The sequence below is a fragment of the Bacillus sp. JK106 genome, from assembly GCF_053663355.1.
Genome location: NZ_JBSJQC010000004.1, coordinates 115,225 through 345,910, shown reverse-complemented (window position 1 = coordinate 345,910; position 230,686 = coordinate 115,225). Strand labels below are relative to the sequence as shown.

General features: G+C 46.7%; 212 protein-coding genes, 7 tRNA genes, 13 pseudogenes and 1 riboswitch (2 of these 233 running past the window's edge). Of the genes and pseudogenes, 65 read left to right on the top strand and 167 right to left on the bottom strand.

Annotated features, from left to right (window positions below):
• A protein-coding gene (locus ACWJJS_RS17070; protein ID WP_167859911.1) for a cation diffusion facilitator family transporter crosses the window boundary here: on the bottom strand, positions 1-412 show its 5' portion. 530 nt of this gene lie to the left of the window's left edge; 412 of the gene's 942 nt are visible here — the first part of the coding sequence; the start codon lies at positions 410-412; its stop codon lies beyond the left edge, outside the window.
• Positions 413-606: 194 nt separating this feature from the next.
• On the opposite strand from ACWJJS_RS17070, the pseudogene ACWJJS_RS17065 reads away from it, so the two are divergent.
• Positions 607-905 (top strand): annotated as a pseudogene (locus ACWJJS_RS17065) (VOC family protein).
• Between the two features lie 77 nt (positions 906-982).
• Here ACWJJS_RS17065 and ACWJJS_RS17060 read toward each other — a convergent pair.
• The 7 genes from ACWJJS_RS17060 to ACWJJS_RS17030 form a co-directional block, all read right to left on the bottom strand.
• On the bottom strand, positions 983-2,329 hold the full coding sequence (locus tag ACWJJS_RS17060; protein ID WP_077721848.1) for an FAD-binding oxidoreductase: 1,347 nt from the start codon (positions 2,327-2,329) through the stop codon (positions 983-985).
• A gap of 399 nt (positions 2,330-2,728) precedes the next feature.
• On the bottom strand, positions 2,729-3,049 hold the full coding sequence (locus ACWJJS_RS17055; RefSeq protein WP_070081414.1) for a hypothetical protein: 321 nt from the start codon (positions 3,047-3,049) through the stop codon (positions 2,729-2,731).
• Between the two features lie 300 nt (positions 3,050-3,349).
• Positions 3,350-3,535: a hypothetical protein gene (locus ACWJJS_RS17050; protein WP_015388652.1), complete on the bottom strand. Its 186-nt coding sequence runs from the start codon at positions 3,533-3,535 to the stop codon at positions 3,350-3,352.
• A 311-nt stretch (positions 3,536-3,846) separates the two neighbouring features.
• Positions 3,847-4,149, bottom strand: coding sequence for an NUDIX hydrolase (locus ACWJJS_RS17045; RefSeq protein ID WP_454023729.1), 303 nt, complete (start codon positions 4,147-4,149; stop codon positions 3,847-3,849).
• Positions 4,150-4,329: 180 nt separating this feature from the next.
• The gene (locus tag ACWJJS_RS17040) at positions 4,330-5,628 is read right to left on the bottom strand and encodes an MFS transporter (protein WP_102422369.1); all 1,299 of its coding nucleotides are present in this window, start codon (positions 5,626-5,628) and stop codon (positions 4,330-4,332) included.
• Between the two features lie 92 nt (positions 5,629-5,720).
• Positions 5,721-7,109 (bottom strand): aminotransferase-like domain-containing protein, encoded by a 1,389-nt coding sequence (locus ACWJJS_RS17035; RefSeq protein WP_454023728.1) that lies wholly within the window; start codon positions 7,107-7,109, stop codon positions 5,721-5,723.
• 233 nt (positions 7,110-7,342) lie between these two features.
• Positions 7,343-8,590, bottom strand: coding sequence for an allantoate amidohydrolase (locus tag ACWJJS_RS17030; RefSeq protein ID WP_454023727.1), 1,248 nt, complete (start codon positions 8,588-8,590; stop codon positions 7,343-7,345).
• A gap of 126 nt (positions 8,591-8,716) precedes the next feature.
• Here ACWJJS_RS17030 and ACWJJS_RS17025 point away from each other — a divergent pair, with 126 nt between their 5' ends.
• A complete protein-coding gene (locus ACWJJS_RS17025; RefSeq protein WP_003156118.1) occupies positions 8,717-9,613 on the top strand; it encodes an AraC family transcriptional regulator in 897 nt (298 codons plus the stop codon).
• Between the two features lie 39 nt (positions 9,614-9,652).
• Here ACWJJS_RS17025 and ACWJJS_RS17020 read toward each other — a convergent pair whose 3' ends face one another.
• From ACWJJS_RS17020 to ACWJJS_RS17005, 4 genes are all read right to left on the bottom strand, one after another.
• Entirely contained in the window at positions 9,653-10,813 is a 1,161-nt protein-coding gene (locus tag ACWJJS_RS17020; protein ID WP_454023726.1) for a M20 aminoacylase family protein, read from the bottom strand.
• Between the two features lie 49 nt (positions 10,814-10,862).
• The gene (locus ACWJJS_RS17015) at positions 10,863-12,173 is read right to left on the bottom strand and encodes a septum formation initiator (RefSeq protein ID WP_454023751.1); all 1,311 of its coding nucleotides are present in this window, start codon (positions 12,171-12,173) and stop codon (positions 10,863-10,865) included.
• A gap of 77 nt (positions 12,174-12,250) precedes the next feature.
• Positions 12,251-12,628: a RidA family protein gene (locus ACWJJS_RS17010; protein ID WP_003156121.1), complete on the bottom strand. Its 378-nt coding sequence runs from the start codon at positions 12,626-12,628 to the stop codon at positions 12,251-12,253.
• 138 nt (positions 12,629-12,766) lie between these two features.
• Positions 12,767-13,432 carry a GntR family transcriptional regulator gene (locus ACWJJS_RS17005; RefSeq protein ID WP_003156122.1) on the bottom strand — a complete coding sequence of 222 codons (666 nt, stop codon included), beginning with the start codon at positions 13,430-13,432 and terminating at the stop codon, positions 12,767-12,769.
• Between the two features lie 141 nt (positions 13,433-13,573).
• Between ACWJJS_RS17005 and ACWJJS_RS17000 the strand changes: the two genes are divergently transcribed.
• Positions 13,574-14,770, top strand: coding sequence for a diaminopropionate ammonia-lyase (locus tag ACWJJS_RS17000; protein ID WP_102422367.1), 1,197 nt, complete (start codon positions 13,574-13,576; stop codon positions 14,768-14,770).
• A 105-nt stretch (positions 14,771-14,875) separates the two neighbouring features.
• On the opposite strand, the gene ACWJJS_RS16995 is transcribed toward ACWJJS_RS17000, so the two are convergent.
• Positions 14,876-15,352, bottom strand: a complete 477-nt coding sequence (locus ACWJJS_RS16995; RefSeq protein WP_070082684.1) for a DinB family protein — start codon at positions 15,350-15,352, stop codon at positions 14,876-14,878.
• A gap of 203 nt (positions 15,353-15,555) precedes the next feature.
• On the opposite strand from ACWJJS_RS16995, the gene cotR reads away from it, so the two are divergent.
• Positions 15,556-16,524: a sporulation hydrolase CotR gene (gene cotR / locus ACWJJS_RS16990; RefSeq protein ID WP_278071598.1), complete on the top strand. Its 969-nt coding sequence runs from the start codon at positions 15,556-15,558 to the stop codon at positions 16,522-16,524.
• A gap of 91 nt (positions 16,525-16,615) precedes the next feature.
• Here the strand turns inward: cotR and ACWJJS_RS16985 are convergent, their stop codons facing one another.
• On the bottom strand, positions 16,616-17,905 hold the full coding sequence (locus ACWJJS_RS16985; RefSeq protein WP_454023725.1) for an MFS transporter: 1,290 nt from the start codon (positions 17,903-17,905) through the stop codon (positions 16,616-16,618).
• Positions 17,906-17,921: 16 nt separating this feature from the next.
• Positions 17,922-18,827 carry a bifunctional helix-turn-helix transcriptional regulator/GNAT family N-acetyltransferase gene (locus ACWJJS_RS16980; protein WP_454023724.1) on the bottom strand — a complete coding sequence of 302 codons (906 nt, stop codon included), beginning with the start codon at positions 18,825-18,827 and terminating at the stop codon, positions 17,922-17,924.
• A 353-nt stretch (positions 18,828-19,180) separates the two neighbouring features.
• Between ACWJJS_RS16980 and ACWJJS_RS16975 the strand changes: the two genes are divergently transcribed.
• Positions 19,181-19,498, top strand: a complete 318-nt coding sequence (locus ACWJJS_RS16975) for a PadR family transcriptional regulator (RefSeq protein ID WP_014304415.1) — start codon at positions 19,181-19,183, stop codon at positions 19,496-19,498.
• The gene (locus tag ACWJJS_RS16970) at positions 19,485-20,054 is read left to right on the top strand and encodes a DUF2812 domain-containing protein (protein WP_369614651.1); all 570 of its coding nucleotides are present in this window, start codon (positions 19,485-19,487) and stop codon (positions 20,052-20,054) included. The genes ACWJJS_RS16975 and ACWJJS_RS16970 overlap by 14 nt, the downstream gene beginning before the upstream one ends.
• A 106-nt stretch (positions 20,055-20,160) precedes the next feature.
• Here the strand turns inward: ACWJJS_RS16970 and ACWJJS_RS16965 are convergent, their stop codons facing one another.
• Positions 20,161-20,841: an aspartate/glutamate racemase family protein gene (locus ACWJJS_RS16965; protein WP_146283802.1), complete on the bottom strand. Its 681-nt coding sequence runs from the start codon at positions 20,839-20,841 to the stop codon at positions 20,161-20,163.
• 539 nt (positions 20,842-21,380) lie between these two features.
• On the opposite strand from ACWJJS_RS16965, the gene ACWJJS_RS16960 reads away from it, so the two are divergent.
• Positions 21,381-21,842, top strand: coding sequence for a CarD family transcriptional regulator (locus ACWJJS_RS16960; protein ID WP_060563139.1), 462 nt, complete (start codon positions 21,381-21,383; stop codon positions 21,840-21,842).
• Between the two features lie 604 nt (positions 21,843-22,446).
• On the opposite strand, the gene cspC is transcribed toward ACWJJS_RS16960, so the two are convergent.
• A complete protein-coding gene (gene cspC / locus ACWJJS_RS16955) occupies positions 22,447-22,650 on the bottom strand; it encodes a cold shock protein CspC (RefSeq protein WP_003156143.1) in 204 nt (67 codons plus the stop codon).
• 561 nt (positions 22,651-23,211) lie between these two features.
• Complete coding sequence (locus ACWJJS_RS16950; RefSeq protein WP_057080632.1) at positions 23,212-23,850, bottom strand: NAD(P)-dependent oxidoreductase; 639 nt, start codon at positions 23,848-23,850, stop codon at positions 23,212-23,214.
• 198 nt (positions 23,851-24,048) lie between these two features.
• On the opposite strand from ACWJJS_RS16950, the gene ACWJJS_RS16945 reads away from it, so the two are divergent.
• Positions 24,049-24,492: an Rrf2 family transcriptional regulator gene (locus ACWJJS_RS16945; protein WP_071181553.1), complete on the top strand. Its 444-nt coding sequence runs from the start codon at positions 24,049-24,051 to the stop codon at positions 24,490-24,492.
• Positions 24,493-24,978: 486 nt separating this feature from the next.
• Here the strand turns inward: ACWJJS_RS16945 and ACWJJS_RS16940 are convergent, their stop codons facing one another.
• Entirely contained in the window at positions 24,979-25,416 is a 438-nt protein-coding gene (locus ACWJJS_RS16940; protein WP_369614650.1) for a MarR family winged helix-turn-helix transcriptional regulator, read from the bottom strand.
• A 341-nt stretch (positions 25,417-25,757) separates the two neighbouring features.
• Between ACWJJS_RS16940 and ACWJJS_RS16935 the strand changes: the two genes are divergently transcribed.
• Both ACWJJS_RS16935 and ACWJJS_RS16930 read left to right on the top strand, forming a co-directional pair.
• Positions 25,758-26,177 carry an organic hydroperoxide resistance protein gene (locus ACWJJS_RS16935; RefSeq protein WP_070081408.1) on the top strand — a complete coding sequence of 140 codons (420 nt, stop codon included), beginning with the start codon at positions 25,758-25,760 and terminating at the stop codon, positions 26,175-26,177.
• A gap of 90 nt (positions 26,178-26,267) precedes the next feature.
• On the top strand, positions 26,268-27,215 hold the full coding sequence (locus ACWJJS_RS16930; protein ID WP_369614649.1) for an alpha/beta hydrolase: 948 nt from the start codon (positions 26,268-26,270) through the stop codon (positions 27,213-27,215).
• 560 nt (positions 27,216-27,775) lie between these two features.
• On the opposite strand, the gene ACWJJS_RS16925 is transcribed toward ACWJJS_RS16930, so the two are convergent.
• From ACWJJS_RS16925 to ACWJJS_RS16900, 6 genes and pseudogenes are all read right to left on the bottom strand, one after another.
• Positions 27,776-29,179, bottom strand: coding sequence for an MFS transporter (locus ACWJJS_RS16925; protein ID WP_060563133.1), 1,404 nt, complete (start codon positions 29,177-29,179; stop codon positions 27,776-27,778).
• A 38-nt stretch (positions 29,180-29,217) separates the two neighbouring features.
• Positions 29,218-29,583, bottom strand: a pseudogene (locus ACWJJS_RS16920) (BCCT family transporter); the annotation flags it as partial.
• 634 nt (positions 29,584-30,217) lie between these two features.
• Positions 30,218-31,012, bottom strand: coding sequence for an alpha/beta fold hydrolase (locus ACWJJS_RS16915; protein WP_369614648.1), 795 nt, complete (start codon positions 31,010-31,012; stop codon positions 30,218-30,220).
• A 114-nt stretch (positions 31,013-31,126) separates the two neighbouring features.
• A pseudogene (locus ACWJJS_RS16910) lies at positions 31,127-31,266 on the bottom strand (IS1595 family transposase); the annotation flags it as partial.
• A pseudogene (locus ACWJJS_RS16905) lies at positions 31,223-31,350 on the bottom strand (hypothetical protein). The pseudogenes ACWJJS_RS16910 and ACWJJS_RS16905, both read right to left, overlap by 44 nt.
• A pseudogene (locus ACWJJS_RS16900) lies at positions 31,307-31,461 on the bottom strand (tetratricopeptide repeat protein); the annotation flags it as partial. The pseudogenes ACWJJS_RS16905 and ACWJJS_RS16900, both read right to left, overlap by 44 nt.
• A 706-nt stretch (positions 31,462-32,167) precedes the next feature.
• On the opposite strand from ACWJJS_RS16900, the gene ACWJJS_RS16895 reads away from it, so the two are divergent.
• A complete protein-coding gene (locus ACWJJS_RS16895; protein WP_077721839.1) occupies positions 32,168-32,617 on the top strand; it encodes a hypothetical protein in 450 nt (149 codons plus the stop codon).
• A 504-nt stretch (positions 32,618-33,121) separates the two neighbouring features.
• On the opposite strand, the gene ACWJJS_RS16890 is transcribed toward ACWJJS_RS16895, so the two are convergent.
• The 8 genes from ACWJJS_RS16890 to ACWJJS_RS16855 all read right to left on the bottom strand — a co-directional run bounded on the left by ACWJJS_RS16890 (position 33,122) and on the right by ACWJJS_RS16855 (position 34,407).
• Positions 33,122-33,205: transfer RNA gene (locus tag ACWJJS_RS16890), tRNA-Leu, on the bottom strand.
• Between the two features lie 68 nt (positions 33,206-33,273).
• A tRNA-Leu gene (locus tag ACWJJS_RS16885) sits at positions 33,274-33,355 on the bottom strand.
• Positions 33,356-33,363: 8 nt separating this feature from the next.
• Positions 33,364-33,439: transfer RNA gene (locus ACWJJS_RS16880), tRNA-Lys, on the bottom strand.
• Between the two features lie 33 nt (positions 33,440-33,472).
• A tRNA-Gln gene (locus tag ACWJJS_RS16875) sits at positions 33,473-33,547 on the bottom strand.
• Between the two features lie 11 nt (positions 33,548-33,558).
• A tRNA-Glu gene (locus ACWJJS_RS16870) sits at positions 33,559-33,633 on the bottom strand.
• Between the two features lie 19 nt (positions 33,634-33,652).
• Positions 33,653-33,743 (bottom strand) — tRNA-Ser (locus ACWJJS_RS16865).
• A 4-nt stretch (positions 33,744-33,747) separates the two neighbouring features.
• A tRNA-Asn gene (locus tag ACWJJS_RS16860) sits at positions 33,748-33,822 on the bottom strand.
• Positions 33,823-33,957: 135 nt separating this feature from the next.
• Positions 33,958-34,407 (bottom strand): SprT family protein, encoded by a 450-nt coding sequence (locus tag ACWJJS_RS16855; protein ID WP_172614471.1) that lies wholly within the window; start codon positions 34,405-34,407, stop codon positions 33,958-33,960.
• Between the two features lie 99 nt (positions 34,408-34,506).
• Here ACWJJS_RS16855 and cmpA point away from each other — a divergent pair, with 99 nt between their 5' ends.
• Positions 34,507-34,620: a cortex morphogenetic protein CmpA gene (gene cmpA / locus ACWJJS_RS16850; RefSeq protein WP_003156164.1), complete on the top strand. Its 114-nt coding sequence runs from the start codon at positions 34,507-34,509 to the stop codon at positions 34,618-34,620.
• Positions 34,621-34,629: 9 nt separating this feature from the next.
• Here cmpA and ACWJJS_RS16845 read toward each other — a convergent pair whose 3' ends face one another.
• From ACWJJS_RS16845 to acpS, 14 genes are all read right to left on the bottom strand, one after another.
• Positions 34,630-36,789, bottom strand: a complete 2,160-nt coding sequence (locus ACWJJS_RS16845; RefSeq protein ID WP_454023723.1) for a Tex family protein — start codon at positions 36,787-36,789, stop codon at positions 34,630-34,632.
• A 72-nt stretch (positions 36,790-36,861) separates the two neighbouring features.
• The gene (locus ACWJJS_RS16840; protein WP_003156170.1) at positions 36,862-37,464 is read right to left on the bottom strand and encodes a PP2C family serine/threonine-protein phosphatase; all 603 of its coding nucleotides are present in this window, start codon (positions 37,462-37,464) and stop codon (positions 36,862-36,864) included.
• A complete protein-coding gene (gene sigB, locus ACWJJS_RS16835; RefSeq protein WP_003156171.1) occupies positions 37,464-38,252 on the bottom strand; it encodes an RNA polymerase sigma factor SigB in 789 nt (262 codons plus the stop codon). Before sigB ends, ACWJJS_RS16840 begins: the two co-directional genes overlap by 1 nt.
• A complete protein-coding gene (rsbW, locus tag ACWJJS_RS16830) occupies positions 38,218-38,700 on the bottom strand; it encodes an anti-sigma B factor RsbW (protein ID WP_003156173.1) in 483 nt (160 codons plus the stop codon). Before rsbW ends, sigB begins: the two co-directional genes overlap by 35 nt.
• Positions 38,697-39,026 carry an anti-sigma factor antagonist RsbV gene (rsbV, locus tag ACWJJS_RS16825; protein WP_003156176.1) on the bottom strand — a complete coding sequence of 110 codons (330 nt, stop codon included), beginning with the start codon at positions 39,024-39,026 and terminating at the stop codon, positions 38,697-38,699. Before rsbV ends, rsbW begins: the two co-directional genes overlap by 4 nt.
• Before the next feature lie 63 nt (positions 39,027-39,089).
• A complete protein-coding gene (locus tag ACWJJS_RS16820) occupies positions 39,090-40,097 on the bottom strand; it encodes a PP2C family protein-serine/threonine phosphatase (RefSeq protein ID WP_003156177.1) in 1,008 nt (335 codons plus the stop codon).
• An 11-nt stretch (positions 40,098-40,108) separates the two neighbouring features.
• Positions 40,109-40,510 (bottom strand): anti-sigma regulatory factor, encoded by a 402-nt coding sequence (locus ACWJJS_RS16815; protein WP_003156178.1) that lies wholly within the window; start codon positions 40,508-40,510, stop codon positions 40,109-40,111.
• A gap of 2 nt (positions 40,511-40,512) precedes the next feature.
• Positions 40,513-40,878 carry an RsbT antagonist protein RsbS gene (gene rsbS, locus ACWJJS_RS16810; RefSeq protein WP_003156180.1) on the bottom strand — a complete coding sequence of 122 codons (366 nt, stop codon included), beginning with the start codon at positions 40,876-40,878 and terminating at the stop codon, positions 40,513-40,515.
• A 4-nt stretch (positions 40,879-40,882) separates the two neighbouring features.
• Positions 40,883-41,704: an STAS domain-containing protein gene (locus tag ACWJJS_RS16805; protein ID WP_003156182.1), complete on the bottom strand. Its 822-nt coding sequence runs from the start codon at positions 41,702-41,704 to the stop codon at positions 40,883-40,885.
• Positions 41,705-41,821: 117 nt separating this feature from the next.
• Positions 41,822-42,172: a type II toxin-antitoxin system endoribonuclease NdoA gene (gene ndoA / locus ACWJJS_RS16800; RefSeq protein ID WP_003156187.1), complete on the bottom strand. Its 351-nt coding sequence runs from the start codon at positions 42,170-42,172 to the stop codon at positions 41,822-41,824.
• Positions 42,173-42,177: 5 nt separating this feature from the next.
• Entirely contained in the window at positions 42,178-42,459 is a 282-nt protein-coding gene (endB, locus tag ACWJJS_RS16795; RefSeq protein ID WP_003156188.1) for a type II toxin-antitoxin system antitoxin EndoAI, read from the bottom strand.
• Positions 42,460-42,578: 119 nt separating this feature from the next.
• A complete protein-coding gene (gene alr, locus ACWJJS_RS16790; protein ID WP_077721837.1) occupies positions 42,579-43,748 on the bottom strand; it encodes an alanine racemase in 1,170 nt (389 codons plus the stop codon).
• Between the two features lie 116 nt (positions 43,749-43,864).
• On the bottom strand, positions 43,865-44,872 hold the full coding sequence (locus ACWJJS_RS16785; RefSeq protein WP_003156191.1) for a LolA family protein: 1,008 nt from the start codon (positions 44,870-44,872) through the stop codon (positions 43,865-43,867).
• A gap of 164 nt (positions 44,873-45,036) precedes the next feature.
• Positions 45,037-45,402: a holo-ACP synthase gene (gene acpS, locus ACWJJS_RS16780; RefSeq protein WP_071392104.1), complete on the bottom strand. Its 366-nt coding sequence runs from the start codon at positions 45,400-45,402 to the stop codon at positions 45,037-45,039.
• 92 nt (positions 45,403-45,494) lie between these two features.
• On the opposite strand from acpS, the gene ACWJJS_RS16775 reads away from it, so the two are divergent.
• Positions 45,495-46,094: a rhomboid family intramembrane serine protease gene (locus tag ACWJJS_RS16775; RefSeq protein WP_003156193.1), complete on the top strand. Its 600-nt coding sequence runs from the start codon at positions 45,495-45,497 to the stop codon at positions 46,092-46,094.
• On the opposite strand, the gene ACWJJS_RS16770 is transcribed toward ACWJJS_RS16775, so the two are convergent.
• The 5 genes from ACWJJS_RS16770 to ACWJJS_RS16750 form a co-directional block, all read right to left on the bottom strand.
• On the bottom strand, positions 46,091-47,557 hold the full coding sequence (locus ACWJJS_RS16770) for a PH domain-containing protein (RefSeq protein WP_094247219.1): 1,467 nt from the start codon (positions 47,555-47,557) through the stop codon (positions 46,091-46,093). The two genes, ACWJJS_RS16775 and ACWJJS_RS16770, sit on opposite strands and share 4 nt — an antisense overlap.
• Positions 47,547-48,026 (bottom strand): PH domain-containing protein, encoded by a 480-nt coding sequence (locus tag ACWJJS_RS16765; RefSeq protein WP_003156195.1) that lies wholly within the window; start codon positions 48,024-48,026, stop codon positions 47,547-47,549. The genes ACWJJS_RS16770 and ACWJJS_RS16765 overlap by 11 nt, the downstream gene beginning before the upstream one ends.
• Positions 48,027-48,141: 115 nt before the next feature.
• The gene (gene cshA / locus ACWJJS_RS16760; protein WP_025853729.1) at positions 48,142-49,626 is read right to left on the bottom strand and encodes a degradosome RNA helicase CshA; all 1,485 of its coding nucleotides are present in this window, start codon (positions 49,624-49,626) and stop codon (positions 48,142-48,144) included.
• Between the two features lie 330 nt (positions 49,627-49,956).
• Positions 49,957-51,327 (bottom strand): UDP-N-acetylmuramoyl-tripeptide--D-alanyl-D-alanine ligase, encoded by a 1,371-nt coding sequence (locus ACWJJS_RS16755; RefSeq protein ID WP_367069535.1) that lies wholly within the window; start codon positions 51,325-51,327, stop codon positions 49,957-49,959.
• 76 nt (positions 51,328-51,403) lie between these two features.
• Positions 51,404-52,489, bottom strand: a complete 1,086-nt coding sequence (locus ACWJJS_RS16750; protein ID WP_003156199.1) for a D-alanine--D-alanine ligase — start codon at positions 52,487-52,489, stop codon at positions 51,404-51,406.
• 153 nt (positions 52,490-52,642) lie between these two features.
• On the opposite strand from ACWJJS_RS16750, the gene ACWJJS_RS16745 reads away from it, so the two are divergent.
• Positions 52,643-52,960: a thioredoxin family protein gene (locus ACWJJS_RS16745; RefSeq protein ID WP_003156200.1), complete on the top strand. Its 318-nt coding sequence runs from the start codon at positions 52,643-52,645 to the stop codon at positions 52,958-52,960.
• Here the strand turns inward: ACWJJS_RS16745 and ACWJJS_RS16740 are convergent.
• Positions 52,957-53,850, bottom strand: a complete 894-nt coding sequence (locus tag ACWJJS_RS16740) for a cation diffusion facilitator family transporter (RefSeq protein ID WP_278071589.1) — start codon at positions 53,848-53,850, stop codon at positions 52,957-52,959. The genes ACWJJS_RS16745 and ACWJJS_RS16740 overlap by 4 nt on opposite strands.
• A 212-nt stretch (positions 53,851-54,062) precedes the next feature.
• Here ACWJJS_RS16740 and ACWJJS_RS16735 point away from each other — a divergent pair, with 212 nt between their 5' ends.
• Both ACWJJS_RS16735 and fbpB read left to right on the top strand, forming a co-directional pair.
• Complete coding sequence (locus ACWJJS_RS16735) at positions 54,063-54,242, top strand: Fur-regulated basic protein FbpA (protein WP_003156203.1); 180 nt, start codon at positions 54,063-54,065, stop codon at positions 54,240-54,242.
• The gene (gene fbpB / locus ACWJJS_RS16730) at positions 54,229-54,375 is read left to right on the top strand and encodes a Fur-regulated basic protein FbpB (protein ID WP_071392108.1); all 147 of its coding nucleotides are present in this window, start codon (positions 54,229-54,231) and stop codon (positions 54,373-54,375) included. Before ACWJJS_RS16735 ends, fbpB begins: the two co-directional genes overlap by 14 nt.
• 28 nt (positions 54,376-54,403) lie before the next feature.
• On the opposite strand, the gene ACWJJS_RS16725 is transcribed toward fbpB, so the two are convergent.
• From ACWJJS_RS16725 to ACWJJS_RS16690, 8 genes are all read right to left on the bottom strand, one after another.
• On the bottom strand, positions 54,404-55,546 hold the full coding sequence (locus ACWJJS_RS16725; RefSeq protein WP_278071588.1) for an acyl-CoA dehydrogenase family protein: 1,143 nt from the start codon (positions 55,544-55,546) through the stop codon (positions 54,404-54,406).
• Between the two features lie 115 nt (positions 55,547-55,661).
• Positions 55,662-55,997 carry a hypothetical protein gene (locus ACWJJS_RS16720; protein ID WP_003156210.1) on the bottom strand — a complete coding sequence of 112 codons (336 nt, stop codon included), beginning with the start codon at positions 55,995-55,997 and terminating at the stop codon, positions 55,662-55,664.
• A 94-nt stretch (positions 55,998-56,091) separates the two neighbouring features.
• Complete coding sequence (locus ACWJJS_RS16715) at positions 56,092-56,859, bottom strand: ABC transporter permease (protein WP_058906579.1); 768 nt, start codon at positions 56,857-56,859, stop codon at positions 56,092-56,094.
• Entirely contained in the window at positions 56,852-57,778 is a 927-nt protein-coding gene (locus ACWJJS_RS16710) for an ABC transporter ATP-binding protein (RefSeq protein ID WP_069013422.1), read from the bottom strand. The genes ACWJJS_RS16715 and ACWJJS_RS16710 overlap by 8 nt, the downstream gene beginning before the upstream one ends.
• 101 nt (positions 57,779-57,879) lie before the next feature.
• Positions 57,880-58,929 carry an AI-2E family transporter gene (locus tag ACWJJS_RS16705; RefSeq protein WP_058906577.1) on the bottom strand — a complete coding sequence of 350 codons (1,050 nt, stop codon included), beginning with the start codon at positions 58,927-58,929 and terminating at the stop codon, positions 57,880-57,882.
• Between the two features lie 185 nt (positions 58,930-59,114).
• Complete coding sequence (gene dctP / locus ACWJJS_RS16700) at positions 59,115-60,371, bottom strand: C4-dicarboxylate transporter DctP (RefSeq protein ID WP_058906576.1); 1,257 nt, start codon at positions 60,369-60,371, stop codon at positions 59,115-59,117.
• A gap of 108 nt (positions 60,372-60,479) precedes the next feature.
• Complete coding sequence (locus ACWJJS_RS16695; protein WP_106067987.1) at positions 60,480-61,151, bottom strand: response regulator; 672 nt, start codon at positions 61,149-61,151, stop codon at positions 60,480-60,482.
• Positions 61,126-62,748, bottom strand: a complete 1,623-nt coding sequence (locus ACWJJS_RS16690; protein WP_454023722.1) for an ATP-binding protein — start codon at positions 62,746-62,748, stop codon at positions 61,126-61,128. Before ACWJJS_RS16690 ends, ACWJJS_RS16695 begins: the two co-directional genes overlap by 26 nt.
• 80 nt (positions 62,749-62,828) lie before the next feature.
• Between ACWJJS_RS16690 and ACWJJS_RS16685 the strand changes: the two genes are divergently transcribed.
• The gene (locus ACWJJS_RS16685; RefSeq protein ID WP_102422354.1) at positions 62,829-63,881 is read left to right on the top strand and encodes a TRAP transporter substrate-binding protein; all 1,053 of its coding nucleotides are present in this window, start codon (positions 62,829-62,831) and stop codon (positions 63,879-63,881) included.
• 84 nt (positions 63,882-63,965) lie between these two features.
• The gene (locus ACWJJS_RS16680) at positions 63,966-64,787 is read left to right on the top strand and encodes a manganese catalase family protein (RefSeq protein WP_003156225.1); all 822 of its coding nucleotides are present in this window, start codon (positions 63,966-63,968) and stop codon (positions 64,785-64,787) included.
• A gap of 23 nt (positions 64,788-64,810) precedes the next feature.
• On the opposite strand, the gene ACWJJS_RS16675 is transcribed toward ACWJJS_RS16680, so the two are convergent.
• From ACWJJS_RS16675 to ACWJJS_RS16660, 4 genes and pseudogenes are all read right to left on the bottom strand, one after another.
• Positions 64,811-65,170 (bottom strand): YdbC family protein, encoded by a 360-nt coding sequence (locus ACWJJS_RS16675; RefSeq protein ID WP_077721829.1) that lies wholly within the window; start codon positions 65,168-65,170, stop codon positions 64,811-64,813.
• On the bottom strand, positions 65,164-65,505 hold the full coding sequence (locus tag ACWJJS_RS16670) for a cupin domain-containing protein (protein ID WP_094247223.1): 342 nt from the start codon (positions 65,503-65,505) through the stop codon (positions 65,164-65,166). The genes ACWJJS_RS16675 and ACWJJS_RS16670 overlap by 7 nt, the downstream gene beginning before the upstream one ends.
• Before the next feature lie 140 nt (positions 65,506-65,645).
• Positions 65,646-65,951 (bottom strand): annotated as a pseudogene (gene gsiB, locus ACWJJS_RS16665) (glucose starvation-inducible protein GsiB); the annotation flags it as partial.
• Positions 65,952-66,051: 100 nt separating this feature from the next.
• A complete protein-coding gene (locus tag ACWJJS_RS16660) occupies positions 66,052-66,858 on the bottom strand; it encodes an EcsC family protein (RefSeq protein WP_077721827.1) in 807 nt (268 codons plus the stop codon).
• Between the two features lie 166 nt (positions 66,859-67,024).
• Between ACWJJS_RS16660 and ACWJJS_RS16655 the strand changes: the two genes are divergently transcribed.
• The 3 genes and pseudogenes from ACWJJS_RS16655 to ACWJJS_RS16645 all read left to right on the top strand — a co-directional run.
• Positions 67,025-67,390 carry a DMT family transporter gene (locus tag ACWJJS_RS16655; RefSeq protein WP_454023721.1) on the top strand — a complete coding sequence of 122 codons (366 nt, stop codon included), beginning with the start codon at positions 67,025-67,027 and terminating at the stop codon, positions 67,388-67,390.
• Positions 67,387-67,794, top strand: coding sequence for a DUF5360 family protein (locus tag ACWJJS_RS16650; protein WP_070081391.1), 408 nt, complete (start codon positions 67,387-67,389; stop codon positions 67,792-67,794). Before ACWJJS_RS16655 ends, ACWJJS_RS16650 begins: the two co-directional genes overlap by 4 nt.
• A 57-nt stretch (positions 67,795-67,851) precedes the next feature.
• A pseudogene (locus ACWJJS_RS16645) lies at positions 67,852-68,067 on the top strand (DUF2188 domain-containing protein); the annotation flags it as partial.
• Between the two features lie 58 nt (positions 68,068-68,125).
• Here ACWJJS_RS16645 and ACWJJS_RS16640 read toward each other — a convergent pair.
• Positions 68,126-68,479: a hypothetical protein gene (locus ACWJJS_RS16640; protein ID WP_007410203.1), complete on the bottom strand. Its 354-nt coding sequence runs from the start codon at positions 68,477-68,479 to the stop codon at positions 68,126-68,128.
• A 657-nt stretch (positions 68,480-69,136) separates the two neighbouring features.
• On the opposite strand from ACWJJS_RS16640, the gene ACWJJS_RS16635 reads away from it, so the two are divergent.
• From ACWJJS_RS16635 to ACWJJS_RS16615, 5 genes are all read left to right on the top strand, one after another.
• Positions 69,137-70,414 carry an Nramp family divalent metal transporter gene (locus tag ACWJJS_RS16635; protein WP_088005335.1) on the top strand — a complete coding sequence of 426 codons (1,278 nt, stop codon included), beginning with the start codon at positions 69,137-69,139 and terminating at the stop codon, positions 70,412-70,414.
• A gap of 105 nt (positions 70,415-70,519) precedes the next feature.
• Positions 70,520-70,786: a hypothetical protein gene (locus ACWJJS_RS16630; RefSeq protein WP_063174391.1), complete on the top strand. Its 267-nt coding sequence runs from the start codon at positions 70,520-70,522 to the stop codon at positions 70,784-70,786.
• A gap of 88 nt (positions 70,787-70,874) precedes the next feature.
• A complete protein-coding gene (locus tag ACWJJS_RS16625) occupies positions 70,875-71,582 on the top strand; it encodes a hypothetical protein (protein WP_254068272.1) in 708 nt (235 codons plus the stop codon).
• 95 nt (positions 71,583-71,677) lie between these two features.
• Positions 71,678-72,235, top strand: a complete 558-nt coding sequence (locus tag ACWJJS_RS16620) for a hypothetical protein (protein WP_454023750.1) — start codon at positions 71,678-71,680, stop codon at positions 72,233-72,235.
• Between the two features lie 382 nt (positions 72,236-72,617).
• Positions 72,618-72,848, top strand: coding sequence for a hypothetical protein (locus ACWJJS_RS16615; protein ID WP_063174388.1), 231 nt, complete (start codon positions 72,618-72,620; stop codon positions 72,846-72,848).
• A gap of 364 nt (positions 72,849-73,212) precedes the next feature.
• On the opposite strand, the gene ACWJJS_RS16610 is transcribed toward ACWJJS_RS16615, so the two are convergent.
• From ACWJJS_RS16610 to ACWJJS_RS16580, 7 genes and pseudogenes are all read right to left on the bottom strand, one after another.
• Positions 73,213-73,347 (bottom strand): hypothetical protein, encoded by a 135-nt coding sequence (locus ACWJJS_RS16610; protein WP_264080680.1) that lies wholly within the window; start codon positions 73,345-73,347, stop codon positions 73,213-73,215.
• A gap of 151 nt (positions 73,348-73,498) precedes the next feature.
• Positions 73,499-73,690, bottom strand: a complete 192-nt coding sequence (locus ACWJJS_RS16605) for a hypothetical protein (protein ID WP_225979776.1) — start codon at positions 73,688-73,690, stop codon at positions 73,499-73,501.
• Positions 73,670-73,862: pseudogene (locus ACWJJS_RS16600) on the bottom strand (DUF2651 family protein); the annotation flags it as partial. The gene ACWJJS_RS16605 and the pseudogene ACWJJS_RS16600, both read right to left, overlap by 21 nt.
• A 21-nt stretch (positions 73,863-73,883) precedes the next feature.
• Entirely contained in the window at positions 73,884-75,017 is a 1,134-nt protein-coding gene (locus ACWJJS_RS16595) for a hypothetical protein (protein WP_454023749.1), read from the bottom strand.
• Between the two features lie 62 nt (positions 75,018-75,079).
• A complete protein-coding gene (locus tag ACWJJS_RS16590; RefSeq protein ID WP_079898242.1) occupies positions 75,080-75,847 on the bottom strand; it encodes a YiiX/YebB-like N1pC/P60 family cysteine hydrolase in 768 nt (255 codons plus the stop codon).
• Between the two features lie 424 nt (positions 75,848-76,271).
• Positions 76,272-76,686 (bottom strand): annotated as a pseudogene (locus ACWJJS_RS16585) (peptidoglycan-binding protein); the annotation flags it as partial.
• Positions 76,687-76,963: 277 nt separating this feature from the next.
• Positions 76,964-77,079: pseudogene (locus tag ACWJJS_RS16580) on the bottom strand (hypothetical protein); the annotation flags it as partial.
• 133 nt (positions 77,080-77,212) lie between these two features.
• Between ACWJJS_RS16580 and ACWJJS_RS16575 the strand changes: the two are divergent.
• Positions 77,213-77,650, top strand: a complete 438-nt coding sequence (locus ACWJJS_RS16575) for an N-acetyltransferase family protein (RefSeq protein ID WP_454023720.1) — start codon at positions 77,213-77,215, stop codon at positions 77,648-77,650.
• 125 nt (positions 77,651-77,775) lie between these two features.
• Here ACWJJS_RS16575 and ACWJJS_RS16570 read toward each other — a convergent pair whose 3' ends face one another.
• The 10 genes from ACWJJS_RS16570 to ACWJJS_RS16525 form a co-directional block, all read right to left on the bottom strand.
• Positions 77,776-79,497 carry a pyruvate oxidase gene (locus ACWJJS_RS16570; protein WP_014416943.1) on the bottom strand — a complete coding sequence of 574 codons (1,722 nt, stop codon included), beginning with the start codon at positions 79,495-79,497 and terminating at the stop codon, positions 77,776-77,778.
• A 57-nt stretch (positions 79,498-79,554) separates the two neighbouring features.
• Entirely contained in the window at positions 79,555-80,001 is a 447-nt protein-coding gene (locus tag ACWJJS_RS16565) for an NUDIX hydrolase (RefSeq protein WP_077721821.1), read from the bottom strand.
• A gap of 53 nt (positions 80,002-80,054) precedes the next feature.
• Positions 80,055-81,875 carry an APC family permease gene (locus tag ACWJJS_RS16560; RefSeq protein ID WP_353575477.1) on the bottom strand — a complete coding sequence of 607 codons (1,821 nt, stop codon included), beginning with the start codon at positions 81,873-81,875 and terminating at the stop codon, positions 80,055-80,057.
• A gap of 156 nt (positions 81,876-82,031) precedes the next feature.
• Positions 82,032-82,178, bottom strand: a riboswitch (cyclic di-AMP (ydaO/yuaA leader).
• A 112-nt stretch (positions 82,179-82,290) separates the two neighbouring features.
• Positions 82,291-84,417, bottom strand: coding sequence for a cellulose biosynthesis cyclic di-GMP-binding regulatory protein BcsB (locus ACWJJS_RS16555; RefSeq protein ID WP_454023719.1), 2,127 nt, complete (start codon positions 84,415-84,417; stop codon positions 82,291-82,293).
• Between the two features lie 5 nt (positions 84,418-84,422).
• Positions 84,423-85,685 (bottom strand): glycosyltransferase family 2 protein, encoded by a 1,263-nt coding sequence (locus tag ACWJJS_RS16550; protein WP_003156256.1) that lies wholly within the window; start codon positions 85,683-85,685, stop codon positions 84,423-84,425.
• The gene (locus ACWJJS_RS16545) at positions 85,678-87,405 is read right to left on the bottom strand and encodes a DUF2334 domain-containing protein (RefSeq protein ID WP_454023718.1); all 1,728 of its coding nucleotides are present in this window, start codon (positions 87,403-87,405) and stop codon (positions 85,678-85,680) included. The genes ACWJJS_RS16550 and ACWJJS_RS16545 overlap by 8 nt, the downstream gene beginning before the upstream one ends.
• Positions 87,395-88,243, bottom strand: a complete 849-nt coding sequence (locus tag ACWJJS_RS16540) for a diguanylate cyclase domain-containing protein (RefSeq protein ID WP_003156258.1) — start codon at positions 88,241-88,243, stop codon at positions 87,395-87,397. Before ACWJJS_RS16540 ends, ACWJJS_RS16545 begins: the two co-directional genes overlap by 11 nt.
• On the bottom strand, positions 88,224-89,309 hold the full coding sequence (locus ACWJJS_RS16535; RefSeq protein WP_454023717.1) for a lipoprotein YdaJ: 1,086 nt from the start codon (positions 89,307-89,309) through the stop codon (positions 88,224-88,226). Before ACWJJS_RS16535 ends, ACWJJS_RS16540 begins: the two co-directional genes overlap by 20 nt.
• A 232-nt stretch (positions 89,310-89,541) precedes the next feature.
• A complete protein-coding gene (locus ACWJJS_RS16530; RefSeq protein WP_071392598.1) occupies positions 89,542-91,728 on the bottom strand; it encodes a DNA topoisomerase III in 2,187 nt (728 codons plus the stop codon).
• A gap of 63 nt (positions 91,729-91,791) precedes the next feature.
• Complete coding sequence (locus ACWJJS_RS16525; protein WP_003156263.1) at positions 91,792-92,226, bottom strand: Lrp/AsnC family transcriptional regulator; 435 nt, start codon at positions 92,224-92,226, stop codon at positions 91,792-91,794.
• Positions 92,227-92,402: 176 nt separating this feature from the next.
• On the opposite strand from ACWJJS_RS16525, the gene ACWJJS_RS16520 reads away from it, so the two are divergent.
• Positions 92,403-92,693: a DUF3817 domain-containing protein gene (locus ACWJJS_RS16520; protein WP_016937217.1), complete on the top strand. Its 291-nt coding sequence runs from the start codon at positions 92,403-92,405 to the stop codon at positions 92,691-92,693.
• Between the two features lie 37 nt (positions 92,694-92,730).
• Here ACWJJS_RS16520 and ACWJJS_RS16515 read toward each other — a convergent pair whose 3' ends face one another.
• The 9 genes from ACWJJS_RS16515 to ACWJJS_RS16475 all read right to left on the bottom strand — a co-directional run bounded on the left by ACWJJS_RS16515 (position 92,731) and on the right by ACWJJS_RS16475 (position 103,852).
• On the bottom strand, positions 92,731-93,540 hold the full coding sequence (locus tag ACWJJS_RS16515) for a lipid II flippase Amj family protein (RefSeq protein WP_063174376.1): 810 nt from the start codon (positions 93,538-93,540) through the stop codon (positions 92,731-92,733).
• A gap of 498 nt (positions 93,541-94,038) precedes the next feature.
• A complete protein-coding gene (locus tag ACWJJS_RS16510; protein ID WP_003156270.1) occupies positions 94,039-94,461 on the bottom strand; it encodes a pyridoxamine 5'-phosphate oxidase family protein in 423 nt (140 codons plus the stop codon).
• Between the two features lie 6 nt (positions 94,462-94,467).
• Positions 94,468-95,091, bottom strand: a complete 624-nt coding sequence (locus ACWJJS_RS16505) for a GNAT family N-acetyltransferase (RefSeq protein WP_070081378.1) — start codon at positions 95,089-95,091, stop codon at positions 94,468-94,470.
• An 86-nt stretch (positions 95,092-95,177) separates the two neighbouring features.
• A complete protein-coding gene (locus tag ACWJJS_RS16500) occupies positions 95,178-95,681 on the bottom strand; it encodes a D-lyxose/D-mannose family sugar isomerase (protein WP_285980210.1) in 504 nt (167 codons plus the stop codon).
• Between the two features lie 12 nt (positions 95,682-95,693).
• Positions 95,694-96,554, bottom strand: a complete 861-nt coding sequence (locus ACWJJS_RS16495) for an SDR family oxidoreductase (protein ID WP_454023716.1) — start codon at positions 96,552-96,554, stop codon at positions 95,694-95,696.
• A 158-nt stretch (positions 96,555-96,712) separates the two neighbouring features.
• Positions 96,713-98,227 (bottom strand): class I adenylate-forming enzyme family protein, encoded by a 1,515-nt coding sequence (locus ACWJJS_RS16490; RefSeq protein WP_156735918.1) that lies wholly within the window; start codon positions 98,225-98,227, stop codon positions 96,713-96,715.
• A 221-nt stretch (positions 98,228-98,448) separates the two neighbouring features.
• The gene (locus ACWJJS_RS16485) at positions 98,449-100,533 is read right to left on the bottom strand and encodes a BglG family transcription antiterminator (protein ID WP_454023715.1); all 2,085 of its coding nucleotides are present in this window, start codon (positions 100,531-100,533) and stop codon (positions 98,449-98,451) included.
• A gap of 299 nt (positions 100,534-100,832) precedes the next feature.
• Positions 100,833-101,735 carry an aldo/keto reductase gene (locus tag ACWJJS_RS16480; RefSeq protein WP_043866837.1) on the bottom strand — a complete coding sequence of 301 codons (903 nt, stop codon included), beginning with the start codon at positions 101,733-101,735 and terminating at the stop codon, positions 100,833-100,835.
• A 113-nt stretch (positions 101,736-101,848) separates the two neighbouring features.
• Complete coding sequence (locus ACWJJS_RS16475) at positions 101,849-103,852, bottom strand: penicillin-binding transpeptidase domain-containing protein (RefSeq protein WP_014304355.1); 2,004 nt, start codon at positions 103,850-103,852, stop codon at positions 101,849-101,851.
• A gap of 156 nt (positions 103,853-104,008) precedes the next feature.
• Between ACWJJS_RS16475 and ACWJJS_RS16470 the strand changes: the two genes are divergently transcribed.
• On the top strand, positions 104,009-104,329 hold the full coding sequence (locus ACWJJS_RS16470; protein WP_003156282.1) for an antibiotic biosynthesis monooxygenase family protein: 321 nt from the start codon (positions 104,009-104,011) through the stop codon (positions 104,327-104,329).
• Here ACWJJS_RS16470 and ACWJJS_RS16465 read toward each other — a convergent pair.
• The 9 genes from ACWJJS_RS16465 to ACWJJS_RS16425 form a co-directional block, all read right to left on the bottom strand.
• Positions 104,300-104,515 (bottom strand): YczI family protein, encoded by a 216-nt coding sequence (locus ACWJJS_RS16465; protein ID WP_369719110.1) that lies wholly within the window; start codon positions 104,513-104,515, stop codon positions 104,300-104,302. The two genes, ACWJJS_RS16470 and ACWJJS_RS16465, sit on opposite strands and share 30 nt — an antisense overlap.
• A 196-nt stretch (positions 104,516-104,711) precedes the next feature.
• Positions 104,712-105,353: a GDSL-type esterase/lipase family protein gene (locus ACWJJS_RS16460; RefSeq protein ID WP_063174372.1), complete on the bottom strand. Its 642-nt coding sequence runs from the start codon at positions 105,351-105,353 to the stop codon at positions 104,712-104,714.
• A 64-nt stretch (positions 105,354-105,417) separates the two neighbouring features.
• The gene (locus ACWJJS_RS16455; RefSeq protein WP_060563092.1) at positions 105,418-106,167 is read right to left on the bottom strand and encodes an IclR family transcriptional regulator; all 750 of its coding nucleotides are present in this window, start codon (positions 106,165-106,167) and stop codon (positions 105,418-105,420) included.
• A 17-nt stretch (positions 106,168-106,184) separates the two neighbouring features.
• Positions 106,185-107,192, bottom strand: coding sequence for a 5-oxoprolinase subunit C family protein (locus tag ACWJJS_RS16450; protein WP_454023748.1), 1,008 nt, complete (start codon positions 107,190-107,192; stop codon positions 106,185-106,187).
• A gap of 2 nt (positions 107,193-107,194) precedes the next feature.
• Positions 107,195-107,926: a 5-oxoprolinase subunit PxpB gene (gene pxpB, locus ACWJJS_RS16445; RefSeq protein WP_094247233.1), complete on the bottom strand. Its 732-nt coding sequence runs from the start codon at positions 107,924-107,926 to the stop codon at positions 107,195-107,197.
• 29 nt (positions 107,927-107,955) lie between these two features.
• Positions 107,956-108,750, bottom strand: a complete 795-nt coding sequence (locus tag ACWJJS_RS16440) for a putative hydro-lyase (RefSeq protein WP_454023714.1) — start codon at positions 108,748-108,750, stop codon at positions 107,956-107,958.
• A gap of 4 nt (positions 108,751-108,754) precedes the next feature.
• Positions 108,755-109,969, bottom strand: a complete 1,215-nt coding sequence (locus ACWJJS_RS16435; RefSeq protein WP_454023713.1) for an NRAMP family divalent metal transporter — start codon at positions 109,967-109,969, stop codon at positions 108,755-108,757.
• Between the two features lie 22 nt (positions 109,970-109,991).
• Entirely contained in the window at positions 109,992-110,756 is a 765-nt protein-coding gene (locus ACWJJS_RS16430; protein WP_003156290.1) for a 5-oxoprolinase subunit PxpA, read from the bottom strand.
• 199 nt (positions 110,757-110,955) lie between these two features.
• Positions 110,956-111,705 (bottom strand): Cof-type HAD-IIB family hydrolase, encoded by a 750-nt coding sequence (locus ACWJJS_RS16425; protein WP_003156292.1) that lies wholly within the window; start codon positions 111,703-111,705, stop codon positions 110,956-110,958.
• 127 nt (positions 111,706-111,832) lie between these two features.
• On the opposite strand from ACWJJS_RS16425, the gene ACWJJS_RS16420 reads away from it, so the two are divergent.
• A complete protein-coding gene (locus ACWJJS_RS16420) occupies positions 111,833-111,997 on the top strand; it encodes a hypothetical protein (RefSeq protein WP_003156294.1) in 165 nt (54 codons plus the stop codon).
• Positions 111,998-112,035: 38 nt separating this feature from the next.
• Here ACWJJS_RS16420 and ACWJJS_RS16415 read toward each other — a convergent pair whose 3' ends face one another.
• From ACWJJS_RS16415 to ACWJJS_RS16395, 5 genes are all read right to left on the bottom strand, one after another.
• Entirely contained in the window at positions 112,036-112,431 is a 396-nt protein-coding gene (locus tag ACWJJS_RS16415) for a 3-hydroxyacyl-ACP dehydratase FabZ family protein (RefSeq protein ID WP_176283120.1), read from the bottom strand.
• A gap of 69 nt (positions 112,432-112,500) precedes the next feature.
• Positions 112,501-113,622: a mannitol-1-phosphate 5-dehydrogenase gene (locus tag ACWJJS_RS16410; RefSeq protein WP_176283119.1), complete on the bottom strand. Its 1,122-nt coding sequence runs from the start codon at positions 113,620-113,622 to the stop codon at positions 112,501-112,503.
• A 1-nt stretch (position 113,623) separates the two neighbouring features.
• Positions 113,624-114,055 carry a PTS sugar transporter subunit IIA gene (locus tag ACWJJS_RS16405; protein ID WP_012116817.1) on the bottom strand — a complete coding sequence of 144 codons (432 nt, stop codon included), beginning with the start codon at positions 114,053-114,055 and terminating at the stop codon, positions 113,624-113,626.
• A 25-nt stretch (positions 114,056-114,080) separates the two neighbouring features.
• Positions 114,081-115,520, bottom strand: coding sequence for a PTS mannitol transporter subunit IICB (locus ACWJJS_RS16400; RefSeq protein WP_014720723.1), 1,440 nt, complete (start codon positions 115,518-115,520; stop codon positions 114,081-114,083).
• Positions 115,521-115,695: 175 nt separating this feature from the next.
• Positions 115,696-116,037, bottom strand: coding sequence for a hypothetical protein (locus ACWJJS_RS16395; RefSeq protein WP_003156306.1), 342 nt, complete (start codon positions 116,035-116,037; stop codon positions 115,696-115,698).
• Between the two features lie 176 nt (positions 116,038-116,213).
• On the opposite strand from ACWJJS_RS16395, the gene ACWJJS_RS16390 reads away from it, so the two are divergent.
• The 3 genes from ACWJJS_RS16390 to ACWJJS_RS16380 are packed head-to-tail and all read left to right on the top strand — an operon-like array spanning position 116,214 to position 119,071.
• Positions 116,214-116,786 carry a DeoR family transcriptional regulator gene (locus ACWJJS_RS16390; protein WP_070081369.1) on the top strand — a complete coding sequence of 191 codons (573 nt, stop codon included), beginning with the start codon at positions 116,214-116,216 and terminating at the stop codon, positions 116,784-116,786.
• Between the two features lie 32 nt (positions 116,787-116,818).
• Positions 116,819-118,447 carry a copper resistance CopC/CopD family protein gene (locus tag ACWJJS_RS16385; protein WP_167859886.1) on the top strand — a complete coding sequence of 543 codons (1,629 nt, stop codon included), beginning with the start codon at positions 116,819-116,821 and terminating at the stop codon, positions 118,445-118,447.
• 12 nt (positions 118,448-118,459) lie between these two features.
• Positions 118,460-119,071, top strand: coding sequence for a YcnI family copper-binding membrane protein (locus tag ACWJJS_RS16380; protein ID WP_043866834.1), 612 nt, complete (start codon positions 118,460-118,462; stop codon positions 119,069-119,071).
• A gap of 44 nt (positions 119,072-119,115) precedes the next feature.
• Here ACWJJS_RS16380 and gdh read toward each other — a convergent pair whose 3' ends face one another.
• From gdh to gabT, 4 genes are all read right to left on the bottom strand, one after another.
• Complete coding sequence (gene gdh / locus ACWJJS_RS16375) at positions 119,116-119,901, bottom strand: glucose 1-dehydrogenase (protein WP_070081367.1); 786 nt, start codon at positions 119,899-119,901, stop codon at positions 119,116-119,118.
• A 20-nt stretch (positions 119,902-119,921) separates the two neighbouring features.
• Positions 119,922-120,785, bottom strand: coding sequence for a RhaT/GlcU family sugar-proton symporter (locus tag ACWJJS_RS16370; protein WP_063174364.1), 864 nt, complete (start codon positions 120,783-120,785; stop codon positions 119,922-119,924).
• A gap of 154 nt (positions 120,786-120,939) precedes the next feature.
• On the bottom strand, positions 120,940-122,328 hold the full coding sequence (gabD, locus tag ACWJJS_RS16365; RefSeq protein ID WP_454023712.1) for a succinate-semialdehyde dehydrogenase: 1,389 nt from the start codon (positions 122,326-122,328) through the stop codon (positions 120,940-120,942).
• 105 nt (positions 122,329-122,433) lie between these two features.
• Positions 122,434-123,741 (bottom strand): 4-aminobutyrate--2-oxoglutarate transaminase, encoded by a 1,308-nt coding sequence (gene gabT / locus ACWJJS_RS16360; RefSeq protein ID WP_102422336.1) that lies wholly within the window; start codon positions 123,739-123,741, stop codon positions 122,434-122,436.
• Between the two features lie 107 nt (positions 123,742-123,848).
• Between gabT and gabR the strand changes: the two genes are divergently transcribed.
• Positions 123,849-125,258 (top strand): MocR-like transcriptional regulator GabR, encoded by a 1,410-nt coding sequence (gene gabR / locus ACWJJS_RS16355; RefSeq protein ID WP_416406061.1) that lies wholly within the window; start codon positions 123,849-123,851, stop codon positions 125,256-125,258.
• A gap of 27 nt (positions 125,259-125,285) precedes the next feature.
• On the opposite strand, the gene ACWJJS_RS16350 is transcribed toward gabR, so the two are convergent.
• Entirely contained in the window at positions 125,286-125,600 is a 315-nt protein-coding gene (locus tag ACWJJS_RS16350) for an ArsR/SmtB family transcription factor (protein ID WP_003156322.1), read from the bottom strand.
• A gap of 141 nt (positions 125,601-125,741) precedes the next feature.
• Between ACWJJS_RS16350 and ACWJJS_RS16345 the strand changes: the two genes are divergently transcribed.
• The 4 genes from ACWJJS_RS16345 (at position 125,742) to ACWJJS_RS16330 (ending at position 129,270) form a co-directional block, all read left to right on the top strand.
• Positions 125,742-126,029: a putative quinol monooxygenase gene (locus ACWJJS_RS16345; protein WP_003156323.1), complete on the top strand. Its 288-nt coding sequence runs from the start codon at positions 125,742-125,744 to the stop codon at positions 126,027-126,029.
• Between the two features lie 16 nt (positions 126,030-126,045).
• On the top strand, positions 126,046-126,792 hold the full coding sequence (nfsA, locus tag ACWJJS_RS16340; RefSeq protein ID WP_016937252.1) for an oxygen-insensitive NADPH nitroreductase: 747 nt from the start codon (positions 126,046-126,048) through the stop codon (positions 126,790-126,792).
• 160 nt (positions 126,793-126,952) lie between these two features.
• Positions 126,953-127,828, top strand: a complete 876-nt coding sequence (locus ACWJJS_RS16335; protein ID WP_003156326.1) for a TetR/AcrR family transcriptional regulator — start codon at positions 126,953-126,955, stop codon at positions 127,826-127,828.
• A 17-nt stretch (positions 127,829-127,845) separates the two neighbouring features.
• Positions 127,846-129,270: an MDR family MFS transporter gene (locus ACWJJS_RS16330; RefSeq protein ID WP_454023711.1), complete on the top strand. Its 1,425-nt coding sequence runs from the start codon at positions 127,846-127,848 to the stop codon at positions 129,268-129,270.
• Positions 129,271-129,311: 41 nt separating this feature from the next.
• Here the strand turns inward: ACWJJS_RS16330 and ACWJJS_RS16325 are convergent, their stop codons facing one another.
• Genes ACWJJS_RS16325 through ACWJJS_RS16310 form a run of 4 tightly spaced genes read right to left on the bottom strand, consistent with a single transcriptional unit; the run spans position 129,312 to position 132,920 of the window.
• Positions 129,312-130,256: a siderophore ABC transporter substrate-binding protein gene (locus ACWJJS_RS16325; protein ID WP_003156329.1), complete on the bottom strand. Its 945-nt coding sequence runs from the start codon at positions 130,254-130,256 to the stop codon at positions 129,312-129,314.
• A 21-nt stretch (positions 130,257-130,277) separates the two neighbouring features.
• Positions 130,278-131,036: an iron ABC transporter ATP-binding protein gene (locus ACWJJS_RS16320; RefSeq protein ID WP_003156330.1), complete on the bottom strand. Its 759-nt coding sequence runs from the start codon at positions 131,034-131,036 to the stop codon at positions 130,278-130,280.
• Positions 131,030-131,977 (bottom strand): iron chelate uptake ABC transporter family permease subunit, encoded by a 948-nt coding sequence (locus ACWJJS_RS16315; RefSeq protein ID WP_014416905.1) that lies wholly within the window; start codon positions 131,975-131,977, stop codon positions 131,030-131,032. The genes ACWJJS_RS16320 and ACWJJS_RS16315 overlap by 7 nt, the downstream gene beginning before the upstream one ends.
• Positions 131,967-132,920, bottom strand: coding sequence for an ABC transporter permease (locus ACWJJS_RS16310; protein ID WP_003156332.1), 954 nt, complete (start codon positions 132,918-132,920; stop codon positions 131,967-131,969). The genes ACWJJS_RS16315 and ACWJJS_RS16310 overlap by 11 nt, the downstream gene beginning before the upstream one ends.
• 414 nt (positions 132,921-133,334) lie before the next feature.
• Here ACWJJS_RS16310 and ACWJJS_RS16305 point away from each other — a divergent pair, with 414 nt between their 5' ends.
• Complete coding sequence (locus ACWJJS_RS16305) at positions 133,335-134,699, top strand: aspartate kinase (RefSeq protein WP_077721796.1); 1,365 nt, start codon at positions 133,335-133,337, stop codon at positions 134,697-134,699.
• A 79-nt stretch (positions 134,700-134,778) separates the two neighbouring features.
• Positions 134,779-134,889, top strand: a complete 111-nt coding sequence (locus ACWJJS_RS16300) for a YjcZ family sporulation protein (protein WP_369719092.1) — start codon at positions 134,779-134,781, stop codon at positions 134,887-134,889.
• Between the two features lie 149 nt (positions 134,890-135,038).
• Here ACWJJS_RS16300 and ACWJJS_RS16295 read toward each other — a convergent pair whose 3' ends face one another.
• The 4 genes from ACWJJS_RS16295 to ACWJJS_RS16280 all read right to left on the bottom strand — a co-directional run bounded on the left by ACWJJS_RS16295 (position 135,039) and on the right by ACWJJS_RS16280 (position 138,546).
• Complete coding sequence (locus ACWJJS_RS16295; protein ID WP_003156334.1) at positions 135,039-135,158, bottom strand: PhrC/PhrF family phosphatase-inhibitory pheromone; 120 nt, start codon at positions 135,156-135,158, stop codon at positions 135,039-135,041.
• Entirely contained in the window at positions 135,142-136,290 is a 1,149-nt protein-coding gene (locus ACWJJS_RS16290) for a Rap family tetratricopeptide repeat protein (protein ID WP_003156336.1), read from the bottom strand. Before ACWJJS_RS16290 ends, ACWJJS_RS16295 begins: the two co-directional genes overlap by 17 nt.
• A 152-nt stretch (positions 136,291-136,442) precedes the next feature.
• Positions 136,443-137,876, bottom strand: a complete 1,434-nt coding sequence (locus ACWJJS_RS16285) for a sensor histidine kinase (RefSeq protein WP_161941456.1) — start codon at positions 137,874-137,876, stop codon at positions 136,443-136,445.
• Complete coding sequence (locus ACWJJS_RS16280) at positions 137,863-138,546, bottom strand: response regulator transcription factor (RefSeq protein ID WP_094247243.1); 684 nt, start codon at positions 138,544-138,546, stop codon at positions 137,863-137,865. Before ACWJJS_RS16280 ends, ACWJJS_RS16285 begins: the two co-directional genes overlap by 14 nt.
• A gap of 212 nt (positions 138,547-138,758) precedes the next feature.
• Between ACWJJS_RS16280 and ACWJJS_RS16275 the strand changes: the two genes are divergently transcribed.
• Together ACWJJS_RS16275 and ACWJJS_RS16270 are read left to right on the top strand one after the other, a co-directional pair.
• Positions 138,759-140,195 (top strand): ABC transporter permease, encoded by a 1,437-nt coding sequence (locus ACWJJS_RS16275; protein ID WP_094247244.1) that lies wholly within the window; start codon positions 138,759-138,761, stop codon positions 140,193-140,195.
• 14 nt (positions 140,196-140,209) lie between these two features.
• Positions 140,210-140,893, top strand: coding sequence for an ABC transporter ATP-binding protein (locus ACWJJS_RS16270; RefSeq protein ID WP_025853762.1), 684 nt, complete (start codon positions 140,210-140,212; stop codon positions 140,891-140,893).
• Between the two features lie 103 nt (positions 140,894-140,996).
• On the opposite strand, the gene ACWJJS_RS16265 is transcribed toward ACWJJS_RS16270, so the two are convergent.
• The 10 genes from ACWJJS_RS16265 to gerKA form a co-directional block, all read right to left on the bottom strand.
• On the bottom strand, positions 140,997-142,343 hold the full coding sequence (locus tag ACWJJS_RS16265; protein ID WP_160249106.1) for an MmgE/PrpD family protein: 1,347 nt from the start codon (positions 142,341-142,343) through the stop codon (positions 140,997-140,999).
• Positions 142,340-143,491, bottom strand: a complete 1,152-nt coding sequence (locus ACWJJS_RS16260) for a M20 peptidase aminoacylase family protein (protein WP_071392134.1) — start codon at positions 143,489-143,491, stop codon at positions 142,340-142,342. Before ACWJJS_RS16260 ends, ACWJJS_RS16265 begins: the two co-directional genes overlap by 4 nt.
• Positions 143,492-143,508: 17 nt before the next feature.
• On the bottom strand, positions 143,509-144,258 hold the full coding sequence (locus ACWJJS_RS16255) for an amino acid ABC transporter ATP-binding protein (RefSeq protein WP_003156349.1): 750 nt from the start codon (positions 144,256-144,258) through the stop codon (positions 143,509-143,511).
• Between the two features lie 13 nt (positions 144,259-144,271).
• Positions 144,272-144,946 carry an amino acid ABC transporter permease gene (locus tag ACWJJS_RS16250; protein ID WP_003156350.1) on the bottom strand — a complete coding sequence of 225 codons (675 nt, stop codon included), beginning with the start codon at positions 144,944-144,946 and terminating at the stop codon, positions 144,272-144,274.
• 22 nt (positions 144,947-144,968) lie between these two features.
• The gene (locus tag ACWJJS_RS16245) at positions 144,969-145,760 is read right to left on the bottom strand and encodes an amino acid ABC transporter substrate-binding protein (protein WP_353575491.1); all 792 of its coding nucleotides are present in this window, start codon (positions 145,758-145,760) and stop codon (positions 144,969-144,971) included.
• Between the two features lie 28 nt (positions 145,761-145,788).
• Positions 145,789-146,280, bottom strand: a complete 492-nt coding sequence (locus ACWJJS_RS16240) for a GNAT family N-acetyltransferase (protein ID WP_115996110.1) — start codon at positions 146,278-146,280, stop codon at positions 145,789-145,791.
• A 13-nt stretch (positions 146,281-146,293) separates the two neighbouring features.
• On the bottom strand, positions 146,294-147,619 hold the full coding sequence (locus ACWJJS_RS16235; protein ID WP_029326230.1) for an LLM class flavin-dependent oxidoreductase: 1,326 nt from the start codon (positions 147,617-147,619) through the stop codon (positions 146,294-146,296).
• Positions 147,620-147,787: 168 nt separating this feature from the next.
• Positions 147,788-148,906, bottom strand: a complete 1,119-nt coding sequence (locus ACWJJS_RS16230; RefSeq protein WP_025853768.1) for a GerAB/ArcD/ProY family transporter — start codon at positions 148,904-148,906, stop codon at positions 147,788-147,790.
• A gap of 24 nt (positions 148,907-148,930) precedes the next feature.
• The gene (locus ACWJJS_RS16225; RefSeq protein ID WP_327968808.1) at positions 148,931-150,157 is read right to left on the bottom strand and encodes a Ger(x)C family spore germination protein; all 1,227 of its coding nucleotides are present in this window, start codon (positions 150,155-150,157) and stop codon (positions 148,931-148,933) included.
• Complete coding sequence (gerKA, locus tag ACWJJS_RS16220) at positions 150,144-151,784, bottom strand: spore germination protein GerKA (RefSeq protein WP_109955161.1); 1,641 nt, start codon at positions 151,782-151,784, stop codon at positions 150,144-150,146. Before gerKA ends, ACWJJS_RS16225 begins: the two co-directional genes overlap by 14 nt.
• Positions 151,785-151,905: 121 nt before the next feature.
• On the opposite strand from gerKA, the gene ACWJJS_RS16215 reads away from it, so the two are divergent.
• Positions 151,906-152,127, top strand: coding sequence for a hypothetical protein (locus tag ACWJJS_RS16215; protein ID WP_025853771.1), 222 nt, complete (start codon positions 151,906-151,908; stop codon positions 152,125-152,127).
• A gap of 92 nt (positions 152,128-152,219) precedes the next feature.
• On the opposite strand, the gene ACWJJS_RS16210 is transcribed toward ACWJJS_RS16215, so the two are convergent.
• Complete coding sequence (locus ACWJJS_RS16210) at positions 152,220-153,965, bottom strand: right-handed parallel beta-helix repeat-containing protein (RefSeq protein WP_173613179.1); 1,746 nt, start codon at positions 153,963-153,965, stop codon at positions 152,220-152,222.
• 278 nt (positions 153,966-154,243) lie between these two features.
• On the opposite strand from ACWJJS_RS16210, the gene ACWJJS_RS16205 reads away from it, so the two are divergent.
• Positions 154,244-155,722 (top strand): peptide MFS transporter, encoded by a 1,479-nt coding sequence (locus tag ACWJJS_RS16205; RefSeq protein WP_003156366.1) that lies wholly within the window; start codon positions 154,244-154,246, stop codon positions 155,720-155,722.
• Positions 155,723-155,764: 42 nt separating this feature from the next.
• Here ACWJJS_RS16205 and ACWJJS_RS16200 read toward each other — a convergent pair whose 3' ends face one another.
• The 4 genes from ACWJJS_RS16200 to ACWJJS_RS16185 are packed head-to-tail and all read right to left on the bottom strand — an operon-like array spanning position 155,765 to position 158,515.
• A complete protein-coding gene (locus ACWJJS_RS16200) occupies positions 155,765-156,226 on the bottom strand; it encodes a hypothetical protein (RefSeq protein WP_103527158.1) in 462 nt (153 codons plus the stop codon).
• Positions 156,226-156,453: a non-oxidative hydroxyarylic acid decarboxylases subunit D gene (locus tag ACWJJS_RS16195; RefSeq protein ID WP_172614441.1), complete on the bottom strand. Its 228-nt coding sequence runs from the start codon at positions 156,451-156,453 to the stop codon at positions 156,226-156,228. Before ACWJJS_RS16195 ends, ACWJJS_RS16200 begins: the two co-directional genes overlap by 1 nt.
• Positions 156,454-156,470: 17 nt before the next feature.
• The gene (gene bsdC / locus ACWJJS_RS16190; protein WP_003156369.1) at positions 156,471-157,892 is read right to left on the bottom strand and encodes a phenolic acid decarboxylase BsdC; all 1,422 of its coding nucleotides are present in this window, start codon (positions 157,890-157,892) and stop codon (positions 156,471-156,473) included.
• A gap of 2 nt (positions 157,893-157,894) precedes the next feature.
• Positions 157,895-158,515, bottom strand: a complete 621-nt coding sequence (locus ACWJJS_RS16185) for a non-oxidative hydroxyarylic acid decarboxylases subunit B (RefSeq protein ID WP_155724304.1) — start codon at positions 158,513-158,515, stop codon at positions 157,895-157,897.
• Between the two features lie 85 nt (positions 158,516-158,600).
• On the opposite strand from ACWJJS_RS16185, the gene ACWJJS_RS16180 reads away from it, so the two are divergent.
• From ACWJJS_RS16180 to ACWJJS_RS16155, 6 genes are all read left to right on the top strand, one after another.
• Entirely contained in the window at positions 158,601-159,473 is an 873-nt protein-coding gene (locus ACWJJS_RS16180; protein ID WP_063174349.1) for a LysR family transcriptional regulator, read from the top strand.
• A gap of 128 nt (positions 159,474-159,601) precedes the next feature.
• Positions 159,602-160,399: a cystine ABC transporter substrate-binding lipoprotein TcyA gene (tcyA, locus tag ACWJJS_RS16175; protein WP_003156373.1), complete on the top strand. Its 798-nt coding sequence runs from the start codon at positions 159,602-159,604 to the stop codon at positions 160,397-160,399.
• On the top strand, positions 160,386-161,090 hold the full coding sequence (locus ACWJJS_RS16170) for an amino acid ABC transporter permease (protein ID WP_003156375.1): 705 nt from the start codon (positions 160,386-160,388) through the stop codon (positions 161,088-161,090). Before tcyA ends, ACWJJS_RS16170 begins: the two co-directional genes overlap by 14 nt.
• Positions 161,091-161,102: 12 nt before the next feature.
• Positions 161,103-161,846, top strand: a complete 744-nt coding sequence (gene tcyC / locus ACWJJS_RS16165) for a cystine ABC transporter ATP-binding protein TcyC (RefSeq protein WP_003156376.1) — start codon at positions 161,103-161,105, stop codon at positions 161,844-161,846.
• Positions 161,847-161,963: 117 nt separating this feature from the next.
• Positions 161,964-162,575: a YczE/YyaS/YitT family protein gene (locus ACWJJS_RS16160; protein WP_439931280.1), complete on the top strand. Its 612-nt coding sequence runs from the start codon at positions 161,964-161,966 to the stop codon at positions 162,573-162,575.
• Between the two features lie 98 nt (positions 162,576-162,673).
• Positions 162,674-163,348: a 4'-phosphopantetheinyl transferase family protein gene (locus tag ACWJJS_RS16155; protein ID WP_015388713.1), complete on the top strand. Its 675-nt coding sequence runs from the start codon at positions 162,674-162,676 to the stop codon at positions 163,346-163,348.
• 35 nt (positions 163,349-163,383) lie between these two features.
• On the opposite strand, the gene ACWJJS_RS16150 is transcribed toward ACWJJS_RS16155, so the two are convergent.
• The 6 genes from ACWJJS_RS16150 to ACWJJS_RS16125 form a co-directional block, all read right to left on the bottom strand.
• The gene (locus ACWJJS_RS16150; RefSeq protein ID WP_454023710.1) at positions 163,384-164,694 is read right to left on the bottom strand and encodes an aminotransferase class I/II-fold pyridoxal phosphate-dependent enzyme; all 1,311 of its coding nucleotides are present in this window, start codon (positions 164,692-164,694) and stop codon (positions 163,384-163,386) included.
• A 121-nt stretch (positions 164,695-164,815) separates the two neighbouring features.
• Positions 164,816-165,547, bottom strand: coding sequence for a surfactin biosynthesis thioesterase SrfAD (gene srfAD, locus ACWJJS_RS16145; RefSeq protein ID WP_003156383.1), 732 nt, complete (start codon positions 165,545-165,547; stop codon positions 164,816-164,818).
• A gap of 19 nt (positions 165,548-165,566) precedes the next feature.
• Positions 165,567-169,403, bottom strand: coding sequence for a surfactin non-ribosomal peptide synthetase SrfAC (gene srfAC, locus ACWJJS_RS16140; protein WP_454023709.1), 3,837 nt, complete (start codon positions 169,401-169,403; stop codon positions 165,567-165,569).
• Positions 169,404-169,437: 34 nt separating this feature from the next.
• Positions 169,438-180,201 carry a surfactin non-ribosomal peptide synthetase SrfAB gene (srfAB, locus tag ACWJJS_RS16135; RefSeq protein WP_454023708.1) on the bottom strand — a complete coding sequence of 3,588 codons (10,764 nt, stop codon included), beginning with the start codon at positions 180,199-180,201 and terminating at the stop codon, positions 169,438-169,440.
• A gap of 21 nt (positions 180,202-180,222) precedes the next feature.
• Positions 180,223-190,977 (bottom strand): surfactin non-ribosomal peptide synthetase SrfAA, encoded by a 10,755-nt coding sequence (gene srfAA, locus ACWJJS_RS16130; RefSeq protein ID WP_454023707.1) that lies wholly within the window; start codon positions 190,975-190,977, stop codon positions 180,223-180,225.
• 588 nt (positions 190,978-191,565) lie between these two features.
• Positions 191,566-191,928 carry a winged helix-turn-helix transcriptional regulator gene (locus ACWJJS_RS16125; protein WP_016936795.1) on the bottom strand — a complete coding sequence of 121 codons (363 nt, stop codon included), beginning with the start codon at positions 191,926-191,928 and terminating at the stop codon, positions 191,566-191,568.
• A gap of 231 nt (positions 191,929-192,159) precedes the next feature.
• On the opposite strand from ACWJJS_RS16125, the gene hxlA reads away from it, so the two are divergent.
• The 4 genes from hxlA (at position 192,160) to comJ (ending at position 194,567) form a co-directional block, all read left to right on the top strand.
• Positions 192,160-192,795 (top strand): 3-hexulose-6-phosphate synthase, encoded by a 636-nt coding sequence (gene hxlA, locus ACWJJS_RS16120; RefSeq protein WP_014304319.1) that lies wholly within the window; start codon positions 192,160-192,162, stop codon positions 192,793-192,795.
• Positions 192,792-193,349 (top strand): 6-phospho-3-hexuloisomerase, encoded by a 558-nt coding sequence (gene hxlB, locus ACWJJS_RS16115; RefSeq protein WP_077721772.1) that lies wholly within the window; start codon positions 192,792-192,794, stop codon positions 193,347-193,349. The genes hxlA and hxlB overlap by 4 nt, the downstream gene beginning before the upstream one ends.
• Before the next feature lie 360 nt (positions 193,350-193,709).
• Positions 193,710-194,147, top strand: a complete 438-nt coding sequence (locus ACWJJS_RS16110; RefSeq protein ID WP_003156588.1) for a NucA/NucB deoxyribonuclease domain-containing protein — start codon at positions 193,710-193,712, stop codon at positions 194,145-194,147.
• Between the two features lie 21 nt (positions 194,148-194,168).
• Positions 194,169-194,567, top strand: coding sequence for a competence protein ComJ (comJ, locus tag ACWJJS_RS16105; protein WP_077721770.1), 399 nt, complete (start codon positions 194,169-194,171; stop codon positions 194,565-194,567).
• 18 nt (positions 194,568-194,585) lie between these two features.
• Here comJ and ACWJJS_RS16100 read toward each other — a convergent pair.
• The 7 genes and pseudogenes from ACWJJS_RS16100 to ACWJJS_RS16070 all read right to left on the bottom strand — a co-directional run.
• A pseudogene (locus tag ACWJJS_RS16100) lies at positions 194,586-194,817 on the bottom strand (family 1 glycosylhydrolase); the annotation flags it as partial.
• On the bottom strand, positions 194,742-194,903 hold the full coding sequence (locus tag ACWJJS_RS16095) for a family 1 glycosylhydrolase (RefSeq protein ID WP_454023747.1): 162 nt from the start codon (positions 194,901-194,903) through the stop codon (positions 194,742-194,744). The pseudogene ACWJJS_RS16100 and the gene ACWJJS_RS16095, both read right to left, overlap by 76 nt.
• 128 nt (positions 194,904-195,031) lie before the next feature.
• Positions 195,032-195,307, bottom strand: coding sequence for a YckD family protein (locus ACWJJS_RS16090; protein ID WP_369719109.1), 276 nt, complete (start codon positions 195,305-195,307; stop codon positions 195,032-195,034).
• Between the two features lie 117 nt (positions 195,308-195,424).
• Complete coding sequence (locus ACWJJS_RS16085) at positions 195,425-195,859, bottom strand: RDD family protein (RefSeq protein WP_021494203.1); 435 nt, start codon at positions 195,857-195,859, stop codon at positions 195,425-195,427.
• Between the two features lie 14 nt (positions 195,860-195,873).
• Positions 195,874-197,010: a zinc-dependent alcohol dehydrogenase gene (locus ACWJJS_RS16080; protein WP_454023706.1), complete on the bottom strand. Its 1,137-nt coding sequence runs from the start codon at positions 197,008-197,010 to the stop codon at positions 195,874-195,876.
• A 64-nt stretch (positions 197,011-197,074) separates the two neighbouring features.
• On the bottom strand, positions 197,075-197,212 hold the full coding sequence (locus tag ACWJJS_RS16075) for a hypothetical protein (RefSeq protein WP_454023746.1): 138 nt from the start codon (positions 197,210-197,212) through the stop codon (positions 197,075-197,077).
• 45 nt (positions 197,213-197,257) lie between these two features.
• A pseudogene (locus ACWJJS_RS16070) lies at positions 197,258-197,485 on the bottom strand (GTP-binding protein); the annotation flags it as partial.
• Positions 197,486-197,629: 144 nt separating this feature from the next.
• Here ACWJJS_RS16070 and ACWJJS_RS16065 point away from each other — a divergent pair.
• The 4 genes and pseudogenes from ACWJJS_RS16065 to cobA form a co-directional block, all read left to right on the top strand.
• A pseudogene (locus tag ACWJJS_RS16065) lies at positions 197,630-197,758 on the top strand (hypothetical protein); the annotation flags it as partial.
• Between the two features lie 118 nt (positions 197,759-197,876).
• The gene (nasD, locus tag ACWJJS_RS16060; protein ID WP_454023705.1) at positions 197,877-200,294 is read left to right on the top strand and encodes an NADPH-nitrite reductase; all 2,418 of its coding nucleotides are present in this window, start codon (positions 197,877-197,879) and stop codon (positions 200,292-200,294) included.
• A 20-nt stretch (positions 200,295-200,314) separates the two neighbouring features.
• Positions 200,315-200,635: a nitrite reductase small subunit NirD gene (nirD, locus tag ACWJJS_RS16055; RefSeq protein ID WP_003156597.1), complete on the top strand. Its 321-nt coding sequence runs from the start codon at positions 200,315-200,317 to the stop codon at positions 200,633-200,635.
• A 66-nt stretch (positions 200,636-200,701) separates the two neighbouring features.
• The gene (gene cobA, locus ACWJJS_RS16050) at positions 200,702-202,141 is read left to right on the top strand and encodes a uroporphyrinogen-III C-methyltransferase (protein ID WP_076851416.1); all 1,440 of its coding nucleotides are present in this window, start codon (positions 200,702-200,704) and stop codon (positions 202,139-202,141) included.
• A 53-nt stretch (positions 202,142-202,194) separates the two neighbouring features.
• Here cobA and ACWJJS_RS16045 read toward each other — a convergent pair whose 3' ends face one another.
• The 9 genes from ACWJJS_RS16045 to ACWJJS_RS16005 form a co-directional block, all read right to left on the bottom strand.
• The gene (locus ACWJJS_RS16045) at positions 202,195-203,205 is read right to left on the bottom strand and encodes an NAD(P)/FAD-dependent oxidoreductase (RefSeq protein WP_071392150.1); all 1,011 of its coding nucleotides are present in this window, start codon (positions 203,203-203,205) and stop codon (positions 202,195-202,197) included.
• Positions 203,206-203,402: 197 nt separating this feature from the next.
• Positions 203,403-204,638, bottom strand: coding sequence for a PucR family transcriptional regulator (locus ACWJJS_RS16040; RefSeq protein WP_003156600.1), 1,236 nt, complete (start codon positions 204,636-204,638; stop codon positions 203,403-203,405).
• Positions 204,639-204,795: 157 nt separating this feature from the next.
• Entirely contained in the window at positions 204,796-206,250 is a 1,455-nt protein-coding gene (gene putP / locus ACWJJS_RS16035; protein ID WP_017419372.1) for a sodium/proline symporter PutP, read from the bottom strand.
• Positions 206,251-206,341: 91 nt separating this feature from the next.
• Positions 206,342-207,889, bottom strand: coding sequence for an L-glutamate gamma-semialdehyde dehydrogenase (gene pruA, locus ACWJJS_RS16030; protein WP_071181519.1), 1,548 nt, complete (start codon positions 207,887-207,889; stop codon positions 206,342-206,344).
• A 17-nt stretch (positions 207,890-207,906) separates the two neighbouring features.
• On the bottom strand, positions 207,907-208,818 hold the full coding sequence (locus ACWJJS_RS16025) for a proline dehydrogenase family protein (protein ID WP_454023745.1): 912 nt from the start codon (positions 208,816-208,818) through the stop codon (positions 207,907-207,909).
• 187 nt (positions 208,819-209,005) lie between these two features.
• On the bottom strand, positions 209,006-209,791 hold the full coding sequence (locus ACWJJS_RS16020; protein WP_454023704.1) for a nucleotidyltransferase domain-containing protein: 786 nt from the start codon (positions 209,789-209,791) through the stop codon (positions 209,006-209,008).
• A 63-nt stretch (positions 209,792-209,854) separates the two neighbouring features.
• Entirely contained in the window at positions 209,855-210,811 is a 957-nt protein-coding gene (gene cah, locus ACWJJS_RS16015) for a cephalosporin C deacetylase (RefSeq protein WP_326363157.1), read from the bottom strand.
• A gap of 144 nt (positions 210,812-210,955) precedes the next feature.
• Positions 210,956-211,516 carry a shikimate kinase gene (locus ACWJJS_RS16010; RefSeq protein ID WP_003156609.1) on the bottom strand — a complete coding sequence of 187 codons (561 nt, stop codon included), beginning with the start codon at positions 211,514-211,516 and terminating at the stop codon, positions 210,956-210,958.
• Between the two features lie 125 nt (positions 211,517-211,641).
• The gene (locus ACWJJS_RS16005) at positions 211,642-212,952 is read right to left on the bottom strand and encodes an MFS transporter (protein WP_353575501.1); all 1,311 of its coding nucleotides are present in this window, start codon (positions 212,950-212,952) and stop codon (positions 211,642-211,644) included.
• Positions 212,953-213,150: 198 nt separating this feature from the next.
• Between ACWJJS_RS16005 and ACWJJS_RS16000 the strand changes: the two genes are divergently transcribed.
• The 3 genes from ACWJJS_RS16000 to ACWJJS_RS15990 all read left to right on the top strand — a co-directional run bounded on the left by ACWJJS_RS16000 (position 213,151) and on the right by ACWJJS_RS15990 (position 215,053).
• The gene (locus ACWJJS_RS16000) at positions 213,151-213,939 is read left to right on the top strand and encodes a sugar phosphate isomerase/epimerase family protein (RefSeq protein WP_326359137.1); all 789 of its coding nucleotides are present in this window, start codon (positions 213,151-213,153) and stop codon (positions 213,937-213,939) included.
• Positions 213,940-213,993: 54 nt separating this feature from the next.
• The gene (tmrB, locus tag ACWJJS_RS15995) at positions 213,994-214,587 is read left to right on the top strand and encodes a tunicamycin resistance ATP-binding TmrB (RefSeq protein ID WP_077721765.1); all 594 of its coding nucleotides are present in this window, start codon (positions 213,994-213,996) and stop codon (positions 214,585-214,587) included.
• A gap of 181 nt (positions 214,588-214,768) precedes the next feature.
• Positions 214,769-215,053, top strand: a complete 285-nt coding sequence (locus ACWJJS_RS15990; RefSeq protein ID WP_077721764.1) for an antimicrobial peptide LCI — start codon at positions 214,769-214,771, stop codon at positions 215,051-215,053.
• 45 nt (positions 215,054-215,098) lie between these two features.
• Here the strand turns inward: ACWJJS_RS15990 and nadE are convergent, their stop codons facing one another.
• Positions 215,099-215,917 (bottom strand): ammonia-dependent NAD(+) synthetase, encoded by an 819-nt coding sequence (gene nadE / locus ACWJJS_RS15985; RefSeq protein ID WP_007409061.1) that lies wholly within the window; start codon positions 215,915-215,917, stop codon positions 215,099-215,101.
• Between the two features lie 134 nt (positions 215,918-216,051).
• On the bottom strand, positions 216,052-216,648 hold the full coding sequence (locus ACWJJS_RS15980) for a DUF1989 domain-containing protein (RefSeq protein ID WP_011996295.1): 597 nt from the start codon (positions 216,646-216,648) through the stop codon (positions 216,052-216,054).
• 124 nt (positions 216,649-216,772) lie between these two features.
• Between ACWJJS_RS15980 and ACWJJS_RS15975 the strand changes: the two genes are divergently transcribed.
• The gene (locus tag ACWJJS_RS15975) at positions 216,773-218,101 is read left to right on the top strand and encodes an amino acid permease (RefSeq protein WP_007409059.1); all 1,329 of its coding nucleotides are present in this window, start codon (positions 216,773-216,775) and stop codon (positions 218,099-218,101) included.
• Between the two features lies 1 nt (position 218,102).
• Here the strand turns inward: ACWJJS_RS15975 and ACWJJS_RS15970 are convergent, their stop codons facing one another.
• Positions 218,103-218,864: a YqcI/YcgG family protein gene (locus tag ACWJJS_RS15970; RefSeq protein ID WP_128574906.1), complete on the bottom strand. Its 762-nt coding sequence runs from the start codon at positions 218,862-218,864 to the stop codon at positions 218,103-218,105.
• Between the two features lie 64 nt (positions 218,865-218,928).
• Positions 218,929-219,558 (bottom strand): LysE family translocator, encoded by a 630-nt coding sequence (locus ACWJJS_RS15965; protein WP_007409057.1) that lies wholly within the window; start codon positions 219,556-219,558, stop codon positions 218,929-218,931.
• 216 nt (positions 219,559-219,774) lie between these two features.
• Here ACWJJS_RS15965 and ACWJJS_RS15960 point away from each other — a divergent pair, with 216 nt between their 5' ends.
• A complete protein-coding gene (locus ACWJJS_RS15960) occupies positions 219,775-220,557 on the top strand; it encodes a MerR family transcriptional regulator (RefSeq protein ID WP_454023703.1) in 783 nt (260 codons plus the stop codon).
• 58 nt (positions 220,558-220,615) lie between these two features.
• Here ACWJJS_RS15960 and ACWJJS_RS15955 read toward each other — a convergent pair whose 3' ends face one another.
• The gene (locus ACWJJS_RS15955) at positions 220,616-221,077 is read right to left on the bottom strand and encodes a MarR family transcriptional regulator (protein WP_017419364.1); all 462 of its coding nucleotides are present in this window, start codon (positions 221,075-221,077) and stop codon (positions 220,616-220,618) included.
• A gap of 114 nt (positions 221,078-221,191) precedes the next feature.
• On the opposite strand from ACWJJS_RS15955, the gene ACWJJS_RS15950 reads away from it, so the two are divergent.
• Positions 221,192-222,724 (top strand): MDR family MFS transporter, encoded by a 1,533-nt coding sequence (locus tag ACWJJS_RS15950; protein ID WP_101562682.1) that lies wholly within the window; start codon positions 221,192-221,194, stop codon positions 222,722-222,724.
• A gap of 41 nt (positions 222,725-222,765) precedes the next feature.
• On the opposite strand, the gene ACWJJS_RS15945 is transcribed toward ACWJJS_RS15950, so the two are convergent.
• From ACWJJS_RS15945 to ACWJJS_RS15930, 4 genes are all read right to left on the bottom strand, one after another.
• The gene (locus tag ACWJJS_RS15945) at positions 222,766-223,719 is read right to left on the bottom strand and encodes an L-lactate dehydrogenase (protein WP_454023702.1); all 954 of its coding nucleotides are present in this window, start codon (positions 223,717-223,719) and stop codon (positions 222,766-222,768) included.
• 270 nt (positions 223,720-223,989) lie between these two features.
• Positions 223,990-225,969 (bottom strand): alpha-amylase, encoded by a 1,980-nt coding sequence (gene amyE / locus ACWJJS_RS15940; RefSeq protein ID WP_454023701.1) that lies wholly within the window; start codon positions 225,967-225,969, stop codon positions 223,990-223,992.
• A gap of 229 nt (positions 225,970-226,198) precedes the next feature.
• Positions 226,199-226,687, bottom strand: coding sequence for a DUF6773 family protein (locus tag ACWJJS_RS15935; protein WP_064107321.1), 489 nt, complete (start codon positions 226,685-226,687; stop codon positions 226,199-226,201).
• A gap of 91 nt (positions 226,688-226,778) precedes the next feature.
• The gene (locus ACWJJS_RS15930) at positions 226,779-228,212 is read right to left on the bottom strand and encodes a YfcC family protein (protein WP_003156632.1); all 1,434 of its coding nucleotides are present in this window, start codon (positions 228,210-228,212) and stop codon (positions 226,779-226,781) included.
• A gap of 134 nt (positions 228,213-228,346) precedes the next feature.
• On the opposite strand from ACWJJS_RS15930, the gene ACWJJS_RS15925 reads away from it, so the two are divergent.
• Complete coding sequence (locus ACWJJS_RS15925) at positions 228,347-229,468, top strand: M20 peptidase aminoacylase family protein (protein WP_454023700.1); 1,122 nt, start codon at positions 228,347-228,349, stop codon at positions 229,466-229,468.
• A 35-nt stretch (positions 229,469-229,503) separates the two neighbouring features.
• On the opposite strand, the gene ACWJJS_RS15920 is transcribed toward ACWJJS_RS15925, so the two are convergent.
• Both ACWJJS_RS15920 and opuAB read right to left on the bottom strand, forming a co-directional pair.
• Positions 229,504-230,385 (bottom strand): glycine betaine ABC transporter substrate-binding protein, encoded by an 882-nt coding sequence (locus ACWJJS_RS15920; protein WP_077721760.1) that lies wholly within the window; start codon positions 230,383-230,385, stop codon positions 229,504-229,506.
• Positions 230,385-230,686: the 3' portion of a glycine/proline betaine ABC transporter permease subunit OpuAB gene (gene opuAB, locus ACWJJS_RS15915; RefSeq protein WP_003156639.1), read on the bottom strand. 547 nt of this gene lie beyond the right edge of the window; the window shows 302 of its 849 coding nt (coding positions 548-849); its start codon lies off the right edge, out of view; the stop codon is at positions 230,385-230,387. Before opuAB ends, ACWJJS_RS15920 begins: the two co-directional genes overlap by 1 nt.

The following is a 230,686-nucleotide window of genomic DNA, read 5'->3' as shown; positions in this document are numbered from 1 at the left end:
GCATAATCCAAGCGACCAATATATTCACAGCTAACCCGATGATACTAATCGTCAGCATGCCGGTTGTTGCTACCTCCGGCGGATGAGAGAAACGTTTGATTGCTTCATAAATGATATAAAGGGAAATCAATATTAATGCAACACCGTTGATCACAGCTGCAAGAATCTCAAATCGTTTGTAGCCGAATGTCTTATGATGACTTGCCTTTTTTTCGGCCAATTTAAAAGCAATCAGAGCCACCATTAATGAGATTGAATCACTCAGCATATGGCCTGCATCTGACAAAAGCGCTAAACTATTGGTTAAAAATCCGCCTATCGCTTCTATTATCATATAACCTGTAATCATGATAAAAGAGATCAATAAAACCTTCTTATTGGATCCGGCAGCGTGATTGTGATTGTGACCCATAAAAATCTCCTCCTTATCTAATACACTGTATTTATTATTTCTTTTCTGCTATGAAGCATTCTAACACGGACACAAAAATAACCTTATATGATTATGTGCTCATATAAGAATATATAAGTTCTTTACTGAAATGTCAAAATATTTTCAATGAAAATGTTTCTTATCATTAGCTTAGCTTGGGAGGTTGCATTGCTATGAAGCCGCGGATTACAGTAATTACTTTAGGCGCAGACAATTTAGAAAAATCGCTGCACTTCTATCGGGATGGCTTGGCTCTGCCTACAGAAGGAACAGCCGGTACAGATTTGAACGACTTGCAAACGGGACTGAAACTTGCCCTTTGGGACCGCAAAAACATCGCACATGAATCAAACGTTACGATAACTGATCCCGCTCATGAACTTTTTGTGGCGGATACGCCGTTCACTTCCAAGACCCCGACGGGCACTTGTGGGAAATCGTTTGGAATTCGCACTGGGATGCAAGTGAATAACCAAATTTTACAGCAACAATAAAAACACACCTGAATGTTCTGGTGTGTTTTTTATTTTGTTTCCCACAACGATCAACCTATTTATACGATGGCGGGATGCTTTGCGGAAAACGGAATACATTTTCGGGATCGTATTTCGCCTTTATTCTTTGAAGCCTGGCAAAGTTTGAGCCATAATATGCTTTTCCGAAATTTTCAATATTTTGATCCGGAACATTCACATATGAACCTGTTACATATGGTTTCATCAGCTGACGCACTCTTTCAACTGATGCAAGATTCGAAGCTTCTTGTGATTTATTTTCCCAACTGGCCGTCCATTCCGTATAAAATAATGGACGGCGCCAATAGAAGGCTGTTTCACTGCTTGGAACTCTGCTTATCGCGCCGCCCCAATTGATAAAAAAGAAGTTGGTTTCTGTCCCAGTCGCTTTTTCTAAAAATTGTCTCATTACTGCAATAGGTTCTTCCGGCCAAAGATTGAGCGCCCACGCCGAGGAGAATTTAACACTCTGATCAGATCTGCCGGGAATCGGTTCGTCAGGATCTAAGAAATCTATACAATCCGGGTAGTATAGTGTTTTGATTACTGTTTGTGCCGGCGTTCCGGCATTTAATAAAGGTTTTAATAATTGAACCAGCTCCGGTTTTGAACCGAGGAACAATCCTTCCGCATGGCACAAACCATTTACTTTGCTGTAAATCTCAAGGTAGCATCCTAATCGTTCGTCTGTAAACGGCGCCCATTTTTGCCACGCTTTAAATACCGTTTCTAACTGTTCCCACGGCCAAATGATATTAAAGACGGTTGCGGTTTTAGGGGCACGGTGAACTTTGAATGTATATTGGGTGTTATATCCGAAATTGCCTCCCCCGCCGCCTCTGGAAGCCCACAGTAAATCTTCATTGCGGGAATGATTTGCTTGAATGATCCTGCCTTTGGCATCTACCATTTTCAGTGCGAGAAGGTTATCACTTATCAGGCCGATCGATCGTGAAAGCACTCCAAATCCGCCTCCCATCGTGATTCCTCCGATTCCGACGGTTGGACTGTCTCCGAACGGGGCCATAAAACCTTCCCGAGCTAAACCTTTTACAAGCGGGCCGACGTGAATGCCGGTTTGAACGGTTGCTACCGCGTTTTTTTCATCTAAGAAAACGTTATTCATGTCACTCACATCAATAACAATCCCATCACTTACCGTGGAAAGATTTTTATCCAGAGCATGGCGGCCGCTTCTGACACGTAAAGGCACATTCTTCTCACGAGCCCATTTAATAGCATTACTTACATCGTATGAATTTTGTGCAAAAACAAAGACAAGCGGACAGACATCAACATAAGGGTTCCAATTCTTAACCGCCTGTGTATAGCCGGGGTCCCCTTTGAAGATGACACGTCCCGTTAACTGTGCTGATCCCATCTATTTCACTCCCAATAAGCATTTGATTCCGATACCAGTATATGCAGGAATTGGACAAATTCTTAGACAGATGTTCTGCAAACTTAAAAATAGATACATATACGCGAAGATGATATAAAAACAAAAAAAAGACAAGAGCGGCAACCTACCGAAACTCTTGTCTCTCCTGCCTTTTTATCATGATAGGCACTTACATTTATCGGCGTGATATCCCGACCTGACTATGGAAGTCCATAGAACATTATGTTTGCCCTGCCATGGGTGGTTCTGCTGAGACACCGGCTGAGCAATCTTTCTGTTTGATCCCCCGACAAGAATCTTTTTCTTTATCGTTTTTGCACCCCTGTACGGATAAAATCAATACACATTGAATCTTATCTTTTACATGATGAAAAGCTCTTATTTTTTCTTCTTGTGCTTACGTTTGCAATCATGTTTTTTCTCTTTCTTATGACGTTTTTTACATTTCGCTTTGGCTGCTAATTTTGCCGCTTCTACCTTTGCTTCTGCTGCTGCTTTTGCTGCTTCTGCCGCTCTGGCTCTTGCTTCTTCCGCCCTTGCTATGGCTTCTTCCGCTCTGGCTCTCGCTTCTGCTTCTCTTGCCGCTTCCGCTCTTGCTGCGTCGTCCGCCATATCAAAATCATGACCCAGGTCACAGGCTTCATTGTATGGCTTTTTCTTCGGAACGTACTGTTGATCTTCACCTTCGTTATAATACATTACGCCACTCCTTCTCTCATTTTTTAATCTCTACATACTATGTAAAGAAAGAACTGCAGCTTGGACTGGTATTTTGATGAACCGGCACATTTTTAGGGCAATTTTCATTTATCATTGCAACAGATTCTGGATGCTTGATGAAACTTGAATGATTTTGACGATTATCATAAACAGCTTAAAAAGGGAGACTACGAAAAAACCAAGGGGTTAAACCCTTGGTTTTTTTGTGAAAATGATAAAAAGGATGCTGCACGCTGCAGCACCCTTTTTATTGAACGAGTGGAAAGTATTTTTTGGCTTTTAGTTTGCTTGCTGTGTTTGTTTTACTGGTTCTTTGCTAAAAAGTCCGACAATGTTCCACAAGATAATTGCAGCAGCTATGATTACACGAGCCGTACTGACTTCTTGGTTAGTAAACAATTTATAGCCATATATTGATCCCAATGCTGCTATGCAAAAAATATTGAACCATTTACTCCAACGCAATTAGAAAACTCCTTATAAAATGATTACATTTCCAAACAATGTATTATAATATCAACAAAATTTTTCAATATTTAACCTTAAATCATTCTTAAGTGTCGTTCAAGTAAAAATCATTATTACTATTTTGTTTTTTCCTTGAAGAACGAGTACCTTACCCCTTCACCCTCCACAACCATTAATCAAAGTACGGGATTATCAGTATATTGTTCCCTGATTGTTATACAGCGCATTTCCTTTCATAAGCTTTTTAATCCCTTCGGTGTAATAAGGCAATCGTTGACTTGCCTGTTCAATATCAACCCATTCTATTTTCAATATTTCTTGAGCATTTTGAATCCCTTCTTTCCCTCCTGTAACTTTTGCTTCAAATGTAAAAAATATATGGCGTGATGATTTCTCTTTATAAATTTCACTTCATTAACAGCTAGTATATTCCCAATTTCAACTTCCAGCCCTGTTTCTTCATATACCTCACGTACAGCTGCTTCTATTAGATTTTCATTAAGCTCAACTTTTCCGCCTGGAAGTGACCAATGCCCCTCATGATTATCTGCCATTACTATCTGATTGAACTCATTTCTAATCAATGCGTATACAACTTTAACTTCTTCCACATGACTCTCCTTTACTAAAAATATTTCTTAACCGCTTATTTATTTTCCATATATTTACTATAAAGAATATAAAGGGATATAACAGCTAACCCTTGGTATCATTGAGATGCAGCCGGGAGGACTTACGCTTCATGGGTTTTTCAACCACGGGAGCCTCGCACTGCTTTTAAACATAAGATACTATCCCTTACTTCCAAGCGACCATATCACCACCGGAATTAATAATAACGATAATATCCCTCCGCCAAGTGATAATGTCAGGTAACCGGCACCTGCTACGACCATTCCGGACAATGCTCCGCCGGCGGCTCCGGACAACGCAATCAAAACATCCACAGTACCTTGGGTTTTAGCCCGTGTTGACGTTTCAGTTGAATCAACAATCAGTGCCGTTCCGCTTATCAAACCAAAATTCCATCCTAACCCGAGCAAAGAAAGAGCAATGACCATAAGAATCATAGAATCTCCCGGTGCAAATGCTGATATGAGCCCTGCCAAAAGCAGCGTCATTCCGGAAGATACAGCCATTACAGTACGGCCTAATTTATCCGCAAGCACACCTGTCACCAAAGAAGGGAGATACATGGCGCCTATATGAAAACCGATAACAAGACCTACCGCTCCTAAGCCATGGCCGTGATGTCTCATATGGACCGGTGTCATTGTCATAATAGCAGTCATTACAATTTGAGTAAGAATCATAACCGCCGCACCCGCAATAATACCTTTTTTGTTCTCTGTGTGTTCGTCAGCGGTCACTTGTCCTCTATCATCAGGTGTTTGGCCGGCAATTTCTATTGTTCTTGCTATGACTAAAGGGTCAGGACGTAGCATGATGAAAAGAGTAACACCTGCCAACATATATGCTGCCGCCGCTAAAATGAATGGACCCGCCAGTGACGGAACACCAATGGAGCGAGCGAAGTTCCCCATTACATTCACTAAATTCGGGCCTGCAACGGCACCGAATGTGGTAAAAACCATAGTCATACTGACAGCAGTCGCCCGCTGTTTATGATTTGCCAAGTCCGTACCCGCATAACGGGCCTGCAGATTTGTCGCTGTTCCCGCACCATAAATAATCAAAGAAGCAAACAGCAGAAACACACTATTTAAAATAGCCGCAATGATGACTCCTATCGCTCCCAGTCCGCCAATCATAAATCCGGCTGAAAGACCTGTCCGGCGGCCGTAACGCTGAGAAAGCCTCCCCACAAATAACGCGGCGCCTGCTGATCCTAAGGTAAATAAAGCAGAGGGCACACCGGCAAACGCATCTGTACCAAGCATTTGCTGTGCAATAAGCGCACCGACAGTCACTCCGGCCGCCAACCCTGCGCCGCCGAAAATTTGTGAAAGACTGACGACAAACAAAGTACGCTTATATAATCTTTTTTGTTTATCAGGAGAACCTATGAATTGCTCCAATAATGCCGATTGAGTATCTGACCCTTTTGCACTGTCTTTGTGAAGCATAATCCGACCTGCCTTTCTATAACCTCCAACAGATTTGGATTATCATAACACGCACAAAAAAACCATACAATATAGTAATTGTATGGCGGACAATATTAGATATGCTCATCCAGCAGGCGTTTAAGAATCAGCAGTCCCTGCTCAAGCTCCCCAAGCGTTTTCGGTGCACAGACAGACACCCTTACAGCCCTTTCCGGACAACTGTTCCCGACGACAAAACGTTCAGCCGCGTATACTTGCACTCCATGCTGTGCGGCTGATTTTTCAAATGCAGCACCTGTCATATTTCCGGGTAACAGTAACCATCGAAAGATTCCCGTCTCAGCACCTGCACACGTATAGCCGTTTAAATATTGATCGACCATTTTGTTTCTGCGAATAGTCTGTTCACGATGACTGTCAATTAAGATTTCAAATTGATTCGATACGATCGTGCGTGCAGTGAGTTCTGCTAACAGCGGGGAAACGGTTATATTTAAATTGTAAAGCGCCTTTGAAATCGGCTCCTTATATTGACTCGGGACGGCGACATACGCCATCCTTAACCCTGGTGCCAGTGATTTTGATAAACCGGCAATGTGAATGACCTGTTCCGGTGCAAATGATGCGATGGCCGGAAGCGGATTCTTGCCAAGAAGATGGTACGAGGCATCTTCAATAATGAATTGGTTATATTTTTTTGCAATTTTCGCGATCATTTTTCGATTCTCAACAGACATAAAGGACGCTGTCGGATTATGATAATCCGGGATGAGGTAGATGCCTTTAATATTTTCATTTTTACACGCGTACTCAAATGAGACAGGGCTCATTTCATTGTTCTCTGATTTGATCGGCACAATTTGCACACTCAGCATTGAAGCGGCCGTTTTCAAGCCTGGGTATGTATGGTGATCAACTCCAATGCGGTCTCCCGGTTTACAAAGACTCGCCAATGCCGCGGCAATCGCATTTTGCCCGCCGTTTGCAAATAAAATGTGATCAACGGACGTTTCAAATCCGCCTCTTCGAATCAGCTTAACAGCCGCATCTTTCTGCCAAAGACTTTCACCCGTCCGGCCATAGCCAAACCACTTTTCATAACCTTCCTCTTGCAGCATACTTTTCAGCTGGAGCAGCAGCGGCTCATAAGAAGCCTGATCCAGAAGCGTCGCCCCCATTTCAATCAGATGCTTCGGCTTTGTATCCTCCAGCAGATACGCATTCGATAACGCATCATAAGCAACAAATGTCCCGCTCCCGACAGAGGCACTCAGCAGACCCTTTAACTCGCAGACTTTAAAAGCCTTTGAAATGGTGCTTACATTTAAATCCAAAAAATCAGCCAGTTCTCTCTGAGGAGGCAGTTTGGTTCCGGGTAATAAAACTTCTTGTAATATATCCTGTTCTAATTTCTCTGCAATCGCTTTATAAATGGGTTTTTCCGTTTTATCAATCGCCGGCTTCCAGCTCATCGGATAGTTTTCAAAAGAATTGATCGGCATGATATGCATCCTTTTTCATTCAATTATATGATCACACCGTTTATAAAACAATTTTAACAGACGCAAAAGTTGACATAAAAAAAGCCAAAGGCGGTTAAACCTTTGGCATGATTGATACGCCGGGAAAAATTGAACTTTCATCAGAGATATCAATGATGAGAAGAGCTTTTCTGTACGACACTCTCTATCTTCACTCTTTATCTCGATTTGTATTCCTTGATGTTCCCGTTTCCTTAGTTAGAAGAAAGATCACTAACGACATCTAATAATACATTGACACCTGCAGCCAAGTCATGATCTTTCGTGTATTCTTCAGGATTATGGCTGATCCCCTCTATACTTGGAACGAAAATCATAGCCGTCGGACAGATGCGGGCCATCATTTGTGCATCGTGCCCGGCACCGGATGTCATCCGTTTTGACTCCAGTCCCCGTTTATTTGCAGCCCGCTCAATTAATGCAACAATGTTTTTATCAAATACAACGGGATTGAAACGGACTAATTGTTCAGATGTGATAGATACGTTTTCAGCCTCTTCCAAATCTTTCAGGTAATCGGCCAGTGCTGATTCTTCTTCTTGAAGTCTCTTTTCGTCCGGATCTCGCAAATCAACTGTAAGTGCTGCCAATGATGGAATGACATTGATAGCATTTGGCTCAAAACTGATTGTTCCGACCGTGGCGACAGTTTGGCCGTTAGACATATTGGCACGTTTGCGCAAATACGTTATGATTTGTGCGGCTGCATGCCCGGCATCCTGACGCATATCAGTCGGAGTTGTCCCGGCATGATTTGAAACGCCTTGAACCGTTATACACTGCCAGGAAATCCCTTGCAAATTCTCAACGGCACCGACCGGAATGCCTGTTTTGTCTAAAATCGGCCCCTGCTCAACATGAAGCTCAATAAAGGCGTGCGGTGATAAAAAGCCGGGCTTTTCTGTTCCCTCATATCCTATACGTTTAAGTTCTTCACCCAGTTTCGTCCCATCCGTACCGCGGGTCTGAAGCGCCTTTTCTAAAGAAAGTCCTCCGGCGAATACGAGTGATCCCATCATATCTGGAGTATATCGCACACCTTCCTCATTGGTAAAAGCCGCCATGACAATCGGACGCTCCGGTTTGAAGCCGGACTCCTTTAAAGCGTTTATGACTTCAAGTCCCGAAATAACCCCGTAACATCCATCGTAAATACCCGCGTTGATGACCGTGTCGATATGAGAGCCGATCATAATGGGCGCATCATTATTCTGATCAGAACCGTACCATACCCCGAAAATATTTCCGATTTTATCAATCATAACCTCTAAGCCTGCTTCTTCCATCCATGTTACCAATAAGTCCCGTCCCGCCTTATCTTCATCGGAAGCAGCTAACCTTGTGAGTCTGTCATTGCGGTCACGTCCGATTTCACCAAGCTCCTTAAGACGGCTGAGTAAACGTTCAGAATTAATGTAAAGGTTCACATGTTCAGATGCCATTTTGCATTCCTCCCTGTACTGAGTCAATCGCTTCATTGATATAACAATAATGTTATGATATATAAGAATTCATCATCTTAATACCAATATTGGATTTAAAAATATAAGTATATTGAGGTGTTTAACATGCAAACGCAAAACTTTCTGATGGATGACAGTCTGCAAGATTTGACGAAACACCATACAATTGTTATGCCGGTTGCTTGCTATGAAAAAACCATTAAGAACCATTTGCACGGATATATTCCCCTTCATTGGCATGATGAAATTCAATTCGTGCTTATAATAAAAGGAGAAGCGCTGTTCCAAGTAAATGAGGAATGGGTGGTTGTCCGTCAAGGCGACGGGCTGTTTATTAACAGCGGCTGCCTGCATATGACAAAGGAGCATGGCAGTTCAGATTGTCTTTATATCTGTTTAAATGTCTCCCCGCATTTCGTTTTATCACAGGAACTCTACACGACCTATGTAAAACCTTTGATTCACGCAACGAATGTCCCTTACTTATATATCCACGCAGACGACCCTTTAGAAAAAAATATTCTGAATGCTGTATTAGAGATCCACAAATGCATCGAGCAAAAATCACCCTTTTATGAAATAGATATCACGATGAAACTTACGTCTGTTTGGAAACACTTAATCGCCAATTGCTTCCACCTTGAATGTATCGAAACAGAATGGTTGAAGAACCAAAGGATGAAGAATATGCTGAGCTGGATCCATCAGCATTATGCTGAAAAAATCACATTGGAGGATATTGCGAAAGCCGGGCAGCTAAGCCGTTCTGAGTGCTGCCGCTATTTCAAGCGCTTTTTAAAATGTTCTCCGTTACACTACGTTATAGATTACAGAATTCAAAAAAGCTTATATTTATTGCAGCAAAGAGATGCGAGTGTGACAGACATTTCTTATCAAGTTGGTTTTAACAGCACAAGTTATTTCATCAGCAGGTTCAGACATGCCATGAAGATGACGCCGCTGGCTTATAAAAAACAAAAAAACAAAGAAAGACAGCACTGACTGATTCAGTAATTGCTGTTTTTCTTTGTTTCATGTGTTTTAGGATAAGCGAATTTTAACTAATTCCGCAAAATACGCTGCACCGGTTAAAAGAATGTCATCATTAAAATCATATGACGGGCTGTGTAATGGAATATGGCCCTTTTGATCATGCTCATCCCCATTGCCAAGAAAAACAAATACACCGGGAACCTTCTCTAAAAAAGCCGAGAAATCTTCTGAAATCATCATCTGATTTATGTTAGAAGTGACATTCTCTTTTCCGGCTGTTTTGGCAGCAGCTTCAACAGTAAACCCGACATATTCTTCCCAATTCGTCGTTGGAGCAAATTCATGTGTATACTCAAACTGACACTCCGCACCATGCATCTCACAAATCCCAGTACTGATAGTCCTCATTTTTTCTTCGAGAAAACGTCGGATGTAAGGAGAATAACTCCGCGTATCACCTTTGATTTCCACATAAGTCGGAATCGCATTCCTCACCCCGTCTGTTACGATTTCCGTACAGGATATAACGGCAGGAACGCTTGGATCTAAATTTCTGGACACAATAGTCTGTAAGGCGAGAATAATTTGCGACGCTATGACCAATGGATCAATACTCATATGAGGGCGGGCTGCATGAGCGCCTTTTCCTTTAATCCGGATGACAAAGTTATCTTCACCGGCCATAATTCCCCCGGGGCGGGTTGCAAAAGTACCCGCCGGCAATCCAGGCATATTATGCAATCCGTAAATTTCATCGAGCGGAAATTGTTCAAAAAGTCCATCCTCAATCATAGCCCTCGCACCCTTGCCCGGTTCTTCCGCCGGTTGAAAAATAAAACACACGGTGCCGTTAAAATGTTGTCTTTCACTCAATATTTTAGCTGTCCCAAGAAGGATTGCCATATGTCCGTCATGACCGCAGGCATGCATTTTCCCTTTATTTTTAGACACATACGAATGATCTGCTGCTTCAGTGAAGTGTAATGCGTCCAGTTCCGCTCTGATTCCTATAACCTTTGATCCTTCTCCCGCTTTTAAGGTGGCGACTATACCTGTTCCGCCCAGACCCGAACAAACGCTTACTCCCATTTTTTTTAATTCTTCAGCAATATACGCTGAGGTCATGTGTTCTTCAAAAGCTGTTTCAGGTATCATATGGAGGTCATGTCTCCATTTTATTAATTGATCTTTCATTGTGATATCATTCATAAAGACCACTCCAATATAATCATTAAATAGAAAGCGTTTACAAAAATAATTAAAATAAAGTAAAAATAATTGCCGAAACAGTGATGACACCAATAATCGTAACAAAAACATTACTGATTTTATTTCGATACATTTTTAATACTGGAAGCTTACGAATGGCATACATAGGGAGCAGCAATAGAATAACAGCCCCTATCGGTCCGCTGATGCTTTCAATGATGCCTAGAATACTTGGGTTGATATAAGCTATTAGCCAGCAAGTGACAAACATAAAAAACAGAATGATAAAATCTGTTTTTTTCTTATTATTTCTTGATGGAAAAACCTCAACATTGATATCCCGCATGGCCTCATAGGCTCCTATATAATGTCCTAAAAAGGATTTCGTAATTGCGACAAATGCGATAATCGGGGAAAGACAAGCAATAAACACTGAATGAAAATGGTTGGCGAGATAAGTGAGAATTGAGATGTTTTGTTTCTTTGCCATAGCAAGATCTGCCGGCGACAAACTGAATACACAGCTGTATACAAAAAATAAAACAGTAAGTATCATCAATATATAACTGTATTTTTGTATTTGAGCACATTTATCATCAGCAAATTTGTCTCCATAACACTGCCTTTGAGCTACAACGAATGGTGAAATCATTGAATAATGATTAAATGAAAGCACCAGGACAGGGAATGTCATCCATACCGTCATGAACATCCCTTGTCCTGATCCGGATAATGATAAGTGTGTGACATCCAAAATGGCTGTATTCCATTTAGGTATCAGATAGATCCCCATCAAACATAACGAACCTATAAATGGATAAACTAACAAACTCATAGTCTTCATGACCGCATCCTGACCAAAACGCACGATAAACAGTAATCCTGCTATCAGAAATCCGGCAGTTAAACCCCTTGGCGGCTCTGACATGTTCATTTGATTCACAATAAAGCTTTGAGCTGTATTTGTAATGGCAACTGAATACATTAACAGGATGCTGTAAATCGCAAGAAAATAAATGACAGTGAATACTCTTCTTGCTTTCGCTCCAAAGTATTCTCCTGTCACCGCTAAAATCCCGTCTGTTGCAGAACCTGCTGATAAAACAAATCTGGCCAAAGCTCTGTGAGAAAAGTACGTAATCGGAAAAGCCAGAACAGTGATGATCATCAGAGGCAGAATGCCCCCTATTCCCGCATTAATTGGCAAAAAAAGCACGCCCGCGCCTATTGCTGTGCCAAACAGGCCTAAGACCCAAATTGTATTTTGCCTGCACCATTTAGCGGGATCTTCATAAGAGGCATTATTCGATGAAGAACTCCGGCACCGCACATCCACATCCTGTTCTATAGACATATTTATCCTCCCGAAAAAAGAATGTGATGCTCTGGAATATCACGAATTACCATGAAGTCGGGCAGCTTTTCACTCGTATATATTTATCCGGAATACGCGATGACTTCAATTTCAATCTGTACATCTTTAGGCAACCGGCTTACTTCAATTGTGGATCTCGCAGGACGATGGTCTCCAAGATATTTACCATATTCCTCGTTAACAGCTTGAAAATCACCTAAATTTTTAAGAAAAATAGTCGTTTTCACTATATTTTCAATTTTTAAATCCTCTGATTTCAGAATGGATTCAATATTTTTTAAAACTTGAATCGTTTGTTCCCTAATATCAGCCGGAACTTCATCCGTGTTTGGATTAACAGGAAGCTGTCCTGATAAAAATAAAAAATCTTGTACTTTAATGCCTTGAGAATAAGGTCCGATCGCTTTTGGTGCTTTTTCTGTGAAAACTGCTTTTAACATAATAATCACCTTCTCCTTATTGATATAAGATTCAAAATATTCTTCACAAAAAACTGAATTGCTTTCAGTTAAGAGTAATATATCACATATCTCATATTAGTCAAATGAAAAATTCATACAAAAAAGCCTGACGAGTTGTCAGGCTTTTAATTGGCTGTTTAAAATGATTCGAGTCAGACTGTTTTCCCAATTACTCCTTATGGCATTCAGTCCTTGTTTAAGATCTTTATTCCTCATTGCGTCTAATATTTGATAGTGTTCACTGCAGGATGCATTCATTGCGTGATTTTGACTGAAATACCGAATTTCAATTCTCTGTATTTTCGTTTTTTGTCCTTGCAGTAATTTCTGCAGTTCAGTATTATTTGAGACTTCAATGATCTTTTGATGAAAGGCATTATCCAATTCCAGCGCTTTTACCTTATCATCCATCTCCATTATTGCATTCATTTGCTTATTTAATTTTTCCATCTCGTCTATATGATCTTGCGTAAATCTTGAAAGTGCCTGTTCAAAAGCGAGACACTCGAGAGACCAAACGACCGAGTAAACCTCTTTCGCATTTTCCAGGTCAATAGGTGCTACCACTGTCCACCGATTGGCTTTCGTTATGACAAGACCTTCATTTTCAAGCTGAAGCAGCGCCTCCCGGACCGGCGTGCGGCTGATTCCGAGTGTCTCAGATAGATCTTGATTTCTCAGTCTTTCTCCCGGCTCAAGCTTACCTGTTATAATCCACTCTCTCAGAAACTGATAAGCTTCAACTTTCATAAATGTTCGTTTTAATTGGTGCTGTTGGTTCATTGTCACGTTTCCACCTCTTTAAAACATCATTTTACATGTAATATACCACATTTCAGTATATCGTTTGCGAAAAAGAAGAGTTGCTTTACATTCCGATCCATGTATAATGTGATATATCACATATTGGAAGGGTGAAGAAATTTGTTTGCGAATATTGATTGGGTTTCGAATCATTTCAGATCTGATACGTTACCTCAGGAATCTTCCTATTTCTCTGCAGAGGAAACAAAAAAAGCGCTTCATTTTCATTCCGGCATTCCCGGGTATCAAGCAACACCGCTTCACTCGTTAAGAGGTCTCGCACAATATCTCGGCATAAACAGTCTTTATGTCAAAGATGAATCTAAACGGTTTAGCCTTAATGCTTTTAAAAGCTTGGGTGCTTCATATGCGATTGCTTCTTACTATTGTGAAAAACTTAAAATCGACCTTAATTCCATTCATTTTAACGAATTGGTTGAACTTGTAAAAAGCGCTCCTTCTGCTACATTTGCTACAGCTACCGACGGTAATCACGGAAAGGGACTGGCATGGGCGGCTTCTCTTTTTGGACAGAAAGCAAAGGTATATATGCCGAAAGGTTCTTCTCCCGCGAGATTGGAAGCCATTAAACATTTAGGTGCTGATGCGTACATTACAGATTTAAATTATGATGACACTGTTCAAATGGCGGCAGATTTATCTGAGAAACATCATTGGATTTTAGTTCAGGATACGGCTTGGGAAGGATACCAGCAAATTCCTCTCTCTATCATGCAAGGATATACAACAATTATTGCAGAAATATACAAACAAAATGAAGATTTCTTCAATACAATCAGTCATGTTATCCTTCAGGCTGGAGTGGGATCTTTCGCTGCTTCAATGGCAGCTTCCCTATTAAATGTAAAAAGCGGGAATAAGCCCAAAATCTCCATAGTTGAACCCGAAAGCGCAAATTGTCTGTACCGGTCAGCCCAAAGCGCCTCTGGATCACCTGTCCGAGTATACGGTGATCTTTCTACAATGATGGCTGGGCTTGCCTGCGGCGAACCCAACCCATTCGGTTGGAACATTTTGAGAACAAGCAGTGATTATTTCTTTTCCTGTAATGACAAGATAAGCGCATTGGGGATGAGAATATTGGGTAATCCTATTGATTCGGATCCAAAGATTATTTCTGGTGAGTCAGGTTCCGTACCATTAGGTTTGCTGCATGAGTTAAGTAGAAATACTTCAATGGAACAGATAAAGAAGAAATTAGAATTAGATCAGTCATCTAATGTGTTAATCATTAATACAGAAGGTGATACTGATCCGGAAAATTATCGGAAAGCGGTTTGGGGAACAGATCATTAAAACAACGGCAACATGTTTGTTTTAACAATTTATAAAAAGCCTTAACTTTGGGTGAAGTTAAGGCTTCCGTTATTTCCCCTTCCCGTGTAAAACTCAATCATTTAACTAGTCCCAAATTAAAGGCCTGTCAACCTCAGCAGTTCTGAGGTAGTCTAAAAGCTGACCGGTATGTACAGACTCATGGTAAGCGATTCTTAATAACATGTCTCCCAGTTCGCGAATATATCCAACATCAGACCTGTCAATCTTTATATTTGTTAAATCTGTTTCGTTTAACGATTTGATGAATGACAAAAACTCGGCCCGATACGGTTTTGCGAATTCTAATTCTTCGGTTACTGTGGTAAACGTTTTTGATTCATACGGGTTTTCGGATTCCTCTGAAGACTCATTCATTTGTTTTAGTAAAATGTGATGATAAAGAAATTCCGCTTCTAATACATGTCTTATCATTTCCTTGCACGACATTGCTTCGGAATCCGGGCGCCAGTCCATTTTTTCCTCAGGTACAGCTGTCCATAACTTGATGCTTCGCCGTCTTACCTCTTCAAAATGTAAAACAATAAGGTCAATTGTATTCAAGTATTTTCCCCCTTTTATTTTTAAATAATAATTCTCCTTCTTCACGGAAAAAACCTCTTCAAATAAAAAACATATCCTTTCCCGACTCGCTGGATTGATAATCAAACCATTTTTAAGATAAGAAGATATTCATTCATCCATACAATAGACTCTGGCTGAACATATACTGAATGATAGTTTGCATCAGAAAGGAGAAATCAGCTTTGGCAAAATATCGGATCATGACCTTTGACGGGGGCGGTACATTAGGTGCTTTAAGTTTACAACTATTGAACAGACTGGCTGAAGAAAATCCGGCATTAATAAGCCGAACCCATGTATTTGCGGGAAATTCAATCGGTTCATTTACTGCCCTGGCATTAGCAAGCGGAAGATCTCCGAAGGAAACACTTCAGTATTTTGAGGATGAAATCCTGCCCGCATTCAGCACTTCCCGGCCGGGCGGACCTGTTTTCAATCAGCAATTACCATATTCCGGTTTTATTAAAGCGGTACGAAACTTTTTCCCGCCAGGCCTTCGTCTTAAAGATGTAAGAAAACGAATTGTTGTCCCTTCATTCAAATTATACTCCCCGGCACTGGATCGTTGGACGCCCGTATTATTTCACAACTTTCCCGGCTCTCCCTATTTAAATGAGAAAGTGAGTGATGTCATACTGCGGAGCAGCGGTGCTCCCGCGACACAGCGCGCCTATCAAAACTACGTGGACGGATATGTAGTGGCAACGAACCCCAGTACAGCCAGTATCGCGTTTGCGGTTGGTAAAGCCAACGTGCCATTGGATCAAATTGCGGCGCTATCCATCGGTACAGGTGAAGCCCCTACTCGGTTAAGAAGAGATACGAGGGGATGGGGAATGGTAAGTGCGGATAACATACGTCCCGAAAATCTGAAGAACCTTCCTCCAAATTGGGGAGTCCTTTTGGACAGGTCGCCTAATGAACCTTTACTGCCATTTCTTCAGATGATCTCCGGCGGAAATGGCTACTATGAATCCATGGTCAGCGCGAATCTGCTGGGAGATCGCTTTTTCCGGTTAGATCCGCGGATTCCTAACTTCTCCAAAACAGACCCTTCCGTGGTTCCCGCTGTCATTGAAATTGCAAACAAAACCAACTTACAGCCTGTGAATACATTTATAGAGAAAAACTGGAACGACAGCGCTAAATAAGCAAGAAGTTTACATCATCATACAATGAACAAAAAATACCAAGGGACTCAAACCCTTGGTATTTTTAATGCGGCTGAGAGGATTTGGACCTTCACGGGGTATTCACACGCTGGGATACTGTTTCATTTGAAGCTGAATCGGTCGGTTTTTGCTCTTTTTTTATTTTCACCGTTTCAGGCAGTAAGAAAGTAAATATTGCCGCTCCCAACAAAATAATAATTGAAAAATAAAAAGAAAGATCATAGTTACCCATTTCACTATAGAGAAAACCCGGTACATAAGCTCCCAGCGCTGATCCTATCTGATGGCTCAGGAATAACCAGCCTAAAATAAAACCAACTGAATATTGTTTAAAATATTGCGTGGCTAACATTTGAGTAGGGGCTACAGTTGCAAAATCAACTAGTCCAAACAGGGTGGCAAAAATAAGTAATATGACCGGATGATGACTATATAACAGGATACAAATTGATAATGCGCGTATGGCATATAAAAGAATAAGCATCTTTTTACTGCTCCAACGGTCTGCCGCAATTCCTGAAATGATTATCCCCAATATATTAAATCCCGCCAATACACTAACTGCGGCACTGGTTACACTTGTTGAAAATCCATGGTCATGAGAAAAAGGGATAAGGTGAGTATCCATCAGCCCTGTAGTTGTAAAACCGCATATAGCAAAAGGTAATATTAAAAACCAGAATTGTTTCTTGCAAAACACAGCCCAAACAGAAAAGCGGGCCGTATGCTGTTCACTTTCAACTCCTGCTTTCATAAAACCGCCCATAGGAGATAACCCCATCTCGCCAGGATGATTCCGTAAAAATAACAGTATGACAGGAAACACAATAACCATTAAAAGCAGACCCAAAATCACTACAGTTAACTTCCAGTTAAACCATTGAATCAAAATGAGAGAGCCGGGAACAAGAAGCATCTGACCCGCGCCAAACCCTGCCTCCATAATTCCAAAAGCAAGTCCGCGTTTTTCATTAAACCAATTTGTAACAACAACTGTTGCGGCTACATTGGATGCCCCTCCGACACCGACTGAGATAACAATTCCGTAAAGGATAAATAATTGCCATGGATGATTTACAAAAGAAGTCAATATAAAGCTGATCCCGACTACGAAAGTGCTGACTGACAAAATCATTCGGGGACCTAATTTATCAACCAGCCTCCCTATTATGGGCTGAGATATGCCATATATGATAAAACTCAGAGTGGAAATAAGTGAGATTGTTCCTCTATTCATAGAAAAATCTTTTTCCCATGGTTCAACAAAAGCTCCAAATGAAAGACGCGCGCCTTGAACTGCTAAAAAGGTAAAAAAAGTGACAAACACAATGATCCATGCATAGTGATATTTTATTCGCATCCTATCCCCCCTCACTTTATAATTCCAAATCCCAGCGCTCTTCTATTAAATTTGATCCCCATAAAGGTTTTTCTTCATGAATTTCTGTAATTTCGAATCCATTCTTTTTATACAATGGCCGGGCTGTTGACATGTCTCTTACCGTCCAAAGAAATATACGCTCGTATCCATTTTCTTTACAATATTGAACAAGTGCCTTAATCAGACGGCTGCCGACACCTTTTCTTTGAAATGACGGATCGACTAAGAACCACCTTAACTGACCTGTTTTTTCATCGTCATTCACTAAGCCGATACAACCCGCAAATTGATTCCCGCTTTCTGCCACCCATATTTTTTCAATATCCGCTTTAAACGTATCGTGAAGATAGGATAAAAATGTTTCATCCCAGCCATGGGATTCGGCATAAAATAATCGCTGTTTCTCAATTATGTTTTTGACATCCTCTGAAGTATAATAGTCTCTTATTGAAATCGGAGATTCTTTATCATAAAAAGAATGCTGCAAAATGTTTTGAATGATTTCCATTGAATGTACAAGTTTTTCTTGTTCCTCTTTGTCTATGCGTTCAAGGATATATTCAACTTGATGATTAGCTTTTTTCTCCAGGCTTTTATAAATACTTTTCCCTGACTCGGTGACATAAAGGAAATGGTTGCGTCCGTCTTCTCTGCATTTTTGCTTGTATATGAAGCCTTCTTCTTCAAATTTTCTGATGATTCTGCTTACATATCCTCTGTCCAGGTCTAACCTTTCTTGAATGATTTTTGCTGTACAATCGGGCGTATTATAAATTTCGTATAAAATCCTGGTTTCCGTTAAAGAGAATGGACTGTCATAAATATGTTCATTTAGAAAACCCAAAACATCTGTATAAAATCTATTAAATTGTCTGAATGCCAAAACACGTTTTGTTTCCAAATTGGATGAACCTCCTCCAAAAGATTGACTTAAGCAACTTTTTCCATCGTAATCGAAACAGTTGCTTGAGTCAACTATTAATTTTCATCCCCTTTCAATTTGATGATTTTCTTACCGTAAAAAATCACATTGAAAATAAACGACACTGTTACATCGGAAAACAGTTACGTACCGGGATACATTCTTTTGACGTTAATATGGACATACAAAAAGTCGCTTCCCATTACGTAAAAAAAGCGACTTTTTAGGTTTGATTTTCAAGTTCCTTTTACAAATTTTGAAAAGACCATTGACTATTCAGTTGTACTGTATTAAGTTTAACTATATAGTCGAACTGAATAGAGGATGAGGATATGAAACATAAATTATTACCGCTGTCTGAAACCATGCATTATATTTTATTAGCTCTGCGTGAGCCGCTTCATGGCTATGCCGCCATGCAGAAGATCGAAAAGATGAGTAACGGAACTGTTATTTTAGCGGCCGGCACATTATACGGCGCGATTGAAAACTTGAATAAGCATGGCTGGATTGAGCCTGTTGGAGAATCAGGCCGGAGAAAAGTCTATAAGATAACTGCGGAAGGAAGCGCCATTTTGAAGATGGAACAAAACAGGTTACTGCATATTTTATCCCTGCACGAAGGAAGTGAATCGAATGAAGAAATTTAAGATGTTTTTTGATATTGAAAAAGAGGAGCAATGGCTGAACGAGCAATTACAAAAAGGCTATCGCTGTACAAATATCAGCGGATTAGGAATATACACTTTCGAAAAAACCGACAAAAAATATGTGATGAGACTGGATTATCAAGATTATTTATCAAAGAAAAAATTTAAAGATTACAAAGAGATCTATGAAGACTTCGGCTGGAGTTATATAAATGGCCCTTGGGGGCTTGGAACTCGATATTGGCAAAAAGAAGATGATGATCAAAATGAAATCTTCTCGGATCGCCAGTCAAAGAGTAATTATTATAAAAGACTAATGAGTTTTTCATCTTGTTTTGGGTTACTGTGCTTGTTTTATTGTAATATGATTTACACGAATTCAGGTTTGTATTTAGCTGAAGGTCTGTGGAGTATGGAAGGCGCAATGTTTTGGAAGGCATTTTTATTTGAAACTCCATTTGCCCTTTTGAGGTCGCTTCCCGCCCTTATGGCTGTTCTATTTGGCTGCAGTTTCTATAAAGCGTATCGAAAGTATTCAATGTTAAAAGAACAATAACGCGGGGAAGTTACATTCAAAGAAGTAATTGAGGATCATGTATCTGCCGAATCCGGGCGCTTTAAAGGAAAAAAAGCGCCCTGAATTTGCTGATAAATCAGATGACTTATTTTGTTAATGATACATACTTATTTACAATGGCTTGAGCGAGACAGGCTGATGAATCAACAAAGGTAAGCCCGCTTCTTTTTTGATCCGTAACCATATTTAAATCCGTACATGCAATGATAACCGTATCAACCTTTTCTGCTAATTCACGGTGTAATTCATCATATAGTGTACTAGCCTCATCGATTTGACCTTGTTTAATCTTTTCTATTATTTGATTGACATAGATTTGCCAACTATCTTGATGTAAAAAATCATAACCTTCTCTGTTTAACGCTTCTTGAAATATTCCGGATTGAACCGTAGGAACGGTGGCTAAAAGAGCTGCTTTTTTTGAGCCTTTAGGTATTTTTTTTATGGTTTCATCAATCATGTTTAGTAAAGGGACTGAAATCGATTTTTTTATTTGATTAAAATAGAGATGTGCGGTATTACATGGAATGGCAATAAAATCAACACCCGTTTTTTCAAGCTTTACAGCACCCTTAATAATTGCATTTTCCATGTCCGTATGATTGAGAGGTTTATTCATGTAGAAAGGTGTCGGACAGGAATAAATCATCATATGAGGAAAATCCATGTCATGTATTGCTCCATATATTTTTTGGCACTCGTCTACGACTTTATCTACAAATGGCCCAGTAGATTTTGGCCCCATGCCTGCCAGTATTCCAATCATAATTGTCCTCCTCTGTAAAAATGTGTACGAATACGATCATGATGAGTTATTCTTGTGTTTCTCATCTGAATCTGCACTCATTTCTTTTCTGGCTTTCTTCTCCTATTTTATCATTTCATTAATCGAATTATCATATCTAATTCCGCCGCACGCAGAAGAATGGCAGATACACTAAGGTTATGAAAGCTTGTTTTCATTACTATGTTTTCATGAATGATGGTTAAAAATCGGTGATTAAATTGTGCCCATATAGATTAGTAAACGTGTCATTGATGTCAAGGCATGAACTCCTAAAGGATATTTAATAACTCATTTTCAACGAAAAACTGATCTCTGTTAATTAGTCGAGATTCCAAGATATATCCCGACCAATTGACCTTCCTTTTTTAGGAATCCCAAAGGTTCCCTCTTGTTTTGATGTTGTTTTTTCAAAAAAAGTTATTGACACAAATAAACGATCATGTTATTATTGAAAATTTGATATCTCACTTCATATATGGTAACCTTAAGTTAAGTTCCCATATATGGAGGTGGATTATATGTTTCAAATTGGCGATAACATTGTTTATCCAATGCACGGAGCAGGTACGATTGAAGCCATAGAAGAAAAACAATTCTTAGAGGAAAAACAACAGTATTATGTCATAAGAATGTCAATCAGTAATATGACAGTTATGATTCCAACGCGTAAAATATCGAGTTCAAATATACGGCCAGTTACTGATATACGTGCATTAAAACACATTATACACATTTTTCAGCATGGAGAATCAGATAGGTTACTGCCGTGGAAACAAAGGTATATAGTAAACACGAACAAAATAAAAACGGGTGAAATACAAGAAGGTGCTGAAGTTGTACGTGATTTAATGCGAATGAAGAAAGAAAAAGCACTTAATTCAAGCGAAAAAAAAATGTTGGATAATGCATATGAATTTTTGATTAGTGAACTGGAAGTCATTAAAGGAATCACTGAAAAACAAATAAAAAGTTTCTGTTAAGGTTAACGATAGATATTTTTTCAGAATATTACGATTAGACGTTCAACTTCTTCAACTTACTTTTTAAACATTAACCGCTTTTATTACTCCTCAATCTAATCTGTTTTATTTTTTCTTCAACGAACACTTGAATTCTCGATGAAATAGTCACTTGATTTTTGTAATCCTGATTCACACTGGCACGGACAAGGAGCCGTAAGGATGGAAGAGAGGCAGGGCTTTCATTGTTTTAGGTCTAAGTGATTATTTCCGGAAGAAAAAACAACCACTCCCCTCTTTATCTTTAAGAATTCCTTACATCTCTTGCGACAGTGAATAGCAGTTGTTTATCTTCTTTTCATAAAAGAGATATACGAATTGTAACAAAGAATAGAATAACATACAGTTATCTTGAGAACATAAAAACAAATCATTTATATATTCCACATATCGTCAATCCGGTATGTTATACTGTAAACAATCCTTTGAGGTTTTAAACCTTTTTCTTACCTTGTAGCATCTGTCCCTACTCGAACGTTGAGTAGGGTTTTTTATTCAGTATGATACAGAGAACATAAAAAAACAGGCCCTATATAAAGAGCCTGTTTGTATAAACGATTGAAGATTAAGCAGTTTTTTGAACGTTAGCAGCTTGAGCTCCACGAGCACCTTGCTCAACGTCAAACGTTACTTTTTGACCTTCGTCTAAAGATTTGAATCCGTCACTTTGGATTGCAGAAAAGTGTACGAATACATCGTCTCCATTTTCACGTTCGATAAATCCAAAACCTTTTTCTGCATTAAACCATTTAACTGTACCTTGTTCCATTTTTGTTGCCTCCTAGTGTATTACACATTGTATTACTATCCTTGCCCAAAGTATCATCAAGACGAAAAGTCGATATTCATACTATCCTTTACACGAACAAAAATAATTCTCCTTTATCATAGCACGAAACGGAAATAACTGCAAATTAATAATATGTTCATTCATGTTTTATTTGTTAAACGTGCGGCAGGTTTTTTAGTGAGAACCTTCATTTGTAATTTAGAAGTTTTGACGGACCCCTTACCGTACTTAATAATAAATATCATGTTGAGAGGTGTATTTTTAAAAAGCCCACTCATGAAAACGAGTGGGTTTACAAAAGCTCTAACTAACCCGCAAAGGTTTTAGTCAGAGCTATTTATACGTATTTTTTTGATCCAACTCACTAAGCACCTGCTCTGTCATCAGTTCGATAATATTCATTGGAACATGATAAATCCCCTTTTTCATAAAAATAATCAGCTACTCTGATTGCAAAGTTTTCAATGTCTCCGTACATTCTTAAAAGGAAAATGCCATTAGCAATGACGCTAATGGCACCTTTGTTTCTTACTCAATAACTTATTCAGCTTCTCCCACAACTGTAAAGCGTTCATTTATATGTTTTGGATTTTCTATTTCATCCAATACTGCAATTGCATAGTCTGCATAGCTGATATAACTTTCGCCTTTCGAATTCACAAGAAGATGATCTTTTCCTGACTGATAAAACCCAGTTCTTTTCCCGTCTGGGTCAAATACCGCTGAAGGACTGATAAATGTCCAGTTCATATCAGAAGTCTCCTTTAGCTCTTGCAAGTTACGACCTTGCCCTTTAGCTGTTGGAATAAAAATCTCCGGGAAATCTGGTGTATCCATTACACTGACAGTTTTATTTTCGTCTACATAAAGACTCCCTGCTCCGCCTACAATTACGGCTCTTGTCCCCATTCCTTTTAATGCCCTAATTAATGCCCGGCCAGCATCTACATGTGCCTGTTCTTCTCCTAATGGAGCTCCGAAGGCATTAACTACTACATCTAACTTTTTTAGATCATCCGATGTCAGATCAATTATATTTTTTTCAATGATTGAGATCTTTTCCTCTTTAAGTTTTGCAGCATCTCTTACAATTGCAGTTACTTCATGTCCCCTGCTTACCGCTTCTTTCAAGATAAGACTTCCAGCTTTTCCGGTTGCACCAATGATTCCAATTTTCAATTTAAAGTCCTCCTAATCATTCAAAATTTTAAATGTAACCATATTGATTACATGTAATAATTTTAGTTACACCTTATTTATTTGTCAATACTTTTATCATCTTGTTAATTGAGCATATTAGAGTGAAATAAACTTGTAATACATTCAGTTACAAGTGTACTATAAAGAGTGTAAAGTAATTAGGATGGTGAAGAAATCATGTCTATTAGCAGCCGTTTTGCTGTAGGAATTCATATATTGGCTCTTATTGAAATAAATGAAGACGGAATTAGCACTTCTGAATTTTTAGCTGGAAGTGTAAATACAAATCCCGCCTTAATAAGAAAAATTATGGGGATGCTGAAAAAAGCAGGTTTAGTAAATGTACGGCCAGGTATTGCAGGAGCTGAATTAGCGAAGGATTTAACTGAAATCACCTTACTTGATGTTTATAGAGCAGTAAATGTTGTTCAAGATAAAGAATTGTTTAGTATACATGAAAATCCCAATCCTCAATGTCCTGTAGGCCGGAACATTCAAAGTACAATTGGTCCAATATTTGAACTCGCCCAATCTGCCTTGGAAAAAGCTCTTGGACATATAACAATTGAGGATGTGGTAAAGGATATTATCGAAAAAGAAAAATCGGCCAATAATTGTTAAATGATTCACAGAAAATCTTTTATCAGACTGGGGATAAGAAAAATCAATAAAACAAAAAGGGACTGGATCATATTGAATCCAGCCCCGAATTGATATTGATTTTTTGATTAAAAAAAATGGATTTTTAAGCAGTAAGCTTGCGAGAACTTTCTTCCGGCTGATAAAACGCAAGCTGAATATACTGCCCGTCATCATTACACGAATTATGGCGTTATCTCTCTTGTACTCATCAGAATCTGCTCGCATTTCTTTTCTGACTTTCTTCTCCTGCTTAATCACTTCATTAATTGCATTATCCTATTTACTACCGCTGCCCGCAGTCAGCAGAAGGATGAAGGTGACTGACAAATCATACGACCTACTATAGTAAGTCTATAAACAAAAAATACCAAAGGTGTCAAAACCCTTGGTGTCATTGGGATCGGCCGAGAGGACTTGAACCTCCGCAGGTTATCACCCGCTGGGCCACCATCTATATTCATAAAACTATTGCTCAGTTGTCAGCATGTGAAGTAAATTACGAATTTCCTTGTTATAACTTTTAATTTCTTCTTCATTACAACCGGTTTTATCAAATACTGCATTAGGTATCATTGTGACTTTTTCTTTAAACTCATTCCCTTCAGTTGTTAACGTAATAATTACACTTCGTTCATCCTCTTTTGAACGTTCTCTTATAATAAGACCTCGCTCCTCAAGTCGTTTTAAAACTGGAGTTAATGTTCCGGAGTCCAGATATAATTCTTCGCCTAAACCTTTAACAGATATTTTTTCCCTCTCCCATAAAACAAGAAGAACCAAATACTGTGGATACGTAATTCCTAATTCTTTTAAGAGAGGATGGTATAACTTTATCATTTCACGGGAAGCTGCATAAATCGCAAAACATAGATGATTACTTAACAGTAATTTATCATTCTTCATGTTAAATCCCTCACAATATTTATATTCATTACTACACATAATAGCATAAGAATTACATTAAGTAAAATTGAATGACTAACAATTTAATTAATCATAACTTATGCAAAATCAGAAAGAATCTATCACCAATAATATGATCTCCTATTTTCTCAATGTGGTTATTATGTACACTAACTTTAAACTGCCGAAAACTGTTCTTTATTTTAGTCTAATCAATCATTTAGAGGATTTTAATTGCGAATTTAAATTGAGAACAATTTAATTTTCAAAAATTTAATTGACAACGCTTGTTATATTGATTAAAATTCAATTGTGTTAAATTTAATTTATAGGAGTGTTTGATGATGACAGTATATTTTACAGCAGAAGCTACAACAAAAGGCGGAAGAGAAGGTCATGTAACATCTAATGATCTTATTATTGATTTGGATTTAGCTATGCCAAAACGAAATCAAGTATCCACTGCTACAAATCCAGAACAATTATTTGCAGCAGGCTATTCAGCTTGTTATGACAGTGCTCTTCATTTAGCAGCCCAGAGACAACGATTAAAAATCGAATCAGCTGTTACCGGTAAAGTAAGTTTATTAAAAGATGAAAGTGATAATGGTTATAAAATCGGAGTTGTTCTGGAGGTGGAAATTCAAGGGGTATCTCAAGAGCAAGCGGAAGAATTAACACATGCAGCTCATCAAGTATGTCCATATTCTAAAGCTACTCGCGGAAATATTGATGTACAAATCATTACAACAGCAATATAAGACGAAAGATGCCAAGATCAATAGGTAATAGAATAAAAAAATTTGATTAAAACATATAGGTGACCAGCCTTCAAATAAGGAGTGAGATTGATGTTAAAGAAAGTACAATTAGAAAAAGCAGCTCAAGAATTTGCAGAAGCAACCGCGAACCCACCCTATCTATTCGACCTTGGACCTGAGAAAGGACGAGAAGCTGTAGATGAGGTTCAATCTGACCCAATTGATAAACTGCCAGTTGATATTGAAGATATTATGATTTCAGGAGGACCGAGCGGACAGGTATCAGTAAGAATAATGCGCCCGCAGAATGCACCTGCGCACCTTCCTGTCATCGTGTACATTCATGGGGCCGGCTGGGTATTTGGTAATGAGCATACACATGATCGGCTCATCCGTGAGCTAGCAGTCGGAGCACAAGCTGCTATTGTCTTTCCAAATTACACCTTATCTCCAGAAGCAAAATATCCGACAGCCATTGAAGAAATCTATGCAGTAGTGAAGTGGGCAGCTGAAAATGGCCGTGAGAACGGCATGATTCCCGAGAGTCTAACAATTGCAGGTGATAGTGTTGGAGGCAATATGACTGCTGCTGTCACGCTAATGGCCAAAGCACGAGGTGACTTGAATATCCGGCAACAATTACTTTTCTATCCGGTAACAGACGCTTCTTTCGATACGGAATCCTATCAGCAGTTTGCTACGGGATACTTTTTGCGCAAGGATGCGATGATGTGGTTTTGGGATCAGTACACAAACAATTCGAACGAGCGTGCTGAAATTACAGCATCACCTCTGCGTGCAACTGCTGAGCAGCTTCAAGGGCTTCCACCTGCATTGATTATCACAGCTGAAGCTGATGTACTTCGTGACGAGGGAGAAGCATATGCCAATAAACTTCGTGAAGCTGGTGTTCCGGTCACTGCCGTACGTTTCCAAGGTATCATTCACGATTTCGTGATGCTCAACGCCTTAGCTAAAACTGAAGCTGCGCGCGGAGCAATTGATCTTGCCGCAACCTGGCTGCGTAAAGGGTTTTAATCCATCTATTGTTTCGTCACATAGAGACTGCTGCAAATAAATAAAAAACAAACAGATCCACTCAAATAATTGAGTGGATCGTATATTGGAATAATGGAACTTTTGATGAGCTTTTTAATCGGGCTGGTTATTATTTTGTTGTTGAGATGTCCCCCTAATTGAAAAGCTAACTCCACAACAAACTCCATTTTTTCACCACTTCACCCTCTTCATATCCAAAAAACCTTTGTTGATTAGTTAGCGTACAAGTTCTCGTTTTCTGCTTTGGACCCCATATAGAAAATAAAAAGCCAGCTCTCCTTCGGGAGAAGAACTGGCATAACAAAGCTTCTTATTTTGCTGTATTGCCCGGACCTTTTAATTTCTCTTCGTTCTTGCGTCAATGTTTTATTATTAGGACACAACCAATAAAATAATGACGATCGAGAATAGCAACGCTGCTTTTGCAAAGCAGTGAGCCCTCCAGAATATAAAAGAGCTGCAGTCATTGCTGCTCGGATAATCCCAGCTTATTCTGAGTCTGTATTTCGAGTAGTCGTTCAATTAAATGGATGTTTTTTTCATTCCTTTTCTGTTTGTTCCATTTTCCACCACAGTGAATCTTTTGGATTTTCAACAGCTTCTTGAAACTCAGCTTTAGAAGCAACTGTTGGGTATGAACCTTTTAAAGATTTACCTGAAGTATCTTTAAATAAGGTTAACACAACTATTAAGCCAATTAAACTGACTGCCAATAAATAGAAACCCGGCGCCAAATTGTTTCTTGTCACATGGGTTAACCAAGAAGCAACTAAAGGTGTTGTTCCGCCAAAAATAGAAACTGATAAGTTGAATGTCCAGGATAATGTACGATATCTAATGTCAGTATGGAACAACGTAGGTAAAGATCCTGGCATAGTACCTTCGTATACAGATAATACAATACCTAACATTAAAAGTCCTATAAATAAGAAAGTTATATTCCCCATATTAAGAAATTGGAAAGAGATAATCGAAAATACAATTCCTAATACTAATCCAATTGCTATAACTTTTTTATTTCCTAATTTATCTCCCAGTTTACCAAAAGTTAAAGCGAACGGTACCATAATAATCAATACAATTGCTGTAACCGGTGTACTTATATTATCACTTATACCAAGGTTCTCATCTAAATAAGAAGGCATATACCCTAACAATAGGTAATTGGTTATATTGAAAAATGCCACAAATACGATACATAAAAAGATATCTTTTTTATATGTTTTAATGACTTCAAATAAACCTGGTTGTTGTTCTTGGTTTTCAGAGATGTCATTTTCAAAGATTGGTGATTCATCTAAATGACTTCTCAAATATAAACCAAATAATCCTATTGGAATACTTAAGAAGAAAGGAATTCTCCATCCCCAACTATTCATTTGAACATCAGATAAAGTCCAGAAAAGTACTGTAACTAAAACAGAAGCTACTATATAACCAGATAATGTGCCGATTTCTAAACCGCTGCCTAACCTTATACGTTTATTATCTGGAGAAGATTCTGCGATATATACCATTGCCCCAGCGTACTCTCCACCCACAGAAAAGCCTTGCAGAATACGGGCAAAGAGTAATAATATAGGGGCCCATACACCAATCTGATCATAGGTAGGAAGCACACCAATTATTAAAGTAGATAAAGCCATCATTAAAATAGTAATTGTTAATACCATTTTCCGACCAAATTTATCACCCATTTTACCAAAAATAATTCCGCCTACCGGTCTAAGTAAGAAGGCAATTGCAAATGTAGCAAAAGTAAATATTAACTTTAATTCATCGTTTTGAACCGGACTGAAAAAGTTTTTACTAATAATAACTGCCAAATAAGAATATAAAGCAAAATCAAACCATTCCATCGCGTTTCCTATCCCTGTAGCAAACACGCTTTTCTTCGCTTTTTGAATGTCTACAACGTTAATTTTTTTCTTGTTAAACTTCATTTAATAATATCGACTCCTTAATTATCAAATCCACATTATACAAGCGCATAAACGGTCCGAGCATGCAGTCCCAGAATGTATAGCGTAATGCTTCTCTAAAAGTCTGGGGGTTTCTGTTTCACCTGATGGAGAGCTAACGGCATAGTGGCTGATTGGTTCAACTGTACCTTAAAAGACTAGACTAATATCCATATCAGCGCCAAATAACATTGTAAACCAGGAAAAAGGATGAAATTCAGTGTTTTCGCTGGTTTCCTTAACTTATTTTTGCCGATTGGGCTAAAAATAATACAAGAAGCAACAAAAAGAGAAACAGCCAACAGATAATACCAGCCAAAACGGTTAGTGACATATCCTCGGGCTGCGGTTGGTATTTTCTGCAGACTATTTGGAGAAATGATTCCCCTTCATACAGCTCTATTGTGAATATGATCACAATCGATAAAAAACTTTATTTCTTAAAAGTATCCTAAACCTTTATTTTAGTTCTTCCATTACGTCTTCCAATATGTTTATTATAAGATTGAGGTCGTTCCTAAGAATTATTTACTGATTCTATCTTTATTACCCCACAATCAGGTGAAACAAAACACTATAAACGTAGCATACCTTTTTAAAATCTGACAAGCCCAACAGGGTGGTAGAAACCCGGCTAAAGCCAAGCTAGTCAATGGATAGAAGAAATTTTTTTGTTTTTCCCAAGGAATAACCGTCTGCGTTTAATCTAGCCCAATTAGAAAGAAAAAGAGCAGGAGTAATCCTGCTCTTTCATTCAAAACTTTAATTTGTATGACGAATTTCGTATACCTTTTCGACTTTTCTTACCTATTAATCAGTATGCAGACTACAACAGAAATAAGTAGCACCGGGTATGAAATAATGGTTTTATTTTTAATCAATGATTAAATTACCCTCAATGACAGTAAATACTAATAATCACTAAACATTATAGGAAACCCCAATATTCCTTATCTTAATTATTGTTTAATTAATTGGGATTGTAACAGTAAAACTCACACTTATAGAAAGTTATACCAATCAAAAATTTTCCGACTCAAGTCTGTTTAACCAGTTGTGAACCAATGAATTAAATACATCGGTTTGTTCGATTTGCAGGTTGTGACCAGCCATATCAAGCACTGCAAAAGTTGCCCTTGGGTAATCTTCTATTAATCGCCATGCATCGTGGTATCCGACTACATTGTCCTGACGCCCTGTGATAATTAGCGTGGGATACTCAAGTTTAGATGAAATATCGAAGGTAAACCCATATCCATTTTGACGAATGTTGTTTACGAATTCATAATTTGTTTGTTTAGAGGGAAGTAAAATTTCATCCCGAAACCTCTCCCATTCAGTTTTACCTTGCACAATCCCCATAGAGCAAAATTCATCCGCCTCCTCCGAAGACAAATGTGATATCAAGTCGCTGTCTCTTTTTAGAACAGTCTTCTGCGGTACTACCCTTTCATCGAATTCGGGTATAGTTAATGGTGCCATCAGCAGTAATCCACGAACTGTTTCCTGACGTGAACGAACGATGCCTCTGGCAATGTACCCTCCATATGAATTACCACAAACAATAAACTGTTGATCAGGAATAATCTCGTCCAAAAGACGCAATATCGCTTCTAAAACATCATCAGAGTTCTGAATAGACGGTTGTGGCTTAGAATGTCCCATACCTGGTAAGTCTATGTATATTCTCTTCCAACCGCTTCGTTTCTCGAATAACGGTTCCATTGCATTTAACATCACTTGATGGTCAAGTGTCCAACCATGCAACATAACGATCGGATATCCATCTCCAATTACTTTATGGTAAATCGACATGTATTTGTTCCCCTTCCCTGTAATCCTAATGTTTCGATATGAACATTTAATCCTTTCATGCATTTATCACAATTTTAACAAACTTTTAACTGAACTTGGTAAGTTGAACAAGGGTTATACATTGAATTTCGACAATCGCAAACTGTCATATGTGTCCGTCATATTAAAAGAATCTGTTTAATGTGTTGTTTAGTGCTTTCGTTACGGCGACTATCCACAAATAAGAACCAAGCAAAGTATTGTCCAGATACTTTGAGTATTTTGATCACTTTGAAATAAGTGATTGAAAATACACTACCTAAAATCACTGCAGCCAATAGAACCCGGCTGATTTTCATCAATCATCTCCCCTTTTTTAATTTTCGTAGAGAGCATTAAATTTCCTCGTTTATGAGATAATCAGTGACTTCAATCGAAAAATCTTCAACATCAGCAAACATTCTCCTAGAAGTCTTGGTTTTCTTCCATGCTTAGCAGCACTTTCTCTACTTTTGTAAATTGGAGTTTGAGGCATTAGTAGCTAACTATAAATGATGAAAATATTTGTGCGATGTCTACTGCAGATGACTTACTTTAGGTAAGTGGGCAGTAGATCATTTAAAAATAAGCACAAAAAAATACCAAGGGTCTCTCTATTACCCTTGGTATCATTGGGATGCGGCCGAGAGGACTTGAACCTTCACGGATTATTCAGCCGCTGGGCCCTCAACCTAATGAAAACGTATCAAGTATTACATAAACCTTATAAATAAAGCATTCTTTATCTTCATTTCCACCTGTTTTCTTCTTTTTCATGAATTTTGGGCACAATCACTGAAAATATTAGCTTTAAATTTGTAATTTCAGCTAAGACCTAAGAAACCACTAACAAGAGAAGTAATGCAGTCTCGCCCACTAGGTGCGATAGTTTTTTCGTTGTGCGGGTATCGGAAAATCTTTGCTAGTAGCAGTACCTCAATAAGAAGATCGCAATTTCCACTTACCTAGCTATATCAAGGTTTACTTGTCTGATTTGGGATGTTTGGGGTACAAAAGTTGAGTTACAAACATTATTATCCAAAAGAACGTTTACTGTAATTATTTTACATGGTATTATTTGTATTGTGCATGCGAATATGTATGTGTAATAAATGAAATTAAAAGGAGTGCTTGATCGTGAATCTTAAATCCATTTTCAAAGGAGTAACATCGACTCTGATAGCTGGTGTAATTGTTGGAACTTGTACTATACCTGCTTTTGCGGAGTCGACTACAAGTGTATCGCCGAAAAATTATGCAGTTACAAGTGGGGTATTCAAAGCTCTAGACAAGGAGGTTTCAGAGGGCTCTGTTGATCAATCAAGCTGGAGTCGGGAGTTCGAATTAGATGAGAATGACGGAGCACAAGTAAACTTCTGGATTTCAAATAACGGAAGTAATGACATAAAAATATCAATTGATGGAAAAGTCTCAAGAACCATCGCACCAGGCAAGCAAGGCAACATTTCTGCCGAGGTTAAAAATGGTTGGTTTGGTTGGACATACAATTACACATTTACAGCTTCACCAACGGCTCAAGGTGGCAGTGTTAAGATGAAATATAAAATTGCCCAAAGAAATAATTAACGAATTACGGAAAGGTAATCACTTATTACCTTTCCGTAATTTCATCATTTTTTAGTTTTACAAATAGATCCTTATTTTCTGTAATTTGGAGATGAATTCACTCCAGGTTTTTCATCTTCTCTTTTTCTGGAAATAAAAGGTTTTTGTATTAAATCCTATATGATGCAAATCAAACCGATTAGTAATAACTTTTCTCCAATTTTCTGCTCCTGCTTTTCTTGCTCTTTTCCCCTCAGCCTTATGAAATATTATCATGTCCTATATTTAAGGGTTATACAGCGCTCATTATCATTATTTACACCTTTTTTGATGTTTTTTCATATTTTCCGGACAGTAAATGGGAGTAAAGAAACCTTGACCACTCACCAAGATAAGTAAAATAAAAAACAAAGGGCATCAAACTAGACGACTTACTATAAGTAACTGGGCAGTAAGTGGACAGTAACAGACAAATTTTCTGCAAACAAAAAATACCAAGAGCGTCTAAACCCTTGGTATCATTGATGCGGCCGAGAGGACTTGAACCTCCACGGGTTATTCACCCACTAGGCCCTCAACCTAGCGCGTCTGCCATTCCGCCACGACCGCGTGCTATGAAGCTGTCTTTCCACTAAGCATATAAGCTAGTGATGATCATCATCACTTTGAAAAGAAAGTGCGGGTGAAGGGACTCGAACCCCCACGTCGTAAGACACTAGATCCTAAGTCTAGCGCGTCTGCCAATTCCGCCACACCCGCGTGACAAGTGGTGAGCCATGAAGGACTCGAACCTTCGACCCTCTGATTAAAAGTCAGATGCTCTACCAACTGAGCTAATGGCTCGCTCTAAAAGTGATTCAAAATTTTTAAATAAAATGGCTGGGCTAGCTGGATTCGAACCAACGCATGACGGAGTCAAAGTCCGTTGCCTTACCGCTTGGCTATAGCCCAACGAAGGTAAATGGTGACCCGTACGGGATTCGAACCCGTGTTACCGCCGTGAAAGGGCGGTGTCTTAACCGCTTGACCAACGGGCCGTCTGGTTGAGAACTTATCTGGCGGAGAAGGAGGGATTTGAACCCTCGCGCCGCTTACGCGACCTACACCCTTAGCAGGGGCGCCTCTTCAGCCACTTGAGTACTTCTCCATAATGGCTCCACAGGCAGGATTCGAACCTGCGACCGATCGGTTAACAGCCGATAGCTCTACCACTGAGCTACTGTGGAATGATCAGACTTTCTTCATTATAAATGATGCGACATATTGTGTCAATAAGCAACATTTATTTTTTTGAGAAAGTATCGTTGTCTCTCAACGACTTTTATAATTTAACACAGATCATTGAGATGAGTCAAGCCTTTTTAAAAAATTCTTTTGATTTTTCCTCTGCATTTTCCGCAGGCATATCTTTCCGGGTTCATTGCCCGCTTCTTTATATACTGTTGGCCGCAGGCCGTGCAACTATACATATATGTTTTCTTTTGTGTCTTTTTGGTTTGCAGCGGCGTGCAGAATCTTGGCGCTCCGACTTTCTGAAGCAGGTCTCTGAAGTCTTTGTCTCTGTGCTTGTACCCTTTTCCCTCAAGATGAAGATGGTAATGGCACAGCTCGTGCTTGATGATGCCTATCAGCTCGCTCCGCCCGTGTTCGAGAAGATATTTGCGGTTTAATTCGATGTTATGGGAAGACAGCATGTAGCGGCCGCCTGTCGTTTTCAGCCGGTCATTGAAAAAGGCCCGGTGACGGAACGGCTTTCCGAAATCCTGTGCAGAGATGTCTTCCGTCAGCTTTTGAAGTTGTTCGTTATCCATATGTGCACCCCGCTTTAAAAACATTGAACGGGACAATTCACCGTTCGCATACAATGTGTTAAAACCGACCTCTAACTAAAAGCTGAGGAGGAATGAGCCATGCCGAATTGGCTGATGAAACAAATGCAAAAAGCGTTTTTAGAAAAGGACAATTACCAAATCAAACTGCTGAACCAGTGCTGGTATTTCTACAGAAAAAAACACTGCTCGTAAGCAGTGCTTTTATTTTACCATAGACAGCGACACTCTGCCTTTTTGCACGTCCACCCCTTCGACCCATACGGTGACGATGTCTCCGACCGATACGACGTCGAGAGGATGTTTGACGAATTGATTGCTCAGTTTTGAGATGTGCACAAGCCCGTCCTGCTTGACGCCGATATCGACGAAAGCGCCGAAGTCCACAACGTTGCGGACGGTGCCCTGCAATTCCATTCCTTCCTTTAAATCCTCAAGCTGCAGAACGTCTTTTTTCAGCAAAGGCTTCGGCACTTCGTCACGAGGGTCTCGCTCCGGCCTTGTCAGCTGCCCGCAAATATCCGCAAGCGTAATCTCCCCTATACCGAGCTCTTCAGCCGTTTCAGAAAGCGGCAATGCGCTTATTTTCTCTTTTGCGTCCGCGCTTCCGATCTGATCCGCAGTGAGCTGCAGTTTTTTGAGCAGCGCCTTTGTCTCTTTATAGCTTTCCGGGTGTATTCCGGTGCGGTCGAGCGGCTCCCGTCCTCCGGGCACTCTCAAAAAGCCGATGCACTGTTCATATGTTTTTGCGCCGAGACGCGGGATTTCTTTCAGCTCTTTGCGGTTTGTAAATTTTCCGAGCTCTTCCCTTTTTTTAACGATATTGCCGGCAACGGTTTTGGATAACCCGGCTACATATTGAAGCAGCGCGGCTGATGCTGTATTGACATTCACCCCGACTTGGTTGACGACGGTCTCTACGACAAAACGGAGAGATTCGTTTAAATGCTTTTGGCTGACATCATGCTGGTATTGCCCGACACCGACGGATTTAGGATCAATTTTCACAAGCTCGGCCAGCGGGTCCTGCAATCTCCGCGCGATGGAGACGGCGCTGCGCTCTTCGACCTGAAAATCCGGAAATTCCTCACGGGCGATTTCTGATGCGGAATACACGCTTGCTCCGGCCTCATTGACGATGACATAATAAATGTCCCGCTCTGTTTCTTTCAGCACATCAACGACGAATTGCTCTGTCTCCCGTGATGCCGTGCCGTTTCCGATCGCCACAACCTCGACTTCGTACCGGTCCAGCAATTCTTTGATTTTTTTTCGGGCTTCCGCTGTCTTTTTGACGGGAGCGTGCGGGTAAATGACGTCGATTTTCAGCACTTTTCCCGTCTCATCAACGACTGCCAGTTTGCACCCCGTACGGAAGGCCGGATCGACGCCGAGCACGACTTTTCCCTTCATCGGCGGCTGCAGCAGGAGTTTACGCAGGTTTTCAGCGAAAATATGGATCGCCTGCGCGTCTGCTTTTTCTGACAGCTCTTTGCGGATATCGCGTTCAATAGCCGGCTGGATCAGGCGCTTGTAACTGTCCTCAATGGCTTCTTTCAGCGTTTCTTTCACAGGTGTTTCACGGTGTTTGATGATTTGCTTTTCTAAATAAGCTTTTATCTGATCGGCGGGCGGTTCGATCGCAATCTTTAAAATGCCTTCTTTTTCACCGCGGTTCATCGCAAGCACTCTGTGAGGAACGACCTTTTGGATCGGCTCTTCGTACTCGTAGTACATTTCATAGACGTTTTTCTCGTCATCTGCGGCTGACTTGCCTGCCGCGGAAGTGAGAATTCCTTTTTTATACGTTTCCTGGCGGATCCACTTTCTGAAATGAGGATCATCCGAGATTTGTTCGGCTATGATGTACTTCGCGCCTTCAATAGCTTCCTCTCTTGAAGCGACTTCTTTTTCTGCACTGATATATTGATCAGCGACGTCGTGAAGGCGGTTTTCTTTCGGGAGAGAAAGAATATAGTCCGCAAGCGGTTCAAGGCCTTTGCTTTTGGCGACGGTGGCTTTTGTTTTCCGTTTTTGTTTGAAGGGACGGTATAAATCCTCGACTTCCTGAAGCTTCACCGCTTGTTCGATTTTTTGCTTCAGCCCGTCCGTCAGCTTGTCCTGCTCGGAGATCAATCTGATGACTTCTTCTTTCCGCTGCGTCAGGTTTTGTATGTATTGCCACCGCTCGGAGATTGCCTGAATCTGCACCTCGTCCATTGAGCCGGTCTGCTCTTTTCGGTACCGCGCAATAAACGGGACGGTATTGCCGTCTTCCAGCAGGCGGATGACACTTTCGACATGTTTTTGGGATAACGCTGTTTCTTCAGCAATTTGTTTTTTCAAAAGGGCTAACGTTTCCATATCACAAAAGCCTCCATCTCTTCTTTCTTTCTCTAGTGTATCAAAAAACGGCGGAACATAAAAAAAGCAGCCTTACGATAAAAGCTGCCCGAGAATATAGGTCAAATCATCACGTCTGGATGTTGTGTACGGATGAAGTGATTTTGATATTTCTTCTATTGAGTGTCCCTGCTTTAAGCAGGTGCGGATATGCGGAACCTCAAGCCCATCCGTGTAGATGATGAATGTCGCCCCTTTTTCGTATGATGACGTATACGTTTTGTATCTTTGCGGTTTGCCTGAGAGGTAACCCGAAATCGGCAGCGGATGAAAGACTTCGCCTGATGGGGAGTGCAGGAAGAAACGGACGTTGCCGATCGAGCAGTATGTCAATTCCCTTTTGATGAAATTGATTTTTAAGATGGAGGCAGTCGCCCCTCTTTTGTTTTTCATCGCTTGATTGCAGCGCTCAATGATGCTTTCCACATCCTCATCCGCATACGTTTCCACGATGTCTTTAATGGCTGACGAGGATTCGTTGGCAAGAGATCCGCTGCCGAGACCGTCCGCTACCGCGCAAACTAATTCTTCTTCATTCGCCTTCATAAAAAAGCTGTCGCCGCATATGGACTTGCCTTCTTTATTTAATTGGTATACAAGAGTTTGAACATGTTCATTTTCTTCAACCTGAATCATTACATTAGCTCCATGGAGGGATCTCCAATCAAGGCCTCTCTCAGTTTTTTCACCGCTTTCCGCTGCAGGCGCGAGACGTGCATTTGAGATATTCCGAGAATGTCCCCTGTTTCTTTTTGGCTTTTATTTTGCACAAATGTTAGATCGATAATCTGTTTTTCGCGGTCGGACAGCACATGAAGCACGCTTTTGATCATCATCTGCTGGTTGACGCGTTCGTATCCTTCCTCCTGCGACCCGACGATATCTAAAATCGTGACGGTGCTTCCGTCCGCATCCGCTTCGATGCTGTGATCGACAGAAAGCGCCTGATAGCTTTTTCCCATCTCCATCGTTTCAAGCACTTCCTCTTCTGACACATCGAGAAAGGCTGCGATTTCTTCGACTTTCGGCGACCGCTGCGTCTCTGTCGTCAGCTGATCCACCGCCATTTTAATGCGCGGACCGAGTTCTTTAATCCGTCTCGGGACGTGTACGCTCCATGTTTTATCCCTGAGGAAGCGTTTGATCTCGCCGATGATGGTCGGAATCGCAAATGCTTCAAAGGATTTGCCGACCTCGGGATCATACCGTTTAATGGCTCCGAGAAGTCCGATCATCCCGACCTGGCGGAGGTCTTCGTGAAAGCTTTTTCCTTTTGAATATTTCTTTGCCAGCATTTCGACGAGATTGGTATACACCTCGACGAGTGTTTCCTGGGCTTCTTTATTATCATGTGTTTGAAAGTCGCGTATGAGCCGATCAACTTCATCTTTAGTTAGTTTCGTAGTTTTTGATGGTTGTGCCATGATCAACTCGCTCCCCATTTAAATACTTTGTCATCGCCACGGTTACGCCAGAGTTGCTTTGAACTTTGACTTCATCCATGAGCGTTTCCATTAAATACAGACCGAGCCCTCCTTCTGACAATTGATCGACTGTGTGCGAAGGTGTGTACGGCCCGAGATCCTGCTGCTTCTGATCAAAATCAAAGCTGTCTCCCTGATCGGCGACAATGACCTCCAGCCGATCCTCAAACACACCGAACCGCACGGATACTTCTCCCTTATTTTCATCTTTGTATGCATGCTGGACAGCGTTTGTACAAGCTTCGCTGACAGCGATTTTCAAATCTTCAATGTCATCATAGGTATAGCCCATTCTGCTTGCGACCCCTGATAACGTAAGCCTGACGATTCCTACATATTCCGGTTCGGCCGGAATTTTCATCTCTATATAATCAACTGATGTACTCATTGCACGCCACCTTCTGACTTTGCCGAAATGTCGATGATGTCCTTAAGCCCCGTAATTTCAAACAGACGGACGAGCCGGTCGGAAAGATTCTCAAGCTTCAGAGAGCCGCCTTCCTTGCTCACCGTTTTAAACACGCCTACAAAAACGCCTAAACCCGTACTGTCCATATAATTTACATCTTTTAAGCAGATTCTCATGTCCTTCCCCTCGTTTGCCAGGGGCATCAGCTTTTCACGAACCACCGGAGCTGAGTATACATCGATTTCTCCAGCGATATTGATTTGTATATCTGAAAGATTCTCCTTCATATCTACCGTTAAATTCATCGTATCACCTCTGAAAGTTATCCTTACTCGTGCTAATGGCTTTTTACCCGTGCTGCTGTTTTTTTAAACCTTTCTTTTCAAAACAATTAACGTAAAATCGTCATGAAGCTGAAAGTCCTGAAGTCTCAGCAGGCTGTCGTAAATATTTTTGACCATATCCTGCGCGGAGCAGTCCATATGTTCTTCCAGCATGCGCTGAATGTCGCTGCGTTCTAAGAAACCGTTTTCGGTGCGGCATTCGGTGACGCCGTCAGAAAAAAGAACGATCATGTCTCCTTCGTCCATGTGCTGTTCATATTGGCTGTAATCAAAATCCTGGGATATTCCCAGCACCAATCCTTTTGCCTCCAGATCATAAAACTTTTTTTCTTTTTCAGAGTAGTAGAAGCCCGGTTCATGCCCCGCAGAAGCATATGTAAATTGGTGATTTTTCGTATTGTAGTTTGCGTAAAACATGGTGATAAACATGCTTGAGTCCACGTTCTGTTCTACAACGCGGTTAAGATTTTTCAGCACTTGGGAGGGGTGAATGCCGATCTCCGGAAGAGAGTCCATGGCATACTTGATCATCGACATGCACAATGCGGCGGGTATTCCTTTTCCGATGACATCGGCTATCGCGATGTTAATCGATTCCTTGTCTTTGACAAAGTGATAATAGTCCCCGCTCATTTGCTTGGCGGGGACGCTTATCGCCCCGATATCCAGTTCTTCTTCTTCAGGAATTTTTGTGCCCAGCAGCGTCTGCTGAACATTTGCGGCAATTTCAATTTCTGAACGAAGCTCCTGCTGGATATCTCGCAGACTTTGGTGTTCCTGATAAGCCATCCCGTAGCCAATCATGACTTCTATTAAAAAATCCAGCGAATGAAAAACATCTTCCGGCAGATCCGGATACAGTTCCTTTACCACTTTTCGGTGGATGCTGATGATCTCCTCCGGAGGAACCTGATGTTCAATCGTTTTTCGGCTGAATTTTTGGGCTTGATATAAAGATGTTTCTGTTAATTCGGCTATATATCGGCTAAGCAGCTGATGATACCGCTGCTCTATAACCTCCCTGAAATCCACGTTCTAACCTCCTACCGAAGCCATTTTACGGCTTGAATCTCTGTTCCTTCCTCTGCAACAGATTGCAGGCTGAATTCGTCCATCAGCCTTTTGACGCCCGGAAGTCCCGCTCCCAGTCCGCCTGACGTTGAAAAGCCGTCTTCCATCACTTTACGGATGTCGGGGATTCCGGGTCCTTTGTCTTCTGCTATAATTTTAAGGCCTTTTTTCCCTCTGTCGTTTACTTGTTCTATGCTGACCTGGCCCTTGCCTGCATATAAGTAAATGTTTCTGGCCAATTCTGAGATAGCCGTCGTGATTCTGGCCTGGTCCACCGTGCCGAAGCCTAATTCCTTCGCAACGTTGCGGCCAAGCTGTCTGGCGGCTACGATATCCCATTCTGTCATGATTTTCACACAGGATTGGTCGTTCATCGCTATTCCCCCAATTCCCGCTTCAATGTCTCAAGCCCTTGCTCTAAATCGAGCGCCGTTTCGATTTCCTCAAGTGAGATTCCGAGTTCAATCAATGTGACCGCCACAGCCGGCTGAATTCCCGTCAATACGACCTTTGCACCCATCAATTTAGACATGGTGATGACATCGCCGAGCACTTTCGCGATAAATGAATCGATCATGTCAACGGATGTCAGGTCAATGACGACCCCGTTTGCGCCGGTTTCATAGATTTTGTTCAGCAGATCTTCTTGAAAATGCAAAGCTGTCTGGTCGTCAAGCTCCCATTGGATGGATACCAATAAGCAGTTATACAGTTTCAGGATCGGGATTTTTGGATGTCTCACAATGTTATTCCCCCAATGAAACGATTTTTCGATTTGTCATTTCAAGCGCTGTTTGAATTCCTTTTTGAAGGGTATTCTTCGTAATAACCTGCGACAAATCAATTCCCAGATTAACGATCGTCTGCGCGATTTCCGGACGGATTCCGACGAGCAGACATTTCGCGCCGACAAGCCGCACCGCTTCTGATGCCTGAATAATATGGTGCGCCACCATCGTATCAACGACCGGCACGCCCGTAATATCAATTAATACAACCTGTGAACGGTGCTTTACGACGCCGTTTAACAGATTTTCCATAATATGCTTTGCACGCTCCGTATCAATCGTCCCGACAAGCGGCATGACCGTTACATGCTCAAATACCGGGATCAGCGGAGCCGACAATTCCTGAAGCGCGATTTTTTGCAAAGTAACCGTTTTTTCCCAGGAGATAGAATACTGATTTAAAATTTCCGTGTTGATCGGATTGAAAAAGCTGTCTATTTCCAAAATCAAATCTGCTCTGTCCTGATCGGCCATATTAAGGTCGACCATCGTTTCGTAAAGCAGTTTCCAAAACTCTGACAGGGTGGCTGAAAGAAGTTTCAGCGACAGGCCGAGCTGAACGGCGCGCAGTGCGAGTTCACTGATCTGCTCTTCCGTAGCCTCGTCATTTTTTGTCGATAATAAAAGAATGTCTATATAGTCTTTACAAATGTTTTCACATATGTGATTCGTAAGCTGATAGTCTTCCTGATTGCCTACTTCTTTTAGTTTGGCTGTCCAAGTATCAAGCAGTTCATCATGCTGATCAATAATGAACTGATACACTTTCTGATTCGACATGGGTTTCACTGACCTCCCGACACAAAACAACAAATTTTGTTTGATTATCTCTTTATTATAGCGCTTATGTTTTTCGAAAACAAAAAAAGTTGCTCTATATGAGCAACCAAAATATGACTAAAAATCAATGAGTGCCAAACTGATTTGCAGGGCTTCATCAACCTTATCCATCATTTCATCATCCAGATGAGTTATTTTATCCGTTAATCTTTGCTTGTCAATCGTCCGAATTTGCTCCAGCAAAATAACGGAATCTCTTTCAAAACCGTAGCGTTTTGCATCAATTTCGACGTGGGTTGGTAATTTCGCTTTCTGTATTTGGGCTGTTATGGCTGCAACAATAGCAGTCGGGCTAAAGCGATTTCCGATATCATTCTGGATCACTAAAACCGGGCGTACGCCGCCTTGCTCTGAGCCAACAACAGGAGATAAATCAGCAAAATAAACATCGCCGCGCTTTACAATCAAAATGATTATCCTCCGCTGACTAAGCGCTCAACGGTCGTTTCTGCTTCGCACTCAGCATAGTGAGCCTCAGAAGAGATATTCAAGTTGATTTTCGCCATTTCCATATACCCGCGTCTCATCAAATCACGGTTATGGCGAGTCGTCCGTTCGCTGACATACGCTCTCACTGCTTGTGATATCAGTTCGTTTCTGCTTCGTTTCTCCCGCATCGCTACACCATCCAATTCAGCTACTAAGTTTTCGGGCAAGCTGATTTTCATTTCGGTTCTTGCGCTGGATTCAGACAAAAAACATACACCTCCACCAAACTTACGGATACGACCAATTCATCCATCCAGACATAATGATACCATTATTCAAACGTCAAGCAAAGCTGTTTTATAAATTCTCTTTTTCCGGATGACGGCTACTTGTTTGTATTATCTTGCAGTAAAGGATTTCTTACTTCCATTATACTCTCATTTTCCAAAAACATACGGGGAACGCGGGAACTAATGGTACAAGGGACCTCGTAATTAATCGTCTCAAGCCGCCCTGCGATTTCATCCATCGTGATCGTTTCTTCCTTCTGGCTGCCGATCAGGGTGACTTTGGTGCCCGGCGGATAAGAGTGATCTAATTCGACCATCAATTGATCCATGCAGATTCTTCCCGCGATGTTCATCCGTTTGCCGCCGATCAGCACAGACGTGCCGCTCAGCTTGCGGAGCCACCCGTCTGCATAGCCGATGGGAACCGTTCCGATCCATTGATCCTTCTCTGCCGTATATGTTGCGCCGTAGCTGACGCTTTCCCCTTTGCGGATCTTTTTCACATGGGATAACACAGAGTGCAGCGCAAAAGCCGGCTTTAATTGAAACGGAATTTCGCTTTGGATGTCAGCAGAAGGACGAAGCCCGTACATACTGATGCCGAAACGAACCGCGTTAAAGAAGCCTTTTTTAAGGCGAAGTCCGGCGGCGCTGTTCGCGCAGTGCACCATCAATTCTTTTAAAGGGAGCGGAGCGATCAATGTTTTAAAGCGGTCAAACTGGAAGAGGAAATAATCTCTGTTTTTCTCATCCGCGGTAGCAAAATGGGTGAATACGCCTTTACAGACTAAACCGGGATTTTGGCTGAGGATTTTTAACACGCTTTGGATTTCTTCCTCCGTTTTGACTCCGAGTCTGTTCATGCCGGTGTCGACTTTCAGATGAAACGGCAATGTGGCACCTCCGAGGTGGCGCGCAGCTTCCTGAAGCCATTCAACAGAATACCCCGTGAGTGTTACGTCATACTCGGCAGCTGCTTGTACATATTCGGGCGGCACGGCGCCAAGCACGAGAATCGGCGCTGTAATGCCCCGTTTTCTCAATGAAATCGCTTCATCCAGTATGGCTACGGCAAGACAAGAGGCACCCGCTTCAAGCGCGGCTTTCCCAACTTCCAAATCTCCGTGGCCGTAAGCGTTCGCCTTTACAACCGCCATGAGATGGACGTTTTGCCCGATGTGTTTTTTCATATGCGTGACATTTTCTTTAATCGCGGACAGGTTGATTTCCGCCCACGTTTCTCTGTAAAAGGATGCTGTGTTCATTCGATACACTTCCTAGCATTATTTTCAATTCATATTGTTATTATCATACTAAAATTATTCTGCAAAGTGAAATGGAATCAAAAAAGAGACCGACAGCGGCGGCCTCTTTTTTGACATTATTTTGACGACTGTCCCTGCATGCTTTTGGCGGCGGCCACCATTTCATCTTTTGTCAGATCCTGTGATGACAGAAGATAATCGACTCCGTCATATGTCCACGTTAAAGACGTATCAGATAATGCGGCCACCGTGAAGCCGAGATTAACCGGTTCGCCTTTCAGCGTGACGGCAGAGGCGGCTTTTGCGATATGGGCTTTTTCTTGAATAAGGGTGAAGGATTTTTCTCCGCCGTAAGTCATGACGATTCGTTTGCCATCCGCCGTTGAAATATCTTTCTCTTCAAGCTTTTTGACGCCGGCCGGCACTTGAAGCGGTGTTTTGACCGCAAATGAATCAGACGGCTTGGCGCTTGTGGCGACGTCCATCTGGGAAAGCGTCATATTTTTCTTCTCGTCAAAAGAGTCTTTATCAAACGGCTTGTTGAATTCAAAGCTTTTGAATTCGACTTTTACCATCACTTTCCGGTCTGTATCCATCACTTTGACGAGCGACGGGCTCATGTCCTTTTTGTTGAAAGTGATTTCCTGAGTCGGCAGCATTTTGTTGTGCTGATAGTTTGTTTTTGTTTCAAACGTGTACTTTTTATCTTTGGCGGAATAGACGGCGTCTTTGTCATGCTGCACGTCCTTTACAAGTGACTCAAACAAATATACTTGGCTGCTGTTATTCGGCCAATCGCTTTGGAACCTGAAGCTCTTATTTAAAGACGGCGTAAGGACAAAGACTCCGTTGGCGTTCCGTAAAATGACTTGGTTTTGGTCTTTTTTCGGATTTTCCAGATAGACCCGGTACAGGGAAGGTTTTTTATGCCAGATTTCCACATTGTATACTTGCGGATCACTCCCCGTCTGAATGGTCATTTTGGCTTTCGCTTTGTACGAGGTGTATTCTTTCGCCTTCTTATCTAAACCGTTCACGATATCTTCCTGTGATTTTTGGCCGCAGGCCGAAAGAATAAGGACGGCAAGCAGTCCCGTTAAAAGCAAAACAAAGCTTTTTCTCACCTTTTTTCAACCCCTTCTTCTCAATTGATGTAAAGGGAAGAAATCGCTTGTTTGACTTTAACGGTACGCCCTGAACGGACGGACGCGTACCATAAAAGCCTCAAACAACTTGTCTCCCTTAATGCACTATCAAATATATGAAGGGGTTTCGGCTAATATGCAGACTAGCGTGACAACCTTTCAATCACGACCTGTGCCGCAGCGTATTCTTTTGTATGGGTAATGGAGACGTGAACCGCCGCGCCGTCCAGCTTGGCGCAGGTCAGCACCGGCTTGCCCGCCGTGTCGTTTCCGGTTTCAATATCCTGAAAGCTGAGCTCTTTGCCGATACCTGTGCCGTATGCTTTCGAAAAGGCTTCTTTTGCCGCAAATCTTCCCGCGAGAAATTCAATTTTCCTTTTATCCGACAGCAATGTAAAACGGGCGTATTCAGCCTCCGTCAATATTCTTTGCGGAAACCTCGCCTGCCGGCTCATCATGTTTTCAATTCTGTGCAGTTCAACGATGTCGATTCCGATTCCGAAAATCATGTGAATTCCTCCTAAAAGTCCGTACTAAAAAACGGTTTATGTCATAAACGTGTTACTATATATGTAACAAATCAGATGCAAAGGGGCTTGCGATGTTTATACGTACGGAAAATTTCCAGACTTTTATCAGACGTTATCCGGCCGTCAGCTGTATCTTGGCGCTGCAGGCGTTCTTGTGGCTGTTTTTCAGTATGCCGCTTCATTCCGTCATGATGTGGTCAGATGCAGTGACCGGCTATAATTACGGCGTTTCCTCGGGAGAATGGTGGCGGCTGGTGACACCGATGTTTTTACATGCGAATTTCACTCACCTTTTGTTTAACTCCATGTCTCTCTTTTTATTCGCGCCCCCGCTGGAGCAGATGCTCGGAAAAGTCCGTTTTTTGATTGTGTACATCGCATCGGGCATTATCGGCAATATCGGCACGTATCTTGCCGAACCGCTTGATTATGTGCATGTCGGCGCATCCGGCGCGATCTTCGGACTTTTCGGCGTGTATGTGTTTCTGACTGTTTTCCGCAAGGAGCTGATCGGCCGGGATCAGTCGAAAATGATTATGACCCTGCTTATCATCGCGGTACTGTCGACGTTTATCAATTCTAATATTAACATTATGGCGCATTTGTTCGGATTGGCAGGCGGATTTTTGCTTTCCTTTTTATGCGTGCAGCAAAAAAAGCGGCGGTATTAACCGTCCGCTTTTTCATATGAATACCAGCGCCCGATGCGTTCGGCATCTTCCTCGCTGACATCCTTCAGCATGACATGCTCCATGTGGTGAGCTGATTTCACTGCGGTAGCCACAGATGCGAGCCGCCTTCTTTTTTGCAGAAAGGAGCGGCTGACTTCAAACATCTGCATTCTTCTTCTCAGCATAATCGTGGTCGTCTTCCCGAGCAGCCGTGTGGTGAGCTGCAGCCGGCCGCCGTTTAAGCACCATGACGCGCTCTTAAATGAGGCGTAGCCCAGCACCAGTTCGACGGGAAGCACAAGGAGCGATGCATATCCCCACGGTTTAAACAGAATACAAAGCGGAATGATCACGAAAACCGAGAAGATAACGGAGCGGAATAAATACCGGCGCAACGCCCTTTTCGGCAAATGATTCCGATTTTCTTCCAGTACGTAATCCGGTGTGAAACCGTTCAGCATCACACCGAGCTTTGATTTGCGGATGATCGGAAACAGAATCGTCTGAGCTCCTTCTTTCTCATTCCCCGCACTCCCGGCGCTGACAATCGCAACCGTCGCGTATCCGAATAACTGCCTGATCACATTTTCTTTAATTTTAATGGCTTGGATTTTACGGAGCGGGATGGTCACTTGATGTTTTTCAATAATTCCTCTCGTAATGACCAATTCGTGTTCCTTTTTTTCTATCTTAAAGTTGGCATGCTTGATCATCATACCGGCGATGCTTAACAGCCAGGCGATGAACAATCCTATGAAAATGATCACGGCGTATATGCCGATGCTCGCATGCTTGAGAAAAGAAAACCTGTCGTAGAGCCAGTCCATCGGAAGTACTTCATCAAGCTGAGAAAAGAGGGCGAATACCGCTGAGATGATGACACCGATCCCCCCGGATGTTGAGGCGGCCATAAGCAGCTCACCTACAGACAGGCGGTAAACGGATTGCACATCTTCCCCGCGCATCGGCTCCTGCTCCGCTGCGGTCTCCCCTCGTTCTTCTTGCTCCGCTTTTTGCTGAAAAACAGCCGCTCTGATCCGTTCCGCCTCTTCCACAGTAATGGCGGATAAGACAGCCTCGGCGTTTTTCCCGTCGCCGGCCGTTTCGATTTGAAGCTTAACAAGCTTAAAAAGCTGCTGAACGATGCCGGCACTCGTATTCATTGATTGAATCCGGTCAATGGAGATGTATCTCTTTTTCGTAAAAAACAAGCCTTCTTCAATTCTGAATTCTCCGTCCTCAATCCGGTATGTAAATTTTCTCCACTCGATCACACTTGCCGTAATCAGCCAGATAAGCAGGACAGCGAGCGCAATGCCTCCGTAAAAGCGGATGAAGTGGTTGGAATTAACAATATAGACGAGAAAAAATGGCAGAATAATGTTTTTAATGGTTTCGATAATAATATGGAATAAGTTCAAAATCACGGCCGCCGGGTGCAGACGTTTCGGCTCAGACATCATCTTCCGTCACCCTTGCCAGACGGGAAATGGAATCCCTCAGCCGGTCAGCTTCCTCCATATCAAGCGCCGGAATGGAATGAACGGTTGCCGCCGTGGAGATTTTGACTGAGGCCAGGCGGTACCTTCTGAGGAGCGGGCCTTGTGAAGTATCTACGTGTTGCACCCTCACCATCGGCACAATGACCCGTTTGACTATAAAAATGCCGGATTGAATATCAATTTCATTTTCATGGACCTCATAGCGCCAGATCCTGTGCCTGATTTTCGGTATGGCATAGACGGATATCACTGAACCGATGACCCAAATGATGCCGAGGACTCCGGTGATCCAATACGGCCAATGGAAGAAATGGCTTAAAACAGCTGCTGCTATAACGGCCAGAAGACAGAAGGCGGACAGGATGATTTCCTGAAGACGCCAGACTTTTAAGCCGCTTGGACTGATTCGATTTTTTGGCTGTGCTCTCAACATACCTACCTCCCATTTTTTATCATACATACAAATACGGCTGATTTGCAAAAAAGATTCACTTTCCGGCATATCAAAAAAAGCGGACCCCGTAAAAGGGTCCGCTTCCTGTGTTTTAGTATGATTTTTTCTGGCGTCTGTCACCTGAAGAACGGCGGTCGCTTGAGCGTTTTTTATCGTAGGAAGAACGGTTGTTGTTTTTCCCTTTGCCGCCGCGGTAGCCGCCGCCTTGGCCGTCTCTGCGCTTAGAAGTACGCTGGTTTTTATAGCGTTTGCTGACCATCGGCGCTTCATCAGTGAGGCGTACAGGCGTGCTGTCCGGCTCTTTTGTCGCCATTTTAATGGCTGCAGCCACAACTGTCACTGCATCATGATCTTCTAACAATTCCGCAGCTGCCGTCATGTAGAAGTTCAGGTTGTTGTCGCTGATCGCCGTACGCAGACGGTCAACCGTCACCTGCTGCTGACCTTCTAATGCTTCGTCAAGCGTCGGCTCTTTCATGCGGTCCATTTTGCGTTTTGTCGTTTGTTCGATCGCGCGAAGCATGTTTTTCTCACGCGGTGTGATAAACGTCATCGCCATACCCGTTTTTCCTGCGCGTCCCGTTCTTCCGATACGGTGAACGTAACTTTCAGGATCTTGAGGCACGTCAAAGTTGTAAACGTGGGTAACACCTGAGATATCAAGTCCGCGGGCAGCAACGTCAGTCGCTACAAGCACTTCGATCGCACCTTCTTTAAACTTGCGGAGCGCTACCATACGCTTCGCCTGCGTTAAGTCGCCGTGAATTCCTTCAGCCGCATATCCGCGAAGGTTCAGCGCTTCCGTCAATTCGTCAACACGGCGTTTTGTACGGCCGAATACGATCGCAAGTTCCGGAGACTGAATGTCAAGAAGACGAGTCAGCGTATCGAATTTTTTGCGCTCCTGCACTTCCAAGTAGAACTGCTGAATGTTGGACACAGTCATTTCTTTCGCTTTTACTTTTACGTGTTCCGGCTCAGTCATGAAACGCTCTGCGATCCGTTTGATCGGCGCAGGCATTGTTGCTGAGAATAAGAGCGTTTGGTGGTCGCTCGGCACGTTTGAGAGAATGGATTCAATATCATCAATGAATCCCATGTTCAGCATTTCATCAGCCTCGTCCATGACAACCGTGTTCACGTTGTTTAAACGGATCGTGCGGCGGTTGATATGGTCAAGAAGACGCCCCGGCGTACCTACGATGATATGCGGGTTTTTCTTCAATGCGCGGATCTGACGTCCGATATCCTGACCGCCGTAAATAGGCAGCACTTTCGCACGCTTATCTTGTCCGATTTTATATAACTCTTCAGATACTTGAATGGCTAATTCACGGGTTGGCGCGATTACGATTGCTTGAATATTAGGAGACTCGGGGTTCATTTTTTCAACAAGGGGTATACCGAACGCAGCTGTTTTACCTGTACCTGTTTGCGCTTGTCCGATGACATCTTTATTTAAAAGTCCGAGCGGAATCGTTTGTGCCTGAATCGGTGTTGCTTCTTCAAATCCCATACGATTGATTGATTTCATGAGATCAGAACTTAATTGGAAATCTTGAAACGTTATAGTCAAATTATTCAAACTCCTTCTGATTGCTGTTTCAGTAATGTCGTGATTTACCACTAAAAACTGCCCTTTCATCCAAAGGACAGGATCATACGTATACAAAGCCCGAATTACTTTACGTTTAATCTTACCATTACACTATGTGTTTTTCAATAAGGCGAGATGGTCAGGCGGCCGGAAGCGGCCTGACCGGATTCTTCCCGCGAACGAGGCCGGACCCCGCGCCGGACGGGATTTCCCAGCCGGCGGCCTTTCTTTTTCATACGGACAGAATTATTTCACCCTGAATTAGTTTCTTCATTTTTGTATATTTTTATGATGCTGATCGGTATTTTTTCAGTTCTTCTCTAATAAATCTTTAACGATTTCTTCGAGCTTCATACCTCTTGATGCTTTAAACAGAAGGAGATCGCCGGAAGCGGTCTTTTCCTGTATGGCGCAAAGCAGTTCTTTTTTGTCAAGATAATGGCTGACGCGCCCTTCTTCAAAATGCCGGCGCGCTCCGTCAGCGATGAATGCGCCGAGTGTGCCGTAAGTAAATACATGGTCGATTTCCGCCGGATTGATCGCAGCTCCGCATTCTTCGTGGAATGCTTTTTCTTCATCACCGAGTTCAAGCATATCACCGAGCACGAGCATTTTCTTCCGATAGCCTTTCATCGTTTCGATTAATTCGACCGCCGCTTTCATTGACGTCGGGCTCGCATTATACGCGTCGTTTACGATCGAGATGCCTTTGTCCGTTTTAACCAGTTCCAATCTCATCCCCGTCACCTTCAGGCGGCTCAGTCCCAGAGCGGCATTTTCCGGCGTAATGCCGAAATAGATGCCGGCGGCGTATGCGGCCATGGCATTCATCACATTATGTCTGCCGAGAACCGGAATAAAGAAAGAACGTTCGATCCCGTCGATATTGAAGTACGTGCCTTCTTCCGCCTGTTTTATTTCTTTCAGACGGAGATCATTGTCAGCGCCTGCGCCGTATGTCGTTGTCCGGCAAGTGTACGCCTTTTCGCGGAGCAGCGGCTCATCCCCGAAATAAAACAGAACGCCGTCTTCCCGAAGTCCGTTTATAATTTCAAGTTTCGCCTCCGCAATTCCTTCTCTTGAGCCTAAATCCTGCATGTGGGATTCGCCGATATTGGTAATGACGGCAGCTTCCGGTTCAGCAAGACGGCTCAGAAAATCAATTTCGCCTCTCGCGCTCATTCCCATTTCTAAAACGGCGATTTCTGTATCTTCAGGCATGGCAAGCACGGTCAGCGGCAGGCCGATATGGTTGTTGAAATTGCCGGCGGTTTTGTGAACGCGGTACTGGGTGCTGAGAACGGCGTGAAGCATGTCTTTCGTTGTCGTTTTTCCGTTGCTCCCGGTCACCCCGATGACCCGTGTGCCGAGTTCTTTCAAATAAGCTTTCGCCAATGTCTGCAGCGCCTCCAGCGTGTCATCGACAAGGATGACAGCACGCTCTTCCGGCGGATTCGGCTCAGAGCGGTCCCACAACACCGCGGAAACGCCTTTTTCGAATGCTTGAGGCACAAAAGTGTGGCCGTTAAAATGCTCGCCTTTTAAAGGAATGAACAGCTGATTTTTTTCCAAAGTCCGCGTATCGGTTGCGGCGCCCTCAATCATTGTTTGTTCAAATACAGGATTTGTCAGTGTGCCTTTGACCATGTCGGCGATTCGTTTTACAGTTCGCTTTATCAAAGGTGGCACCTCGCTTTCTGAAAATGTTGTCTGTTACGGGAAAAGACACTGCCCCTTCAGGCAGTGTCCGTCTTCATTAAAATGTATGTTTAATCAGCTGTTTTTCGGCATGGCGTTCTTTTGCCAGCTCAACCAGCTGTTCGATCAGATCACTGTAATCTACGCCTGCTTCTTTCCAAAGCAGCGGGAACATGCTGAATGGCGTAAAGCCCGGCATTGTGTTCACTTCGTTAATGAGCACTTGACCGTCATTGGTCAGGAAGAAATCGGCGCGGACAAGGCCTGATCCGTCAATCGCTTTGAAGGCTTTAATCGCCATCTCGCTGATTTCCGCATATTGTTCATCCGTCACTTGCGCGGGAATCATTAAATCCGTGTCGCCGTCTTCATATTTCGCTTTGTAATCGTAAAAGTCGGTTTTCGGCGCGATTTCACCGACGGCGGAGCATTTCGGTTCGTCATTTCCGAGCACGCCGATTTCGATTTCTCTGCCGGCGATTCCTTCTTCGACCACAATTTTCCGGTCATACTCAAAAGCCAGTTCGAAGGCTTTTTCAAGCTCTTCACGGTTTCGGCATTTGCTGATTCCGACGCTTGACCCGAGGTTCGCCGGTTTGACGAAGCACGGATATCCCAGCTCCTCTTCAACCTGCTGTAAGCAGCTGTCCGGCGTCTGTTTCCAGTCCTTTTTTAAAAAAGCGGCGTACTTCGCCTGCGGAAGCCCCGCTTGAGCAAACAAATGCTTCATGATGACTTTATCCATGCCGGCTGATGATGCAAGCACGCCGTTGCCGACATAAGGAACGTTCAGCAATTCCAGCAGACCCTGAATCGTGCCGTCTTCACCGTTCGGTCCGTGGAGAAGCGGAAATACAACATCGATCGGCGCCTTTTCGTCAGGCGACGCTTCAGGAAACATTTCCCGGTTCAATGCTGATAGAGCGAAACTTTCACCGTTTTGTTCCAGCTGAAGCATTTTCACGTTGGAAACCGGCTCAGTCAGCAGCGGGCCTCTTTGCCATTCTCCTTTTTCAGTGATGTAAATCGGATGTATATCAAACTTCTCAGTATTAAGCGCTTTTGTTACAGCTAATGCTGTCTGCAGCGATACATTGTGTTCGGCTGACTTTCCGCCGTACACCAATCCTAGACTTGTTTTCAATGGATATTCCCCCCACAACAATTCATCTTTACTATCTTATCACTTTCCTCAGAAAATGATCTAATTATTTTTGGGCATTCTGAATATGAAAGCATTTGTATGTAATTCCTTTTTATTTTATATTAAAATGGCATGGAAAAGGAGATGTGTCATATGAAAAAAATCAGTACAACAGAACAATTTAATGAACTTATTCAATCCGACAAGGAAATCATCGTGAAATTTTTCGCTGACTGGTGCCCTGACTGCACGCGCATGAATATGTTCATCGGCGATATTTTGGAAGAATATAATCAAAATGATTGGTATGAGCTGAACAGAGACGAGCTCCCTGAGCTTGCCGACAAATATCAGGTAATGGGCATACCGAGCCTTCTGATCTTTAAAAACGGCGAAAAGAAAGCGCATCTTCACAGCGCAAACGCGAAAACGCCCGAAGAAGTCACAGAGTTTTTATCACAGCATATTTAATTCGTTTCACGATCTTTGTTTATGACTTCAGGCTCTACATGAACATGGACATGAGTCACATCATGTTCATGTTTTATTGCATATTCGACTTCATCGGCTACTTCATGGCCTTCTTTCACAGACAGTCCCGGATCTACCGTAATGACCATTTCCACATGAACCGTGCTCCCCAAATACCTTGCTTTCACATCCTTCAGCCTGCTGACCTCTTTTATTTCTTTCACTGTGTGTTTATACGGCTCCAAATCTTTCAGATCAAACCCGTCCGTTAATGAGTGGGAAGCATCTTTGAAGATGTCCCATGCCGTCTTACAGATGATAATTCCGATCAGAAAGGCAATGACCGGATCAATCCACGGCAGATGAAGCCGGGCCGTTAAGACGCCTATAAACGCCCCAATACTGACATAGGCGTCAGAACGGCTGTCTTTCGCCGCCGCATGAAGCGCAGAACTTTTAATCCGATCCGCAAGACGGCTGTTATATACATACATGCCGTACATGACAATCGCGCTTCCGAGCGCCGTCCATGCCGCAATGAAGCTCGGCTCGGCCTCCGTTCCGCTGACAATCGCCTTTGCTCCTCCGATCAGCACTTCAATACCGACCGCCATCATAATAAAAGACGCAATTAATGAAGAAATTGTTTCAGCCCGAAAATGTCCGTAGGCATGATCACTGTCCGCGGGGCGCTGGGAAATCCGGAGCCCGATCAGCACAGCCAGTGATGCGACAATATCCGTGACATTATTTAACCCGTCCGCTCTGAGCGCTTCGGAATGATAAATAAGACCGATCACCAGTTTGACGGCGGCAAGGATGAGGTACGCGGCGATATTCAGAATCGCGCCTTTTTCGCCCCGTTTTAAGTTTGCCGTTTGATCATTCATGTAAGGACTCCTCCATTCTCATTCATAGTATGGATGGAAAAGCGGAAAAATAGCAGCTTTGATCTGACCAAATGCAATATTCGACAGCATTATTCCCCGGGAAACTTTTGTCGAAAAATTGGCGGTATTTTTCCTTTACATATGAATATGTCCATTGTATACTTTCATTAACTGATAATGATTATCAATATCATTTGGTTAGGAGGGTAATCATGAGGTCTTCTCCTCAGCTCAGATCATCCGTTGAAGGACGAAAAAAACATCTGATCCATTTGCTGATCAATAACGGAATATACAAAAAGTCGGAACGGCATTTATATGAATTATCGCTTGGAGAATTAGAAAGCGAATACAAATATGTAAGGAAGGTGCGGGCTCATGGCGAAACGTAAAATAAAAACATACGAACAGCTGATAAAAGAAAACAAGGCGGCCATTATGAAAAATCAAAAGCTGATGAATGTAATCTATGACAGAATTGACCGCAAGCATCAAAAACTGCTCCGGCACAACAGCCATACATAAAAAGAGCCTTTTTCAGGCTCTTTTTTTATTACTCAAAGGCTTCCGCCGCTAATTTGCCGATGACCGCATCGTCCATCGGCGGATTGTGAAGGCCGGCCCGGGCATCCCGATAATACCGCTGAAGCGGATTATTTCGCTCCAGGCTTTTTGCGCCGGTGATTCTCATTGCTTTGTCAACAACAGAAAGGACGGCATTTGTCACAATATGTTTTGCCGCACCGAGCTCGCTTTTGATGAAAGGGCGGCGTTTCGGGTCATCATACATTTGCGCCGCCGTAAAGAGAAACTGTCTCGCTTTTAACAATTCAAGCTCCATTTCCCCGACACGCTGCTGAACGGCCGGCACGTCTTTAATCGGTCCGTTCAGGCTGTTCGGCGAATATTCGGATGCAAACCGGACGGCATAGTCCCTTGCCGCTTGAGCGATGCCCAGATAAGCAGCGGGAATGTGAAGCAGCCAGCCATTCACTTTCGCCGCTCTCGGCCCGCTGATAAGCTCCACAAGCCGCTCGTCACTGACCGTGACATGATCTAAAAGGAGATCATGGCTTCCGGTCGCCTTCATGGCAATCATATCCCATGTTTCTTCGACTGAAACGCCTGCCTGATCTTTATGAATGAGAAAAACACCGGTCGTTTGTTTTTCTTCAATCCATGCCGTCACAAGCATATAATCCAAAGTCAGCGAAAGGGTTGTAAAGGTTTTTCGGCCGTTCAGCACCCATTTTCCGTCTTTTTTGACAGCGGAGGTGCCGGGTCTTCCTCCCCTCGTCGGACTGCCGGTCTGCCGTTCCGTCGCTGCCCTGTTCAGGACGGCTCCCTTTTTCACCTCTTCTGTGATAAATGAAAAGACATCTTCATCCCAGCTGTTTCCTTCTCCGAGCTCACCCATGACGGATAAATGCCAGCCGATTCCGAGAGCAACGGCCGCGTCTCCCCGTGCCAGCCGTTCCTGAAACAGCACCATATCATAAACGGAAATGCCTGCACCGCCGAATGCCTCAGGTACCGTTAACGCCGTATATCCCGCGTCGCGCAGTCTTTGAATTTTCTCCGCGGGAAAACGGCCCGCCTCGTCATCAAGCGCGGCTGTTTTTTGAAATTCGTCTGCAAGCAGGCCGATTTTTTCCATCCATTCCCGCTGCCGTTCATTCTGTATCCATAAAGACACTGGAATCCCCCCATTATAATTCCGATAAAGTTAATAAGTATTATAGAGATTCAAGTCTCGTTTCGCAACTGTGAGGCTGTATAAAAAAAACACGCTATTCCATGGAATAGCGCGTTCAGACTGCTTCCGGGCCGCGGTCCTGCTTGAGCCCGAGATAAATCAGCATATATGTGAGATAACCCATCGTCATCACAAGCCCGCCAAAGAAAAAGCTTGAAAAAATCGGCTCTTCAAACGCGGTAACCGCCGCAAGCACGATCCAGCTTGCATACAGGTAGATGATGAAATAACGGAATCCCGTCTTCATTTTATATAAGAGAAACAGCCCCACTGTAGAAAACAAACCCAGCGCAAGCCTGAAATAAACAAGATGTTCGAATTGAAACATGAATGACACAAAGGAAAAACCAAGCAATAACACAATCGGTAATGCGGTAATAAAATTTCTCAAGTGAGCACCTCCGTCATTACCTTTATTATAAATCAAAATAGCATAAATTATTGATTTATCGTGATCTTTTTCACAAAAATGTCATTCCTTTACTTTATACCCGAACATCTCGTTTGCAAAAGCTCCACCAAGCGACGGCTAAAAAGAATACGATATGGATAATGATAATGCCTGCGGAAAATAACGGCGTCATTCCCGCAAACAGCGGCTTCGCCCCGCTCATATATTGCGTCAGGTCAGTATTTGCGAACAGCAGAAAACTTCCCCATTTGTTTTGGAAGAGCGACATAATCGTCACGAGTGATTTTGCGCCGTACAGCACGATAAATGACAAAATGACGGCCGTTGCGCTGTTTCGGAATACAGAAGAACACAACAAGCCAAAGCATGCCATCGCAAACGCCTCGACCCAGTTCGTGCCGATTACTTTCAGGGTGTTCATCAGAAGCGTCCCTGATTCAGATGTCACCGACACTCCGAAGAAAGCCATGCCGAACAGCAGAGACAGAATATAGTACGCCGCATACAGGTACAAGCTGACCAAAAATACGGTAATGAGTTTAGATACAAAAATCCGCTCCCGCTTTACCGGACGGATCAACAAAAATTTGATCGTTTTCTTATCAAATTCAGCGGAAATGATCGTTGCCGCGATCACGATTGTTAATGCCTCAAGCAGAATATTCAGCCCGGGGGCGTACGCCATATAGCCGATGAAATTCTCCTCCGTTCCGGAACTGATGACAAGCCGTTTAATGACAAGCGCCATAATAAATTGGAGAACAGCCATCAGAATCAGCGCCACTAATGAGACTTTTCGGTTAAAGAGTTTCATATGCTCATTCGCTGTCAATTTAAACATTCGTCTCCCCCTCCTCTTGAAGCGCCGTCGTCACTTTCATGAATTCATCCTCCAGCGATTCCGCATACGGCATGATGGAATACACGAGAAAGTCTTGTCCGACGAGCGCACGGTTTAATGCCGGGATGTCCTTCTTCGCTACGGTGACGGTAATGCTCCCGCCGTTTTTCTCCGGAACGAATTGCTGCTGGGACAGCCATTCGAATGCTTCGTCAGCCGGCTGAATGTCGAGGATGGCTTTTTCTTCTTTTTCCGCAGCGCCGCGCAGAACAACCTCTGTTTTGATCTCACCTTTTTGAATGATGATGACACGGTCGCAAAGGTCCTCCACTTCACGCAATAAATGCGTCGCAAAAAGGATGCTCGTCCCTTCAAGCTCCGCGAGTTCCTTTAAGTGATCGCGGAAATCCTTCATTCCGCCGGGATCAAGCCCGTTTGTCGGTTCATCTAAAATGAGCAGATTCGGACGGTGAAGAATGGCCTGTGCAATCCCGAGACGCTGACGCATGCCAAGGGAATACGTTTTAACTTTGTCATGAACGGCATTTGTGAGCCCGACCCGCTCGATGACTTCCTGAAGCCTGTCCTCTTTGATGTTTTTGTGCATGTTGGCAAAGTGCTTCAGATTTTCCCACCCCGTCAGGTACGGGTAGAATTCAGGATTTTCCACGATCGCTCCGACGGATTCAAGCGCTTTTTCGAAATCAGCATCGTGCTGAAAGCCGTTAATTGTAATCGTGCCGCTGTTTTTCTTTAAAAGGCCGACGATGATTCGGATAAGTGTGGTTTTTCCCGACCCGTTCGGACCGAGCAAACCGATGATCTCGCCCTGCCTGACATCCATGCTGATGTTTTTTAAAATGTGCTTTTTGCCTATTGTTTTGTCAAGGCCTTCAATATGTAAAATCGGCTCAGTCATACAGCCTTCCTCCTTTTTCACAAAAAATAAACAGTGCCCGTACATAGGCACTGTCTGCATTATAACATTAGTCATATATTCGTGAAGAGCCGGAGCCGACGTTATGTCTTATCAGGAGCCGGTCCGTTTTTTTCCTTGTCCTCATTATTGACGACATCCAGAATATCAAGCAGGAACACAAAAATCGGAATTCCGATAATCAAGCCCCAAATGCCGAAGAAATGTTCTGAGAAAATCAGAACCGTAAAGGTAAAAAAGATTGGCAGTTCCGTTTTCGCTGACATCAGTTTCGGATTAAGGAAGTACGTCTCAATTGCATGGATGACGAAAATGACCAGCACGATGTAGATGACATACGCAGCGCCGCCCGTCGTATACGCGATGATGCTGAGCGGAATGAGCGAAATCACCACACCCGCAACGGGAATGAGCCCGAGGAAAAAGACCATGATGGACAGGCCGAACAGCTGCGGAAAATGCAGAATCGCCAATGCGATCAAGGTGAGGATACAGTTCACCAGCGCGATAATAAATTGGGCTTCAAGCACTTTGCCGAATGTTCTCGCAAATTTGCTGCCGAAATAAGCAAGTTCGTAGTAAAAAACAGACAGCTTGCTGTGCTGAAATTTTTTCATAAACTCCGTGAGCCGCTTTTTCTCGAACAGGAAAAACATGCTGAGAATCAGTGACATCACGACCTGCAAACCGAAAGTGCTGATATCGGCCAAGTATGTATACAGTACATTAAAACCTTCTTTTACATAGGAACCGATATTGATATCGCCGAACACGCTCGATATCTCATCATAAAACGGAATGACATCGGGATGATACGCGATGTGCTTGATCTGCTTAATCAGCTGTTCAATCTGCTTGGCAACAATCGGGTAAAAGACAAAGCCTCCGACAGTCGCCCCGACAGCCAGCGCAATATATAAAATGGTGATGACCACCCTCTGGCTGATCCGGAAAAAATGGTTCAACACATGCCGGATGACAGTCTCCAGCCGATCCATCAGAAAAGTAAAAATAAACGTAAGCAAAATCAAATTAATCATACTTCGGAATACAACTAACACCCCAGTCAAAACAAGAAAAACGGAAAAACGTCTGACACCCGGATGCTGAAAAAATTTAAAAATAGCCGCCATTTATACACTCCTGCTAGGACAAAAAGCCCTTAGATTTCATCTTTCACTCTCTAATTGTAAATTATATAACAAAATGACGCTAAGGTCTTTGTCCACCTCCTAATAAATTTAAACAAATTTATCTTTTTTACTCATGGCGGCCGAAAAAAAGAACGGCATGCCCTATGCATGCCGTTCCTTTCCTTTTATACCGCCGTTTTCATTTCTTTTACGGCCTGTGTGCTTTTCGCTTCGTCAAACTCATTTTCGCTCTTGGCTACGATGATGGTGGCGATTCCGTTTCCGATCAGGTTGACGATCGCCCTTCCTTCACTCATAAAGCGGTCAACGCCGAGGAGCAGCGCCAGTCCCTCCAGCGGAATAACCTGAAGTGCCGATAAAGTGGAGGCGAGCACGATAAATCCGCTTCCGGTTACGCCCGCCGCGCCTTTTGATGTCAGCATCAGCACGAGAATGATCGTAACCTGCTGGCCGATGGTAAGGTCAACGCCGAACACCTGCGCCAGAAAAACCGTCGCCATGGACAGATAGATCGAGGTGCCGTCCAGGTTAAAAGAATATCCTGTCGGGATGACAAGGCCGACAACCGATTTGGAACAGCCGTAACGCTCCATTTTATCCATCATCCGCGGAAGGACGGACTCAGAAGAGCTTGTGCCGAGAACGATGAGCAGTTCATCTTTAATAAAACGGAGATAGTTCCACAAGCTGAAACCGAATAGTTTGCAAATGATATTCAAAGCGACAAATACAAACAGGAACATCGTAACGTATACAGACAGCATCAGACTCGCCAGCGGCTTGATGGAATCAAGGCCGAAGTGACCGATCGTATAGGCCATGGCCCCGAATGCGCCGATCGGCGCCGCGCGCATGATGTAGCCGATGATTTTGAAAAAAACGTGCGACAGTTTATCGAAGAAATCAATAATGCTTTTGCCTCTTTCACCGAGCGCCGCCAGGCCGACACCGAATAAAACAGAAAAGAATAAGACCTGAAGAATGTCGCCTTTTGCGAAAGCGTCAACCATATTTGACGGAACGATGTGAGTGATAAATTCAATCCAGTCAATCCCCTGTCCCCCGTTTTGGGTGTACTGAGAGACATCCCCTTTTTCAAGCTTGCTGTAATCAAGGCCCTCACCGGGTTTCATGATATTGACGACCAGAAGTCCGATAATAAGGGCAATGGTGGTCACGACTTCAAAATAAATAAACGCTTTTCCCCCGACTTTGCCGACTTTTTTCATGTCTCCCATCTTGGCGATGCCAAGCACGATCGTCAGGAATATGATCGGTGCGATAATCATTTTTACCGCATTGATAAATGTATCGCCGAGCGGCTTCATCTGCTTCCCGGCATCAGGCCATACGAGTCCGACAATGACGCCGATGATCACCGCCGTGATGACCTGCACCGTAAGATTTTTGAAAATTTTCATCCCTACTCCCCCTTGCCTCTCGCTGCGTCTATACAAAAATGATAGCGTTTTCATACAAAGAGGGGAAGCTTATGATCATAACGGACATTTTGGTCTTTTTGGTCTCGGCTAGCGGACGAATTTGTAGCGGTTAACCGGCCGTCCCACTCCCCCGTATTGAATGTCGAGCTTAATCTGGCCGTCCTTCTCAAGAAAATCAAGATAACGCCGCGCCGTCACCCTTGCAATTCCGAGCGCTTTGGCGGCTTCTTCAGCTGAAAGCGGCTCCGTCTGCTGTTTTATATAGGTCAAAATTTCATTCATCGTAAAATGATTTAACCCCTTCGGCAGATCCCGGGACGGATTTTGCGGAATTTTAAGCAGCATGTCAAGCTGCTCTTGCGACATGGTGTCATGCTCTTCAATTTTCCGTTTATATTGTTTATAGTTTTCGAGCGCCTGCCTCATCCGCTCCAGCTTAAACGGCTTCAAAATATAGTCGGCCGCACCGTTTTGCAGCATAAGCTGGATTGTTTCTTTGTCTTTTGCGGCCGAGACGATGATGACGTCCACTTCGAGCTTTTGTTTTCTGATTTCCTGGAGTGTTTTAATTCCGTCTTTTTTCGGCATGTATACGTCTAATACCACGAGCCCGGGCCGCAGATCTTTTATAAGCCTGATTCCCTCGTCTCCGTCAGCGGCTGTGGCGATGACGCTGAACCCCGAAACACCGGTGATAAATTCTTTATTCACCTCCTGCACCATCGGATCATCTTCAATAAGCAGCACCTTGATGTCCATCGAATGATTCCTCCCCCTTCATCGGAAATAATATAGAAAATGCCGTTCCCTGTCCCTGCCGTGTGTCGACTTCAATCACGCCCATCCCTTTGTCGACGATTTGTTTGACGAGGTACAAGCCGTATCCCGTTCCTCCCGTTTTATTGACGGTAAACCCTTTGTCATAAAGGCGCGGGATGTGCTGATCGGAAATCCCGCTTCCGTTGTCTTCTATTAATATAGCAAGCACTTCATCATTTTGCTCGATACTGATGTCAATATGTTTGTCCTCCGTGTCCGCTGTTTCGAATGCGCCGAACGCATTTTCAATTAAATTGCCGAGCAGGACGACGATGTCATGCTGGTCGACATGCTCCGGAAATGCCGAGAAACTGCTGTTTTCATCAATTTTCACAGAAATGCCAAGCTCTTTTCCTCTTTTGATTTTGCTTAACAGCAGCCCCGCCGCGGCGTCATTCTGAATGGCCTGATGAAGAAAATCAGTGACGCTTTCTTGTTCTGATGATTCCTTAAAAGCAAGCCGGAGCGCTTTTTCTGATTTTCCGAGCTGAATCAGCCCCGCGATGGTGTGAAGCTTGTTCATATGTTCATGATTTTGGACTCTGAGCGCATCGACAAAATTTTTCACACCTGTCAGTTCTTCCGCCATTTTCGCCGCTTCCGTCCTGTCCTGAAAAATGGCGACGGCTCCGATGACCTTCTTTTTCATGACAATCGGAATTCTGCTGCTCATGATCACCTTTCCGCTGACTTGGATTTCTTCATTATATACGGCTCGGTTCCGCTCGACGATTTCAGGGAGCCGCGAATCTTTTAACACGTCCCAGATCAGCCTGCCGTCGGTCTCTTGTCGTACATTGAATATCTGCTTCGCTTTTTCATTAAAAATGGTGATGTGATGCTGATTATCGATCGCAATGACGCCCTCATTCATCGAATGAAACGTAGCTGTCCGTTCCTCATACATTCTCACGATCTCATGGGGCTCGAGCCAAAACATTTGTTTTTTGATGTGGCGGGCCAGCAAAAAGGAGCCGGCCAGTCCGAACCCGAGCGCCAGCAGAACGATAAACAGTATTTCATGTTTCAGCTGAAGAAGAATTTCACCGAATCCGGGCAGCGTTTTACCGGCCAGAACGACACCGATCTGATTCAAATCCCGGTCTTTGATGGGATAAAAAGCGCGGACGGCGGTGCCGATCTCTCCCTTTGCTTCGGAAAAATAAATGTGCTCGGCGAACGCCGCGGCTTCGTCCTCACCCCTTGAACGCTTTCCGATCATTGTGCTGACGGGATGTGAATAGCGGATATGATCCATATCCATGACGACGATGTAGTCCGCTTCATTGATGATCCTTATTTCTTCGACCGCATGGCGCACGTCTTCCCTTTGTTTTTTCTGCTCCAGGGCGCGTTTGACATCGGTCATCTCAGATACCGTCCGCGCGGTATTCATCAGCCGTTTTTTCAGCTCGCGCTCCTCTGTATGCTGGATATTGCCGATCAGCACGATGCCGACGATCAAAAAGGTAAAAAGCACGACGATATACGAAAGTATGGTGATTTTCCAGCGGATGGTGAGCTTTTTTTTCGTCATTGGCCTCTTCCTTTCCGTCTCTTTACGAAAACGGCCCGCCCGATTATGCTTGTTATAGAAAATGGCGGAGGGGGTTTTCGATGAAAAGCTTGCTGACTTGTCTCAGCCTGATGGTACTCGGTATCGGAACCGCTTTATTCATCGGCTTTCATGATCGTTTCTCAACGGAAGAACCGTATTATGATGACGAACAGGAAGGCCTGAAAGATCAAATGGTTTTCAAATTCAGCCATGTCGTTGCTGAAAACACGCCTAAAGGGCGGGCGGCGAATAAATTTGCCGACCTGGTCTATCAAAAGTCCGGCGGCACCATTAAAGTAGAGGTATTTCCAAACGGGAGCCTCTATTCAGATAATGAAGAAATAAACGCCCTCCAAAACGGGGACGTGCAATTCATCGCCCCCTCCACCTCAAAGCTCGGATCACTGTCTCCCGAATGGGGTGTTTTGGATCTGCCGTACGCGTTTACAAACTATAAAGCCGTGCAAGAAGGCCTCAACGGCAAAATCGGCACACGCCTGTTCACTTCATTAGAAAAGCATCATTTGAAAGGACTGGCGTACTGGACGAACGGGTTTAAGCAGCTCACGTCAAATAAAGGGCCGATCTTCACTCCGGACGACTTGAAAGGACAGGCGCTCAGGATCATGCCGAGCAGCGTGATCGAAGACCAGTACCGCCTGCTCGGCGCGCACCCGCGGCAGGATTCCTTTAATTCCACGTTTCAGCTCTTGGAAAGCAATCTCGTAGACGGAGAAGAAAATACGATTTCAAATATCTATTCTAAAAAATTTTATAATGTTCAAGATTATTTGACAATCAGCAATCACGGATACCTCGGTTATGCCGTGATGACCGACGAGCATTTCTGGAATTCGCAGACAGAAAAAACGAGAACCATCTTAACGGAGGCGATGAGAGAAACGACGGAATGGAACGAAGCCTCCGCTGAGAAAATGAATAAAGACCAGCTTGAAGAGATAAAGAAGAATTCATCCATTCATATTCATGTGCTGAGCAAAGCGGAAAAGAACACATGGATGAAACGCCTCGACCCGATTTACGGACAATATGAACAGGTGATCGGCCGCGGGCTTGTGCAGGATTTGTTATCCTTGCGCCGCGAGCCTTAGCAGGACCAATACGCCCATCCCCGTTTCATCCCTTTTCCCGCCGGGGAAGTAAATAGGGACAGAGCAAAAAAAGGAGATGGAGACATGTTTACACATACGAAAAAACTGCAGCATCCGGCAAAACCGGATCGTCCTGACCCGCTGTTCGCAAAAAAGATGCAGGAAATTTTAGGGGGACAATACGGGGAAATATCCGTCGCCATGCAATATTTGTTTCAAGGATGGAATACACGGGGCAATGAAAAATATAAGGATCTTCTGATGGATACCGCGACGGAAGAAATCGGCCATGTCGAAATGATCGCGACGATGATTGCGAGACTGTTAGAAGACGCCCCGCTGGCAGAGCAGGAAAAAGCGGCTGATGATCCGGTCATCGGGTCCATTTTAGGCGGGATGAATCCGCATCATGCCATTGTCTCAGGACTCGGCGCAATGCCGGAGAGCAGCACGGGCGTTCCGTGGAGCGCAGGCTATATCGTCGCAAGCGGAAACCTTCTGGCAGACTTCCGCGCCAATCTGAACGCCGAATCACAAGGAAGGCTTCAAGTCGCACGCCTGTATGAAATGACCGATGATAAAGGCGTGAAAGATATGCTCAGCTTTTTATTGGCCCGCGATACCATGCATCAAAACCAATGGCTTGCGGCCATTAAAGAATTAGAAGAACAGGAAGGTCCGATCGTTCCTTCCACATTCCCGAAGGCGCTGGAAAAACAGTCATTCTCCCATAAGCTTATTCATTTCTCAGATGGAGCAGAAAGCGCTGAACAAAATTGGCTGAAGGAAACAGCGCCGGACGGAGAACCATTTGAATACGAAAAGGAACCGAAAGCGCACGGCGAAATAGCTAAGCTGGACCCCGTCCCGCCGTATGTCCACAACACGCTTCCCGGACGAAAATAAAAAAGCCTCTAAAGGGGCTTTTTTTATGTGCGCACAACTGTCCAATCCGGTTCATATCGGATGTCCGGGTGATGTAACAGCTCGTGAATGACAGGTTCATCCCCCTCGTATAGCATCACTTCTATTGAAAGAATCGCAGCCTTCTGCTCGTTTTCTTCGTATATGCGGTCATGTTCGTTCTCCATAAAATCATCATAGGCCTGTCTGTTCTCCCAAACGCTGATGATCTCTGCGATGAACAGGCCGTCTGCGTTTTTCCGCCAGCCGCCGGCCTGTTTGACGAAGCCATTTACACAGGATAATGCTCCCCACCTTGACTGTGCTTGCCCAAATGCTTCAGCGTTTGCAGCGTCTGTTTCACATACAATCTTTTTGATCAGCATGACCGTTCCTCTGTGATGACTGTTTTCGCATGCGTATGCTCGACACAGAGATTCACGGTTCTGACGTATGAGCGGGTGCGGTGAATCGTGCCTTTCGGGATGAGCAGGCTGTCATTTGCTTTGAGCACTGCGGTTTCTCTGTCCTTAAAATCGATCAGCAGCTCACCTTCCAGAACGATGAACCATTCATCTGAGTCAGGGTGATGGTGCCAGTCATATTCTCCCGTAAACACTGCGAGGCGCACACAGTGGTCATTGATCTCCGCGATTGAAAAATTGTCGTGTTTTTCTTTGACTTTATTGGCGATAGCGAGCAAATTCAGCATGTCAGACACGAGTGAAAAACCCCTTTTTCATTTTATTGTATCGTAACGGCGGCTCAGATCAAGATTTTCCCAAAATAAAAAGCGATCCAGCTGATGTGCCGGATCGCTTTTGATCTGCAGGTTGTCTGCCTTTTATGCTTTTATTAGCTGCTTCGTCTGTTTCCGCCTTTTTGGCCGATTTCCTTATAAAAATCTTTGTCATGATTTTTGCTTGTGGCTTCTCCGCCTTTTTCACCGATTTCCTGATAGAATTCTTTGTCGTGATTTTTGCTTGTGGCTTCTCCGCCTTTTTCACCGATTTCCTGATAGAATTCTTTGTCGTGATTTTTGCTTGTGGCTTCTCCGCCTTTTTGACCAATTTCCTGATAGAATTCTTTGTCATGGTTATTGCTTGTAGCTTCTCCGCCTTTTTTACCTGCTTCTTCTCTGCTCATTTTGTTATTATCTTGTGCCATTTTTGAATTCCTCCTTTAATTGGTGTTGGTTGTTGGTTTCCCGATTTCAGAACTGCTAAACAAAGAAAACACATTGAATGTGTTTTCGGGTGGTTTTTTATCATTCTGTATCCTTCATGCGTTTTAGAATCCGGCGTTTCTTATAAAGCATGATGCCTGTTTCCGCGATGCTTTCTAAAGCTGAACGGTTGGCGGACGCGCCGAAGATGATGCCTGCGGCCGGAACCATTTGCAGCAGTTTTTTCGCGGCGAACGTATCGCGGTAGCTGTAAACGACTTCCCGCCAGCCTTGGATTTGCGAGGCGACGCGCTGATAGGTTTGGTCGTTTTGATCATATTGCCGTAAATCTTGCAGGATCGCTTTTTTTCCGATGACGTCACTGGATGCAAGCTGAAGCAATTTGACGATAAACACGCGTTCTTTTTTGTCTTTCGGATCAAAGCCGTAAGCAACCGCGATGTCTTGCAGCGTCTTTAAGGACAGGCCGAGCATCGCCGGAATGTCTGCCGCAAGCGTAAACACGCCGCCGACTCCCGTTGCGGCTCCCTGCACCGTCGCGGCCTTTACGCTTGTACGCGCTATGGCTTCTGCGATTTCGTCCATGACGGCAAGCGGCGCATTGCGGATGTCGTGAAGCGTTTGACATGTACCGTGCGGCAGCCGTTTTTGAAACTTTTTCATGATGCGCTTTTCTGATGTAAGGTACTGTCCGCCTGACTGAATAAACGTTCCCGTTTCATCGAGAATGAGTCCGATTTTCCTCTGAATAAATTGCGGTGTCAGCTTGTCCAAAAGCTGAAACGGCAAGCGGGTGAATGTTTGCCAGAACATCGCCCTCTGCTGCGCCTTTTCCCATTTTTGAATGTCTCTCAGTTGTCTTTCCAGGTCTGTCCGATCTTCTGTCACCCGTCCTGCACGTCCTTTCTGATTTCTTTCTACATAGTATACCTTTATGGCGTTTTCTTTTTACACCCGGCCGGACTTTTTATCCGGAAAACATTCCATTGATTAATTTTCTTCAAATTCTATATATTGTATAATTTTGAATAATACGATTGAAGGAGAATGTTGAATGCAATGGCTTTATTTAAGTTTAGCGATTATTTTTGAAGTATTGGGTACGGTCAGCATGAAATTATCAAATGGATTTACAAAACTTGTCCCAAGTATTTTATTGTTATTGTTTTATATCGGCAGCCTTTGTTTTCTTACTTTGACTTTGAAATATATAAGTGTCTCCATCGCATATGCGGTCTGGTCGGGAATGGGGATCGTGCTGATTTCCATGATCGGAATTTTTTTCTTTCATGAACAGTTCTCTGTCATAAAAGCCGTCTCTGTTCTTCTGATCATCATCGGTGTCGTTTCCTTAAACTTTATTTCTGAAAGTGAAACGTCATCAAACGGCATCAGCGTTCATACGGACAGAAACAGATGATGAAAGGGTTAAAGGTTCTCTTCTTCATTACAGATATTGGATTTATCGTTTATTGGATTGTTACTTTTTTTGAGTGGATTCCAAAAAACATGGTGTTTAAAGATTATGATAACGCCATGATAATGGCCTGGAACTGGTCATTCTTTCCCTTAGATATTTTCATTTCGATAACCGGGCTGTACAGCTTGTTTCTTTATAAACGGAAACATGCATTATGGCGCCCTTTCGCATTAATATCACTTGTGCTGACCTTTTGTTCAGGCCTGCAAGCGATTGCCTTTTGGGTATTTATCGGTGATTTTGATCTGATGTGGTGGGCATTCAATTTGTACTTGCTTCTTTATCCTTTATATTTTATTCGGAAATTGCTGGTCTCTCGTAAAAATAGCTGTCATTCTTTTTGATGAGGCGGTTTTCTTTTTCTTCAGGCGGGAAACACTTTTCATAAAGGAGTGATAGACATGCCTTGGTCTATGAAGGATTATCCGCAATCATGGAAGAATCTCGAGGAACCTGTGAAGAAAAAAGCGATCGAAATCGCGAATGCGATGGTAGATGAGGGTTATGAAGAAGGACGGGCTATTCCCATTGCGACAAGTCAGGCGAAAGAGTGGAAAAAAAGCGCTTCTAAGGAAGAAATCGATCAGCTGATGAAACACGATGATGAAACGAAACGCGGAAATTGAATCGGAATAAAGGAAAAACCCCGCTCTCAAGAGAACGAGGTTTTTCTGCTTATAAACCGTAATAATAAGATAATGTGGTGACTGAAACGTAGCCTGTCGCTCCTGCATACGTGACTTTCAGCCATTTATTAGAATTGGTGTAGTGGCCTTGAACATATTCTCCGGTGACCCAAGAACCTGTAATTTTTTTACCGCTTGAGAATGTTGTGATCGTTGAACAGCTGACCTTAGAGCATGAGCGCATATTAGCACCGTAAATACCGACTGTACCCCCGCTGGCTAAAATGGAAACGTCCGGTTCAGCTTTAGGTTTGAAAGCTGCTGCTGATGCAGAGCCGCCAAAAGCGAATAAAGAAACAGCAAAAATCATGGCTAAAGAAATGATCGACAAACGACGTACCAAGAAAATTCCCCCTCTTTTATCATATGGCTGGAAAGCTTTCCTGACGTTATTATACTTTTTTGCCCGGGAGACTGAAATAAGTCTAATGCTCCAACTTCTTTTCTTCGCAAGTGACCATGCCGATTCTTTATTTGATAAATAACAGCCGTTTATTGGACTGGAATCACTGATATATCGTTGATTCAAACGTTTATTCAGAGCAGCCGGAGTTTTTACGGAGGTCATTTGAATGGTACAGAAAGGTTTTATCTTCCAATGGAAAGAAACATTATTATTCTATTTACCCGGGAAAACGGAGGAAATACTGCGTCTTTTTCTCAGGATCAGTTGCACCGGACAGAAAGTTGTGAAGTGATATGAGCAAGTGTCCTCTTTTCACCTTTTTAAAAGAACGCTCAACGCATCCGCGCATGATCGGACGCGGAAACACGCTTTGCGAACGGCATCGCTTCTTTCCCGGAACGATGCCGTTTTCATTTTCGGACCTTTCTTCGGCGGGATACATACCATAGATAAAACAGGGCATCAATGTACCGGTTTATTGAACATAAAGAACTTGACATCTCATAATAGCGGATTTATGATGTAGATAAAATAATTTGCATCTAGGAAACTTTTTGTTATTTAGCTAAAAATCTATCAGAATTTAGGTGAGACATAATGAGCAAAGACATCTCAGCACAATCACTGCAAGCAAAAGCCGTGCAGGATGCACTTGACGGCAAAAGCAAGGGATTCAAGCGGCTTCTGCCTTTCTTAGGCCCAGCCTTTATCGCGGCGATTGCCTACATTGATCCGGGAAACTTCGCTACGAATATCTCAGCTGGTTCGAAATTTGGGTATATGCTGCTGTGGGTCATCCTCTTTTCAAACTTGATGGCTTTTTTAATCCAAGTTCTTTCCGCGAAGCTCGGCATTGCCACGGGCAAAAACCTTCCGGAAATCGCCAGAGACCGGTATCCGAAATGGGTATCCGCCGGGCTGTGGATACAGGGTGAACTGGTGATTATGGCAACTGATCTGGCAGAATTTATCGGGGCGGCGCTCGGGCTCAACCTGCTGTTCGGCATACCGATGGTTGAAGCGGCCATTATCGCGGCGATCGGATCATTCGCGATTTTAGAGCTTCAGCGCCGGGGTTACCGGGCGCTGGAAGCGGGCATCGCCGGACTTCTGTTTGTCGTGGTGATCGCCTTCGCTCTGCAAACCTTCTTTGCCAAACCTGACGCCGCCTCCGTTCTCGAAGGGCTGTTTATCCCGAAAATTGACGGAATGGACAGTGTGCTCTTGGCAACCGGTATACTCGGCGCAACCGTGATGCCGCATGCCATTTACTTACATTCCGCACTGACACAGCGCCGTGTCGTCGGAAAAACGGATAGTGAGCGGAAAAAGATTTTTAGATTTGAGACGATTGACATTCTGATCGCGATGGTGATCGCCGGGGCGATTAACGCAAGCATGCTCATCGTCGCTGCCGCGCTTTTCTTCAAGAACGGGCTGTATGTAGAAGATTTAGACGTGGCTTATCAGCAATTCGGCCACTATATCGGACCGGCTTCAGCCATTCTCTTCGGGATCGGGCTGCTGGCCGCAGGGCTTTCAAGCTCTTCTGTCGGCACATTGTCAGGCGATATTATCATGCAGGGCTTCATCCGTTACCGTATCCCGCTTTATTTGCGGCGTTTCATTACCATCATTCCTCCGATGATCATCATTATCTCGGGGGTCAACGCCACAGAAGCGCTCGTATGGAGCCAGGTCGTTCTTTCATTCGGCATCTCCTTTGCACTCGTGCCGCTGATTATGTTTACAAGCAACAAACGCCTGATGGGCGCCCTGACGAACCGAAAATGGGTGACGGCTCTCGCCTGGCTGATTGCGGTTTTGGTGATCGCGCTTAATCTGTTTGTGATCTACGATTCATTCCGTTAGAAAAAAACCGGCCATAGCGGCCGGTTTTTCTTTTGGCACCGGGTGCCGTTCGTATCTTTTTCCGGGCGTTTTTGGTATGATAGAAGAAAAATCGGAGTTTTGCTTATGTCAGTATTTATCCTTTTTTATCTGTGGATTGTGCCGATTGTCATCGGTATCTTCTGTTCTCTTTTTGCTTATCGGACAACGGGTAAGAAACGTCTGGTTCCCGGCTTTGTGATGATCGCATTAAGTATCATTTCCTTAATCACGGGGCTTTGGATCGGCGGTGTGAACTATCATGTGTTCATCGGAGGCATGTTTTTATTCGGTACGTTATTGGCCGGTTCCGCCTTTCCGTTTTTCTTCGCTCTCTCACGCAAACGAAAATAAACAGGCATGCTGCCTGTTTATTTTTTTACCTAAGCCTGCATTATAAAAATCGCTCCGATAATGTGATTCCGCCTCAATCAGCCTATACATGCAGGCTCCAGCCCATGTTCTATTTCACGAAACTGCAGCTAAAATAAATCCTGCCAAAGAAGATTTTGAATTGCGAGAAAAATATCGTATTAAAATCCTATTTACCCAAAAAATACCTATTGATAGAATGGTATGTGAGAGGGAAAAATGTTCAAAGCGGATCATACAGGTCCCGCCTAAATACATAGTCTTTCATTTCTCTCTACACTACATTTCTAAAGGAGGATTTCCCATTAGACACGCAGCTAAAGGCATTCTGTTTGCCGCATCTTTAGCCCTTGTAACTACTACTTTTGTCCCCGCATCCTTAGCTAAAGAAAATCATAATAATACTGCCAATGCCACTGAAACGACAAAATCATTTTTTTATCAGACTGATACGCAATTTTCCTACGGACTTAAAGCACAAAGCGATGCATCTGTGTCAAAACCAGTCAAAGATGCAATCAGAGAGGTGCTGAAAAATAAAACAAAATTATTCAATCTTGTTGAAAAATTAGCAGGAAAGAAAATAAGAAATGAACTCGAATCCGTTTTCAATCAACATATAGAACCGGTTTTAAAGAAAATGCTGAACGAGTATGTCGCCTTAAGCTGGACTGACGTGGAAAAGAATCTTTATCTTTCACTTAAAAAGTCCGGACTTTCTGACAGCCAGGCTAAAAACCTCGCTCATTTGACAACTTTAGCAATGAAAGCATTTTAAACTCATTCATCAATGATCAGCAGGAAAATATGTATGAAGTAATGCAAAGTGCTGTTAGATTCACTCTAATAGCACTTTTTCATTGGAGATTTCACATGACTGTCTTTTTTACTGTTTTGCTCACTTTCTTATGCTGCCTTGTGATTTCATCTCTTATTTTTATGATTCTATTAAAAAAAGAGATCGTGGATACACCGCCAAACCGCTTAGCTCATGCAGCATTCATAGGGCTTATTGGATTCTCCCTGTTCTTCGCTATAACTGTACCCAGCCTGATTATTTGTTTTGCAGCTGTAACAATACATCATTTTTTCGGAGATTACATCATACATGATTCTCTTTCAGACTTATACATATTTTCTGTCGTCGTCAGTATTTTAGCTTTAGTTTATATGCTAATCCTTACGGCAATTGTAAAAGGAATGACTCATGTTTTGACATTGCCTGCTTGGTCAGCCTATATCCTTGAATTCATTTTTGCATGGGCTGCTGTTTACTTCTCAATTCAATACGTTTCCAATCATATCATTGAGAACATATCTATATTTCAAGGCGGAGAAGTGCTTCTTTCATTGTTCATCACTTTCTTATTTTCGGGATTGGATATCCTTTTTACTAATTTGGATAAGATTTCAAAAGAGAAATTAGGCTAATAAGGGGGAAACGGATATGAGGATCATGACATATATATCTTATTTTTCTATTTCTTTAGTTTTGCAGGTGGTATGGCTGCTACTCATAAAAGAAACCTCTAATCTATCTCTGATAGATATGATTACGGTGTCCTTTTTATTCACTCTCTTTATGTTCATCTTGGATCAAATTTTCAAAAAAAAGCGGACAAATTAGGGTCTGTTTTTTTATAATCCTCGGGCTTCTCTTTCATTTTGAAATTGCTCCGGATTTGGGGATGTTGCGGGAACCGTTCATTAATGTTTAACACCGGCCTCTGTAAAATACTTCTCCTTTTATATAACATCCTGACTTCTCCGTCATATATTCAAACGAAAAAACGGCAAAAGGGAGTAATGAAACATGATATTGTTTATTGGCAAGTTCATGTTGCTCTTTTTATTCTGTTCGCTGGCATATTATTTGTTTAAAGTTGTTTATTACAATATAGGGAAGAACATTGCGCTTAAAACCCCGGAAGGGACAAAGACAAACCGGACGGCACGTGTGTTTGTCAAAAATGGAACTACACTGAATGATGGAGATTACTTTATGATCGCTGTTGTGACCGCTCTCTGGCTGTTCTTCAGATGAAACCGCGCTGATCCACCACGAGTTTTTTGATCAGCCATCGCTCGCCAGCTTCGGCTTTTCACAATCTCCGTTTCCGTTTAGGACGGTTATATGCAAGCCAAGTAGCTCAACAAACAAAAAAATAAACAGGCATGCTGCCTGTTTATTTTTTTGTTTTTCCTTGAATTATTGAAGAAAGGCTTAAAAATGGACGGCGTCTTTCTCATGCATGCATAGTTCAAGAAAACACTTCACAGCAAAACGGAAAGGTGAACGCAATACACGCAGCGGTTAAGAACCTTATGAGGCTGCGTATGTTGATTACTGGATAAGAAAAAGAAATCCCCCAGTCTTAAAAGGTGGAGGTCAAAAATTGGAGAACACTTTAAATATTTATAGCTTTTTCAGCGATGCGGAAAGTTCCAGAATCACTCATTTCAGCAGTAAAAACATTTGTTACACTTAATAATCCAGTAAAAAGAATACCGATTAAAGCGGAGCTGATTATAACCTTCTTCATTATATAGCCTCCGTAACCTTAAGGATTTGTGTTTGGGCATGTATAGTTTTCTTTAAAAAGGTTCTTCCCTCTGCATAGTTTCTCTTTTCAAAATGAAAGTCACCTAATTTTTCAGTCAGCTCTGCGAAATCAGACCAAAGGCGCTTCTCTTCTAAGTAGCGTCTATTGCCTTTTTAAAATTCTCTTCAGCGGCACTCAAACTTTCCCCTCTTAAATAAACTAAGCCTAAGTTATGAAAGATCACTCCGATAATTCTTTTCCCTTTTTCCTCATCCAACCCACGGGCGATACTTAATGCTTCCCGATAAACCGGAGATAAATAGCTCCCCGTCATCATAGCCATCCACCTGAAAAATGTCGGCTCGGCACCTATTACAATAAACATAAATGTCAATGACAATGAATACAACAGCCATAATCCATACTTTTTTGAAGATGAGATACCCTAAAATCCCCAACAGAAAAGAAACTGCCGGAAAAATGATGAGAATGATATAAACAGGACTCAATGGCATGCTAATATAAACACCTTCAACTTATTTTAAAATTTCAAAACGTGCAATTTCCCACTCTTTTTTTGCTTTTAGCGGGATTGTTTTTACCTTTTTGCCTGATTTCAAATCATAAGACGTGATATCTCCAAGCTTGTTATCACGCTGGATATCAAAGTTTTTGAGTAAAACATACATCTCTTTGTCATTGAATTGAACATCATTCATTAATTTGTTATCATCCCCAGCATAAAAATCAAAAGATTTTTTCTTAACCATTTTTTTATCAAACACCTGCATCAACCCATCAAAAGAAACAGCTAAGATGCTATCTTTTAATATTTTCAATTTTGCAGGATGAAACCCTTTCTCCATCTCGACTTCTTTTTTTACCTTAAGAGTCTCTCTGTCTATTAATATGAGCTTAGAATTCTCTTTCTCATTCACGTTATCATTAACTGCCAGTACAAATGTATTTTCATCTAGAGCTTGGAATGCATCCTTTTCATCCATGAAGTATATCCCTTTATTCGGTATGGATGCCTTGTTCTCTTGCTTATTTGTCTCTGGGTTAATTGAAAGGATGGACATACTTTCTTCATCACTTGAAATGACATAAATTTTATTTTTAGCGACGATTGCTGATCCAAGTTCTCCGTTAAGCTTTATTTGTTTCTTGTTTTTTCGGCTGTTTCCCTTCCAATATACCAGTTCACTTTCCAGCCCTTTGTCTGTATATCCAACGTTAATGTCATGGATGATATAACCGTCAGAACTATTTATAAAGAAAGCACCTTCATCCTCAGTTGTTTTTGACAAACTCTTTTCATTTATTTTGTTTATTTTTCCGGTTTTATTGTCTATCATCAAGTGATTATTGCTTCTATTTGATGAGAAGAACGTATCGTTTTTGTTATATGAAGACATCGTGAAATTTATACCATCTTTCAATTCCAAGCTATCCATTTTAGTACCATCTTCACCGTAAACCCCAATCTCACTTCCCCTATCTAAAGTGTTAGAAAAACCAACAATAAATTTTGCATTGTCAATATCCTTTAATACAGTCTTTTTATTGCTGGTTCTTTCCTCTTTTTCATTCCCAGTTGGGATGAGACCGCAAGAGGTTGTGACTATCAGTATGCAAATGAAAATAAACAGGGTCTTAAGTCTATTCATATTTTCCTCCCTTTGAAATGACAAAACAACCGGTGCATCACCGATTGTTTTTGTCAATTTGTTTAACCCTTGTGATAAAAGATTGTTGTGTTATTGGATTTTACAAGCTCCATTGGTGTTACAACGGTGTCCCATTTGACATTGTCAATATCAATACCTTGGTTTTTCCAAGAACGCCAAGCTAATTGAGAACAATAAAATTTAGCAGTTGTCTTTTTATTCAAAAAGTTGAAATTATATTTCTTTTTATTATTTGCTTGCTTTTCCGCATATTTTGCAGCGTTTATATACTTATTGTTATTCGATCCTTTAACCCATAGACCATAAACTTTCTTTTTACTTCCCCAGTTATTATTATATCTGCGAACTCCATCTTGGTTTATAGGGCTCCAGCTTTTCGCCCATGCTTCAACTGTTTTTGATTTGTTAGTTGAAACAATCGCAGCATGTCCTACACCAATAGACCAACTTCCAGAATTAATTTCATAGCTTGTAAGAACATCACCTTTTGTACCTAACGCTTTTGCTGCAATTTGGTTCTTGGGCTGATATTCAGGCTCCTTGTATTTAGGAAGAACTTCATCAATTTGACCAGAGGCTTTCAATTCTTTGATTTCTTTTTGGGAATCCTTATACAAGTCTTCTGCATGTTCTTGTACATACGCATACTCTTCTTTACTCATTTCATAGAATTTCTGTACTTCCTCACTTGTCATGCCGGCATCTTTCATTTCCTGTATTTCCGTTTGGACTTTTTCATTAGTAAGTTGCGGAAATCCTTCAGCATGTGCACTTTTCCCAAATCCCAATCCTAAACCGGAAATCAACATAGTTGTAGAGAACATGGTGGTAAGTAAAAATTTAATCTTTTTCACATCAGTATCCCCCTACTATTGAATAATTTTTCCTTCTATTCTAAGATATAGGATGTAAATAAGGTTGTAAACACCTTTTTTGAATTATTTGGGATATTTTAATCATTTCTATTGAGTGTATAATGTCATACAAAATCGGGACATGTAGTGCCAACTGAACTATAGGATTTGGGCTTTAAACAATGTTTACCAGGCAATGTGTTGTTTCACTATTTCTTCGTAAGGTTAACCTTCAAATTTTACATAAATTCACAAGCATTCAAAATATCTTTCCCAACAAACATATTCTACCATTAATGCGAACCGCAATTCTATATACTTCTTTATTTTTATGAAATATATAGAATTGTGTTACAGCCTTATTAAAGGGTTGTTTCATTTATTTCAGAAGCGGCAACATTTTTTCTTTCGTTTTTGGCCTGTAAATGCCGTTATCAGATAGGCCATACATGGACTGGAACCGTTTGACTGCATTTGCTTTCTTCGGTCCGTAATAGCCGTCTATTCTGTTGTTCTTTGCCCCTTTAATAGAGAGCCGCTAACGCCGATTGAATTTGCTTTACGGACGTTCCCTTAGTTAAGGGGCTTTGTCACTTTAAAAATGTCTGGCGGCAGCGTGTAAGATGATGTCTTTTTACCGAATGGAGAGCTGGACGAGCCAGTCAGCTTTAATACTTGGCCAACTTTGATCAGGTTCGGATCCTTGATGCCATTCAAGCTTTGCAGGGTTGCCATGCTTACGCCTGACTCCTATGCAATGACGATAATATTCCACCTTTTTTGACAGTGGACGTCGTCACCGGTCCTTTTTCCTGTTTTTGCTGATCAGGGGGGCTGACGGCGCTAATGTGCGAACCACGTTTGGCAGGAACTGTCCTGGCCCTTCAAAAGCTTTTTTTATCAGCCATCGCTCGCTAGCTGCAGATTTTATGATCTCTGTTACCGTTTCAGCAAATTTGAATATGATAGACTTCCTGTGTCCAAGCGGGCTCGAACTGCTGACCTCTTCCTTACCATGGAAGAGGTCAGTAAAACTGATAAGAACTAATCTTCTCAATAAATCAAGGCAGACAGCGAATACTGGCTGAAGCCTTTTGCTTAGCCGTAGTGATTTTTCCCGGAAGCGGCGGCTCGTCGCCGATGACAGCGTCGATGACGACCGGCTCATTTGAGTTAAGGGCTTCATGAGAATGGTTCCGCCTTCTTATTATTTCTTAAACAACAAACCGGTTCAAAACCAATTTAAAGTATTGAATAATTTAGAATGTTTGTGTAAGTTTTGTATAACAAAAATTAAAAAAAGAGTGAGGAGGGAAACATTTGATAATCAGAAGCGCAGAACACTATGATGTAAAACAATTGACCGATTTAATGTATTTATATATCGTGGATTTTTATAAAAGACCTAAGCCACCGATTGAAAAGATACATCATTTGATTGAAATGTTATTTGAGAAGAACAGGGGTATTCAATTCGTTGCTGAACAAGATGGGAAACTTATTGGCTTTGCAACATTATATTTTAGTTTTAGTACGACGAAAGCAGATAAAATAACAATAATGAGTGATTTATTCGTGGCAGAAAAAGCAAGAGGCACAGGAGCAGCCCAAGAACTGTTTAAAAGATGCGAAACTTTTACAAAAGAAAACGGGTATGCGCATATGTCATGGATAACTGCATCTGATAATTACCGTGCACAAAAGTTCTATAAAAAGATGGGTGGCTCCCTTGGGAATTGGCTGACCTATTCCATATAACCCGACATGACCTTATTGAAGAAAAAACTAAAATAAAAAGCCGGGCTTTTACTATGGCTTATCTGGGTAAATAAATAAAAATAAACAGGCATGCTGCCTGTTTATTTTTTATAAGCGCCGGCTTCTTAAAACAGCCGTTTTAAGCTTTTCTTGAGTGACGGCATTTCGATTTTTTGGTTTTCAAAGAAGTTTTTCAGCATGTATTTGCTGAAGCCCTTCGCTTGGCCGTAAGTGATTTTTCCCGGAAGCGGCGGCTCGTCGCCGATGACGGCGTCGATGACGACCGGCTCATTTGAGTTGAGCGCTTCATGAAAAGCGGGAGCCAATTCCTCGTGTTTCGTCACTTTGATGCCTTTTGCTCCGCAGCTTTCTGCAAAAGCGGCGTAATCCATATTTTGCAGCTGGGTGACATAGTCAATGTTGCCTTTGACCCGCTGTTCATATTCAATCATGCCTAAATTTTCGTTGTTTAATATGACAACCGTAATCGGCAGTTTATATTTAACAGCCGTCGGCAGATCCTGCATCACCATTGAAAATCCGCCGTCTCCGCAAATGGCGATGGACTGCCGCTCAGGTTCGGCAAGGCTTGCGGCAATCGCTCCCGGAAGCCCGCATCCCATTGTGGCGAGCCAGCTTGAGACGATAAAGTCCTGCTTCTTCATTTTAAAATGGCGGGCCATCCACACCGTAACCGTTCCGACATCCACTGACAGGACGGCGTCCTCTGCGGCGGCATCCTGAAGCCGGGCAATGACCTGCTGCGGCTTGAGCGGATGAGTCGCTTCGGTTTCATCCTTCTCGATTTCCTTCCACCAATGCTTCATGTGCTCGGTGCAGGCGTCTAAAAATCTTCTGTCTTCTTTATATTCAATGTATTCCGTCAGCTCTTTCAGCCCCAGAGCCGCATCACTGACGATTCCCGCATTGACGGGATAGCGCTTGCCGATTTTCGCCGGATCCGAATCAAGCTGAATGGCAGGCGTATCGTCCGGGAGATAATCCCTGTATGGGAACGATGTGCCGAGCATGATCAGCAGATCGCATTCCTCCATGGCTTCGTAGGCGGGCTTTGTGCCGATTTGCCCGAGATTCCCGAGAAAGTGTGGATGGCTGTCAGGCACGACGCCTTTTGCCGGAAGGGTAATAACAATCGGGGCGGCCGCTTTATCGGCGAATGCGAGCAGCTCCTCTTTTGCCGATTTTAACCCTTGGCCGGCGAGAATGACCGGTTTTTTTGCGTTGTTAATATATTGCGCGCATGTGACGAGATGTTCTTTTTTCGGCTCTATATCGGCTTTGAGGTATATCGGCGATGTGTAAACCGGCTCCCGTTTGATTTTTTGCGCGAATAAATCATCAGAAACGGTTAAAACGGCAACGCCTTTTTTGCTGTAAGCCGTGCGGATCGCCTGATTCAGAAGATCGGGCAGCGCTTCCGCCGTATGTACTTGCTGGTTGAATACCGCCACGTCCTCAAACATTTGCTCTAATTTGATTTCCTGAAAGCTGTCACGGCCGATTTCATCGGAAGCCACCTGTCCCGCAATCGCCAGCACCGGAACGCCGTCCGCTTTGGCGTCGTATAAACCGTTCAGCAGATGAACGGCCCCCGGTCCTGCGATTGAAAGGCAGACACCGATCTGTCCGGTCAGTTTTGCCTCAGCCGCGGCAGCCAGGGCTGCGACTTCCTCGTGCCGGGTTTGGATGAATGTCAGGTTATTTCGTTCATGTCTCAGTTCTTCGATAAATTCATTAATGCTGTCTCCGGGAATGCCGTATATATGACCGACTCCCCATTGTTCAAGCAGCTCCGTCATTACGTGTCCTGCTGTTTTACTTGGCATACTGCATCCTCCTTTTACCTGTATTCATCCCCGTTTTCATACGGGTTGAAACACGGGCTATACTCTCAGCTTTTTTCTCAGAAGATCAAGGATGGATAACAAATTTAGGTCTTTAAGGACTGCCTTACGATTTGCCGCCCCATTGAGTCCGTCTTTTATCTGCCGTTTTCTGTTCGGCACCATGAACAGCGGCAGCCGGTTTGGGGAAAACCAGCGTAATGCGGCGGTTTCCGGCCCGTTCATCAGCGGTGTTCCTCCGGTAATGGCTCCGATGAATACGTGCTGTGTATCTTCAAATGCCGGCCTTTCATACTCACCGGCTTTATGCAGGATGGTCACGTTATAACCGGTTTCTTCGAAGGCCTCTCTGACGGCTGCGGCTTCAGGTATTTCACCTTCTGCGATCCTGCCCCCGGGCAAATCCCATAAGGGAATGTCTTTTCGTTTTACGAGCAATATGTCCCGCTCCTCATTTTGTATGATGACAAACGCGCCTTGTGCCATGTCGTCCTCCTTTACAAAAAAGACCGCGGCATTTTAGCCTGCGGTCTTTACCGTTACTTTTTAAAATGATACGGCAGGGTGGCGACAATGATGTCCTTCTTCCAAAACAGCCGGACGCGGAGCAAGAAGGCTGATTGGTTGTGAAGGATGGTCTGCCAGCGTTTTTTCGTAATAAATTGCGGAAACAGCACCATCACGGAGAACTGTTCTTTTTTCGCTTTTTGTTCGACCGTTTCCAAAAACTTATCAAACGGGTGAACCAGACTGCGGTATGAGGAATGCAGGGTGACGAGGCGGACGCCGTTATGAAGCTCTTCCCAGCGCTTTTCCATCTTTTTTTCGTGTTCTCTGTCAAAGGAAACATGAACCGCAATGACCTGATCCGATAATGATTTCGCATACTGAATCGATTTTTGGACGACGGTGGTGACACCGGCGACAGGCACGATGACGACGGTTCCCTTGATTTTCTCAGGCTGCTGATCAACGACCCGCAGCTGTTCGCCGACCGCGGTGTAGTGATTTTTAATGACGAAAAACAGCATGACGACAGCAGGCATGAATAACAGCACCGGCCAGACAAGATTGAACTTCGTCGCGAATAAAATACACAGCACCATAAATGAAATGGCGGCGCCGCATGAGTTGATCAGCATTTTTACCGCCCAGCCCTTCGGCTTCTGCCTGATCCACTTGATGCACATTCCCGTCTGCGACAGCGTAAACGGAATGAACACGCCGACGGCATAAAGCGGAATTAAATGTTCCGTGCGGCCGCCGAATAAAAGAATGAGCAAGATGGACGCGATACCGAGAAAGATGATTCCGTTTGAAAATCCTAATCGGTCGCCTCGTACCGTAAACATTCTCGGCATATACTGATCGCGCGCTAAATTAAACGCCAGCTGCGGAAAAGCAGAAAAGCCCGTATTTGCCGCAAGCACGAGAATCAGGGATGTAACGCCTTGAATGAAATAGTACACCGTATGCCGTCCGAAAGTTTCCGCTGCGATTTGTGAAATAACGGTCTCGTTAGGCTTCGGACCCGTACCGTAGCCGTACGCCAGCACCGTAATCCCCGTAAATAAGATCGCCAGCAGAATCCCCATCATGGCCAAAGTGCGGGCCGCGTTTTTCGCCGGAGGATTTTTAAAGGCCGGGATCGCGTTTGAAATGGCTTCAACACCGGTCAGTGCCGAGCAGCCGGATGAAAAGGCCTTCAGCAGCAAAAACAGCGTGATGCCCGCTACGGGCGTGCCGATCGGTGTATGCTCGGCCGGATGAACCTGCCCCGTCATGAGCTTAAACAGCCCGACGACGATCAAAAGGACAAGCGCCGCCACAAACAGATAGACGGGATACGCCAAAATGGACGCCGACTCTGACAGCCCTCTCAAATTTAAAATCATAATCAGAATCACAAGCAAAACAGCAATGAGCAAATGATACGGGTGCAAAGCCGGAAATGCCGATGTAATCGCATCAGTTCCGGCAGAAATGCTTACCGCAACAGTCAGAATATAATCAACAAGCAATGAGCCCCCCGCAATCAGGCCCGGCTTCTCACCAAGGTTTTCTTTTGACACCATATAAGCGCCCCCGCCTTGCGGATAAGCGTAAATAATCTGTCTGTAGGACAGAATCAAAGCAAGCAGCAAAATGAGAACACCCGCTGCGATCGGAATGGAATACCAAAACGCGGCCGCGCTTACCGCAGCCAAAATGATCAGAATCTGTTCCGTTCCGTAAGCAACTGATGACAGCGCGTCTGAAGAAAGCATGGCGAGCGCCTTGAGTTTCGTGAGTTTCTGCTCTCCGGCCGCCTGTGATTTCAGCGGTTTCCCAATCAAAAATCTTTTGATTGAATGGTACATTTTTTGTCTTCCCCTTTTTTTCATTTTCCGTTTGATTTACAAACCCTTACTGCTATGATGTCTCTGAATAACGATTGCATGCCATATTTCGGCACAGCAAAAAGACACAGAGGCAAACGGATGCCCCTGCGCCATAATCGTGCACAGGTTTCATTCATCTCCTCTCATGAACGCTTACGAGGTTAGCTGTCGGATTCGGGCTGATGAGAGTTGGCCCTACCTGAAAAAGGATTCACCCCAAGCGGCATGACGCGCCGCAAATTGGTTCCCCCGCTCTGATTACAGATTAAGCGATATAGATTATAAAAGAGATCATACTCCCGTCCCGTTCAGTTGTAAAGGGGCTTTTATGCTGTTTCAAAAATAAAAAAATCACCGCCAAAAATGGAAATAAAAATACAAAAAAAGAGGCCTGTTAACGGCCTCTTTTTCCTTCATTACTCTTCACTTTTTTCTTGTCCGCTTTTCTTTTTTTCCTTCTTGCCGTCAGCCAGATCAGACCGGCCGCAATAATTATAAGCGCAGCGAAAACAGCGATATACGTAACATTCAGTGCTGCGGACCGGCTCTTCGTATCAGCCGCCGGACTGCTGTCATCGGACTTGATTTGCTGATGGTTCGAAAACAGCTGCCGGCCGGCCGTTTCGTTAATGACGGTTGCGGCATCGCTTGTGCTGTCTAAAAAGCTGATCAGCTCTTTTGTGACAGACGCGCCGCTGCCTGATAACGGAGCAAAAACAGCGATGCTCCGGCCGGAGTCCCAAGGTGATTCCTGGGTAAACGCGACTTGTTTCGTTGTCTCATTCAGCATCTGAAACGAAGAAACATCGTACGCGCCGCTGCGGTCTGACGGCACGAGAAGCTTAGAGGCGTTTGATTTCAAAAGCGGAATTTGCGGCAGGCCTCCGATAAACACAACATTCCGGCCTTTGGCATCCGCTTCCTTCATGTCTGATGCCGTCTTTACGGTAAAGCCGTTTCCGAATGAATCCGCCACCAGAGAAAGTTCTTTCAGTGTCTGTATGTTTACGTCATCCGGGATGACGATCACTGTTTTCTCTTTCACGCCGCCCGCAAACGGGAGCGGCCATTGCCCGAAATCCGCTTTCTGCGCCGCATCACTTACCGGATACGTCAGCATGCTGCTTTTATCAATATAGACCCATTTATTTTCGTCACGGTCGATACACGGGTTGTTATGTTTCAAACCTGACGTGACAAATTGCAGATCAATGTACCTGCTGCTTCGCAAAAGCTTCGGATCAATCGGGATTGAGACGTGGTAAAAGCCGTCTTTATCTTGATTGCCGAGATCATCAAGACGCACCGCATTCGGCTGTCCGTTGACCATGACGTTCAGCTCCGCTCTCTCGGCGTCATTAGCTGAATCCGCCTTCGTCCGGATCGATTCCGACGTTTTTAATGTAAGTGAAAGCTTAACCTTACCGTCTTTATCAACAGCGGCCGCCGCAGGGTAAAAGAAGTGCTCTGACGCCGTTTTGTTTGATCCGACCGTTACATTTCCCGCGCCGAAGTCCTCTAATGTCAGTTTATTGCCTGTTTTTTCCGCAGCGGGCTGAAGGCGGCCGATTGTCAAAGTATCTCCGCCCAGCTGGCTTGAATAAGCGCTGTCTGTGATGACGCGGATTTTATCCGCCAGCGTTTTGTCTGAGTGCGCCGTGACAAACAGGACGGGCTGCCGTTTGTCCCCTGATGTCAGAACCCGTTCGGCGAGAAGAAGTTTGTTGTCTTCCGCTTTGAGGTTCCCCCGTTCGAAAAGCTCTTTTATTTTCCCGTTCCAATGCTGATCAGCGCCGATGACAATTGACGGATTGCTGATTTTGCCGGCATCGGATTCTTTTACATAGGATACCTTCAGCCTGCTGTCTGCCGTTTTCAGAAATCCTTCTGTTTTGACTGCGGCTTCAGCTTCAGCAGAGGTCGGTTTGTCAGGAAGGATAATATCGGTTTCTTCACCCGTATTGCCTGATTGGGCAAACGGATACGGGAAATGGCCGAGATCCGCTCCCTTTGACTTGCTTGCTTCTGAAAGCACAAGGCGGCTGTCCGGATAAATTTTTATCCAGTTGCCTGACGTATCCTGCCTGACGCAGACGCCCTCTTTTAATACGCCGTAAAACCGTAATGATACATTGTGATAGCCTTGGGCGGATTGGCTTTTGCTGAGATTGAGCTTCACCGTTTTCCGCTTGGAGCTGCCGTCAAGCTTTATGGATTTGACGGGTTCATCATCAATGGCGATGGTTAAAGAAGACGGGGCAATTAATAAGTTTGACGCCTCGTAATCAATCAGAAGCGACTGATCGGCATTCGAAGCTCCCGCAGGAATCTGATAGGTCAGCTCTGAGCTGTCTTTCGCCCCGTACAGTGTCATCAGACCGCCAGTCAGCGCCTGCTGCTCTTTTGCGCCGGCGCTTGTTCCGAGGGCGGAACGGTCCGTTTTCAGCTCCCGGGCCGCGGCCGCCTGCCCGTTATACATCAATAGCAAAAGGCCGGTTATCAATATGATCGCTTTTTTCAAAAAGGTCACCCGCTTTTATTTTGATTGTATCGCTCCGTTTTGTACCACTTGACTTCCTGCTTGAACAAGCGGTGCTTGATCTCTGTGAATAATGACCAGATGACGAGCACGATCCAAGCCTGGGAGTATGTAAAGTACATCAGAAATACGATAAAGAAGTTTTGTTTGTTCATTTCTGTTTTTTCAATGCTCAAAGTAATCATGACCTCAGTCATAAACAGGAAAAAGGCCAGTATCCACAAAATCATCGCCAAAAACCCGACTGTCAGATGCAGGTCGTAAAAAAGATTGATGATAAAAATCGTGTTTGACATGATCACACCGAAGAAAAACAAAAAATACGTAAAAAAGAAATAAAACAGATCGAAGATGATCCGCTTGCGTTTCAGCTTGAAAAATTGGGATAAAAACTTAAGAACGACGTACTGGTTGCCGCGCGCCCATCTTGTCCGCTGACGCCACCAGACCTTCCATGTCTCAGGCTCCTGCTCCCATGTCACAGCCGCCGGGAAAAAGCGGATATGATAGCCGAGATTATACACGCGGATGGTCAGCTCGGTATCCTCCGCCAGCGCCTTATCATCCCAGCCGCCGAGCTGTTCGATAATGCTCCGCCTGATCGCGAAGTTCGTTCCCGGGATGGTGGCGATTTTGAACCATTTCCATCTGCCGCCCTGCGCCATCCACTGAAAACAGATGGTTTCAATATTGATAAACTTCGTCAGGATCGTTTTCGCCGCATTGATAACACGGAATTTCCCGACAACTGCTCCCGCTTTCTCATCATTCATCAGACCGAGAACCAGGTAGTACACCGCCATTTTTTCCGGCGTATTGTCCGCATCATACACGCAGATCACGTCTCCGTTCGATTCCGCGAACCCTGAGTTCAGCGCCGAAGATTTTCCTTTTCCGGCGTTCGGGGGCTTTGTGATGACCATTTTAATGAAGTCATACTGACGGGAAAATTCATTGACGATGTCTCCCGTCCGGTCGGAGGAATTATCATTAACGACAATGATCTCAAGCCTGTCTTTCGGATAATACAGGTTCACCATCGCCTTCAGCGTCTGCCTGATGACGACCTCCTCGTTATGCGCGGGGATGAGCACGCTGACCTTCGGGAGCTCCCCCATCTTTGCGCGCCATTTCGGAATGTTCCGTTCGAAGGTCATATAATGCCTGAATCCGCCCTGCATCAGAAACATGTGATAGAGAAGCATCACCCATATTAAACTTAATGAGATAAAAAACAGAATGTTACTCAAGGCTTCTTCTCTCCTTAAAGATTCGTTTTTTTAATGTGGCGCGCAAATAAAGGACGTAGCAGGCGAACATGATGATAAACAATAACACCACGCCGGAGAGAATCCAAAGCGCTTTTTCAAGAGGCGTCTGCTGGTGATGATTGAAAAAGGCCGTTACCGGATGAATCTTGTTTTCCACATGAATGGTTCCGTCTCCGTCCGTTTTGATCCTGACGCTGTCCGACGTTACCGTTTGCTTCGTTTTCTTCAGATCGAGCCACTCGCCGCCGGGAATCCGCTCCATCTGATTGACGAGCTCGGGAAGGTATTTCATGCCGAGATACGGATGGTAGAAACCGCCCGCCGTTCCGCCGCCGAAATCAATCATCTGAGAAATATGATTCTCCATATCTCCGAGCGGATTTTCCTTTGAGTTATCGGCATAACCGATTGTTTCAGGGTACAGCGTCATCCCGTCCAGCATAGCCGGCTTTGAGACGAACGGAGGGGCGCCCGAGGTTTTCCACGTCGCGCCGCTGAGCTGCACTTGTCCGAAAATGCTGGAGAAATAAGAAGATGCGATTTTGTAGCCTTCTTCAGACATCGTGTAGTGCGGCGCTTCGAATGACAGCGGGTAAAGGCCGAGCTCTGTCAGATCGTCAATCGCCTGCTCCAGCTTCGTTCTCGTGTAGATTTTTTCTTTTTCACGGAAAGGCTTCACATACGCCCGGTACGCTTTTTCATTCGGAAAATCCTGTTCCTTTTCAAGCTTGACCGGAGTATCATCCGCATTTTCTGACGTAATCGGCTGATCCGCTTTGGCATCCCAAAATTCAAAGCCTTCTCCCGTTTCGCTGTATCGGTATGCGTGCGTGTAGCCGTGAATAATGATGCTGCCGCCCATTTGCTGAAGTTTTTTCAGGACGCTGACCATTTTTGGCTTGTCCGCCAGGTATACTTTTTCTCCGTTTTCCGGATTGAGATAGACCGGAATGACCGCCAGAATAAACGGAATGTGTCTTTTATGCAGGTAAGCGCCCGCTTCGTAAAGCAATCTTTCATCTGACATCGGACTGATGTCTTCAAGCCGTAAATAAAGGAGGGTGCCGCCCGCTGATTCTCCGAATGCGCTGCGCAGCGCTTTCGCCGTCAGAAACGAATCATTTAACAGGCTCGTCACACCGAAATAATAGTCAGAGCGCGCCGTTTTCCACATAAAAGGGCGGGTGCTGCCGTCACCGGACCGGTATGTATAAAGGGACTTTCCTTTTACTCCCGATACGCCGAGCACGGACATCCCTTTTTCAAGCGGCATGTCTGTTTTTTCTTCTTTGCTGTAAATGCGGTATACCGTTTCTTTTTCTGTCAGGGACAACCCCGCAAATTGGCGGAACTGTCCGGCGTTATAGCCGATGCTGATAAGCTGCTGCGGCATGCTGCTGATCAGTGACACAAATGATGTGCTGAGCTTTTTATTCGTGACGCCGTAATAGATGACGCGCCGATTCTTTTTGAGGTCCGCGGCTGTGATGTCTCCGTCGCTTTTCACAGTCACGGCGGATGAGAAATGGCCCGCAGTCAGATCAAGCATTTTGACCTCAGCGGTTTCTTTGCCGTCCGTGCTTGTATAAATAATGAGAATGCCGTCCTTTTTGTCTTTTGCTTCCGCCGGACGGGGAACATAAACCGCCGAAATCATGAAGAGCGCCGAGAGTAAGAGACGTATCCATTTAGAGTTCATTCATCATCATCTCGTTTTCCAGTTCATTTAAAAATTGCTCGGCCGTTTGTAAATCCTTTCGGTACGCCAAGTAACATACACGGAAGGTGATGGAGACGTATTTACCGTTTTGCAGCCGGTACGTATCCAATTCCTTTTTCAGCTTCGCCAGAACGGCCGGCATGTTTTCTTCAGGTGTATGGGTCAGCACGATGCCGAACCGTTCGGCGGACGGCCTGAATTTTTTGTCTGTTTCCCGAACGCTTGACCGGATTTGGCGGCTGATAAACGCCAGCAGCCGATCGGTCTCTTTTTCTCCGTACAGGGATTTGAATTCCTTGAAATAATGCATGTGCAGCAGCAAAAAGACGAAGGAATTGCCGTAGCGTTCCGCCCGCTTGATCTCCTCGGAAAGCTCCAGCTTCATCCGCAGATGGTTGTCAAAGCCTGTCACCCTGTCGACGGCGACAAAGCTCGTAATCTCTTCACGCAGCTGTTTCACTGAGCGCTCAAGCCCCTTCGCCAACTCGTGAATCCTTCCCGCTATGTAAGAAAAGAGCAGCAGCGCAATCCCCCAAATGACCAGCACCTGCAGACTTTCGGCACCGGCAGACGCCATAAAGCTCCCGGTCTGAAACCACAGGAGCAGGCTGCCGAGAACAAATAAGACGAGTAAGGTGATGACGAGCGCGTAGATTGCCCCGAACCATATGCCGGCTCCCGCAACAAGCAATGTGATGCAGGTTATCAGAAGCCCTGCGGATTGCTGAGACGCATAGTAAATAAAAAAAGACAGCAGCACCAGCATAACTGCTGTGTAGCTGCACAGTTTTTGTGATTCATTGAATGATATTTTCATTAAACAATTTCCTTTCAGCCAGAAGCGGCAGCAGGTTATCGAAAGAATGTGTATCGCTCCCGCTCATATAGCCGCCGTAATCGGGTTTCAGCGTGTCCAGTGTTTCAAATGAAGTCATTCTTTCATAAAGCGGCTTGATGACAGCCGGATCAGCTTTTTGTTCTGCTAAAAAAAGAACGGCCAGGGCGTAAACGGACGGTGATTCGTACTGAACCGCCGGCTCCTTCGTGTCTGCGCTGTATCGTCCGTACAGCTGTCCGCGCGACTTCCATTCTTCTGTGATCCATTTTGACAGCGCGGCGGCCTTGTCATCGCCCCGCTTCAGATTCACGGCGGCGTACAGCTGGTCGATGACATTCACTTCGCTGTCATATTTGTATTCCTTTGTTTCGGTATTGAATGATTTCGGCAGAAAACCATTTTTCAGGGGCGCATGATTGAGAACATCAAGGTTCCGGTTTTCCGTTTTCTCATCGATAATCCCTTTTTCTCTGAGCATCTGTAAGGCGCCGGGGTCAACATAGGACAAGGTCACGGTCTTTGATGCGGCATTTGAAGCGGCATCATAATAATCCGTAAAATACCCGTCATTTGTATTGTATTTTTCCAGCGCCTTCCCGATCTGCACCGCTGTTTTCCCGTATTCACTGTTTCCCCACAGGGTTCCGGCCTCATTCAGACAGTTCATGATTCTGAAATCGTCAATTAAGGCATTGGTGCCGCTCGCTTTATTCCCGTCAATCTTCCACGACACGAGCCCGTGTTTCGTCAGAAATGAATCGGTGAGAAGCTGATATTGCGCTTGAAACTGCCGTTCATCTTTCCTGTTCAGCAAAAATGCCATCCATAGTCCGAGAGACTCAGATAAATATTCCGGCTCACCGGATATGTTCGTCCGGATCATCCCCCGCCCGTTCATCAATTTATGATAAATAAAATGCTCTGCGGGCTGAAGCGGTCCGGACGGTTCGGCTGCCGCCTGTTTTTCAGTGCCGGCCTCCGCGCACCCCGCCGTCAGAACGATCGAAATCAAAAGGAGCATCAGACGAAAAACGAATTGCTTCACAGTCCATCCTCCTATTTTACAAATCCTTTTTTAGACCCATATCTTATTTTTTCACAAAGTATTTTTACTATAAAGGAAACGATAAAAGAATACTAGCATTTTTTCACATTGGAAAATTTTAAATGGAAGCGCCGCCTCTCACCTTTTCCCTCTTCACATGGATCGTATTCCCATTACAGTAAAAAACACAACAAAAGGCAGCATTTATTTACAAATGCTGCCTTTCTCTGATCTATTTATCCAGGCCGAGTTTTTTCAGCTGTTCTGCCAGCGCGTTGTTCATCGGCTCCTCTTTGTTTTGGCTTTTCATATAAGAGTTGATGTCCCGCTTGGATGCGCGTCCGGATTTATCTTTCGCCTTGCGCTTTTCAAAGACGGACAGTTTCTCCCGGTGGCCGCATACACATGCGAAGGTTTGGCCTTCGCCCTGGCCGCGAAGCTCCATTTTCTTATGACAGTTCGGACAGCGGGCGTTTGTTTTTCTTGCCAGCGTTTTCCGGCTGCCGCACTCACGATCCTGACATACGAGCATCGTGCCGCGTTTGCCGTTGACTTTAAGCATCATTTTGCCGCAATCAGGGCAGGCGGTGCCTGAAATGTTGTCATGTCTGAAAGTCTGACTGCTGTTTTTGATTTCCTTCACCGTTTTGCCCGCATATGTTTTCATGTCTTTAATGAACACGGCGGATTTCAGTTTGCCCGCTGCGATGGCGGAGAGCTTTTGCTCCCACTCAGCGGTTAAGGCCGGCGATTTTAAATCTTCCGGGACGAGCTGTAAGAGCTGCTTCCCTTTTGACGTAATGAAAATATCTTTTTCTTTTTTCTCGATCAAGAAACTGTTGAACAGTTTTTCAATAATATCAGCGCGGGTGGCGACTGTTCCGAGTCCGCCGGTTTCACCCAATGTTTTCACAAGGTTCTTCTCTTCTCCCTGCATAAAGGCGCTTGGGTTCTCCATCGCGGATAACAGCGTGCCTTCATTAAAGCGCGCCGGCGGTTTCGTCTGTCCGCTCGTTTCTTTCAATGATGAGACAGTAAGGCGCTGACCCTGATGAAGATCCGGGAGCGTCTGGTCTTTGTCTTCCTCATGATCGTCGTCATCCTCGTACATATCATACACGGCTTTCCAGCCAGGCGATTGAACCGTTTTCCCTTTTGCGGTAAATGTTTCGCCGCCGATATCGGCTGTGACCTTTGTTTCTTCGTATTCGAACGCCGGCATTAACACGGCGAGAAAACGTTTGGCAATCAGATCGTAAAGCTTTCGTTCTTTGTCGCTGAGGCTTGAAAGGATCAGCGGCTCCTCTGTCGGAATGATGGCATGGTGATCCGATACTTTCGCATCATTGACGAATCCTTTATGCGCTTTGACGCCCCGCTTCAGTATTTGATTGACGTACTGGGCGTACGGCTTAACTTCCATGCCGTTTAAACGGTCTTTTAAAGTCGGCACGATGTCTGCGGAAAGGAATCTGGAATCCGTCCGCGGGTAAGTGACAAGCTTATGCTGTTCATACAGCTTTTGAAGCACGGACAGCGTCTCTTTTGCGGAGAAACCGAAGCGCTTATGAGCGTCCCGCTGCAATTCCGTCAAGTCGTAAAGACCGGGAGCGAAGCTTTTCTTCGCCGTTTTTTTCAATTCTGAAATGACTGCCGGCTTTCCTTGCAGGTCTTTTGCCAAACGGCCGGTCACCGTCTGATCGAACGTTCTTGTCTGTTTTGTTTTTTTATCCTGCCATGTCAGCGTCATCTGATCAGACGCCGCGCGGAGACCGTAATAAGGAACGGGTTTGAACGCCTGAATATCCGCTTCGCGTTTGGCGATCATCGCCAGTGTCGGAGTCTGGACGCGTCCGCATGACAGCTGCGCGTTAAATTTCGTGGTCAGGGCGCGGGTCGCGTTGATGCCGACGATCCAATCCGCTTCCGCTCTGGCAACGGCGGAATGATACAGGTTTTCGTACTCTTTGCCGCTGCGGAGCTTTTGAAATCCTTCTTTAATCGCCTTATCCGTCACAGAGGAAATCCACAGCCGCTTAATCGGTTTGCGGACGTTTGCCTTTTCGATAATCCAGCGGGCCACAAGTTCCCCTTCCCGTCCTGCGTCTGTAGCGATTACGATCTGGCTGACGTCTTTTCGGGCAAGCTGAGCTTTGACCGCATTGAACTGTTTTCCTGTTTTTTTAATGACGACGAGCTTTAAAGGCTCCGGAATAATCGGCAGATCCTCAAGCCGCCATGATTGAAATTCTTTGCCGTATCCTTCAGGGTCAGCGAGCGTTACCAGATGCCCGAGCGCCCATGTGACGATGTAGCGGTCGCCTTCAAGATATCCGTTTCCTTTTTTATGACATTTCAGAACGCGGGCCAAGTCCCGGCCGACTGAAGGTTTTTCAGCTAATACAACTGTTTTTGACATGCTTTTCACTTCTCTTTCTTTCACACTCATCCTGTTATTATAACAGACTTCCTCACGCTCTCTCTAATCGAGGACGTTTTTTGTGTCAATTTCTGAGAAAATGACGTGGGTCACGGTTTGGGCATACGGAGAGGTGCGGTTGATGAAGTGTTCGATGGTTTCCAGACTGTCCGCGTTAATCTTCAGCATATAACACGCCGCCCCGGCGACCCGAAAACAAAATTCAATGTTAGGAATGGATTGAATGTAGGTTTTGAATTGATCGTATTTTCCGTTTTTCACCGTCGCTTCGACAATGCAGGAGACGGGGAGCCCGATCTTTTTTTGATCAATGTCCAATGTATAGCGCTTAATAACGCCGAAGGATTCAAGCTGTCTGACACGCTCTGTGACGGACGGGGCTGACAATTTGATTTTTCTGCCCAGCTCCCGCATGGACAGGCGGCTGTCCCGCTGCAGCTCTTTAATGATGCTCAGATCCACATTATCTAGTTTCATGACTGTAGTCCTTCCTTACCCTTTTGGCTATATTATCAAGAGAAATCCGAAAAATGACAAGAACAACAGGCTGAAATCATGAAGGTTTTTTCAGGAACAGACGCGAAATGGTCATATTAGGACTGCCCTTTGCTTATAGTATAGAGGAAAAAAGATGTCCGACAGGAGGGAGCTGTATGTTACACACGCCGATCGGCAGACTTCGCACGATGGGGTTTATTGAAGGAATGTCGCTTTTGGTGCTGCTGTTTATCGCGATGCCGCTGAAGTATTGGGCTCATCATCCGCTCGCCGTCACCATTGCCGGTTCCATTCACGGCGGTTTGTTTATCATTTATCTGGCGGTGCTGGCGTATGTGGCGTTTACTGTCAAATGGCATGTGAAATGGTCAGCCGCCGGTTTTATCGCGGCCTTTATTCCGTTCGGTAATTTTATTTATGATCGCGGCCTGAGAAATTATCAATAAAAAAGCTCCTCTTCTGCAGAGGAGCTTTTTTCATGCGTTACATCCATTTCGTCACCCAGGCGATATAATAAGCGCCGGGGAGGAATACGAGCTGGGCGAGAAGCGTGCCCGCGACCCTTGATGTGACCATCGTCAATGAGGTCCATTTTAAGGAGACGTAGCTGCGCTTGCCCTTCGCCACATCGTCTGCCAGTACGGAGACTTTCGGGTCAACAAACACGGCCAGCAGCATAGTCGCAACGCCGTTGATTAAGCCTGATGCCATCACGGCCGTCGTGCTGTGCTCAGGCGCCAGAAGGCCGGCGTACAGAGCGGACAGAACGCCGATCGTGTAAATAGACGTAATGACCATATTAATGACAAACAAGCGTTTCGGGATCATTCGGAATTGAAGCCCCTTTAAATAGGAGACTGACGGCAGTCTGATATAAGAACGCGCATGCTTCAGCCCGTTCAGTGAAAATCCTTTTTTAAATACCTGCATGACGGAGCCTCCTCCGTCCGCCAAGTGTATAATCGCCCTGGAGAATAACGCGACGAATGTCGGCAAAAGACAGATGCCGAGCATCGTTCCGACCGTGGAGCCGAATATTAAAAATCGAAACTGGGCGCCCACAACAGACAGAGCGTTTGATCCGGCCGCATCAATCAGATGTCCGGTAAACGGCTGCTGAACCATGTTTGACATGCGCGACACAATAACCATGACATTAAATAATGACAGCGCGGACGCGATAAATCCGACTCTCGCGCCGGAAAGCCGTGTTGCATAGGCAAGCGTTTCAATCGAATGTATCAGCAGCAGAAAACAGAAGATAAACAGTACTTGTGAAGTAATAACGTGCAATGTATGATTCCTCCAAATCTTTTCATACTGATTAGACTCTGCAGACTGCGGCAAGGTTTCGGCCGTTTACATAAAAAAACCGCCCGGATGTCCGGCGCGGTTTTGTCTTATTCTTTTCTTACGCAAATAAATAATATATGGTTGCCCGCCTTAGCCCGCGGGTGATTCGTATTAACAGTTCCGACAGAATCATTCTTCGAAAGTAAACACCATGGAAGTTCTTGAACACAAGACAACGAAAGCCCTACCTCTCAATCGTCACTGCGGCTCCGAAGCCGCGCCGGTGTGAATTGTAAAACAAAAAGTCTTTTTTCCATCTCTTCGTTAGGGGCGAATATCAGAAGGAAAAGAATAAGCTCAGCTTTTTTTCAAGCTGTCCGTTGAAGCATGAAGCTTCTATATCAAAACAGAAAAAAGAAGTTTACTTTCTTTTTTATTTGCATGTTGTCACTTAGCAGTTAAGTATAACAGATTGCCCCTGAATAATCAAATGATTTATTAAAGTTCCAGCTCGGCCGGCGTTTTTTCACCCGCGTTCATGAGCTTGATCTGCTTCGGTTCAATTTCAAGAATCACCAGGTTCGGATCGTCTTTTCCGTCAAACCAGCGTTCCAGTTTCGGATCCCACAGCTTTTCTTTTAAATCTGCTGAGTTGTTCAGTTTGGCGGTTCCGGCCACTTCCACATAAGCGTCACCGAATCCTTCACAGTCATACCCTAACAGAATATGAACATTCGGATTGTTTTCAATTTCTTCCGCTTTATGAGTGTCTTTGCTCGTCGGCGTGTAAATCGTTAAGCCGTCATGGAAAAATGTCATGTAGCGTGAATGCGGTTTGCCTTGCTCTACCGTCGCAAGCGAACCGACTTTATGATGATCCAGTACTTCAAGCACTTTTTCTTTGATTTCATTTTGATTCATGAAGAATCACTCCTTTTTAACGTCTCCGCTGTTACTTTTCCACATTGGGGAGACATTTAAACCAAGAAATGTGCTCTTCTGCCGATCTTCGCTCCATTCCCGCTTCAGCATGCTGTAGTTCACCGTGTCATGATAGGCGCCCTGTACGAAAATGCCTTCTCTCGTCAGTCCTTCTTTCTGAAATCCGAGCCGTTCCGCCACCGCCCTGCTTTTCATGTTTTTTTCAGCCGCGCTGATCATGATGCGGTTCAGCCCGAGGTCCTGAAATGCATGGGTGATGACCGCCCGGCAGCTTGCGGTGATAATGCCGAATCCTTCATGCTCTCGATCCAGCCAGTAGCCGATCTCTGCTTTTTGATTGACTGTATCGACATTATGGATGCTGATCATGCCGCAAAACCGGCCCTTCACAAAAATTCCGGCGTCAAACCCATTCTCTTCCGCATATTTATAGCGCCATTCGGGGATGATCACATCGCGGTACGTATCGATGTCAGCCAGTTCTTCCGCCCAGCTGAGCCATTCGCTGAGATGGTTTTGATTTCGCTTCATAACAGAATACAATTCGTCCGTATCTTCTTTGGCAAGCAATCTGATCGTCAGATGTTCCCGGATTTGACAGGAAAACACGACCGCACCTTCTTTCCTTTATTAGCCATTATACAGGTAAATTTATTTTTTTCCATACAAAAAAGATGAGGCGTGCAGCCTCATCCTTAAATGCGCGGGTCGGTGAAAACATCGTGATCATCCGTGCTTGTCGATGACATTTCCGTAACGACCGCCCCTTCTTCTCCCGCTTGAAACCAATGCTTCGTATCCGGCGGAATGGTGTATTGTCCGCCCGGCTCAAGCACAATCTCATGCCAGACGGTGTAGTACTCCTTGTCTTCTTCCGGCGGGAGGACGCTTGGGTTCTCTGTCTTTTCGCCTTCCACGTAGAGATACACCTTCCCCCAGCGGCAGCGGAATGTCTCTTGTTTTCCCTTCTCGCCGCCGACCGGCGGATGGCGGTGTTCCGGACACGTCTGGCGCGGGAAGAGCACCAATTCTTTCGAACAGTAGCGGTCGGTATTCACGTAAATAAACAGCTGAAGCCCGGTTTCTTTAAGCTTGCCTAAGCCGTAATCCATGATTTGAATGTCTTCGACTTCATCATCAGTCAGAACAATTCCCGCTTTTTGATAGTATGCATTCACGTCATGTTTCGATATCGTCATGCTTCAGCCTCCTTATGTGGTCACAAATCTGCCGCCGTTGACATGCAGCGTCTGTCCGGTCATATAAGAGGATTCGTCTGAGGCCAAGAGCACATAGCAGCCGACATGCTCAACAGGCTGGCCTGCCCGGCCCATCGGCGTATCCTGACCGAAGGAAGCGACTGTTTCTTCTGAGAATGTCGCCGGAATAAGCGGTGTCCAGATCGGCCCCGGCGCCACGGCGTTGACACGGATACCATCGCTGACGAGCGCTTGCGCCATGGATCTCGTAAAACCGTTAATCGCGCCTTTCGTAGCCGTGTAGTCAATCAGCTGCGGATTGCCTGTGTAAGGATTAATGGATGTCGTATTGATGATCGCGCTGCCCGGCTTCATGTAATCAATTGCTTTTTTAGTCAAATAAAATTGTGAGTAAAAGTTTGTCTTAAAGGTTCTGTGAAGCTGCTCGCTTGTGATGTCTTTAATGCTTTCTTTCGGATGCTGTTCCGCGGCGTTATTCACGAGAATATCAAGACGCCCGAATTCTTCAACCGTTTTTTCAACGGCTTCATTGCAAAAGTCTTCCTCACCGACATCGCCGGGGATTAACAGACATTTTACGCCTTCTTCTTCCACTCGTTTTTTTGTATCTTCCGCATCATCGTGTTCATCAAAATAGACGATCGCGACATTTGCGCCTTCCTTCGCGTAAGCAACCGCAACGGCGCGTCCGATACCGCTGTCGCCCCCTGTGATGAGCGCGGTTTTTCCTTTTAATTTGTCAGCGCCTTTATATTCTTTGTATTCGTAAACAGGCGCCGGATTCATTTCGCTTTCAATGCCCGGCTGGCGGTTTTGTGATTCCGCCGGGAATTCCTTCGGATAGTTTTCCATGTCAAGTTCCTCCTTCTGGTTCGTTGTCATATTTCTTGTCTACCTCTGCTGTCTTCCGGATAAACATGATTGAGACAGTTCAAAACGTTTTCGGAGAAAAATGTTTCACATGGAACGCAAGAAAAAAACCCGGCTGGCAGCCGGGTTTTTGTTTTCTATTATGAACGTACCGCTTGTTTGCGGAGCACGTCTTTTCTCACTTTTCCAAGGTTGTTTTTCGGAAGTTCGCTGACGAACTCAATGTCCGGAATTTTAAAGGCAGCAAGACGTTCTTGCAGGAATCGGGTCACTTCTTCTTCTGTCAGGTCTTCTCTGCCGTTTGTCACGATGAACGCTTTCGGCTTTTCGCCGTAAAGCGGATCAGGGATACCGACAACCGCTGTTTCGAGAATTCCCGGCACTTGCTGAATGACTTCTTCAATCTGGTCAGGATAAATATTATCGCCGCCGTAGATGATGACATCTTTATAACGTCCGGTGATAAAGATAAATCCGTCTTCATCCACATAGCCGGAATCGCCGGTATGGAACCAGCCGTCTTTCAGCACTTTTCGTGTCGCTTCTTCGTTACCTTCGTAGCCTTTGAATAAAAACGGACTTGCCACAACGACTTCTCCGATTGAGCCTTGCGGAAGGACTTCACCTGTTTCCGGATCTACAACGCGGACGTCCACTTCTTCCATCGGTTTACCCGCGGAAGCGGCTTTATCCATTCCCATTTGCGGATTCCAAGAACTGATGCCCCACGCTTCCGTGCTTCCGTATCCGTGCATGAGCGGGATGCCGATGTCGAGATACTGCTGGATCAGGCTGCTTGGCACCTTTGTGCCTCCCGTCATCATATAAACGATAGAAGACATGTCAGTCTGGTGCGTTTCCCATGCTTTCAGCAGGTATGTGAAATAGACTGGCAGCGCCATGATGGTTTGAATTTTTTCTTTTTCGATGAGCTTCAAGTTTTCCACAGGGTCCTGATTGTCTGTCATAATGAATGTCGTTCCGCTCATCGTGCCGACCATCTGGCAGATAATCGCGCTCGTATGGTAATTCGGATGGCATGCTAAGAAGCGGACATGCTGCATTCTCCCCGTGTAAGCCAATGTCGCGTTTACGTAGTTGTATATGCCGCCGTGAGTGATCATGCAGCGTTTCGGATTGCCGGTTGTACCTGAAGTAAACATCAGCAATGCCGTATCGTTTTCAGACACCGTTTCGACATCCGGTGTATCACCGGAGCCTGTCAATAAAGCGTCAAACTCAGGCGTTGTCTCCGCAGCTGTTCCTGTCTCGACCTTCAGTTTAAGAGAAGATACCAGCGCAGGAAGAACTTCTTCCATAATCTCTTTAAATTCAGTGCCGAAAAAGACAGCTTTCGGTTCACAGGCTGCTAAAATGCCTTTCATTTCGTAAGGTGTTAATTGCCAGCTGACCGGCACAACAACCGCGCCGATTTCGAGTGCCGCAAACATGACAATGGATGACGCGTGGCCGTTTTTGCAAAGCATCGCCACTCTGTCGCCTTTTTTTATTCCTTTATCAAGAAGCGCTTGTGCAAGCTGGTTGATTCGTTTTCGATATTCCGCGTAGGTCAGGGTATGCGCACCGCTTTTTACAGCTTCGATCTCTTCGCTATTTGAAATGTCATGCAGAATCAGATGCTGTAATGTCTCCATATTTTCATCTCCCATAATCATAAATCACAAAAAACTCTGTCAGATTTTCTTCCTCACGCAACCCATTTTAAACCAAAAAATATAACTTGTAAAACAATTTTGTTTTAGAACTATTCCATTCGTGAATGATACAATAGTCCCATGTTTTTAGTTTCTTCCCTTCCCCTTACCCTCATACATGCAGAAAAAAACACACCCCATATGAGGTGTGCGCTTTCTGTTTACCGCTGTCCTTTCTCCTGAATGAAATGATAAAACAGCTTGTTTAAACGTTTGTATAAATCGGCTTCATCCTCCGTCTGGAAGGCTTTTATACTGTCTTCGGAATCGATGATGGCGGAGCTGACCGCACTTAGTATTTCCGACCCTTCAGCGGGCATATCAGCCGGCGCCATCATCACCAAAGCGCGGCCGACGGTCAGGGAATTTCCGTCCATGCCTTTGACACTGCATGGAGCCGTCAAATCATAAATTTTGAAAAAAGGCGTGACAATTTCTTCATTTTTGAGATGGTACAGCGCCATCGCCGTTCCCGGAATGCCGAGTCCGCCCTGTCGTTCACGCTCTGCAAGGCGCTGTGCGGTTTGTTTGGCATTACGGACAAATCCTTCTTGCTCAAGCATGGCAAACAAACGATTCAAAAACAGTTCGTACGCCGTGTTTGACTCAATGGATTTGACCGAAAAGTTCCGCAGCACGCTTTGGATAACCGCCGCATAATGTGCCATACGGCCGGCCGCTTCCAGCATATCAGGCGTCTCCGGCTGCTTCTCTTCTCTTTTACCGTTTCTTTTTTTGTCAAGAATCAGCGGAATTTTTCTTTTGATGTACTGCTTCACCTGATCAGCGTCTTCTTCGTTTAAAAGCGGACTGACCATGACGTAATCTATGTGTCTATACGGGATCGGAACGGTGGATACGATCATGTCATACGCGGTGATGTCTCGGTCCTTCAGTTCGATGAGGGAAGACATATCAAAGGAACGGATTTCCGGAAGCTCCTTTTTCAGCCTGGATGCGAGCATTTTGGACGACCCGATGCCGCTGGAACAGACGATCAGCGCCTTGATCTTCGCTTCTTCCCGTTTGATTTCCAGAGCGGAGCCGAAGTGAAGAACGATGAAAGCGATCTCATCATCAGAGAAAAGAAGCCCCGGAAAGAATTTTTCCATTCCTTCTTCTACGGCCATGTACAGCAGAAAGTAGTCGCGTTTAATTTGCTCGGTCATCGGGTTGTACATGTCGATATTTTCTTTTACCCGGTTGATCGCAGGCTCCAAATGGGCGATTAAACCGTCGTATAAAGAACCGTTTTCCGTCAGATCAATTTTGATTTTTTCAGAAATGAAGCCGATCAGCTGCTTCGTTTGCAAGGCCGTTTCAACTTCAATGTTTTCCGGTTTGAATTCCGTTTTGTATTGGCGGTTGGCGCTCCGCAAATGAATGGTGATATAACCGATCTCAGCTTCCGGAATTGAAACGCCGAACGCTTTTTCAAGCTCTTTTGCCATTTCCAGCGCAGAGCCGTACTCCTTCGTCTGCTGCAGCGCTTTTAGTTCCGAAGCCTCCATCGTGATGGTTTCTCCGAGCCTGATCCGGTCCATCGCAAAGGTTAAATGAACCGCAAGCGCCATGTATGAGCTGTCAGATAAGGCGATCGCGATTTTTTCCTTGAGCTGAATCAAGAGCCGGTCCATTTTCAAAAGTTCCGCTTTATTTACGACGCCGAACATTTTTTCAGCATCATCCGGTTTTCCTTTAATATTGAATTCAACCGCTTCCAAAAAGCTCTGAATATCAAGCCGGTTGACGATGAGATTGCCGACGATTTTCCGTTTCGCATTTTCCGGCCCCGTCAGCTGAATGCCGAAGCCCCTTTTTCGGATCAGCGTCAAGCCGAAGGGCGCAATCCAAGTCTCCAGCTCATCCAGGTCATAGCTGATTGTCGCGTTTGTCACTTGCAATTCGTTCGCCAGACTGTAGAGCTTGATCGGCTCTTGCGACTCTAATAGTGAACATAGAATTAAAAGTTTCCGCTCCTCAGCGCTGTATTCATGCTGTTCATAGGACAGGTCTGACAGGAGTTTTTGTTTGTCCTCCGGGTTTCCTACCGCTTTCAGTCCTTTGCCGGGCTGTTTATCAAGTGCCAGACCGAATGATTCCATCATCGGTTTGATTGTTTTTAACTCGCGGTGAACGGTTCTTGTGCTGACTTGTAAAGCTTCTGCCAGTTCATGCACTGTCTCGTAACGGTTCTGCAGTAATAGATGTTTCATTAATTTTTGTTCTCTCGCTGTCATATACATGAAACGCGCCTCCAGATTTTCTAGTTGTGAGAAGTATGGCATATGGGGAGTGCTGCCGGGGAAAGTGGTGTAAATTATAATATAAAACGCTTTCAATGATTATTCAACCATTTTCAAATGGCAATTTGGCACTGGGCCATGTGACAGTATTGAAAAAGAAAAATGTGTCAGATAATATGCCATGACGCTTGTTACTCTTGATCCGCACGGCTATACTTCAAAGTGACCTTACTTGTTTTTAGACATTGCACACCACATAAACAAACGCCCGGAAGATACCTTCCGGGCGTTTGTTCTGTTTATGGAATATCGCAGCCTTGGACACCGGTATAAATCCTGAACCACTGATCATGGCTGAGTTTGTACGCGGATGCACGCACCGCGGCGGAAATGCGGTTCTCTTTTCCGCTGCCGACAATCGGCATGATGTCTGCCGGGTGGGTGAACAGCCATGCGTACATGACTTCGTCAATGGAAGCGGCGCCGATTTCTTCCTGTACGGAACGAAGCGCGGCACGGATTCGGAGGGCCTTATCTGATTGTCCTGTAAAGACGCTCCCGCCCGCAAGCGGTGACCACGCCATCGGCGGAATGCGTTTTTCCAGACAGAAATCCAGCGTGCCGTCATGAATATTTTCCAGCTTGTACGCCGAGATTTCAATTTGGTTTGTGATGAGCGGATCATCCAAATAGGATTCGAGCATTCTGTACTGGTGCGCTTTAAAGTTCGATACCCCGAAATATCTGACCTTGCCCGAGCTTTTCAGCGCGTGAAACGCTTCAGCCACAGCCTCCGGATCCATAAGCGGGTCCGGTCTGTGAATGAGCAGCACATCCAGATAATCCGTATTCAGATTCAAAAGCGACTGCTCCGCCGACGCTAAGATGTGAGACTTCGACGTATTATAATGATGCGACTTGTTTCCTGGCCGCTCCGGTGATTCAATGACAATCCCGCATTTTGTGACGATTTCGATTCGCTCCCTTATTGAAGGCGAAAGGGACAAAGCGCCGCCGAACAGCTTTTCACACGTATAACCGCCGTATATATCGGCATGATCGAAGGTGGTGATGCCTTGGCTGATACACCATTCAATCAGATTCAGCAGCTCTCCGTCTGAAACATTCCATTCGTTCAGACGCCAAAGCCCGTGTATCACTCTTGAAAATTCCAGGTCTTCAGCCAATTGAATGCGCTGCATGTGAAATCCCCCTTTTTCTTAGAGCCTCTTGTATCTCTGTTTTCAGGAATTGCCCATGCTGTTTCATTCTGCTTCGGCGGCCGATTTTCCTTTCAGCCCGCAAAAATCGTCATTTAATGATTCTGAAACTGCTTTTTCGCTTTTTCAACGACGTAATGGCTTCCGCCGCGTTTTTTGACGTCTTGAATCATCATCGCGATCAAGAGGTCTTTCTTTTTATAATCGTAACCGACAAACCAGCCGTTTTCTTTGCCGTCTTTATCTTCTTTAGACGTTTTCAGCTCGGCTGTACCGGTTTTTCCGGCTACGGTAATGCCGCTTACGGCCGGCTGATATGCAGAGCCGCGCGGATCTTCAACGACGCCTCTCAGCCCTTTCGTGATTTCTTCGGCATTGGCTTTCGACACCACTTGCTTATGCCAGATTTGCGGTGTTTTTTCTCCGTCTTTGATCAATGTCGGTTTGACGAGATTTCCGTCTGTTACAAATGCGGTATAGTCAGCCGCTAAGTGCAGAGGAGACATCAGCATCTGCCCCTGGCCGTAGCCCGTATCTCCGAGAAGGATCTCGGAATCAAGCTTGCCGTTAGCGATTGAGGACTTTTCAATCGGAAATTGGTACGGAATCTCTTCATCAAAGCCAAATGTTTTTAATCCTTTTGTAAACGCGTCCGCTCCGGCATCTATGGCATTTTGCGCAAAGTAGATGTTGTCCGATGTGATCAGCGCGTTTTCGAGATCCACTTCATTCAGGCGCTCTGATACGCGTGTGACATGGTAACCGCCCCAGCTCGAATCTTTCTGCCACTCTTTTCCGGTGATTTTTTTCTTTTCCGACGCTTTCAATGTGCCGTTTGTCAGGCCGACTGCCGCGGCAATCGGTTTAATCGTTGATCCCGGCGCATAAAGTTTGTTGAATTTCGCTGAAAACGGATTGTTTTTATCTTCATTCAGCTTTTTCCACTCTTTTCCGCTCCAGCCGAAAAGAAAGCCGTTCGGGTCATAAGACGGTGCGCTGACGAGCGCGAGGGTCTCACCCGTTTGCGGTTCGAGGGCGACTGCCGCTCCGCTGTCGTCTTTCATAGAATCATACAGCTTCGTCTGCGTTTTCATGTCAATCGTTACATGAATATCCTGCCCGCTTTCGGCTTTCTTTTCAGCAATGACCTCACCTGTTTGCGGGACGTAAATTTTCCAACCGGTCTTGCCGCGCAGCTTGTCTTCATATACATTCTCAAGGCCGGCGATGCCGATTTTGGAAGTATCGCTGTATTGGCCGTCTTTCGCTTTTTTCAGCTGCTCCGCTGTGATGGTTTTAATATAGCCGGTCAGATGGGCCGCTTTTTCGCCGTACGGATAGTAGCGGGAGCTGACTTTCGTTTTCGTCACGCCGTCTAGTGCGAGCAGGCTTTTGACCTTGCTTTCATCATCCGGTCTGATTTTTTGAATCGGGACATAGGAGTCGTCTTTTACCCAGCCCTGGTTCAGTTTGCTTTTGATATCGTCTTCAGAAAGGTCCAGTTTTTCAGACAGTTTTTTGATCACGCTGTCTTTATCCTTGCCGAGTTTTCCAGGGATAATGCCGATTTCCGGCACTTCGGTATTCACGGCGAGACCTTTTCCGTCTTTGTCGTAAATTTGTCCGCGCTTCGGTTCCTCATTTGCGATCTGCACGGTTTTATCATCGGAAAGCTGTTTGAAAATAAAAGAAGGATTCCAGTCAATGTTCCATGATTCGCCATCGTCTGTTTTCTCTTTTTTCAGGACGGCCGTGTTTTCAAAAGCGACCTTCCCTGCTTTTGTATCCATGCTGACTTTATAATCGATGTGCTGGAGGTCATCTTTTTTCTTATCGTCTTCGTCCTGTTTTTCGGCAGTGACTTTCAGATTTTTGACCCCCGCTTGTTCATAAATGGTTTCATATCGTTTTACAAAATCCTTTTTGGATCGTTTTTTCTTTTCATCTTGGGTGAGGCTTTGGTACATCTTATCGTAATGACCGCCGTTCCAGTCTTTTACGAAATCTTTCATTCTGTCTTCGGCCGATTCCGTTTTCGAGCAGCCGATCAAACCTATGATTCCTGCGAGTAAAAGTAATAGGTATAACCCTTTTTTCACTGTCTATTCCCCTGCCTTCCAACTGTTATTTTCTCCTAAACCAAATCAGGCTGGCAAGGATTTTTTTCTCAGAGCGTTTAAAATTTTTTTGTTTTTCCGGCCGTCACGGCCCATATTCTTATACAATGTATCTATTAAAAAAAGGAGGAATTTCAGATGATCAGAGAAGCAGCCATGCTGTATGTAAAAGAAGGCCTTGAGGGGGAATTCGAAGAGGCATTCCGCCGGGCGGAGCCGATTATCGCGGGCATGAAAGGTTATCTGTCCCATTCCTTGTCCAAATGTATGGAAAAGACGCATAAATATTTGCTGCTTGTGGAATGGGAGACATTAGAAGATCATACAAAAGGCTTTCGCGGATCGCCGGAATATCAGGAGTGGAAAGCCTTACTGCACCGTTTTTATTCACCATTTCCTGTTGTGGAGCATTTTCAGGATCTATCAGACTCAGATCGCGTGAAGCGTAAAACCGATTAAGGAGATCGACCATACAAAAACGGCGGTATAGATATTGAATTTCCCGGAGCCGTCGTTTTCTTTCCGTTTTTCCTCCAGCCCCTGAATGAACATGACCGCACCGAGAAACACGAGCATAACCGGCTGTATGACGGAGGTATGTTCCGCATACGTAAATGCGGCGGCCGCAAGTATAATAATCAGCATCGCGAGTGACAGTTTTAAGGCGCGCAGCAAAGCAATCCATCCTTTCTGTTATCATTTTTTGAACACAATTCTATTTCTGTCTTTATCCCCCATTATTCTAGCGTACTTTTTGCGCGGATAGAACGAAAGTCGGACAATTTTAAGTTTGTTTTAAGGAGCACGAAAAGCGCGCTCCCCATGAAAAGGAGCGCGCGGTTTATGAGCGGGCGAGGCTTCCGTATCCGAGCCCCCGCAGGACGCATGCCATGACTTCATACCCCTTGCTGTTGGGGTGTACGCGGTCATGAGAAAGATATTCATTCATTTTTCCTTTGAAAGCGCTGTGGACGTCGGCAATTTTGACGTGCGGCGCCGATGCGAGCGTGCTGAGGTGCGCATTATAAGAGGATATCCATTTTTCTGCAATGGAGATGCCCGGGAAAGGATTGTATAAATTGAAGACGCGGATCTCATAAGGAGACGGGTGCGGCCCTTTTAAGGCAGCGATCTTGGCTATCATCTTTTCAAAGTTCTCATGGCAGTGACTGGACACGCTGGTGAATACCGAAGCATCCGATGTTTGCTGATATGCCTGAACCGAATCAATCAAATCGTTGCCGCAGCCTGTAATCGTAATCATATCAGCAGCCTGAATCCGCCTCTGAATATACGGTAAGGACATAAGCCCGAGAATTTCTCCAGTCTCAAGGCCTGATTTGGCAAAGATGGATACGTCGGTTTTTGTCTGTAAATCTTCTGCCATCATGCGCCCGAACCGCTGGACAAAACCGGCGGAAAACGGTCCGGATCCCCTCCCCGTCGTCAAAGAATCCCCCAGCGCCGTATAAACAAGTCCCATTTACTTTCCTCCACTCGTTACTATCGATATTGTAATGTACGCGAGTGAAGAAAAATTGGCTCGGTCAATAACCTAATTTCTCAGAAATATGCTGTGCGGCGTTTTTGACCTTTTCGGTTAAATACGGCAGCCTGTCCTCTGAAAACCGGGCTTCGAAGCCGGCGATGCTGATTCCGGCAGCCACCTTACCTTCGTGATTGAAAATCGGCGCCCCGATCGCCGCCGTATAATCTTCTAATTCCGAATAGCTGATCGTATAACCTGATTGCAAGGATCTTTCAATGGAGTGAAGCAGTTCAGCCCGATCCGTCATCGTGCCTGAGGCGATTGCGGCAAGCTTTGTCTTCTGAATGTATGTGTCAATCTCCTCTTCCGGCAGAAACGATAAAATGCTTCTGGCGCACGCTCCCGCGTACAGCGGCGACCGGCGGCCGATTGCCGTATACAGGCGGACGGTTTGGGTGCCTTCAATTTTTTCGACGTAAATGGCTTCATCCCCGTCCCTCATGATCAGCTGAACGGCCTCATCCACTTCGCCGCACAGCTCTTCCATAATCGGCTTGGCTATTTTCCTGATATCCAGACGTTCAGAGACGAGCTGGCCGAATTGTAAAAAGATCAGACCAAGCTGATAACGGCCGTCCGCTGCCCGGGTGAGAAATCCCGTTTCTTCCAGTGAGCTTGCCATCCGGTGAACCGAAGTCTTCGGCATTTCCGATAGAGAAACCAGCTCATTTAAGCTCAGGCTCGGTTCAGTCAGAAACAAATGAAGCAGTTCCATTGATTTGATGACGGTCTTGTTTTTGTTTTCCATGGTCTTTAGCCCCTTTGTCAGATCAGCCATTCCATTTTGAGCCTTGCTTTCAGCTCCTTCAGCTGCTGTTCCTTCTCCAAAAGCAGCATTTCCGCTTCCTCTAGCGAAACGGCCCGGAACGTAATATGTTCCCCCGGCATCGTTTGGGCGACGAGAGGAAGATCGGCGGATATGATATGCGCCATCCGCGGATAGCCCCCCGTCGTCTGTCTGTCAGCCAGCAGAATAATCGGATTGCCGTCCGGCGGCACCTGCACCGTTCCGAACGTCACGGCCTCAGATACCATTTCCAGCGGCTCCCGCAATTCAAGCGGAGCGCCCTTCAGCCGGTAGCCCATTCGGTCGGATTGAGGCGTGACCGTATATGACTCTTGATAAAAACGTAATTTTGTTTCTTCTGTAAAAGCGTGAAATTGAGCGCCTTCAAGCACTCGTATGACCGGATTTTTTTTCAGCGGCAGAAATCCTCTGCTGCTGACAGACCAATCAGGCGCTGAGAAACCATGCTGTCCGAAAGAATCGCTCAGACGGTACGCGATTGATTCCGAACATGGCGTCATACGGCCGAGCGGCAGCTCATCATCTTTTTGCAGCGCTCTTCCGCAAAAGCCGCCGATCCCCGCTCTGACATACGTGCTTTTGCTTTCCATGACGGCGGGCACGTCAAATCCCCCCGCGACGGCGAGATATGCGCGGCTCCCCATCTTGCACGGCCCGAATGAGACGACGCTGTTTTCCTTTATCAAAACCGGCTTCCACAGAGGGGCGGGCTCCCCATTAATATGAAAGGCGAAATCAGCTCCCGTAACGGCAATAACCGCGGGTTCTGAGAACTCAAAGGAAGGCCCTGGCCCCATAAGCGTAACTTCAAGCCCCGCCTCTTTTTCTTGATTTCCGGCAAGAAGATTGGCGATGCGCAGAGAGATCGTATCCATTGCGCCGCTTCCCAATACACCGTATTTCTGATATCCCGTCCGTCCCGTGTCCTGAACCGTCGTCAAGAGACCGGGTTTTACCACTTTCATACTCATTCGGCTCCCTCCTTGATGCGGCTGTACTCCTCTGCTGTGATCCGGACGAATTTCACCGTATCGCCCGCTCTCAAAAGACTCGGCGGATGTTCTTCCGGCCTGAAAAGCCGGAGCGGGGTGCTGCCGATCAGCTGCCAGCCGCCGGGAGTGGATATCGGATACACACCGGTCTGCATTCCCGCGATTCCTACTGAACCGGCCGGGATGGACGGCCTTGGCGACGCCTTTCTCGGCGCTCTGATCCGCTCAGACATTCCTCCTAAAAACGGAAATCCCGGCGCAAATCCGAGCATATAAACGAGATATTCGCCTTCGGTATGAATGCGGATGACGTCTTCCGGGGTCAGATCGTTCATCTCAGCCACCTCTTCTAAATCGGGACCGAAATCACCGCCGTAGCAAACGGGGATTTCCATCACCCGGCGCTCTTCTTTGCGGCCGGTCATTATATGACTGAGACGTTCTGTCACTTCTTTCTTGACCAGGGCAAAAGGAGAGATGCCTTTTTTTATGTTTGAGACGGCATACACGTCATAAAAGATCGTTAAGCTTGTGAATGCCGGAATACATTCAACGAAGCCCGGAAACGGCCGTTCTTCCATACAGGCTGCCGCCGCATGCACCCGGCTGTTGACCTCTTCGCTGATGTGCCCGCCAAAGCGGATGATAACGGCGGAATCACCGTACGGCTGTATATCAAGCGCTGTATTTCCGCTATACTGCATCATTGTCATCACCTCGTTGTATTCTTTCTCACTTACAGGACAGCAAGCGATTCATTTCGTATATCGGTGATCAGCATATGCCCCGGTGAATGTGTTATTACGATATCAGGCTTTGCTTCCATGATCACCGCCTGGGGTGTAACGCCGCAGGCCCAGAATACGGGAACTTCACCTTCCCGCACCGTTACGGCATCTCCGAAATCCGGCTGATGCAAATCGCTGATGCCGATGCTTTGCGGATTTCCGATGCGGACGGGGGCGCCGTGCACGGCGGGAAAACGTGACGTGACCTGCGCCGCGCGGACTGCAAGCCTTTCCGGAATCGGTCTCATGCTGACGACCATCTTTCCTGAAAACGGGCCCGCCGGAACACAGTCAATATTTGTTTTATACATGGGGACATTCACACCCTCATCGATGTGCCTGATTGGAATGTGCTGATTGATAAGGGCCTGCTCGAATGAAAAACTGCAGCCGATCAAAAACCCGACATAATCATCCTTCCAATACGGCGTAATATCCGTTACCTCTTCAGTAAGCACGCCATGCCGATAAATCCTGTATTTCGGAAAGTCCGTCCGGATATCAGCTCCCGGCGCCGCTATTGCCGGAACAGGTGAACCCGTATCCGTCACATCAAGCACCGGACAAGGCTTTTGATTACGCTGGCAGAATAAAAGAAAATCAAAGGCAAGATCCTTTTGCAAAACGACGAGATTGGCTTGTGCGTAAGAAGCGGCCAACCCCGCCGTCGGCCCGGTCATCTGCCCTTTCCTGATAAGCTGTCTGACTTCTTCGGGACTCGTATCACTCATATGGTTTTTCATATCATCAGCTCCATAGCTGCGGCATTTGCGAGAATAATGTATAGATGCCCATAACCGCCATGACAACCACCACGATCGCCCCTGCAATCGTGAGCCAGATCGGATGCTTGTAATCGCCGACGATTTTTTTCTTATAAGCGCCCAACAGAATCATCGCTAATGCAAGCGGCAGAATTAAGCCGTTAAGCGAACCGACCGCGACCAGAATTTTGGCAGGCTGGCCGATCGTGACAAAAATAAGAGTGGATACAATGATAAAACCGATAATTACGCCATGAGAGTGCTTTTCGATTTTTGCCGAAAACGATTTGAAGAATGACACCGATGTATAGGCGGCGCCGATGACAGACGTGATAGCGGCAGACCACATGATGACGCCGAAAATTTTATAGCCGACATTTCCCGCCGCAAGCTTGAACACAGAAGCCGCGGGATTATCAGCATCGATGCGCAGGCCCTTTGAGACGACGCCGAGCACGGCGAGAAACAGGGCAATCCGCATAATAGATGTAATCAAGACGCCTGTGATGGAGCTTTTCGTCACCTGAGGAATGACTTCCTTCCCTTGGATGCCTGAATCAAGCAAGCGGTGGCCGCCGGCAAATGTAATGTATCCGCCGACCGTGCCGCCGACAAGCGTCACGATTGCCAGCACACTGATATGATCAGGCATAAAAGTTTTCACAACGGCGTGTCCGACCGGCGGAGCCGTCGTTACGGCAACATACACCGTCAATACGATCATGACGATTCCGGCGATCTGCATAAAACGGTCCATGACTTTTCCGGCTTCCTTTATGACGAAAATCAGAACCGCAATCGCAGCGCTGATTAAAGCGCCGATCTCCGGTTTGATTCCGAATAATACTTGAAGACCGAGACCCGCGCCGCCGATGTTTCCGATATTAAACGCAAGTCCGCCGAGCACGACCAGAAAAGCAATGGCATAACCGGCGCCCGGAAGCACCATATTGGCAATCTCTTGGCCGCGCTTTCCGGAAACCGCGATAATCCGCCATACATTGGTTTGCGCGAAGATGTCCAAAATAATAGAGATTAAAATGATAAAGCCGAAGCTTGCCGCCAATGTATTGGTAAACGTGGCCGTTTGCGTCAGAAAGCCGGGCCCGATTGATGATGTCGCCATCAAAAATGTCGCGCCTAAAAGAAGCGACCATTTGCCGGAAGCCTTTCCGGCTGTTTTTTTCTTTTGCTCCATGCTGTCTTCCTCCCTCTGCTGCTCAGTCTTTTGCAAGCGCGCTGATTTGAATGTCTGCCGCTTTTAATTCTTTTTTGATTGTTTTTGCGAATGTGAGGGCGTGGGCGCCGTCTCCGTGAATGCAGACCGTGTCCGCTTTCAGGTTTACAGCTTGTCCCTTACGTGATGTCACCGTGCTGTCTTTCACCATTTGAATCACTTGCCCGACCGCTTTTTTGTCGTCCTGAATCAGCGCATCCGGCTCCGAACGCGGCGTCAGCGTGCCGTCTTCCTGATAGGTGCGGTCCGCAAACACTTCGCTTGCCGTCCTCAGTCCGATTCGATCTCCCGCTTTAATCAGCTCGCTTCCGGAAAGCCCGAAAAGAATGAGTCCGGGATCAAAATGACAGACCGCCTGAGCAATGGCTTCTGACAGGCCGGGATTGACAGCGGCCATATTATATAAAGCGCCGTGCGGCTTCACATGCTGCATCTCGACACCTTCCGCTTTTAAAAACCCTGACAGCGCGCCGATTTGATACAGCGTCAGATCATACGCTTCCTCGGGCGTAATCGCGATCTGCCGCCGCCCGAATCCCTGCAGATCGAACAGCCCGGGATGAGCGCCGATTTTCACGCCTTTTTCCGCCGCAAGCGCAACCGTTTTGCGCATCACGCTGGGATCACCCGCATGAAAGCCGCAGGCGATGTTTGCAGATGTCACATAATCCAAAATCTCTTCATCCAGTCCGATTTTATAAGCACCGAAACTCTCTCCTAAATCACAATTGATGTCAATCTGAAACATAAGCTCCCTCCTGTATTGTAAACGTTTTATTTTATTATCATTCCGATATTCGGAACGATTATTCCGAATTGTTGAATTTCTCTTCATTATATTTAATTCTGACAGATTTGAACATCCTTTTGTCAGAAAACCTACCATGGACCTAGTCACAAATCTGACAAAAAAGAGAGCCTCATGCTGAGACTCTCTCTTTTTTCTATTATAACACCCAGTGGCGGATCGCTTTGGCGACCCCGTTTTCCGTGTTGACATCAGTCACCCAGTCAGCTGTTTCTTTCACGATGTCCTGCGCGTTCCCCATGGCGACGCCGACACCCGCTTTTTCAATCATGGCAATGTCATTCAGACTGTCACCCATGGCCATCACATTTTCCATCGTGAAGCCGAGTTTTTCCGATACCTTCGCCAGCGCAGCCGCTTTGTTGATACCGAGGGCATTGACTTCGATGTTGATCGGACTTGAGTTTGTGATTTCGAGCTCCTTGTATTCTTTGAGCTCTTTCAGCACCTCATTCCGCACTTCGTCATCCTCGATTTCGAACCCGAACTTGAGCCACTGATGATCCGTAATCGTTTCCGGGAATTCCCCTCTCCACACTCTATCGACGGTGGAAGCCCAGAAATTCGTGTTGTGCTTATTCCTCAGATCCCATAATTTTTGAATATGATCGGTATGAAGAAGCTTGCGCTCAACCAGCTCAAAGTTGGAATCCCAGATTTCGCTGCCGTTTGCCGTGATTAAAAAGGATGACAGCTCGAGAGACTCAGCCAGTTCGCGGCAGGTCATCAGCGTGCGTCCTGTGCTGATGACGACGTGAATTCCTTTCGCCTCCGCTTCCTTGATCGCCCGCCGGTTTTCCTCCGGGATGAGCTGCTCGTCATTGAGCAGGGTTCCGTCCATATCAATCGCGATCAGTTTAATATCTGCGTCTTCTCTTTGTATCGGCATATATGTACCTCACTTTTTATATTGTAGTCGTCTCTATTTTAATACATATGACCCACAGGAACAAAAAACCGCTTCCTGCGTTTGGCAGGGCGAGCGTTGAGGAAAATAAATATTGAGGTGATGGAGGATGAAAGAAAGAAAACAAAAGAATAAACCGAATGAAAATCCTGAACATCATGATTTAACCGATCCGATTCCGCTGGAAGAGCTGAAGGAAAACGCCAATGACGAAAAACACAAACATGACCAAAGGGACAATTCACAAAGTGAAAGAGATTATGATACAAAATAACACGCTTGTCCGAAAGCCGCCGGTGGAGGCGGCTTTTTTTACGATGGCTGGATAAATATGCTGAGCTCGGCATCCGCCACAGGCTTTCCCGCAACGGACGCTTTCGCCCGGCCGAACACAAAACCGCGTCTGATTCGTGTGACCTCAAAAAAAAGATCCAGACGGTCTCCCGGCAAAGCGGCACCTAACCTTTCCGCTTTCTTCACCGCGGATAAGAGACCGAGGCCGTCACCGCCGGTAATTCCCGCGCAAGCCGCCGTTTGGGCCATTGCTTCAACGACGAGCGAAAATGGCATCTCTCTTTGGGATTCAGTTATAAACCAGTCATTTTCACTGATGTTTTTGTAAGCAGCCGCCCATTTTCCGGCTTCACTGTTCGTCGTGCCGTCAATCAAAAGAAACGGAAAACGATGGGGCAATAGCGTCTGATTCATCACGCAGCCTCCCTTCCCTCTCATTATAACGCAAGAAAAAACCCGCGTCCCCCCGACGCGGGTTCATTTTTATTGATTGAGCTTTTTGAGCACGATGCCGTGCAGCGGTTCATGCGGCTGAATACCGCAAATGTCTTGAAGAACGCCGCTCGTGCCTTTTTCCGTGATAAGCTTTTGCAGCTCAACCGCTTCCGGATCATCCTGATAGTCAAAGCGCAGGGCGGCGGCGATACCTTCCGCCAGCGCATTCGGTTCTTTTATTTTTTTGGCCGGCCCTACTAATCTGTCATTCGCTCCGAGTTTTCTGAGCGGTGATCTGGCGACTCTTGTCACATCATCCGTGATGTATTCATTATCAAAGCGGCTGATGATTTTTTTCATGTACTGCTCGTGTTCGGCTTGCTTAAAGCCGTACGCTTTCACCAAGTACTCGCCCGTTTCTGAAAGTGCATCGTACACGACACGCCGGATTTCCGGATGGCCGATGGCCTCTTTGACGGTTTTTAATCCGCGCTGATAGCCGACATACGCCGTGACGGCATGCCCGGTATTGACGGTAAACAGCTTTCTCTCAATGAAAGGTGTAAGATTATCCGTAAACAACGCGCCTTTAAGTACCGGCTGATCGCCGGCAAAGCCGGTTCTGTCTATGACCCATTCAAAAAACGGTTCTACGGATACTTTCAGCGGATCTTCATGGTGCTGAATCGGCACGATCCGATCTACCGCAGAATCCGGGAAGCCGACTGTCCGGTTCACGAGTTCCCGCTCCGCTTCCGTCAAATGTCCGAAAACTTCTTTTTTCAGAAAACTGCTGCCGCCGATCATATTTTCACAGGCAATGATATTGAGAGGCTCAGAGGACGTTCTGCGCTTCAGACCTTCCGCGATGGACGGAGCAATGAGTCTGAGAACGTTCGGGCCCACCGCCGTCGTAATGATCGCCGCTTCATTGATCAGCCCGTACAGCTCTTGTTCTTGCACCGCGCTGTTGATGGCTGAAACGGGGCCGATGATTTCTGTCTGCCTGCCGCCGTCGGCAAGCTCCACGGTATATTCCTTCTTTTCATTGAGAAGGCTGACCATCGTTTCATTCACATCAGCGAAAACTACGTCATAGCCGGAATGATGGAGCAGGGCGCCGATAAAGCCCCGCCCGATGTTTCCCGCTCCGAAATGAAGGGCAATCATGTCAGTTCACCTCGCTGAAAATAGCGGCCAGTTCTTCTTCCGTCTTTGCACTGATCAGCCGTTCAATGTTTTCTTCCTCTGAGCAGATGATGGCGATGTTTGACAGGATGTCTAAGTGTTCATTGTTTTTTCCGGCGATACCGAAAACGACCTTTGCCGTATTGCCTTCACCGTATTCCACACCGTCCGGAATCTGGATGACGGAAATGCCTGAATGAAGCACCTCATCCTTCGCATCTTCCGTTCCGTGCGGGATCGCAATGAAATTCCCCATAAACGTGGATGATGTTTCTTCACGTTCGAACATTTTTTCCACATAGCCGTTCTTCACGTAACCGTTATCAATCAACGTCTGTCCCGCCAGGCGGATGGCATCCTCTTTTGAGTTCACTGTCTGGTTCAGTTTGATGTTCGCTTTAGCCAATACTTCCATGATGAAGATCCCTCTTTCTGTTTGATTAGTTTTTAAGCTTTTCAATCAGTTCATCGTATTTCGGGCTGTTTAAGAAATTATCAACCGAAATGTGCACCGCCTGCGGCAGCTTCGCTTTCGCGCGGTCAGTCAGGTCCTTATGCGTAATGACGATATCCGCGTCATTCGGAAGATTATTGATCGACGTATTTGTCACATCAATATCCAGGTCTGCTTTTTTCACTTTGTTTCTTAAAATGGAGGCGCCCATTGCGCTCGATCCCATACCCGCGTCACATGCGAAGATAATGCGGCTGACTTGGTCAGCGGAAATATCAGCGGCGCTGTTTTCCGGCTCTTCCTCTTTGTCTGCCAATGCGGCCGCCGCTTCACTTTTCCTGCCTTTCATTTCCTGCATTTTTTCCGCCGCGGCTGTCAAATCTTCTTCGCCCGCTTTAGACGATTTCAGAATAAGCGCCGAGACGATAAACGATACGGCCGCGGCAACGATGACGCCCGCCAGCACGCCGAGATAGCTTCCTTTCGGCGTCAGCGCCAAAATGGCGATGATGCTTCCCGGAGATGATGCGGCGACAAGACCCGCGTTAAAGATCGAGAATGTAAGCAGTCCGCTCGCTCCCCCGGCGATCGCCGCGAGGATCAGCATCGGTTTCATTAAAATGTAAGGGAAATAGATTTCATGAATCCCCCCGAAGAAATGAATGATCGCCGCTCCGGGAGCTGTTGATCTTGAAGAGCCTTTCCCAAAGAACATATAGGCCAGTAAAATACCGAGTCCCGGTCCGGGGTTCGCTTCCACTAAGAACAGAATGGATTTACCCGCTTTGGCGGCCTGCTCGATTCCGATCGGACTTAAAATGCCGTGGTTGATCGCGTTATTCAGGAACAGGACTTTCGCCGGTTCTACGAAAACGCTTGCAATCGGCAGCAAATTCGCGTGGACAATGACTTCCACACCCGCCGCCAGCAATTTGTTAAGAGACAGGACGACCGGGCCGATCGCATAAAACGCGATAATCGTCAGCACTGCGCCGATAATTCCCGCCGTGAAGTTGTTGATCAGCATTTCAAAACCCTGTCTGACTTTATCTTTAAACACACGATCTAATTGTTTAATGAGATAACCGCCCAAAGGCCCCATAATCATTGCCCCTAAGAACATCGGAATGTCCGCTCCGACAATGACTCCAATGGCGGCCGTCGCTCCGACGACTCCCCCGCGGTGATCATAGATCATTTTTCCGCCCGTATATGCGATTAAAAGCGGCAGAAGATACGTAATCATCGGGCTTACCAATGTATTCAGCTGCGGATTGGGAAACCATCCCGCCGGAATAAACAGCGCGGTGATAATTCCCCATGCGATAAATGCGCCGATATTCGGCATGATCATACCGCTTAAATAACTGCCGAACCGCTGTATCTTCACTTTCATGCCAGCTTGCTGTTCTTGCTGCATGTTCATTCCCTCCCTGTTTGCCTGCCTTCAGATGAAAATAAATAAGACACGGGGTTTCTCTCTCCCCTGTGTCTTCATCATAAAACGCTTACAATCCCCATTCAATGAAAAGTAAAGAGGAGTTTGGCACAGAGACTGTGACAAATCCTTAACAAAAAAAAGACACCTCATCAAAGGTGTCTTACCGCTTTCTGTATATAATGTGTCCTTTTGTGACGACGAGCTTGGCAATGAGCCGCTCACTGACAATAAACACCGGATACGCACATACGAGCGCGAAAATGGCGGCCGGCACATACCGCGCTGCCGGAAACATCGGCATGACGGCGGTTCTGGCCATCTGCACAAGATAAATCAAAAGCACCGTGATCGCAATGGCCGCAGCCATAATCGGAGCTGATACTTTATATTCACGCAATTTCACATGGCAATGCCCGCACTGAAACTGGCACGGGATCATGGATGATCTGACCATGTCGCCTGTAATCGGCTTGCCGCAGTTCGGGCAGGTCGTTTCTTTCATGTTTATTCCTCCATTCAACTCTTCTATTATAACAGAGTCTGACTGCGTGTTTTACATTTGTGATTGTTCAACATTTTTTCACATATTTTATCATCAGGCTCTTGTGTGCATTTGTGAAAACATCTACTCTTAGAGGGAGGTTCATCACTCATTCGCATAAAAAGGAGGATGCAGAATTGCTTCCGATTCACAGACAGCAAACCTTGCTTGAATGGCTGAAAGAAGAGGGCGCGCTGAAAATCTCTGACATAAGCGAGAGATTCGGCGTCTCCGAGATGACCGTGTACAGAGACGTCAATCAGCTGGCGGATGCAAACCGGATTATCCGGACACCCGGCGGCATTACGCTCCCTCCCGCTTCAGAACAAAGCGCCAATCAATGCGGCTATTGCCTGCGGCCGATTCAGCATTCGTATTCTGTTCAGCTTATTACCGTTTCACAAGCCGTTGAGCAGATGTGCTGCATTCATTGCGCGATTTTGCGGTATGAGGATAAAAAGGAAGAAGTGTCCCACGTCATTTGTAAGGATTTTCTTCTCCAGACGACACTGACGGCCGCTTCCGCATACTTTTTAGTCCATGCCGATATTGACCTTCACTGCTGCCGGCCTCAGGCGATTCCCTTCTCAACGCTTGATTACGCAGAACGGTTTCAAAAAGGATTCGGCGGGGTCATTTGCACCTTTGACGAGGCGGCGGACATCATCTTACACGACAGGCAGAAGGGATGCACCTGCAGCAAGACATAACAACAACCAACCGGAAGGCGGTGTCATCATCCATGAGACAGAACAAACGCTGGCTCATCTTTTTGCTGTTCCTTGTTTTGATTCCGAAAACAAGCTTCGCCCACGCCTACATCACAAACTCAAATCCGGGTGAGAACAGCGAATTAAAACAAGCGCCGAAGCAGATTGAAATTGAGTTTAATGAACAGATTGAAGAAGGCTTCCACTCCATTAAGGTCTATAATTCATCCGGCGAACGGGTTGACGCGGGCAAAACGGTGATTCAAAAAAATGATGCCCGCATCATGACCGCGGCATTGAAAAAAAATCTGCCGCATGATATTTACAGAGCGGAATGGAACGCGGTATCGGCCGACGGACATCCGGTATCCGGCGTCATCCCTTTCAGTATCGGAAAAGCCGGCGGTGAACTTCAGGAGCAGACATCATCGCAAGCGGCGCTTCATCCCGAAGCGGCCATCGACCGCGGTATTTTGTACACCGCTCTCTCCCTGTTTATCGGCACGGCTTTTTTCCATCTGTTTTGGTACAGAAATAATGAAGATTCATCAAAAGCAAAACGAACTGTAAAGCTGCTCGTGATTTCTTTATGTTTAACGGGGCTCGCGCTCGTGTGCCAGCTCCCGATCCAAACGAAAGAAAACGCGGGCGGCGCTTGGAGCGCCGCGTTTCAGCCGGACTATGTAAAAGAAACGCTTCTGAAAACGGCAGGCGGGTACGTCTGGATGATCCAGATCAGCTTATTTATCCTGCTCGCCCTGTCCATGATCCCGATGCTGAAGAAGAAAGCATTCCGGTCATTTGCGTACTGGACGGCGCCGCTGTTATTCTTCTTCGCTTCGCTTTTGGCAAAAGCATTCGCCGGGCATGCAGCCGTTATCGACGAAAAAGCGGTCGGCATCGCGATGGACTTTCTCCATTTATCGGCCGCGTCTGTATGGATGGGCGGTATAGCCGCTCTTGTGCTGCTTCTTTCATCAGAGTGGAGAAAAACCGATAAAACCATCGCTTGGGAAACGGTCAGACGGTTTTCTCCTTGGGCATTCGCCTCTGTGGGCGTGCTGTTATTTTCAGGTGTGCTGAACGGATTTTTCATTATCCGCTCGTTTGATTCACTCTTTCACACCGCTTACGGCAAGACGCTCCTTTTGAAAATCGGACTGTTTGTCATCATGCTTGCGCTCGGCGCCGTTCACGTATGGATGACGAAGTTCAGCAGAAAAAGGAGCATCAGCGCAACGATAAAGGCCGAATGGGCACTTGGTATTGCGGTGTTATTCACAACCGCCGTCTTCACAAGCCTGCCCAGCCCGCCGCCGCCTGCGCCATTGCCTTTTAACGGCTCAGAAACGATCGGAAACGGGGAGACCCTATCCTTGCACATTACGCCGAACCAGCCGGGTAAAAATGAATTTCAAGTCATTGTCACCGATCATAACGGCAGCTTAGTAAAAGACATTCAGCAATTTACGGTCACTGTTTACCAGACGGGCTTCAGCGGCAAACAGCATGAAAGCACCTTTGATTTGAAGAAAACGAAGGAAGGCACATTCGAAGCCGCCAACCTGTCCATCACCGAAAAGGGAAACTGGAAGATCAAAGTCCACGGGCTGACAAACGATTTTAATGAAATCAACCAAATATTCTCAACGACAAACTAAGGAGTGTATCTCATGTTGAAAAAAAAGGCTTTAATATTCATATCCGCCGTGACCCTGTCACTCGTCGGTTTTACGGCGGCAGCAAGCGCCCACGTCTCAGTCAAACCCGCGGAATCCGCGGCCGGTTCTTGGGAAACATACACGATGAAAGTGCCTGTGGAAAAGAATGAGCCGACAACGAAAGTCGTGCTGAAAATGCCCGCCGGCGTTGAATTTCAGCAGTATCAGCCGATTCCGGGCTGGAAAACATCCGTATCCAAACATGATGACAAAGCGGTCTCCGTCACTTGGGAAGCAAAGGACGGCGGCATTCAGCCCGGCCAATTCCAGCAGTTCACATTCGTTGCGAAAAATCCTGAAAAGAGCGGAGATGCCGCTTGGGACGCTTACCAATATTACAAAGACGGCAGCATTGTAGAATGGACGGGTGATGAGAAAGCCGACACGCCTCACTCGATTACGAAAATCACGAAATCGGCCAGCGTGACGGATGCGCACGGAGCTGAACAGTCAAACGAAGAAAGCAAATCCGGCGTATCAGCGCTTGATATTGCAGCCATCGTTCTGTCAGCTGCGGCAATTATCCTTTCCATCGCGGCGCTTGTAAAGAAAAAACGCGCGTAAGTAAAAAGCGATCCGGCTCTAAAGAGCCTGCGATCGCTTTTTGCTTATCCGCGGCCTGCCTGGAAAGACGGATATTTGGTCATTCCCCCGTCAGCAAACAGCGTAATGCCGGTCACATAGCTTGATTCCTTTGAAGCAAGCCAGACGGCGACAGCCGCGATTTCTTCCGGCTCACCGATATATCCCATCGGAATCATGCTTTCCACATCTTTTCTCTGAACGGGATCCGCAAATTTTTCCGCGTTGATCGGCGTATTGATGGCTCCCGGTCCGATATTGTTAACACGGATGCGCTTCGGCGCGTACTCAAGCGCCAGCGTTTCCGTCATCAATTTGATACCGCCTTTACTCGCCGCGTAGTGAACAAACAGCGGCCACGGAATCATTTCATGTACGCTTGACATGTTAATGACGTTTCCTTGAATATCATTCTCTACGTAATATTTAATGGCTTCGCGGCTTCCTAAGAAAGCGCCGGTCAGATTCGTATTGATGACTTTGTTCCAGTCTTTGAGCGGCATTTCATGCGACTGAACCGGATTTTCCATGCCGGCGTTATTGATCATGACATCCAATGTGCCGAATTCCTTCACCGCAGTCTGCACGATGTTTTTGACATCTTCTTCTTTTGTGACGTCTCCTTGAACGATGACCGCTTCGCCTCCCGCTTTTTGAATCTCTTCTTTAACGGTTTGGGCGTCTTTTTCATTACTATAGTAGTTAATGACGACTTTCGCCTGCTCCTGTCCGAAACGGATCGCCATCGCTTTTCCTAATCCTGATGAAGCTCCCGTAATGGCAACGACTTTTCCTTTTAAATCCGTGTACATGTTCAAACCTCCTGCATATGTTATGAATTTGATTTCGCAACGCCTAAGAATACCGCGGCTACAATGATCAGGATAATCCCGATGGCAATGGCGACCAGCTGACGCTTCGTTTTGCTCTCACGAAGAATGAAGATTCCGCCGAGCGTGCTGATGACGATCCCCATTTGAGAGAGGGAAAAACTTGTCGCAACTCCGACGCGCGGCTGTGAGATGAACAGAAACATGTTCCCGAGCGCCCAGATGATTCCCGGCAGAATGTTCTTGATGGCGTACTTATTAAACGGTTTATGCTTGTACGTCAGGAGCAGTCCGCCGATGACCATCCCGATCGCCTGCGGCAGAAGCGCTGACCATCCGGATACACCGAACAGCCGGGCGACGACGACATAGACCAAATAGCCGAGCGTGGAGATCAGCAGGATAACAATGCCTTTTTTTAAGTTTCCCGGTTCTCCGTCCGCCCGCCCCTTTTTATCTTCTAAAGATGTGAGCACAATCCCGATGATGATAAAAATAAGGGCGAGAATACCCAGCGTAATCGCGATCGGGGTTGACCATTCTTTGAATACGATCACACCGAACAAAGAAGTCGAGACGAGCTGCATTCCCGTTGATATCGGCATCGTTTTTGAAACGCCCATCAGCTGTATGCTTTTAAGCTGATTGCTTTGGCCGAGCGACCAAAACAGCCCCGAGATGATGCCGACAATAAAAATGCGCCCGGACAGGACCGGGTGGACAAACAGATACAGCACAAACGAAACGATGAGCGCCCCGATTGTCGTTCCCAGCGTCTGGCTGTAAGGCCCGCCGCCTAATTTGACGTTAAATAACACGATGCTCCCCCAAAATAAAGCCGGGAGAAGAGCCAGTAATATATCCATGATGGCGACCTTCTTTCAATCGTATTTGCTGTTATTTTGTCTGGAATCGAACCGATTATTCCCGCAAGATCAAAAAAGCCTGCCGGCGATATTCACCGGCAGACCGCTCAATAAAAACAGCCCCGCTTAGAAGCGGGGCTTTCTTTTCGGCTCATTAAAGTCCGATAGACATGTATTTGGTTTCCAGGTACGGTTCAATGCCTTCCGTACCGCCTTCACGGCCGATGCCGCTTTCTTTCATTCCTCCGAACGGCGCTTGAACCGCGGACGGACCGCCGTCATTCCAGCCGATGATGCCGTATTCAAGCTGTTCAGAAATATAGATGCCGCGGCGGTAGTTTTCTGTGAAGAAATAAGCCGCAAGCCCGAACGGCGTATCGTTCGCAAGCTTGATCGCTTCATCAATATCTGAGAACGTAACGATCGGCGCAACCGGGCCGAAAGTTTCTTCATGCATGATGTTCATGGATGTGTCTACATTTGAAAGCACGGTCGGCGTCACGAAATAGCATCCTTTTTCATCGTTTTGGTCATACGTTCCGCCCGTCAGCACTTCTGCGCCTTTTTCCACGGCGTCATTAATTTGGCCGACGATTTTATCGAAGCCTTTTTTGTTGATGACAGGGCCGACATTTACGCCTTTTTCAAGACCGTTTCCGACTTTGAGTTTCGCAGCTTCTTCACTCAGTTTTTTCGCAAACTCGTCTTTCACGGATTCGTGTACGATCAGACGGTTCGCACAGACGCAGGTTTGGCCGGCATTTCTGAATTTAGAGGCCATTGTTTGGGCTACCGCCAGATCAAGATCAGCGTCTTCATCCACGATCAGCGGCGCATGTCCGCCAAGCTCCATTGACATATGTTTTACGGTGTCGGCGCTGTTTTTCATCAGAATTTTGCCGACAGGCGTTGAGCCGGTAAAGGTAATTTTGCGGATTTTCGGGCTGCTGGTGAAGACGTTTCCGATTTCGGCTCCGTCACCGATCACCACTTGCAGCACGTCCTTCGGAATTCCCGCTTCATATGCGAGACGCGCAAGGGCGTAAGCGGAAAGCGGCGTATCCTCCGCCGGTTTGATGATGAACGTACAGCCTGCCGCCAAAGCGGGCGCGGCTTTTCTTGTAATCATCGCATTCGGGAAATTCCACGGCGTGATCGCGGCTACCGGGCCGACCGCCTGACGGGTGACGACAATCCGTTTGCCCGTTGTCGGCGCAGGTACGGTTCTGCCGTAAATCCGTTTTGCTTCTTCGGCGAACCATTCAATATAGCCGGCGCCGTATAAAACTTCTCCGATCGCTTCTTCGTACGGTTTGCCGTTTTCTTTCGTAATTAATTCCGCAAGTTCTTCTTTATTTTCAACAATCAGCTCATACCATTTTCTCAAAAGTGAGGCACGTTCTCCCGCTGATGTTTTGGACCATGATTGAAACGCTTGATGTGAACGTTCAATCGCTTTTTCAACATCTTCGGCCGTCTGCTGGGGGATGCTTTCGATCGCCTCTCCCGTTGCCGGGTTGTACACTGTTAATTGTTCTGGCATATTGAACATTCCTTTCTTTCCTATAGTAAAACCATTGAATGCTTGTTGATGTATCTCACACTTTCATGATAGCAGACACATCCGGCGGCATTCCAATAATTGAACTCACAGAGCTGCTTCGATAATGGAAAGGCCTTCTTTGAGCTGCTCATCCGTCACGACAAGCGGCGTCAGGAATCTGATAATGTTGCCGTTAATGCCGGCCGTCAGCAGCAGCAGTCCATTCTCGTTCGCCGTTTTAGCGATCGCCGCGGCTTTTGCTTTATCCGGTTCCCGCGTGTGCGGATCTTTGACAATTTCGATGGCCGCCATCGCGCCGAGTCTGCGCACTTCTCCGATGCAGGCATGCTCTTTTTTCCACTCGAGCGCTTGATGCTCGATGATCCGGCCGATCTCTTCGGAACGCTGATTCAGCCCTTCTTCTTCAATAATATCCAAGACCGCGAGCGCAGCCGCACAGCCGAGCGGGCTTCCCGCATATGTGCCACCGAGTTCCCCCGGCGCGGCGGCATCAAGCATTTCCGCCCGGCCGATGACACCGCTCAGCGGCAATCCGGCTGCAAGTGATTTGGATACGGTGATCAAATCAGGGACGGCTCCGAAATGTTCAATCGCAAAATACGTTCCCGTTCTGGCAAAACCGGTCTGAATCTCATCCGCTACAAAAACGATACCGTGTTTTTTACAAAAAGCGGCGACGTGCTGCACGAAACGTTTTGAAGGAATAATGAAGCCGCCTTCTCCCTGAACCGGCTCCATTACGACACAGGCGACGGTTTCCGGTGCAACTGCGGCGATAAAGAAATCCTCAAAAGCGCTGATGATAAAGTCGTCATACTGCTCGTCGCTCATGCCGGCCGGCTTTTGATAATAGTAAGGAAACGGCGCCTGATACACCTCTGAGGCAAACGGGCCGAAACCGAATTTATAAGGCTTCACCTTGCTCGTCATGCTCATCGTCATGTTCGTGCGGCCGTGGAACCCTCTTGTAAATGACACGACAGCCTGGCGCTTCGTATATTTTCTGGCGATTTTCACGGCGTTTTCCACCGCTTCCGCCCCCGAATTGAGAAAAATCGCTTTTTTCGCATGATCTCCCGGCGCAATGCCGCAAAGTTTTTCGGCCAGCTCAATATAAGACGGATACATCATGACGTTAAATCCCGGGTGAATCAGATCCTCCGCCTGTTTCTTCACGGCCTCCACCACTTTCGGATGGGAATGGCCGACATTCAGCGTTCCGATCGCTCCGGCAAAATCAATGAATCGTCTGCCGTCCAAATCGTACAAAAGCGCCCCTTCCCCTTTTACCGCCATGCTGCGGTTTCCGTTGCCGACCCCCTTGGAAACGAATTGATCCCGTTTTTGCTGCCACTGGGCTGTTGTCACTTCCGATGATGCTGTTCGACTCATAGATTCCATCCCCCTGCATTGTTTTCTTATCATTCTGACTTCTTTTTGGTATGATGAAAAGTACCAAAATCAATTTTTCTATGGTATCAGAAAGGAGCAGGGTCTGGATGCTGACGATTTCCATTGATCATTCGGAAACGGCGGATTATATCTATCAGCAGATCTATCAGCACATAAAAGCGGCCGTTTTGAAACGCAGCCTGATGCCTCATACAAAGGTGCCGTCTAAACGGGAGCTTGCCGAGACGCTGAAGGTCAGCGTGAATTCAGTGAATTCAGCTTATCAGCAGCTGCTTTCGGAAGGTTATTTATATGCAGTCGAAAGAAAAGGCTTTTTCGTGGAGGAAATTGATACGGTTTATCATGAAGAAACGCCTTCGCTCTCATTGCCTGAAGATTTAAAAGAGCGGGAGCCGGATAAGAGCGGCTGGATTTCGTTTTCTCATATGAGCGTGGATACGGCGCATTTTCCCCTGAAAAGCTGGTTCCGCTGTGAGCATAAAGCAGCCGCCCGTTCATTTCATACACTCGGAGACCTCGTCCATCCGCAAGGCTTATATGAAGTCCGTGAAACCATTTCGCGGCTTATTTCCCTGACAAGGGGCGTTACATGCCGCCCGGAACAAATCGTGCTCGGGGCGGGCACGCAAATGCTGATGCAGCTGCTGACGGAACTGCTGCCAAAAGACGCGCTGTACGCCATGGAGAACCCGGGATATATGAGGATGTACCGGCTGCTGCAAAACCTCGGGAAAAAGGTTGCGACGATCAGCCTTGATGAAAAAGGCATGTCCATGGCCGAAATCGAAAAACGCCGGCCCTGTGTATTGATCACCACGCCTTCCCATCAATTCCCCTCAGGCGTGATCATGCCCGCTTCCCGGCGGATTCAGCTTTTAAACTGGGCCGCCGAACAGAACGGCCGCTTCATCATTGAAGATGATTATGACAGTGAATTTAAATATGACGCCGATACGATACCGGCGCTTCAAAGCCTTGACCGGTTTCAAAATGTCATCTACATGGGGACCTTTTCAAAATCCCTTTTCCCAGGTCTGCGCATCAGCTATATGGTTCTGCCGCCCGGGCTTTTGCGGACGTTCAAAGAGAGAACGTATGACCTGCATACGTGCAGCACGCTTGCCCAGCTCGCGCTGAAAGAATTTATCGACTCAGGTGAATATCAGAAACATATTAAAAAGATGAAGCAGCATTATAAGAACATGCGGGAACGCCTCATTTCGGCTTTGGAAGAAACATTCGGAGAAAGAATCAGTGTAAAGGGCGCCAATGCGGGGCTTCATTTTGTCACTGAGTTTGACTGCACCCGTTCAGAAAAAGAGATTTTGGCACGGGCGGATGCAGAACAGCTCGATCTGTTTGCGATGAGCCGGTTCCGTCTGAAAACGGGAGGCGATTCAAATAAGCCGCAGCTCATTCTGGGGTTCGCCCGCCTGAAGGAGAGCGATATTCAAGAAGGCGTCCTCAGGCTTTACCGGGCGGTTTTCGGCGCATAAAAAAACCCCCGGAATTCGGGGACTTATTTACCAGCGGTCCGGTTCTGTCTGCAAAATCGCCTCCAGCAGGCCGGGAAACGCCGCTTGTAAATCATCTTTGCGCAGGGAATAATAACGGTGCTTCCCGTCTATGCGCACTTGGGCGATCCCCGCTTCCCGCAGCACTTTGAAGTGATGGGACAGCGTTGATTTAGCGACCCGGACATCAGCGCAGGTACCGCACGTTTTTTCTGTTGTTTCCGCCAATTGTTTGACCAGCTCTAAGCGGAGCGGATCACTCAGAGCATGAAGAACCTTTGTCAGCTGTAAGCGGTCGGTTTCAGGATGGTTTGGAATGTTCATGAGTCAAATGTAACACATAAAAGCGGCGGGTGACAATTTAGGCGGTGAGGGTTTTTCCTTTACCATTCACTGCGAAACATGTTACAGTTAGTTCGATAATATTCGAACTATAACAAATAAACCCAATCAGGAGGAATAACAATGATCGTCTTACAGGCTTACATGAAAGTAAAAGCGGATAAACGCGAGGAATTTTTAGGAGAAGCGCAATCACTTGTTCAGCATTCACGCGCGGAAGAAGGAAATGTGCAATACGACCTTTTCGAAAAAGTCGGTGAGGAAAATACATTCGTTATGCTTGAGCAATGGAAAGATGAAGAAGCGATGAAATTCCACAACGCAACTGACCATTTCCAAGGATTCGTGGCAAAAGCAAAAGAAGTGCTGAGTGCACCGCTTGACGTCGTCCGCACAGAACTGTCAGAGTAACGAAAGGATGAATGACATGAACGAAGTCCTTCAAATATTAACAGACCACCGTTCCATCCGCAGCTACACAGATGAACCCGTATCGGATGAGCAGCTGGATCTTATCATCCAAGCAACTCAGGCAGCGCCGACTTCCATTAACGGCCAGCAATTTACCGTTATTGCGGTGAAAGATAAGGAGCGGAAGAAAAAAATATCCGAATTGGCCGGCGGCCAGCCGTGGATTGACCAAGCGCCTGTTTTCCTTTTATTCTGCGCTGATTTTAACCGCGCCAAAATTGCGCTTGAAGAATATAATGATACACCGCTTGAGATCACGAACGGTTTAGAGTCCGTTCTAGTCGGAGCCGTAGATGTCGGGATTGCGCTGGGTACGGCAACGGCTGCGGCTGAATCAATGGGACTCGGCACTGTGCCGATCGGCGCCGTGCGCGGCAAGCCTGACGAACTCATTGAATTGCTGAAACTTCCGAAATACGTTTTCCCGGTTTCCGGTCTCGTCATCGGCCATCCGGCAGACCGCTCCGCGAAAAAACCGCGTCTGCCGCAAGCAGCCGTTCTGCATCATGAAACGTATCAAGAAGAAGATTTAAGAACCCATATCGAGGCCTATGACAAGCAGATGTCCGAATACATGAAAAAACGCACCGACGGACAGGAAACAAGAAACTGGTCACAAGGCATCACTTCCTACTATAAGCAGGTTTATTATCCTCACATTCGTGAAATGCTTGAAAAACAAGGATTTAAGACGGATAAATAAACGTATCAGCCTGCCGGAACACTCCGGCAGGTTTTTTCTATTTCTCAAACAAAAGCGTTGACACTATGTAAAAATTTTTGTTAATATTTTCATCATATACTCATTGGTTTTCTGTGAACCGATGGGTTTTCTATTGTGACGAAAGAAGGAATCTGGGCTTATGAATGATAAGAAAACGGATATTCTGCTGGCGGCAAGGAAGCTTTTTTCCGGGAAAAGCTTTTCGTCGGTCTCGATGCAGGCGATCGCAGAAGAGTGCAAAGTCTCCAAAGCATCTTTATATAAGCTGTTTGAATCGAAGGAAGACCTGCTCCTGGAGCTGCTCGATTTTAACCAGAAACAGATGGTAGCGGCCGCTTCATTATTGAATGAAGAAACAAGCCTCTCCCCTGAGGAACGGTTTGCCAAAAAACTGATGGCTGAGCTTGAAGGCTTCAGGCGCAACCAGCAGTTTTTTAATATGCTGATGTACGGAAGCCCCTCTTCCATTAATGAGCGGGTAAAACGGCATATTCACAGGGCCCGCTCCACCTTTATCTGCTGGCATCGCGATTCACTGATTCAGACGTACGGCGAAGACATTATTCCTTATGTATGGGAGCTGGTGATCGTCCTGCAGGGGCTCCTGAGAGAATGCATCACGCTGATTAAGCTGGAAAAAGAACCGCTCGCTCTGGAGCCGCTCACGGACTTTATCATCCGCCATCTCAATCTCATCGTCGAAAACAGGAAAACCGAAACGGCTTTGCCTCAGGAGATGATTGACCTTTATACCGCCTCCGCTTCCTCATTTGAGCCGAAAGACAAAACCGTATTGCTGGCTGAAAGCCTGAAGGAACTGAAAGAAGCCGTCTCAGCCCTTCCGGAGGAAAAATATGATGCCGCAGGACTCGCTTCCGCGGCGGTTATGCTGGAGAAAGAATCAGCGGACAAACAGCCGCGGGATTTTCTTATAAAAGCGCTCATCGGTTATTTGGAGCAGGCCGGACCGCTGCACCAGCCGCTTGCAGCCGTTAAAACATTGCTCAAACTATAAAGAAAGAAGGAATCAGCTTGAATAAGAGTATTGAAACTGCACCATACAACCGCTCTGTCATTGTCGGGATTCTTTTGGCGGGAGCGTTCGTCGCCATTTTGAACCAGACACTGCTTATCACGGCGCTGCCGCACATTATGAATGACTTCAATATAGACGCCAACAAAGCGCAATGGCTGACAACATCGTTTATGCTGACGAACGGGATTTTAATCCCGATTACCGCATTTTTAATAGAGAAATTTACGAGCCGCACCCTCCTGATTTCCGCTATGAGTATTTTCACGGCGGGCACCATTGTCGGCGCATTCGCCCCGAACTTTCCGGTGCTCTTAACGGCCCGGATTATTCAGGCGGCCGGCGCCGGAATTATGCTGCCACTCATGCAGACGGTATTTCTCACGATTTTCCCGATGGAAAAGCGCGGCCGCGCCATGGGTATGGTCGGCTTGGTTATTTCGTTCGCGCCGGCGATCGGCCCGACGCTTTCCGGATGGGCGGTTGAAGCATTCTCTTGGCGGTCTTTGTTTTACATCATCTTCCCGATCGCAGTCATCGATTTGCTTTTAGCGATTATTCTGATGAAAAACGTCACGACATTACGAGAAACACAGATTGATATTTTATCCGTGATCTTATCGACCCTCGGATTCGGCGGGCTGCTTTACGGCTTCTCAAGCGCCGGTTCCTCAGGATGGACCAGTACTGAAGTGCTGACTTCGCTGCTTGTCGGAGCGGCCGCGCTGATTTTCTTTATCGCAAGACAGATGAAGCTCAAAAAACCGATGCTGGAATTCCGTGTGTTTTCTTTCGGGATTTTCAGCCTGACCACCCTGCTCGGAACGCTTGTTTTCGGGCTGCTGATCGGAACGGAAACCATTCTCCCGCTTTACACGCAAAAGGTCCGGGGCGTATCCGCGTTTGATACCGGATTAATGCTTTTGCCGGGCGCGATTGTGATGGGGATGATGTCTCCGTTTATCGGCCGGGTGTTTGACAGAATCGGAGGAAAAGGCCTTGCGATGACCGGATTCTTCATCATCCTGCTCACGTCCCTGCCGTTTATGAATCTGACGGACTCGACGTCTCTCATTTGGATTGTCGTCGTTTATACCGCGCGGCTTTTGGGAACAGCCATGATTATGATGCCGGTGACGACAGCGGGAATCAATGCCCTGCCGCGCCACTTAATTCCGCACGGCACAGCTATGAACAATACCGTCCGCCAAGTCGGCGGTTCTATCGGTACGGCGCTGCTGGTTTCCGTGATGAGCAGCCAGGCCGCGCACGCCAATGCGTCAACTCCGGCAAACGCTGCCCTGCACGGCATGAATGCGGCATTTGTCGTAGCCGCCTGCATCGCGCTGGCCGGCTTCCTCCTATCTTTTACATTGAAGAAAAAACCGCGTCAGCCCGAGCAGCAGCAGGCCGTTACGCGGTAAACCAAAAAGATCCCGATCACGTATGTGACCGGGTTCTTTTTTTACTTCTCGATTCCGTCTTTTACTTCTTTCACCATTTGCGCCATGGATTCCAGGCCGCCTCCTGATAAATACCATGTAGCTGAATCAAGGTAGACAACATGGTTGTTTTTCACGGCTTTCACCGATTTTACATAATCATTTTCAACCACTTGTTTTGTTGAAGATTTTGTGCCGATCGCTGTTCCGCGGTCAACGACAAACATGTAATCAGGGTTTGTTTTGGCGATATATTCATAGGAAATGCTTTGTCCGTGCAGTGAGGCTTCGATGTTTTTGTCAGCCGGTTTGACGCCGAACACATCATGAATGAAGCCGTATCTTGATTTAGATCCGAACGCGCTGATTTTGCCGTCGTTCGCCATCACCACTAACCCGTTTTTATCCGTGCTGCTTGTCTTTTTCTTCAGATCGGCAATGGATTTGTCGATTTTCGCAAGCTTATCTTTCACTTCATTTTCTTTGTTAAAGATTTTGCCGATCACTTCAGTGTTTTGCTTGAATCTGTCAACGTAGTTTGTATAGTCATCATCAAGATAAATCGTCGGCGCGATTTTTGAGAACTCTTTATAAGAATCAGATTGTCTGTGGGCGATAATGATTAAATCCGGATCAATATCCGCGACTTTTTCAAAATCCGGTTCTTTTAAACCGCCGGTATTGGCGTATTTATCACTATTATATGAAGATAAGTATTTTGGAAGGTTTTGTTTCGGAAGTCCCGCCACGTGATCCTGTAAACCGAGTTCATCCATCGTGTCCAGCATTCCGAAGTTGAATACGACGACTTTTTTCGGATTCTTCGGCACTTTGACTCCTTCTTTGTTCAGATCATCTTTGATTGTGATTGTTTCTTTTGATTTGCCTGATGTTTTGTCCCCGTTTCCGCATGCAGAAACAACAAAAATCGTAACTAGCGCAATGAATAGCAATGCGAATTTTTTCATGACTTTCACCTCATCTGGTTTTTAAGAAAAGTACACACCGATCCGCTGACTGTCAATCTCTTGAATCGGGATGGTCATATCATAAATATCTTCAAGCACGGAGGTTTCAATGATCTCCTCCGCCGGCCCTTCTTTGACGATCCGGCCGTTTTTCAGTGCGACGATATGGTCTGAATATACGGATGCGAAGTTGATATCGTGAATCACTACGACGACCGTTTTTCCGAAGTCTTCCACAAGCCGCTTCAACAGCTTCATCATTTCAACGGAATGCTTCATATCTAAATTGTTCAGCGGCTCATCGAGAAAAATATAGTCCGTATCCTGAGCGATGATCATCGCGATAAACGCCCTCTGACACTGGCCTCCGCTGAGCTGATCGAGGTATTTATCCTTTAAGTCATCCAGCTTCATATAACTGAGGGCCTGGTTGATATGCACCCAATCTTCATCCGTCAGTTTCCCCTGGGAATACGGAAATCTGCCGAAGCTGACCAGGTCTTTAATCGTCAGTCTGATATTGATTTGGTTCGTCTGCTTCAGGATGCTGATTTTTTTCGCCAGATCGTTGCTTTTACAGGCCCCGATCTCTTGCCCGTCGACCGTGATTTCTCCGGAATCCGTCTTAATCAGCCGGCTCATGATAGACAGCAGCGTGCTTTTTCCCGCGCCGTTCGGACCGATAAACGAGGTGAGCCTGCCCTTTTGAATGGATAGAGACGTTTTCTCAAGGACGGTTTTCCCTCCGTATTGTTTGCTTACATTTTTGACCTCTACCATGATTTATTCTCCTTTAACAGCAGATAGATAAAATAAATCCCGCCGGCAAAATTAATGATGACGCTCAGCGTCGTGGAAAACGTGAACACTTTCTCCACGACGAACTGACCCCCGACGAGCGCGACGATGCTGATCAGGACGGAACCCGCGATTAAATACGTGTGCCTGTAGGTTTTTAAAAACTCTCTCGCCAGATTGACGACAAGCAGTCCTAAAAACATAATCGGCCCGACAAGAGCTGTAGAGACAGACACAAGAATGGCAACGACGATGAGCATCTGTTTCACAAGCTTATCGTAATCAATCCCAAGGTTGACGGCGTGCTCCCTGCCGAGCGACAGCACGTCAAAAAACCGCGTGAACCGCCAGACATAAATGCCTGTCAGAAGAAAGACAGCACCGGCAAACCATAAAAGATCGGTGTTGATATTGTTAAAGCTGGCAAACATTTTGTCCTGAACAACCTGGAACTCATTCGGATCAATCAGCATCTGCATAAAGGATGACAGACTGTTGAACAGCGTGCCGAACACGACGCCGACAAGCAGAAGGAAAAACACGTTCCGCCCCTCGCCTTTAAACATGAGCTGATACAAAACGAGTGACAAGAGCACCATCAGCCCGACGGAGATGACGAAATTAAGATTTTTGTTCATCATGACGATATTCATTGAACCGAACAGGAACACGATGACGGTCTGAATGAGCATATACAGGGAATCGAGGCCTAAAATGCCCGGTGTCAGTATGCGGTTATTTGTAATCGTCTGGAAGATGACCGTTGAAAACGCGATCGCTCCCCCTGTGAGCATCATGGCAAGCACTTTGAAGCATCGTCTCGGCAGGGAGTATTCCCAATTGCCCAGTCCGTAGAACAGAAAGAATCCGATACATATCATGGCGAGCGCCGCCAGCAGCGTAATTTTTTTATTATGACTCATATGCTTTTCTCCTTAACAGCATATACAGGAAGATGCCGCTGCCGATAACACCGACCATCAGGCCGATGGAAATTTCGTACGGGAAGATGATCACCCTTCCCAAAATGTCGCAAAACAGCACAAAAACAGCGCCCAAGAGAGCTGTGTGAGGCAGGCTGCTCCTCAGGTTGTCCCCTTTGTAAATCGACACCATATTGGGAATGATCAAACCGAGAAACGGCAGCATCCCGACGGTCAGGATCACCAGTGAAGCGATGAGCGACACGATAATCAGACCGATATTGACGACGCGTTTGTATTTCAGGCCGAGATTGACGGAAAAGCTCTCTCCCATTCCCGCCACCGTAAATTTATCCGCATAGACATAAGCGATGATCACCAGCGGGATACTCAGATATAAAAGCTCATACCTGCCTTTAACGACCAGTGAGAAATCTCCCTGCAGCCAAGATGACAGGTTTTGGATCAGGTCGTATTTATATGCGATAAACGTGGCGATTGAGCTGACGATGTTCCCAAGCATTAAACCGACGAGAGGAATAAAAATCGCATCATTGAACTTGATTCTCTCGAGGATTTTCATGAAAAGGAAATTTCCCGCCAACGCGAAAATAAAAGCGATAGACATTTTCACAAGCGGGCTCGCTGACGTAAAAAGCATTAATGAAATCAAAATTCCGAGCCTTGCCCAGTCCATCGTTCCCGCAGTCGTCGGCGATACAAATTTATTCCGGCTGATCTGCTGCATGATTAATCCGCAGATGCTCAGGCTCATGCCGGCGATGATAATGCTCACCAAACGCGGCAGCCGGCTGTCAAACAATGTACCTGCCTGTTCTTTATTTAAATGAAAAATATCCAGCGGCGACAAATCTTCTACACCGATAAATATAGAAGTACACGCCAAAACCGCCAGTAGCAAAAGTAAGTAACGTAGCTTCATGCTGCCTCCCTGCACCCATCACAAACGGTATGACTGATTGCCAAACAACTCCCATATATCCCCACTCGTAATGATTATCATTATCAACGACAACTATAATCTTATCATCTTTCCAAGCGCAGTCAATACAGTTTTGCTTTCAAAAGCGGTCATCCGCGGGCCGTACACTAAATTGTCTTACAATCAGTCTATCAAGAATTTGCAGGATTTTCTATAACCTTCATTTGGCTGCTTATCATTTTTTGCACATGATGACACGCTTGAGGGAAAAAAATCTGACAAACAGCGGCAGAATTCCTCCAGGAAAATACAAATGTTCTCCATACGTAGAAAAAATCCTTGATTTACATGTTTGAAAGAGAGATAATAAAAATTAAATTTGTGAGAAAATTTAAATATTAGGGGATGTAAATCATGAAAGTTGTAAAATTCGGAGGCAGCTCTCTTGCGTCAGGAGCCCAGCTTGAGAAAGTGTTTCAAATCGTGACGGCTGATCCCTCGCGGAAAGCCGTCGTCGTATCGGCGCCGGGAAAACGCTTCTCGGACGATACAAAGGTGACGGATCTGTTAATCCGCTGTGCGGAGCATTATTTGCAAAAAGGTGCAGCGCCCGAGCTTGCCGAACCGGTCATTGAACGGTACGCCGCCATCGCGCGTGAGCTGAACCTGGATTTCTCTATTATAGAAAGAATCCGCAGTGACCTATTCGCTCTTTTAAACAGCAGCAAAGCCAATCCCGATCAGTATATGGATGCGGTGAAAGCGAGCGGCGAGGACAACAACGCGAAGCTGATCGCGGCCTACTTCCGCCGGCAGGGCGTGAAAGCCGAATACGTAAGCCCGAAAGAAGCGGGGCTGTTTGTGACGAATGAACCCGGAAGCGCCCAGGTGCTCCCTGAGTCTTATGATCATTTGTACCGTCTGAGAAACCGTGAAGGCTTGATCATTTTTCCGGGATTTTTCGGTTACACGAAGGAGCATGAGATTGTGACGTTTTCCCGGAGCGGTTCTGATATTACCGGCTCCATTCTCGCCAGCGGCTTAAAAGCCGACCTGTACGAAAACTTTACTGATGTGGACGCCGTCTATTCCGTCAACCCGTCAATCGTGCGGCATCCGAAAGAAATTAACGAACTGACGTATCGGGAAATGCGTGAGCTCTCCTATGCCGGGTTTTCCGTTTTTCATGATGAAGCGCTGATTCCCGCTTTTCGGGCCGGCATCCCCGTTCAGATTAAGAATACGAATAATCCGGAGGCGAAAGGAACGCGCGTCGTCAGCAGCCGTGACAATACGAACGGGCCAGTCATCGGCATTGCAAGCGACACGGGCTTTTGCAGCATTTACATAAGCAAATATTTAATGAACCGGGAAATCGGTTTCGGCCGCAAAGCCCTTCACATTTTGGAGGAAGAAGGATTGACGTATGAACATGTTCCATCCGGCATTGACGACATCACGATCATCCTTCGGCACGATCAGATGGACTCAGAACTGGAACACAGGCTCGTCACCCGTCTGAAGCAGGAACTTCAAGCAGATGAAGTCACAGTCAGGCACAACCTGGCGCTGATTATGGTCGTCGGGGAAGCGATGCGCCATAATGTCGGCACAACCGCCAGGGCATCCAAAGCACTGTCCGAAGCCGGCGTCAACATCGAGATGATCAATCAGGGGTCATCGGAAGTCAGCATGATGTTCGGGGTGAAAGAAGAACAGGAAAAACACGCGGTGCGGGCGCTGTATGACGAGTTTTTCGCCGGAGTCTTACTCTCATAGGACACCGCCTCTTTTTTCTCTTGTCCACTAATATCCCTTACAAAGCAGCTTCTTTTACATATTGTATGGTATAGACAATATGGAGGTGAAGCTCATGTCAGGATATTCTGGAATCAGCTCTTTCGCTTTGATCGTTGTTTTATTTATCCTGTTGGTTATTGTAGGTACTGCCTATGTTGGCGGTTTCTAAGCATCACTCCGTCTATATGAGGACGCTGCGGGTTTTGACCTGCGGCGTTTTCTTTTGTTTTGCGCCGCTGTCCAAGTCCGGCCGCGCAAAAAAAAGACTGCCGGGAACATTCCCGGGCAGTCTTTTCCTTTGTTCAGGTTATTTTCTTCTCACGTCATTCCTCTTTCAGCTACATGGAATTCAGCCTGATCTGTCTGGCCTGCACCTGTCACTGTAAAAATCGCGGCGGCTGCTAAACAAATAACAAACCATTTAGATTTCAATTTCATACAAACCCTCACTCCTTTGTATTTGTTTCCTTGCCTCTTCGACTTTCAGAAAATAGTCAGAAGAAATCTTAAAGCAATTTTGTTCATAGTAATATTTAGCTGCTTCTAGTGCTAAATCCTCTATATCGGCGTATAAATTTTTATCTTCCAGGTAACGGAAACATGCGCTGATTTTTTCCTCATCCGGTTTCGCCTGATACAGAGCCTGCAGCCATTCGAATTTTACCGTGTAAACGGGATCGTCTGTTTCTTTAGCATATTCATATCCCCGCTTGTGATATTCCGACGCTTTTTCTTTTTTTCCGAGTTTAAAGTAAATGAGTGTGATTAGAAAATATGCTTGAGGAAGAGAATTGACGATTCTTTGTGATTCAAATGTATCAACCGCCCGTTCAAAGTACGGAATCGCTTCGCCGATGCGGTCCTGATTGTAGTAGCACAGTCCGAGGTTATACAGCGCCCTCCCGACAAGCTGCGCTTTTTGTTCTTTTTCGGCCATTTGCAGAGCGTGCTGAAAATGTTTGGCCGCCTGTTCAAAGCGCCTTTCATCCATTAAATTGACGCCGAATACAAAATGGCATTGAATGATCCGGACGTTATATGTGTCCTGCTCTACGTAAATTTCATAAGCGTTTTTTATATGTATCAAAGAAAAATACGTTTGTTTCATATGATAATAAGCTTCGGCCACTTTAAAATAAAACTCCGCCCGTTCCACGTGGTCCGATACGAAGGCCAGTTTTTTCTCAGCTTGTTTATAATACGTAATCGCTGAGATAAATTCTCTTTTATCAAATTCAAACATGCCTTTGAAAAAGTTGACGTAATAATCGAGAAGCCCTTTGAGGCCGGCCTGGCTGTTATCAATGTTATCAAGAATTTCCGACAGGGTCGGCTGGTCTTCTATCTTCAGTTTTTCCAGCGGCTCCAAGTAGTCCAGCATCAGCTGATGGCGAAATTCCATGAGGGAATAATAAAGCACTAAGTTTGAATCAGGCTCCATACGGTCAAGCTCTTGTTTGATCTCGGCCTTCAAGATCTCCGCATCCGGCACGCTGAATGTTCTGATGTATCGATACCACTCGTTAATTTTCTGCCCGACTGCTGAAGAAGGAATTAACCCGCTCTTCATTCCTTCACCCTCCCCATCCAAGACCTGTTTACCAGTTATTTTATCACGTTTCCGTGTCTTTCCATCCCGAAAAACACGCAAACTTTGTTTCGGCAGAGCGCAATTTTCCGAGTGAAGATAAAACAGCCGGCAGCCAGACAGGACTGCCGGTTTCAAGATGATTCATGTTTCGTATTCAGCGGAAGGCGGATTGTAAAGGTCGTGCCTTTTCCTTTTTCGCTGTCAATATCTATCGTGCCCTTGTGCATTTCGACGAGCTGCCTGACGATGGACAGGCCGAGTCCGTATTCGCCGTATGCCGTATTCGTCCGGGACACGTCCGCCTTATAAAACCGCTCCCATATATGCTCAATTTCCTCTTTGGAGATGCCGATTCCGGTGTCTTCGATCTCAATCACCGTTTCTTTATAGCCTTCATACCCGCGCAGCGTGATGTCTCCGTTTTGCGTAAATTGAATGCTGTTTTTCGTGATATTGACGAGAATCTGGATCAGCCTGTCATAATCGGCGAACACTTTGACGCCGTCCTCCGCCTGAATCCGCAGCTGATTTTGTTTTTCCTCCGCCTGCTGATTGAGATGCTCTTTAATAATTTCAAACACCTCGATGAGCGGCAGACTGAGCTTGTCCAGTTTGATTTGCTGGGATCTGATTTTTTCATAATCCAGATTTTCTTTCACGAGCCTGAGCATCCGCTTCGTTTCTTCACTGATCAGCGAGAAGCATTTCTCTTTATCTTTTTCCGGGATGGTGTTGCTGTTAAGCCCCTCCACAAGTCCGTTAATGGTCGTCAAAGGCGTTCTCAGCTCATGGGAGACATCGGCGATAAATTGGCGCCTCCGTTTTTCCAGGCGGTCAATCTGCTCTCTCGATTGCTTCAGATTTTTGGCCATGATGTTGAAGTCGGACGCCAGCATGCCGATTTCATCGCCGCCGCTGTTCTTGAGCGAAATATCGTAATCACCGGACGCCACTTTTCCGGTCGCATCCCGCAATGTCTGAATCCGCTTGACGTGAAATTTAGATAAAAGCCAGCTCAGCAGAATCGTGATGATAAGGGTGCTGATGATCGCGTAAATCATATAGCGGTTGACCTGGCTGATCATCTGCTCGACCCCTCTGACGGGAGACACGAGCAGCACCGCGCCTTTAAATTGATTGTTGATCAAAAGCGGTTTTGCGACAAGCGACACTTCCAAGCCTTCCGTATTAAAACGGTTCATCTCCGCTCTGATCTGAACGGTTTTCCCTTGCTTCAGCAAGTGCCACTCTTTACTTTTCAGCTTCTCGCGCGGCGGCATATCGTCAGGAAAAAAGTACGGCCGCTGATGTTCATCAAAAATAATAAACCTGGTCTCGCGCGTTTTTAACATGTCCTGATACGGATACAGGCGGCGCAGATCAAGATCGCGTCCGTTCAGCTCACTTGTGATCTGCTGGGCATAAGAAGACAGCTCATCCACTTTATTTTGATACGCAAAATCTTTCACAAAATGCGAAAACAGGGAAATGATGATGAAAAAGGCCAAAATCAAAATGCTGACATGGCTTAACAGCAGCTGATATAAGTATTTAATCCTCATCAAATTTGTATCCTACCCCCCACACCGTGTATAAAAACGGTTTTTCCTCACTGGACAGTTTTTTGCGCAGCCGTTTAATATGAACATCAACCGTACGTTCATCGCCGTAAAATTGATACCCCCACACCTGCTCAAGCAGCTGCTCTCTCGAAAAGACCTGGCGCGGATTTTGTGCGAGATAAAAGAGCAGATCGAATTCCTTCGGCGTCAGATTCTCGACAGGCTTTCCGTGCAGAAACACTTCCCGCGTCTTCTTATTGATTGAAAAACACGCCGTTTCGATCAAGTCGTCGCTTTTTACGGTCTGCCCCGTCGCCCGGTATCTTCTGATCACCGCTTTAATCCGCGCTACTAGCGTCAGCGGGCTGAACGGCTTGGTGACATAGTCGTCGGCCCCCATTTCAAACCCGATCACCTGATCAGACTCCGTGTCCTTTGCGGTCAGCATAATAATCGGCACACTGCTCGTCTCTCTTATTTTCCGGCAGATCGTCACTCCGTCCATAGATGGAAGCATAATATCCAGAATGACCAAATCCCAGTCCTCTTCCGTGAACCGCTGATAGCCTTCCACTCCGTCATGGACAAATTCGGCTTCAAATCCTTCTTTAAAAAAGAACATTTCCGTCATGGTGCATACGCTTATATTGTCTTCTATCATTAATATCTTCATTGGTTCCTCCGCTTATCTTGACGCTTTTACTTATAATAGCACCATTTTACCCGGATATTTTCGGGTTTCACAATTGTTAGTTTTTATTTCATCACCCGGAAATAGTTTGTTCATATTTTTTTCACACATTTCTCCTACTATATACATATCGGATAACCGGTTCTAAAGAAGGTCGGTTTTACAAGATCTGACACCCACACGGAGGAACAGACATGAACTTTATAAAAAGAGCCTTTTGGAGCATGAAGGCAAAAAAGGGAAAAACGTTTTTGCAGCTGGTTGTGTTTTCAGTGATTTGCATTTTTGTCCTGTCCGGTCTTACGATCCAGTCAGCGGCAAAGAAATCAAGCGAACTGGCAAGGCAGCAGCTCGGCGGGAGCGTCACACTCCAGGCTGACCGCCAAAAGCAAATGGCGCAGCAGCAAAAAGACGGTGAAAAGAGGACGTTTGAATCAGCGCCGATTTCCGTCTCGGATGCCAAGAAACTTACATCTTTACAGCACGTTAAAAATTACAACTTCCTCACGACAGCGTCAGCAAATGCAGAAAGCTTTGACGCGATAAAAAGCTCAGGCGAATCAGCCGATAACAGTTCCGGCGGAAGCCGTTTTCAAGGCGGCGGAAGACAGATGATTTCAGCGGACATTTCGGTCGAAGGCGTGCTCTCTACGGCGCTGCTTGATGATTTCACAGGCGGGAGCTCAAAAATCACTGACGGCCGCGCCATCACAAAAACAGATGCGGACGCAAAAGTCGCAGTGATCAATGAAACGCTGGCAGATCAAAACAAGCTGAAGGTCGGCGGCTCCATTACGGTTTCCTCAGCAGCGGATGATTCTGTGAAAACGAAGCTTAAGATTGTGGGAATTTATAAAACAACATCATCAGGAGACGATCAGGCAGAGCATTTTTCATTCTTAAATCCTGACAATAAAATCTATACGCCTTACACCGCCGCGGCGGCGTTAAAAGGGTCTGATAACAAAAACAAAATCAGCTCAGCCGTTTATTATATGGATGATGCAAAATATATTGACTCATTCGTTGCGGCTGCGAAAAAAACATCTATAGATGATAAAACCTACACGCTGACGACAAATGATCAGGTGTATCAGCAAATGGTCGGCCCGATTGAAAATGTCGCGTCATTTTCTAAAAACGTGGTGTACCTTGTATCCATCGCGGGGGCGGTCATTCTCGGGTTGATCGTGATGATGTCGATCAGAGAACGCAAGTATGAAATGGGTGTCTTGATGGCGATCGGCGAAAAGCGCTGGAAGCTCATCGGACAATTCTTAACGGAAATTCTGATTGTCGCGGTTATCGCCATCGGGATCGCATCCGTCACGGGCAGCCTTGTGGCAAATCAGCTCGGAAATCAGCTTCTTTCCCAGCAGGTCAGCTCAGCCGATGATTCACAGCAGCAAACAAGCAGCTGGGGCGGAGGAGAAATGCCGCGGGGAGGCGGCATGTTCGGTCAGCATTCACCCGGTGCAGATGTCATCAGTACAATGCAGGTAAACGTTTCGCTGAATGACATTCTGATTCTCGGCGGGATCGGCGTCGCAATTGCCGTCATCGCCACATTACTGCCGTCTGTATCAGTCATGCGGCTTCACCCTAAAACGATCCTGACCAAGCAGGAATAAGAGGAGGCAGCATAATGAGCCTATTAACCTTTCAACAGACCGGCTACTGGTACCAAGATAAATCACAGCCGCTGTTTCAGGATATAACGATCAGCTTTGAAAAAGGGAAGTTTTATACAATTGCCGGCGCCTCCGGGACGGGAAAAACAACGTTTCTGTCTCTGGCGGGCGGCCTTGACACACCTAAAGAGGGAAGCATCCTTTATAACGGAGAAGACATCTCCAAAATCGGATTAACCAAATTCAGAAATCAATATGTCTCTATCGTCTTTCAATCTTATCATCTGATCCCGTATATGACGGCGCTCCAGAATGTCACAACGGCGATGGAGATTACCGGATCTAAGGAGAACAACAAAGATGAGTCCGCGCTCAGCATGCTGGATAAAGTCGGCATCACCGAACAGCAGGCCCGTCAGCGGGTGCTGACATTAAGCGGCGGACAGCAGCAGCGCGTTTCAATTGCGCGGGCTTTCTGCTGTGACACGGATTTGATTTGCGCGGACGAGCCGACGGGAAACCTCGACGAGGATACGTCAAAGGAAATTGTCCGGCTCTTTCAGGATCTGGCGCATAAAGACGGCAAATGCGTCATCATGGTTACGCACGACGAACAAATTGCCAAAGTGTCTGATATCAACATCCGCTTATCAAGAGGAAGTTTCACGGTCAAAGAAAACGGCACGGCCGTTTCCTGATACCGCGCCCCTGCCAGCGCAGACAGGGGCGCACCCTATATCCCCCTATTCAATAGAAGTGAACGTAAAAAGAGCGAGGGCTGCATCCCCTCGCTCTTTTTATTTATATCAGCTGTAAATAACGGTCAATATTTGATTGTCCGGCTGCTTTGATCAATTCTTCCGCCTTTTTCTCTTCTCCCGGCAAAGCGAGCCGGAGCTTGTCTTCAATGTCTTTTTCAGAAAGACCGTTTCCCGGCGCTCCTTTCGGACAGTCGATACGTGTTTCATAGACATGACCGCCGGAAGCCGTGACCCGTACAATTGTAAAACGGCCCTTCGGAACGGCGTTGTCAGCCGGCTGAATTTGGTCATCGCAGCTGCGGTGAATCCGCTCAAATCCTTTTTGAAGGGATTCCGGGATCGGCTCGGATGTGAAATGTTCAACTGAAAAATCCTTACCGTGCAAAGCCAAGGTGATCACATATTCTACGCTGAACCGTCCCGCTTCGCCTGTTTTCGGACGCCGTTCTGTCAATGCGGCGTCCCCTCCCGGCGGATAAATCACGTCAATCCGTTCCGTTTGGCCGAAAGTGAGACCATGTTCGGCCTTCAGCTTGAGAATGGCGTCCGCCGCATGATGGGCCGCCGAGCAAAACGGATAAACCTTAAACCAAAGTCCCGGACTCACAATCCGCCAAGGGTTTCCCCACCCGTTTACAAGCAGGGTTTCTGCCCGTTCAAGATCGCCGTACAGTCCGAAAAAACCTTTCTCCCCGTCAAGCGCATGAGCTGAGCCGCCGAAACCGGCCTTTGCAAGCTTTACGGCGAACAACCCGGCTTGGGCGGCCAGTCCGGCGTGGAGCGGCTTCATTTCTGTCCCGAATTGCACTCTCATGCCTCCGGAACGGGCAGCCGCAAACCCGATTGCTTTCTGCAATTGGGTTTGATTCAGATTCTCCGCGAATCCGACGGCGCATGCGGCCGCAATGGCACCTAACGTTCCTGTATTGTGCCAGCCTTTCTCGTAATGATGCCTTCCAGCTGACTCGCCGAGCCGCGCCATCACTTCGATTCCCGTCACATAAGCGCCGAGAAAACGGCTCTTGTCTATCCGGCCGGCTGATGCGGCTGCAATCAAAGCCGGAAGGATGACCGCGCTCGGATGTCCTCTTACATCAGAATGAACATCGTCAAAATCAAGCGCATGTGCGATGAATCCGTTAATGAGCGCGGATTGGGACGGCGTGGTTTTTTGATTTCTGCCGATAAGCGGCGCTATCGGCACCCCGCCTTCTTCTTCGGCCAGTTTTACCAGCTTTTCAACTCCTTTATCCCGTCTCCCCGCAAAAGCCGCCGCTGTAAAATCAAGCAGTCCTTTGCGCGCTTCTTTCATCGCTTCGGCGGATGTTTCCGGTACAGACGACATGACGGCCTGAGCAAGTCCGGCCGTCAGATTTTCCGTATTCATTCCGTCTGCTCCAATACATTGACGGCAAGCCGGGCGAAAAACTCAGCCGCTTTCGGGAGCGCTTTTTCGTCGAGTGTGAAGGCGGGATGGTGCCATTCTTCTGTTCCGTTTGTTCCCATCCAGACGAAGAAGCCGGGGATTTTTTCTTGATATAACGCGAAGTCTTCGCCGCCGGGCGACTGTTCTGCCCGAACGGTTTGAAGCCCGAGATCTTCAGCCGTTTGTTCCGCCGCCTGTATGAAACGGGCGTCGTTCATCACTGACGGCAGGTAAGGAAACCAGCGGAAGTCAGCCTCTGCCCCGAATCCGGCCGCGATTCCTTCAGCAACCCGCTTCATATGTTTCGGAACAGCGTCACGCGCTTCTTTTTGAAACGTCCGGACGGTGCCTTCCATTTCAACATGGTCCGGAATGACATTCCAAGAACTGCCCCCCTGAACTCTTGTGATGCTGACGACGGCATTGTGAAGCGAGCTGATGTTTCTGCTGACAACCGATTGCAGGCCGCCGATGATCTGTCCTGCCGCCTGAATCGGATCAATGCTGTTGTCGGGAATCCCGGCGTGGCCGCCTTTTCCTTTCACGGTGATTTCAAAACGGTCGACACTCGCCATCAGCGGGCCTTCTTTCAGACCGACCGTACCGACGGGGAGGTCAGGTTTGTTATGCATGCCGAATATCGCCGATACACCGTCAAGCGCGCCGGCTTCAATGACTTGTCTTGCTCCGGCGGCGATTTCTTCCGCGGGCTGAAAAATAAACCGCACCGTTCCTTTCAGCTCATGCTTTCTCTCATTTAATAAGAAAGCCGTGCCGAGAATAGATGCCGTATGGAAATCATGGCCGCATGCGTGCATCACGCCGCTGTTTCGCGAAGCAAACGGAAGGTTTGTTTTCTCTTCGATCGGCAGTGCGTCGATGTCCGCTCTGACGGCGATGACGGGGCCGCTTTTATCTCCTTTGATTTCAGCGATCACTCCGGTTTGAAGTTTCGGCACATCAAGAACCGTGATTCCTTCTTCCTCCAGCCAGCGGCGGATTTTATTCGTCGTTTCGAATTCCTCGCCTGACAGCTCAGGGTGTTCATGAAGGTCGCGGCGGATATTGATTAAACGTTTGTTTAATGATTCATACGTTTCATTTGCCATTTCTTCTTCTTCCCTTCTTAGACAAGTTCGGCAGGCTCTCCCACTTGCTTAATGAATTTTTTCGTCCGTTCGTTCTGCGGATTGTCAAACAGCTCCTCCGGCGTTCCCTGTTCGATGATGCGTCCGTCCGCCATAAAAATAACTTTGTCGGCTACTTCACGCGCAAAAGCCATCTCATGCGTGACGATGATCATGGTTGTCTGTTTTTCGGCGATTGATTTGATGACTTGGAGCACCCCGGCTACAAGCTCAGGGTCAAGGGCTGAAGTCGGTTCATCCAGTAAAATCGCGTGAGGATCAACGGCCAAGGCTCTCGCAATCCCGATCCGCTGCTGCTGCCCGCCTGACATCGTAATCGGGTAGCTGTCCGCTTTGTGTTCTAAACCGACTTGCCGCAGCAGGTCCATACCGATCTGTTCCGCTTCTTTTTTCGGTTTCTTTTGCGCGGTGATCAGCGCCTCTGTCACATTTTGCAGGGCGGTTTTGTTTTTGAACAGGTTGTAATTCTGAAACACCATCGCCGTCTGCTGGCGAAGCTTGTGTACGTCTTTGCGCGAATAGGACGCTGCATTCAGCTTTGCATCGCCGATTTCAATGATGCCGTCATCCGGGCGCTCCAGCAGATTCAGACAGCGGAGGAGCGTTGATTTTCCCGAGCCTGACGGGCCGATGATGGCCGTGACTTCGCCGCTTTTGATCTCAAGATCGATCCCGTCAAGTACGGTAAGGTCTTTAAATGCTTTTCGAATATGTCTGACTTGTATCATCCTGAGCCTCCTCCTATGTGCGATAAGGCTTGCTGATCGCCCGTTCGAGCAGATCCTGCAGCACACTGTAAATAATCGTAAGAATCCAGTACATGACCGCGACGGCTAAATACGTCTCAAAATATTTGAGGTTGCCTGATGCGTACATTTTTCCTTGGGCGAACATCTCCATCACTCCTAATGTAAAAGCGAGCGATGTTTCTTTTAACAGGCCGATAAATGTATTTCCCGTCGCGGGAAGCGCGTTTCTGACGGCTTGCGGGAAAATGATCCGTCTGTACGCCTGGGATTTTGTCATTCCGACAGACAGACAGGCTTCAAGCTGCCCCTCATCGACTGAGTTGAGCGCAGCGCGGAAGATTTCAGCCAGGTAGGCGGCATTTTTCAGGCTTAGCCCGATAATCGCCGCAGTTAACGCCGTCATCTTGCTCATTCCGGGAAAGAGCTGAGGCAGGCCGTAATAAATTAAGAAAAGCTGCACGAGCGTCGGCACGCCCCGGAAAAATGAAATATACACCTTTGACAGCTGGTGAAGCACAGGAATACGATTTTTTGTGATAAGCGCTAATATAAGGCCGCCGATCACGGCAAATACCATGGCCGCGACGGCCATTAGTAATGTGATCGGCAAGGCTTCGATTAACGCGGGAAAAGCTGAAAACATAAATCCCCAATCAATGCTGTTCATTCTCGATTTTCACCGCCGTTTCTTAATGCTTTGCTTCCTTTGTGATATCTTCGTTAAAGTACTTTTCAGACAGCTTTTTCAGCGTGCCGTCTTTCCGCAGGTCTTCAATGGCTTTGTTTACTTTTTTGTGGATTTTATCGTGAGCCGCATCTTTCGCAAACGGGAAAGCGACTTTTTCATAGACAATCGGGTCTCCTGCTAATTTCAGAGGCAGACCGGTCTTTTTGATCTGGGCGATCAGGACGCTGCGGCTGTTTACATAGGCGTCAACCCGTCCGTAAGCCACGTCTTTCAGCGTACCTTCTTGTGTTTCATATGTTTTTATGTTGATTTTTTTATCCGGGTCCTTGCTCTCAAGGTTTTTCGCGTGGTTTGAGCCCAGAACGGCCGCCACTGTTTTTCCTTTCAGATCATTGACTGATTTGATGTCTTTGTTATCGTTTTTGACGACGATTTGAGTGCCCGCATACGAATACGGTTCTGTGAAGTTATACGTTTTCTTGCGTTCGTCCGTGACAGCGACCTGGTTTGAAATGGTGTCGAGTTTGCCGGTCTGGAGCTCGCCCATCAGTCCGCTGAATTCAAGCAGCTTCCAGTCCAGTTTCATGTTGATTTTTTTCGCTACGGCTTCCATGACATCCACGTCAAAGCCTGTCAGCTTGCCGTTTTCTTTATATGCGAACGGATAGCTTTGCCCCGTGGCGCCGACATGCAGCACGTTATCGCCGCCTTCGCTTTCTTTTCCGTTTCCGCATGCTGTTAAGACCGCCAAAAGCGCGGCAGACAGCAGCAAAGCCCATGTTTTCTTCTTCATTGAAATCCCGCCTTTTCCTATTAAAATGTTAATCCTGCAATTGTTTTTTTAAATAGATGGTGATGTGCCCTTTTCCTAAATCCTTTTCGCCTGCGCGGACGTAGCCTTTCCGCTCGTACATGCCGATCAGCCACGGATGCTTGTCCGCTGTGCCCAGTGACACGAAAGGCGCTTTTAATGTATCGCGGAGCACTGTGTTCTCCAGCCACGCCAGCATGTCTGAGCCCGTCCCTTTTTTACCGGTTTCAGGATCGACGGCGAACCACCAAATATGAGGGACACCGTACGGCCCGGGATTCGGCCCCCACGGCATCCGCAGAGAAATCGTCGCCAGAATCCGTCCGTCTTCCTCCAAAACGTAACAGGCGTTTTTTTGTATGTTAGTTAATACGAGTTCTTTATCCGCCGTGGCAGCGGCAAAATTGATGCCGAGCTTGCGGATCGGTTCATACGCCCTCAGTGTCAGTGAAAGCAGCTCATCAGCGTCTGCCTCCGTTGCGAGCCGGTATTGTCTTGACATGATGAGCCCTCCTTTAGTCGGCATATCGGTTTGCCGGTTTTTCCAGTCCGAAATGTTCTCTGAGCGTCGTTCCTTCATACTCTTTTCTGAACACGCCCCGTTCTTGTAAAATCGGAATCACTTTGTCTACAAAAAGAGTGAGACCTTCAGGCAAAAGCGGCGGCATGATGTTGAAACCGTCACAAGCTTGTTTTCCGACCCATTCTTCCATCTTATCGGCAAGCTGTTCAGGCGTTCCGACAAAGATATGATGGCCTCTTGAACCCGCCACATATTTGTACAGCTCGCGGATGGTCATGTTATCGCGTTTGGCCATCTCCTGAACGAGCTTGAACCGGCTTTTAACGGCATTCGACGCATCCGCATCCAATTCAGGCAGCGGGCCGTCAAGCGGGCAGGCGGAAAGGTCGACGCCGCCCAGATAGTTTTGCAGAATGTTCAGTCCGACAGACGGAATGATGAGGTCTTGGAGCTCTTCATATTTTGCCTGCGCTTCTTCTTCGGTATCGGCGATAACGGGAAAGATCCCCGGCATGATCGCGATTTTTTCAGGATCACGGCCGAAAGAAGCCGCTTGTTCTTTAATAGATTGATAGAATTCCTGCGCGGACTCCAAATGATTTTGCGCAGTGAAAATGACCTCCGCCGTTTTGGCGGCCAGCGCTTTTCCGTCTCCTGATGATCCGGCCTGAATAATGACCGGGCGCCCTTGAGGTGTGCGGGCGACATTTAACGGCCCTCTCACGGAGAAATATGTTCCTTTATGGTTCAATTCATGCATTTTGTCTTTATCGAAAAATGCTCCTGACTCTTTGTCACGGATAAAGGCGTCTTCCTCCCACGAATCCCATAATCCTTTGACGACTTCCACGAATTCTTCCGCGCGCTGATATCTGAGATGGTGCTCAAGATGCTTTTCGCCGCTGAAATTAAGCGCGGTCGATTCAATCGAAGATGTGACGACATTCCAGCCCGCTCGGCCGTTGGAAAGATGATCAAGCGATGCAAATTGTCTCGCGATATGGAACGGTTCGCTGTATGTGGTAGACGCGGTCGCCGTCAGACCGATGCGGGATGTGACCTGAGCGAGCGCCGACAGCAGCGTAAACGGCTCAAAGCGCGTCAGCACATTCGGATGTGATTTGCCGTCTATTGATAAACTGTCCGCCAAAAACAGCATGTCCAATTTCCCCCGCTCAGCCGTTTTCGCCAGTTCTTTGAAATAATCCAAATTCATGCTCGCGTCCGCCGGTGCCTGAGGATGTCTCCAAGAAGCGACATGATGGCCGGTGCCCGCGAGAAACACACCGAGTTTGATTTCTTTTTTCTTTGTCATGATGGATCTCCTTCTATTCTGAAATACGGTTCGGAAAATATTAACTCCACTAAACCTATATTTCCTAGTAATTTTATAAGAATAAATCAAAATGTACAATTGTCACGCAAGTTTGTCAATGCATTAAGACAAAAATCATGATTTTAAAAATAACCCGGCGCACCGTCCGGGTTATTTCTTCGAAACTGTATAGACGGTCCCTTTGACCTTTTTCTTAATAACGGCAATGATAAGCAGCAAAACGGGGAACAGCACTTGAAACGGAAGATGAATATAGATCGGCACAATGTTTAAGCCTTCATTCATGTGTTCCGAAAAATTGCTTGCGATGCTGATGGAGAGAATCAGCACCCCCAATCCGACCGGAAAGGCCAGCTGAGACGGATTTTTTTCTTTAAACAGCGTGGACACACCCACGACAACCGCATATGTAAAAAGGCTGACTTTGAAAAAACCGCCGATGACGAGCACGAGCATGAAAAAGACATCCAGCCGGTCTAAAAACTCTTCTACTTTAATCGTCTGTATGGTGCTCAGCAGCGGAAATTGAGAGCGGAGCATTAAGTTGACGTCCAGCACACAAATATTAATCGCCACTGACATCGCCAAAAACAGCCCGCTGATGATAATCGCCAGAAATCCGGTTTTCTTCACCTTTTTCCGATCTTTTAAATAAGGGAAAATCATGACAAACACGATTAATTCACCGAACGGGATGAACATCGTCTGTTTAAACACGGAATAAATGACCGTTCCTGCACCCTCCGCTAAAACGGGCTGGAGAAATCTGAGGTTTATCGTGCCTGAGCTGATAATGAGGATCAGCCCGACGGCTGTCAGAAAATACATAATGCCAAACAGCAGCTCGCCGGCTCTCGCTATCACTTCAATTCCCTTTCTGACCGCAAATATCGCGGCGATCATCAGCATGGCATTCACAATTAAAAGCGGCGTGTCCTGGTAGGCGAAGGTGACAAGCATTTCGCCAAAATCCCGCAATACGCGGGCCGCGATATAAGAAAAATAGAGAATATAAAGAAGCGAGACCGCCCAGCTCAGATGTCTGCCGATCAGTTCGTTCATGTAATCTCTCGGTGAAGACTCAGGAAAAAATTGATACAGGGCCTGATAAACGTAGAAAAGTCCGAGACCGGTAACGCACCCGAGAAGCACGGACAGCCACGCATCCCGCCCGGCCATCGTGCCCGGAGGGATCAATAACGAACTGCCCAATTCAAACAAAATGATCATAATAAACAGCTGACGCGTGCCGATTTTCGCATTTTCCATACGCTTCGCTCCTTTCTCCTCAAATCAATCATGCTCAAGCTTGTCTGAGAGAGGATTATTCCGCAAGCCCGTTCTTCTGATAATGACTTCCGTTTTGACATCTACGGGGAGATTGGGGAAATATTCTTCCTCCCACTTCCCTTTGAACTTTTTCCATTTGTCCGGATGCTTCCGATAGATCAGGTCTCCGAAGCCGACGAAGTCATTCTTACGGGCTTTTATATCTTCAATTGATTTGGTGATATCTTTGTCAAGCTGCACGCTGAGCGCCTTTTGCATCGTCATCAGCACTTGCGGATCAGACAGATGGAAAGGGTATCTGACAGCGTCCACCAGCCCCTCGACCTGAGCATGCACGTGAATATGCGGTTTTCCGTTCGGAAAAGTGGCCGTCACCTTTGTATTCTGGCGGGTGACCTGCAGACTGATTGCATGCTTCACATTCTTCCAATCCGCATTGATGAACGTATGCTTGATCCTATTGAGCAGCCATACAGCCCCCACACTGTCGTCATCCTCAATCCAGTAATCCAGCCTCCCATCCTTTTTGAACACCGCCAGTCCGTCCGCTGACAGCACTGCTTTCGGTTCAGTCGTCTGCGTATTTTCCATTGTAGGGCCGGCTTTTTCGTCTCCGTGCATTTCATAACCCGGTATAAACGGCGACCCGGTCGGAGAAGCGAGATCAATCAGAACGTCCTGAAGGCTGGTTTTAATGACTCTGCCGTATTGTTCCTGCGTGAAGCTGAGCGTCTTGTTCACTTTATTGGAAGGGATCTTATCAATCGGCGTCAGCACTTTAATAATGTCTTCAGCCTTGCAATTATGCGCGATAACCGCGGTTGCGGTCGTCCTGAATTCGGTGTCGCGGTCAAGATTGTCCAGAATAAAACCGAGCCCTTCCTCTTTCGCCAGTTTTTCACTGAACACCACGAGATTCGTATGTGCAAAATAGAGCCTTCTGGACACTTTCATCGAGCCTTTTCTCAAAGCTTCCGTCATATTGTCTCCGGACACCGAATAGACGGAAACCGGAGGCCGGTCTCCCGCTCCGCCGCCCTGCAGACCGCCGGCCACGTTTCCCGGATTGATAATTTGCAAGTGAAGGACGTATTTTCCCGTTTCGGTCCGGTCAATACCGATGGCGGAGATCACAGCCAAATCAGTCAGCTCCCTTTTATCCCAGCATCCGGATACAAACATAAGGGAAACCATCGTACAAAGGATAAGTATCCATTTACGTCTTTTCATTACCGTCGCCCTCTTCTACATCTTTATTAACCATTCCTCTGGATGTCTCCGGTTTCGGTCTTTGATGTTCCCCTTCGCGCCTGTTGTTTTCCTGCACGAGCAGTTCCGGCCTTTTTTCATCCGCCCATAACGGAGCGCGGAGGATGGAATCCTTCAGCCCGCCCGGGGTCAAAGGAGCGAGCGGGGACATATACGGAAGACCGAATGAACGCAGGCCGCACAGATGGACGAACATCATGATAATGCCCAGAATCAGCCCGTAAAATCCCATGACCGCCGCTGACAGAATAAAGAGAAACCGGATCAGCCGCGCGGATATCGCCATGTCAAAAGCCGGGGTCGCAAAGCTGGCAATCGCCGTCAGCGCGACGACGATAACCATGGCCGGGGAGACGATGCCGGCCTGTACGGCGGCCTGGCCGATGACAAGCGCTCCGACTATGGAAACGGCGGAGCCGACAACTCTCGGAAGCCGGACACCCGCCTCCCTGAGAATCTCAAAGGCCACTTCCATCGTCAGCGCTTCAATCACGGCCGGGAACGGCACCGTCTCCCGCTGAGCCGCGATGACAATCAGCAGCTGCGTCGGAATCATTTCCTGGTGAAAGGTCGTCGCCGCCACATAAATCCCCGGCGCCACCAGTGAAATGAAGAAAATCAAAACCCGCAGCACCCTGATGCTTGTGGCGATATCAAATCGTGAATAATAATCCTCAACGGATTGAAAAAATTGAATAAATAAGGCCGGCGCGATGAGAACGAACGGCGTTCCGTCCACGATAATCGCAAATCGTCCTTCCAGCAGATTCCCCGCCACGACGTCCGGCCGCTCCGTATGATATACGGTGGGGAACACAGAAAACGGCGCGTCTTCAATGAGCTGTTCAATGTAGCCGGATTCCAGAATGCTGTCGATGTCAATGTGCTTCAGCCGCTTGCGGACTTCCTTAATCAGCTTTTTATCGCAAATTCCGTTAATATACATCAGCGCGACATCCGTATTCGTTTCGTGTCCGATCTCCATTTTTTCAACCCATACATCAGGCGTTTTTACATACCTGCGGATCATGGAAATATTGGTTTGCAGAGATTCAGTGAATCCCTGCCGCGGGCCGCGGAAAGAGACCTGAGTGCTCGGCTCTTGAATGGACCGGTGCTCGCCCCCTTCCGTGCTGGCGATCAGCGCCTTGTCAGCCCCGTCGACAAAAATGAGCGTGCTCCCCGCCACCAGCCCGGCATAAAGGCTTTTCCATTTTTCTTCCTCTTTCACCCCGCCGATCGCAAGCGTTTTATCGTATATCAGGCAGACCGCTTGTTCCGGCTGAACGGACGGGATGTCAATTAAATCCTCCAGAAGGGATTGACTGACAAGCTGTTCGTCTACCAAACCGGCGATATACACAATTGCGGCCGGAAGCTCTTCTTTTCCGATTTTCAGCCGGCGGATGACGACATCGGCACTGTTGCCGAACCTCTCAGACAGCTTCTTCATATTTTGCTTTAAGCTGAGGGAGATCGGCTCATCCCGCTCTTTGTCCGGCTGGCTGTCCGCTTCTTTTCTGCCTTCATTGTCACGGTCGTTTTGATCGGCTTTTTTTTGTTTCCTCTGCTTAAAAAATGGCGGCATATCGCAAAAAACCTTTCCTCGTTTTTTTCATATTCTTCCTGTACGGCAAAAGATTATGCACGGCGGAAAGTCTGTATAAGTTCTGCGTAATCGAAAAGAATAAAAAGGGAGAGTGATGTGCATGAAAATATTGGGGGTTTCATTATTTTTGCTGACTGCCTGTCTGATCATTTCAGTAACGATGGATATGCTGCAAGGTTTCAGTTTCTATGGAGCGGTCCAAAACAACCTGTCCGCTTTTAAATTGACCACCTTCTCAGAATGGCTGATGCTGTTTTTATTCGCCCTCTTTTTAATCAGAGAAATGATCGCTTTATATAAATCAGGTAAAAAAGATGCCTGACAGGCGCACGGCTGTATTGTGTCAAAAAAGAACACATCCCTCCTTCTCTTGGAGTTCATGTGTTCTTTTTACTTTTCCGGCGCAGATTGTTCTCAGATGACGATATTTCCGCTTTCCGTATCTGTCGCGTTTTTCACAATGACGCCTTTGATAATGCGGTTGCCGATGATTTTAGTACTTGCGGAGGAGCTGGTTTGGATGGCGGAAGCAGAAGCGGCGGAAAGGTTGTTGATGGTATTGCCCGAAACGAGGGAATTGGAGGCTCCGTTCAGATAGATGCCGATCGGGCTGCCCGCTGTTCGGTTGATCGTGAGCGTATTGTCTATGACTTCATGCGTGCCTGAGTTCAGATACACGGTAACGATAAGCGGTGATGATTCAAAGCGGTTGCTGATGACAGAGGTTCCCGAGGATGTTGAACTGAATACGGGATAGTTTTTATAGTTCTTAAAGAGATTGCCTTTGATGACAGCCCCGGCGTCATTTGTCACAGATACGGCATAGGACTCCGCGGCGCCCTGATACGCATTCGGGAGGAGCGTATTTCCTTCAATAACGGCATTTCCGCCTGTGACCCATATGCCCCGGCTGAACGATTTCAGCACATTTTGTTTTACAATGATACTGCCGGCCGACATGGTGATTCCGTCTGTCACCTGATTCAGAGTGTTATTCGTAAAGACGGCGTTTTCCGACAGCGTCGCCCGCATCCCCGTGCTTCGTCTCGTTTCGGAACGTCCGTTTTCAATGACATTGCCGTCAACGGTCACATCTTCTGCCTGATAGACGGAAATGCCCGTATTTTCAAATTGATTGATTTTGTTGTGGGTGACGAGGACGCTTTTTCCCCTTACATCTATTCCGGTGGAAAACCCGGTAATCAGATTGTTGGAAATGACGGCATTGCTGCTGTCCTGTCCTTGTGACACACCTTGTCCGGCGACTGCGGTCCTTGAGCCGCCGTCTGACCGAAAGAAGACATTCCCCGAAATGACGGTATGTGCCCCGTACCCGTAGCTGATTGTGTTATCGGAATGATTTCCTTCAATTAACACATTATATCCGTTAAAATTGGTGACTGAGCTTGCAGCGTTTCCGGAAAAGAAGTTGTTGCGGACCGTAATATGAAGAGCTTCTTCATAATCAATATCGCCTTCTCCGTACGATTCAATATCGATTCCGAACTTCGGAGCCGTTCCGTTCCCTTGCCCGGCGTCTTCAATCACGCATTCTTCCACCGTAACGGTATTGCAGCCGGTGATTGAAATGTTGTTCCGCCTTGACTGCCTGATCTCACAGCGGCGGATGGTCACCTGTTCTGAAGTTTCGTAATCACTGTTTGTTTTTAACCCGAGCGGGCTGACAATTATGCCGTCTCCCGTAAAATCCGAAATCTTCACATTTTCGATCAGCACATTGCTGCTGCCTTCAATACAGATTCCAAACCCCCATTCATGGGTCGACCGCAAAGGGACATTGGTATACGTGTGTTCATCCCGTTCCCCGATGATCCGGCCGCCGGTGATGGTGACATTTTCACGCCTGCCTATATAGAAAGCCGAGTAGCCCCAGGAGCTGTTCGGCGCCACTTTAATCGTGCATTCCGGATCTAAAACGATGGTGAGATGGCTCGGCACGTTAATCCCGGCGTTCCGAAACGGCTGGCTTCTGTCCCCGCCAAGCGTGCCGTTGATTTTATACGTTCCGGGCGGAAAAAACACCGTATGACAGCCTTCGCTGACGGCCCTGGCCAAGCATTGGTTGATGGCGCCCGTCACATCGGTTTTTCCGTCCGCCGCCACACCGCAATCCGTAATATCCAATATACGATTCGGCAAGTGATAATCTCCTCCTTCCTCTCTTATTGTCATCTTATTCCGCCATATCCCGCTCCGCCTGTACATACTTTAAATTTTATTAAAAAAGTTTATAAAGATAGTTTAGTCAGATAATATAACAAAATAAGTCATTGGAATCAGGAAAATTCGTCTATATTAAACGTTTTAATATCTTTTCATTCTGGAATTTTTTGAATTCAGTATAAATTATATTGACACAAGTATTATATAAGAATATGATTTTTGTAATACACTTTTTTAAGAAAGGGTTGGCTCAGGTGGCATCTATTGATAAGGAATCTATAACAGAAACTGTGCCGCAACGAGGCTTTTTCGGTCATCCCCGCGGCTTGTTCACACTGTTTTTCACCGAATTTTGGGAGCGTTTCTCCTACTATGGTATGAGAGCCATATTGCTTTACTATTTATACACGGAAGTCGCTCATGGCGGTCTCGGCTTTGATAAAACGACCGCAGTTGCCATCATGTCCATATACGGGTCTCTCGTATACATGTCGAGCGTCATCGGCGGATGGCTGGCCGACCGGGTATTCGGCACGGCAAACACCGTATTTTACGGCGGAATTTTAATTATGTTCGGGCACATCGCTCTTGCCTTCCCCGGCAGCACGGCGGCGTTTTTTACCAGCATGGCTCTGATCATTATCGGAACCGGCCTGCTTAAACCAAACGTATCCAGCGTTGTCGGAGATTTATATACGAAGGAAGACGAGCGCCGCGACTCAGGTTTCAGCATCTTTTACATGGGGATCAACCTCGGCGGATTGCTTGCGCCGCTAATTGTCGGAACACTCGGACAGAAGTACAACTACCACTTAGGCTTCGGATGCGCCGCGGCCGGTATGTTCCTCGGACTGATTGTTTTCGCTCTTACGAGAAAGAAATACCTCGGCAAAGCAGGCTCCAATGTACCGAATCCGATTTCTAAATCATCAGTGATCGGCACGGGAATCGGAGTGGTCATCGCAGCAGCCGTTATTATCGTTCTGATTCAAACCGGCTGGCTGACGATCCAGCGTGTGATTGACACCGTCAGTATCCTCGGCATTGTCATTCCGGTTATTTACTTTATCGTGATGTTCACAAGCAAAAAAGCGACGAAAACGGAAAAATCACGGCTTGCGGCTTATGTTCCGCTGTTTATTGCAGCGGCAATGTTCTGGGCGATTCAGGAGCAGGGCGCGACGATTCTTGCTTTATATGCGGATCAGCGCACGAGACTTTCCTTTGCGGGCATGCATCTTGAGTCTTCATGGTTCCAGTCTCTGAACCCGTTATTCATCGTTATTTTCGCGCCGGTGTTCGCATGGATCTGGATGAAGCTCGGCAAACGCCAGCCTTCAACACCGATTAAATTCGCGATCGGCATTATCCTTGCCGGATTATCATTTTTAGTCATGGTGCTTCCGGTTATGGGCGGAAGCGGCGAGCTTGTGAGCCCGCTTTGGCTTGTGCTCAGCTTCCTTTTGGTTGTGCTTGGTGAGCTTTGCCTTTCACCGGTCGGTTTATCCGTCACAACGAAACTTGCGCCTGCAGCTTTCTCAGCGCAGACGATGAGTATGTGGTTTTTAACAAACGCCTGCGGTCAAGCCCTGAACGCAAAAGTAGTCGGTTTGTTTGATAAGATTTCTGAAGCGGCCTACTTCGGCTCAATCGGTCTTGTTTCGATCATTCTCGGTATTATTTTAATTCTTCTGTCTCCCGTCATTAAACGGGCGATGAAAGGCGTACAATAAAAGAAAAGCCTGCGGAATCGTCCGCAGGCTTTTTTTGTGCGTCTATTGTTTTAACTCCTCAAGTGTTTCTCTCCATCTCTTCAGGACATCTTCCGGTTCGTGGAGCTGGATGGCCGGTCCGGATGTCAGATCCGCGTATTTCGCCCGATCTTCCTTGACGGTGATCACGCGGCAGCTGAACCGTTCCCGCTCGTGTTTCGCCTCTTTCAGCGGCGGAAGCGCCTTACATTCCAATGTGACGTAATATGCGGCTCCACCGTGCCAGGCGATGAAAAGAGCTTGTCCCGAATGCAGCAAGCTTTTTACGGTCGTCGTGTTTTTCCATAAGGCGAGCCGGAGATTTGTTCTGCTCACGGCCGCGATTTCACCGGCGCTGATCATGGCCGCGTGCGGACGGCCTTCTTTTGTCACGGATTGGAGCACAAAGGCGTCGTGCTGCTTTTTTTCAAGCTCCGTTCCGTCTAAAAGCGTGTAAAGCGCCTCCGGCAAGTGCTCCGTCAGCATTACGCTTTTCTTTCCGGGACAGCGGGAACATGTGTGGCCGTCTCCGTTTCTTTCGGATCGATTTTAAATGCCGGGTTGAATGTCGCCGGATTCGTGATGCTTTCCGGTTCACAGGATCTCCATGTGAAAAAGCAGGTTTGGCATTGGTATATTTCCCAAGCGCCTTTGACCGGCGATTGGCTGACGGTTTCTCCTTTTTGCGATTCACAGCGCGGGCATGTTTTCATTGCAACCTCATCCTTTCTTATTGATTCATTAAGTCCATCAGTTTTTGTTCCCACTCTTTCGTTGTCAGCGGGGAATCAAGCGGCTGCGAATAATGGCCTCTTGTTTCCGGCGCGACAGGCGTCGTGGCGTCAAGAATCATTTTGTGTGTCATCCCTGCCGGATCAGACCCCGGGTCAAGCGGAAGGACGGACAGATCAGGAATGATGACTGCATCGTGTTTCGGATGCATTTTCGTTGAGAGCGCCCACATGACTTGCGGCAGGTTAAACGGATCGACATCCTCATCCACGACAATGACCATTTTGCAGTAGCCGAGTCCGTGCGGCGTCGTCAGGGCGCGCATGCCGACCGCCTTGGCAAATCCGCCGTAGCGCGTTTTCGTGGAAATAATGGCGATCAGCCCGTGCGTATACATCGCATTCACGGCGACGATTTCGTTCGGATAGGCTTCCTTCAGCTGCTGGTAAAGCGGCACGCACGTATTAATGCCGATCATATAGTCGCACTCCGTCCACGGCATGCCTAAGTATAAATGTTCAAAAATCGGATTGTTTCTATGATATACCCGTTTGATTTTGATGACCGGCATGCTGCGGCCGCCTGAATAATGGCCCGTGAACTCACCGAAAGGTCCTTCGTATTCCCGTTCTCCCGCAAGGATCTCTCCTTCCAGAACGACTTCAGCGCCCCAAGGGATGTCTAAATCAGACAATTTAGATTTAACGATTCTGTAGGGCTCCCCTTGAATCGCGCCGGCCATTTCATACTCGGATTGATCGTATAACAGCGGAGTTGATGCAGCCGTCGTAATCACCGGCTCACAGCCGAGCGCGATCGTAACGGGAAGATTCACGCCGCGTTCTTCAGCTTGGCGAAGATGAATCGCAATATCATGCTGAGGCACGGGCTGAATGCCGAGGCGGTCTTTTCCCTTTACCTGCATTCTGTAAATGCCGACATTCTGCTTGCCGAAATTGTCCGGATCTTCAAGATCGCGGGAAATGACGCACGCTTTATCCAAATAGTAGCCGCCGTCCCCCTGGTTGATTCTGAATAGCGGAAGGATGTCAAAAAGATTGATATCTTCCGTTATTTCATTTTCATGAAACGGCGCGGTTTCTTCCCGTTTGACCGGCACCGGAAATGCATCGTACCGTTTGGCAAACTCAAAGAATTGTTCTTTTACAGGCGTATCTTTCGGCATGCCGAGCATCATCGCGTGATTCGGCCACGAGCCGATGACATTCAGAGCCACCTGCGCATCGTGATGTCCGTAAATATTGTTAAACAAAAGCGCAGGGGTTTTATCCCCGAGATTGCTGGCTGCACGCGCGGCGGCGCCCAGGTCCGGCTCCGGTTTTACCTCTTCGTTGACGGTTAAGAGCTGCCCTTCTTTTTCAAGAGCTGCGAGAAATTCCCTAAAATCCTGATAGGCCATTATCAGATTCCTCCTTTTTGTTTTTCAATTCCGTACCACCGTTTCGCTTCCGGCAGACGGATGCCGAACTGATCAAGCGTCCGGAACACAATATGGTCTATCAATTCATCCATGTCAGCCGGCTTGTTATAGAATGCCGGCATCGGCGGAAGAATGACGGAACCCATTTTTGTAAGCGCTAGCATATTTTCTAAATGAATTTGGCTGAGCGGCGTTTCTCTTGTCAGCAGCACAAGTTTTTTCCGCTCCTTCAGGATGACGTCAGCCGCCCTTGTCAGCAGATTGTCAGCCATTCCGGTGCGGATGCTTGCCAGTGATTTCATGCTGCACGGAGCGATGATCATCCCGTCCGTTTCAAACGAGCCGCTTGAAATCGCCGCTGCCTGGTCTTTGTGAGAATACGTATAGGATGCGAGTTTCTCGACATCTTTTAACGTATAATCGGTTTCATGTGTAATGGTGACATTTGCCCAGGGAGAAACGACAAGATGGGTTTCGATCTCCGCGGCTTTTAAATATTCTAAAAGCCTGATCCCGAATATGGCCCCCGTTGCCCCGGTCATTCCGATGACGAGCTTCATATTGACCCCTCCTTTACGGTTGAAATGTGGTGTCAAATCCATCATACTCCTGATATATCCATATGAAAAATATTCGTTAAATCTATGTATCATACCTTAAAGGTATAATAGAAAGGAGCGCGTTCTCATGGATATCCGGCAATTGCGTTATTTCATCACCATTGCCCAAGAGCAGAAAATCACGACGGCCGCCAAAAAGCTTCATATGGCACAGCCGCCTTTAAGCAGACAGCTGAAACAGCTCGAAGAAGAATTGGGCGTCATTCTGTTTGACCGCAATAAAAAGAAACAAATGACCCTCACATATGAAGGAAATGTCTTTTTGAAAAGAGCGAAAGAGATTCTTCATAAGTTTGAGGACGCTATAATCGAGGTACAAGAGCTGAAGGAGGAGGTGGCCGGGACACTTGCCGTCGGGTCAACCATTTACTGCGCAGCGCTCATGCTTGAGAAAGTGTCACAGATGAAAGAGCGGTTTCCGCATCTCACCTTTAACATTTGGGAAGATGAGCCCGTCTCACTGCTCGAGCTTCTGGAAACCCGGCAGATTGACGCCGCCGTCACCACCACCCTGATTAAAAACGACGGCATTGAATCGAAGGAGCTTGAAGACATTCCGTGTGTATTGGTGCTGTCCGAGCATTCAAAACGACTGTGCGGAGAAACGATTAAACTGAGTGACATCGCCTCTTTGCCTCTGATCCTTTTGCGCACCGTCAATGGAAGAGGTGTGTATGACCAAGTCCTCCATGTTTGTGAACAGTACAGTCTCGATCTCCAGGTTGTTTGTGAATGCCATGACTCCGCGACGCTCTTGAGCCTCGTATCATCAGGATTCGGTGCCACGATTCTGCCTTTGACGATGATTCCCGTCCATATGCGCTCGCATGTCAAAACGGTTATCATCGAAGACAACCCGTTTGTCATGACACCGGCCGTCATCTGGAGAAAAGACAGCTACCTGCCGAAGCCTGTCAGACAGTTTTTGGAATTATTTTGATCCGGAACACGATGAATTCCCGCTTATGAAAACCAATTACTTGACTCATACTAAAAAAAAGTTATCCTTTACAATTGGGAGCTATTTTTTCTCAATAAAACTACTCAGAAAAGTGGGGAATAAAGAAGATGAAAAAAGCATTATTCGCTTTGTTCATGATGGTCAGCATCGCAATGCTTGCAGCCTGCGGAAACTCACAGGACAGCGGATCTAAGTCAAAAGACGGCGATCTTTGGGCTTCTGTCAAGAAAAAAGGCGTACTGACCGTCGGTACAGAAGGAACGTACGAACCGTTTACCTTCCATGATAAAAAGACTGACAAACTGACCGGATATGATGTTGAAGTGATTCAAGAAGTCGCGAAACGCCTCGGTCTGAAAGCTGACTTTAAAGAAACACAATGGGACAGCATGTTTGCCGGTTTAAACGCGAAACGGTTTGACGTCGTCGCCAACCAAGTCGGCAAAACAGGCCGTGAGAACCAATATGATTTTTCTGATAAATACACAACGTCAAATGCAGTCGTCGTGACGAAAAAAGACAGCACGATTGCGAAAGAGGCTGATGTCAAAGGAAAAACAGCGGCTCAGTCATTAACAAGCAATTACAATAAATTAGCGAAAGAAGCCGGCGCGAAAATTGAAGGCGTCGAAGGCATGGCGCAATCCCTTCAGCTCATTCAGCAGGGCCGCGCTGATCTGACTTATAACGATAAGCTTGCCGTACTGAACTACTTAAAAACGTCCGGCAATAAAAACGTGAAAATCGCGTTTGAAGCAGGCCAGCCGCAGCAGACATATTTCGCATTCCGAAAAGGAAGCGGCGAACTTGTGACTCACGTCAACAAAGCGTTAAAAGAAATGAAAGAGGACGGGACTCTTTCTAAAATAGCGAAAAAATGGTTCGGCGAAGATGTTTCTAAGTAACATGCCGGAACCCGTGATTGCAACAGCCATTCCGTGGGATTTGGTGCAGCAGTCATTCTGGCCGATTCTTTCCGGGGGAATCTATTATTCGATTCCCCTTACCATTCTTTCCTTTATTTTCGGAATGATCATCGCGCTGATTACGGCGCTCGCCAGAATGTCAAATATGAAACCATTGAGATGGGTGTTCAGCGTATACGTATCAGCGGTGCGCGGCACTCCTCTTCTCGTTCAATTGTTCATCATTTTTTATCTGTTCCCGACATTTAATATTACGCTGGACCCTTTCCCAAGCGCAGTCATCGCGTTTTCATTAAACGTGGGCGCCTATGCTTCTGAAATCATCCGGGCATCTATTTCATCCGTGCCGAAAGGGCAATGGGAAGCCGGTTATACGATCGGCATGACCTATCGCAAGACATTGTTCCGCGTGATCCTGCCGCAGGCGTTTCGCGTGTCCATTCCGCCATTATCAAATACATTTATCAGCCTGATCAAGGATACATCTCTCGCGTCACAGATTCTCGTCGCGGAGCTGTTCAGAAAAGCGCAGGAAATCGGCGCGCAAAACCTTGATCAAATCTTGGTCATCTATATTGAAGCCGCCTTTATTTATTGGATCATCTGCTTCTTGCTGTCAATCGTACAGCACGTGATCGAACGGCGTCTCGACCGTTACGTGGCCAAATAAGGAGGTTTCGATATGCTTTCCGTCAAAGGATTAAATAAATCATTCGGACAGAATGAAATTTTAAAAAAGATAGATATGGAGATAGAAAAAGGGAAAGTCATCGCCATTCTGGGGCCGTCCGGTTCAGGAAAAACGACGCTTCTGCGCTGTCTGAACGCGCTTGAGATTCCCAATCGCGGCGAGCTGGCATTCTCCGATTTTTCAATAGATTTCTCTAAAAAAGTGAAGCAGGCTGATATTCTCCGCCTCCGCCGCAAATCAGGCATGGTCTTCCAGGCGTATCATCTGTTTCCTCACCGCACGGCGCTTGAAAACGTCATGGAAGGACCCGTTCAAGTGCAAAAGCGCGACAAGGAGCAAGTCAGAAAAGAAGCGATAGAGCTTCTGGAAAAAGTCGGACTGAAAGACAAAATGGATTTATATCCGTTCCAGCTTTCCGGCGGTCAGCAGCAGCGGGTCGGCATCGCCCGCGCGCTTGCGATTCAGCCCGAGCTGATGCTGTTTGACGAACCGACGTCAGCACTTGATCCGGAGCTGGTCGGCGAGGTGCTCAAAGTGATTAAGGATTTGGCGAACGAAGGCTGGACGATGGTCGTCGTCACCCATGAAATCAAATTCGCGCAGGAAGTGGCTGATGAAGTCATCTTCATTGACGGCGGCGTCATTGTGGAACAAGGACCGCCGGCCCAGATTTTTTCCGCGCCGAAAGAAGAACGCACGCAGCGGTTTTTAAACCGTATACTGAATCCTTTGTAGGAGCCGGAGAAGAAGCGAAACACTGATTTCGCTTCTTCTTTTTTTTGGCGGTTATGCTACAATGACAATTAATGAAATTTTATGAAAGAAGGGACCTCTTTGAAGCGGGAATTCTTGATGCGCTGGACGTTTTATTTTGCCGGTCTGTTGATTTTGTCTTTCGGGGTATCGTTAACCATTAAAGGAAAAGCTCTCGGCATCAGCCCTTGGGATGCCTTTCATTATGGGCTTTTTCAGCATTTCGGGCTATCTGTCGGCCAATGGTCCATCTTGGTCGGCGCGGTCATCGTGGCTTTAACCTGCCTGTTCACGAGGACGCTCCCGAAAATCGGCGCTATCTTAAACATGGTGCTGATGGGAATGTTTATTGATTTCTTCTCGTTTCTGCTTCCTGAGGTGCACGCTTTTTCCTTAGCGGCCGTGTTTTTTTCTATCGGATTGCTGCTGATCGGCTGCGGCGTCGGTATTTACGTATCGGCTGGGCTCGGCGCGGGCCCCCGGGACTCTCTGATGATGCTGATATCTGAAAAAACGGGCTGGAACGTGCAATGGGTGCGGAACGGCATTGAGCTGACGATTCTTGCCGCAGCCTGGGTGATGGGCGGACCGATCGGCGCCGGAACCATTATTACGGCTGTTTTGACGGGGCTGATTCTGCGTTTTTCTTTGCCGCAGTCCTCTAAACTGTTAACATACGCGATCTCCGGGCGGGCAACGTCCGTGCATTAAAAACAAAGCCGAAACGGTTTTGTTTTTTTATTTTCGGACAGCTTTCGTTTGATATGATAGGATGGTTTTGACAATATTTTCAGACGGAGGATCTGGACATGAAGATTTACGGAGTATATATGGACCGCCCGCTTTCTGCAGGGGAAGAGGATCGGATGATGGCAGCCGTGTCCGCCGAAAAGCGGGAAAAATGCCGGCGCTTTTACCATAAGGAGGATGCTCACCGCACCTTGATCGGCGACATGCTGATCCGCACCGCTGCGGCGAAGGCTTACGGACTTGATCCGGCCGCGATTTCATTCAGCGTCCAGGAATACGGAAAGCCGTACATCCCCGCGCTTCCGGACATGCACTTTAATATTTCCCACTCCGGGCGCTGGATCGTGTGTGCCGTTGATTCAAAACCGATCGGCATTGATATTGAAAAAATGAAGCCCGGCACGATTGATATCGCCAAACGTTTTTTTTCGCCGACGGAATACAGTGATCTGCAAGCGAAACACCCCGATCAGCAGACCGATTATTTTTACCACCTGTGGTCGATGAAAGAAAGCTTTATCAAGCAGGCCGGAAAAGGGCTTTCCCTGCCGCTTGATTCATTCAGCGTCCGTCTCAAAGACGACGGCCATGTGTCCATTGAGCTCCCGGACGGACATGAACCTTGTTTCATCCGCACATATGATGCGGACGAGGAATATAAGCTGGCCGTTTGTGCGGCGCATCCCGATTTTTGTGACGGGATTGAGATGAAAACGTATGAAGAGCTGCTGTAAGCATAGAAAAAGGAGGGTGTCCCCCTCCTTTTTTGTCAGCCTGATATTTCCGCCTGTTTCTGCAGCTGCTTTGCTTCTTGATAAATTTCTTCGAACAGATCCGCGATGTGTTCTTCTTCAACACATGAAAATGCGATTCGCAAATCGGTTTCATTAATGGATATCGTCCCGATTCCTCTCTTTTCAAGCAACGACACTCTCAATTCGCCGGCGTTTATGTCTTTCAGCCGGACACACATGAAATAACCCGAGTTAAACGGATAAGGCGTCCATACGTCTTCATAGTGCTTGTTTTCTGCAAGAACGGCTTTCACTTTGTCAGCCCGTTTTTTCATAATGTTATATTTCAGCGATTTTTCTTTCTCGTATTCCGGTGACTGCATCGCCCGCAGCATAAACGTTTGGGACGGATGCGGGGCGCTTGAAATCGTTCCCCTGATAATCCCTTTTGTTTTTTCCTCGAGCACGCGCAACGCTTTTTCGCTTTTTGTGCTGTACGTAATAAAACCGACGCGGAAGCCCCACGCGTAATTTTCCTTCGTCGCGCCGTCTATTTTCACGCAAAGCACCCGGTCGTGCACTTGGGCGAGTTTGCTGAAGATGGATTCCTGAATGGCTGTTTCATCGTAAAACAGATTGTAATACGCATCATCTACGAGCACGACAATCTCTTTGCCGGCCTCCGCCGCCTCCAGGATCACGCTGACGATTTCTGCCGCTTCCTCTTCTCCCGGCGTATAGCCTGTCGGATTATTCGGGAAATTCAGCACGACAATCGCCTTTTCTTCCTGCTTTTTCAGCAGCTCGGACAGCCCCGCCGCATTAAAACGCCCATCCTGATGAAAAAGCGGGTACGTCTCAATGGATGCCTTGCGCCGGACACCGAAAATGAAATTGTAATTTCCCCAATATTTATCAGGCAGAAGCAGCGCATCCCCTTCATTGACGAACAAGTCGGCGGCAATGCTCAGCCCGTGTGTTAAAGCGTTTGTCACGATCGGCGTGCTGATGTCTTTGCCGGCTAATGAAGGATTTTCGAGACGCATTTTTTTCAGCCATTCCTGTCTGAGCGGCTCTTTTCCCTGCGGCGGAGCATAATCGTAGATATCATCGGGGTTATAGGCGGACAGTGTCTCTTGAATATGGGAAAAGTGCATAGACTCGCCTTGTGAGGTGGCAATCCCGATCGTGGCATTATACTTTCCGGCCTTGGCTTTCGCTTCCGCCGATTGTGTCAGCACCCCTTTCGGATAAAACAACTCTCTGCCCAAATCAGAAAGCATATGAAGCACGTGCGGGTTTTCTTCAGATAATGTTCTGTTCAGCTCTTTTGCTGCATCATTCATGTACGACAATCCCTTCAAAATTATATTCCATCAAATCATAACATAAAATTTTTGATAAATGAGAAAACTCACGGGCAGATTTTGTTACAAAAAACAGACAGCGAATGCTGTCTGTCATCTCCTATAACAATTGGCCTGCAGTGCTCCTGTTAATAATCTCATATATTCGTTCCGCCACTTTTTCAGTTTCACTTAATATGAACATGTGGCCGTCCGAAAACTCATGAAATACGGGATTGTCGGCCCATTTTTTCCATCCGTCCGCATCTTTGATACATTTTTTATCTTTCCGCCCGTTAAAAATATGGACGGGTGATTGAATCATGTGAGAATCAGACGGACGGAAGCTTTCAAGCGCGCGGTAGTCGGATCTGAAAGAAGGCAGGAAAAATGACATGACCTCCTTATTCTCCACTAACTCCTGCGGCATTCCGCCCAGCTCGATAATATGGGCGAGAAATTTTTCATCATCAAGATGAGACACTTTTTTCCTTTCAATATGCGGCGGCTGAATGGCTGAGATGATCACGGCCTGCGGGTAAATCCCCTCCCGCTCCAGCTTTTGAGCCAGCCTGAAAGCGACCATGCCTCCCATACTGTGGCCGAACAGGACAAACGGGCGGTCAGGATGGAGATTCAACTCCTGCTTGTACAAGCTGACAAGCTGTTCAAAATCTTCAACGGCGGACATTTGATTTGTTCCGTGTCCCGGCGGTTCCGCGGCGAGCATCTCACACTCACCTTGAAGATAGGTGTGGAGCGGGCGGAATGATGCGGAATAGCCTCCTGCGAACGGAAAACAGATGAGCTGCGTTTTTTCTGTGGTATCGAACGATTTAAAGAGCTGGACCATTAGCGGGCTTCCTCCTTTTCTATCGTGAAGCTGTCAGCTTCGGATGTTCCTTCCTTAGGAATTCGAGCAAATATGCCGCATTCCTTTCGAGACATTCTCCCTGAAGCATTTCTGCGTGAGTGCCGCAGCCTTTTTTCACACGGTATTCACCTGTCGTGGCTTCCTCCCACGAAGCGAGCCACGGCGGCATCGCAAAGTCCGGTTCTGACGTTAATAGATCTATATCCGCATTGACCGTGCCGGTGCTGACGGTATGCACGAAATAAGAATAAAACGCGTTTGTTTTTTTGGCGAGACCTTCCTTGACGGCTTCGTCATTCAGCGCTTCGTTATCCCGGTTTACCTTCATCAGCGCCTGGACATCGCTTTCTACGGTGCGGCCTTCCAAGTCGCTGACGCCTTGTTTTTTATAGGAATCAACCATGATCAGCCGCTCCACTTTACGTCCTTCGGATTCAAGCCGTTTGGCTGTTTCAAAGGCGAGCGTGCAGCCTGCCGAGTATCCGAACAGCTTGACCGGTCCTTCCGGCTGGAGCTGATTGATCAGCTCTGTGTAGCGTTCGACGCGGTTGTCTTCCTCGATAAAATCAAACGCACAGATTCTATAGCCGGACAGCTGTTTTGCCAGCGGCTGGTACATCAGCCCGTAACCGAGAACCGGCGGGAACGCAAACAGTGTGTCAGACTGATTTTTATTCATGATGGTGAGATCTTTCATTCCTTTTTCTTCACCGTGAAGCAGATAACCGGCAATGTCTGCGATTGTCGTCGCTTCGAATAACAGCTGCACCGGGATGTCCGTACCGAGCTCTTTTTTAATGCGCGACGCTGCCGTCATCGCTTTTAAGGAATGGCCTCCGAGCGCGAAGAAATCATCATGAATCCCGATCTGCTGTCTGCCGAGAATCTCGGACCAGATGTGTGCAATTGTTTCTTCCGTCGCGTTTCGAGGCCCGATCCATTCTTTCGCCGCCTGAGCCTGATCCGGTTTCGGCAGCTGCCGTTTATTGACCTTCCCGTTTGTCGTTAAAGGAAGCTCCTCTAAGAAAGTAAAGGTTTGCGGCACCATGTAAGCAGGAAGCTGTTTTTTCAAGTGCCTCTTTACGTCTTCAGCTGAAAGCGGCGTCCGGTTCACGAGATAGGCGTTGATTGATGCATCTCCGGACTCATGGCGGTCTGCAACAACGACCGCATCTTTCACACCCGGGTATTCCTGCAGCTGCTTTTCGATTTCTTCAAGTTCAATCCGGTGTCCGCGTATTTTGACCTGGTCGTCAATACGCCCGGCGTATTCAATCGTTCCATCCGGCAGCCATCGTGCTAAATCCCCTGTTCGGTAAAGCGTTTCTCCCGGCTTGAACGGATTTGGGATAAACGTTTGCTTCGTCAGGTCGTGACGGTTCAGATACCCTTTTGATACACCCATTCCGCTGATGCACAGTTCACCGACAGCTCCGAACGGCTGAAGCTGGTTTTGCCTGTTAAGAATATAAATACTTGCATTGCTGATCGGCTTTCCGATCGGCAATGAGGAAATGGAATCCGGTATATCATGCACGACGTGAGCTGTCGCAAACACCGTTCCCTCAGTCGGCCCGTAGCAATTAATCAGCTTGCCAGGCCCCATGATCTCAAGCGCCTTTCTGACGTGAGGCACAGACGCGCGCTCACCCCCGAATAACACACAGCGGAGCCCCTTCAGCCACTCCTCTCCCGCATCGGTGAGAAGATTAAAAAGTGCGGTTGTCGCAAACATGACATTGACATTCTCCTGCCGGATCAGATCAGTGAGCCGTTCTGTATCAAGCAGTGTATGTTCATCTGCGATAATGAGCCGTGCCGCATTCAGGATTGATGCGTAGAAATCAAAGGTAAATGCGTCAAAGGCGTAATTCGAAACAGATAAGAACGTATCTTGTTCAGAAAATGCCATATAGTCTACATGCTTGACCAATCCTTGTATATTGGCATGAGTGGTGATATTGCCCTTCGGCTTTCCGGTTGTGCCGGACGTATACATAATATACGCCGGATCATCGGGATCAATTGCGGCTGCAGGATCGCTTGCCTGTTCCTCAAACCGTGCTTGATCATCGATGATGAGTGTTGTTCCTGTATACGGCAGCTGAGCCGCTTTTTCTTTCATCTCCTGATGTGTCAGCAGACAGGCTGCCGCACTGTCAGTCAGCATGTACGAGATTCGGTCCTCCGGCAGCTTCGGATCAACCGGCAGATAAGCCGCTCCTGCTTTTAATACGCCGAGAATGCCGATCACCAGTTCAAGCGAGCGCTTCGTGTACAACGCGACAACGGTGTCTTTACCCGCACCTTGCTTTTGCAAACGGCGCGCAAGACGGTTCGCTTCCTCATCTAATTCGCGATAGGAAAGAGTCTGGCCGGAATACGTAAGCGCCGGTGCATCAGGATTTACATTCACCGCTTCCTTGAACCAATCCGTCAGAGGCTTCGCCTGATGAGTCTCAGCCGGCGGGTTTAAGCCGGTAAGCAGAAGCTCTCTTTCCTTTTCATCAACAAGTCTGATCGTATTGACAGGCTGATCCGGCTTCTGGATGAGCTGCTGAATCGCTGTAAGAAGCTGAGATTTTAAGCGCAGGATAAACGCCTCATCAAACACATTCCCGTTATAGGCAAGCTTAATCAGCATCTCATCACCTGGAGAAGCCATCAGGTTGAGATCATAATTCGATTTCTCAAAAACATGGACGTCCTCCATATCAAAGCCGTTTTCACTGTTTTCTTCATTTTTTGCATCCTGAAGCGGATAATTTTCAAACACAATGATGTGGTCAATCAGCTTTGGCTGATCGGCCTGGCTTTGGATGTCATAGAGCGGCACATATTGATGAGGCTCAGACTCCAGCGATTGCTCCTGCAGCTGCTTGAGCAAGCCGTTAAATGTGGTATCCTCAGACAGCTTCACCCGCCTCGGAACAGCATTGATAAACAGCCCGACCATATGTTCAACGCCTTTGATTTCTGCGGGACGCCCGGAAACGACTGTGCCGAAGATCAAATCGCCGGACTGCTGGTAGCGGCTGATTAATACACTCCAAACCGCCTGCAGCGCCGTACTCAAAGTAGTATGCTGCGATTTTGCAACTTCGGTAAATGCTTTTGTTTCCGCCTCCGGCAGTGAGAAGAGCAGCTCTTTCGGCTCGTAGCCGTCCTTTTGTTTCTTTCTTTGCTCCGCAAATGTCGTTTGTCCTTCAAAATCTTCTAAGTACCCGCGCCAGTAATGCAGTGATGCTTGTTTATCCTGCTTTTCAAGCCACTTGATATAGTCTTTATACGGTTTGACCGGCGGCAGGCTGTACGGCTTTTGTTCGCGCAGGGCATTGTATACCTTAAACAGATCCTGCACGACGATGCCGAAGCACCAGCCGTCCAAAATGATGTGGTGGTAGCTCCACACCCATTCAAAGCTTTCTTCCGATTTTTTGAAAATGGCTGCCCGCATCGGAATATCCCGCGTCAAATCAAAGCCCTTGATCTTATCCTGTTCTTTGTATTCATTAATTTTGGATGCTTGCTCGCTGCCCGTTAAGTGTGTCAGATCGATTTCTTCTATCTGAAACTGCCGTTTTTTCAATACGACTTGGACCGGCCTTTTTACTTTTTCGTGAACGAACACGGTACGAAATACATCGTACCGGTCCATGATCACATTCATGCTTTCTTCAAGGCATTTAATATTCAAGCTGCCTTTTACTTTCATTGTCATTTGTTCGATGTAAAAGCTTTGGCCGGGATTCAGGAGAGTATGAAACAGCATTCCCTCCTGCATCGGCGACAAATAATACATGTCCTGAACTTGATCTTTTTTGAACTGGCTCATCTGCTCCGCTCCCCCCTTCTGTTAACTGTTTTTGTCACGTTAAATTCTCCTCAAGCATGTCAAAGATGTCTCCCATTTCATCCATCTCAAGATCCTGCGCGCTGAAATCGCTCGGCGTAAATTCTTTCTCCTCTTTGGCCGTGCAATGGCGGATGATCATTAAAAGATTGTCTTTAAACCGCTGCATCTGTGTTTCGACGGTGCTTCTTTCATATTCTTCCTGATTGTATGAGCAGGAAATGACGAAGCGGCCGCCTGTAACCATCCCGCTGAAGCTCAGTGCGTATAACGCCTCTGACTCTTCGCTGACTTGACGTCCCATATCATATGGAGACGGCTCAAACCATTCCGTTTTCACTTCATTGTCAAACTGCCCCAAGTAGTTAAAACTGATTTCAGGCGTGACGCCTTTTTCTGTTTCATCGGATGACAGATACCGGAGAATCCCGTATCCTACACCTTTATCAGGAACGCGCCGCACTGTCTCTTTTACCGTTTTAATGACGGAAGAGACGCCGTCTTCCTTGCTGATCTGCAGAATCAACGGATATTGGGCCGTAAACCAGCCGACCGTCCGTGAAATATTGACGTTCGGTATGATTTCTTCCCGGCCGTGTCCTTCTAAGTTGATGCCGACTTTGCCGTTTTCCGTCCATTCACCGATCGTTAAGCCGAGCGCGCTGAGCAGAATGTCGTTGATTTCCGTTCCGTACGGATGATGAACATCTGTCAGCAGCTGTGCCGTTTCTTCCTCAGTTAATTCACATTTCACGGCCGCCGTATGTTTGACGAGCCGTTTTGTCGGCTCATGGTCTTTCGGCAGCGGCCGGAGTTCTTCCGCATCTGCCTGCGCCCAATAAGCCGCCTGCTTTTTCAGCTCTTCTGATTGCGCAAACGTGTTCAGCGCCTCCGCCCAATCTTTAAAGGAGTGGGTTTTTTGCGGGAGGACGATGCTGTTTTGCTGCTGCGCCTGTTTATAACCTGAAGCGAAATCCTCAAGCAGAATTCTCCATGAAACCCCGTCCACGACGAGATGGTGAACCGCGATTAACAGATGATCGCCTTGTTCTGTCCGGTATTGCTCCGCTTTTAACAGCGGGCCGTTCTCCAGATCAAAACTTCCCTGAAGATGATCGGCAAGCCGCTGAATCTGGCTTTTCAGCATATCCTCGTCAGTTCCGTACAGATCAACGATTTCAAAGCTTGCCTTGCATTCTGTGACAGGGAGGTATGTCTGAATGATGCCGCCTTCCCTTTCTTCACGGTAAACCATGCGGAGCGTATCATGGTGTTCAATCAATGCTTGCAGGGTTTTTTCCACCAGGTCCGGATCAAAGCCGTCTTTCGCATGAAGCATGACGGATTGGTTCCAGTGGTGTTTGTCGGTAAAGTTTTTCTCAAAGAACCAGCGCTGGATCGGCGTTAAGTCCGCTTCGCCTTCGACAGGTCCCTGATCGGCCTGCTTGCCTTCCGTCCGCTCCACGTAAGAGACGAGCTCTTCGATGGTCGGATGCTGGAAGAGATCTTTCATCTCCAGCTTGTAGCCGTGCTGATTCAGACGGCTCGCCATTTGAATGCCTTTGATCGAGTCGCCGCCGAGCGTGAAGAAATTATCGCTTACGCCGATCTGATCAAGACCGAGCACTTCGTGCCAAATGTCAGAAAGCAGCGTCTCCATCTCCGTTTCCGGCGCTTTGTAAGCGGCGCTTCCCGCTTCAATGTCCGGTTCCGGCAGGGCTTTTTTGTCAATCTTTCCGTTTGCGGTGACCGGAAGCTCGTCCATCTCCACCCAGAACGCCGGCACCATGTAGTCAGGCAGCGTGTCTTTCAGCGCGGCTTTGAGCGCTTCAATATCGTCCTGCCGAGGCGCGACATAGGCGCAAAGCGCGGTGTTGCCCGCTTTGTCTTCCACAGCCGTCACCGTTGCGTCATGAACGTCCGCAAGCTGGGCGAGGCGGACTTCGATTTCTGAAAGCTCGATCCGGTAGCCCCGCACTTTGACCTGCTGGTCGATACGGCCGATGTATTCGATGCCGCTCTGCGCGTTCCATTTGACGAGGTCGCCGGTCCGGTACATGCGCTCGCCGGGCACGAACGGATCTGCGGTAAACCGCTTCGCCGTTTCTTCTTCACGGTTCAGGTATCCGCGTGCCAGACCGCGGCCGGCCACGCACAATTCACCGGCAATGCCTTCCGGCTGTACCTGATCTCCGTCGCCGAGAATATAAGCTCTCGTATTGGCAATCGCCCGTCCGATCGAAAGCGATCCTTCCTCAGGATTGATGACGCCGCTTGTCGCGACGACGGTGTTTTCCGTCGGACCGTAGTTGTTGACGATCGTGTACGGCTGTTTCACCGCCCGCTTCAGCTTGTCGCCGCCGACGAGAAGCATGCGGAGAGAGGTATTTTCCACCTCCATAAATTGTTCGGCCAGCTGCGTCGGCAGGAAGGTGATGGTCACGCCGTTCTCCTCGAAATAGTGATTTAAGCGGGTGATATCCAGCCGGATCGCCTCGTCAATGACGTGAAGCTCCGCGCCGATGGTCCATGTCGGGAACATCTCCCAGATGGAGGCGTCAAAACCGAAGCCCGCGTATTTGGCGCTTTTATCATCCGCCGTCATGGCGAATGCGTCGTGGTGCCAGAAGCACAGGTTCACAAGCGCATGGTGTTCGACCATGACACCCTTCGGCTGTCCGGTCGTTCCTGACGTGTAAATCATATAAGCGAGATGATCCGCCGTTGTTTCCGTCTGCGGGTTCGCTTCATCGTTTTCATCAAGCGGCAGGCTCAGAATGGAGCGTCCGCCGTCAAGCAGGATCGTTTCTCCTTTGTAGCCATCCGGCACGTCGAGCGCTTCCTGTGTGAGAAGCAGCTTGGCGCCGCTGTCCTGCAGAATGTAGCTGATCCGCTCTTGTGGGTAGTCGGGGTCAATCGGCACAAATGCCGCGCCCGCTTTTAAGACGCCGAGTACGCCCGCGGCCATTTCCAAGGACGGTTTCGTTAAAATGCCGACACGTTCGTCAGCCGTGACGCCGCAGTCCATGAGAATGCGCGCGATCCGGTTCGCCCTTGCGTTCAGCTCACCGTACGTCCATTTCGCGCCGTTATATGCCGCGGCCGGCCGGTTCGCGTGGCGGGCGGCCGTTTCTTCAAAGAGACGATGAACCGTTTTGTCCCGCGGCACAGAGAGTGTTTTTCCTTTCCATGCGTCAAGGAGGGCTTGTTTTTCAGCATCGCTGATCAGTGAAATCTCAGGCAGCTTTCTGTCCGGGCTTTCCGCCGCTTGCTTCAGAATCCGCAGGAACCCGGCGCTCCACTTTTCAATGGTTTCTTTTTTAAACAGATCAGTCGCATATTCAAACTGAAGGCCGAGACCTTCTTGATCCGTAAAGCCGCCGAGTGTCAGATCGAATTTCGCCGTGCCTTGGTTTGACTCATACGGAGTGATGCGCAGGTTCTCCAGTTCCAGTGTTTCTTTATCCGGATCTTCTGTCGTCACCATCACCTGGAACAACGGGTTGCGGCTCATATCTCTCGGCAGGTCAAGCTTTCCGATCAGATCCTCAAACGGATAATCCTGATGCGCCAGCGCGTCGAGATTGGTTTGTTTCACCCGTTCGAGCAGCCCGGCGAAGGTCTGCTCTTTTCGTGTTTCATTGCGAAGCGCAAGCGTATTGACAAACATCCCCGGCATTTCCTGAACTTCGGCGCTCGTTCTTCCGGCGGTCACCGAGCCGATAATGATATCACGCTGCCCCGTGATTTTGCTCAAAAAGACATGGAACGCGGCGTGAAGCACCATATGAAGAGTCGCTCCCGATGATTCCATTAATTCACGCACCGCTTTTTCCGTTTCACGTCCCGCTCTGAAACGGACGGATTGTCCTTTAAAACTTTGAACCGGCGGACGGGGAAAATCGGTCGGCAGATTCAATTCAGGAAGCTCGCCGGAAAATGCGGAGAGCCAATAACGCTCATGGTCTTTCATCCGTTCGGCCTGCCCGGGTTCATTCTGCCAGACGGCGAAGTCTTTATAGTGCAGGTTCGGCGACGGCAGACTTCCGCCTTTGTAAAGGTGAGCGAGCTCTTTGACCAGCATGCTTCTGGACACGCCGTCGGCAATAATATGATGCATATCCAGCAGCAGCAGGTGTTTCTTTTCATTCAGTCTGACAAGAGCGGCCCGAATGAGCGGAGCCGCGCTCAGATCAAACGGCTTAATGAATGCCTGAATGATAAGATCCGCTTTCTCCTCGTCCGCTGCTTCAAAAATGTGCAGGTCAATGTCAGCCTGTTCTGCGATCTGCTGCATCGGCTGGCCTTTTTGATCGATAAAGGACGTCCGCAAAGATTCGTGGCGATTGATCATCTGATTGAGCGCTTCCTGAAGCCTTGAAATATTGACTTCTCCTTCCATCAGAAGAACGGACGGCATATTATAGCTGATTGTCTCCCGGTCAAGCTGGTTCAGGACGTACATCCGTTTTTGGGCGGATGATAACGGGTACGCGTCTGCACTGTCTGCCGGTGTGATCATCCGATATCCCTCAGATACCGCCGATTTTTCGATATATGCGGCAAGCAGGCGGACAGTCGGCTGTTCGAACAGCGCTTTTAACGGAACCGTTTTGTCCAGTTCAGCCTGAATATTGGCGAGGAGCATCATGCCTTTTAAAGAGTGCCCGCCGTAATCGAAGAAATTATCGTCGATGCCGAGCGTATCCGTACCGAGTGTCTGTTTCCAAATGCGGCACAGCTTTTCCTCCAATTCCGTTTCCGGCAAGGCTGAAGCTGTTTGCGCCGTTTGGCTGACGCCCGGTTTCGGGAGGGCGTTTTTATCGGTTTTTCCGTTGGCTGTGAGCGGAATGCGGTCTACCTGCACGAAGTAAGCCGGAAGCATATGAGACGGCAGTGTTTCGGAAAGCCGTTTGCGAAGCTCAGAGCCTTTCAGCCCGCTGTCGGCTTTATAGTACGCGCACAGTTCCGGCAGCCCGCCTTCGCTGACTGCGAGAACGACCGCCTCCTGAATGCCGTTTACGCTTAACAGCACGGTTTCAACCTCTTTTAATTCAATGCGGTAGCCCCGGATTTTCACCTGATCATCCGCACGGCCGATAAATTCAATCGTCCCGTCAGGAAGCCTGCGGACGACATCTCCCGTTTTGTACATCAGGCTGTCCGGTGAAAAAGGATTTGAGAGAAATTTCTCCGCCGTCAGCTGCGGACGGTGAAGATATCCTCTGGCAAGCCCCTTCCCGGTAATATAAAGCTCGCCGCTTGCGCCCGGAGGAACGAGCTGCATTGCTCCGTCCAATACAAGCGCGCCGGTATTTGCGATCGGGCGGCCGATGACGGGACGCTGCTCATATTGATCAAGGCGCTCCATATTGATCCGTTCCGCAATGGCGCCGATCGTCGTTTCCGTCGGTCCGTAGTGATTGATAAAGTCGGTATGGGCGTATACGTCATGAAACTTGCGGACATCGGACGTGATGATCTTTTCTCCGCCGAGCACCACTAAACGAAGCGGGCTGAAACGGCGTTCTGACGTAAAACGGGCTGTATTGACGATCATATGGAACAATGACGGCGTCAGTTTCATATACGTAATGCCGTTTTTCTGTATATACTCACCAAGCTGATCAGGCGCGGTGTACGTCTCCTTCGGCACAATGTGCAGCTCGCCGCCCGCCTGAAGAATCGGGAATATGGCCGTATAGCCGAGATCAAATGCGTAAGAAGACAGCAGCACGGATTTGTCAGCTTCGGTCAAACCGGCTTCACGGCTGAACCATGTGACATAATTGATTAGATTGCGGTGCTCCAGCTGGACGCCTTTCGGTTTGCCCGTTGTTCCCGAGGTATAAATGATATAGGCAAGCCGGTCGGCGCCGGGCTCCGTTTCAAGCCGGTCGGCGCTTTCGTTCTGCCATTCTCCGTCTTCCATTACGACCGTTTTTCCTTTATAAACGGCGGCCGCGGTCATGTTTCTCTCATTGACGACCAGAAGCTTCGTTCCGCTGTCTTCGAGAGAGTAGCGGATTCTCTCTTCAGGAGTCTCCGGATCAATCGGGAGAAATGCCGCTCCGGCTTTCATGACGCCGAGAATCGCGGTAATCAAGTCGGCCGAACGATCCATCATAATGGCCACGATGTCCTCACTGCCCGTTCCGCAAGCCTGAAGGTGTCGGGCAAACCGGTTCGAGCGTTCATCAAGCTCACGATATGTCAGACTTGTTCCGCCCGCAACCGCCGTGAGATCAGGCGTTTTCTGCGCTTGCCGTTCAAACAGCGAAACAAAAGTGCCCTCAGGCAGATCCGCTTCCGTCCGTTTTTCATCAGAAAGGAGCGCTTCCCGCTCAGGAGCGGACAGCAGGCTTGCGTCGGCCAGCTGAATATCCGGATTTTCGGCGCAGGCTTTAATCAGATTGACAAAATGAGCGCTCCAGCGGCGGATGGTTTCGTCCGCAAATAAGGCTTTCGCGTAATCAAAGCTCAATCCGACCTCTTCTCCGCGCTCAGCCGCTTCTAAGGAAAGATCAAATTTAGCGACATGATGATGCATGGAGTAAGAAGAAATCTCCAAATCTCCGAGCCGCAGGGCCGGGATCTCCATGTTCTGCATATTAAATAACACGCTGAACAGCGGACTCCGGCTTGTGTCCCTCGTTAACGGCAGTTTTTCAATTAATTCTTCAAGCGGATAGCTTTGATGCTCAAAAGCTTGAAGGCTCGCCGTTTTCACTTCATCCAGAAATTGCTTGAACGTTTTTTTGCCGGCAGGATGCGACCGAAGCGCAACTGTGTTGACAAACATGCCCGGCACGTCTTGGAGATCAGGATGCTGTCTTCCGGCCGCCGGAGACCCGACTATGATGTCTTCCTGCCCCGAATATTTGGACAGCAGCACTTGAAAAGCGGCTAACAAGAACATGTACATCGTCGTATCCGTATCAGCCAGCAGCTTCTTAATCTGCGCCGTCACCTGTTTATCAAGCCCGAAGATGACGCGTTCCCCTTCAAAACTGCGCTCGGCAGGACGCGGGAAATCAAGCGGCAGATCCAGCACCGGCAGATCGCCTTTGAACGTATCAAGCCAGTAAGCTTCGTGCTGATCAAGATTTGCTTTTTCACGCTGCCAGACTGAAAAATCCTTATAATGAATCTTTGGCAGCTCAAGCTCCGTGCCTTGATAAAGCTTCGCAAGATCACCGATGAAAATGCCCATTGAGCTTCCGTCCGTAATAATGTGGTGCATGTCAATCAGCAGAAGATGCCGGTCTTCTTCAAGCCGGATCAGCTTCGAACGGACCAGCGGCGCACGATTGAGCGCAAACGGCCTGATAAAGGCTTTTGTCAGCTCTTCTGCATCTTCTTCCCGGCCCTCGGCGGTTTCAAGCTCAAACGACACATTTTTATGAATGGTCTGCACGACTTCTCCATCTGCCATGTCAAACGACGTACGCAGTGTCTCATGACGGTTGATTAATGCCTGCATGGCCTCTTCAAGACGGTTTTTGTCTACTGATCCTTCCAGCAGAAGTACAGCAGGGACGTTGTAGCTCGTGCTGGCCTGTCCGAGCTGATTAAGGATATACATCCTGCGCTGTGCTGAGGAAACAGGATAATGCTTCTGATAAGGCGCTTGTCGGATCGGTTCAAACTGCTGTTCCTCCTCGCTCTCATGCTCCAAATAATGCGCAAGCTCCTGAATGGTCGGCTTTTCAAATAACACTTTAATCGGCACTTCTTTTTGAAAGTGTTCCTGGATTTTAGCGGTCATCATCATAGCTTTTAAAGAATGTCCGCCAATCGTGAAGAAATTGTCAGTCACACCCGCTTTTACACCGAGAATGCCTTCCCAAATGTCCGCGAGTTTCTGCTCCGCTTCCGTTTTCGGCGCTTCGTATTCTTTTTGAACGGCTTCAGCCTGAGGCTCAGGCAGCGCTTTTTTATCAATTTTTCCGTTCGCCGTCAGCGGAAACTGATTCATCTGGATGAAGTGCGCGGGAATCATGTATTCCGGAAGTGATTCCGAAAGCGTTTTGCGCAGGTCTTCCGGCGAAAGGACCTGGTCTGCGGTAAAGTAAGCGCAGATTTCATTTTCATCCGCTTTATTTTTCCGGATCACAGCCGCAGATTCCGTCACATTCTCCGCCTGGCTGATTTTCGCCTCGATTTCGCCGAGCTCGATTCTGAAACCACGGACCTTTACTTGGTTGTCAATTCTGCCGAGAAACTCGATCGTGCCGTCCGGAAGCCATTTCGCCAAGTCCCCCGTCCGGTATATCATTTCATCTGGTCTGAACGGATCGCGGACAAACTGCTTCTCCGTTAGTTCAGGCAGATTCACATAGCCTCTTGCCACTCCGCTTCCGCCGACGCACAGCTCACCGGGCGCGCCGATCGGCTGGAGGTTGCGGTTTTCGTCCATAATGTACGCAGTGGAATTTCCGATCGGCTTCCCGATCGGGATCGAGCCGTCGTAGTCCTGATCAATGAGAAAACTCGTCGAAAACGTCGTATTCTCCGTCGGCCCGTAGCCGTTCCAAAGCGACAGCTCCGGTGATGCCTTCCTCACTTTGCTGACGATATGCGGCACAAGCGCGTCACCGCCGATGATGAGGTGCCGGAGCGTGTTAAACATGCCGGCATCCTTTTGGGCAAGCTGATTAAACAGCGGAGACGTCAGCCACATGGTCGTGATCCGCTGCTCTTTCAGAAATTGGGCGAATTGCCCGGCGTCAAGCAGCGTCTCTTTTTTCACCGGGTGTAATGCCGCTCCGTTCAGCAATGCGCCGAAGACTTCGAAGGTTCCGGCATCAAAGCTGACGGCTCCCGTTTGCGCCATCCGGTCTTCTTCATGAACCGGCACGTAATTCGAATGTTTGACGAGCCTGATGATATTTCTGTGTTCAATCATGACGCCTTTCGGTTTTCCGGTCGACCCGGATGTATACATGATATACGCCAAGTCGTTGCCGCCCGCCGGAAGATTCAAGTCTGTTCCGCTTACCGTTTCATCCTCGCGTTCATCCAGCATGACAATCGGGACTTGCAATGTGCCCGCTTGTTTTTGATAGTCCTGAACTGTCAGCACAAGCCGAATCGAGCTGTCTGCCGCCATAAAGCGGAGACGGTCCTCCGGAAAAGCCGGATCAATCGGCACATAGGCGCCGCCTGCTTTTAGGACGGCAAGCATGCCGATAACGGTTTCCGCAGACCGGTCGTTCATAATAGCGGCGGTCCGGCCTTTTTCCAGCCCGCTCTTCACAAGGTGTCTCGCCAGGCGGTTGGCCGCTTCGTTCACTTCACGGTAGGTCCATTCGCGTCCCGCTTCTTTTATCGCGATGCTTGCAGGCGTCCGGTTTGCCTGTGCTTCAAACAAACGGTGAACGGCCTCCTCTTCCGGAAGCGCCGTTTTCGTATCATTGAATATCTCAACAATCTGCCGCTCTTCTTCGCCTGAAACAAGGCCGAGTTCCCGCACGGGCGCATCAGGCGTTCCTACCGCCGCTTTCATCATGCGGGTCAGATGATGCGCCGTTCGTTCGATGGCATCATGAGCGAAAGCCGCTCCGTTGTATTTGATTTTGACAGTCCACGTTTTTCCCGGATACACGATGAGATTGAAATCAAAGCTCGTCTGCTCAAAAGCATGTTCAACTTTAATGGAAAAGCCGAGTCTTTCCTCCATGCCCCCGTTTTCCAGCTCTTTGTCCAGCGGATAGTTTTCAAACGCGACCAAATGATTCAAGAGGCTGCCGTCCAGAGCGGAGCGCTTTTGAATGTCATAGAGCGGCACATAATCATAGCGCTCGGCTTCCACGGCGTTTTTCTGAACTGCCGCCATCACGTCAGAAAAGGCTGCATCTTTGTCAATCTTGATTCTGACGGGAATCGTATTGATGAACAGCCCCGCCATCGTTTCAATGCCGTTGATTTCTGAAGGACGGCCTGATACGACGGTGCCGAACACCACATCGTCTGTATAGTTGTATTTGCTGAGCACCGCACCCCAAACGGCCTGAAACAGGTTAGGCCCCGTGACTTGATGCCGGTTGGCGGTCTGCTGAATCTGCGCGACCAGCTCTTCATCCCAGACAAAAGAATATTCTTCATTTTGGTAGTCTTTCTTTTCTGATGCCAGACGGCCCGGGAGCAGGCTCGGCTGTTCGAAATCCGCCAGGCGGCTGCTCCAATATTGTTCCGCCTCCTCATAATCCCGGCCTCCGAGCCATTTGATATAGTCAGAGTAAGGTTTGCCCTGGTTTCCCCCGGCGTGCCGGCCGGCACGAAGCGCTTCATAGTTTTGAAACAGGCTTTTCATCAAAACGCCCATACTCCAGCCGTCCATGACGATATGATGATTGCTCCAGACGAGATACAGCTCCTTCTCACTGAGCCTGAACACCGCCGCTTTAAAGAGAATATCCTTCGCCAGATGAAAGCCCTGCTGCTGCACATCGCGTTTATAGCGTTCAATATATTCGGTTTGGCGCGCTTCATCTAATTGACTGATATCTTCATAGTGCACCTTCGTCTTCCGCTCTGCTAATACGACTTGGCGCGGTTTTTGAAGCTGCTGGTGCACGAATACCGTACGCAGGATGTCATATGTCCGGATCAGCTCATTGACGCTTTTTTCAAAAAGCTCAAGCTGAAAGCTTCCGTGAATCCTAAGCTCTAATTGTGTGAAGTAGGAGGAAGAATGCGGATCAAGCAGCGCATGATACAGCATTCCCTCCTGCATCGGTGTGAGTGCATACACCTTTTGAATCGATTTTTTGCTCATATGTCACCTCTGTCTTTTCTGTTAGAGAATTTCCATTAATTTATCAAGTTCATCAAGCGTCAGATCATCATCGCCAAGATCGCTAGGCGTAAGCTCAGGTCCGTCTTGGGCCAGGCAGTGATCTATGATTTTCAAGAGGTGCCCTTTAAAGCTGTCACTGAACGATTGAATGGTTTTTTCATGAAATTCGAGAGAATGATAGGCAAACGTCATCGTCATCTGCCCATTTTCTATAAATCCGACAATATCAAGCGCATTCGGCTTCTCTGTGTCAGGGCTCAGCGATTGTCCTGACGGCATCCCGGATCTTGTAAATAAGCCGGAATCCGACATCTCATTAAACTGGCCTAAGTAGTTAAAGCTGATATCCGGATCAATCTCAAATGAAAGACCCTCTTTATGCTCAGGCGCCGTTACATAACGCAGAATGCCGTAGCCGACTCCTTTGTTCGGGATGTGTCTGATGTCTTCTTTCATTTGTTTCAGCTGATATGAAAGATCGTCGGCGTGCTTCATCTCAAGGATCATCGGATACATGCTCGTAAACCATCCGACCGTCCGGGTGATATTCAGGCCGTCAAGAATGTCTTCGCGCCCGTGGCCTTCCAAATGAACGCCGATCGTGTCTTCACCCGTCCACTCTTTCAGCGCCAGTCCGAGCGCCGTGAGCAGGATGTCGTTCATTTCCGTATGGTAGGCTTCATGTACGTTTGTCGTCAGCTGTTCAGTTTGTTCAGGCGTCAGAGAGAAGCTGACCGTTCTCGTATGTCTCATGCGCTGATCACCAGACTGCCTGTCTTTCGGAAGCTGAGTGCATACCTCTTTTTCCTCAAGCTCTCTCCAGTAATCCGCTTCTTTCAGAAACGCCTTCGTATTTGCGTATTCTTTGATTCTCTCAGCAAATTCGGCGAATGAATGTGTTTTCGGAGGCAGCGCCGGTTCATTGCCTTGCTTCAGCTGCGTATAAACGGACGTGAAGTCCTCCAGTAAAATCCGCCAAGATACACCATCCACGACTAAGTGATGGATTGCGAGAAGAAGGTGGTCTCCATCTTCAGCCCGGAAGAGCCCGGCCTTCAGCAGATGTCCTGTTTCCAGTGAAATACTGCTTTGAAGACGGTCTGCTTCTCGTTCGATACGGTCCTCATGGTCTTCAGCAGGTCCGTTCAGCTCAAAGACGTTCAGTTCAACAGACGCATCCTCAAGCCCTCTGTAATACGGTTTTTGTTCACGATAAATCATCCGGAGCGCATCATGGTGCACCGTCAGGACATGTAATGTTTTTTCTGTTATCTCCGGATCAAAGCCGTCTTTCGCGTGAAGCATGACGGATTGGTTCCAGTGGTGTTTGTCCGTAAAGTTTTTCTCAAAGAACCAGCGCTGGATCGGCGTTAAGTCCGCTTCGCCTTCGACAGGTCCCTGATCGGCCTGCTTGCCTTCCGTCCGCTCCACGTAAGAGACAAGCTCTTCGATGGTCGGATGCTGGAAGAGATCTTTCATCTCCAGCTTGTAGCCGTGCTGGTTCAGGCGGCTCGCCATTTGGATGCCTTTGATCGAGTCGCCGCCGAGCGTGAAGAAATTATCGCTTACGCCGATCTGATCAAGACCGAGCACTTCCTGCCAAATGTCAGAAAGCAGCGTCTCCATCTCCGTTTCCGGCGCTTTATACGCGGCGCTTCCCGCTTCAATGTCCGGTTCCGGCAGGGCTTTTTTGTCAATCTTTCCGTTTGCGGTGACCGGAAGCTCGTCCATCTCCACCCAGAACGCCGGCACCATGTAGTCAGGCAGCGTGTCTTTCAGCGCGGCTTTGAGCACTTCAATATCGTCCTGTTGAGGCGCGACATAGGCGCAAAGCGCGGTATTGCCCGCTTTGTCTTCCACAGCCGTCACCGCTGCGTCATGAACGTCCGCAAGCTGAGCGAGACGGACTTCGATTTCTGAAAGCTCGATCCGGTAGCCCCGCACTTTGACCTGCTGGTCGATACGGCCGATGTATTCGATGCCGCACTGCGCGTTCCATTTGACGAGGTCGCCGGTCCGGTACATGCGCTCGCCGGGCACGAACGGATCTGCGGTAAACCGCTTCGCCGTTTCTTCTTCACGGTTCAGGTATCCGCGTGCCAGACCGCGGCCGGCCACGCACAATTCACCGGCAATGCCTTCCGGCTGCACCTGATCTCCGTCGCCGAGAATATAAGCTCTCGTATTGGCAATCGCCCGTCCGATTGAAAGCGATCCTTCCTCAGGATTAATGACGCCGCTTGTCGCGACGACGGTGTTTTCCGTCGGGCCGTAGTTGTTGACGATCGTGTACGGCTGTTTCACCGCCCGCTTCAGCTTGTCGCCGCCGACGAGAAGCATGCGGAGAGAGGTATTTTCCACCTCCATAAATTGTTCGGCCAGCTGCGTCGGCAGGAAGGTGATGGTCACGCCGTTCTCCTCGAAATAGTGATTTAAGCGGGTGATATCCAGCCGGATCGCCTCGTCAATGACGTGAAGCTCCGCGCCGATAGTCCATGTCGGGAACAACTCCCAGATGGAGGCGTCAAAACCGAAGCCCGCGTATTTGGCGCTTTTATCATCCGCCGTCATGGCGAATGCGTCGTGGTGCCAGAAGCACAGGTTCACCAGCGCATGGTGTTCGACCATGACACCCTTCGGCTGTCCGGTCGTTCCTGACGTGTAAATCATATAAGCGAGATGATCCGCCGTTGTTTCCGTCTGCGGGTTCGCTTCATCGTTTTCATCAAGCGGCAGGCTCAGAATGGAGCGGCTGCCGTCAAGCAGGATCGTATCTCCTGTGTAGCTTTCCGGCACGTCGAGCGCTTCCTGTGTGAGAAGCAGCTTGGCCCCGCTGTCCTGCAGAATGTAGCTGATGCGCTCTTCCGGGTAGTCGGGATCAATCGGCACAAATGCCGCGCCCGCTTTTAAGACGCCGAGTACGCCCGCGGCCATTTCCAAGGACGGTTTCGTCAAAATGCCGACACGTTCGTCAGCCGTGACGCCGCAATCCATAAGAATGCGCGCGATCCGGTTCGCCCTTGCGTTCAGCTCGCCGTACGTCCATTTCGCGCCGTTGTATGCCGCGGCCGGCCGGTTCGCATGGCGGGCGGCCGTTTCTTCAAAGAGACGATGAACCGTTTTGGCCCGCGGCACAGAAATTGTTTTTCCTTTCCATGCGTCAAGGAGGGCTTGTTTTTCTGTTTCATTCACCAATGAAAGCTCAGAAAGCTTCGCAGCCGGATTTTCCGTTGCGGCTTTTAACAGATGAAGCCAATAATGCTTCCACGTCTCTGCCGTTTCCGGTTTAAACAGCGCGGTGTTATATTCAAGCACAAACGTTAAGCCTTCGTCTGTGTCCTCAGCCGTCATTGTCAGGTCAAACTTGGCTGTTTTTCTGTCAAACGGATGGTGCTTCAGCTCGATTCCTTCCATGACCAGATCTTCAGCATTTGCATTTTGCATTGAGAATACCGCATCAAACAGCGGATTTCGGCTCGTATCACGCTGCACCTCAACCTTTTGCAGAAGGTCTTCAAGCGGATAATCCTGCGCGTCAAATGCATGTAAAGCGGTTTGTTTTACTTCTTTAAGATAGTCCGTGAACGTTTTGTCCGCTTCCGGATACGTACGAAGCGCGAGTGTATTCACAAAAACACCGATGACGTTTGCGAGATCCGCATGTGATCGTCCCGCAACCGGCGAGCCGACAATGATGTCATGCTGTCCGCTCAGTTTTGAGAGAAAGGCGCTGTATGACGCCAGCAGCACCATGTACATGGTAGAATCCGTTTGTTTCGCAAGACTGCGAAGAGCCGACGTCTGTTCCTCAGTCAGAGAAAAGACCAGCTTGTCTCCTTCAAAGGTTTGCACGGCCGGACGGCTGTAATCAGCCGGCAGCGTCAATACCGGAAGCTCGCCGTCAAGCTCCCGAAGCCAATGCTCCTCCTGCTTGCGGTACTGCTCTGATTGAATAAATTTCTGCTGCCATACCGCATAGTCTTTATAATGAATCCGCAGCGGCTCAAGCGTTTCGCCGCCATACAAGCGGGACAGTTCATCTATCAGCACGCCGACTGAAGCGCCGTCCGAAATGATATGGTGCATATCAAACAGCAGCAGGTGGTCATGTTCAGCCAGCTTGACCAGTCCCGTTCTGACGAGAGGAAGCTGATCCAGACGGAACGGCCGGATAAAGCTCTGAATAATCTGTTCAGCATCTTCTTCAGAGGCTTCATAATATTCCATGTCGATATCAGCTTCCGCCCATATACGCTGAACCGTTTCTCCATCCTTTATGTCAAATGTCGTTCTGAAGGCTTCATGGCGTTCTGTCAGCTGTTTCATAACGGATTTCAGCTTTTCTGCATCAAGCTTTCCTTTTAAGCGGAGCACAGACGGCATGTTATAGCTTGTTTCAGCGCCTTCCAGCTGCTGAAGCACGAACATCCGCTTCTGCGGTGAAGAAACCGGATACGTTTCCCGCTCGGCCGCCGGTGCGATGCTCTCAGCCGCCTTCCGTTCAGCCCCTTCAATCAGCTGCGCCAGCCCCGCAGCCGTCGGAGAAGTGAACAGATCCTTTAAGGTAAGCTGCACGCCGAATGTCTTCTGGATAAGGGCCAGCAGTTTCATCCCCGCTAACGAGTGGCCCCCGATCTCAAAGAACTGATCATGGACGCCGACCCGTTCCATTTGCAGCACCTCAGCCCAAATATCCGCCAGTTTTTGTTCTGTTTCATTGCGCGGCGCCGTATATGACACGGCATTCGCTGCGGTCACATCCGGCATCGGCAGCGCCCGTCTGTCGATTTTTCCGTTCCCTGTAAGAGGCAGTTCATCCAATTGAATAAAGACGGACGGAATCATATAAGCCGGAAGATCCTTCGCCGTATGCTCCCTCAGCTCCCGGGAAGAGATTTCCCTGAGGCCGACAAAATACGCGCAAAGAAGTTTGTCACCCGCGCCTTGATCCACAGCGAGCACAATGCATTCCTGAATCTGGTCATGGCTTTGAAGCTGATGCTCAATTTCGCCAAGCTCAATCCGCTGACCGCGGATTTTCACCTGATGGTCGATACGTCCGATAAACTCGATATCGCCATTCGGAAGCCATCTGGCCAAGTCGCCCGTTTTATACATCCGTTCACCTTCCTTAAACGGATGCTTTACAAATTTTTCTTCCGTCAGTTCAGGACGGTTGTAGTAGCCTTCTACGAGACCTTCCCCGCTGACGCACAGCTCTCCCGCAATACCCGCCGGCTGAATGCGTCCGGCTGAGTTCATAATAAAGACTTCCGTATTGCTGACCGGTTTACCGATCGGAACGGAGAGCGTATCCTCTTCAATGACATCCACCGGATGGTATGTCGCAAACACCGTGCTTTCCGACGGGCCGTACATATGAAGCAGTCTTCCTTTTCCGACTGCCGCCAGCGCCTTTTTGACATGTTCTACAGACGCTCTTTCGCCCCCGAACATGATTTTCCGAAGCGTCGTCAGACAGGACGGCTCCATATCAACAAGCAGGTGGAACAGAGCCGTCGTAATCATCAGAATGCTGACGTTCTCCCGTTTGATCACACGGGACAGGCGCGACATGTCCAGCACCGTATCTTTCGGGACGATCACAAGCTTTGCACCGTTTAACAGCGAACCGAACATATCAAACATAAAAGCGTCAAAGACGTAGTTTGACAGACCGAGCACTGTATCCTCTTCAGAAACGGTCAAATAGTTCGTGTTTTTTACCGTCCGCAAAATGTTGGCATGTGTGACGATGTTTCCTTTCGGCGTTCCCGTCGTGCCTGATGTATAAGTGAGATTGGCAATCGTTTTGGAATCAAACGGCAATGCTGGATTGCGAGAGTCCTTTTCATAGCTCGCCTCATCATCAGCAAGCACAATGACGCCTTGAAAACCGGCCTTTTCCGCAAGCGGCTTGAGGCTTTGCTGAGTCAGGAGCACATTCGCCCCGCTGTCGCGGAAGAAATGCTGAATCCGCTGAACCGGATGCTCAGGATCAATCGGCACATAGGCGGACCCCGCTTTTAACACAGCCATAATGGAAACAATCATGTCCATTGACCGTTCACATAAAACAGCCGCGGTTTTCCCGCCGCCTCCGACCGAAAGAATATGCCGCGCAAGCCTGTTGGCGCGTTCATTCAGCTGCTGATACGACAGAGTTTCCCCTTCGAACTGAAGAGCCGTCCGGTCAGGGTTCTTTCGGGCCTGTTCTTCAAAGATCTGCACGATCGTTTGCTCTTTCGGGTATGCCGTGCGCTCCGGATTGAACCGCTGTAATTGGTTCAAAGCCTCCCGTTCAGAAAGCAGATCATATTCGCTGATTTTCGCATCCGGCTGAGCTGCCGCACTCTCCAGCAGACGGACATAGTGCGCAAGCATGCGATCCGCAGTTGAGCGCTTAAACAGCTTCGTGCAATAATCCAAATCGAGCGCAATGCCTTCCGCTGTTTCCCGGGCCTGCATTGTCAGATCGAATTTAGCGATATTGAAGTTGGTTTCATGAAGAGACAGCCTCAGGTTGCCGATCTCCGGAATTCCGTCCGAAGCATTTTGCAGACTGAACATCGTGTCAAATATCGGATGCCTGCTCATGTCCCGGGGCACGTTCAGCTCCTCGGTCAGCCACTCAAACGGATAATCCTGATGGGAAAACGCGTCCAGCACCTGTTTGCGCACATGACCTAACAAGCCGGCAAATGTCTGATCCTGCTTCACGGAGCTTCGCAGCGCAAGCGTGTTGACAAACATCCCGATAAGCCCCTCGGTATCAGAGTGATTTCTTCCCGCTGACGGTGTTCCCACGATGATGTCTTCCTGTCCCGAATACTTAGAAAGCAGCGTATAGTATGCCGATAACAGCACCATGTAAAGGGTGGCTCCGTTTTTCTCGGCAAGCTTCTGCAGCCGTTCCCGCAGCATTTTCGGCAGCTTGGCGGACACGCGGTCACCTTCAAAGCTTTGCACTTGCGGCCGCGGATAATCAGGGAGCAGCTGAAGCACCGGCAGTTCGCCGCTGAAGACTTCTTTCCAGTACGCCCGCTCCTTCTTGTAGCCTTCTTTCGCCCGTTCCGCCTGCCATACGGCATAATCTTTATATTGAATGCGCAATTCAGGCAGCTGATTTCCGCCGTAGATGTCAGCCAGTTCCTTCAGCATGATGGAAATAGACACCCCGTCAGAAATCAGGTGATGCATATCAAACAGCAGCATATGGCGATTGTGACCGAGCGTTTGCAGGCCGATTCTGAACAGCGGCGCCTCAGATAAATCAAAACGGCGCACAAAGTCCTTCATGACCTGTTCATTCGTTCTTCCGCGCGCTTCGATCATTTTAATATGAAACGGAACATGTTCGTGAACCACCTGTCTCGGCGTGCCGTCCTCCGATTGAAACGATGTTCTGAGCGCTTCATGCCTGCTGATTAAGGCAGAAAATGCACGCTCGAGCTTTTCAAGGTCTAAAGCGCCCTCAATCATGGCCGCAGCCGGCATGTTATATCCGACTCCCGCATCTTCAAATTGGCTCGCGATATAAGTCCGCTGCTGAGCGAGCGAAAGCGGATAGCTCGCCTGCTTCTCAGCCGGCTCAATCGCCCTGAATGCCTGTCCTTCGTTTCGGTTTTCCGCATAATCGGCAAGCGCCGCAATCGTCGGATGCTCAAACAAGTATTGCAGCGGAATTTCAACGCCCATTTGCTTATGAATTTTCGTCAGAAGCGTCATCGCCTTTAATGAATGACCGCCTGACTCGAAGAAATGATCATAAATGCCCGCCTTGTCCATTCCGAGGACTTCCTGCCAGATGACGGTGAGCGTTTCCTCCGTTTCGTTTCTCGGCGCGGCATATTCGGATGAGCTGACAGCCTGCACATCAAGCGCAAACAGCTTTTTGCGGTCCGCCTTCCCGCTCGGCGTGAGCGGAATTTCGTCCGTTTTTGTAAAGTAAGCGGGCACCATGTAATCAGGAAGGTGCTTGGACACATACTCCCTGTACTCGGCAGGGTGAAACTCGGTTCCTTTTTCCTGAACGATATATGCGCAAACATCTAAGCTGCCCTGCTGATCCGGCCGTGCCAGCACGACGGCCTGCGCCGCGCCCGGAGCTTTTCTGAGCACCGTTTCAATTTCTCCCAGCTCAATACGGTAGCCGCGGACTTTCACCTGATCATCTTCACGGCCGATATATTCGATCGTCCCGTCCGGCAGCCAGCGCGCCATATCACCCGTGCGGTACATGCGGCCGCTTCCGTTAAACGGATCTTGCAAAAACTTCTCTGCGGTCAAATCCGGAAGATTTAAATAGCCGCGGCCTACACCGTCACCCGCGATATACAGCTCACCGGCCGTGCCGTCGGGCTGAAGCCGCTGGTGCTTATCCAATATATACAGACGGGCGTTGCCGAGCGGTTTTCCGATCGGAACGTACGCCGCCTGTTGATTCATTCCGTTATCGGCTGACACCTGATGCACGGACGCATCTACGCACGTTTCTGTCGGCCCGTAGACATTCGTCAGACGCGGCGCCCTGCCCGATTGATGAAAGAGGTTCATCAGCTGTTCAGCAACAGCGGCGGACAGGCCCTCTCCCCCAATGAGCATGTGGCGCAATTCAATTCCGCTGACATCTCCCGCCGCAACCATCATCTGCAGATGCGCAGGGGTTCCGTCAGTGGCTTCAATCCGGTTTTGACGATAATAGTCCAGCAGTGCCGAGCCATTCGTTACAGTCGTTTTCGGCACGATATAAAGCGTCTGTCCCAAAAGAAGCGAGGCAAAAATCTGTTTGACGGACGCATCAAAATGAAACGGAGCCAAAAGCGCCATTCTTAATGTCTGCTCACCGCATTGATAAATCTCCTGCTGCAGTGATTGCACCAGATGATGAACTTGCCGGTGCTCAATCATCACGCCTTTCGGCCGCCCCGTTGTACCTGACGTGTAGATGATGTAAGCCAGCCGGTCTGATTGTGTGCTGACACCGTCCGCAGCCGTTTCAAACTGAACAGCCTCGTCAAAATCAATCCGTTCGGCATCCGCTGCAGGCACCTGTATTCCAGCCTCCGTCAGAACAGCCTTTGCTCCGCTGTCCTCCAAAATGTACTGAATCCGATCCGCCGGAAAATCAGGATCTATCGGCACATAGGCGCCGCCCGCTTTCAAAATTCCCAATATTGCCGCAATGACACGCTCAGAACGGCCAAGCAGCACCGCGACAGGAGTATCGGCTGATATCCCGGCTTTAAGAAGGCATCCGGCAATTCGGCCTGACTGTTCATGCAATGTGCGATAGGACAATGTTCGGCCTTCATACACCACCGCCGGTTTGTCAGACAGTGACTTCACTTTCTCTTCAAACAGCCCCGGTATCGTCATCTCCCCGCGGTAATTCACCGGATTGCCGGAGGCCCGTGTCAGCAGCCGCTCTTTCTCGGATTCAGAAAGAAGAGTAAGCTCATCAATTATGCGATCAGGAGATGAAATCGCATCTTCAATCAGCGTGATCAAACGTTCAGAAACAGATACAATCTCCTCTCCCTTGAATATGTCGCTGCGATAGTCAAAATCAATCGTCAATTTCCCAGTGTCCCATCGTTCCTTCACATGAATCGAAATATCATTTGTACCGCTTCCGCTGAAAATAGGGTCTGTCAGGAAGGACAGATTCTCTTTTTTCTGCCACTGCATCACCTGGTACTCCAGAGCTACCGTAAACAATCTGCTCAGCGAACTTTTCGAAGCGCGCAAATCATTGACAAGCAGGTTATACGGATACTTTTGGTGGCGGAGAATTTTCATCAGATCCTTCATCCGGCCTTTAACGAATTCCAAGAAAGACTGTCCTCCGTCAACGCTTGTCCGCACAGGCACCGTAGATACGAACATCCCGAGCATCTGCTTTTCTTTCGCATTCGTCCGGTTTCCCATAAACGTACCTGTGACAACGTCATCCCGGCCGGTCACTTTGTAGAGATAAGTGATCAGAGCTGACTGGAACAGAGATAGTACGCTGACTTTATGCTCCTCGCAGAATGAATGAATGCGGCCATATAAGTCGTGAGGAATTTCTTGAGAAAACCGTTTCGCATCAAGACCCGCATCTGCCTGGCTCCGTTTCAGGGACACAAGCTCCGGCACGGTCTCAAACTGCCCGTTCCAAAAATCCCGATCCTTTTTAAACCGCTTCGACTGCACATATTCCTGCTCAGTCAGCACATGCTCGATAAAGGAAGGAATCTCCGTCTGTTCCTCACTTGATCCGCCCGAAAGCTCCAAATAAATATCAGTAATCGCATTGCCCAGAATCGTCATGGAAATCCCGTCTGAAATCACGTGATGCACATTAACGTAGAACCAGACCTCATTTTCGCTGATGGTATACACGGAAAATCGGAATAAATCCTGATCATATAATGCCAGAGGCTTGCTTGCCTCGTCACGTCCCCATTTTGACAGCTCTTCCGCAGAGCAGCCGGCTTGCCTGATGTCTGTATGTTCGATAGTCAGCGGACGGTATTCGCTCACATATTGAACGGGCTCCCCCTCATCATCAAGCCGCAGACGGATTCTCATCGACTCATACCGCCGGACGAATTCCTGTATCGCTTTCTCAACGTAATGAGCCTGTACGCCGTCATCAGAAATGAGTTTCCCGAACCCGGCAAGATTTGAAATACTTGTGTTCGGATAGAATTTTTCTGTATACCAGATACGTTTTTGAGCATTTGTTAAAGGATAAAAAGTTATTTCCATATGTGTGCGCCTCCCCTTTTTAAGATAAAATTGTCAATTCTCCCTTAGAAACAGCCTCCCTCAATGTCCCTAACTCATTATCAAGCCAAAAGAACCACTTACCTCCAAAACGATCCCGATTCAATCACCGCAGAAATCCGCAATCCACTCACCCGCACAGTCCGAAATGCGGCTCAAATTTATGAGAAATCAAGACAAGAATCCAATGTTTGTAAGCAACAGGGTTTACCTATTTCTTCATGAATTACTATATATCTACTTACGTTCACTTTATATGAAATTATTGTTTTTATCACCGAAAAATGGGTGAAAAGTTTCATTCGGCACACCGAAAAAAATTCCGACAATTCCAGAGGGTATTTTGCGGCATCCCGCAATTTATTTTTAAAAATATTATTTATGTAAAATTAAAAATCTTTAAACTATAGTATAAATCTTTCGAATATCCAGTTATGGCAGAATGAAAATAGTTTTCATATATTAGCTGATGGGGAAAAAACAGCGCAAGAACCGAAACAGGAGATTTAATCGTTCGCAATATGATTTCATTAAACCGCAAAAAAAGCACTCTATTTTACATAGAGCGCTTCAAAAAGATTCCTTTATTGCAGTTTTATCAATGTTGATTAATTCCATATATTCTTTTCCCCACTTATACATGGCGTCCAAAATCGGCATAAGGGTCTCTCCTTGCTCCGTTAATGAGTACTCCACTTTCGGAGGGACGACAGGGTAAACTTCCCTGTGAACGATCAGATCCTGCTCCAGCTCCCTGAGCTGATTCACAAGAATTTTGTGCGTAATATCCGGAATTAAAGCTTTCAGCTCATTAAAACGCTTTGTCCCTTCTTTTCCCAGGTGCCACATAATCAGCATTTTCCACTTCCCGCCTATCACGGCAAGCGTCAATTCCTTTTCGCAATTAAACGTTTTCTTATCCATTCGGCTCACGGGCCATTCTCCTTCCTCTTACTTTTTGTACGTTCATCATCTATTCATACACGCTTACTTTTTTACACAACTTTCATCAGTTTATACTACCACGCAGTTTTGCTGAAACAAAGCGCATTGCCTGCGGGGACAGTATCCTCAAAGTAACTATTAGACTTCAAAGTGCGTACTTCTCAACATGCGGGGCACTCTATAGAATGTAAATACACAAAAAAGAGGAGTGGATATAAAGTGGAATTACAGCTGGCATTAGACTTAGTGAATATCCCGGAAGCAATTGAACTTGTGAAAGAGGTCGAACAATATATAGATGTTGTAGAAATCGGCACTCCCGTTGTCATTAATGAAGGCCTGAAAGCCGTACAGGAAATGAAATCAGCCTTTCCTCACTTGAAAGTGCTTGCCGATCTTAAAATCATGGATGCAGGCGGCTACGAGATTATGAAAGCGGCAGAAGCGGGCGCCGACATCATCACCGTTTTAGGAGCGACAGACGACTCAACGATCAAAGGGGCGGTTGCCGAAGCAAAAAAACAGCAGAAAAAAATTCTCGTCGACATGATTAACGTAAAAAACCTTGAAACACGTGCAAAAGAAATTGACCAACTCGGTGTTGATTATATTTGTGTTCACACAGGTTATGATCTTCAAGCAGAAGGAAAGAATTCATTCGAGGAACTGACGGCGATTAAAAAAGCGGTCAAGAGCGCTAAAACCGCAATTGCCGGGGGCATTAAACTTGATACGCTTCCTGAAGCCATCAAACAAAACCCAGATTTAATCATTGTCGGCGGAGGCATTACGGGAGCTGACAATAAAGCGGATGCTGCTGCTAAAATGAAACAGCTGATTTCACAAGGATCATGAAAACGACTGAATACTTACATGAAATACTCAATGAAATATCCCGCACCGCAGCATTAATAGCCGACAGTGAAGCTGACAAGCTTGCGGATCAGATTTTATCGGCAGATCAAATCTTCACGTCCGGAGCGGGACGTTCCGGCTTTATGGCTAAAGCGTTCGCCATGAGGATGATGCACATCGGCCTGAACGCTTACATCGTCGGTGAGACGCTTACTCCTCCCCTCCAAGAAGGCGGTCTCGTCATCATCGGCTCAGGCTCAGGCGAAACAAAAAGTCTGCTTCATACGGCTGAAAAAGCCAAAAGCCTTAACGGCATCATCACTGCATTAACGATTAACCCCGATTCAAGTCTCGGCAAACTTGCGGATCTTACGATAACGATTCCCGGCTCTCCTAAGGAAGAGACCGGCGGAGACAGAAAGACGATTCAGCCGATGGGTTCTTTATTCGAACAAACTCTTCTGCTGTTTTACGATGCGGTTATTCTAAAAATCATGGAGAAAAAAGAATTGAATTCAGCAGACATGTTTACAAAGCATGCGAATCTGGAATGATTTGCTGACGGCCTTCTTATCAGATGGCCGTCTTTTTATCGTCCTGTTGCGCACAATGACAAGACGGCCAAGGTTTTCGGGTCGGACACTCGCAGACGAAGATATCCTGCCGGTGAGCTTATCGCTATAATAAGTCAATTGACGATACGGCCGCAACCGTTCATTTCTGAATAGAGAAACGGCAAAAAACACTTTCTGATCGGATATTTAATGAATAAAATTGATTTGTGCGGATGGTTTTACAGATATTCAGCTGAATTGCGGCTGAGAAATATATTTTAACAGCTTTACAGCCGGCTGATTCTGCTTTATTCTTGGACCAGCTTTACAGCAATTTAAAACTGGAGGTGATTGATACTCTTGAAAACATTAAAAGCACTGCTGCTTGTTCTTATCATCATTGCCGGAGCAGTCGCGGCCCTGATCAAGGGTGATCTTTTCTCAGATAACGAGCAGACCGTTCAGAAGAGTGATTACGACAAAGTAATCCTATTTCCGTCCGATCGATATCCGGAAACAGCAAAGCATATTAAGGACGCGATAAAAGAAGGGCATTCCAGCATATGCACCATTGACAGAGACGGAGTACATAAGCGGCGTGAGCAATCTCTTAAACATGTGCCTGTCAAAACGGGATACGATAGGGATGAATGGCCGATGGCGGTTTGTAAACAGGGCGGAAACAATGCCTCCGTAGAATATATTTCTCCGGCAGACAACCGCGGAGCCGGCTCTTGGGTCGGACACCAGCTTACCAATGATCCCGACGGAACGAGAGTATTATTTAAAATCAAGTAAAAAAACAGGAGGAACAGCGCATTGAATAAATCATGGAAACCGCAAGAACTGGCCATTTCTTATCATCAATTTACAATCTTCCAAAAAGATTCAGAACCGCCTGTTATCGATTGGACCGATGAAGCCATTGAAAAGGGATATGCGGAAACTGACGGAGCTGTTTCATTTGAAGCAAGGAGAAATACGAGGGCATTTATCGTCCTCAGGCTTAACACAAGTGAACCGGTACTATCCTATGAGAAAAAAGCGACTGTTCCCTTTGAGGCTGTAAAAGATGGAATTGAGATTGAAAGCGTGATGTCAAAGCGGCTTTTCTTTAATATTCCGAAAGGCCGATACAGCCTTACCTGTTATTCAGTGCCTGCCGAAATATCCGATCTTCATGCAGATACGTATATTATTGATGCAGACGCAATGTAAAAGAAATCCCTGAGAGAATCATATTTCTCTCAGGGAACTTTTACCGTTTGTTTCAATTACATTCTGGTACCAATAAAAACTTTTTTTCCTGATCCGTTTCAAATCCTTTTCATCTTCTTCATCTCGATTGATTATACACAAAACCGTAGCGTTTTTGATAGCCGTTCAGCCAGCTTAACAGATCCGTGAATGACCAGCTGCAGCAGCCGATGAGATGAACTCCGTCACTAATGGCCTCTCTGCACTGTTCACCCATACTGAAGGTCCTTTACCGCCTTTATTCCAGGCTCCTTCTACCTGATTGGCAGACGAAGCTGCCCCCCCATAGAAATGTATCAGGGAACAGACCCTGTTTTTTATGTACCATGTGTTTCATCCTCCTGATGCGTATGATATTGATATCACACGTTATGAAACTCATTTCAGAGCAATCCCGATAAAAAAGCATCCGGCTTGCCGGATGCTTAAGAATGATGATGCCGCTTTTCCAATTTATGAGGCGGAGGCTTCGGGACAAAGCCATTTTGTTTCATCATATTAAAGCGCCTGTCCATATGCTGTTTAATATGTTCTGCTTTTTCTTTCGGCAGGACCCCGTACTCAACATATTTGGATATGACATGTTTGCGTTTTTCGAGCACTTCTTTTTCAAGTGATTCAATTTCTTTTTTCTGCTGTTCCGTGAGTGACATTGTTGAAGGCATTTTTGTTTCGGCGTGTGCCGGCATTGTGAAAACCATTGCTGTAATGAAAAACGCAGCTAAAGACAATGCAGCTTTTTTCATGACTCTCTCCTCCTTTAACGTTTGTTATATGTTGCTCCCTCATCCATTTTTTATGCAAAAAAAAGAGCGAAGTTATTCGCTCTTTTCAATCGATTCGTCCGGCAGCGCGTATGTGACATACGTTCCCGCTACAAAATCGTGGATTGACCGTTTGTCTTCTCTCATTCCGACCATGAATGCGCTCACGATCACACCGATTCCAAACGTCACGCCATATATCAGGCCGCCCACAAGCACTCTCAAAATCATAGTGAGAAAGCCTACCTGAGTTCCGTCTTTTTTGACGATGCGGATACCGCAGATCTTTTTGCCGATAACATAACCGTTCCAGTATACAGGGAGCAAAATACCATAAAGAGTCAAAATGATGCTGATCATTGCGCTCTCATTCGGATCTTTTCCTGTTGCCAGCATAAAAATAATCGCCAAAGGCACTGAAGTAATTAAATAGTCGAGTACAACGGCTCCCAATCTGATCCAAAATCCCGCCGGTCTGTAAATATTCATCATGTTTCCCCTCGCTATGGCTTCAAAATCACTTTAATGTTGCCATCTTCTTTTTTGTCAAATATATCATATGCAGCAGGAGCTTCCGCAAGACTCATTTTGTGTGTAATGATATCCGTCGGATCAATTTCATTTTGTTCAATCATTTGATACAGCATCGGCATCAGATGAATAACGGGTGCCTGGCCCATTTTTAAAGAAACGTTGCGTGTGAAAAAATCGCCGAGCGGAAAGCCGTCCGCTTCAGAAATGTATGCGCCCGTGAGCTGCACGGTTCCGAACTTCTTAACGGCTTCTGATGCTGTAAGAATCGGGCTGATCGTTCCGAACTGATTCGGTTTTTGCTCTGCTTTTTCTTTTGAAAGCGGCGTGCCGTCCATTCCGACACAATCAATCACTACATCCGCGCCCCCTGACGTTTGTTCGTGCAGCAGTTTCCCGATCTCATCATGTTCTGAAAAATTGAAGGTCTCTGCTCCGTTTATGCGTCTCGCATGTTCAAGGCGGTGCGGGACTTGATCAACTGCGATAACCCGTTTAGCTCCTTTTTTCCACGCGAATTTTTGCGCCATTAAGCCGATCGGACCTGATCCTAGAATAACGACTGTATCTCCTTTCTTCACTCCGCTGTGCTGAACGCTCCAAAAGGCGGTCGGCATGACATCTGACAGAAGCAGCACCTGCTCATCTTCAAGCTCACTGTCTGCCGGAACCAGAAAAGAAGAGAAATCAGCGTAAGGAACACGTAAATATTCAGCCTGTCCGCCGGGATAATTTCCGTTAAACTCCGAAAAACCGAATAAACCGCCGACATCTGTATGAGGATTTGGATTTGATTCATCACACTGGCTTTCCATCTGGTGCTTGCAATAATGACATTCTCCGCAGCCGATGTTAAAAGGAATCACGACCCGGTCGCCTTTTTTCAGCTTTTTGACTTGACTGCCCGTTTCTTCAACGATTCCCATCGGCTCATGCCCGACAATATAACCCGGATCGGCGGGTATTCCGTTTTTATATAAATGAAGGTCTGAACCGCATATCCCGGTTGCGGTAATTCGAACGATGACATCTCTCTCATCTTGAATGGCGGGTGCCGGGACTTCTTTCACTTCCATATGTTCTTTTCCTTGGTATGTCAATGCTTTCACACTTGGTCAGCTCCTTTTTCATCACTCCTTCCCTTTTCACCTGCTTCTAAACTTGGCCGGTATGTTATTCAGCCCGCTGAATATCCCATTGAAAAGGATCCTCAAGCTGCGACCAGTCGGAATCGAACTCAGACGGCGTGAGCAGGCACTGATCCAATTCCTTTGTAATGGCGGCTTCATCTAAATCTGTTCCGATAAACACCAGGTTCGTATGACGATCTCCGAATTGGTCGTCCCAATCTTCCAGGCGCAGCGTGCAGCAGATACAGCCGTTGGATAATTCCACGAGTTTCTCATCCGTCCTTGACAAACCGCCTCCCTGCTTTACCAAGCCCGCGTCTATATTTACTTCGCTCATGTCATTGACGATGACGGCAATTTTTAAACCGTTGCGGTTTTGTAGAATATGATTCAAAACGGTCGTCTTTCCGGCACCAAGATAGCCGCTCAATACTGTAACCGGAATTTTTTTCATATCAATAGCCCCCTGACAAAATAGAATGATTACGATTTATATCCCGAAACTCCCTTATTATCACGATGTACATGGCTACAAATCGTAATTGTTACTATTTATTTTGATATATTCTCCGTTAAAAATCAAGTAAAAGTCAGACATCATACATTGTTTGTCCCCATCCATTGGTCTGACACGCAAAACGTCAACGATTTAATTGGTGAAGCCTTCGATCCGGACTGTAAAATGCCCGGTTTTAAGATGTGTGCGGTACGAATCAGCCCTATCTAATTTTTCATAAAATTTTTAGATTTTTTCGTATTTTTTGTTACATTTCATAACATGCATCTTAAATATTTGTTTTTGCTGTGCTACGCTGAAAAAAACAAAGATAGGAGCGGATCATCTGATGGGAAAAAAACAGCTAGTCCTTGTTGGAAATGGAATGGCCGGGGTAAGAGCGATTGAAGAAATACTGCGTGTTAGAAAAGATGAATTTGAGATTACAATATTCGGGGCCGAACCTCATCCCAACTATAACCGAATCCTTCTGTCAAAAGTGCTGCAAGGCGATACCGACATTCAAGACATTACGTTAAACGATTGGAACTGGTACAAAGAAAACAACATTCAGCTGTACACCGGTGAAACAGTCATCAAAGTCGACACGGAAAACAAAACCGTCATCACCGATGCAGACAGAATCCAGCCTTACGATGAACTCATCCTGGCGACAGGCTCTGTCCCTTTTATCCTTCCGATTCCGGGCGCAGACAAACAAGGCGTCACGGCATTCCGAGACATAAAAGATACCGACACGATGCTCGCCGCGTCAAAACAATATAAAAAAGCAGCCGTCATCGGCGGAGGACTGCTGGGTTTGGAAGCCGCGCGCGGACTGCTGAATCTCGGCATGGACGTGTCTGTCATCCACCTCGCCCCATTCCTGATGGAGCGCCAGCTTGACGCAGCGGCGGGACGCCTGCTGCAAAACGAGTTAGAAAAACAAGGCATGACCTTTTTCCTTGAAAAACAAACCGAAGAAATTCTCGGTACTGACCGTGTCGAAGGCGTACGCTTCAAAGACGGCACAAGCATCAAAGCTGATCTGGTCGTCATGGCTGTCGGCATCCGCCCGAATACACAGCTTGGCACAGAAAGCGGCATCCCGGTAAACCGCGGAATCATTGTTAACGATTATATGCAGACTGAAATTCCGCACATTTACGCGGTCGGTGAATGTGCCGAGCACCGCGGAATCGCATACGGTCTTGTGGCGCCGCTCTATGAACAGGCGAAAGTGCTGGCCAAACATATTTGCGGCATCGACACAAAACCGTACGAAGGCTCCGTTCTCTCCACTCAATTAAAGGTATCAGGCGTCGAGGTCTTCTCTGCCGGCGACTTTGATGAATCAGAGGACAAAAAGGCGATTAAAGTGTTCGATGAACAGGACGGCATTTATAAAAAAATCGTCCTGAGGGGCAATCAAATTGTCGGCGCTGTTTTGTTCGGAGACAGCAGCGAAGGCAACCGCCTGTTTTCTATGATTCAAAAACAAGCAGATATCTCTGAAACCTCCAAAATATCAATCTTACAGCCTCTTGATCAGGAAGCAGGCGCAAGCATGACCGCGGCGATGAGCGACGATGAAATCATCTGCGGCTGCAACGGCGTTTCAAAAGGCGCGATTATTCAAGCCATTCAGGAAAAAGGCTGCACATCAACGGACGAAATCAAAGCATGCACCGGGGCATCCCGTTCCTGCGGAGGCTGTAAACCGCTCGTAGAAGACATTCTTCAATATACACTGGGCTCAGAATTTGACTCATCCGCGCAAAAAGAAGCGATTTGCGGCTGCACCTCACTGTCGAGAGATGAAGTCGTAGAAGAAATCAAAGCCAAAGGGCTCTCACATACAAGAGAAATCATGAACGTGCTCGGCTGGAAAACGCCGGAAGGCTGCTCCAAATGCCGCCCTGCCCTCAACTACTACTTAGGCATGATTAATCCGGCTACATACGAGGATGACAGAACATCCCGTTTTGTGAACGAACGGATGCACGCCAATATTCAAAAGGACGGAACATACTCAGTCGTTCCCCGGATGTACGGGGGCGTAACCAACTCTCAAGATCTCCGCAAGATCGCCGATGTCGTCGACAAATATGAGATCCCGCTCGTTAAAATGACCGGCGGCCAGCGAATTGATCTCATCGGCGTGAAAAAAGAAGATCTGCCGAAAGTATGGGCCGAGCTTGATATGCCGTCAGGCTACGCGTACGGAAAAACACTCCGCACGGTAAAAACGTGCGTAGGCGAACAATTCTGCCGCTTCGGCACACAAGACTCCATGGCACTGGGTATTGCGCTTGAGAAAAAATTCGAAGGGCTCAATACGCCTCATAAGGTTAAAATGGCCGTGTCCGCCTGCCCTCGGAACTGTGCGGAATCAGGCATTAAGGACCTTGGCGTTGTCGGCATCGACGGGGGCTGGGAGCTTTATGTCGGCGGAAACGGCGGAACCCATTTGCGCGCCGGTGATTTGCTGATGAAAGTAAAAACGAATGAAGAAGTCTTAGAATACGCGGGTGCTTACCTTCAGTACTACAGAGAAACGGCAAACTATCTGGAGCGGACATCCGCATGGCTTGAGCGCGTCGGTTTATCTCATGTCCAATCCGTATTAAACGATCCGGAAAAACGGCAGGAGCTCAACGACAGAATGAATGAGACACTCTCTGTCCACAAAGATCCGTGGCAATACTTCCTTAAAGATAAAAAAGCTTCTAAAGATCTATTCGAAAATGTCGTCACGACTTCATAAAACAGTAAGGGGGAACGGACATGGTTAATAAAGATATGACAAAGGTTTGCATAGGCAATGTAAACGAATTACCCGAGGAGTTAGGAAAAACCGTATATATAGAAGATAAAGAGCTTGCTGTATTTAAGCTTTCTGACGGGAGCGTCCGCGCCGTCGAAAACCGCTGTCCCCATAAAGGGGGCGTCCTTGCTGAAGGCATCGTCAGCGGAGAATACGTCTTCTGCCCGATGCATGACTGGAAAATTTCCTTAGAAGACGGAAAAGTCCAAGAGCCGGATCATGGGTGTGTCAAAACATACGAAACACTGATCGAAGGAGAGAATGTATACCTCCTGTATTGATCAAAGACCGGATCACTTTTTCAAGTGGTCCTTCATTTTTTAAATTGCTGAAGGGATGACGCCATCATGAAAAACGGAATCGTATATTTTGTCGGTGCCGGACCAGGAGACCCGGGGCTGATCACCGTAAAAGGAAAACAGGCTCTGGAGAAAGCGGATATCATTTTGTATGACCGGCTCGCAAACCCAAAGTTTCTAGAATACGCCTCACCGGACTGCCGGTTCATTTATTGCGGAAAGCTGCCCGACCGCCATTTTATGAAACAGTCTGAGATAAATGCCCTGCTGATAGAAAAAGCGGCGGAGGGCTACACCGTCGTCCGCTTGAAAGGCGGAGACCCAAGTGTGTTCGGCAGGGTCGGCGAAGAAGCAGAGGCGCTTCATCAGCATGGCATCCGCTACGAAATGGTGCCCGGCATCACCTCGGGAATTGCAGCGCCGCTGTATGCGGGAGTCCCCGTCACCCATCGTGATTTCGCTTCGTCCTTCGCGATGATCACCGCTCATGATACATCATTGCAAGGCAGGCCGAATCTCGACTGGGAAGGGCTTGCCCGAAGCGTTCAAACGCTTGTGTTTTACATGGGCGTTAAAAATCTGTCATTTATATGCCGGAAGCTTATGGAGTACGGAAAATCCCCTTCCGTCCCCGTACTCGTCATTCAATGGGGAACGTGGGGGCGGCAGCGGAGTGTTAAAGGAACGCTTCAGGATATCCATGACAAAGTTCAAAGCCAAAACATCACCAATCCTGCCATTATCGTCATTGGTGATATTGTCAATTTTCAAACACACAGCTGGTTTGAAAGCAAACCGTTCATCGGACGGCATATCATGGTGGTCACTCATGGCGATGATGAACATACATTGACAGACAAGCTGCGCGAGTATGGCGCCGATGTTATTGAATGGCCGAAGCGGATCGTTAAAAAAATGCCCGCAAACGAAAACATCCTGAAACAGATCAGCACCTTTGAACAACTATTTTTCACATCACGCCTTGCGGTATGCGAATTCTTTGACACACTGGCTTTCAAGCAGATCGACATCCGCCGGGTGACCGCAAGCCTGAATGCAGCGACTGAAGCCGCAAAGACGGAACTGACAAAACGGGGCTTTCTCCTATCCGAATGGCAAAATGATTCTCCGCATTCTCTCATTGTAGGGAGCCGTCAAGCAGCAGAAAACTTGCCAGACTCAAAATCATGCCCGTTTTATATCACCCATGAACATATCTCGGATGAGCGATTCACTTCCATGATCGAACGCACGATCAGTGAGTCTCCTCTGCAAATGATTATCTGTACGGGCAAAGAATCCGCTCAGCATTTGATCAGCGCCGGAAAACAAATCGGCATATCACCGAATCCGTCAGGAAACCGCCCTCCCGTCATCTGCATGGGCGAAGACGTCCCCGCCGGCTGCGGGTTTACCGCCGTGAAAAATCAGGAACAGTTATTTGCGTTTATACGAAATGAAATGAAAGACATGCTCGTTCACAGCTGATACGCCGGAATGCTTTTCTGACCCCCGGGCCCAGCATCGGGGTCAGCCCTTTTTTATTGTGTCACCAATTTTTTATGATGAGTCGAATACATCGCCATCTGATCCGCCTGCGGGTCCAAATAGGCTTTGGCGCTGTTCACGGCGGTCGGCCCCTCCGTGAAACCGCCGGCAATCAATCTGAGCTTGCTTTCATAATGGGCGGCGTCACCGGCGACAAACACGCCCGGAAGATTCGTCCGCATATGTCTGTCAGCTTTAATCCTGCCTTCTTCTATCTCAAGCCCCCAGTCCTTCATCGGACCGAGATCAATTTTAAACCCGTGGTTGATAATGAGCTCATCAAGCTTGATGACTTCAGAAAGTCCGGACTCAGTTTGGCAAACGGTGACGCTCTCGATCCGTTCCCCGGTGCCATTGAGATGCTTCAGACGATACGGCGCAAGCACCCGCACGGAAGACCGCTTCATTTTCGCCACGCTGCTTTCCAAACCGCCGAACTCCTTACGGCGGTGCAAGACGGTAACAGACGCCGCAATCGGTTCCAGCTCATTCGCCCAGTCAACCGCGGTATCTCCCCCTCCGGAAATCACGACATGCTTATCTCGAAACGCATCAAGCTTCTCCACCTTATAATGAAGGTTCTTTCCTGAATACCGGCTCGCATCCGCGCTGTCAAGTTCATTGACCTCAAGCGTCCCCATGCCCACGGCCAAAATCACCGTGCGCGTATAGTGCTTTTCCCCTTTGGAACTTTCGAGCACAATGGTTCCGTCTTCCAGCCGTTCAAATCCGGTCACCCGCTGATTCAACACGATATCCGGCTCAAATGTCGCCGCCTGCTCCTTCAGCTGCTTAATCAGCTGTTCCCCGGCAATCCCGGGTATTCCGCCGATATCACGGATGATTTTTTCAGGGAAAAACATAGACACCTTCCCCCCGAGCCGCGGTAAAAACTCGATCACCTTCGTTTTCAGCTCCCGCATCCCGCAATAAAAAGCCGCAAACAGGCCGATCGGGCCTCCGCCTATAATCGTGACGTCATACACCTCATGATTTTCCGCCATCGTTCTGCCTCCCGTTATATCTATACTTCATACATTTTTAATTGAGAATCAATATCAATGAAAGTATAACACATATTGAGGAGCAGTGTTTATTCATTTCTCATCTTGCGGGAAAGGAGTGATTCAGAAGCGAGGTTCTGAGATTGATAAGCGGGAAGGTATTAAAACTGAAACCAGTACGGCGACTGGTTTCTTTTTTATCTCTTTTTCATCAGCATGATATCGAGATACAGCTGGCACCTTGTCCTGAAGTCGTTTAAATTAATTGATGTCATGTCAAGAATCTGTTTGATGCGGTAGTTCAATGTGTTTTGATGAATAAAAAGCTGTTCTGCGGCTGGTTTTGTTTTGCAGTTATTGAGGAGATAGATTTCTAACGTTTTCAGCAGTTCGGTGCTGCTTTCTCTGTCTTTGGCTTTTAATAACGCTAAATCATCGTTTACATATTCCAGTGAGGCGTTTTTTTCTTCGATGCTTTCAAGATAGCGGTAAATCCCGAGCTTACTGTATTCGTACGGGATATTTTCCTGGTTTCCGGTAATTTCGGCGGCCTTTATAACTTCAAGGGCTTCTATATAACTTTTGCCGAGCTTCAGGATGCTGCTGTATTCATTGCCGATTCCGATATAGATGGGAGTGGGGATCTTCTGAAAGTGAAAATGAGTCAGCAGTTTGTGGATGAATTCAGATGCTGCCGAAGTGCCGGAGCTTTTTTGCGAGAAGCTTGCGACGACGATGACAATATTGGAATCAATGGTTAAGACGTGACTGACTTTATCCCGCAAATTCAAGTACGATTTGATATTTTCCTTTACATCTTCGACTGCCTCCCCATCCCCATTTGCGGCATGCAGGACGACTACCGAAAAAACCGACGGCAGCACGGCGTTCATCTTTTCCGCTTCCCGCCTGAACTCCTTTTCAGAGGAGAATTGCTGAAAGATCGCCCGTTTCACCAGGTCTTCCGCTCTCTCTTCTTTTTCCTGTTTCAGCCGGTTCGTTTTATAGATGATTTTTCCGACATGGAATGAAGTTTCATATAAAAAATCGAGCTCCTCGTCCGTCAAGTTTCGGTCGAGCTCCTGAATCCAGATGTAGCCCATCACTTCCCCTTTATGTTTTGCACTTACAACCACTCTCTGATTCAGTCCGATACTGTCTATTTTTTCGACACGGAACGGTTCAGGAACGGTTTTCAGCTTTTCGATCACCCCGTCCTTCAGAAACCTTTCAAAAATCTGCACGGGGCATTTTTTTGAGAATATCGTCTGCTGGTTGGCGGAGTCGAAGTGATTAATGTAATAAGAATTATAGGCAAGCAAAAAGAAATCCGCGCTTTCCAGAATAACGGGCTTCTGCAATTCATAACTGATGAAATCAATTAATTTATCAATGTCCGTAAATGAAAAAACTCTCTCTAAAAGCTCTTCCATACCTATTTCTCCTATGCTCTTTTTATCTTTATCATACTCTGAGGGGTGACTTTTTGTATAGAAAAAAATTCATATACTCCCAAAACGGAATGATCCGAAAGCCTGTATCGTGAAAAGAGGAAAAAGGGCGGTCCCTTCTTCCTCTCGTTCCTTGCTTTTATTGAGAAAGTGTATCACGGTAGTCATGAAACTGATCTGTGACATCTTTTGACGGAGCCTGTGTCAATAAGCTGACGACAAATACAGCGGCAAGGCTTACAGCAAAGCCCGGAATGATTTCGTACAAAAAGTCTGAAAGACCGGCATTCGCCCAAATGATTACGGTAATCGCTCCCGCAATCATGCCGGCGAGTGCCCCCCATTTCGTCATCCGTTTCCAAAATAAACTGAGCAGTACGACCGGCCCGAATGAAGCGCCGAATCCCGCCCATGCATAGCTGACAAGACCAAGTATCGTGTTGTTTTTCTCCCAGGCGAGCACCAGGGCGACGATTGACACCGCAAGCACTGCCATTCTCCCCAGAAATACGAGTTCCTTATCAGAAGCTGAACGCCTGAACATGGACTTATACAAGTCCTCCACTAAAGAACTGGACGTAACGAGCAGCTGAGACGAAATCGTACTCATAATGGCCGCTAAAATCGCAGAAATGAGAAATCCCGTAATAATCGGGTGGAACAGAATATTGCCGAGCTGAATAAAAATGGTTTCCGGATCATCCAGCTTCAACCCGCGCTGGTGGTAATACGCGATTCCCGCAAGACCCGTAAACAGCGCGCCGAGTGCAGACAAAATCATCCATCCCATTCCGATCCGTCTGGCGCGTTTGATCTCTTTCACAGATGTGATCGCCATAAAGCGCACAATAATATGCGGCTGCCCGAAATAGCCGAGCCCCCACGCAAATAAAGAAATAATGCCAAGGACGGTGGTCCCTTTGAACATATTAAACAGTTCCGGGTTGACGGAACGGATATCGGCAACGGTTTCCCCCGGGCCGCCCGTATGGAAAATCGTCACAATCGGCACGAGAATAAGCGCCGCAAACATGATGATCCCTTGGACAAAGTCCGTCCAGCTTACCGCCAAAAAGCCCCCGAACAAGGTGTAGGCGACAACGACGCCTGTCACGACCCACAGTCCCGTGTGGTAATTCAACCCTAAAATGCTGTTGAATAAGACACCTCCGGACACCATGCCGGATGATACGTAAAAAGTGAAAAAGACGAGAATGACGAGACCCGAAAACAGTCTGAGAAGCTTCGTATGATCACCGAAACGGTTTTCAAGGAAACCCGGAATGGTGATGGAATTCCCCGCTTTTTCGGTATACGTTCTCAGCCTCGGCGCCACAAAAAGCCAGTTCGCCCACGCCCCGAGCACAAGTCCGATTACAATCCAAGCGCCGCTTAATCCCGTCGAGAACATGGCGCCAGGAAGCCCCATCAAGAGCCATCCGCTCATATCCGCCGCTCCCGCGCTGAGCGCTGTGACGGCAGGGCCTAAAGAACGCCCACCGAGCATGTAATCCGTCAGATTCGACGTCCGTCTGTAGGCGAAATAACCGATAAACAGCATGCCCGCCATATAAATACAAATGGAAATAATCAACTGAATGTTTGCTATGGCATTTCCTCCTCCGCTTTATAGGTTTATGGTGAAATGGACACCCCCCGCGAGGAGGATGCCCATTCAGTCCCTCTTAAAACATTTCACTGATTGTTTTCGCCTGCATGTGGAGGGCCAAATAATCCGGGCCGCCCGCTTTTGAATCAGTGCCGGACATTTTGAAGCCTCCGAACGGATGGTAGCCGACAATCGCTCCCGTACAATTGCGGTTGAAGTACAGGTTGCCGACATGGAATTCCTGTTTCGCCCGTTCAATATGTTTGCGGTTATTTGTAATGACCGCGCCTGTCAAACCGTATTCAGTATTGTTGGCCACTTCCAGCGCCTCATCAAAGTTTGATACTTTAGAAAACGCCACGACAGGCCCGAAAATTTCTTCCTGCATGAGTCTGGCTTTCGGATCAAGGTCAGCGAAGATCGTCGGCTTGATAAAGTAGCCTTTTGAATCATCTCCGGTGCCGCCGCTTACTAAACGGCCTTCTTCTTTTCCGATTTCAATGTAGCTCATGATCTTGTCGTAAGAACCTTGGTCGATGACAGGTCCCATATACACGTCAGCGCTGTCAGGGCTTGCCGTCACTTTTGATTCAGTGATTTCGATGACGCGCTCCAATACTTGATCATACACTTTTTCATGGACAACTGCACGTGAACCTGCAGAACATTTTTGTCCCGCGAAGCCGAATGCTGATGTAAAGATGGATTGAGCCGCCAATTCAATGTCCGCGTCCTCATCGACAACAACCGTATCTTTACCGCCCATTTCAGCGATAACACGCTTTAAATGCTGCTGGCCCGGCTGCACTTTCGCCGCGCGTTCGAAAATTCTCGTACCGACTTCACGTGATCCCGTAAACGTAATGATGCTTGTTTTCGGGTGATCGACGAGATAGTCTCCCACTTCCGCTCCGCTTCCCGGCACAAAGTTGACAACGCCCTTCGGAAGACCTGATTCCTCAAGCACTTCTACGAATTTCGCCGCGATGACCGGTGTCGCGCTTGCCGGTTTAAGAACGACCGTGTTGCCCGTTACGATCGGTGCCACCGTCGTTCCCGCCATAATCGCAAAGAGGAAGTTCCATGGCGGAATGACGACCGTTACGCCGGTCGGTGTGTAGACATATTGGTTCTTCTCGCCGTCGCGGCTGTTGACCGGCTTGCCTTTTGCTAATTCAACCATCTGGCGCGCGTAGTATTCCATAAAGTCGATGGCTTCCGCCGTATCCGCATCAGCTTCGTTCCAAGGTTTTCCCGCTTCCTTGACGAGCAGGGCGGAGAATTCGTGCTTTCTGCGGCGGACTTTGGCAGCTGCGCGGAACAGAACGGCCGCTCTTTCTTCAGGGGATGTGTATCTCCACTCTTCGAACGCTTTCGCAGCCGCTTCAATCGCCTGCTCAGCGTGCTCCTGGGACGCCTTTGACACTTTTCCGACGACTTCTTCTTTGTCTGCAGGGTTAATGGATACGATTTTCGCTTCCGTCTCTACCTTTTCACCGTTGATGACGAGCGGATAATCTTTTCCCAGATACTCATTTACCTTCGCAAGCGCTTTCTTAAATTCTTCAACGTTCGATTGATCTTGGAAATTCGTGAATGGTTCGTGTTTATAAGGTGTAGTCATTGTCATCTCTCCCTTTTTTACTTCTTAGTCATTCCTTTAAAGGCGAATGCGATGTTTGAGGGGCGTTCGGCGAGCCGTCTCATGAAATAGCCGTACCAGTCATCCCCGTAAGGCAGGTAGACTCTCATGCGGTATCCTTCTTCCACCAGGCTGAGCTGGGTTTGCGAGCGCATGCCGTACAGCATCTGAAACTCAAAACGGTCGTTTGAAATGCCGTGCTCTTTGGCAAGCTGTTTTGTAAACTCGATCATTTTGTCATCATGCGTGGCGACTGCCGTATAATGTCCTTTTAAAAGCTGTTTGCGGATGAGTCTTTTATAATTTTCATCGACGTCGCTTTTTTCAGGATAGGCCACCTTTTCCGATTCTTTATAGGCCCCTTTGACAAGCCGCAGAAACGGATTCAGCGGGCTGAGGTCATCAATATCCTTCTCCGTTCTGTACAGATAAGCCTGCACCACGGTGCTTACATATTCATACCGGCTCCGGAAGTCTTTAAAGATATCCAGCGTTTTCTGGCATCTCGTTTCATCTTCCATGTCAATCGTCACCATGACTTTATGTTTTTCAGCCGTCTGGAGGATTTTCGTCATATTTTCATAGACGAGATCGAGATCTATATCAAGACCTAAAGACGTCATTTTTAATGACACTTGGGAATTCAGCTGTTCATCAGCAATTAAGGCGATGGTCTGCATGCACTCCTCGGTGCGTTCTTTCGCGACGTCACCACTGTTTACAAATTCCCCCAAATGATCGACAGTAACTGACAGCCCCTGGCTGTTCAAATGTCGGATTGTCGGGATAGAACTGCGGAAATCCATTCCTCCGATGATTTTGCCGGCTGCCACACGGCTTCCCCAGCTTCGCGCCATCTTATTGAGAAAGCTGCTCTTGGATAAAAATAAGAAAAAATCTCTTGTAATCACTTCCAACCTTAACACCCCGCAATCTAAGAAGTATTTGTATGAGTCTATTGTAAATGGACAAAACATCCTCTCACAATATTCTAAAAATACAAAGATTCTGATAAATTTTTGTGGTTTTACCACAATCAGCTTCTTAGATAGCAGGCGGATTATGCCGAAAAAAGGCGGACGGAAATGACGGCAATCGTCAATTTCCGCCTTTTTCCCCCCACGCCTCTTCGTCGGTCTGAATCAATAGCTGATTCAGTTCCTCCGTTATGTCAGGTTTCGGCGTTTTGATCGTTTTGACATAGTGCCCGATGCGTTCTATTTCTTCTTCTATAAACGCATGAATCATCGTATTTCTCGGTTCCGGAGCCAGCTCCTGACCGCTTTTTTTCCTTGTAAGCAGTATATTGATTTCAGAAATGAGCGCTTCATCCGTCAATAAGGCATCGGCCAGTACGGGAAATGACATCGGCGGTACGGAGCCGAACGTTTCAATCCATCTGCAGGCAAGGAGAGGACGCAGAACATAAAAATACTTTTTAATCTTCACTTCACTGCCCTGCAATTCCGTTTTTTCATTCCGTTTTGCCATATTGAGATAATGATAAATGCAGGCTTCAGGCGAAAAGGCGCGGATTTTCAGTTTTCGAAGCTTTTCAGCCGCTGAGAAAGCTTCATAATAGATCATCTCAGAAGAGAGCCATTCCAAAAGAGGCGGATTTGATTTTTTAAAAAGCCGCAGCGCTTTTCTCAGTTCCCAGCCGCTGATGTCTAGCATGTCATGAATCGGCTCTTCTATGACATCCCTATGCGGTTCGATCGAAAAGTACCATTCTTTTTTCGGCACATAGAGAAACCGCACATCGTAGTCGCTGTCGCTTGACGGAAATCCCCATGCGCGGCTCCCTGATTCTACGGCGTAAAGCACCTTGACGCCGTGCTGTGCTTCAATTCGTTTTAATTCTTCGATGATCCTTTGTTTCATCTGTATCCGTCCTTTTCCGTGATCATTCGAAAAAAGCCCAAGTACTTGGGCTTTTCGCTGCTGTCAGCCTTTCAGATGCGCTTTCAGAAAGGCCAGCTTTTCCGTATGGAAAGAAGGTATGTATTCATGTCCGAAATATCGGTACACCTTCAATTCTTTTTCCGTTTCCAGATGGTTGTAAGCGGCAAACACCGTCGACGGCGGAGTCACGCGGTCAATCAGCCCGATGGACATGAGCACCGGAACTTTTACGCGGTCCGCCAGATTCATGATATCAAAATAGGCCAGTGTATTCATCGCGGCCTTCTCCGTCTCAGGGCTGCCGTTCTTTCTGAAAAAGGAGTTAATCTCAAGATACGGCTCATCAAGAGCGACATCAATGGCCCGCTCAAAATTGCTTAAATAAGGATAATCGGCCGCAACCGCTCTCGGAATGTCAGATAGTGCCGCCGCGGCGATTGAAAGTCCGCCTCCCTGGCTCCCGCCGATGACGGCGATTCTCGTTTCATCCACTTCATCAAAGCCGCTGATGACTTCCAAAGCCCGGACGGCGTCTAAGTACACGCCGCGGTAATAATATGTATCTTTATCTAAAATCCCTTTCGTCATCCAGCCGGGAACGTGTCCATGCGGTGAGACGCTTGTATCTGTGCTGCTGTGCTGGCCGCGGACAAGCATCCCGAACGCGGCATATCCGTGAAGCGCCCAATTTACGATGTCATGTATGTCCCCGTCATAGCTCGCGTTGTAGCCGTGGTATTTCACGATGGCCGGATGCGGGCCTTTTCGGTCGGGAACGGCGTACCATCCCTCAATTTCCGCCTTGCCGAAGCTTCGGTATTTCAGCCGGAATACTTTCACGCCGTCAGCCGGGTAGCTTTCAGGCGTCAAATCAGGCTTTGCCTCTTCCTTTGCAAGCTCATGTAATGATGATGCCCAAAAATCCGAAAAGTCATGAGGAGCGGTTTTATTTGGTTTATAGGTTTGCAGTTGGTCGAGCGGCAAGTCGTATAATTGCATATCCGATTATTCTCCTTTGTTTTATAAGATTTAATTTTCTGACTCTATCTTAACACGATTTTACACTCATTTTCTAAAAATTTTAATAAACGTTTGTTTAAAAGAAAACAAAAAAGCCGTACGCTCACAGCGTCACGGCTCTTTTTACATCGGCTGATACAGATCCCAGCCGATTTTTAACGTTTCTACGATATAATCGGCGATTTCTTCTGGTTCCAGATTATCCGTTGCCACTTTTGAATTATGTTTATCATAGATGCTTTGGCGCTCGTTAAAGAGCTGCTGCATTTCATCCATGGAACGGTTATGCAGAACGGGACGGCTTTCAATCAGCAGGTCAGCCCGCTGCTTCCAATTCTCCCATGATAAATCAAGATGGAGCACGAGACAGTTTTCAAGACAGCACTGTCTGATTTCCTCTTGTTTAAACGAACCGCCCCCAAGCGACACGATCTTGAATTTCGTATTGCGGCAGATATCTAATATATAATCCTTTTCGGTCTGACGGAAAAAGGCTTCACCTTTTTTCTCAAACATTTCAGGGATGGACATATTGAAATCTTTCTCAATCTGCAAATCAATATCAATGAAGTCTCTGTATAATTTCTTAGCGACCAGCTGGCCGATTGTTGTCTTTCCGACCCCCATGAATCCGATCAGTACGATATTTCTTTCTCTTACGGGAATGGCACGTTTTGCGTTCATCTTCGGCGAAATCCTCCTAAGAAATGAAAAAGTTATGTTTATTATATGATAACTCAATATTGAAATATAGAGATAATGCAATGAAAGAAAACCCATCCTTTATAAGAAGAGATGAGTTTTTCTTTCTATCGGAGCGTAATGCGTTCCACCTTTCCGACAATGAAAATATAAGAAAATGCCCCGATAAATGCGACAGCGCCGACAAACAGAATCGCTCCGTTATATGAACCGGTCGCAGAAACGATAAACCCGATGATAAGCGGGGTGATAATGCCGGCCATATTGGCGAAAAAGTTAAACACGCCTCCTGCCAATCCGATTGTTTCGCTTGGCGCCACCTCACTCAGCATCGTCCAGGATATATTGGACATGCCCTGCGCAAAAGAAGCAATGGATAAGATCGTCAAAACCGCAGGAGCAGAATCCGTAACATTCGCGAGCACGATGGAGCCTGTCAGCAGAAGACCGAGGATGACGGGGGTTTTTCGGGCAACGTTCACCGACACGCCCCGTTTCATCATTCCGTCAGACCAATATCCGCCGAACAATACGCCGAAAAAGGCGGCGATATACGGGATTGATGCGGCGAAGCCGACTTTCAAGAATGCCATGTGCTTTGCCTCCGCCAGATAAGTCGGAAACCATGTCAAAAAGAAGAACAGCGTGGAGGCTACGGCGAATTGGCCGATATACAAGCCGACAAGCTTGCGGTATTTAAGAAGCTGGACGAAATCCCGCCACGTGATCCTGCCGGCTGATTCAGACACCTCTGTCAGTCCGCCGCCTTCTCTAATATAATCAAGCTCTTCCCGGTTCACTTTCCGGTACCGATTCGGCTCGTGATACATTTTGAACCAGAAAACGGAGAAAACAAGCCCGAGCACGCCTGAAGAAATAAAGACGGCGCGCCAGTCAAATGCCGTTAACACCCAGAATAAAACCGGTGTGGCGAACGCCAGTCCCACATATTCCCCCGCCGTATAAACACCCGTCGCAAAGGCGCGTTCCCGCCTTGGAAACCATGTCGTGACAATCCGGTTGTTTGCCGGAAACGCAGGCGATTCAGCCAGCCCGATAATCAGGCGGCAGCCGAATAAAAACCCGAAACTGGCCGCAAAAGCCTGCACTCCGGTGAAAACAGACCAGATCATTAAAGAAACGCCGTACGTCCGTTTTGACCCGAATTTGTCCAAAATGAGCCCGCTGGGAATCTGCATACCCGTATAGGTCCAGCTGAATGCGGAAAAGACGACGCCCAAAAGCGCGGGGCTTATGTTCAGCGATGTCTGAATGGACGGGGCGGCGATGGATACACTGGCACGGTCTATATAATTAATCGCAGTGATAAAAAACAAAAGAAACAGTATCACATAACGAGCGCGAGTCGGTTTATTGCGGACGGGACTGAAGTCCGTCAGCTCCGTTTCATTTTTCAATGGCTTCTCCCCCCTTACTCGAATGAAATTAATTGTACAACACTTCGGTCAATTATTTAATACTTTGACGCAAAAAAGCGCTAAACAATTTGTATGCCGCACTGACACCCTGCTTATAAAAGTGTCTGCCCTTTTCACCTGTTTATCCGTATCTCACCCGGGGAAAAGTACACATATACAGTTACGGGAGGATTACCGATGAAACTGAGTTTTTGCACGACAGGATTTAAAAAAAAGCATATTTTCGACATCATTTCTTTCGCAAAGGAGCACTCCTTTGACGGAATCGAACTGTGGTACGGACACGCTAAACAATATATAGAGGAAATCGGCCCGCTCGACAGGCTTGATCAGCAGCTTCAGGAGGAAGGCATCGGGGTGCCTGCCGTCAGTTTGTACACTGACTTCGCCGCTCAGGATGAAAGGCAGGCGTTAAAGGATGTTCAAAGGGCATTAAGCGCGGCACGACAGCTGCACAGCCCCTTGATCAGAGTCTTTGCCGGCAATCTTCCTTCGCATCGGACGTCACCGGAAAAGTGGCAACGTGCGGTTGATCAATTTCAGCAGTCGGCACGGCTCGCAGATGACTATGAAGTCGATATCGGGCTTGAGATTCATTACGATACGTACGCGGATACACCGGAGGCGGCGCTGGCATTTTTGGAGGATGTCGGCCATCCGCGGGTCCGCACCATTTTTGACGGCTCCAACCTACACGTCAATCACGTTGACCAAATGTCCGCTTTAGAAAAGCTGTATCATACCGTAAGCCATATTCATCTGAAAAACTATCACTGGAATTTTGACAACTGGTATCTCAGCAAGCCAACTCCGATTTTTCAAGGAGATCTCGATCAAAAAGCATTTTTAAAAGAGCTGATGAACAGACAATATGACGGTTTTGTTTCTCTTGAGTATTTTGGAGAACATGCCTTTACGCATATAAAGGAATCGCTCCGGGAATATACGTCTGTTTTTTCCCGCTGACTCTTCGATCGAAGGGTCTTTTTTTGTATCATATAGAAAAAGGGGGATATCATGATGATCATTTGGATAAATGGGGCTTTCGGTTCCGGAAAAACACAAACAGCGTTTGAACTGCACAGAAGACTGAAACCGTCTTACGTATATGATCCTGAAAAGATGGGGTTTGCGATGCGTTCGATGATACCGCCGGATATCGCTGAAGATGACTTTCAAAGCTACCCTCTATGGCGGGAATTCAATTACAGCATGCTTTCCTATTTGTCAGATACATATCAGGACATCATCATTGTGCCCATGACCATTACGAACGATCAATACTTCCATGACATTATCAGCAGGCTGAGACAGGATGGCCGGACCATTCACCACTTTACCCTGCTGGCTTCAAAGGAAACATTGCTGAAACGCCTGCGCACCAGAGCGGAAGGAAAAAGCTCCTGGGCCGCAAAACAAATCGACCGCTGCATCAACAGCCTGTCTGATAGCCTCTTCACAGAACATCTCCATACAGACCAAATGTCTATTCAGCAGGTCGCAGAAACGATCGCTGCCCAAGCAAATCTGCCTCTTGAGCCTGATTCGAGAGGCAGCCTTCGAAGATTCACCGACAAATTAATGGTGAAGCTGAATCATATCCGTATCAAATAAAAAAATGTTTTGAAAACATGTCCCTGATCCATGCAAATGGATCAATAAATAAAAAGTCCCTCCGAAGGGATGTTTTTTTCAACTTTAAGAAAAAAATTTTAGAAATAAAGAAGGAATTATATGGATAATCATCTAATTATTAACACTGTAATACATTTCATTTGAAAAGGGAGTGTTCGAAATGAAATTCAAAAAAGTGTTAACCGGTTCTGCGCTGTCTCTTGCCTTACTGATGTCTGCCGCTCCTGCCTTTGCCGCATCACCAACAGCATCCGCATCCGTGGAAAATAGCCCAATCTCAACGAAAGCAGATGTTGGCATTAATGCCATCAAGCTCGTTCAAAGCCCTGACGGCAATTTCGCTGCTTCTTTCGTTTTAAACGGAACAACGTGGATTTTCAAAAGTAAAACTTATGACAGCGGCAGAGGGATTTGGATAGGGGTTTATGAAAGTGTAGATAAATAAAAACGATAACAAAAACCTCCCTTTCAAAAGGGAGGTTTTTTCATTCTATTTCCACCAATCATCAAACATTGATGCCGGCACCTGGCGCTTGTGCTCCGTACTGAGGTAGCGTTTTTCCAGCGCCTCAATCACTTCGGAAGAAACGTCCTTGCCTTCTAAATAATCATCAATGTCATTGTATGTGATGCCGAGTTCGGTCTCATCCGTCTGCTGCGGTTTTTCATCAAGCAGATCGGCCGTCGGTAATTTCAAATAAAGGCGTTCCGGCGCGCCGAGCTCTTCTAATAAACGTCTGCCCTGGCGTTTCGTTAATCCGGTCAGCGGCAGCAGATCAGCTCCGCCGTCACCGTATTTCGTGAAGAAACCGGTCACTGCCTCGGCCGCATGGTCGGTTCCGATGACAAGCAGGCCCTCTTGTCCGCCGATGGCATATTGAGCGATCATCCTCATTCTGGCTTTTACATTTCCTTTGTTAAAGTCAGACAGCTGATCGCCCGTGTCTTTTTTGTACTGATCGGCGAACGCGCTGACAGCGGACTTAATATCAAATGTCCATGATTTATCAGGTTTAATGAATTTGAGCGCCAATTGGGCGTCATCCTCATCCTGCTGTGTGCCGTGCGGAAGACGGACGGCGATAAATTCCGCGTTTCCGCCTTCTTCTCTGATGCTTTCAGCCGCCAATTGGGCGAGGCGTCCCGCAAGCGTGGAATCCTGCCCGCCGCTGATGCCGAGCACAAAGCCTTTGGCACCTGTTTTTTTCAAATATTGTTTCAGAAAGTTCACTCTGTCCTCAATTTCTTGTTTCGGATCAATTGAGGGTTTTACATGGAGATCATTCATAATTTGTTTCTGGATGCTCATCCCAATCACTCCTCCTGCATTGTTTCTTTATGATTCATTTCCCGTTCATGCTGAAAATGAATCATGCCACTATGTACGACTCTTTGTTAAATATAGCACAGGTGCAGTTTTTAAGTGAATCAAATACACCGGGATCAGCTGATTTCCACCCGCAGCGCCGTGATGCTGTCGCCGTTGCATTTTCCTTTTTCGATCGGACAGGATGAAAATGCAACGACGAGATCCATTTCCGCACGGAGCCGTACATAATCACCCGCGTCAGAAAGAGGCGTTTCGACTGATAAGTTCCCCTTCTCATCGAGCACCGTGTTCATAAAGATGGCAAATGGGTAATGCATATGCGGCCGCGGCACCCCGAACGGTTCAAGCGCCCCGCTCATATTGTCATAGCACGTATCCTGGAGCTCATCTTTATGCTTTCCGTATAAAAGCCTGTTCATATCCGGACGGCAGGCGGGAAGCAGCAGGTCATGCTTGCCGACTGTATCCTCAATCAGCGTCAGCATCGGCTTGTATAAATTCGAATAAATATGGTCACCCGTTTTTACATGAATGGACTGGTTGGCATCAATCGTCGCGCCCTGATCAAGATGCTCATAAAAGTCCTTGGCATGATACGCCGTAAAATCAGCCACCTGCTGTCCTTCCACATCGACTACTTTTATGATCTGCCCTTTGTGAACCTTCAGGCCAAGCCCTTTTTTCGGCGGTACGATAAATTGCTGTGTCATCAGACTGCTCCTTTTTTTCTTCTATTATGAACTCCGGCCGTTTGTTTCATGTAAAGCAATTTATTGGATGTATATTCCCCTTCTGACGGCCGCAATCTAAGCTTTGATAAAGGGGTTGAACTTCATGGGTAAATCACAGGACCAGCCTAAAGGAAATCTCGCTTGGTGGCAGCTCTCCTTAATCGGTGTCGGCTGCACAATCGGGACGGGCTTTTTTCTCGGGTCCAGCATCGCTATTGTCAAAAGCGGATATTCCGCGCTGATCTCATTTCTTATTGCCGGGCTTGGCACCTATTTTGTCTTTGAGCAGCTCGCGAAGCTTTCGGCCAAACAGCCCGAAAAGGGGTCTTTTTGCGCCTATGCGAGAAAGGCTTTCGGCACTTGGGCCGGTTTCAGCAACGGATGGGTGTACTGGTCGTCCGAGATGCTGATCACGGGAAGCCAGCTGACAGCGATCTCGCTGTTTACGAAGCATTGGTTTCCGAATGTGCCGCTGTGGATTTTCGCCTCCATCTATGCGGTGCTCGGTCTTTTGATTATATTTACGGGGCTGTCCGTTTTTCAAAAAACGGAAAATGTGCTCGCTGTTGTCAAGACGGCGGCGATTTTTATGTTTATCGTGATCGCCATATTGGCGCTGTGCGGTATATTTTCTCATAAACCGGATGTGCAGGTGCCGAACGAATCAAAGGATTTGTTCCCGCACGGAGCGATGGGGTTATGGACGGGACTGATTTATGCGTTTTACGCCTTCGGAGGAATTGAAGTCTTGGGGCTGATGACCGTGCATTTGAAAAAACCGGAGGAAGCCTCTAAATCAGGCCGGCTGATGCTTGCCGTTCTTGCGGTAATTTACGTCATTTCTCTCGGCCTGGCGCTGCTGTTAGTGCCGCTGGGCAAATTCACCGAACAGGACAGCCCGTTTATTACATCGCTGAAGGGTTTTCATTTAGATATCATTCTTGATATTTTTAACGGAATTTTTATTATTGCGGGATTTTCCACGCTCGTCGCCTCGCTGTTTGCCGTGACGACATTGCTTTGTACAATGGCCGATGACGGGGATGCGCCGAAATGCTTCAGATTAAAGGAAAACAAAAAAATCTGCTGGCCCGCGCTCGGATTGACGTTTGCCGGACTCATCGTCTCCATCATCCTGTCATTGGTGCTGCCGAAAAATATATATGAACACATGACAACCGCGGCGGGCCTGATGCTTCTTTATACGTGGCTGTTCATTTTGTTCTCGGGCAAGAAACTGCTTGAAACGACAAAGATGGGAACCGTACAGATTGTTATCGCCCTTGTGCTGATTGTCGCGGCCGTCTCCGGGACGCTGTTTGAGAAATCGAGCCGGCCCGGTTTTCTGGTCAGCCTTTGTTTTCTCGCCGTCATTGCGATCGTGACATGGATCGTACAAAAAAAGCAGGGACACAGCCCTGCCGGATCATAGCTTATTTCGTCGGTTTAAACAGTCTCTTCAAATAAGAAAAGGGACACTTTGACACTTGGGTCTCATCATCACGGAGGAAATATTGCTTCCATTCTAAATTGTCTTTTCCTCCGTACCACCCCAATCGGGGATGAAGAGGGGCTTCATCATACGCCTCTAAGCGTTTTCTGATCAGCCGGCTCATGTTTCTTCCGAACGCGGTTGAATCATTTAATCCTTCGAAAATCCATCTTGGCTGAAACGCCAGCATAAAAAACGGGAAGCTTCTGCTTTGTCTCGCTTCATGCGCAGGCGTCGCGCACAGAATAAAATACGGTTCGCCGTCAAAGCAGAACTCCCATTTATAATGTTCAGGGTCTTCCGGCATGTCTTCCGGCCAGTCTTTCGGGTCGCAGCCGCTCAGCCGGTTTAAAAAAGACCAGAACAGCTCTTCATACGCCTCAACGGAATAATGCTCAGCTAAATCCTCAGGCGTATCAAAAATCACAAGCAGCGACGCGTATCTTCCGGTATTCCTTGAGATCTTTCCGTACTCTGACAGCAGCATCCCCACTTCCTCCGGGGTTCCCTCTTCGCGGGGATCACCCGCAAAGGATATCCGGAGCTGATCTGTCAAAAATCCCTGACGTCCGGGAATGCACGGAAACGTATCCGCTTTATCGCCTACTTTTTCTGATAGAAGCTCAAAAGCGATTCTCTGCCAATTTGGCAGATCCAATAACTTTTCCTCAAGGCAACTTTTTGTGTACAGCCCGCTTGCCATCTGCCCACCTCCAGTATCGTCATGATACGTTATGACGGAGATAGGCGATGGGTGACTCTTCTATTTATGAGATGAGCATTTGAATCCCCTGCCATCCGAAATAAAACCCGAAAACGATCAAAGACACACCCGCCGCTCCCGTCAGCCAGCGGAGCGCTTTTTCATGAAGGAGATTTCTGAAAGTGCTCGCGGCGACCGCCATGCAGAAATCCCAGATCAAAATGCCGAGAAGAATGCCGGAGCTGTAAATCAAAAGCTGATTTGCATCGAAGGATTCAGCGGTTTTGGCGAGAATGCTCCCGTATATGCCGAGCCAGAATAAAATGCTCAGCGGGTTGGAAAGAGAAATAAAAAATCCCGCGCCGAATGTTTTGTAAAAAGCCGGTTTTCCTTTTCCGCTTCTGACATTCATGGCTTCCCTTATATTTTTTAACGTTTCGACTCCCGTGTAGGTCAGCACGAAAAAACCGAAGAGCCACAAAAACGTTTTTACAAAAGGAGCGGTCAAAAATTGAGACAGCCCGAAATAGATCAGAATCATATACAGCCCGTCCGCGGCCATGGCGCCGAGACCGAAAATCCATGCATGCCAAAAGCCGTTTTTGATGCCTTTGTCAATTTGCGCCGCATTGACCGGTCCGACAGGTGCTGACAATGACAGCCCGAGAACGATGTAGCTTAAAAAGATGTTCATTGGCTTCCCCCTCATTCATGCAACTTGTACAAGTTATTCATGAATGGGCCGTGCTATGCAAAAAACAACGCCTATAGTTTCGAATTTTCATGAGTATTTAAATATTTATCCAGTATAACTTAATAACAGTTGTCTTAAGACCCTTGTATATATATAATATTACCCATCAAGTTAGCTACTAAAGTTATGAACTAAAATTTTCGAGGAGTTTTAATGATGTTAAATGAATACGTAAACCTAGACAATGACATAACCATTATGTTTTGTGAGCATAAAAAGTCTGGTGAGCAAAAAGAAATATACATAGATACACACGACCTCCCACAAGTTTCTAGCATTGAAGGTAGATGGAGCCTTAGCAGGGACAAAAGAGGTTTTTATTTCGTTACGACGTTTAGTAATGGTAAGCAGTTAAACTTAAAACGTTTTATACTTGGACTATATGAAAAAACAACTAATAACACTCAACAAGTAACATTTATTTCAGATAACTTCCTAGACTATAGGAGATGTAACCTTTTCTTAGCAAATAACTCCAAAGAGTTAAACACAAAAGAAACAAAAATAAAGCTTAAAAAACTGGCAAAAAAAATACCTGTTATTGATAAGAGCGGTACACCAGCTCCAAAGAATAATTCCAAAATATTTTTTACAACTAGAGAAATCAGCGAAAAAATAGGTACAGACCAATGGAATATTAGAAAATGGGCAAAGGTACATAATATTGTACCTAAAAAAAATAAAGCAGGACAATTATTATTCACGAAAGAACAATTTGATTTATTTGCGAAACTTAAAAACACAAGCAAAAGGTTAAATTCTCAAGAACAACCTGATACTAAATCACACAACAAACACAATGAAACTTATGATATCTTTCACAGTATAACCAACAAACAGGTTGTCGCTATTAATCAGAATACAGGAATGTCTGATTATACGTTCAAAGACATCAATGAATTCAATTTACTAAGAAAAATTTTCAAAAGTATCAATTGAATAAAAATATTAAGAAGCCTAATAGAAAATTTCTGTTAGGCCTTCTTTGATTAGTAATTTATTTTAATTTCTCAAGCTCGTCTTCCATTATGTCCGTCACTTTTCCTAAAAAATCGAATATCAGCCGCAGTTCTTCTTCTTTATATTGCCGGCAAAGGCTGATCGTGGACTGGGATAAGGAGCTGAACAATTGCTTCACATTCGCTTTTCCGGCTGTCAGCGGCACGATGATCACCCGCCGTTTGTCTTCGGGGTCTTTTTTCCTCATGACATATCCCGCTTTTTCGAGCCGGTCAATGAGCGCCGTTACCGAACCTGTGCTGAGGCCGGTTTTTTTCCCGAGCTCGCCTGCGGTCATCGGGCCTGCTTCATTTAAGATATCAGCTGATTTCAAATCGGTCGGAAACAGACCGAGAGATTGAGCGGCCGCCTGATGAAAAAGGATCGTCCTTGTGGCCATCTTCCGGAATAACTGTATGGCGGTTTCCTCCGTCTCGCTTCTGGTATTTCTTGTTGACAACTGACAGGCCTCCCTATAAAATCAATTTATCTTGACGATCAAGATAATTTTCGGCAAATCTAATATGATCATAGCAAATTTAATGATCAAAAGTAAGTATGGGAGGAAAAAAGCATGGAACAAACAGCCGCGAAGGACGCCACGACAAAGTTTGTCGTCATCGGTCTTTTGCTGGGCATTTTAATGTCGGCTATGGATAATACAATCGTTGCCACTGCGATGGGAAACATCGTGGCGGACCTCGGAAGTTTCGATAAGTTCGCGTGGGTGACGGCATCATACATGGTAGCCGTTATGGCCGGTATGCCGATTTACGGAAAACTGTCCGATATGTACGGACGCAAACGTTTCTTTTTATTCGGTCTTATTCTTTTCTTAATCGGATCTGCATTATGCGGAATCGCCCAAACAATGGATCAGCTCATTATTTACCGCGTCATTCAGGGAATCGGCGGAGGCGCGCTGATGCCGATCGCCTTCACGATCATTTTTGATTTATTTCCGCCGGAAAAACGCGGAAAAATGTCGGGCATGTTCGGTGCCGTTTTCGGCCTTTCCAGCGTTCTCGGGCCGCTTTTAGGCGCGCTCATTACCGACTCCATCAGCTGGCACTGGGTGTTTTATATCAACGTGCCGATCGGTATTTTATCATTGTTTTTCATTCTTCGTTATTATAAAGAATCCCTTGAACACAAGAAACAGAAAATCGACTGGGCCGGCGCGATTACGCTGGTGGTTTCCATTGTCGGTCTGATGTTCGCTCTTGAGCTCGGCGGAAAAACGTATGATTGGAACTCCGTGCAGATCATCGGTCTGTTCGCTGTGTTCGCCGTGTTCTTTATCGCCTTTTTTATCGTGGAAAGAAAAGCGGAAGAACCGATTATCTCATTTTGGATGTTTAAAAACCGTTTATTTGCTACGGCACAGATTCTGGCGTTCCTTTACGGAGCCACGTTCGTCATTTTAGCGGTGTTTATCCCGATCTTCGTTCAGGCTGTGTACGGAAGCACCGCGACAAGCGCGGGCTTTATTTTGACGCCGATGATGATCGGTTCTGTTATCGGAAGTATGATCGGCGGAATTTTCCAGACGAAAGTGCGGTTCCGCAATTTAATGCTGATTTCCGTGGTCGCTTTCTTTATCGGAATGCTGCTGCTTTCCAATATGACACCGGATACGGCGCGTACGATGCTGACGGTATTCATGCTGATCTCAGGATTCGGCGTCGGCTTCAACTTCTCACTGCTGCCGGCTGCGTCCATGAACGATCTGGAGCCGCGTTACCGCGGAAGCGCCAACTCAACAAACTCGTTTTTGAGATCATTCGGTATGACGCTCGGTGTGACGATTTTCGGAACCATCCAGACGAATGTGTTTACCAACAAGCTCACAGATTCATTCAGCGGCATGAAAGGAGCGGGCGGCGCGATGCAGAACATCGGAAATCCGCAGGACATTTTCCAGGCCGGCACGCGCGCTCATATTCCGCCGCACATTCTGGATCGCATTATTGACGCCATGTCGCAAAGCATCACATATGTATTTACGCTTGCGCTGGCGCCGATCGTCATTGCGGCCGTTACCATTTTGTTTATGGGAAAAGCGAGAGTAAAAACCTCTCAGGAAATGGCGAAAAAAGCGAATTAAAAAAAGCAGTACATGGCGTTTGTCATGTACTGCTTTTTTGTTTACTCTGCGAAATGCGGAGCGAGAATATCTTTCAGCACGTTTGCGCTGCGGCTGAATTGAGCCTGTTCTGTTTCATTCAGCTCAAGTTCCGTCACACCTGCGATGCCGTTCCGATTGACGACGGCCGGAACGCCGATAAAGACGTCGTTTACACCGTATTGGCCGTCCAGATATGTGCTGACGGTTAAAATGCTGTTTTCATTACGCAAAATCGCTTTTGTGATGCGGGCGAGGCTCATCGCCACTCCGTAATATGTCGCGCCTTTTTTCTCGATAATATGGTAGGCCGCGTTTTTCACATCGTCAACGATCTGATCCAGCTCGTCCTGTTTGTAAGCTGCATTTTTCTCCAGCAATTGCTGTACCGGCACTCCGCCGATATTGGCGTGACTCCATACAGGAAGCTCGGTATCGCCATGCTCGCCGATAATGTGGGCGTGTACGTTTTGCGGAGCGGCGCCGAAGTATTCACTCAGCATATAACGGAATCGCGCAGAATCCAGTGTCGTGCCGCTGCCGATGACGCGTTCTTTCGGAAGCCCGCTGAATGTCCATGTCGCATAAGTGAGAATGTCGACCGGGTTTGTGGCAACGAGGAAGATGCCGTCAAATCCGCTTGCCATTACTTCACTGACAATGTTTTTAAAAATGGCGAGATTTTTTTCGACCAGCTCAAGTCTCGTTTCGCCCGGTTTTTGATTGGCTCCGGCACAGATGCACACGATATCGGCATCCTTGCAATCCTCATATGTGCCGTAAGACGTTTTGACCGGATGAGGCGCAAATGCCTTTCCGTGATTTAAATCCATGACATCGCCCATGGCTTTTTCTCTATTTACATCAATGATCACAAGCTCATCTGTGATCCCTTGGTTAATTAACGCAAATGCATAACTGCTTCCAACAAAACCTGCTCCGATTAATGCTACTTTGTTCACTCGTTCGTTCATCATGTATGCTCATCCTCCAGTGTTTCGTGGTGTCTGTTTTTAACTTGTGAAGTATTTCACATATATATTGTGCAACACTTCACAAACTTTTGCAAGAGAAAAGTTTGATTTTTGGACAAAAAAATATCGGTGATGGTTTCCAGATTGTTGACAACATCCTAAAACGGAACCGTTTTAGGATGTTGTCATCTTTTCAGCGTGATTGAAGATGCGCTGTCCTTTTCCCAGAAGCAAGGGTTTGCCGGCACGCTGATGTAATGATAGCCCTATCAATTAATGCGGAAGATAACCGTTTAAACCGGAGTTGTTATACAAACCATTCTGCACATAATCAAATCCGGGATGGTTCTGTCCGGGCACTTGGGCGCTGCCATTGTTAAAAATCACTTTGGCATTAGCCGTATCCGCATTCGCAGGCAGCGTCAGCGTGTAAATTCCATTTGCATTCTTAGTCATTGCTTTCCCCGGCCACGATCCGGTTAATTCTATGGCCCTGCCTCCATCATGTTTGTAAATATAAGCATTTACCTGGCCCCAATGATCCGGATTTTGATAGCCAATGATGTTGGTTTGGGCCGGGTCTTTTTTGACAAACGTGTATTCTTGGGTTCTCGCTGCACCCTCGCCGTTCGTTCCGGTTAACTTGATGTTGTATGTCGTGCCGATTGGATCTCCTTTCCCGATCGTTAATCGGTCTCCATCCTTAAATGCTGTCTGCTGCCCATTATTGATTTGGTAAACGGCTTTTGCTGTTTTCGCATTTGCACGCAGGGTGACCGTCAGCTGATCATTGAAAGAATGGACTGCCCCCGTTTGGTAATTCTCAAGAAAGACCTGAGGCGCATTTCCAATATCATCGGGATAAAGAACAGCCGCGGATCTGGCATTGATCGTACCTGTCAGTTTGCCGTTCGCTACTTGAAATGAACCGGCGCCGGCCCTATTATCATACCTGCCGTCAGGCAATTTCGTTGAAGTATTGACGGTGACAGAAGACGATCCCGCATTAGCCAGCACAACGCCTTTTGAGCCGCGCTGATTCATAAATATTTGATTGTTCCCATTCGGATTCGAGAGTTCCTCAGGCTGCCCGGCCATTACATTGTGAAATTGATTGACCGCGGTGATCGCCTGATCTTTAAATAAGGCGCTCCCGCGATCTCCTATTTGACTTTTTCCGGGAAATCTTACACCATTTCCTCCGCCCTCAGGTCTGGAAAAGAAAAGAGGCGTGCTTCCTGAGCGGGAACCAATCACTGCCCAGCCTAAACGAATATCGTCATCACTCATCCATGTGGACTCTTCCTCATCATTGGCATACGTATCATGTGATTCCACCCATGTGACTAACTTGTCCGCAGACACGTCAGATGCATAATGGGAGGTATTCGACACACTCAGATTACGGTTCTTTAAAGCGGATCTGATGGAATGCCCATAGTTAGAAGCCGTCACATTCATATAATTCGCATAAGCAGTATCTCTGGACGCGCTGTCTTGCAGGATTTCTCCGTATTGGAACTCCGCCGATGTATTGGTGATATTCGGCCAAAATCGGCTGCCGTAATTCCCATCATCCGGAAGCTCTATATGCTTGGCGGCATCATAGCGGAACCCGTCCGCTCCGTCATTCAATGCTCTTTCCAAGAAACGTTTCAGATAGGCCTGCACCTCAGTATTCTGTGTATTCCAATCATACAGCCCAAGCAATGAATTTTGAGTGACGTCCCACCTGTCCGACCAATTTTTAATTTGTGTGTTTCCATGGGTCCAGTTTGGAATACGCTTAATCTCGTCAGAAATCGCGGCGTAATCGCTGGTGGTATGATTGATAACCGCATCGACAATGACTTTTACGCCATACTTTTCCGCGGCTGCACACATGTCCTTAAATTCTTGTTCAGTGCCTAAGTAACGGTTGCCGATTTGGTACGATGTCGGCTGATACAGCCAGTACCAGTTCCTCATGCTTTTATCTCCTTGGTTCCCTTCCTTTACTTGGTTAATCGGAGACGTCTGAATGGCTGCATAGCCCGCATCACGAATATCTTTCATATTTTGTGTTAACGTATTGAACGACCAATTCCAGGCATGAAGGATGGTCCCGTTTTTGACCGATGACGCGGCCGCCTCATTCGATTTGTTTGCAGTTTCAGCGTTCGCAGCCGCCGGGCCTGACAAAACCAAATGAAACAGCAATAAAAATCCGGCGAATAACGGCAGTAAAGAGGTTTTGAATCGTTTTTCAAACATTTTTGACACTCCTTATTTCATTTTTGAAGACTGACTGCGGAGTCAAAAATTCCTCTTACTCTTTCTTCAGCTCCTTTCAACTGTTGTGAAGACTGGAGAATTCTGTTAACGCTTACATTTCAACTTATCACACTCTCTCTATCAAAGCAACGTGACAGAGTGAATTCAAATCTATATTCCTATCAATTAAAAAGACTTCCCGCTTTCAAACAAAAAAAGAAACCACCTGTCAGGATGATTTCTTTTTTATTTCTTTTATCGCTCTTCTGTAAGACAGCTTCACAATGACATACCGAAGCAAAAACAGAACGCCTCCGCAGACGATAAAAAGAAAGATCATTTTCAGCCAAGCAAAGAATGTATGGGGAAACCCCCTGTCGTACATCGTAAGTGCCGCCACCGCAAAAGTGACCGCAATTGAATCTATCCGCTGCTGCTTCACCCGCTTTTTCAGTTCTTCTTTGGTGTCTATTCTCGGCATGAGCATTCCCGACGCTCCCGCCCTGATGCAATAATAAACAATTATAATGAAGAAAACCGCCAAGCTTCCGGCCCATTCCCTAAACGGACAGTTCAGAACAAGTCCGCGTACGATGATGTCAAGCAAAGACAGTGTGCCCACAAGCATTCCGACTTCTGACCAAATCATTCGTTCTTTCTCTTTCACACTCTCACTCTTTCCATTCACGTTTGAAAGTCCGTTCCGACGCTGATTCATGACTTCCTCCCGTACTATTAAGAATGGCTTACAACTCCCATTATATCTTGCCGATTCATAATGATAAACCGAAATATCATTGACAAAATGTTTAATAAGGACCCCAATTGATCAGGACGCCTATGCAGATAAACACGAGGCCGATGACAAACCAAATCAGCGCCAGCGGAATCATGAAGCGAAGCCACTTTACGTACGGAATGCCGCTGGCAGCCAGTACGGCCATCAGCACGCCGGAAGTCGGATTGACACAGTTTACGACGCCTTCCCCGAGCATGACCGCTTCAACCGCGACCTGTCTCGTGATGCCCATCAGATCGGCAAGCGGCGCCAAGATCGGAATAAATACGACCGCCTCCCCTGAGCCCGATGATATCAGAAAATGAAGCAGGGCGCTGGAAATATACATTCCGATTGCGCCTGCCATCGGGCTGAAACCGTGCAGCAGTGACGCAAGCCCATTGACTACCGTATCAAGCAGCTTTCCGTGTTCCAGAATAACGGAAATGCTTCTCGCCATTCCGACGATCAGCGCGCCGTAAACGAGGCCCTGACAGCCTGTAATAAACGTTTTTGCGATATCATTTGCCGCCATTCCCGCAATCAGGCCTGACACGATTGAGATAAAAATGAACACGGCGGCCATCTCTGAATCAGACCAGCCAAGAGTAAGCGCGCCGTATAAAAAGCCGGCAAGCGACAAAGCCGCGACAGCCAGAATCAATTTATGGCGGACGGTAAACGGGACTGGCTTGTCCTCCGGATCGGAAGCCTGCGGGATTGAACCTGCCGCCGGAAACCAATCGTTTCCCAGCAGACTGGCGTCCTTTGCTTTTCTGAGCCTTCTCGTATACCGATAAATATATAAAATAGATGATAGCAGAAAACAAATGTAGACGGCAATCCGCAGGCCGATGCCGGAAAACAGCGGCAGCTCCGCGATGCTTTGTGATAACCCGAGCGGTGAAGGTGATAAAATCGTCGCGTTAAACCCGGCATAGCAGCCGATATAAATGACGGCCGCTCCGGCCACGGCGTCCCATTTCAGCGAACGGGCGACGATCAGGCCGATCGGAATAAAACCGATCACGGAATTAACGACGATGCCGGTTGTGCCGAGGATCGAAAATAGAGATCCGACAATCGCAATAAACAGCAGCTGTTTTGTGCGGAACGTACTGATGACATTACTGATCAATCCATTGATGGCGCCCGTTTTCTCCAAAATCGCAATGGTGCCGCCCGTAAACAGGATTAAAAAAATAATCGGCGCGGAACTTGTCATCCCTTCCTGAATCGCGGTAAAAAAAGCGATCGGGCTGACAGGAGACTGGTCTAAAGAATGATAACTTCCCGGGACGGCGGACGTCACACTGCCCTTTGTCACCCTGTCAAATTCCCCCGCGGGAACGATGTACGATGCTATCGCGCATAGTAAAGCGACAATGAACAGCAGCACATAAGCATCAGGCATCACAAACAATTTCTTCTTTTTCAATACAGGTTCGGCCTTCGGCACAGCCATAACATCACCATCCCGCTTTGAATTTATAAACTATTCAGAAAATACAGATATGTGCTATATTATATACAGACCGATTGCCTGTTTTCAATATCAAAAAATAAAAAACAGACAGCTTTTGAAGGAGGACTTACGGCATGAACAGACTCACAGCGCATGAAAAGCAAGTCATTATGGACATTTTTGACCACCTGCACGCCAATCCCGAAGTAAGCTGGAAAGAATATCAAACAACTGAATATCTGACTGAAAAACTGAAAGAGGCCGGCTGCCGAATCCGTACGTTTGATGATTGCACCGGTGTTGTCGGCGAAATCGGAGAAGGCTCGCCCGTTGTGGCTGTCCGGGCGGATATTGACGCGCTGTGGCAGGAAGTGGACGGTGTCTTCCAGGCGAACCATTCATGCGGACATGATTCACATATGACGATGGCGCTCGGCACGATGATGCTTTTAAAGAGTCAGCCGAAGCTTCCGAAGGGCACCATCCGCTTTATTTTTCAGCCGGCTGAAGAAAAAGGCGGCGGAGCGCTGAAAATGATTGAAAAAGGCGTACTGGATGATGTTGACTTCTTATACGGCGTGCACGTGCGCCCCGTACAGGAAACGGCAAACGGCCGATGCGCACCGTCCATTCTGCATGGCTCAAGCCAGCATATAGAAGGCCTGATTATCGGAGAAGAAGCCCACGGCGCGAGACCGCATCTCGGGCTTAACAGTATCGAAATCGCCGCTCTTCTCGTCCAAAAACTCAGCTTCATTCATCTTGATCCCGGCATCCCGCATTCCGTGAAGATGACAAAGCTTCAGGCAGGCGGAGAAAGTTCCAATATCATTCCGGGAAAAGCATCGTTCAGCCTTGATCTCCGCGCACAAACCAATGCCGCCATGGAGAAATTAACCGCCGAAACCGAAAGAGCCTGTGAGGCGGCGGCTGCCGCATTCGGCGCAAAAATCGAACTGCAAAAAGAACACAGCCTCCCGGCAGCCGAGCGAAACAAGGAGGCGGAAGCCATCATGGCATCTGCGATCAGCAGCATTCTCGGAGAAGAACATGTGGATGAACCTCTTGTGACAACCGGAGGAGAGGATTTTCACTTTTACGGGTTAAAGGTGCCGAACTTGAAAACGACGATGCTCGGCCTAGGATGCGGGCTGGAGCCGGGACTTCACCATCCCCAAATGACATTTGACCGAAGCGCCATCTTTACTGGCGTTGAGATATTAACGGCCGCCGTCCTCAAATCGTTTGAAGCATAAAAAAAAGCAGCCCGTTACAGGGCTGCTTTTCCTCATTACTTCTTCAGATCTTCAATTGAATTGACGTTTTTCATGTACTGAGGAACGACCAGACCCATCTTGACGCCTGTCAGACTCGTTCCTACATCTTCATATTTACCTTTATATTTAGACGCATATGCCTTATGGGTATTCGGAAGCCAAGCAGACAATGACGCATCCGCGCTGCCTGTCGCAATCGCAGTCCACATCGGTCCTGCCTCCACTTGCGTCAGCTTCACGTCATAGCCGAGGTCTTGAAATACTTTTCCGATTACATTCGTACTTGCGATTTCACTGTCCCATGCCACATAAGCCAGGTTGATTTTATCCCCTTTGACTTTATGGGCGCCTTTTGTCCATTGAGCCACTTGGTCTTTATGTTTTTTCACATATTCAGCTGCGGCTTTGGCCGGCTTTTCGCCTTCCTCAACGGCAATCATGACTTCTCCCATATCGTCCTGCGTCCATTTGAACTGGCTGAGAACTTTGGCCGCGTTAGGCTGTTCCTTACTGAAGCCGGTTCTTGTAATCGTATGAATCTGCTCGGCAGTTCCGTACGTTTTTTTCGGATCATCAAGGAACTTCAGCTTGTATCTGGAGAACATCCAGTGCGGCGTCCAGCCCGTTACGATGATCGGCTTTTTCCGGTCATATGATTTCTTCAATGTCGCCGTCATGGCAGCACTTGACGCCGTGACGACATTCCAGTCTTTCAATCCGTAATCGTTCACGGCCTCATCCGTCAGGGCCATGATGCCCGATCCCGGATCAATACCGATAATGGTTTTGTTCACCTGGTCCGCAGCCGTTGCCTTACCATCAGTCTGCGACCCGCAGGCAGCCAAAGAAAGAGCCAGCGCAGCGGTAACGCCGACACCGATGATTTTCTTAAGCATCAGGCATTCCCCCTGCTCTTCTTCTTCACTTTAATGTTTTGCGTGATACGGTCGAGTGTAATCGCTACGATAACGATCGCGATACCCGCTTCCACTCCGACACCGGTTTTCAACTGTGTCACGGCGCTGTATACTTCAGAACCGAGGCCCGGCGCACCGACCATGGCCGCGATAACGACCATTGACAAAGCAAGCATGATGCTTTGGTTAATACCGGCAAGAATTGTTTTTGTGGCAAGCGGAAGCTGCACCTTGAACAGACGCTGAGACGTCGTTGAACCGAATGCTTCCGTCGCTTCAA

Bases quoted from the DNA above. Each gene is read 5' to 3' on its own strand.
- ACWJJS_RS15960 (WP_454023703.1), top strand. From the start codon at position 219,775: ATGTTAAATGAATACGTAAACCTAGACAATGACATAACCATTATGTTT.
- cah (WP_326363157.1), bottom strand. From the start codon at position 210,811: ATGCAATTATACGACTTGCCGCTCGACCAACTGCAAACCTATAAACCA.
- alr (WP_077721837.1), bottom strand. From the start codon at position 43,748: ATGAACACAGCATCCTTTTACAGAGAAACGTGGGCGGAAATCAACCTG.
- gabD (WP_454023712.1), bottom strand. From the start codon at position 122,328: ATGCCAGAACAATTAACAGTGTACAACCCGGCAACGGGAGAGGCGATC.
- ACWJJS_RS15945 (WP_454023702.1), bottom strand. From the start codon at position 223,719: ATGATGAACGAACGAGTGAACAAAGTAGCATTAATCGGAGCAGGTTTT.
- ACWJJS_RS16960 (WP_060563139.1), top strand. From the start codon at position 21,381: ATGTTTCAAATTGGCGATAACATTGTTTATCCAATGCACGGAGCAGGT.
- ACWJJS_RS16305 (WP_077721796.1), top strand. From the start codon at position 133,335: ATGAAAGTTGTAAAATTCGGAGGCAGCTCTCTTGCGTCAGGAGCCCAG.
- ACWJJS_RS16965 (WP_146283802.1), bottom strand. From the start codon at position 20,841: ATGATTGGAATACTGGCAGGCATGGGGCCAAAATCTACTGGGCCATTT.
- ACWJJS_RS16805 (WP_003156182.1), bottom strand. From the start codon at position 41,704: ATGTCGAATCAGAAAGTGTATCAGTTCATTATTGATCAGCATGATGAA.
- ACWJJS_RS16405 (WP_012116817.1), bottom strand. From the start codon at position 114,055: ATGGAAGTATTGGCTAAAGCGAACATCAAACTGAACCAGACAGTGAAC.
- ACWJJS_RS16500 (WP_285980210.1), bottom strand. From the start codon at position 95,681: ATGACGATATCGAAACATGACGTGAATGCATACTATCAAAAAGCGGGA.
- ACWJJS_RS16230 (WP_025853768.1), bottom strand. From the start codon at position 148,906: ATGGAAAATGCGAAAATCGGCACGCGTCAGCTGTTTATTATGATCATT.
- ACWJJS_RS16160 (WP_439931280.1), top strand. From the start codon at position 161,964: ATGCGCTGGACGTTTTATTTTGCCGGTCTGTTGATTTTGTCTTTCGGG.
- ACWJJS_RS16215 (WP_025853771.1), top strand. From the start codon at position 151,906: ATGAAAATATTGGGGGTTTCATTATTTTTGCTGACTGCCTGTCTGATC.
- ACWJJS_RS16620 (WP_454023750.1), top strand. From the start codon at position 71,678: ATGACTGTCTTTTTTACTGTTTTGCTCACTTTCTTATGCTGCCTTGTG.
- ACWJJS_RS17010 (WP_003156121.1), bottom strand. From the start codon at position 12,628: ATGTTAAAAGCAGTTTTCACAGAAAAAGCACCAAAAGCGATCGGACCT.
- ACWJJS_RS16490 (WP_156735918.1), bottom strand. From the start codon at position 98,227: ATGGAGACATTACAGCATCTGATTCTGCATGACATTTCAAATAGCGAA.
- gabT (WP_102422336.1), bottom strand. From the start codon at position 123,741: ATGAGTCGAACAGCATCATCGGAAGTGACAACAGCCCAGTGGCAGCAA.
- ACWJJS_RS16675 (WP_077721829.1), bottom strand. From the start codon at position 65,170: ATGCTGATCAAAAAGATTGTATGTGAAACAGACGCTGCAAACGCTGAA.
- ACWJJS_RS17030 (WP_454023727.1), bottom strand. From the start codon at position 8,590: ATGGCATCTGAACATGTGAACCTTTACATTAATTCTGAACGTTTACTC.
- ACWJJS_RS16565 (WP_077721821.1), bottom strand. From the start codon at position 80,001: ATGGCACAAGGCGCGTTTGTCATCATACAAAATGAGGAGCGGGACATA.
- ACWJJS_RS16530 (WP_071392598.1), bottom strand. From the start codon at position 91,728: ATGTCAAAAACAGTTGTATTAGCTGAAAAACCTTCAGTCGGCCGGGAC.
- ACWJJS_RS16590 (WP_079898242.1), bottom strand. From the start codon at position 75,847: ATGTTGATTTCCGGTTTAGGATTGGGATTTGGGAAAAGTGCACATGCT.
- nirD (WP_003156597.1), top strand. From the start codon at position 200,315: ATGGTTAATAAAGATATGACAAAGGTTTGCATAGGCAATGTAAACGAA.
- ACWJJS_RS16280 (WP_094247243.1), bottom strand. From the start codon at position 138,546: ATGAAGATATTAATGATAGAAGACAATATAAGCGTATGCACCATGACG.
- ACWJJS_RS16185 (WP_155724304.1), bottom strand. From the start codon at position 158,515: ATGGATTTGACACCACATTTCAACCGTAAAGGAGGGGTCAATATGAAG.
- ACWJJS_RS16320 (WP_003156330.1), bottom strand. From the start codon at position 131,036: ATGGTAGAGGTCAAAAATGTAAGCAAACAATACGGAGGGAAAACCGTC.
- ACWJJS_RS16090 (WP_369719109.1), bottom strand. From the start codon at position 195,307: ATGGTTTTCACAATGCCGGCACACGCCGAAACAAAAATGCCTTCAACA.
- ACWJJS_RS16610 (WP_264080680.1), bottom strand. From the start codon at position 73,347: ATGAAGAAGGTTATAATCAGCTCCGCTTTAATCGGTATTCTTTTTACT.
- pruA (WP_071181519.1), bottom strand. From the start codon at position 207,889: ATGACTACACCTTATAAACACGAACCATTCACGAATTTCCAAGATCAA.
- ACWJJS_RS15990 (WP_077721764.1), top strand. From the start codon at position 214,769: ATGAAATTCAAAAAAGTGTTAACCGGTTCTGCGCTGTCTCTTGCCTTA.
- ACWJJS_RS17005 (WP_003156122.1), bottom strand. From the start codon at position 13,432: ATGAACCAACAGCACCAATTAAAACGAACATTTATGAAAGTTGAAGCT.
- ACWJJS_RS16745 (WP_003156200.1), top strand. From the start codon at position 52,643: ATGAAAAAAATCAGTACAACAGAACAATTTAATGAACTTATTCAATCC.
- ACWJJS_RS16170 (WP_003156375.1), top strand. From the start codon at position 160,386: ATGTTTCTAAGTAACATGCCGGAACCCGTGATTGCAACAGCCATTCCG.
- rsbV (WP_003156176.1), bottom strand. From the start codon at position 39,026: ATGAATTTAACGGTAGATATGAAGGAGAATCTTTCAGATATACAAATC.
- ACWJJS_RS16150 (WP_454023710.1), bottom strand. From the start codon at position 164,694: ATGAATGATGCAGCAAAAGAGCTGAACAGAACATTATCTGAAGAAAAC.
- ACWJJS_RS16840 (WP_003156170.1), bottom strand. From the start codon at position 37,464: ATGATTCAGGTTGAAGAAAATGAACATGTTCAAACTCTTGTATACCAA.
- ACWJJS_RS16775 (WP_003156193.1), top strand. From the start codon at position 45,495: ATGTTTATACGTACGGAAAATTTCCAGACTTTTATCAGACGTTATCCG.
- hxlB (WP_077721772.1), top strand. From the start codon at position 192,792: ATGAAAACGACTGAATACTTACATGAAATACTCAATGAAATATCCCGC.
- ACWJJS_RS16020 (WP_454023704.1), bottom strand. From the start codon at position 209,791: ATGAAACAAAGGATCATCGAAGAATTAAAACGAATTGAAGCACAGCAC.
- ACWJJS_RS16325 (WP_003156329.1), bottom strand. From the start codon at position 130,256: ATGAAAAAATTCGCATTGCTATTCATTGCGCTAGTTACGATTTTTGTT.
- ACWJJS_RS16970 (WP_369614651.1), top strand. From the start codon at position 19,485: ATGAAGAAATTTAAGATGTTTTTTGATATTGAAAAAGAGGAGCAATGG.
- ACWJJS_RS17060 (WP_077721848.1), bottom strand. From the start codon at position 2,329: ATGGGATCAGCACAGTTAACGGGACGTGTCATCTTCAAAGGGGACCCC.
- ACWJJS_RS16695 (WP_106067987.1), bottom strand. From the start codon at position 61,151: ATGGACATCAAGGTGCTGCTTATTGAAGATGATCCGATGGTGCAGGAG.
- ACWJJS_RS16450 (WP_454023748.1), bottom strand. From the start codon at position 107,192: ATGAAAGTGGTAAAACCCGGTCTCTTGACGACGGTTCAGGACACGGGA.
- ACWJJS_RS16410 (WP_176283119.1), bottom strand. From the start codon at position 113,622: ATGATTGCCCTTCATTTCGGAGCGGGAAACATCGGGCGGGGCTTTATC.
- ACWJJS_RS16520 (WP_016937217.1), top strand. From the start codon at position 92,403: ATGTTACACACGCCGATCGGCAGACTTCGCACGATGGGGTTTATTGAA.
- sigB (WP_003156171.1), bottom strand. From the start codon at position 38,252: ATGGCACAACCATCAAAAACTACGAAACTAACTAAAGATGAAGTTGAT.
- ACWJJS_RS16425 (WP_003156292.1), bottom strand. From the start codon at position 111,705: ATGCCGATACAAAGAGAAGACGCAGATATTAAACTGATCGCGATTGAT.
- cspC (WP_003156143.1), bottom strand. From the start codon at position 22,650: ATGGAACAAGGTACAGTTAAATGGTTTAATGCAGAAAAAGGTTTTGGA.
- ACWJJS_RS15925 (WP_454023700.1), top strand. From the start codon at position 228,347: ATGAACAGACTCACAGCGCATGAAAAGCAAGTCATTATGGACATTTTT.
- ACWJJS_RS16370 (WP_063174364.1), bottom strand. From the start codon at position 120,785: ATGGATATATTACTGGCTCTTCTCCCGGCTTTATTTTGGGGGAGCATC.
- cobA (WP_076851416.1), top strand. From the start codon at position 200,702: ATGAAAAACGGAATCGTATATTTTGTCGGTGCCGGACCAGGAGACCCG.
- ACWJJS_RS16855 (WP_172614471.1), bottom strand. From the start codon at position 34,407: ATGGATAACGAACAACTTCAAAAGCTGACGGAAGACATCTCTGCACAG.
- ACWJJS_RS16420 (WP_003156294.1), top strand. From the start codon at position 111,833: ATGAAAGAAAGAAAACAAAAGAATAAACCGAATGAAAATCCTGAACAT.
- ACWJJS_RS16915 (WP_369614648.1), bottom strand. From the start codon at position 31,012: ATGTCGATTTACCATAAAGTAATTGGAGATGGATATCCGATCGTTATG.
- ACWJJS_RS16525 (WP_003156263.1), bottom strand. From the start codon at position 92,226: ATGAAACTAGATAATGTGGATCTGAGCATCATTAAAGAGCTGCAGCGG.
- ACWJJS_RS17035 (WP_454023728.1), bottom strand. From the start codon at position 7,109: ATGCCGATCAATTCTTTTGAAAACTATCCGATGAGCTGGAAGCCGGCG.
- ACWJJS_RS16465 (WP_369719110.1), bottom strand. From the start codon at position 104,515: ATGCTGATTATTATACTTGCGGCCGCCGCATTTACGTATGCGGAACAT.
- ACWJJS_RS16615 (WP_063174388.1), top strand. From the start codon at position 72,618: ATGATATTGTTTATTGGCAAGTTCATGTTGCTCTTTTTATTCTGTTCG.
- ACWJJS_RS16685 (WP_102422354.1), top strand. From the start codon at position 62,829: ATGAAAAGCTTGCTGACTTGTCTCAGCCTGATGGTACTCGGTATCGGA.
- ACWJJS_RS16315 (WP_014416905.1), bottom strand. From the start codon at position 131,977: ATGAGTCATAATAAAAAAATTACGCTGCTGGCGGCGCTCGCCATGATA.
- ACWJJS_RS16630 (WP_063174391.1), top strand. From the start codon at position 70,520: ATGTCAGTATTTATCCTTTTTTATCTGTGGATTGTGCCGATTGTCATC.
- tmrB (WP_077721765.1), top strand. From the start codon at position 213,994: ATGATCATTTGGATAAATGGGGCTTTCGGTTCCGGAAAAACACAAACA.
- ACWJJS_RS15920 (WP_077721760.1), bottom strand. From the start codon at position 230,385: ATGCTTAAGAAAATCATCGGTGTCGGCGTTACCGCTGCGCTGGCTCTT.
- srfAA (WP_454023707.1), bottom strand. From the start codon at position 190,977: ATGGAAATAACTTTTTATCCTTTAACAAATGCTCAAAAACGTATCTGG.
- cmpA (WP_003156164.1), top strand. From the start codon at position 34,507: ATGCCGAATTGGCTGATGAAACAAATGCAAAAAGCGTTTTTAGAAAAG.
- nasD (WP_454023705.1), top strand. From the start codon at position 197,877: ATGGGAAAAAAACAGCTAGTCCTTGTTGGAAATGGAATGGCCGGGGTA.
- srfAC (WP_454023709.1), bottom strand. From the start codon at position 169,403: ATGAGCCAGTTCAAAAAAGATCAAGTTCAGGACATGTATTATTTGTCG.
- ACWJJS_RS16385 (WP_167859886.1), top strand. From the start codon at position 116,819: ATGAGACAGAACAAACGCTGGCTCATCTTTTTGCTGTTCCTTGTTTTG.
- pxpB (WP_094247233.1), bottom strand. From the start codon at position 107,926: ATGATGCAGTATAGCGGAAATACAGCGCTTGATATACAGCCGTACGGT.
- ACWJJS_RS16510 (WP_003156270.1), bottom strand. From the start codon at position 94,461: ATGAATCAAAATGAAATCAAAGAAAAAGTGCTTGAAGTACTGGATCAT.
- ACWJJS_RS16310 (WP_003156332.1), bottom strand. From the start codon at position 132,920: ATGAAGCTACGTTACTTACTTTTGCTACTGGCGGTTTTGGCGTGTACT.
- ACWJJS_RS16295 (WP_003156334.1), bottom strand. From the start codon at position 135,158: ATGAAATTGAAATCTAAATGGTTTGTTATTTGTTTAGCAGCCGCCGCG.
- ACWJJS_RS16180 (WP_063174349.1), top strand. From the start codon at position 158,601: ATGGATATCCGGCAATTGCGTTATTTCATCACCATTGCCCAAGAGCAG.
- nadE (WP_007409061.1), bottom strand. From the start codon at position 215,917: ATGAGCATCCAGAAACAAATTATGAATGATCTCCATGTAAAACCCTCA.
- ACWJJS_RS16740 (WP_278071589.1), bottom strand. From the start codon at position 53,850: ATGAATGATCAAACGGCAAACTTAAAACGGGGCGAAAAAGGCGCGATT.
- ACWJJS_RS16985 (WP_454023725.1), bottom strand. From the start codon at position 17,905: ATGCGAATAAAATATCACTATGCATGGATCATTGTGTTTGTCACTTTT.
- bsdC (WP_003156369.1), bottom strand. From the start codon at position 157,892: ATGGCCTATCAGGATTTTAGGGAATTTCTCGCAGCTCTTGAAAAAGAA.
- ACWJJS_RS17020 (WP_454023726.1), bottom strand. From the start codon at position 10,813: ATGAATGATATCACAATGAAAGATCAATTAATAAAATGGAGACATGAC.
- ACWJJS_RS16440 (WP_454023714.1), bottom strand. From the start codon at position 108,750: ATGAAAAACCATATGAGTGATACGAGTCCCGAAGAAGTCAGACAGCTT.
- srfAD (WP_003156383.1), bottom strand. From the start codon at position 165,547: ATGGTCCAGCTCTTTAAATCGTTCGATACCACAGAAAAAACGCAGCTC.
- ACWJJS_RS16085 (WP_021494203.1), bottom strand. From the start codon at position 195,859: ATGAATATTTACAGACCGGCGGGATTTTGGATCAGATTGGGAGCCGTT.
- ACWJJS_RS16200 (WP_103527158.1), bottom strand. From the start codon at position 156,226: ATGCTGACGGAGCACTTGCCGGAGGCGCTTTACACGCTTTTAGACGGA.
- ACWJJS_RS16925 (WP_060563133.1), bottom strand. From the start codon at position 29,179: ATGAAGTTTAACAAGAAAAAAATTAACGTTGTAGACATTCAAAAAGCG.
- ACWJJS_RS16770 (WP_094247219.1), bottom strand. From the start codon at position 47,557: ATGATGTCTGAGCCGAAACGTCTGCACCCGGCGGCCGTGATTTTGAAC.
- ACWJJS_RS16540 (WP_003156258.1), bottom strand. From the start codon at position 88,243: ATGAAAATATCATTCAATGAATCACAAAAACTGTGCAGCTACACAGCA.
- ACWJJS_RS16400 (WP_014720723.1), bottom strand. From the start codon at position 115,520: ATGAACATGCAGCAAGAACAGCAAGCTGGCATGAAAGTGAAGATACAG.
- ACWJJS_RS16290 (WP_003156336.1), bottom strand. From the start codon at position 136,290: ATGAAGAGCGGGTTAATTCCTTCTTCAGCAGTCGGGCAGAAAATTAAC.
- ACWJJS_RS16935 (WP_070081408.1), top strand. From the start codon at position 25,758: ATGATGACAGTATATTTTACAGCAGAAGCTACAACAAAAGGCGGAAGA.
- ACWJJS_RS16485 (WP_454023715.1), bottom strand. From the start codon at position 100,533: ATGTATATGACAGCGAGAGAACAAAAATTAATGAAACATCTATTACTG.
- ACWJJS_RS15930 (WP_003156632.1), bottom strand. From the start codon at position 228,212: ATGGCTGTGCCGAAGGCCGAACCTGTATTGAAAAAGAAGAAATTGTTT.
- ACWJJS_RS16650 (WP_070081391.1), top strand. From the start codon at position 67,387: ATGATGAAAGGGTTAAAGGTTCTCTTCTTCATTACAGATATTGGATTT.
- ACWJJS_RS16845 (WP_454023723.1), bottom strand. From the start codon at position 36,789: ATGGAAACGTTAGCCCTTTTGAAAAAACAAATTGCTGAAGAAACAGCG.
- ACWJJS_RS16040 (WP_003156600.1), bottom strand. From the start codon at position 204,638: ATGGAAGAGCTTTTAGAGAGAGTTTTTTCATTTACGGACATTGATAAA.
- ACWJJS_RS16560 (WP_353575477.1), bottom strand. From the start codon at position 81,875: ATGTACCATTCAATCAAAAGATTTTTGATTGGGAAACCGCTGAAATCA.
- ACWJJS_RS16690 (WP_454023722.1), bottom strand. From the start codon at position 62,748: ATGACGAAAAAAAAGCTCACCATCCGCTGGAAAATCACCATACTTTCG.
- tcyA (WP_003156373.1), top strand. From the start codon at position 159,602: ATGAAAAAAGCATTATTCGCTTTGTTCATGATGGTCAGCATCGCAATG.
- ACWJJS_RS15970 (WP_128574906.1), bottom strand. From the start codon at position 218,864: ATGGCAAGCGGGCTGTACACAAAAAGTTGCCTTGAGGAAAAGTTATTG.
- ACWJJS_RS15975 (WP_007409059.1), top strand. From the start codon at position 216,773: ATGGGTAAATCACAGGACCAGCCTAAAGGAAATCTCGCTTGGTGGCAG.
- rsbW (WP_003156173.1), bottom strand. From the start codon at position 38,700: ATGAGTACATCAGTTGATTATATAGAGATGAAAATTCCGGCCGAACCG.
- ACWJJS_RS16705 (WP_058906577.1), bottom strand. From the start codon at position 58,929: ATGGCGGCTATTTTTAAATTTTTTCAGCATCCGGGTGTCAGACGTTTT.
- ACWJJS_RS16945 (WP_071181553.1), top strand. From the start codon at position 24,049: ATGTCTATTAGCAGCCGTTTTGCTGTAGGAATTCATATATTGGCTCTT.
- ACWJJS_RS15965 (WP_007409057.1), bottom strand. From the start codon at position 219,558: ATGAACATCTTTTTAAGCTACATCGTTCTCGGGCTGTCATTGTCAGCA.
- ACWJJS_RS16395 (WP_003156306.1), bottom strand. From the start codon at position 116,037: ATGAAAGAAACGACCTGCCCGAACTGCGGCAAGCCGATTACAGGCGAC.
- ACWJJS_RS17025 (WP_003156118.1), top strand. From the start codon at position 8,717: ATGCAAACGCAAAACTTTCTGATGGATGACAGTCTGCAAGATTTGACG.
- ACWJJS_RS16735 (WP_003156203.1), top strand. From the start codon at position 54,063: ATGAGGTCTTCTCCTCAGCTCAGATCATCCGTTGAAGGACGAAAAAAA.
- ACWJJS_RS16225 (WP_327968808.1), bottom strand. From the start codon at position 150,157: ATGAAAAGACGTAAATGGATACTTATCCTTTGTACGATGGTTTCCCTT.
- ACWJJS_RS16595 (WP_454023749.1), bottom strand. From the start codon at position 75,017: ATGAATAGACTTAAGACCCTGTTTATTTTCATTTGCATACTGATAGTC.
- ACWJJS_RS16715 (WP_058906579.1), bottom strand. From the start codon at position 56,859: ATGTTTAAATTGACAGCGAATGAGCATATGAAACTCTTTAACCGAAAA.
- ACWJJS_RS16350 (WP_003156322.1), bottom strand. From the start codon at position 125,600: ATGAACATTCCAAACCATCCTGAAACCGACCGCTTACAGCTGACAAAG.
- ACWJJS_RS16710 (WP_069013422.1), bottom strand. From the start codon at position 57,778: ATGACTGAGCCGATTTTACATATTGAAGGCCTTGACAAAACAATAGGC.
- ACWJJS_RS16435 (WP_454023713.1), bottom strand. From the start codon at position 109,969: ATGGAGCAAAAGAAAAAAACAGCCGGAAAGGCTTCCGGCAAATGGTCG.
- fbpB (WP_071392108.1), top strand. From the start codon at position 54,229: ATGGCGAAACGTAAAATAAAAACATACGAACAGCTGATAAAAGAAAAC.
- ACWJJS_RS16195 (WP_172614441.1), bottom strand. From the start codon at position 156,453: ATGAAAACATGCCCGCGCTGTGAATCGCAAAAAGGAGAAACCGTCAGC.
- ACWJJS_RS16255 (WP_003156349.1), bottom strand. From the start codon at position 144,258: ATGATACAAGTCAGACATATTCGAAAAGCATTTAAAGACCTTACCGTA.
- ACWJJS_RS16930 (WP_369614649.1), top strand. From the start codon at position 26,268: ATGTTAAAGAAAGTACAATTAGAAAAAGCAGCTCAAGAATTTGCAGAA.
- ACWJJS_RS16245 (WP_353575491.1), bottom strand. From the start codon at position 145,760: ATGAAGAAGAAAACATGGGCTTTGCTGCTGTCTGCCGCGCTTTTGGCG.
- ACWJJS_RS16250 (WP_003156350.1), bottom strand. From the start codon at position 144,946: ATGAACAGCATTGATTGGGGATTTATGTTTTCAGCTTTTCCCGCGTTA.
- ACWJJS_RS16335 (WP_003156326.1), top strand. From the start codon at position 126,953: ATGAATGATAAGAAAACGGATATTCTGCTGGCGGCAAGGAAGCTTTTT.
- ACWJJS_RS16570 (WP_014416943.1), bottom strand. From the start codon at position 79,497: ATGCCAAGTAAAACAGCAGGACACGTAATGACGGAGCTGCTTGAACAA.
- ACWJJS_RS16045 (WP_071392150.1), bottom strand. From the start codon at position 203,205: ATGGCGGAAAATCATGAGGTGTATGACGTCACGATTATAGGCGGAGGC.
- ACWJJS_RS16265 (WP_160249106.1), bottom strand. From the start codon at position 142,343: ATGAATACGGAAAATCTGACGGCCGGACTTGCTCAGGCCGTCATGTCG.
- ACWJJS_RS16940 (WP_369614650.1), bottom strand. From the start codon at position 25,416: ATGAAGAATGATAAATTACTGTTAAGTAATCATCTATGTTTTGCGATT.
- gabR (WP_416406061.1), top strand. From the start codon at position 123,849: ATGCTGACGATTTCCATTGATCATTCGGAAACGGCGGATTATATCTAT.
- tcyC (WP_003156376.1), top strand. From the start codon at position 161,103: ATGCTTTCCGTCAAAGGATTAAATAAATCATTCGGACAGAATGAAATT.
- ACWJJS_RS16000 (WP_326359137.1), top strand. From the start codon at position 213,151: ATGAAACTGAGTTTTTGCACGACAGGATTTAAAAAAAAGCATATTTTC.
- ACWJJS_RS16155 (WP_015388713.1), top strand. From the start codon at position 162,674: ATGAAGATTTACGGAGTATATATGGACCGCCCGCTTTCTGCAGGGGAA.
- ACWJJS_RS16010 (WP_003156609.1), bottom strand. From the start codon at position 211,516: ATGAACGCAAAACGTGCCATTCCCGTAAGAGAAAGAAATATCGTACTG.
- ACWJJS_RS16470 (WP_003156282.1), top strand. From the start codon at position 104,009: ATGATCAGAGAAGCAGCCATGCTGTATGTAAAAGAAGGCCTTGAGGGG.
- ACWJJS_RS16345 (WP_003156323.1), top strand. From the start codon at position 125,742: ATGATCGTCTTACAGGCTTACATGAAAGTAAAAGCGGATAAACGCGAG.
- ACWJJS_RS16460 (WP_063174372.1), bottom strand. From the start codon at position 105,353: ATGGGACTTGTTTATACGGCGCTGGGGGATTCTTTGACGACGGGGAGG.
- ACWJJS_RS16680 (WP_003156225.1), top strand. From the start codon at position 63,966: ATGTTTACACATACGAAAAAACTGCAGCATCCGGCAAAACCGGATCGT.
- ACWJJS_RS16300 (WP_369719092.1), top strand. From the start codon at position 134,779: ATGGAGGTGAAGCTCATGTCAGGATATTCTGGAATCAGCTCTTTCGCT.
- ACWJJS_RS16270 (WP_025853762.1), top strand. From the start codon at position 140,210: ATGAGCCTATTAACCTTTCAACAGACCGGCTACTGGTACCAAGATAAA.
- ACWJJS_RS16495 (WP_454023716.1), bottom strand. From the start codon at position 96,554: ATGGAAAACTATCCGAAGGAATTCCCGGCGGAATCACAAAACCGCCAG.
- ACWJJS_RS15980 (WP_011996295.1), bottom strand. From the start codon at position 216,648: ATGACACAGCAATTTATCGTACCGCCGAAAAAAGGGCTTGGCCTGAAG.
- acpS (WP_071392104.1), bottom strand. From the start codon at position 45,402: ATGATTTTCGGAATCGGAATCGACATCGTTGAACTGCACAGAATTGAA.
- gerKA (WP_109955161.1), bottom strand. From the start codon at position 151,784: ATGCCGCCATTTTTTAAGCAGAGGAAACAAAAAAAAGCCGATCAAAAC.
- ACWJJS_RS16260 (WP_071392134.1), bottom strand. From the start codon at position 143,491: ATGGCAAATGAAACGTATGAATCATTAAACAAACGTTTAATCAATATC.
- ACWJJS_RS16975 (WP_014304415.1), top strand. From the start codon at position 19,181: ATGAAACATAAATTATTACCGCTGTCTGAAACCATGCATTATATTTTA.
- ACWJJS_RS16455 (WP_060563092.1), bottom strand. From the start codon at position 106,167: ATGGAAAACAAAAACAAGACCGTCATCAAATCAATGGAACTGCTTCAT.
- ACWJJS_RS17055 (WP_070081414.1), bottom strand. From the start codon at position 3,049: ATGTATTATAACGAAGGTGAAGATCAACAGTACGTTCCGAAGAAAAAG.
- ACWJJS_RS16655 (WP_454023721.1), top strand. From the start codon at position 67,025: ATGCAATGGCTTTATTTAAGTTTAGCGATTATTTTTGAAGTATTGGGT.
- ACWJJS_RS16275 (WP_094247244.1), top strand. From the start codon at position 138,759: ATGAACTTTATAAAAAGAGCCTTTTGGAGCATGAAGGCAAAAAAGGGA.
- ACWJJS_RS16605 (WP_225979776.1), bottom strand. From the start codon at position 73,690: ATGGCTATGATGACGGGGAGCTATTTATCTCCGGTTTATCGGGAAGCA.
- gdh (WP_070081367.1), bottom strand. From the start codon at position 119,901: ATGTACACGGATTTAAAAGGAAAAGTCGTTGCCATTACGGGAGCTTCA.
- ACWJJS_RS15935 (WP_064107321.1), bottom strand. From the start codon at position 226,687: ATGAATCAGCGTCGGAACGGACTTTCAAACGTGAATGGAAAGAGTGAG.
- ACWJJS_RS16430 (WP_003156290.1), bottom strand. From the start codon at position 110,756: ATGTTTCAGATTGACATCAATTGTGATTTAGGAGAGAGTTTCGGTGCT.
- ACWJJS_RS16240 (WP_115996110.1), bottom strand. From the start codon at position 146,280: ATGTCAAGACAATACCGGCTCGCAACGGAGGCAGACGCTGATGAGCTG.
- amyE (WP_454023701.1), bottom strand. From the start codon at position 225,969: ATGTTTGAAAAACGATTCAAAACCTCTTTACTGCCGTTATTCGCCGGA.
- ACWJJS_RS16815 (WP_003156178.1), bottom strand. From the start codon at position 40,510: ATGAACGACCAATCCTGTGTGAAAATCATGACAGAATGGGATATCGTA.
- ACWJJS_RS16380 (WP_043866834.1), top strand. From the start codon at position 118,460: ATGTTGAAAAAAAAGGCTTTAATATTCATATCCGCCGTGACCCTGTCA.
- ACWJJS_RS16480 (WP_043866837.1), bottom strand. From the start codon at position 101,735: ATGCAGCGCATTCAATTGGCTGAAGACCTGGAATTTTCAAGAGTGATA.
- ACWJJS_RS16415 (WP_176283120.1), bottom strand. From the start codon at position 112,431: ATGAATCAGACGCTATTGCCCCATCGTTTTCCGTTTCTTTTGATTGAC.
- ACWJJS_RS16545 (WP_454023718.1), bottom strand. From the start codon at position 87,405: ATGAACTCTAAATGGATACGTCTCTTACTCTCGGCGCTCTTCATGATT.
- dctP (WP_058906576.1), bottom strand. From the start codon at position 60,371: ATGAAAATTTTCAAAAATCTTACGGTGCAGGTCATCACGGCGGTGATC.
- nfsA (WP_016937252.1), top strand. From the start codon at position 126,046: ATGAACGAAGTCCTTCAAATATTAACAGACCACCGTTCCATCCGCAGC.
- ACWJJS_RS15950 (WP_101562682.1), top strand. From the start codon at position 221,192: ATGGAACAAACAGCCGCGAAGGACGCCACGACAAAGTTTGTCGTCATC.
- ACWJJS_RS16625 (WP_254068272.1), top strand. From the start codon at position 70,875: ATGCAGGCTCCAGCCCATGTTCTATTTCACGAAACTGCAGCTAAAATA.
- srfAB (WP_454023708.1), bottom strand. From the start codon at position 180,201: ATGAGCAAAAAATCGATTCAAAAGGTGTATGCACTCACACCGATGCAG.